202 protein-coding genes, 6 tRNA genes and 7 pseudogenes (2 of these 215 only partly in view) are annotated in these 230,686 nt (G+C 57.7%); 146 read left to right on the top strand and 69 right to left on the bottom strand.

The genetic code is table 11. The annotated features are described in order from the left end of the window. The 14 genes and pseudogenes from flhF to NLK58_RS05280 all read left to right on the top strand — a co-directional run. On the top strand, positions 1-1,060 hold the 3' portion of the coding sequence (gene flhF, locus NLK58_RS05345) for a flagellar biosynthesis protein FlhF (protein WP_341582206.1). It extends 233 nt beyond the left edge of the window; only the last 1,060 of its 1,293 coding nucleotides appear in the window; its start codon lies beyond the left edge, outside the window; the stop codon is at positions 1,058-1,060. Between the two features lie 87 nt (positions 1,061-1,147). Next, positions 1,148-1,960 carry a MinD/ParA family protein gene (locus tag NLK58_RS05340; RefSeq protein ID WP_117617597.1) on the top strand — a complete coding sequence of 271 codons (813 nt, stop codon included), beginning with the start codon at positions 1,148-1,150 and terminating at the stop codon, positions 1,958-1,960. Between the two features lie 32 nt (positions 1,961-1,992). After that, positions 1,993-2,736, top strand: a complete 744-nt coding sequence (locus NLK58_RS05335; RefSeq protein ID WP_117617596.1) for an RNA polymerase sigma factor FliA — start codon at positions 1,993-1,995, stop codon at positions 2,734-2,736. Between the two features lie 162 nt (positions 2,737-2,898). Then, positions 2,899-3,282 carry a chemotaxis response regulator CheY gene (gene cheY / locus NLK58_RS05330; protein WP_008173086.1) on the top strand — a complete coding sequence of 128 codons (384 nt, stop codon included), beginning with the start codon at positions 2,899-2,901 and terminating at the stop codon, positions 3,280-3,282. A 20-nt stretch (positions 3,283-3,302) separates the two neighbouring features. Beyond that, the gene (locus tag NLK58_RS05325; protein WP_117620283.1) at positions 3,303-4,088 is read left to right on the top strand and encodes a protein phosphatase CheZ; all 786 of its coding nucleotides are present in this window, start codon (positions 3,303-3,305) and stop codon (positions 4,086-4,088) included. 16 nt (positions 4,089-4,104) lie between these two features. Further along, the gene (locus tag NLK58_RS05320) at positions 4,105-6,219 is read left to right on the top strand and encodes a chemotaxis protein CheA (protein WP_117617595.1); all 2,115 of its coding nucleotides are present in this window, start codon (positions 4,105-4,107) and stop codon (positions 6,217-6,219) included. A gap of 42 nt (positions 6,220-6,261) precedes the next feature. Next, positions 6,262-7,431, top strand: a complete 1,170-nt coding sequence (locus NLK58_RS05315; protein ID WP_117617594.1) for a chemotaxis response regulator protein-glutamate methylesterase — start codon at positions 6,262-6,264, stop codon at positions 7,429-7,431. Then, positions 7,431-8,171 carry a flagellar motor protein gene (locus tag NLK58_RS05310; RefSeq protein ID WP_117617593.1) on the top strand — a complete coding sequence of 247 codons (741 nt, stop codon included), beginning with the start codon at positions 7,431-7,433 and terminating at the stop codon, positions 8,169-8,171. Before NLK58_RS05315 ends, NLK58_RS05310 begins: the two co-directional genes overlap by 1 nt. An 18-nt stretch (positions 8,172-8,189) precedes the next feature. Beyond that, complete coding sequence (gene motD, locus NLK58_RS05305; RefSeq protein WP_117617592.1) at positions 8,190-8,972, top strand: flagellar motor protein MotD; 783 nt, start codon at positions 8,190-8,192, stop codon at positions 8,970-8,972. A gap of 194 nt (positions 8,973-9,166) precedes the next feature. Beyond that, on the top strand, positions 9,167-9,964 hold the full coding sequence (locus NLK58_RS05300; protein ID WP_205422269.1) for a ParA family protein: 798 nt from the start codon (positions 9,167-9,169) through the stop codon (positions 9,962-9,964). Then, positions 9,957-10,706, top strand: a complete 750-nt coding sequence (locus NLK58_RS05295; RefSeq protein ID WP_117617590.1) for a chemotaxis protein CheW — start codon at positions 9,957-9,959, stop codon at positions 10,704-10,706. Before NLK58_RS05300 ends, NLK58_RS05295 begins: the two co-directional genes overlap by 8 nt. A 134-nt stretch (positions 10,707-10,840) precedes the next feature. Further along, the gene (locus NLK58_RS05290) at positions 10,841-11,329 is read left to right on the top strand and encodes a chemotaxis protein CheW (RefSeq protein WP_117617589.1); all 489 of its coding nucleotides are present in this window, start codon (positions 10,841-10,843) and stop codon (positions 11,327-11,329) included. A 67-nt stretch (positions 11,330-11,396) separates the two neighbouring features. Next, positions 11,397-11,789 (top strand): DUF2802 domain-containing protein, encoded by a 393-nt coding sequence (locus NLK58_RS05285; RefSeq protein ID WP_117617588.1) that lies wholly within the window; start codon positions 11,397-11,399, stop codon positions 11,787-11,789. A 248-nt stretch (positions 11,790-12,037) separates the two neighbouring features. Beyond that, positions 12,038-12,306, top strand: a pseudogene (locus NLK58_RS05280) (IS630 family transposase); the annotation flags it as partial. Positions 12,307-12,333: 27 nt separating this feature from the next. Here the strand turns inward: NLK58_RS05280 and NLK58_RS20580 are convergent. The 3 genes and pseudogenes from NLK58_RS20580 to NLK58_RS05270 all read right to left on the bottom strand — a co-directional run. Then, positions 12,334-12,475, bottom strand: a pseudogene (locus tag NLK58_RS20580) (transposase); the annotation flags it as partial. Between the two features lie 24 nt (positions 12,476-12,499). Continuing rightward, positions 12,500-12,802 (bottom strand): type II toxin-antitoxin system RelE/ParE family toxin, encoded by a 303-nt coding sequence (locus tag NLK58_RS05275; protein ID WP_117617587.1) that lies wholly within the window; start codon positions 12,800-12,802, stop codon positions 12,500-12,502. Beyond that, on the bottom strand, positions 12,796-12,984 hold the full coding sequence (locus NLK58_RS05270; protein ID WP_117617586.1) for a hypothetical protein: 189 nt from the start codon (positions 12,982-12,984) through the stop codon (positions 12,796-12,798). Before NLK58_RS05270 ends, NLK58_RS05275 begins: the two co-directional genes overlap by 7 nt. 45 nt (positions 12,985-13,029) lie before the next feature. Between NLK58_RS05270 and NLK58_RS20575 the strand changes: the two genes are divergently transcribed. Beyond that, entirely contained in the window at positions 13,030-13,125 is a 96-nt protein-coding gene (locus NLK58_RS20575) for a hypothetical protein (protein ID WP_376788084.1), read from the top strand. On the opposite strand, the gene NLK58_RS05265 is transcribed toward NLK58_RS20575, so the two are convergent. Both NLK58_RS05265 and NLK58_RS05260 read right to left on the bottom strand, forming a co-directional pair. Continuing rightward, entirely contained in the window at positions 13,118-13,318 is a 201-nt protein-coding gene (locus tag NLK58_RS05265; RefSeq protein WP_117617585.1) for a hypothetical protein, read from the bottom strand. The genes NLK58_RS20575 and NLK58_RS05265 overlap by 8 nt on opposite strands. Positions 13,319-13,323: 5 nt before the next feature. Next, positions 13,324-13,620, bottom strand: a complete 297-nt coding sequence (locus NLK58_RS05260) for a BrnT family toxin (RefSeq protein ID WP_117617584.1) — start codon at positions 13,618-13,620, stop codon at positions 13,324-13,326. A gap of 154 nt (positions 13,621-13,774) precedes the next feature. On the opposite strand from NLK58_RS05260, the pseudogene NLK58_RS05255 reads away from it, so the two are divergent. The 3 genes and pseudogenes from NLK58_RS05255 to NLK58_RS05245 all read left to right on the top strand — a co-directional run. Continuing rightward, positions 13,775-13,894: pseudogene (locus NLK58_RS05255) on the top strand (DUF2802 domain-containing protein); the annotation flags it as partial. 26 nt (positions 13,895-13,920) lie between these two features. After that, positions 13,921-16,203 (top strand): ATPase, T2SS/T4P/T4SS family, encoded by a 2,283-nt coding sequence (locus NLK58_RS05250; RefSeq protein ID WP_117617583.1) that lies wholly within the window; start codon positions 13,921-13,923, stop codon positions 16,201-16,203. Then, the gene (locus NLK58_RS05245; protein ID WP_117617582.1) at positions 16,200-17,303 is read left to right on the top strand and encodes an AAA family ATPase; all 1,104 of its coding nucleotides are present in this window, start codon (positions 16,200-16,202) and stop codon (positions 17,301-17,303) included. Before NLK58_RS05250 ends, NLK58_RS05245 begins: the two co-directional genes overlap by 4 nt. Here NLK58_RS05245 and NLK58_RS05240 read toward each other — a convergent pair. Further along, positions 17,289-17,597 carry an EscU/YscU/HrcU family type III secretion system export apparatus switch protein gene (locus tag NLK58_RS05240; protein WP_341582205.1) on the bottom strand — a complete coding sequence of 103 codons (309 nt, stop codon included), beginning with the start codon at positions 17,595-17,597 and terminating at the stop codon, positions 17,289-17,291. The genes NLK58_RS05245 and NLK58_RS05240 overlap by 15 nt on opposite strands. Next, positions 17,594-18,970 (bottom strand): flagellar hook-length control protein FliK, encoded by a 1,377-nt coding sequence (locus NLK58_RS05235; protein WP_227539444.1) that lies wholly within the window; start codon positions 18,968-18,970, stop codon positions 17,594-17,596. Before NLK58_RS05235 ends, NLK58_RS05240 begins: the two co-directional genes overlap by 4 nt. 134 nt (positions 18,971-19,104) lie before the next feature. Between NLK58_RS05235 and ccmA the strand changes: the two genes are divergently transcribed. The 9 genes from ccmA to ccmI all read left to right on the top strand — a co-directional run bounded on the left by ccmA (position 19,105) and on the right by ccmI (position 26,357). Continuing rightward, a complete protein-coding gene (ccmA, locus tag NLK58_RS05230) occupies positions 19,105-19,743 on the top strand; it encodes a cytochrome c biogenesis heme-transporting ATPase CcmA (RefSeq protein WP_117617579.1) in 639 nt (212 codons plus the stop codon). After that, positions 19,733-20,458 carry a heme exporter protein CcmB gene (gene ccmB, locus NLK58_RS05225; RefSeq protein ID WP_117617578.1) on the top strand — a complete coding sequence of 242 codons (726 nt, stop codon included), beginning with the start codon at positions 19,733-19,735 and terminating at the stop codon, positions 20,456-20,458. The genes ccmA and ccmB overlap by 11 nt, the downstream gene beginning before the upstream one ends. Before the next feature lie 31 nt (positions 20,459-20,489). Further along, entirely contained in the window at positions 20,490-21,233 is a 744-nt protein-coding gene (locus NLK58_RS05220) for a heme ABC transporter permease (RefSeq protein ID WP_341582204.1), read from the top strand. 3 nt (positions 21,234-21,236) lie between these two features. After that, positions 21,237-21,476, top strand: a complete 240-nt coding sequence (gene ccmD / locus NLK58_RS05215) for a heme exporter protein CcmD (protein WP_341582203.1) — start codon at positions 21,237-21,239, stop codon at positions 21,474-21,476. 13 nt (positions 21,477-21,489) lie between these two features. Further along, a complete protein-coding gene (gene ccmE / locus NLK58_RS05210) occupies positions 21,490-21,960 on the top strand; it encodes a cytochrome c maturation protein CcmE (protein ID WP_117617575.1) in 471 nt (156 codons plus the stop codon). 43 nt (positions 21,961-22,003) lie between these two features. Then, positions 22,004-24,010 (top strand): heme lyase CcmF/NrfE family subunit, encoded by a 2,007-nt coding sequence (locus NLK58_RS05205; RefSeq protein WP_341582202.1) that lies wholly within the window; start codon positions 22,004-22,006, stop codon positions 24,008-24,010. After that, positions 24,007-24,543: a DsbE family thiol:disulfide interchange protein gene (locus NLK58_RS05200; RefSeq protein WP_341582201.1), complete on the top strand. Its 537-nt coding sequence runs from the start codon at positions 24,007-24,009 to the stop codon at positions 24,541-24,543. Before NLK58_RS05205 ends, NLK58_RS05200 begins: the two co-directional genes overlap by 4 nt. Next, positions 24,543-25,025 (top strand): cytochrome c-type biogenesis protein, encoded by a 483-nt coding sequence (locus tag NLK58_RS05195; protein ID WP_341582200.1) that lies wholly within the window; start codon positions 24,543-24,545, stop codon positions 25,023-25,025. Before NLK58_RS05200 ends, NLK58_RS05195 begins: the two co-directional genes overlap by 1 nt. Before the next feature lie 63 nt (positions 25,026-25,088). Further along, entirely contained in the window at positions 25,089-26,357 is a 1,269-nt protein-coding gene (gene ccmI / locus NLK58_RS05190) for a c-type cytochrome biogenesis protein CcmI (protein WP_341582199.1), read from the top strand. 16 nt (positions 26,358-26,373) lie between these two features. Here the strand turns inward: ccmI and NLK58_RS05185 are convergent, their stop codons facing one another. The 6 genes from NLK58_RS05185 to NLK58_RS05160 are packed head-to-tail and all read right to left on the bottom strand — an operon-like array spanning position 26,374 to position 33,308. Continuing rightward, entirely contained in the window at positions 26,374-28,095 is a 1,722-nt protein-coding gene (locus tag NLK58_RS05185) for a BatD family protein (RefSeq protein WP_341582198.1), read from the bottom strand. Continuing rightward, entirely contained in the window at positions 28,089-29,888 is a 1,800-nt protein-coding gene (locus NLK58_RS05180) for a VWA domain-containing protein (protein WP_341582197.1), read from the bottom strand. The genes NLK58_RS05185 and NLK58_RS05180 overlap by 7 nt, the downstream gene beginning before the upstream one ends. Continuing rightward, the gene (locus tag NLK58_RS05175; RefSeq protein ID WP_117617568.1) at positions 29,878-30,906 is read right to left on the bottom strand and encodes a VWA domain-containing protein; all 1,029 of its coding nucleotides are present in this window, start codon (positions 30,904-30,906) and stop codon (positions 29,878-29,880) included. The genes NLK58_RS05180 and NLK58_RS05175 overlap by 11 nt, the downstream gene beginning before the upstream one ends. Beyond that, entirely contained in the window at positions 30,900-31,370 is a 471-nt protein-coding gene (locus NLK58_RS05170) for a DUF4381 domain-containing protein (RefSeq protein ID WP_117617567.1), read from the bottom strand. Before NLK58_RS05170 ends, NLK58_RS05175 begins: the two co-directional genes overlap by 7 nt. Continuing rightward, positions 31,367-32,308, bottom strand: coding sequence for a DUF58 domain-containing protein (locus NLK58_RS05165; RefSeq protein ID WP_117617566.1), 942 nt, complete (start codon positions 32,306-32,308; stop codon positions 31,367-31,369). The genes NLK58_RS05170 and NLK58_RS05165 overlap by 4 nt, the downstream gene beginning before the upstream one ends. A gap of 37 nt (positions 32,309-32,345) precedes the next feature. Further along, positions 32,346-33,308, bottom strand: a complete 963-nt coding sequence (locus tag NLK58_RS05160) for a MoxR family ATPase (RefSeq protein ID WP_117617565.1) — start codon at positions 33,306-33,308, stop codon at positions 32,346-32,348. A gap of 165 nt (positions 33,309-33,473) precedes the next feature. Between NLK58_RS05160 and NLK58_RS05155 the strand changes: the two are divergent. From NLK58_RS05155 to NLK58_RS05145, 3 genes and pseudogenes are all read left to right on the top strand, one after another. After that, a pseudogene (locus tag NLK58_RS05155) lies at positions 33,474-38,368 on the top strand (NAD-glutamate dehydrogenase). A gap of 65 nt (positions 38,369-38,433) precedes the next feature. After that, entirely contained in the window at positions 38,434-39,114 is a 681-nt protein-coding gene (gene can, locus NLK58_RS05150) for a carbonate dehydratase (protein ID WP_117617563.1), read from the top strand. 123 nt (positions 39,115-39,237) lie between these two features. After that, entirely contained in the window at positions 39,238-39,411 is a 174-nt protein-coding gene (locus tag NLK58_RS05145; protein ID WP_162893688.1) for a hypothetical protein, read from the top strand. Between the two features lie 33 nt (positions 39,412-39,444). On the opposite strand, the gene NLK58_RS05140 is transcribed toward NLK58_RS05145, so the two are convergent. Next, complete coding sequence (locus NLK58_RS05140; protein WP_341582196.1) at positions 39,445-40,629, bottom strand: Fic family protein; 1,185 nt, start codon at positions 40,627-40,629, stop codon at positions 39,445-39,447. Positions 40,630-40,923: 294 nt separating this feature from the next. Between NLK58_RS05140 and NLK58_RS05135 the strand changes: the two genes are divergently transcribed. Further along, a complete protein-coding gene (locus NLK58_RS05135; RefSeq protein ID WP_117617561.1) occupies positions 40,924-41,973 on the top strand; it encodes a class I SAM-dependent methyltransferase in 1,050 nt (349 codons plus the stop codon). A 165-nt stretch (positions 41,974-42,138) separates the two neighbouring features. Next, entirely contained in the window at positions 42,139-43,284 is a 1,146-nt protein-coding gene (locus NLK58_RS05130) for a methyltransferase (protein ID WP_341582195.1), read from the top strand. Between the two features lie 13 nt (positions 43,285-43,297). Here the strand turns inward: NLK58_RS05130 and NLK58_RS05125 are convergent, their stop codons facing one another. Then, positions 43,298-43,918 (bottom strand): riboflavin synthase subunit alpha, encoded by a 621-nt coding sequence (locus NLK58_RS05125; RefSeq protein WP_117617559.1) that lies wholly within the window; start codon positions 43,916-43,918, stop codon positions 43,298-43,300. Positions 43,919-44,074: 156 nt separating this feature from the next. On the opposite strand from NLK58_RS05125, the gene NLK58_RS05120 reads away from it, so the two are divergent. From NLK58_RS05120 to NLK58_RS05100, 5 genes are all read left to right on the top strand, one after another. Continuing rightward, positions 44,075-44,971: a hypothetical protein gene (locus tag NLK58_RS05120; protein ID WP_341582194.1), complete on the top strand. Its 897-nt coding sequence runs from the start codon at positions 44,075-44,077 to the stop codon at positions 44,969-44,971. A 60-nt stretch (positions 44,972-45,031) separates the two neighbouring features. Then, a complete protein-coding gene (locus tag NLK58_RS05115) occupies positions 45,032-45,709 on the top strand; it encodes a TetR/AcrR family transcriptional regulator (protein ID WP_341582193.1) in 678 nt (225 codons plus the stop codon). An 86-nt stretch (positions 45,710-45,795) separates the two neighbouring features. Then, positions 45,796-46,260: a L,D-transpeptidase family protein gene (locus NLK58_RS05110; RefSeq protein WP_376788083.1), complete on the top strand. Its 465-nt coding sequence runs from the start codon at positions 45,796-45,798 to the stop codon at positions 46,258-46,260. A gap of 24 nt (positions 46,261-46,284) precedes the next feature. Further along, positions 46,285-47,508: a mechanosensitive ion channel family protein gene (locus NLK58_RS05105; protein ID WP_341582192.1), complete on the top strand. Its 1,224-nt coding sequence runs from the start codon at positions 46,285-46,287 to the stop codon at positions 47,506-47,508. After that, on the top strand, positions 47,505-48,293 hold the full coding sequence (locus NLK58_RS05100; protein ID WP_341582191.1) for an S-methyl-5'-thioinosine phosphorylase: 789 nt from the start codon (positions 47,505-47,507) through the stop codon (positions 48,291-48,293). Before NLK58_RS05105 ends, NLK58_RS05100 begins: the two co-directional genes overlap by 4 nt. Here the strand turns inward: NLK58_RS05100 and NLK58_RS05095 are convergent. After that, positions 48,268-49,092 (bottom strand): CsiV family protein, encoded by an 825-nt coding sequence (locus NLK58_RS05095; protein WP_341582190.1) that lies wholly within the window; start codon positions 49,090-49,092, stop codon positions 48,268-48,270. The genes NLK58_RS05100 and NLK58_RS05095 overlap by 26 nt on opposite strands. A 29-nt stretch (positions 49,093-49,121) precedes the next feature. Continuing rightward, positions 49,122-52,655, bottom strand: a complete 3,534-nt coding sequence (gene mfd, locus NLK58_RS05090; RefSeq protein WP_341582189.1) for a transcription-repair coupling factor — start codon at positions 52,653-52,655, stop codon at positions 49,122-49,124. Positions 52,656-52,891: 236 nt separating this feature from the next. Here mfd and NLK58_RS05085 point away from each other — a divergent pair, with 236 nt between their 5' ends. The 10 genes from NLK58_RS05085 to sthA all read left to right on the top strand — a co-directional run bounded on the left by NLK58_RS05085 (position 52,892) and on the right by sthA (position 63,285). Next, the gene (locus tag NLK58_RS05085) at positions 52,892-54,346 is read left to right on the top strand and encodes a glyceraldehyde-3-phosphate dehydrogenase (protein ID WP_376788082.1); all 1,455 of its coding nucleotides are present in this window, start codon (positions 52,892-52,894) and stop codon (positions 54,344-54,346) included. A 266-nt stretch (positions 54,347-54,612) separates the two neighbouring features. Next, positions 54,613-55,959, top strand: a complete 1,347-nt coding sequence (locus tag NLK58_RS05080) for a Na(+)-translocating NADH-quinone reductase subunit A (RefSeq protein ID WP_117617551.1) — start codon at positions 54,613-54,615, stop codon at positions 55,957-55,959. Positions 55,960-55,963: 4 nt separating this feature from the next. Continuing rightward, positions 55,964-57,172 (top strand): NADH:ubiquinone reductase (Na(+)-transporting) subunit B, encoded by a 1,209-nt coding sequence (locus tag NLK58_RS05075; RefSeq protein ID WP_117617550.1) that lies wholly within the window; start codon positions 55,964-55,966, stop codon positions 57,170-57,172. Beyond that, positions 57,165-57,968 (top strand): Na(+)-translocating NADH-quinone reductase subunit C, encoded by an 804-nt coding sequence (locus tag NLK58_RS05070; RefSeq protein ID WP_341582187.1) that lies wholly within the window; start codon positions 57,165-57,167, stop codon positions 57,966-57,968. The genes NLK58_RS05075 and NLK58_RS05070 overlap by 8 nt, the downstream gene beginning before the upstream one ends. Positions 57,969-57,970: 2 nt before the next feature. Then, a complete protein-coding gene (locus NLK58_RS05065; RefSeq protein WP_341582186.1) occupies positions 57,971-58,636 on the top strand; it encodes an NADH:ubiquinone reductase (Na(+)-transporting) subunit D in 666 nt (221 codons plus the stop codon). Next, entirely contained in the window at positions 58,636-59,244 is a 609-nt protein-coding gene (gene nqrE, locus NLK58_RS05060) for an NADH:ubiquinone reductase (Na(+)-transporting) subunit E (RefSeq protein WP_117617547.1), read from the top strand. Before NLK58_RS05065 ends, nqrE begins: the two co-directional genes overlap by 1 nt. Positions 59,245-59,281: 37 nt before the next feature. Continuing rightward, positions 59,282-60,508: an NADH:ubiquinone reductase (Na(+)-transporting) subunit F gene (gene nqrF, locus NLK58_RS05055; protein WP_117617546.1), complete on the top strand. Its 1,227-nt coding sequence runs from the start codon at positions 59,282-59,284 to the stop codon at positions 60,506-60,508. A gap of 9 nt (positions 60,509-60,517) precedes the next feature. Next, positions 60,518-61,567 (top strand): FAD:protein FMN transferase, encoded by a 1,050-nt coding sequence (locus tag NLK58_RS05050; RefSeq protein ID WP_117617545.1) that lies wholly within the window; start codon positions 60,518-60,520, stop codon positions 61,565-61,567. 13 nt (positions 61,568-61,580) lie between these two features. Further along, a complete protein-coding gene (gene nqrM / locus NLK58_RS05045; RefSeq protein ID WP_117617544.1) occupies positions 61,581-61,829 on the top strand; it encodes a (Na+)-NQR maturation NqrM in 249 nt (82 codons plus the stop codon). Between the two features lie 64 nt (positions 61,830-61,893). Next, positions 61,894-63,285 carry a Si-specific NAD(P)(+) transhydrogenase gene (gene sthA / locus NLK58_RS05040; RefSeq protein WP_117617543.1) on the top strand — a complete coding sequence of 464 codons (1,392 nt, stop codon included), beginning with the start codon at positions 61,894-61,896 and terminating at the stop codon, positions 63,283-63,285. Between the two features lie 7 nt (positions 63,286-63,292). On the opposite strand, the gene NLK58_RS05035 is transcribed toward sthA, so the two are convergent. From NLK58_RS05035 to dusA, 5 genes are all read right to left on the bottom strand, one after another. Beyond that, a complete protein-coding gene (locus NLK58_RS05035; protein WP_117617542.1) occupies positions 63,293-64,117 on the bottom strand; it encodes a glycerophosphodiester phosphodiesterase in 825 nt (274 codons plus the stop codon). Next, positions 64,114-65,241, bottom strand: coding sequence for a 3-deoxy-7-phosphoheptulonate synthase (locus NLK58_RS05030; protein WP_117617541.1), 1,128 nt, complete (start codon positions 65,239-65,241; stop codon positions 64,114-64,116). Before NLK58_RS05030 ends, NLK58_RS05035 begins: the two co-directional genes overlap by 4 nt. An 11-nt stretch (positions 65,242-65,252) precedes the next feature. Next, positions 65,253-65,702, bottom strand: a complete 450-nt coding sequence (locus NLK58_RS05025; RefSeq protein WP_117617540.1) for a TerB family tellurite resistance protein — start codon at positions 65,700-65,702, stop codon at positions 65,253-65,255. Positions 65,703-65,744: 42 nt separating this feature from the next. Continuing rightward, complete coding sequence (tal, locus tag NLK58_RS05020) at positions 65,745-66,710, bottom strand: transaldolase (protein ID WP_117617539.1); 966 nt, start codon at positions 66,708-66,710, stop codon at positions 65,745-65,747. Between the two features lie 127 nt (positions 66,711-66,837). Then, a complete protein-coding gene (gene dusA, locus NLK58_RS05015) occupies positions 66,838-67,800 on the bottom strand; it encodes a tRNA dihydrouridine(20/20a) synthase DusA (RefSeq protein WP_341582185.1) in 963 nt (320 codons plus the stop codon). A 926-nt stretch (positions 67,801-68,726) separates the two neighbouring features. Between dusA and NLK58_RS05010 the strand changes: the two genes are divergently transcribed. The 3 genes and pseudogenes from NLK58_RS05010 (at position 68,727) to NLK58_RS05000 (ending at position 70,624) form a co-directional block, all read left to right on the top strand. Continuing rightward, positions 68,727-69,032 carry a type II toxin-antitoxin system RelE/ParE family toxin gene (locus NLK58_RS05010; protein WP_117620280.1) on the top strand — a complete coding sequence of 102 codons (306 nt, stop codon included), beginning with the start codon at positions 68,727-68,729 and terminating at the stop codon, positions 69,030-69,032. Positions 69,033-69,065: 33 nt separating this feature from the next. After that, positions 69,066-69,347, top strand: a pseudogene (locus NLK58_RS05005) (addiction module antidote protein); the annotation flags it as partial. A gap of 362 nt (positions 69,348-69,709) precedes the next feature. Further along, positions 69,710-70,624 (top strand): AEC family transporter, encoded by a 915-nt coding sequence (locus NLK58_RS05000; RefSeq protein WP_117617536.1) that lies wholly within the window; start codon positions 69,710-69,712, stop codon positions 70,622-70,624. Here NLK58_RS05000 and NLK58_RS04995 read toward each other — a convergent pair. Beyond that, on the bottom strand, positions 70,601-71,518 hold the full coding sequence (locus NLK58_RS04995; RefSeq protein ID WP_117617535.1) for a zinc ABC transporter substrate-binding protein: 918 nt from the start codon (positions 71,516-71,518) through the stop codon (positions 70,601-70,603). The two genes, NLK58_RS05000 and NLK58_RS04995, sit on opposite strands and share 24 nt — an antisense overlap. A 207-nt stretch (positions 71,519-71,725) precedes the next feature. Here NLK58_RS04995 and gltX point away from each other — a divergent pair, with 207 nt between their 5' ends. The 3 genes from gltX to NLK58_RS04980 all read left to right on the top strand — a co-directional run bounded on the left by gltX (position 71,726) and on the right by NLK58_RS04980 (position 73,481). Further along, a complete protein-coding gene (gene gltX / locus NLK58_RS04990; protein ID WP_117617534.1) occupies positions 71,726-73,207 on the top strand; it encodes a glutamate--tRNA ligase in 1,482 nt (493 codons plus the stop codon). 115 nt (positions 73,208-73,322) lie between these two features. Continuing rightward, a tRNA-Ala gene (locus tag NLK58_RS04985) sits at positions 73,323-73,398 on the top strand. Between the two features lie 7 nt (positions 73,399-73,405). Then, positions 73,406-73,481, top strand: a tRNA-Glu gene (locus NLK58_RS04980). Positions 73,482-73,626: 145 nt separating this feature from the next. On the opposite strand, the gene NLK58_RS04975 is transcribed toward NLK58_RS04980, so the two are convergent. After that, positions 73,627-74,478 carry a 6-carboxytetrahydropterin synthase gene (locus NLK58_RS04975; protein WP_341582184.1) on the bottom strand — a complete coding sequence of 284 codons (852 nt, stop codon included), beginning with the start codon at positions 74,476-74,478 and terminating at the stop codon, positions 73,627-73,629. On the opposite strand from NLK58_RS04975, the gene NLK58_RS04970 reads away from it, so the two are divergent. After that, a complete protein-coding gene (locus NLK58_RS04970; RefSeq protein ID WP_117620279.1) occupies positions 74,470-75,246 on the top strand; it encodes an NTP transferase domain-containing protein in 777 nt (258 codons plus the stop codon). The genes NLK58_RS04975 and NLK58_RS04970 overlap by 9 nt on opposite strands. Here the strand turns inward: NLK58_RS04970 and NLK58_RS04965 are convergent. The 3 genes from NLK58_RS04965 to NLK58_RS04955 all read right to left on the bottom strand — a co-directional run bounded on the left by NLK58_RS04965 (position 75,206) and on the right by NLK58_RS04955 (position 78,254). Then, a complete protein-coding gene (locus tag NLK58_RS04965; RefSeq protein WP_117617532.1) occupies positions 75,206-76,297 on the bottom strand; it encodes a response regulator in 1,092 nt (363 codons plus the stop codon). The genes NLK58_RS04970 and NLK58_RS04965 overlap by 41 nt on opposite strands. A gap of 52 nt (positions 76,298-76,349) precedes the next feature. Further along, a complete protein-coding gene (locus tag NLK58_RS04960) occupies positions 76,350-77,678 on the bottom strand; it encodes an MORN repeat-containing protein (RefSeq protein ID WP_117617531.1) in 1,329 nt (442 codons plus the stop codon). 114 nt (positions 77,679-77,792) lie between these two features. Continuing rightward, positions 77,793-78,254: a hypothetical protein gene (locus NLK58_RS04955; RefSeq protein ID WP_117617530.1), complete on the bottom strand. Its 462-nt coding sequence runs from the start codon at positions 78,252-78,254 to the stop codon at positions 77,793-77,795. Positions 78,255-78,354: 100 nt separating this feature from the next. Here NLK58_RS04955 and NLK58_RS04950 point away from each other — a divergent pair, with 100 nt between their 5' ends. Continuing rightward, entirely contained in the window at positions 78,355-81,279 is a 2,925-nt protein-coding gene (locus tag NLK58_RS04950; protein ID WP_341582183.1) for an insulinase family protein, read from the top strand. 91 nt (positions 81,280-81,370) lie between these two features. On the opposite strand, the gene NLK58_RS04945 is transcribed toward NLK58_RS04950, so the two are convergent. Then, entirely contained in the window at positions 81,371-82,186 is an 816-nt protein-coding gene (locus tag NLK58_RS04945; RefSeq protein WP_117617528.1) for a pyruvate, water dikinase regulatory protein, read from the bottom strand. Positions 82,187-82,393: 207 nt separating this feature from the next. Between NLK58_RS04945 and ppsA the strand changes: the two genes are divergently transcribed. Beyond that, complete coding sequence (ppsA, locus tag NLK58_RS04940; RefSeq protein WP_376788081.1) at positions 82,394-84,730, top strand: phosphoenolpyruvate synthase; 2,337 nt, start codon at positions 82,394-82,396, stop codon at positions 84,728-84,730. A gap of 32 nt (positions 84,731-84,762) precedes the next feature. Beyond that, entirely contained in the window at positions 84,763-85,242 is a 480-nt protein-coding gene (rraA, locus tag NLK58_RS04935) for a ribonuclease E activity regulator RraA (protein ID WP_341582182.1), read from the top strand. Between the two features lie 56 nt (positions 85,243-85,298). Here rraA and NLK58_RS04930 read toward each other — a convergent pair whose 3' ends face one another. The 3 genes from NLK58_RS04930 to NLK58_RS04920 form a co-directional block, all read right to left on the bottom strand. Next, complete coding sequence (locus NLK58_RS04930) at positions 85,299-85,589, bottom strand: PilZ domain-containing protein (RefSeq protein WP_117617526.1); 291 nt, start codon at positions 85,587-85,589, stop codon at positions 85,299-85,301. A gap of 4 nt (positions 85,590-85,593) precedes the next feature. Further along, entirely contained in the window at positions 85,594-86,265 is a 672-nt protein-coding gene (locus tag NLK58_RS04925) for a TIGR04211 family SH3 domain-containing protein (protein WP_117617525.1), read from the bottom strand. A 124-nt stretch (positions 86,266-86,389) separates the two neighbouring features. Further along, positions 86,390-86,689, bottom strand: a complete 300-nt coding sequence (locus tag NLK58_RS04920) for a YciI family protein (RefSeq protein WP_117617524.1) — start codon at positions 86,687-86,689, stop codon at positions 86,390-86,392. A gap of 130 nt (positions 86,690-86,819) precedes the next feature. Between NLK58_RS04920 and NLK58_RS04915 the strand changes: the two genes are divergently transcribed. After that, a complete protein-coding gene (locus NLK58_RS04915) occupies positions 86,820-87,698 on the top strand; it encodes a PHP domain-containing protein (protein WP_341582181.1) in 879 nt (292 codons plus the stop codon). Here NLK58_RS04915 and NLK58_RS04910 read toward each other — a convergent pair. Both NLK58_RS04910 and rne read right to left on the bottom strand, forming a co-directional pair. After that, entirely contained in the window at positions 87,695-88,237 is a 543-nt protein-coding gene (locus tag NLK58_RS04910) for a YecA family protein (protein WP_117617522.1), read from the bottom strand. The genes NLK58_RS04915 and NLK58_RS04910 overlap by 4 nt on opposite strands. Positions 88,238-88,240: 3 nt before the next feature. Next, complete coding sequence (gene rne, locus NLK58_RS04905) at positions 88,241-91,336, bottom strand: ribonuclease E (RefSeq protein ID WP_341582180.1); 3,096 nt, start codon at positions 91,334-91,336, stop codon at positions 88,241-88,243. Positions 91,337-91,997: 661 nt separating this feature from the next. On the opposite strand from rne, the gene rluC reads away from it, so the two are divergent. Genes rluC through NLK58_RS04890 form a run of 3 tightly spaced genes read left to right on the top strand, consistent with a single transcriptional unit; the run spans position 91,998 to position 94,729 of the window. After that, positions 91,998-92,993, top strand: a complete 996-nt coding sequence (gene rluC, locus NLK58_RS04900) for a 23S rRNA pseudouridine(955/2504/2580) synthase RluC (protein ID WP_376788080.1) — start codon at positions 91,998-92,000, stop codon at positions 92,991-92,993. Next, positions 92,990-93,637 (top strand): HAD family hydrolase, encoded by a 648-nt coding sequence (locus tag NLK58_RS04895; protein ID WP_117617519.1) that lies wholly within the window; start codon positions 92,990-92,992, stop codon positions 93,635-93,637. Before rluC ends, NLK58_RS04895 begins: the two co-directional genes overlap by 4 nt. A 48-nt stretch (positions 93,638-93,685) precedes the next feature. Beyond that, on the top strand, positions 93,686-94,729 hold the full coding sequence (locus NLK58_RS04890) for a S49 family peptidase (RefSeq protein WP_341582178.1): 1,044 nt from the start codon (positions 93,686-93,688) through the stop codon (positions 94,727-94,729). On the opposite strand, the gene NLK58_RS04885 is transcribed toward NLK58_RS04890, so the two are convergent. After that, complete coding sequence (locus tag NLK58_RS04885) at positions 94,726-95,343, bottom strand: Maf family protein (RefSeq protein ID WP_341582177.1); 618 nt, start codon at positions 95,341-95,343, stop codon at positions 94,726-94,728. The genes NLK58_RS04890 and NLK58_RS04885 overlap by 4 nt on opposite strands. A 139-nt stretch (positions 95,344-95,482) precedes the next feature. Here NLK58_RS04885 and NLK58_RS04880 point away from each other — a divergent pair, with 139 nt between their 5' ends. The 15 genes from NLK58_RS04880 (at position 95,483) to NLK58_RS04810 (ending at position 110,305) form a co-directional block, all read left to right on the top strand. After that, positions 95,483-96,037 carry a YceD family protein gene (locus NLK58_RS04880; protein WP_117617516.1) on the top strand — a complete coding sequence of 185 codons (555 nt, stop codon included), beginning with the start codon at positions 95,483-95,485 and terminating at the stop codon, positions 96,035-96,037. Positions 96,038-96,138: 101 nt separating this feature from the next. After that, on the top strand, positions 96,139-96,318 hold the full coding sequence (gene rpmF / locus NLK58_RS04875) for a 50S ribosomal protein L32 (RefSeq protein WP_117617515.1): 180 nt from the start codon (positions 96,139-96,141) through the stop codon (positions 96,316-96,318). A gap of 43 nt (positions 96,319-96,361) precedes the next feature. Next, the gene (plsX, locus tag NLK58_RS04870) at positions 96,362-97,363 is read left to right on the top strand and encodes a phosphate acyltransferase PlsX (protein ID WP_376788069.1); all 1,002 of its coding nucleotides are present in this window, start codon (positions 96,362-96,364) and stop codon (positions 97,361-97,363) included. A 112-nt stretch (positions 97,364-97,475) separates the two neighbouring features. Further along, complete coding sequence (gene fabD / locus NLK58_RS04865; RefSeq protein WP_117617513.1) at positions 97,476-98,414, top strand: ACP S-malonyltransferase; 939 nt, start codon at positions 97,476-97,478, stop codon at positions 98,412-98,414. Positions 98,415-98,432: 18 nt separating this feature from the next. Continuing rightward, positions 98,433-99,176 (top strand): 3-oxoacyl-ACP reductase FabG, encoded by a 744-nt coding sequence (gene fabG, locus NLK58_RS04860; RefSeq protein ID WP_117617512.1) that lies wholly within the window; start codon positions 98,433-98,435, stop codon positions 99,174-99,176. A 134-nt stretch (positions 99,177-99,310) separates the two neighbouring features. Beyond that, complete coding sequence (gene acpP / locus NLK58_RS04855; RefSeq protein WP_012136033.1) at positions 99,311-99,544, top strand: acyl carrier protein; 234 nt, start codon at positions 99,311-99,313, stop codon at positions 99,542-99,544. A 130-nt stretch (positions 99,545-99,674) separates the two neighbouring features. Further along, entirely contained in the window at positions 99,675-100,922 is a 1,248-nt protein-coding gene (fabF, locus tag NLK58_RS04850; protein WP_117617511.1) for a beta-ketoacyl-ACP synthase II, read from the top strand. A gap of 2 nt (positions 100,923-100,924) precedes the next feature. Continuing rightward, positions 100,925-101,749 (top strand): aminotransferase class IV, encoded by an 825-nt coding sequence (locus tag NLK58_RS04845; protein WP_117617510.1) that lies wholly within the window; start codon positions 100,925-100,927, stop codon positions 101,747-101,749. Positions 101,750-101,754: 5 nt separating this feature from the next. After that, entirely contained in the window at positions 101,755-102,825 is a 1,071-nt protein-coding gene (gene mltG, locus NLK58_RS04840) for an endolytic transglycosylase MltG (RefSeq protein WP_117617509.1), read from the top strand. Continuing rightward, positions 102,822-103,463 (top strand): dTMP kinase, encoded by a 642-nt coding sequence (tmk, locus tag NLK58_RS04835; RefSeq protein WP_117617508.1) that lies wholly within the window; start codon positions 102,822-102,824, stop codon positions 103,461-103,463. Before mltG ends, tmk begins: the two co-directional genes overlap by 4 nt. Positions 103,464-103,564: 101 nt before the next feature. Beyond that, positions 103,565-104,344: an AraC family transcriptional regulator gene (locus NLK58_RS04830; RefSeq protein ID WP_117617507.1), complete on the top strand. Its 780-nt coding sequence runs from the start codon at positions 103,565-103,567 to the stop codon at positions 104,342-104,344. A gap of 304 nt (positions 104,345-104,648) precedes the next feature. Then, positions 104,649-106,139, top strand: a complete 1,491-nt coding sequence (gene putP / locus NLK58_RS04825; RefSeq protein ID WP_117617506.1) for a sodium/proline symporter PutP — start codon at positions 104,649-104,651, stop codon at positions 106,137-106,139. Positions 106,140-106,389: 250 nt separating this feature from the next. Then, a complete protein-coding gene (locus NLK58_RS04820; protein WP_227539442.1) occupies positions 106,390-107,397 on the top strand; it encodes a TAXI family TRAP transporter solute-binding subunit in 1,008 nt (335 codons plus the stop codon). Between the two features lie 2 nt (positions 107,398-107,399). Next, positions 107,400-109,562, top strand: a complete 2,163-nt coding sequence (locus NLK58_RS04815) for a TRAP transporter permease (protein WP_117617504.1) — start codon at positions 107,400-107,402, stop codon at positions 109,560-109,562. Next, on the top strand, positions 109,559-110,305 hold the full coding sequence (locus tag NLK58_RS04810) for a sulfite exporter TauE/SafE family protein (protein ID WP_341582176.1): 747 nt from the start codon (positions 109,559-109,561) through the stop codon (positions 110,303-110,305). The genes NLK58_RS04815 and NLK58_RS04810 overlap by 4 nt, the downstream gene beginning before the upstream one ends. Positions 110,306-110,410: 105 nt before the next feature. Here NLK58_RS04810 and NLK58_RS04805 read toward each other — a convergent pair whose 3' ends face one another. Beyond that, on the bottom strand, positions 110,411-113,005 hold the full coding sequence (locus tag NLK58_RS04805; protein WP_117620276.1) for a bifunctional aconitate hydratase 2/2-methylisocitrate dehydratase: 2,595 nt from the start codon (positions 113,003-113,005) through the stop codon (positions 110,411-110,413). 254 nt (positions 113,006-113,259) lie between these two features. Here NLK58_RS04805 and NLK58_RS04800 point away from each other — a divergent pair, with 254 nt between their 5' ends. Next, positions 113,260-113,865 carry a tRNA-(ms[2]io[6]A)-hydroxylase gene (locus NLK58_RS04800; protein WP_117617498.1) on the top strand — a complete coding sequence of 202 codons (606 nt, stop codon included), beginning with the start codon at positions 113,260-113,262 and terminating at the stop codon, positions 113,863-113,865. Positions 113,866-113,903: 38 nt separating this feature from the next. Here NLK58_RS04800 and NLK58_RS04795 read toward each other — a convergent pair whose 3' ends face one another. Then, positions 113,904-114,788 carry a LysR substrate-binding domain-containing protein gene (locus tag NLK58_RS04795; RefSeq protein WP_117617497.1) on the bottom strand — a complete coding sequence of 295 codons (885 nt, stop codon included), beginning with the start codon at positions 114,786-114,788 and terminating at the stop codon, positions 113,904-113,906. 144 nt (positions 114,789-114,932) lie between these two features. Between NLK58_RS04795 and NLK58_RS04790 the strand changes: the two genes are divergently transcribed. Both NLK58_RS04790 and NLK58_RS04785 read left to right on the top strand, forming a co-directional pair. Then, the gene (locus tag NLK58_RS04790; RefSeq protein ID WP_117617496.1) at positions 114,933-115,703 is read left to right on the top strand and encodes a ferredoxin--NADP reductase; all 771 of its coding nucleotides are present in this window, start codon (positions 114,933-114,935) and stop codon (positions 115,701-115,703) included. A 173-nt stretch (positions 115,704-115,876) separates the two neighbouring features. Further along, positions 115,877-116,269: a thioesterase family protein gene (locus NLK58_RS04785; protein ID WP_117617495.1), complete on the top strand. Its 393-nt coding sequence runs from the start codon at positions 115,877-115,879 to the stop codon at positions 116,267-116,269. A gap of 33 nt (positions 116,270-116,302) precedes the next feature. On the opposite strand, the gene NLK58_RS04780 is transcribed toward NLK58_RS04785, so the two are convergent. Next, positions 116,303-117,178 carry an ion transporter gene (locus NLK58_RS04780; protein WP_117617494.1) on the bottom strand — a complete coding sequence of 292 codons (876 nt, stop codon included), beginning with the start codon at positions 117,176-117,178 and terminating at the stop codon, positions 116,303-116,305. 314 nt (positions 117,179-117,492) lie between these two features. Here NLK58_RS04780 and NLK58_RS04775 point away from each other — a divergent pair, with 314 nt between their 5' ends. The 5 genes from NLK58_RS04775 (at position 117,493) to NLK58_RS04755 (ending at position 122,842) form a co-directional block, all read left to right on the top strand. Then, positions 117,493-118,389 (top strand): hypothetical protein, encoded by an 897-nt coding sequence (locus NLK58_RS04775; protein ID WP_341582175.1) that lies wholly within the window; start codon positions 117,493-117,495, stop codon positions 118,387-118,389. Between the two features lie 247 nt (positions 118,390-118,636). Further along, the gene (locus NLK58_RS04770) at positions 118,637-119,662 is read left to right on the top strand and encodes an amino acid ABC transporter substrate-binding protein (RefSeq protein ID WP_117617492.1); all 1,026 of its coding nucleotides are present in this window, start codon (positions 118,637-118,639) and stop codon (positions 119,660-119,662) included. 98 nt (positions 119,663-119,760) lie between these two features. Further along, positions 119,761-120,948 carry an amino acid ABC transporter permease gene (locus NLK58_RS04765; protein WP_117617491.1) on the top strand — a complete coding sequence of 396 codons (1,188 nt, stop codon included), beginning with the start codon at positions 119,761-119,763 and terminating at the stop codon, positions 120,946-120,948. Then, positions 120,948-122,033, top strand: coding sequence for an amino acid ABC transporter permease (locus NLK58_RS04760; protein ID WP_341582174.1), 1,086 nt, complete (start codon positions 120,948-120,950; stop codon positions 122,031-122,033). The genes NLK58_RS04765 and NLK58_RS04760 overlap by 1 nt, the downstream gene beginning before the upstream one ends. An 11-nt stretch (positions 122,034-122,044) precedes the next feature. Beyond that, on the top strand, positions 122,045-122,842 hold the full coding sequence (locus NLK58_RS04755) for an amino acid ABC transporter ATP-binding protein (RefSeq protein WP_117620275.1): 798 nt from the start codon (positions 122,045-122,047) through the stop codon (positions 122,840-122,842). Between the two features lie 36 nt (positions 122,843-122,878). On the opposite strand, the gene lpxH is transcribed toward NLK58_RS04755, so the two are convergent. Both lpxH and NLK58_RS04745 read right to left on the bottom strand, forming a co-directional pair. Next, a complete protein-coding gene (lpxH, locus tag NLK58_RS04750; protein ID WP_341582173.1) occupies positions 122,879-123,604 on the bottom strand; it encodes a UDP-2,3-diacylglucosamine diphosphatase in 726 nt (241 codons plus the stop codon). Continuing rightward, the gene (locus NLK58_RS04745) at positions 123,601-124,110 is read right to left on the bottom strand and encodes a peptidylprolyl isomerase (RefSeq protein ID WP_117617488.1); all 510 of its coding nucleotides are present in this window, start codon (positions 124,108-124,110) and stop codon (positions 123,601-123,603) included. The genes lpxH and NLK58_RS04745 overlap by 4 nt, the downstream gene beginning before the upstream one ends. A 138-nt stretch (positions 124,111-124,248) precedes the next feature. Here NLK58_RS04745 and NLK58_RS04740 point away from each other — a divergent pair, with 138 nt between their 5' ends. The 3 genes from NLK58_RS04740 (at position 124,249) to NLK58_RS04730 (ending at position 129,644) form a co-directional block, all read left to right on the top strand. Next, complete coding sequence (locus NLK58_RS04740; RefSeq protein WP_117617487.1) at positions 124,249-125,928, top strand: glutamine--tRNA ligase/YqeY domain fusion protein; 1,680 nt, start codon at positions 124,249-124,251, stop codon at positions 125,926-125,928. Next, positions 125,925-127,313: a cysteine--tRNA ligase gene (gene cysS / locus NLK58_RS04735; RefSeq protein ID WP_117617486.1), complete on the top strand. Its 1,389-nt coding sequence runs from the start codon at positions 125,925-125,927 to the stop codon at positions 127,311-127,313. Before NLK58_RS04740 ends, cysS begins: the two co-directional genes overlap by 4 nt. Before the next feature lie 150 nt (positions 127,314-127,463). Beyond that, positions 127,464-129,644 carry a malate synthase G gene (locus tag NLK58_RS04730; RefSeq protein WP_117617485.1) on the top strand — a complete coding sequence of 727 codons (2,181 nt, stop codon included), beginning with the start codon at positions 127,464-127,466 and terminating at the stop codon, positions 129,642-129,644. Positions 129,645-129,865: 221 nt separating this feature from the next. On the opposite strand, the gene folD is transcribed toward NLK58_RS04730, so the two are convergent. Continuing rightward, positions 129,866-130,723: a bifunctional methylenetetrahydrofolate dehydrogenase/methenyltetrahydrofolate cyclohydrolase FolD gene (gene folD / locus NLK58_RS04725; RefSeq protein WP_341582172.1), complete on the bottom strand. Its 858-nt coding sequence runs from the start codon at positions 130,721-130,723 to the stop codon at positions 129,866-129,868. A gap of 232 nt (positions 130,724-130,955) precedes the next feature. Here folD and NLK58_RS04720 point away from each other — a divergent pair. The 10 genes from NLK58_RS04720 (at position 130,956) to NLK58_RS04675 (ending at position 140,315) form a co-directional block, all read left to right on the top strand. Further along, positions 130,956-131,032: transfer RNA gene (locus NLK58_RS04720), tRNA-Pro, on the top strand. Positions 131,033-131,064: 32 nt separating this feature from the next. Continuing rightward, positions 131,065-131,141, top strand: a tRNA-Arg gene (locus NLK58_RS04715). A 106-nt stretch (positions 131,142-131,247) separates the two neighbouring features. Continuing rightward, a tRNA-His gene (locus tag NLK58_RS04710) sits at positions 131,248-131,323 on the top strand. 79 nt (positions 131,324-131,402) lie between these two features. Continuing rightward, positions 131,403-131,487 (top strand) — tRNA-Leu (locus tag NLK58_RS04705). Between the two features lie 251 nt (positions 131,488-131,738). Continuing rightward, positions 131,739-133,043 carry a trigger factor gene (gene tig, locus NLK58_RS04700; RefSeq protein WP_341582171.1) on the top strand — a complete coding sequence of 435 codons (1,305 nt, stop codon included), beginning with the start codon at positions 131,739-131,741 and terminating at the stop codon, positions 133,041-133,043. 172 nt (positions 133,044-133,215) lie between these two features. After that, positions 133,216-133,851, top strand: coding sequence for an ATP-dependent Clp endopeptidase proteolytic subunit ClpP (clpP, locus tag NLK58_RS04695; RefSeq protein WP_117617482.1), 636 nt, complete (start codon positions 133,216-133,218; stop codon positions 133,849-133,851). A gap of 76 nt (positions 133,852-133,927) precedes the next feature. Then, positions 133,928-135,211, top strand: coding sequence for an ATP-dependent Clp protease ATP-binding subunit ClpX (gene clpX / locus NLK58_RS04690; RefSeq protein WP_117617481.1), 1,284 nt, complete (start codon positions 133,928-133,930; stop codon positions 135,209-135,211). Between the two features lie 171 nt (positions 135,212-135,382). Continuing rightward, a complete protein-coding gene (lon, locus tag NLK58_RS04685) occupies positions 135,383-137,800 on the top strand; it encodes an endopeptidase La (RefSeq protein ID WP_117617480.1) in 2,418 nt (805 codons plus the stop codon). Between the two features lie 238 nt (positions 137,801-138,038). Continuing rightward, positions 138,039-138,311 (top strand): HU family DNA-binding protein, encoded by a 273-nt coding sequence (locus tag NLK58_RS04680; protein ID WP_008174603.1) that lies wholly within the window; start codon positions 138,039-138,041, stop codon positions 138,309-138,311. 156 nt (positions 138,312-138,467) lie between these two features. Next, entirely contained in the window at positions 138,468-140,315 is a 1,848-nt protein-coding gene (locus NLK58_RS04675; protein WP_117617479.1) for a SurA N-terminal domain-containing protein, read from the top strand. Between the two features lie 228 nt (positions 140,316-140,543). Here NLK58_RS04675 and NLK58_RS04670 read toward each other — a convergent pair whose 3' ends face one another. Beyond that, complete coding sequence (locus NLK58_RS04670; RefSeq protein WP_117617478.1) at positions 140,544-141,422, bottom strand: MurR/RpiR family transcriptional regulator; 879 nt, start codon at positions 141,420-141,422, stop codon at positions 140,544-140,546. Positions 141,423-141,634: 212 nt separating this feature from the next. Between NLK58_RS04670 and zwf the strand changes: the two genes are divergently transcribed. Genes zwf through NLK58_RS04655 form a run of 3 tightly spaced genes read left to right on the top strand, consistent with a single transcriptional unit; the run spans position 141,635 to position 144,493 of the window. Continuing rightward, entirely contained in the window at positions 141,635-143,110 is a 1,476-nt protein-coding gene (gene zwf / locus NLK58_RS04665; RefSeq protein WP_117617477.1) for a glucose-6-phosphate dehydrogenase, read from the top strand. After that, complete coding sequence (pgl, locus tag NLK58_RS04660) at positions 143,103-143,816, top strand: 6-phosphogluconolactonase (protein WP_117617476.1); 714 nt, start codon at positions 143,103-143,105, stop codon at positions 143,814-143,816. Before zwf ends, pgl begins: the two co-directional genes overlap by 8 nt. Before the next feature lie 29 nt (positions 143,817-143,845). Beyond that, positions 143,846-144,493 carry a bifunctional 4-hydroxy-2-oxoglutarate aldolase/2-dehydro-3-deoxy-phosphogluconate aldolase gene (locus NLK58_RS04655; protein WP_117620274.1) on the top strand — a complete coding sequence of 216 codons (648 nt, stop codon included), beginning with the start codon at positions 143,846-143,848 and terminating at the stop codon, positions 144,491-144,493. Between the two features lie 454 nt (positions 144,494-144,947). Here the strand turns inward: NLK58_RS04655 and pyk are convergent, their stop codons facing one another. Together pyk and gap are read right to left on the bottom strand one after the other, a co-directional pair. Continuing rightward, positions 144,948-146,396, bottom strand: a complete 1,449-nt coding sequence (pyk, locus tag NLK58_RS04650) for a pyruvate kinase (RefSeq protein ID WP_117617475.1) — start codon at positions 146,394-146,396, stop codon at positions 144,948-144,950. A 68-nt stretch (positions 146,397-146,464) separates the two neighbouring features. Beyond that, positions 146,465-147,469, bottom strand: coding sequence for a type I glyceraldehyde-3-phosphate dehydrogenase (gap, locus tag NLK58_RS04645; RefSeq protein WP_117617474.1), 1,005 nt, complete (start codon positions 147,467-147,469; stop codon positions 146,465-146,467). Positions 147,470-147,637: 168 nt separating this feature from the next. Here gap and edd point away from each other — a divergent pair, with 168 nt between their 5' ends. From edd to NLK58_RS04630, 3 genes are all read left to right on the top strand, one after another. Beyond that, entirely contained in the window at positions 147,638-149,458 is a 1,821-nt protein-coding gene (gene edd, locus NLK58_RS04640) for a phosphogluconate dehydratase (protein ID WP_341582170.1), read from the top strand. Continuing rightward, positions 149,455-150,420 (top strand): glucokinase, encoded by a 966-nt coding sequence (locus NLK58_RS04635; RefSeq protein WP_341582169.1) that lies wholly within the window; start codon positions 149,455-149,457, stop codon positions 150,418-150,420. The genes edd and NLK58_RS04635 overlap by 4 nt, the downstream gene beginning before the upstream one ends. 174 nt (positions 150,421-150,594) lie before the next feature. After that, complete coding sequence (locus tag NLK58_RS04630) at positions 150,595-151,218, top strand: uracil-DNA glycosylase family protein (RefSeq protein ID WP_341582168.1); 624 nt, start codon at positions 150,595-150,597, stop codon at positions 151,216-151,218. A 97-nt stretch (positions 151,219-151,315) separates the two neighbouring features. On the opposite strand, the pseudogene NLK58_RS04625 reads toward NLK58_RS04630, so the two are convergent. Further along, positions 151,316-151,930 (bottom strand): annotated as a pseudogene (locus NLK58_RS04625) (carbohydrate ABC transporter substrate-binding protein); the annotation flags it as partial. A gap of 481 nt (positions 151,931-152,411) precedes the next feature. On the opposite strand from NLK58_RS04625, the gene NLK58_RS04620 reads away from it, so the two are divergent. After that, the gene (locus NLK58_RS04620; protein ID WP_117617470.1) at positions 152,412-153,629 is read left to right on the top strand and encodes a porin; all 1,218 of its coding nucleotides are present in this window, start codon (positions 152,412-152,414) and stop codon (positions 153,627-153,629) included. 207 nt (positions 153,630-153,836) lie between these two features. On the opposite strand, the gene glpD is transcribed toward NLK58_RS04620, so the two are convergent. Both glpD and NLK58_RS04610 read right to left on the bottom strand, forming a co-directional pair. Continuing rightward, positions 153,837-155,366, bottom strand: a complete 1,530-nt coding sequence (gene glpD / locus NLK58_RS04615) for a glycerol-3-phosphate dehydrogenase (protein ID WP_117617469.1) — start codon at positions 155,364-155,366, stop codon at positions 153,837-153,839. 181 nt (positions 155,367-155,547) lie between these two features. Further along, complete coding sequence (locus NLK58_RS04610) at positions 155,548-156,306, bottom strand: DeoR/GlpR family transcriptional regulator (protein WP_117617468.1); 759 nt, start codon at positions 156,304-156,306, stop codon at positions 155,548-155,550. 205 nt (positions 156,307-156,511) lie between these two features. Between NLK58_RS04610 and glpK the strand changes: the two genes are divergently transcribed. Then, positions 156,512-157,984, top strand: coding sequence for a glycerol kinase GlpK (gene glpK / locus NLK58_RS04605; protein WP_117617467.1), 1,473 nt, complete (start codon positions 156,512-156,514; stop codon positions 157,982-157,984). Positions 157,985-158,012: 28 nt separating this feature from the next. On the opposite strand, the gene NLK58_RS04600 is transcribed toward glpK, so the two are convergent. Further along, positions 158,013-159,893, bottom strand: a complete 1,881-nt coding sequence (locus NLK58_RS04600) for a sigma-54-dependent Fis family transcriptional regulator (protein ID WP_117617466.1) — start codon at positions 159,891-159,893, stop codon at positions 158,013-158,015. Between the two features lie 331 nt (positions 159,894-160,224). Here NLK58_RS04600 and NLK58_RS04595 point away from each other — a divergent pair, with 331 nt between their 5' ends. From NLK58_RS04595 to tpiA, 8 genes are all read left to right on the top strand, one after another. Continuing rightward, the gene (locus NLK58_RS04595; RefSeq protein ID WP_117617465.1) at positions 160,225-161,319 is read left to right on the top strand and encodes an ABC transporter ATP-binding protein; all 1,095 of its coding nucleotides are present in this window, start codon (positions 160,225-160,227) and stop codon (positions 161,317-161,319) included. Next, complete coding sequence (locus NLK58_RS04590; RefSeq protein ID WP_117617464.1) at positions 161,319-162,419, top strand: ABC transporter ATP-binding protein; 1,101 nt, start codon at positions 161,319-161,321, stop codon at positions 162,417-162,419. The genes NLK58_RS04595 and NLK58_RS04590 overlap by 1 nt, the downstream gene beginning before the upstream one ends. Beyond that, positions 162,419-163,285, top strand: a complete 867-nt coding sequence (locus NLK58_RS04585) for a carbohydrate ABC transporter permease (protein ID WP_117617463.1) — start codon at positions 162,419-162,421, stop codon at positions 163,283-163,285. Before NLK58_RS04590 ends, NLK58_RS04585 begins: the two co-directional genes overlap by 1 nt. 10 nt (positions 163,286-163,295) lie before the next feature. Further along, positions 163,296-164,102 (top strand): carbohydrate ABC transporter permease, encoded by an 807-nt coding sequence (locus NLK58_RS04580; protein WP_117617462.1) that lies wholly within the window; start codon positions 163,296-163,298, stop codon positions 164,100-164,102. Positions 164,103-164,115: 13 nt separating this feature from the next. Then, the gene (locus NLK58_RS04575; protein WP_117617461.1) at positions 164,116-164,391 is read left to right on the top strand and encodes a DUF2160 domain-containing protein; all 276 of its coding nucleotides are present in this window, start codon (positions 164,116-164,118) and stop codon (positions 164,389-164,391) included. Between the two features lie 224 nt (positions 164,392-164,615). Beyond that, the gene (locus tag NLK58_RS04570; protein WP_117617460.1) at positions 164,616-166,358 is read left to right on the top strand and encodes an ABC transporter substrate-binding protein; all 1,743 of its coding nucleotides are present in this window, start codon (positions 164,616-164,618) and stop codon (positions 166,356-166,358) included. Positions 166,359-166,717: 359 nt separating this feature from the next. Next, positions 166,718-168,019, top strand: coding sequence for a phosphopyruvate hydratase (eno, locus tag NLK58_RS04565; RefSeq protein WP_117617459.1), 1,302 nt, complete (start codon positions 166,718-166,720; stop codon positions 168,017-168,019). Between the two features lie 22 nt (positions 168,020-168,041). Further along, a complete protein-coding gene (tpiA, locus tag NLK58_RS04560; RefSeq protein ID WP_117617458.1) occupies positions 168,042-168,848 on the top strand; it encodes a triose-phosphate isomerase in 807 nt (268 codons plus the stop codon). 147 nt (positions 168,849-168,995) lie between these two features. On the opposite strand, the gene NLK58_RS04555 is transcribed toward tpiA, so the two are convergent. Beyond that, entirely contained in the window at positions 168,996-170,246 is a 1,251-nt protein-coding gene (locus tag NLK58_RS04555) for an ABC transporter substrate-binding protein (RefSeq protein ID WP_117617457.1), read from the bottom strand. A gap of 486 nt (positions 170,247-170,732) precedes the next feature. Here NLK58_RS04555 and NLK58_RS04550 point away from each other — a divergent pair, with 486 nt between their 5' ends. Continuing rightward, positions 170,733-172,880, top strand: coding sequence for a methyl-accepting chemotaxis protein (locus tag NLK58_RS04550; protein WP_117617456.1), 2,148 nt, complete (start codon positions 170,733-170,735; stop codon positions 172,878-172,880). An 85-nt stretch (positions 172,881-172,965) separates the two neighbouring features. Continuing rightward, the gene (locus NLK58_RS04545; RefSeq protein ID WP_376788068.1) at positions 172,966-173,988 is read left to right on the top strand and encodes an FAD:protein FMN transferase; all 1,023 of its coding nucleotides are present in this window, start codon (positions 172,966-172,968) and stop codon (positions 173,986-173,988) included. A 17-nt stretch (positions 173,989-174,005) separates the two neighbouring features. On the opposite strand, the gene NLK58_RS04540 is transcribed toward NLK58_RS04545, so the two are convergent. Genes NLK58_RS04540 through NLK58_RS04530 form a run of 3 tightly spaced genes read right to left on the bottom strand, consistent with a single transcriptional unit; the run spans position 174,006 to position 179,319 of the window. Next, the gene (locus NLK58_RS04540) at positions 174,006-175,565 is read right to left on the bottom strand and encodes a hypothetical protein (RefSeq protein WP_341582167.1); all 1,560 of its coding nucleotides are present in this window, start codon (positions 175,563-175,565) and stop codon (positions 174,006-174,008) included. Positions 175,566-175,577: 12 nt separating this feature from the next. Further along, positions 175,578-178,046 carry a LamG domain-containing protein gene (locus NLK58_RS04535; protein WP_341582166.1) on the bottom strand — a complete coding sequence of 823 codons (2,469 nt, stop codon included), beginning with the start codon at positions 178,044-178,046 and terminating at the stop codon, positions 175,578-175,580. A gap of 31 nt (positions 178,047-178,077) precedes the next feature. Next, on the bottom strand, positions 178,078-179,319 hold the full coding sequence (locus NLK58_RS04530) for a hypothetical protein (RefSeq protein ID WP_341582165.1): 1,242 nt from the start codon (positions 179,317-179,319) through the stop codon (positions 178,078-178,080). A 170-nt stretch (positions 179,320-179,489) separates the two neighbouring features. Here NLK58_RS04530 and NLK58_RS04525 point away from each other — a divergent pair, with 170 nt between their 5' ends. The 15 genes from NLK58_RS04525 (at position 179,490) to NLK58_RS04455 (ending at position 194,663) form a co-directional block, all read left to right on the top strand. Beyond that, entirely contained in the window at positions 179,490-182,180 is a 2,691-nt protein-coding gene (locus tag NLK58_RS04525) for a hypothetical protein (protein WP_341582164.1), read from the top strand. Between the two features lie 22 nt (positions 182,181-182,202). After that, positions 182,203-182,955, top strand: a complete 753-nt coding sequence (locus tag NLK58_RS04520) for an SH3 domain-containing protein (protein ID WP_341582163.1) — start codon at positions 182,203-182,205, stop codon at positions 182,953-182,955. After that, complete coding sequence (locus NLK58_RS04515; protein WP_341582162.1) at positions 182,925-183,569, top strand: outer membrane beta-barrel domain-containing protein; 645 nt, start codon at positions 182,925-182,927, stop codon at positions 183,567-183,569. The genes NLK58_RS04520 and NLK58_RS04515 overlap by 31 nt, the downstream gene beginning before the upstream one ends. A gap of 11 nt (positions 183,570-183,580) precedes the next feature. Further along, positions 183,581-184,084: a TlpA family protein disulfide reductase gene (locus NLK58_RS04510; protein WP_376788067.1), complete on the top strand. Its 504-nt coding sequence runs from the start codon at positions 183,581-183,583 to the stop codon at positions 184,082-184,084. A gap of 18 nt (positions 184,085-184,102) precedes the next feature. Next, positions 184,103-184,339: a DUF4266 domain-containing protein gene (locus tag NLK58_RS04505; protein ID WP_341582160.1), complete on the top strand. Its 237-nt coding sequence runs from the start codon at positions 184,103-184,105 to the stop codon at positions 184,337-184,339. Then, a complete protein-coding gene (locus NLK58_RS04500; RefSeq protein ID WP_376788066.1) occupies positions 184,326-185,486 on the top strand; it encodes a DUF3570 domain-containing protein in 1,161 nt (386 codons plus the stop codon). Before NLK58_RS04505 ends, NLK58_RS04500 begins: the two co-directional genes overlap by 14 nt. Before the next feature lie 19 nt (positions 185,487-185,505). After that, the gene (locus NLK58_RS04495; RefSeq protein ID WP_341582159.1) at positions 185,506-186,054 is read left to right on the top strand and encodes an AraC family transcriptional regulator; all 549 of its coding nucleotides are present in this window, start codon (positions 185,506-185,508) and stop codon (positions 186,052-186,054) included. Between the two features lie 17 nt (positions 186,055-186,071). Continuing rightward, entirely contained in the window at positions 186,072-188,009 is a 1,938-nt protein-coding gene (locus tag NLK58_RS04490) for a hypothetical protein (RefSeq protein WP_341582768.1), read from the top strand. Further along, the gene (locus NLK58_RS04485) at positions 188,002-190,887 is read left to right on the top strand and encodes a tetratricopeptide repeat protein (protein WP_341582158.1); all 2,886 of its coding nucleotides are present in this window, start codon (positions 188,002-188,004) and stop codon (positions 190,885-190,887) included. Before NLK58_RS04490 ends, NLK58_RS04485 begins: the two co-directional genes overlap by 8 nt. Then, positions 190,874-191,446: a tetratricopeptide repeat protein gene (locus NLK58_RS04480; RefSeq protein ID WP_341582157.1), complete on the top strand. Its 573-nt coding sequence runs from the start codon at positions 190,874-190,876 to the stop codon at positions 191,444-191,446. The genes NLK58_RS04485 and NLK58_RS04480 overlap by 14 nt, the downstream gene beginning before the upstream one ends. A gap of 15 nt (positions 191,447-191,461) precedes the next feature. After that, on the top strand, positions 191,462-191,767 hold the full coding sequence (locus tag NLK58_RS04475; protein WP_341582156.1) for a hypothetical protein: 306 nt from the start codon (positions 191,462-191,464) through the stop codon (positions 191,765-191,767). A gap of 140 nt (positions 191,768-191,907) precedes the next feature. Next, positions 191,908-192,615 (top strand): MotA/TolQ/ExbB proton channel family protein, encoded by a 708-nt coding sequence (locus NLK58_RS04470; protein WP_341582155.1) that lies wholly within the window; start codon positions 191,908-191,910, stop codon positions 192,613-192,615. A 25-nt stretch (positions 192,616-192,640) separates the two neighbouring features. Then, a complete protein-coding gene (locus tag NLK58_RS04465) occupies positions 192,641-193,153 on the top strand; it encodes a biopolymer transporter ExbD (RefSeq protein WP_341582154.1) in 513 nt (170 codons plus the stop codon). Further along, positions 193,150-193,650 carry a biopolymer transporter ExbD gene (locus tag NLK58_RS04460; RefSeq protein WP_341582153.1) on the top strand — a complete coding sequence of 167 codons (501 nt, stop codon included), beginning with the start codon at positions 193,150-193,152 and terminating at the stop codon, positions 193,648-193,650. Before NLK58_RS04465 ends, NLK58_RS04460 begins: the two co-directional genes overlap by 4 nt. Before the next feature lie 5 nt (positions 193,651-193,655). Then, the gene (locus tag NLK58_RS04455) at positions 193,656-194,663 is read left to right on the top strand and encodes an AgmX/PglI C-terminal domain-containing protein (RefSeq protein WP_341582152.1); all 1,008 of its coding nucleotides are present in this window, start codon (positions 193,656-193,658) and stop codon (positions 194,661-194,663) included. 19 nt (positions 194,664-194,682) lie between these two features. On the opposite strand, the gene NLK58_RS04450 is transcribed toward NLK58_RS04455, so the two are convergent. The 4 genes from NLK58_RS04450 to NLK58_RS04435 form a co-directional block, all read right to left on the bottom strand. Further along, on the bottom strand, positions 194,683-196,047 hold the full coding sequence (locus NLK58_RS04450; RefSeq protein ID WP_341582151.1) for a sodium:solute symporter: 1,365 nt from the start codon (positions 196,045-196,047) through the stop codon (positions 194,683-194,685). Between the two features lie 63 nt (positions 196,048-196,110). Next, positions 196,111-197,835 (bottom strand): diguanylate cyclase domain-containing protein, encoded by a 1,725-nt coding sequence (locus NLK58_RS04445; protein WP_341582150.1) that lies wholly within the window; start codon positions 197,833-197,835, stop codon positions 196,111-196,113. Positions 197,836-197,866: 31 nt separating this feature from the next. Beyond that, positions 197,867-199,669 carry an alpha/beta hydrolase gene (locus NLK58_RS04440; RefSeq protein WP_117617453.1) on the bottom strand — a complete coding sequence of 601 codons (1,803 nt, stop codon included), beginning with the start codon at positions 199,667-199,669 and terminating at the stop codon, positions 197,867-197,869. A 9-nt stretch (positions 199,670-199,678) separates the two neighbouring features. Beyond that, a complete protein-coding gene (locus NLK58_RS04435; RefSeq protein WP_117617452.1) occupies positions 199,679-200,011 on the bottom strand; it encodes a phasin family protein in 333 nt (110 codons plus the stop codon). A gap of 158 nt (positions 200,012-200,169) precedes the next feature. On the opposite strand from NLK58_RS04435, the gene NLK58_RS04430 reads away from it, so the two are divergent. The 10 genes from NLK58_RS04430 to NLK58_RS04385 all read left to right on the top strand — a co-directional run bounded on the left by NLK58_RS04430 (position 200,170) and on the right by NLK58_RS04385 (position 211,920). Next, positions 200,170-200,490 carry a TraR/DksA family transcriptional regulator gene (locus NLK58_RS04430; protein WP_117617451.1) on the top strand — a complete coding sequence of 107 codons (321 nt, stop codon included), beginning with the start codon at positions 200,170-200,172 and terminating at the stop codon, positions 200,488-200,490. A gap of 25 nt (positions 200,491-200,515) precedes the next feature. Next, positions 200,516-201,226, top strand: a complete 711-nt coding sequence (locus tag NLK58_RS04425; RefSeq protein WP_227539439.1) for an ABC transporter ATP-binding protein — start codon at positions 200,516-200,518, stop codon at positions 201,224-201,226. A 21-nt stretch (positions 201,227-201,247) separates the two neighbouring features. Beyond that, the gene (locus NLK58_RS04420; RefSeq protein WP_341582149.1) at positions 201,248-203,617 is read left to right on the top strand and encodes an FtsX-like permease family protein; all 2,370 of its coding nucleotides are present in this window, start codon (positions 201,248-201,250) and stop codon (positions 203,615-203,617) included. 32 nt (positions 203,618-203,649) lie between these two features. After that, complete coding sequence (locus tag NLK58_RS04415) at positions 203,650-204,855, top strand: HlyD family efflux transporter periplasmic adaptor subunit (RefSeq protein ID WP_341582148.1); 1,206 nt, start codon at positions 203,650-203,652, stop codon at positions 204,853-204,855. 57 nt (positions 204,856-204,912) lie between these two features. After that, positions 204,913-205,518 carry a DUF2238 domain-containing protein gene (locus NLK58_RS04410; RefSeq protein ID WP_341582147.1) on the top strand — a complete coding sequence of 202 codons (606 nt, stop codon included), beginning with the start codon at positions 204,913-204,915 and terminating at the stop codon, positions 205,516-205,518. 49 nt (positions 205,519-205,567) lie between these two features. After that, complete coding sequence (locus NLK58_RS04405) at positions 205,568-207,037, top strand: DASS family sodium-coupled anion symporter (RefSeq protein WP_341582146.1); 1,470 nt, start codon at positions 205,568-205,570, stop codon at positions 207,035-207,037. A gap of 271 nt (positions 207,038-207,308) precedes the next feature. Beyond that, positions 207,309-208,109: a C39 family peptidase gene (locus tag NLK58_RS04400; RefSeq protein WP_117617446.1), complete on the top strand. Its 801-nt coding sequence runs from the start codon at positions 207,309-207,311 to the stop codon at positions 208,107-208,109. A gap of 53 nt (positions 208,110-208,162) precedes the next feature. After that, the gene (locus tag NLK58_RS04395) at positions 208,163-209,173 is read left to right on the top strand and encodes a transporter (RefSeq protein ID WP_117617445.1); all 1,011 of its coding nucleotides are present in this window, start codon (positions 208,163-208,165) and stop codon (positions 209,171-209,173) included. Positions 209,174-209,211: 38 nt separating this feature from the next. Then, complete coding sequence (locus NLK58_RS04390; protein WP_341582145.1) at positions 209,212-210,837, top strand: outer membrane protein transport protein; 1,626 nt, start codon at positions 209,212-209,214, stop codon at positions 210,835-210,837. 33 nt (positions 210,838-210,870) lie between these two features. After that, positions 210,871-211,920 (top strand): MalM family protein, encoded by a 1,050-nt coding sequence (locus NLK58_RS04385; RefSeq protein WP_341582767.1) that lies wholly within the window; start codon positions 210,871-210,873, stop codon positions 211,918-211,920. Between the two features lie 31 nt (positions 211,921-211,951). Here the strand turns inward: NLK58_RS04385 and NLK58_RS04380 are convergent, their stop codons facing one another. Both NLK58_RS04380 and NLK58_RS04375 read right to left on the bottom strand, forming a co-directional pair. Further along, the gene (locus NLK58_RS04380; protein ID WP_117617444.1) at positions 211,952-212,983 is read right to left on the bottom strand and encodes a polysaccharide deacetylase family protein; all 1,032 of its coding nucleotides are present in this window, start codon (positions 212,981-212,983) and stop codon (positions 211,952-211,954) included. Between the two features lie 50 nt (positions 212,984-213,033). Beyond that, positions 213,034-213,678, bottom strand: a complete 645-nt coding sequence (locus tag NLK58_RS04375) for a DNA-J related domain-containing protein (RefSeq protein WP_227539438.1) — start codon at positions 213,676-213,678, stop codon at positions 213,034-213,036. A 230-nt stretch (positions 213,679-213,908) separates the two neighbouring features. On the opposite strand from NLK58_RS04375, the gene ttcA reads away from it, so the two are divergent. Next, complete coding sequence (gene ttcA, locus NLK58_RS04370; RefSeq protein ID WP_117620269.1) at positions 213,909-214,823, top strand: tRNA 2-thiocytidine(32) synthetase TtcA; 915 nt, start codon at positions 213,909-213,911, stop codon at positions 214,821-214,823. A 13-nt stretch (positions 214,824-214,836) separates the two neighbouring features. Here ttcA and NLK58_RS04365 read toward each other — a convergent pair whose 3' ends face one another. From NLK58_RS04365 to NLK58_RS04320, 10 genes are all read right to left on the bottom strand, one after another. Then, the gene (locus NLK58_RS04365) at positions 214,837-215,526 is read right to left on the bottom strand and encodes a sulfite exporter TauE/SafE family protein (RefSeq protein WP_117617442.1); all 690 of its coding nucleotides are present in this window, start codon (positions 215,524-215,526) and stop codon (positions 214,837-214,839) included. Further along, positions 215,523-215,780: a cbb3-type cytochrome oxidase assembly protein CcoS gene (gene ccoS, locus NLK58_RS04360; protein ID WP_117617441.1), complete on the bottom strand. Its 258-nt coding sequence runs from the start codon at positions 215,778-215,780 to the stop codon at positions 215,523-215,525. The genes NLK58_RS04365 and ccoS overlap by 4 nt, the downstream gene beginning before the upstream one ends. Before the next feature lie 38 nt (positions 215,781-215,818). Beyond that, complete coding sequence (locus NLK58_RS04355; RefSeq protein ID WP_341582144.1) at positions 215,819-218,266, bottom strand: heavy metal translocating P-type ATPase; 2,448 nt, start codon at positions 218,264-218,266, stop codon at positions 215,819-215,821. Next, positions 218,263-218,778, bottom strand: coding sequence for a FixH family protein (locus NLK58_RS04350; RefSeq protein WP_341582143.1), 516 nt, complete (start codon positions 218,776-218,778; stop codon positions 218,263-218,265). The genes NLK58_RS04355 and NLK58_RS04350 overlap by 4 nt, the downstream gene beginning before the upstream one ends. Before the next feature lie 47 nt (positions 218,779-218,825). Next, a complete protein-coding gene (ccoG, locus tag NLK58_RS04345) occupies positions 218,826-220,256 on the bottom strand; it encodes a cytochrome c oxidase accessory protein CcoG (protein WP_341582142.1) in 1,431 nt (476 codons plus the stop codon). Positions 220,257-220,383: 127 nt separating this feature from the next. Next, on the bottom strand, positions 220,384-221,274 hold the full coding sequence (gene ccoP, locus NLK58_RS04340; protein WP_341582141.1) for a cytochrome-c oxidase, cbb3-type subunit III: 891 nt from the start codon (positions 221,272-221,274) through the stop codon (positions 220,384-220,386). Further along, on the bottom strand, positions 221,271-221,456 hold the full coding sequence (locus NLK58_RS04335) for a cbb3-type cytochrome c oxidase subunit 3 (protein WP_117617436.1): 186 nt from the start codon (positions 221,454-221,456) through the stop codon (positions 221,271-221,273). Before NLK58_RS04335 ends, ccoP begins: the two co-directional genes overlap by 4 nt. 4 nt (positions 221,457-221,460) lie before the next feature. Next, positions 221,461-222,069, bottom strand: a complete 609-nt coding sequence (gene ccoO, locus NLK58_RS04330) for a cytochrome-c oxidase, cbb3-type subunit II (protein ID WP_341582140.1) — start codon at positions 222,067-222,069, stop codon at positions 221,461-221,463. A 15-nt stretch (positions 222,070-222,084) separates the two neighbouring features. Beyond that, on the bottom strand, positions 222,085-223,515 hold the full coding sequence (gene ccoN / locus NLK58_RS04325) for a cytochrome-c oxidase, cbb3-type subunit I (protein ID WP_341582139.1): 1,431 nt from the start codon (positions 223,513-223,515) through the stop codon (positions 222,085-222,087). A 370-nt stretch (positions 223,516-223,885) separates the two neighbouring features. Then, the gene (locus NLK58_RS04320; RefSeq protein ID WP_341582138.1) at positions 223,886-225,724 is read right to left on the bottom strand and encodes a diguanylate cyclase; all 1,839 of its coding nucleotides are present in this window, start codon (positions 225,722-225,724) and stop codon (positions 223,886-223,888) included. A 184-nt stretch (positions 225,725-225,908) separates the two neighbouring features. On the opposite strand from NLK58_RS04320, the pseudogene NLK58_RS04315 reads away from it, so the two are divergent. After that, positions 225,909-226,064: pseudogene (locus NLK58_RS04315) on the top strand (23S rRNA (cytidine(2498)-2'-O)-methyltransferase RlmM); the annotation flags it as partial. Here the strand turns inward: NLK58_RS04315 and NLK58_RS04310 are convergent. Then, entirely contained in the window at positions 226,061-226,351 is a 291-nt protein-coding gene (locus NLK58_RS04310; protein WP_341582137.1) for an antibiotic biosynthesis monooxygenase, read from the bottom strand. The pseudogene NLK58_RS04315 and the gene NLK58_RS04310 sit on opposite strands and share 4 nt — an antisense overlap. A gap of 149 nt (positions 226,352-226,500) precedes the next feature. Here NLK58_RS04310 and NLK58_RS04305 point away from each other — a divergent pair, with 149 nt between their 5' ends. Continuing rightward, positions 226,501-226,677, top strand: a complete 177-nt coding sequence (locus NLK58_RS04305) for a sulfurtransferase TusA family protein (RefSeq protein WP_376788079.1) — start codon at positions 226,501-226,503, stop codon at positions 226,675-226,677. Between the two features lie 21 nt (positions 226,678-226,698). On the opposite strand, the gene dsbD is transcribed toward NLK58_RS04305, so the two are convergent. Continuing rightward, on the bottom strand, positions 226,699-228,573 hold the full coding sequence (gene dsbD / locus NLK58_RS04300) for a protein-disulfide reductase DsbD (protein WP_376788065.1): 1,875 nt from the start codon (positions 228,571-228,573) through the stop codon (positions 226,699-226,701). 210 nt (positions 228,574-228,783) lie between these two features. On the opposite strand from dsbD, the gene NLK58_RS04295 reads away from it, so the two are divergent. The 3 genes in view from NLK58_RS04295 to pdxB are tightly spaced (at most 39 nt apart) and all read left to right on the top strand, a layout consistent with a single transcriptional unit that may run on beyond the window. After that, on the top strand, positions 228,784-229,308 hold the full coding sequence (locus NLK58_RS04295) for an elongation factor P hydroxylase (RefSeq protein ID WP_341582134.1): 525 nt from the start codon (positions 228,784-228,786) through the stop codon (positions 229,306-229,308). Positions 229,309-229,347: 39 nt separating this feature from the next. Continuing rightward, entirely contained in the window at positions 229,348-230,634 is a 1,287-nt protein-coding gene (locus tag NLK58_RS04290; RefSeq protein WP_117617429.1) for a DEAD/DEAH box helicase, read from the top strand. 16 nt (positions 230,635-230,650) lie between these two features. After that, positions 230,651-230,686 carry the start of a 4-phosphoerythronate dehydrogenase PdxB gene (gene pdxB / locus NLK58_RS04285; RefSeq protein ID WP_117617428.1) on the top strand. Its footprint extends 1,116 nt past the window's final position, so only the first 36 of its 1,152 coding nucleotides appear in the window; it begins with the start codon at positions 230,651-230,653; the stop codon falls past the right edge of the window.

The raw sequence follows: 230,686 nt of genomic DNA, 5'->3' as shown, positions 1-230,686 counted from the left end.
TCTTGAGGACGAACTCGGCCGGTCCCGGGATCGAATCCGAGAGGTCCGGGAAAAGCGGGCCGCCCAGGGGGGCGGTTATGCCGGTACGTCGTTCCCGGCGGTTCAGGAGGTGGTGGGTTCCGGATTTGATGATCAGGATCCGGCTCCGGTCCGGTCCGGGGAGGCCTATTCCGATGAACTGGCACAGATGCGTGCGGAGATCCGTTCCCTGAAGGACCTGATGCAGGGCGGTAAGCCTGAGCCTGAGGTGCCGGCAGCCAATGCGGTTCAGCAGAGACTGGCCGAGCGGCTTCAGGAGTTCGGTCTCGGTAGCGGTCTGGCGGGGTCAATTTCTCGCCGCCACAAGGCCGGGCGACTGGAGGATGGCTGGAAGCAATCCCTCAAAATGCTGTGCACCGGCGTACGGACTTCCCGCATAGAATGGCTGGATCAGGGCGGGGTCTTTGCCCTGGTGGGGCCCACCGGTTCCGGAAAAACCACCACCATCGGCAAGCTGGCGGCGCGGTATGTGCTCAGGCATGGTGCCGATTCCGTGGCCCTGGTCACCACTGACCGCTACCGGGTGGCGGCCCACGAGCAGTTGTTTGTCTTCGGTCGCATCCTGAATGTTCCGGTGCGAGTCGTCGACGAGAGCCACGGTCTGGATGATATTCTGGACGAGCTGTCAGACCGTCATCTGGTACTGATCGACACTGCCGGGCTGACCAGTGCGGACAAAGGCTATCAGGAACAGCTGGCCGAACTGGCGCGCAGCCATCACAATGTCAAGACGCATCTGGTGGTCTCGGCCACCAGTCAGCCGCGCATCATGAAATCCGTCTGGCATTGCTATAAGATGGCAAATCTTGCGGGCTGCGTGATGACCAAGATCGACGAGGCCCTGACACTTGGCGAGTCTCTCGGCTTTGTGATGGAAACCGGTTTGCCGGTGGCCTACTACACTGACGGGCAAAAGATTCCCGAAGACCTGCACCACGCGGAAGCGGTTCCGCTGGTGCGGCTGGCCGTGGACCGGCTTAAAACTCTCCAGAAACAGCAGGCGGTCGCAGAAGGAGCCTGAGAGAGCGGGCGCTGAGAGCGGACAGACTGACAGCGAGCGTCCGAAAAGACAGCACCCGGCTAAACGTGGCGAGAGACAAAAAACAGTATGAGCAAAGCACAACCGGTACAGGTGATTGCAGTTTCCGGCGGAAAAGGTGGAGTCGGCAAGAGTAACGTGTCGGTTAACCTCGGGATTGCCCTGGCACAGAAAGGCCGGAGAGTCGTGCTTCTTGATGCCGACCTCGGGCTGGCCAATATCGATGTACTGCTCGGTATTACCGCCAACCGGAACCTTCAGGATGTGCTGGCGGGCGACTGTGACCTCAAGGACGTTCTGGTCGATGGCCCCGGTGGCATCAAGATTGTACCGGCGTCCTCCGGTACCCAGCGAATGACCCAGCTCAGCCCCATGGAGCATGCCGGGCTGATCAACGCGTTCAGCGAACTCGGTGACCAGATTGATGTGCTGATCGTAGACACCGCCGCGGGCATTTCCGAATCAGTGGTGAGCTTTCTGAGAGCCTCCCAGGAGCTGCTCCTGGTGGTGTGCGACGAGCCCACCTCCATCACCGACTGCTACGCCCTGATCAAACTCATGAACCGTGATTACGGCACCAACCGTTTCCGCATTCTTGCCAATCAGGTGAGAAATGAGCAGGAAGGCCGGCACCTGTTTGAAAAACTGACCCGGGTCACCGAGCGCTTCCTGGATGTGGCACTACAATATGTCGGCATGGTGCCTTACGATGAAGCCGTGAAAAAAGCGGTTCAGCGGCAGCGGGCAGTGCTGGATGTCTATCCCAGGGCGAAAGCTTCCCTGGCGATCAAGGCGCTGGCGGAAAAAGTTGATAACTGGCCGCTGCCTTCCTCTCCCCGTGGGCATCTGGAATTCTTTGTGGAGCGGCTCGTCGAAGTCTGAATCGGATCCAGTCAAACAAAAAAACCGGATACATGACATTGGCGAAAAACCTCGGAATCTATAACCAGTCAGGCGCGCAGAAGCCTTCCCAGCTCGTTGAGGAGCACGCGCCTCTGGTCAAGAAAATTGCCCTTCATCTGATGGCCCGGCTACCAGCCTCTGTGCAGCTTGACGACCTGATGCAGGCCGGAATGATCGGCCTGCTCGAGGCGGCTCAACGCTACAGCGCCACCAGGGGCGCAACCTTCGAGACCTACGCAGGCATCCGGATTCGCGGTGCCATGGTGGATGAGATCCGCAAGGGCGACTGGGTTCCCCGTTCTGTGCACCGTAATACCCGCCGCATTTCCCAGGCCATCAAGGCCGTTGAAGATCGTCTCGGCCGGGAAGCCCAGGATCTGGAAGTGGCTGAAGAACTGGGCATGGGGCTGGCCGAGTACCATTCCTACCTCTCCGACTCCAACAGCGGCCGACTTTTTAGTCTCGATGAGCTCAATGAATCCGGCGAGCTGCCGATAGAACAGACAGAGCCACGGGATAATCCGCTCGAAGGACTCTCGTCCGACGCGTTCCGCCGCAGTCTTGCTGAGGCTATAGAGGAACTGCCGGAGCGGGAAAAACTGGTGCTGAGCCTGTATTACCAGGACGAGCTGAACCTCAAGGAAATCGGCGCGGTGCTCGGCGTCAGTGAAAGCCGGGTCAGCCAGATTCACAGCCAGGCGGCCTTGCGCCTTCGCGGACGGTTATCGGACTGGCGCCAGGATACGGGCAACTGATCACCGCCTTTGTGTGTCTGCAGCGGAGCAGTCTGTAGTTTTTGGTAACCGATGCTTTACAACCGAAGCAAAGATCAGACAATAAGCGGTTAAAACAGCGGCCTGCTAGACTTCGAGCCGAAAGGTCAAACGAATTCCGGGTGTTACTAACTGGAGGTCCCATTGGACAAGAACATGAAAATTCTCATTGTGGATGACTTTTCCACAATGCGACGGATCATCAAGAACCTGCTGCGCGATCTTGGCTTCACCAATACCGATGAAGCCGATGACGGCAACACGGCGCTGCCGATGCTCAAAAGCGGAAAGTATGATTTTCTGGTAACCGACTGGAATATGCCGGGCATGTCCGGTTTCGATCTGCTCAAGGCCGTCAGGGCTGACGAGAACCTGAAAACCCTGCCGGTGCTGATGGTAACCGCAGAGGCCAAGCGGGACCAGATTGTTGCCGCTGCCCAGGCAGGCGTGAATGGCTATGTTGTCAAGCCGTTTACTGCTGCGGTGCTCAAGGAAAAGATTGAGAAAATCTTTGAAAGAATCCAGTAACCAGAGGTCGGATGGCTCTCATGAGCGATAGCAAAAAGAACCATCGGGGCCTCGAACCAGAGGTGACGGAAAAGCTCCAGCGTCAGGCAACCGAACTGGCTGAAAGCGTCAATGCCGGCGAATATGCCAAAGCCATGACCCTGATCAATGAACTCAGCGAAGTCAGGGATCAGAGTCTGTACCGGGAGGTCGGGCGACTGACCCGAAGCCTGCACGAAGCGATCCGGAACTTTCAGATAGATCCCCGTAACGCTGAACAACAGGAAGCGCTGTCAAAAATGACAGATGCCTCTGACCGTCTCGAATACGTGGTGCATATGACCGGTGAAGCGGCCAACCGGACCATGGATCTGGTCGAGGCAACCATGCCGGTAGCCAACGCACTGAGAGACGAGGCGGCAGCCTTGCGGGACGAGTGGCAACGTTTGCGCCGCAGGGAGATGCAGCCGGCAGAATTTCGCCAGTTGTATGGCCGGATCGACAAGTTCTTCGCTGGCATGGCCACGGACGCGGACACCATGTACAACAATCTCTCGGAAATACTGCTGGCCCAGGATTTCCAGGATCTCACCGGGCAGGTCATCCAGAAAGTCACCACGCTGGTGAAAGAGGTTGAGGAACAGATGCTCAGTCTGGTGGTGATGGCCAGTCATGTTGATCAGCTGACGGGCACCGTGCACCAGATTGATGACCAGGAAGAATCTGCGGAAAAGGGCGTCGGGCCCCAGATCAAGGCCGATGAGCGTGAAGATGTAGTCTCGGGACAGGACGATGTGGATGACCTGTTGTCCAGTCTCGGTTTCTGAATAGAGAGGGTAACGCATGGCGTTTGATGCTGATGACGAGATTTTGCAGGACTTTCTGGTAGAGGCCGGCGAAATACTCGAAAAGCTGTCAGAGCAGTTGGTAGACCTTGAGCAACATCCTGATGACAGTGATCTGCTCAACGCCATCTTCCGTGGTTTCCACACTGTCAAGGGTGGGGCAGGCTTCCTGCAGCTTGATGCTTTGGTCAATTGCTGCCATTCCGCCGAGAACGTGTTCGATATCCTGCGCAATCACAAGCGCAAGGTGGATTCAGAGCTGATGGATGTGGTTCTGGAAGCCCTCGATAACGTCAACGCGATGTTTGAGCAGGTCCGGAACCACGAAGAACTGACGCCCGCCCCCGACGAATTGATTGCAGCGCTCGACGCTCTGGCACGGCCGGAGGTCGAAAGTGTTGCCCCGGCCACCACCCCACAGCAGGAACAAACGACGGAAGACGACCCGACGGAAGACGGGGGCGACATCACCGACGACGAATTCGAGAAGTTGCTGGATGCATTGCATGACGAGCCATCCGGCGCCCCCCCATCGCCGTCCAGCCCCGACGCTGGAGCCGGCAAGAACGAGAGTTCCGGTGATGACGAGATCAGCGATGATGAGTTTGAGGCGCTTCTGGACCAGTTGCATGGCAAAGGTCAGTTTGCCGGTGCGCCTGCCAGGGATGAGACTCCCGGCAAGGAAGACGAAAAACCGTCCCCGAAGACTGAAACCGGCGGCAGCGATGACCTGATCACAGACGATGAATTCGAGAAGCTGCTGGACGATCTCCACGGCAAGGGCGGAAGCCCGACCGTCGGCGGCCAGCCGGCTTCGCCGCAAAAACCGGAGAAGCCGAAAGCCGAGCCACCCAAGGCGGAAAAACCGAAGGAAGAACCGAAATCCGCTGACAGACCGGGCACCAAAGGCGGTGCGGCACCGGCCATGCCATCCAGGGAGCATGCCCCGGCCGCAGAAACCACCGTGCGCGTCGACACCAAGCGCCTGGATGACATCATGAACATGGTGGGCGAGCTGGTGCTGGTTCGGAACCGTTTACAGCGCCTCGGTGCGGCAAGCGAAGACGAACACATGCACAAGGCGGTCTCGAACCTGGATGTGGTAACGACCGATCTTCAGTCTGCCGTGATGCAGACCCGCATGCAGCCGATCAAAAAAGTGTTCGGGCGTTTCCCGCGGGTGGTCCGGGATCTTGCCAGAAGCCTCAAGAAAGAGGTGAATCTGGTGATGCATGGCGAGGAAACCGACCTCGACAAGAACCTGGTGGAGGCACTTTCCGACCCACTGGTGCACCTGGTCCGCAACTCCGTCGATCACGGTATTGAGGCGCCGGATGTCCGGGAAAAGGCCGGCAAGCCGCGCCAGGGCACGGTCACGCTGTCGGCAGAACAGGAAGGCGATCACATCCTGCTGTTCATCGAGGATGATGGGGCCGGTATGGATCCCGAAGTGTTGCGTCGCAAGGCGGTGGAAAAGGGGATTTACGACCAGGATGCAGCTGATCGCCTGACCAATACCGAGTGCTACAACCTGATCTTTGCCGCGGGCTTTTCGACCAAGGATCAGATTTCGGATGTCTCCGGCCGTGGGGTCGGCATGGATGTGGTCAAGACCAAGATTGGCCAGCTCAATGGCCAACTGAGCATTGAGTCGGAGTTGGGTAAAGGGTCGCGAATTGTTATCAAGGTTCCGTTGACGCTCGCGATCATGCCCACCCTGATGATCATGCTCGGCGACCAGTCCTTTGCCTTGCCGCTGGTGAACGTGGTCGAGATTTTCCATCTGGATCTTACCAAAACCAACGTTGTCGACGGCCGGGAATGCATCGTGGTTCGGGAAAAAGTGTTCCCGCTGTTCCACATCAAACGCTGGCTGGTGCGTGACAACGGATCCCGGGAAGCGCCGGAGAATGCCCACGTGGTGATCGTCGCCATGGGCACCAAACAGGTAGGCTTTGTGGTCGACCAGCTGGTCGGGCAGGAAGAGGTGGTGATCAAACCGCTGGGTCGTGCACTCCAGGGTACTCCGGGTATGGCCGGCGCCACGATCACCGGTGATGGTCGAATCGCGCTGATTATTGATGTTCCCAGCCTGCTGCAACACTACGGTTAAGTCGTGACCGGCAGGTGACAATGGAATGGGTAGGAGAAGTGGATGACAGTTTCTGTCCTGGTCGTTGACGATTCAGGGTTTTTTCGAAAACGGCTGACGGAAATCCTGACCAGCTCCGGCCAGATCAAGGTCGTCGGCGCTGCCACCAACGGCCGGGAAGGCGTGGAGCTTGCCGAGAGGCTGCGTCCGGATGTGATAACCATGGATTACGAAATGCCGGTTATGGACGGTATTTCTGCCGTGCGCGAAATCATGCGCAAGCATCCGGTGCCTGTTCTTATGTTTTCCTCGCTCACCTACGAAGGTGCGCGGGTGACCCTGGATGCCCTGGAAGCCGGCGCTGTTGACTTTCTGCCGAAGAATTTCGAGGAAATTGCCAGGGATAACAGTCAACTCCAGAAAATCCTGATCGACCGGGTTCTGGATGTCGCCCGCAGCCGACCTGGCGCCCGTCCGGCTGCTCCGTCCCGGCCCGAAGTGCCATCTCCTGCGGCGCGGGCGCCCGTTGATGCGGCACCGGTTCGCTCCAGGCCTGAACCAACCCTGCGTCCGCGCCACGGCATTCAGGAGCGGGCCCCGGGTGTGGGAGCCACAGGCGAGGCTGAAGTCCCGAGGCGTCATGCCCGCCGGGGCCCCGCCAAACATTACGCGGTGGTCGGCATTGGTACGTCAACGGGCGGGCCGGTGGCGCTGCAGCGGGTACTGACCGCCTTGCCTGCTTCGTTCCCGGCGCCACTGGTGCTGGTCCAGCATATGCCGGCCAGTTTTACGCCGGCGTTTGCCGAGCGGCTGAACAAACTCTGCCGCATAGAGGTTCGGCAAGCAGAAGATGGCGATGTCCTTCGCCCGGGGCTTGCCTTACTGGCGCCCGGCGGTAAACAGATGATGATTGAGAACCGGGGCGGGCAGGCCCGGGTCCGGATCCTGCCAGGTGACGAGCGGCTCAATTACAAGCCTTGCGTAGACGTGACCTTTGGTTCACTGGCCCGGAGTTTCCCGGGCAAGACCCTGGGCGTGATCCTCACCGGCATGGGGTCTGACGGCAAGGAGGGCTGCCGGATGATGAAGCAGAGTGGGTCGGATATCTGGTCCCAGGACGAAAAATCGTCGGTCATTTACGGAATGCCCATGGCCGTTGCCAGGGCAGGATTGACCGATGAAGTTCTGTCACTGGACGAAATCGGGCCGCGGCTGGTGGAAGGTGTCAGCTGATGGATATCCTCAGCCTTCTCGGGGTTGTTCTCGCATTTGCCGCCATACTGGGCGGCAACCTGTTGGAAGGCGGGGCGCTGGGCTCGCTCTTTAATGGCCCCGCGGCGGTGATTGTTGTTGGTGGCACATTCGCCGCGACGATTCTCCAGACCTCGTGGCCCATGCTCAAAAGAGCCTTTACTCAGGTGCGCTGGGTTTTTGTTCCGCCGTTCATCAACATGGAAGATGGCTTGGGGAAAGTCATTGACTGGAGCGTGAAGGCTCGCAAGCAGGGGCTTCTTGGCCTTGAGGGGTTGGCTGAGAGAGAGCCGGAACCGTTTGCCAGGAAAGGGCTGCAGCTGCTGGTGGACGGTGCGGAAACGGAAACCATCCGGGGTGTTATGGAGGTGGATCTGGAATCCCGTGAACAGCGGGATCTCGAGTCCGCCAAGGTGTTTGAGGCCATGGGCGGCTATTCCCCGACCATCGGGATTATCGGTGCGGTCATGGGTCTGATCCAGGTGATGACCAACCTGGAAGATCCTCAGTCACTCGGTAGCGGTATTGCCACGGCCTTTGTTGCGACCATTTACGGTGTCGCCCTGGCGAATCTGCTGTTTTTTCCGGTGGCCAACAAGATGCGCGGCATCGTGCGGGAGCGGACCCGCTACGAGGATATGATGATTGACGGCATTATTGCCATCGCCGAGGGTGAAAACCCGAAATCCATCGAATTGCGGCTGCGGGGCTTCCTGCAGTGAGCATGCGCAGGCCAGACTATGCGGCGCCGTAGGCAACCTAAGGACGATCTGCACAATAAAGAGCGTTGGCTGATTTCCTACGCCGACTTCATCACCCTGCTGTTCGCCTTTTTCGTGGTGATGTACTCGGTTTCGTCCGTGAACGAAGGCAAGTACAAGGTGTTATCTGAAACCCTGACCGGGGTTTTCAACGCGCCCCAGCGGTCCTTCCAGCCCATCGAGATCGGCGACCAGCCTCCGCAGTCTCTGAACGCGCCCGCTGAAAACGTGATACCCCCGGCGGTCACCGAAGCTCCCCGAAACCCGGAAATGGACGCCCAGGCCCGGACCGAGGCCCTGCGTGCCATGGCTGACCAGTTGACCATGGAGTTCGACGAGCTTATCAGCCAGGGTGTGGTGACGCTGGAAACCAGTGACCGTTGGCTTGAGCTGAACCTGCCCAACAGTCTGCTGTTCGGAAGTGGTGATGCCGAACCCCATTACGATGCTTTCGAGGTGGTCGAGAAGATTGCCACAGTCCTGAACAACCGTGATAACGCTGTGAAGGTTGAGGGTTTCACCGACAATTTGCCCATCAGTACGCCCCGTTTCCCTTCCAACTGGGAGCTGTCCGCTGCCCGAGCGGCGGCCGTTATCCGGATGCTGGCCATGGAAGGCATTGAACCGGAGCGCCTTGCCGCGGTCGGTTACGGCCAGTATCAGCCGGTTGCGCGGAATGACACGGAAGAGGGGCGGCGCAGAAACCGGCGGGTGGTGTTGCTGATTTCCCGCGACGCCAGTATCCGGGGTGCCATGCGATAATACCGTTCCTCGGCAGATGCGTATGGTTCCGTTGGCACGGTTCCTGTATTCATTCCCGGTCATAAAAGGCGACGGCAAGAGCTTGCCGGAAATCCCCCTGCTATTCGTTCAAGTTGCCCGGGGGGCTGCCGATAAACGGGACTGTGGCCCCTGTGAATCCGGCCATACCGATGTGTTCTCTGGAGAGTCAAAGCGTGCGAATCTGGGCAGTAGCCAATCAGAAAGGTGGTGTCGGCAAAACCACATCCGTTGTTGCGCTGGGCGGCTTGCTCGCTGAGCGGGGCAAGCGCGTTCTTGTTGTCGATCTGGACCCCCATGGCTCGCTTACCAGCTGGTTCGGATACGATCCGGACACCATCGCCCACAGTGTGTTCGATCTGTTCCAGCATCAGGGCAAAGTCCCCGAGGGGCTGCCGGCCCAGCTGATTACCGAGACCAGTTGCCGGGGGCTGTCCCTGCTGCCGGCCAGCGCTGCACTGGCCACCCTGGAGCGCCGGATGATCGGCGTGGAAGGCATGGGGCTGATTGTCTCCCGGGCGCTGACCCAGCTCTGGGATGATTTCGATTATGTGCTTCTGGATAACACGCCGTCCCTTGGGGTGCTGATGGTCAATGCCCTGGCTGCGGCCCAGCACCTGATCATTCCGGTGCAAACCGAGTTTCTTGCCATCAAGGGCCTTGAGCGAATGCTCCACACGCTCAAGATGATCATGCGTTCCCAGAAGAACGAGCTGGCTTACACCATCGTGCCAACGCTCTACGACCGGCGCACCCAGGCTTCGGTGAAAAGCCTCAATTTGCTACGCAAAACCTACCGGGAATCCCTGTGGCAGTTTGCCATTCCCGTGGATACCAAATTCCGGGATGCCAGCCAGGCTGGTTTGATTCCCTCTGCGCTGGACGCCGAGACGCACGGTGTCCGGGCGTACAGCCATCTCCTTGACGACCTGATGGCCCGGGTAGGGTCCGTGAAGGAGCGTCGGCATGGCTGACGAGAAATTGACAAGGCTGGCGAGCCCTGAATCCGCAATCGCCAGTTATCTTGACGAGTTGCTACATACCGCGACCGATACGGCGTTGCGAGAGGAGGTTGTCGCTCCGGAGAAAACCGCCGAAAAACCGGCGGCTCGGCCAGAGCCGCCCAAACCTTTGCGGGAAAAGCCCGCCGAGGCTGTCCGGCCAGTGGGTCGTCTGGCACCGGAAACTGCCGTGCCGGAACCAAAAGTCGTTGCCACGCCTGAACCAGGGCCGGCCGCGCCACCCTCGCGCCCCGAGTGGTCCGGGCAGCCTTTTGAGTGCCTTATTTTCACCGTCGCCGGGCTGCAACTGGCGGTGCCGCTGATTCTGCTCGGCGCCATCCACCGAATTGAGGAAGAGATCCGGCCGATACCCGGAAGCCCGCGCTGGTATATGGGCATCCGGCCCGACCGGGACCAGAATCTCCGGGTGGTGGATACCGCGGAATGGATTATGGCGGACCGGGCGCCGGCGGATGCCCGCGTCAACTACCGGTTTGTGATCCGGCTTGATAACAGCCAGTGGGGGCTGGCCTGCGACGACGTGGCCCAGTCCTTTACCCTGAGACCCGATGAAGTGCGCTGGCGAACAGCTCGCAGCAAGCGCCCCTGGCTGGCGGGAACCGTGATTAACCAGATGTGCGCGCTTATTGATGTACGCACCATGGCAGACCTGCTGGTGCGGGCCGAGCGGGAGCACCATCTGGATCTGAGCTGACGCAAACAATGGTTACTGAATGAAACCGAGCCATGCTGGCACGGTTTGTGCCCTTAACTATAGTATTGGGCACTGACGATATTTTTTTGACGATCAGGTTGCCCGCCGGGCAGCCCAAGAGGAGACACATCGCTATGGCATCCCCGAGCGGACAAACCAATCAGGCCCAGGGTAATCAGGTACTGCAATACGTTACTTTCCGGCTGGATGATGAGACTTACGGTCTGAACGTCATGCAGATCCAGGAAGTACTGAGATACACCGAGATTGCGCCGGTTCCGGGTGCTCCGGATTACGTGCTCGGCATCATCAACCTTCGGGGTAACGTGGTTACGGTAATCGACACCCGCCGGCGCTTCGGTCTTTCGGATGCGGAGGTGACCGATGCAACCCGGATTGTGGTGATGGAATCGGCCAATCAGGTGATGGGTATCCTGGTGGATTCGGTGGCCGAGGTGGTTTACCTGAAAGCCAGTGAAATTGAGACTGCACCGAACGTGGGTAACGAGGAAAGTGCCAGGTTTATCCAGGGCGTGTGCAACAAGGATGGCGAACTGATCATACTGGTCGAGTTCGACAAGATGCTGTCAGACCACGAGTGGGCGGAAATCGCGGCACTGTAAACCGGAGCACTCCGTTACAGGCCAGATGATGGATGCCTTCCGTGGCAATTAACGGGAGATATCCGTCATGTTTGCAGAAATTCCTTCCTATCTTCCCTGGGCGCTGACTGTTGCCGCCTTGTCTCTGGTGCTCGTTCAGGGGCTGATTCTGGGGCGCCAGGTGCGCAGCCTGAAGGCATCCCTGAAAGAGCGTTGCGACACCCTCGGCCGTGAATTGCATGCCACCACCAGTGGCAGCATGGGGGTGGGGCAGCGCCTTGTGGCCTGCGAGCGCCAACTGCATGAACTGCGGACCACACTGGACGAGATGCGCCAGAACGATCCGCTGCGAATCTCCTACGATGAAGCCTCAAGACTGGTGGATCTCGGTGCCGATATCGACGATCTTATGAACACGTGCGGAATATCCCGTCCCGAGGCCGAGCTGGTGTCAGCACTCAGAAAACGTCAGGCGGCATGATACGAAGCTGTTACGGACGCTGCTGGAGAGAGTTTATTACACCTCAGGGCGGGGAAGTCAGCCATGTTGTTCAGCGGCTGTCTGGCTCCTGCGACACTTTTATCTTCCTGGTTAATTCCCCTGTGTTTTGTCTGTGGCAGGTCTGTATGATCTGTGAACATAAACGGAGTTAAATGTATCGGTTTAGGGACAGGGAGTTAAGGTCAGTGGTTTTCTTTGCAATCTGCCAAGTGTGTAGTGGGTATAGCATAGCCTGCACCAAACCGAAGGAACTTGGGCTGGCGGCCGAGTTGTGGAGTATCTCGGCATTGGCGCGCTATGTGTCCGAACAAGCGGAGCGGTCGGGATTTGCGCGTCTTGCCAGAGCCGGCAAGAGTACGGTTTGGCGAATTCTCGACGAGAACCAGCTCAAGCCCCACAAGATCACCTATTACCTGGAGAAGCGCGATCCCGACTTCAACCGGAAGATGCATGAGTATTGATGGTCTACCGGGAGTACGCCGTTAAATCAATCCACTTGACTCAGTAATATGCCGGAGCAGATGGCGCTTGCGTTTGCCCCCTTGGGGGGGTGTCTGCGAATAACCATGCCCGGCGTCCCAGGGCAAATGGACGGATGTCGTTTCGGCCAGGGCATTGCGGATCTTCAGGTCTTCATGTTCGCAGTAACCGATCAGGTACAACCAGGCCCGCTTTGGCGGGCTCGTACGTTATTGCTCCCTCGGAATATCCTCCGGCTCTACATGCCGTCGTTTATGAATCACGGCCAGCACTTCAATGAGATGATCAGATTTGATCTCGTAAAGAATCCGGTAGGAGTAAAGGCCCAGTTCTCGCACGGCGCCTTCGTTCAATTCCGGCACCTTGTGCCCCTTGCGGGGCAATTCATCCAGGCCAATGGTTTTCTGAACCAGCTCTTCACTGACGCGCTTGGCATAAAGCGGCGAATCTTCAGCGATGTATTGGCAGATATGATGAAGTTGGGCTTTGGCGTGAGCCGTCCACTTCACCATGTTTGAATTTCCTTGAGCACCTCTTCAGCCGGTTGGGTTTTGCCTTCGGCGGCATCCTGCTGGCCGCGCCGGATATTCTCCAGCACATAGAGTCGGTACATAATCTCTTCGGTGTCGGCGTTGTCAGGCATGCGCTCGATGGCATCCAATGCTTCTTGTTTCGCGGTATGAGCTTGCTGCACGATTGAACCTCCTTTACGGGGCGGCAACGGAATAATGCCAGCGTGATGGTTAAAGTTGGTAACGGCAATGTTACAAGCCATGAACGTGTTAGTGGGTATATGACTCCAGCAGAAAAAGCTCTGGGATTCCCTTTTACTTAACCCCTTCAATCAAGGCAATGTCTTTCTTCAGCAGGTCATTGACCAGAGTGTTTAATTCAACGCCTTTGGCTTTGGCCTTCTCTGAAAAATAGTCCAGCACCTCAGCTTCCAGGTAAACAGGCAAATTCTTTTTCGCGTTTGGATTAAAAAATTTACCACGTTCGCCTTTTGAAAAATCATACTCTTCACGCATAGAGATCACCCTTGTTCGTACTGCCGAATCTCGTGTTTCGTGGCTGGCCGCGCTGAGATCAGACGGATGGTCACGGCATCTTCATTGGCGTTGCGGAAAGTGTGTACCACAACCAAATAATGCTGCCCGACGATTTGACCAAGCGTTACCCAGCGGTCCTCTGTCTCGCTGGATTCCTCATCATCAAAAACCGTTAAGGCCATCGGATCATCGAAGACCTTGGTGGCTTCCTCAAAGGTTACACCATGCTTACGAGCATTGACGTGCGCTTTGTTGGGATCCCATTCAAAATTATATTGCATTTAGCAACCCTTAGCTGCTTTTAGTTGCCTGTGCTTCCAGTACCCATCATGAACACTCGTTCTGGTGAATATTTCATGAAAACCTCTGTCTCGCCCAACTTTATTGAGAGAGTCTAACATCGGGTGAGGTTCCAGCTACCCTGACAGAGGGGGCGACGAAGCCTCGAGACTGGTTGATCTCGGTGCCGATATCGACGATCTTATGAACACGTGCGGAATATCCCGTCCCGAGGCCGAGCTGGTGTCAGTACTCAGAAAACGTCAGGCGGCCTGATATAAAGCTGTTACGGACGCTGCTGAATGAAGAGAGTTTACACGAGGGCCCTTGAGGCCCTCCGATCTGTATCCCGCCATGATTTTGTTTCCGGTTCCGATCTGGTTCCCTCAATCACCGGGCACTCCATCCCCCGCGAGGAAACCGTCAGTCATATCCTGTCCCTGATCCCCGAGATCGAACCGGATCAGGTGGTGATGCATGTCGGCGGCGGCTCCGGGTATCTTGCCGCAGTGCTCTCTGAGCTGGCCCATCGGGTGGTTTACCTGGAGAAAAATGCGGTTGTTGCGGAAGCCGCCCGGGAGCGGTTTTTCCGTCTTGGCATGCACAATGTGGACGTTCTGGTTGCCAGCGTGGAAGAGGCTCCGGAGCCTGACCAGCTGTGCGATCTTGTCCTGTGCACCACGTTTATCAAAGAGCGCAATCCTCTGGCTCGTTTCCTTCGGGAAGGGGGGCACCTGGTTTGCCTTGAGGGTCGTGCCGGTCCGGTGCCGAGTCTGGCCATGTTTGTGAAGCGTGATGCCCGGCTGGAACGGGTCCGGACTCTTGGTTGGGTCGACTTCAACCGCAATGTGGAACAGATTCTGATTGATCAGGGCGTCGTGGATGACAAGGTCCTGGCCGAGGCGAAAGCGGAAGCGGCGAAACAGAATTGCCGGGTACTTGATGTTCTCCGGCGCAAACTGAATCTTGAAGAAATTGATCTGTACCGCTCCCTCGCACGGCAGCGGGGCATGACCTTCACCGACGCGGATGAACTCCTTCCGGATCTCCACCCTGCGCTGTTCCGACGCTTCTCCCGGACCTTTCTGGACCTGTCACGGCTGATTCCTGTCGCCCAGGACGATGGAACGATCACCGTTGTGACCGATGATCCGGACGCGCGCACGGACCAGCTCGAGCGCCTCAGCTCAAATCAGGTGATCGATTGCCTGCTGGTGACACCGACGGATTTCCGTCGCATCTGGTCGGCCCTGGACCTGACGGTCAAGGGCAGTCATTTCGCCGCGAACCATGGTGCCTGCACCGATCCCAAGCCTGAGGCGGGAGAGTGCAATGATCAGTTGCTTTGCAGCGACGCCAAAAACAGGCACATCAGTCCCTATCTGGTGTCGGTCTATGAGGCGATCCTGCTGGATGCTGTAAGTGAAAAAGCCAGCGACATTCATATAGAACAATACGGAGAGCGGATTCGCATACGCCTCAGGGTAGACGGCGACCTCCACGATCTGCCCCAGTACCAGTTGTCGCCCCGGGAAATCAAAGGGGTGATCAACGTGATCAAGCTTCGGGCGGAACTGAACATCGCTGAACACCGGCTCCCGCAGGGTGGCCGTTCACGGCTGCAACTGGGTGACATGGCCTACGACCTGCGCATCCAGACCCAGCCGTCGCTCCATGGCGAACACGCTATCATCCGCTTGTTACCCCAAACCGGGCGCGCCATGACCATTGCCGAACTCGGCATGTCGCCGGTGATCGGTGGACGTTATCAGCGCTTGCTGGATAACCCGGCAGGACTGGTTCTGGTCGTGGGACCTACGGGGTCTGGCAAATCGACCACGCTCTATGCCGGACTGCAGACCCTGGCCGATGACGGCCGCCGGAAAGTGATCACGGTGGAAGATCCGATTGAGTACTCTATCGATAACATCCAGCAAACCCGGGTGCGCTCGGAGATAGGTTTTGGTTTTGCCGATGCCATGAGAGCGTTTGTCCGCGAGGATCCGGATGTCATTCTCGTTGGCGAAATCCGCGATCAGGAAACCGCACTGGAGGCAATCAGGGCCTCGCAGACCGGGCATGTGGTGTTGTCGACGCTGCATTGTAATGACGCAGTGGATTCCTTGCAGCGCCTTTACGATCTTGGTGTTCACCCGAACTCCATTGCCGGTGAGTTGCTGGCGGTAATTGCCCAGCGCCTGGCCAAGCGAATCTGTACGCACTGCCGCAAACCTGCCAGGCCCGACCCGGTGATTCTGTCCGAGATGTTTCCGGACGGTCCGCCGGCAAATTTCCGGTGTTTTGAGGGCGCCGGCTGTGACAAATGCAACGGCCGGGGTACCCGGGGCCGGGTGGCGATCGTGGAATATATGGAAGTTGATTCCGATATCCGTAATGCGATTTCCTGCCAGCCGCCGATCGGAGAGCTTCGCTGGCGGGCCCTGGATGCCGGTCTGATTACCATGCGGGACAGTGCGCTGGACCATGTCATTGAAGGCATTATCCCGCTTTCGGAATTGCCACGGATCCTTCCCAGAGAGCGTATGGCGCCAGAAGTTCGCGGCGGCCGGAGGAGTCAGGAATGAGCACCAGGAATCAGGCAATCAAGGCCGTGCAGCGTGAGCCCGCAGAAGTTGTGTACGCTCAGGAGCTGGAGAACCTGAAAGGGATGGATCATGGCCCGGTGCCACCTGGCTGGCAGATGTCACCCCGTGCTGTGGAAAAGTTTGTGAGGGGGGATGAAAAGCTGGGCATCGAACGAAAGTTCGTCGCCGACCGTGCCATGGTGGTCCGGACCATCATTTCCCTGTGTACCAGCCGCGGGTGCCTCCTGGTAGGGGAGCCGGGGACGGCCAAATCCTGGCTTTCCGAATTGTTGTCGGCCGCCATATCCGGCAGCTCCACCCTGACACTCCAGGGCGGGGCAGTCAGCCATGTCGGGCAGTTGCTGTATAGCTGGAACGAATCCGTTCTGCATAACGAAGGGCCCTGCCTCAAAGCGCTGGTGCCAAGCCCCTTGTTGCGGGGAATGATGGAAGGACGGATGGTCCGCTTCGAGGAGATTGCCCGTTGCCCCCAGGCGCTGCAGGATGCGCTGCTGTCCGTACTGTCTGACCGGGTGGTGGTGATTCCGGAACTGGCTGGCGAGGAAGGCGTGGTTCTGGCGCGGGAAGGGTTTAATGTCATTGCCACCTCGAACAGTGTCGATCAGGATGTTCACCGGATGAGTGCCGCCCTGAAACGACGAATGGACTTCGAGGAAATTCGCCCGATTCGCAACCTGTCGGATGAAATGGACGTAGTACTCCGTGAGGTCCGGAAAGCCAATGTCCGGGCAGGCGTCGAACTGGACCTTGATGAACCGGTGATCGAGATTCTGGTGACCATGTTCCACGAGCTGCGCAACGGTCAGACTCTCGATGGCCGCAGTACTGATCGTCTGGCGGGCTCGGCCCTGTCCACCGCCGAAGCGGTCTCCGTGGCCCACGCGGCGAGCCTGAATGCCTGGTATTACGGCGGCGGCAGCATGACGGTTGAGCTGCTGATGCACCATATCATTGGCTCAGCCCTCAAGGATCAACCGGAAGATCGCCGCCGGCTGAGGCATTATTTCGAGACAGCCGTTGCGCCCCGGCGCGGTGGCAACTGGCAGCAGGCCTGGGCGCTCCGTTCACTGATCCACTGAGGCATCCGGTTTCCTGTCGTCCGGCGTAACCCCCCGGATATGGAAGGCAAATGCCAGAATTTCGGCGATAACCCGGTACAGCGCCTCGGGGATTTCCTCGTTAAGGGACAGTCGGGCCAGGATGCTTGCCAGTTCGGCGTTCTCATACAGCGGAACGTTATGCTCCCGGGCGATGCGGATGATTTCCTCCGCCAGTTCGTGGGTGCCGGTTGCGCTGATGGTGGGGGCTTTGTCGCCATCGTATTTGAGTGCGACGGCGGCCCTGGTGTCCGTGTGCTGTGTTTCTGAAGTCATGCCCGGGTATCCACCAGTCTGTGTTCAAGCCGGGTGACGCTGCTAAGGGGTGTTCCGCGGCGGCACTCCAGGTCCGTCACTTCCAGCCCGAGGTCTGCCAGACTCCGCCTCAGTACGGGGAGCTCCTGGTTCACCCGTCGCAGCGTCGTCTGTTTCTCCGCCCAGACCCGGGCGCTGACCGCCTGCTGTCGCAAAGCGACGTCAAAATGAAGCGGGCCGGCCTCATCCAGATCCATCGCCAGTGCAAGCCGCCATTCGGTGGTAGCCGGCGTCGCGGATTTCCGTTCCGACTCCTTGTCCTCCGAATATTGTTCAATTCGCAGTTGCGCCAGCCTGGGCTCGTTCTGGGGGGTCAGCCAGGGCAGATCCAATAGCAGGGTAGCGGTTGGCGCTGCGGCATCACTACCGCCCCGGGCTGTCAGCACCTGACTGTGCAACTGATTCACCGTAATGCGGTTGAGCATCCCTGCCAGCAGACGGAGCATCTGCCCGACACCGGGTGGCTCGCCGTCTCCGGACGCCTGGGGCGTCGCCAGAGGTTGTGGAAATTGCAGGGGTGCCTGCATTAATCCGGGTGTTGATATGGGTGTCAAACGGTTGAACTGTTCCGGAGTGCTGCCCTGCTGCGCCAGCAATGCGGTAATTACCCTGCCAAGGGCCAGTTTGAGATCCGGGAGTTGGGCAGCGGGCGTCCGGGACAGGCGGGATTCGGCAAACAGGCCACTTTCGGAAAGCCATTGCCGAACCTGCTGTGGTGTTGCAGCCTGACCGCCAGTGCCGGGTGCCAGACTGGCTCCCGAGGGAAGCCTTGCCACCAGCTGTTCGATCGCCTGCCGGGCGGCCTCCGGGAGGGGTTGGGTCAGCCGTGGTGAAGGCAACTGGCCGGGCAGCGGGTCCTGCTTCAGGCCCTGGGTCAGGGTGCCCATAAGTTTTGCCAGACCGGTGTCGAGCGTTTGCTGCCAGGGCAATCGCTGGGCCAGGGCCCGGGCAATGCCTGCTTCGGGAGCCGGCGCCAGTTTGCCCATTAGCTGAAGCTCGTTACCCGCCCGCATCACCTTTACCCAGTCACCTGGCGAGAGCTCGGTTTTACCGATAGTTGCCTGAACCAGAAGGGATTTGCCACGAATATCCAGCAACACATCGGCACTGCTTCCGCTTTGCCGGTTCACGATCTCCGCAACTCGGGCCAGGGTGGTTTCCCGGTTTGCCAGCTGGATCTGGGCCAGCAGTTGTCTGGCTGACGCGGCGACGGGCTCGCGGCTGACTTCTGTGGTGCCGGCTGGCCGGGCCGTCTGGGGTGCCGGCTGGGCAGGAGGAGTAGGAGGCTGTTGTCCGCTGGGTAGTTTCATCGTCGCTGATTTGATGTTGGACAAGAGTAATCCGCAAGCTATTTCGTTATAATACGCCGCGCCGGCCGGCCATGCGCGAATAATGGCGCATCCGCCGTCTCTGTCACGAATGCACCCGATGCCGTACACACGCGCATCGTCCTGGTTACGGGGCCCTAATGTCTGAGCCGTTATTACAGGCTGTCGATCTGCAGTGCGAACGGGACGAACGGATCCTTTTCCGTGACCTGTCGTTCTCCATACTGCCCGGTACAGTTACCCGTGTCGAGGGTCCCAACGGCTCCGGCAAGACCACCCTGCTGCGAATGCTGGCTGGCCTGAACGATGCCTGGTCCGGCGAGCTTCTATGGTGTGGCAGGCCAAGGTCCGGCCAGCGGGAAGAATTCTTCAGAAATTCCCTGTACCTTGGCCATCGGCCGGGCATCAAGCCGTTGCTGACGCCAGTGGAAAATCTTCGGGCACTGACGTCCGGGCGACGCCCTGTGCCAGACCCGGTGCTGCGCCAGGCACTTGAGGGCACCGGGCTGGCCGGCTTTCAGGACGTGCCCTGCCGGAATCTTTCAGCCGGCCAGCAACGGCGCGTGGCCCTGGCGAGACTGCTGATAGCCGACGAACCGCTGTGGTTGCTGGATGAAGTTTTTACCGCGATTGACGCGGACGGCGTTAGCGCAATTGAAAATCTACTGCGGCAGCGCGCCGCCGAAGGTGGTGCAGTGGTCGTGACGACCCACCACGATCTCCGGATGCCGGGAATGCAGCGTATTGTTCTGGGTGGAGGATCATCTGATGAATGCTGATGTCCGACCCGTTCTGAAGCTGCGGGATGATACAGTAGGAGCCCTGGCGGCAATGCGGGGCGTCTTTGGCCGGGACCTGAAGGTGGCTTTCCGGCAACGACAGGATTTGCTGAATCCGTTATTGTTCTTTGTCATGGTTGTAACCCTTTTCCCCCTCGGGGTTAGCCCGGAAGTGTCATTTCTGCGGGAGGCCGGTGCCGGTATCCTGTGGGTAGCTGCGCTGCTTTCGGTATTACTTTCGCTGGATCATCTGTTCCGGCATGATTTTGATGACGGCACGCTGGAGCAACTGGTGCTCCAGCCTCAGCCCCTGTTTCTCCTGGTGTTGGCGAAAACCATGGCGCACTGGGTGTTAACGGGGTTGCCGCTGGTGATACTGACGCCGGTTCTTGGCGTCATGGTGCATCTTGACGGGAACTCCATCGGAGTTTTGTGTCTAACTTTGCTGATCGGAACGCCGGTGCTGAGTCTGATTGGTTCAATTGGTGCAGCCCTGACCCTGGGGTTACGTTCGGCAGGGGTGCTGTTGTCCCTGCTGATCATTCCGCTGTACATTCCGGTCCTGATTTTTGGTACCGGGACAGTGGCCGCCGCGGCGGAAGGAGCCCAGGTCGGTGCCTACGTGGCCCTGATGGGGGCATGTCTGGTGCTGGCGCTGACGCTGGCGCCCTTTGCATCGGCTGCAGCGCTGCGTATCAGCCTGTCTAACGGCTAAAACAAGGTAACGGTAGGACGGTGACTATCTGATGTGGCAATTTTTTCACAAGCTGGGTTCTCCCAAATGGTTCTTCGGGATTGCAACCCGGTTGATGCCCTGGCTGCTGGCGGGCGGCATACTCCTGTTGATGGCGGGCATTGTCTGGGGGCTGGCATTCGCACCCAGGGATTATCTTCAGGGCAACAGTTACCGGATTATTTTTATCCACGTACCGACCGCCTTTCTTGCCCAGTCCGTTTACATCATGATGGCCGTAGCGGCGGTGGTGACCCTGGTATGGCGCATGAAGCTGGCGGATGTTTTCATTAAGGCGGTGGCACCGGTAGGGCTGGTATTAACGTTCCTTGCGCTGTTTACCGGAGCTGTCTGGGGCAGGCCGACCTGGGGAACCTGGTGGATCTGGGACGCCCGGCTGACATCCATGCTGATCCTGCTGTTTCTTTATGGCGGCGTGATTGCCCTGGACCGGGCCATCAATGATGAAAAGTCGGCGGCCCGGGCGGTGGCTATTCTCGTACTGGTCGGGGTAGTGAATATCCCGATTATCAAATACTCCGTGGAGTGGTGGAATACCCTGCACCAGCCGGCTACCTTCAAGCTGACTGAAAAGCCCTCAATGCCCCCGGACATGTGGGTTCCGTTGCTGCTTTCGGTTCTTGGCCTGTATCTGCTGTTTGGCTGGCTGGCCTGTTTACGGATGCAGACAGAGATTCTGCTCCGCGAGCAGCGAACTCGCTGGGTAAAAGAGTATGTTATGGTCGGGAGGGGCTGATGTATGGCGTTTGAATCCTTTTCGGCATTTCTGGTGATGGGAGGCCACGGACCCTATGTCTGGGCCTGTTATGGTGTCTTCTTCATCCTGATGGTCGCGATGATGGTCTGGTCTGTACTCCGCCGCAAGGCAGCGATTGAATCCTGCCGGCGCGGTTATGAGCTTCAGGCTGGCAGGAGCGAACAACAGGCTGTCCGCGGCTCTGCGGCTTCCTTCACCCGCGTAAACGTTTCCCACGACTGATGGCAGGTATCTGATGCATCCGATCCGAAAAAAACGCCTGACTATTGTCCTGTTCCTGCTAGTGGGGCTGGGCATCGCTGTAGCGTTGACAACCTATGCCCTGCGCCAGAACATCAACCTGTTCTATGACCCCAGCCAGATCTCCGCCGGTGAAGCGCCGGTGGATGTCAGAATCCGGGCGGGCGGAATGGTCGAGGAGGGATCGGTGGTGAGGGATCCGGACAGCCTCACGGTCGAGTTCCGGGTCACCGATTTCAACGCTTCGGTACCGGTTGAATACACCGGGATCCTGCCGGATCTGTTTGCCGAAGGGCAGGGCGTGGTTGCCATGGGCAGACTGGATAATTACGGCCGCTTTGTGGCCGATCAGGTTCTGGCCAAACACGATGAGAATTACATGCCGCCGGAAGTCGCTGATGCGCTGGAGAAGGCATCAAAAGGCCAGAACAAGGCCAGTGAGAGTGCGAAAACTGTATCCTATTGAACTTAAACGCTTCACCTAACAGCCTGGTTTCTGGAGGGCTTTGATGTATCCCGAACTCGGACAGCTTGCACTGATACTCGCGCTGTTGTTGGCAGTGCTCCTTTCCGTAGTACCCCTGACGGGGTCCCTGACTGGCAGAGACAATCTTCAGGCATTTGCCAGGCCTCTGGCGGCCGGCATGTTTGTCTTTGTTGGCCTTGCCTTCGCTGTGCTGACCCACGCTTTTGTGACAGACGACTTTTCAGTGGCCTACGTTGCCAACAACAGCAACAGCATGCTGCCCTGGTATTTCAAGTTCAGTGCCGTCTGGGGCGGCCATGAGGGCTCGCTGCTGCTCTGGATATTCATGCTCTCAGGCTGGACGCTGGCCGTGGCAATCTTCAGTCGTCGACTGCCTTCGGTGATGATTTCTCAGGTGCTTTCAGTCCTGGGTATGGTCAGCGTCGGATTCCTGTTGTTCATCGTGGTCACCTCGAACCCGTTTGATCGCCTGCTGCCCAACGTGCCCGCAGACGGGGCGGACCTTAATCCGTTGCTCCAGGATTTGGGCCTTATCATTCATCCTCCCATGCTCTATATGGGGTATGTGGGTTTTGCCATAGCCTTTGCCTTTGCGATTGCGGCGTTGATCAACGGCCGCCTCGATGCTGCCTGGGCACGCTGGTCACGGCCCTGGACTACCGTCGCCTGGGCCTTCCTTTCCCTTGGCATCGCTCTGGGCAGTTGGTGGGCCTACTATGAGCTTGGCTGGGGTGGCTGGTGGTTCTGGGACCCGGTGGAAAATGCGTCGCTGTTGCCCTGGTTGTCGGGCACCGCGTTGATGCACTCGCTGGCGGTCACTGAAAAACGGGGCGTATTCAAGAGCTGGACCGTGCTGTTGGCGATTGTCACTTTCGTCCTCAGTCTGCTGGGTACCTTCCTGGTCCGTTCGGGAGTACTGACCTCCGTTCATGCCTTTGCCTCCGATCCTGAGCGGGGTACCTTCCTGCTCGCGCTGCTGGCGGTAACCGTAATTGGCAGCCTGGCGCTCTATGCGTTTCGGGCGCCGGTGGTGCATGTCCGTTCCCGTTATGGGTCGCTGTCCCGGGAAATCTTCCTGCTGCTGAATAACGTGCTGCTGGTTTCAGCCACGCTGCTGGTGGCCGTTGGCACGCTTTACCCGCTGGTTCTTGATTACCTGGAACTTGGCAAACTGTCGATCGGTGAGCCGTTCTTCAACCTCACCTTCAGCCCGCTGGCCGTGGCGACCGGCCTGTTGCTGGGTGCCGGGATATTCTCCCGCTGGAAGAAGACCGACGGTGGCTGGCTGGCACGCAAACTGTTGTGGCCCCTGGCGGTCAGCGTTATCGCCAGTACTGTCGTGGTGACCGGCTACGGCGGCTTCAGACCCTGGGCATTCCTGGGTGTGTTTGCCGCCATGTGGGTAACCGTTGCTACTTTCTGGGACCTGTGGGACAAGTCGTCCTCCAGAAAAGGTCGCATCCACGGCCTCAGGCGCCAGTCCCGCAGCTACTACGGCATGGTGCTCGGCCACCTGGGCCTGGCGATTACCATGGCAGGGGCCACGGTGGTGTCCAACTACGGCATTGAGCGGGATGTTCGCATGGTGCCCGGCGATGTGGCGATCGTGGGTGATTACCAGTTTGTATTCAAGGACATCGGCGAGCGTCGCGGAGCCAATTTCACCGCTCAGTACGGCAGTTTTGATGTGATGCTGGACGGTGAGCCCATCGCCGAGCTGCATCCTGAAAAGCGCCAGTACTCCGTTGGCATGAGCGTGATGACGGAAGCGGACATCGATGCCGGCCTGTTCCGGGACATTTTCGTGGCCATTGGCGAACGCATTTCCGACGATGCCTGGGCCATCCGTCTGCAATACAAGCCGCTGGTGCGCTGGCTCTGGTTGGGCGCGCTCTTCATGGCGGCCGGAGGCTTCCTGGCCATTTCCGATCGCCGTTACCGGATCCGGGAGCGGGCAGAGGAGAAGGCCGGCACCGGTTCGCCCGTTACAGATGCTGGCTCGGCACGCCCTGCAGGAGCCGTATCATGAAGCGGTTCCTGCTCTTTCTCCCGTTACTCGTTGCCGTCGTGATTGGCGTAGTGCTGTTTGCAGGCATCGGCAGGGACCCCACCAAACTGGAGTCGGCACTGATTGGCAAACCAGTCCCTGAGTTCAGCCTGCCGGATCTGCACAACCCCGATGCCATGCTGGATCAGAGCCTGTTTCGCGGTCGGGTTACCCTGTTGAATGTGTGGGGCACCTGGTGTCCGGCCTGCCGGGATGAACACGATGATCTGATCTGGCTGGCGGAAGAAAAAGGCGTGACCATCATCGGCCTCAACTACAAGGACAACCGTGAAGATGCCCTGGTCTGGCTCGACCGTCTCGGTGATCCATACCGGGACATTATCTACGACCCGAGGGGAACACTCGGGTTTGATCTGGGCGTTTACGGTGCCCCCGAGACTTTCGTCATTGATGCCGGGGGCATTGTTCGCTACCGCCACGTTGGTGTGATCAATGAGGCGGTCTGGGAACAGGCATTGCAACCGGTGATCAACGAATTGCAGGGGAATGGCTGATGCCGAGGATTGTTTTTCTTGCCCTGGCGGTTCTGATCTCCGGGGTAGCAGCTGCGGAGGTGGCTGACGTCTATGATTTCGGGGACCGGGCCCAGGAACAGCGGTATCAGAATCTGATCGCCGAGCTGCGCTGCCCGAAATGCCAGAACCAGAATATCGCCGACTCCAGCGCGCCGATCGCCAGGGATATGCGGGATGAGGTCTACCGAATGATGAAGGACGGTGCCGGCAATGACGAGATTGTCGAGGCGCTGGTCGGGCGTTTTGGTGAGTTCGTGCGCTATAAACCGGAGTTCGACAGCCGCACGTTCCTGCTCTGGGCGACACCAGTGATCGGCGTATTCGGTGGGTTGTTGGCCGTGGCTGTCGTGATTATCCGCTCCCGGCGGCGGGCAGGAGCTGAAAATCCCGCGCTCAGCGCTGAAGAGAAAGCCCGTGTAGCCAGGATGCTGGCAGAGAAGGAACAGGACGGAACCTCCTGAAATTTTGCCCTCTGGCTTTCACACCGTTACCCGATTTAATTCTGAACCTGTGACTGGAATTCCATGACTCAAACTTTCTGGATTGCCGCAACGGTACTCATCATTATTGCCCTGGCGTTCGTACTTTACCCGGTGCTTTTTCACCGGACTGGTACCAGAAAACAGGCGGATCTTAAAAGCCAGAACCTGATGGCTTATCGCTCCAGAATGAAGGAACTGGACAGGGAGTATGAGGCCGGCACCCTGGACAACGAAAACTATCAACAGCTGAAGGAAGAACTGGCCGGTGCCATGCTGGATGACGTGCCGGAGGACGAGCGCCCGAGACCGGTCATCAGTGGCCAGGGAAGCGCCATGGCCGTCGCTCTTGTGTCTATCCTTTTGGTTCCGGCGGCAACGTTCTACCTGTATCAGCGGTGGGGCGCGATGGACCGGGTTGAACAGTTCATCACCATGCAGGAAATGGGCGCCACCGATGGCGCGCGGCAGACTCAGATGGCCGGGCTTGCCGAACAGCTGCGCGAGCGCCTTGAAGCCAGCCCGGATAACCCGGAGGGTTGGGCCATGCTGGGGCGCACCTATATGAGTCTGGAGCGGTACGACGATGCGGCCTGGGCATTCCGGCAACTGGCAGAGAGCGTCGCGGGTGATGACCGCTCCGAATCCGTTGCCTATGGCCTGGCGGCCCAGGCGTTGTTCTTTGACAGCGAGGGCGCCATGACAGAAAAAGTCACTGCCGCCATCGAACAGGCGCGCAAGCTGAACCCGGATGAGGTTAATGTCCTTGGCTTGCTGGGTATCAACGCGTTCAGCCAGCAACATTATCGCGAGGCCATCGAATACTGGGAGCGGATTGAGACCGTCGCTCCGGATCATCCCCAGATTGCTTCCATCCGTGAGGGAATACGTGAAGCCTACACCCGGTTGGGAGAGAAACCGCCGGAACTGGCTGCCGAATCCGAAGCTGCCGGCACAGGGGTTACCGTGCGGGTAACACTGATTGAAGCTTTCAGGGATCAGGTGCCTGCGCATACCACGCTGTTCCTGTTTGCACGCCAGGCTGGCGCCCAGCAAGGGCCGCCGCTGGCAGTGGCAAGACTGACGGCGGATCAGTTGCCTGCAGAAATACGCCTGGACGACAGCTATTCCATGTCACCCCAAGCCAGAATTTCCGATGCTGAAGAAGTGGTGATTACTGCCCGGCTCAGCCGGTCCGGAAGTGTGAGCGCCCAGCCGGGAGACTGGCAGGGCAGCACGGATATGCCGGTGGCGGTGGGCGATGGCCGGGGCGAGCCGGTCGCCATTGTGATCGATCAGCAGCTGACCAACTGACCGGCCCCGCAGGCTCTTAGGCAAGCCCTCGGGGATAGAGCGGCGGCAGGTCAGCCCGGGCCTCCGGCTTTGCGGTCGCTTCCCTTATTTGCTCCAGTGCCCCGACCATGGGGCGTCCATCCCAGTCGTCCGTGCCGTGTCCGGGCGCGAAAAGGCGAGCCTGCAGTTTTCTGATCTCCGCGGTTAACGCCTCGTTCCGGAAATGGCTGGCAACGTCTGCCGCAGAATGAAAGCCGTGACCGGGTGTGTGCAGGCTGGCCCATTCCACCAGCAGTTCCGGCGTTGTCGCAGAACCGTCCCGGGCGGCCTTGATGAGTCGGTTAAAGGCGGCCCGATCATTTCTGTTTTCGCTGGTAACCGGCAGTTTTGCCGGATTCCTCCGTGACCGCCACCAAGCCAGCAAAGTGCCGCCCCATAGCACCGCCAACACCAGACTGAGCCATTGCCAGAGGCTGGTCCGGTCCGGAGCCTGGTTATCCGGCGAATCGGACGCCACGTTTTTTGCGGGTGTCTCCCCGTCTGTTTTAGCTGTGTTCTCCGGCGGTACTGCGCCAGCAGCATCAGGGCCCGTTACCGTCAGCGTTTTTTCCGGAATCTCAGCAACACGTTCGCGATCAGCTTCCGTGTCCCACCAGTGAATGCGGATGGCCGGCAGGGTCATCTGCCCGGCCTCAACGGGCACCAGGGCCACTGACTGCGTCAAGGATGAGGAAAGACCGTCGGGCATTGTCTCGGTGATTCGCTCGGGTTGTTCCGGATAACTCCTCAAACCCGGTGGTACCGCATCCGGCAGTGGCGGCAGCGTCTCCGAGGGCAGGTTGGCTGCTGTCAGGCGGATTTCCCGGGTGATGTTTTCACCAGTTTTGACGTCAAGAGTTGGCGGCAACCCGGCTTCTGTCAGGCTTACGCTGCTTGCCGGCAACCAGGTTTTCCCGGTGAACTGCGATGGCACCTCCTTGACCGGTATTTCAAACAGCTCCTCGCTGTCCCTGAGGAATTTAAGCTTGCCTTGGGCGTCCCGGGACTGCCCTTCAAACCGGATCGGCGGGAGCCTGAAGTTGCCCGGGCGCTGGGGAAACAGGGCATAGCGGCGTTCCACCACACGATAGCGCACCCCGTCACGGTAGCGTGAGAATTCCTGTTGCTTGCCGAGCGGTTCGATAACGACATTGGGGTGCTGGGGTTCCGACAGTTCGCCCCGGATCAGGTTGCCGCGGAAGAACAGGCGAATGGTCAGAATCAGTTGCTCCTGCACATAAACCTCGGCCTTATCGGCAGACAGTTCAATAAAGCTGTCACGGCCGGTGTCCGCCTGATCCGGTGGCGTGCCGTCCACAACTTCCACTGTGACAGGCTCGGAAACGGCGCCCTTGAAAGTGAGGGCGGGAATGGTGAGTTCACCGGTGGTTGTCGGGGCAAGCTGGTAGGTCCAGGTGATCTCACCCACCATCTGGTTGTTGATGGTCTGGATGCTGTACTGCTGGTTCTGCGCGAGGATCTCGAAATCCGGCTGTACCTTCTCGATATCGGGTTTGGGCAGGTTGGACATGTCGAAATCGAACAGGTTACCCAGGTTGATATCGATTTCCATACTGCCTTTGACCGTCAGGGTCATCACCTCACCCTCGTAAAGCCGGGTTCTGTCTGGCTCGACTGTGAGCTCTTGCGCCTGGACCGGCAGCCAGATTGCCGCCAGAAGAAAAAGACAGACAGCCGCTGTGATCAACCGTTTTACCATGGTGTATCGCCCTCATCGGATGGAGTCTGGCGTTGTTGATACTGTTGCAGAAACTTGCGCTGTAACAGGCCGCCCGGGTTGTCGGGAACCCGTCTGAGCGACTGCTCCTGGCTCTGTGTCAGGGGTGTTTCAGAAATTGGCGCAGGAGCCCGGGGCTGGTTCGTCTGTGACTCCTGTTCTCCCGATGCCTGTTCCGGAGTCTGCCCCTCCTGTTCATCCCTCTGCTTATCCGGTTCGCCTGGTTCTTCGCGGTTCCCGGATGAACGCTGGCTGTTCCCGGAGTTCTGCTGCTGCTCGTTGCCAGAGTCACCGGGATTTTTATCGTTTCCCGGCTGGCTCTGATTATCCTGCGGCTTGTTGCCATCGCTGCCCGGGGATTCTGATGGGTCTTTCTGTTTGTTGCTCTGACTGTCACCATTGCCCTGATTTTTCTGCTTCAGTAATTCTTCGACAATCTTCAGATTGTGGCGGGCATCTTCCATATCCGGACTCTCTGCCAGGGCATGATTATAAGCTGCGAGGGCCTCTTCGAGTTTGCCGGCTCTGGCCAGTGCGTTGCCCCGGTTGTAACTGGCGCGGGGCCCTTCGGCCCGGGAAAAGACCTGGGCGGCCGCATCATACTGGCCAGACCGATACAGTGCGGAGCCTTTCCATTCGGGATCATCCAGCCGGGCGGCTGCCTGCTTCGGATCGTTCTGGATCAGTTCGGGGGCTCTCTGATCCTGGCGCTGCCAAAGGTCGGCCCAGGTCATGGCTGCTGCCGGCTGTGGAAACGCCGGTAAAAGCACCAGGGCCAGGGCGGTAAATGCGCCCCGGCGCCATCCCAGAAGAATCAGGGGGGCGGCCAGCCAGAGCAGCCAGTAACCGTCATCCTGCCAGCGGCTGACGGTCAGCCCTGCACTTGTATCCTGCCAGCCACCGGTGTCTTTCGGACTGAGTTCAAGGGATTCAATATCGGTGTTGTTGAGGGTCAGTTCGTGGCTCTGGCCCCCGGTGCTCCGGGCCAGTTCCGACAGGGCATCGGGGGTGGCACGGCTGATCACAATTTCGCCGTTTTCACGAATGAATCCGCGGCGGGCCAGGGGAATGGGGCCACCTTCTTCGGTTCCCACAACCAGGCTGTTGAGCGCATATCCGGTTTCGGACAGGGTATCCCGTATTTCAGGCCAATAGCGTTCACTGATCTGGTCGGTGATTATCAGAATCCGGCCGTCACCCGGTGCACCCTGTGTCAGCAGATCGGCCGCCCTGGCGATGGCAAGGTCAGCGCGATTGCCGGTGGCTGGCATAATCACCGGATCAAGCACGTCCAGCATGCCCTCAATGGTTCTGGTATCGTCGGTCAGCGGTGTGACCACGTGGGCATCACCGGCGTACACGAGCAGCCCGGTCAGGCTGCCCTGCCGTACCGCGAGAATATCCCGGATTTTCCGTTTGGCCCGGGTCAGACGGTCGGGTTCTACGTCTGTTGCCAGCATGGAGAGTGAGAGATCAAGTGCAATCACAAGGCTGTCACCCGGCTGTTTAAGCGGGGTAGGCGCTTCCCGCCATGCTGGTCCGGCAAGGGCAGTGGCCAGAACGACCAGGGCAATGGCAGCCGGTAACATAGGGGATTTCGAGGTTCTGCCTGATGTGCCTTCGTGGCGTATGACAGGCGACAGCAAGCGGGCCGGAATGAGCCGGGACCAGCCGCTGTCCCCCAGATGTAACTGGCGGAACGCCAGATACATCAATGGCAGCAGGAGAACCAACAGCAGCCAGAGCGGGCGCAGGAAGTGAAAATCAGCCAACATCCGGTTCCCCCTCTCTTTGCTGGCGACGCGTGGCCATTATCTGGCCCATCCGCCGGTACAGAAACAACATGCCCCACAAGGCCACCGCAAGGCCGGCGGGCCATGCATAGAGTTCAGTGACAGGGCGGTAGTATTTGCCCTCCAGTTCGATGGGCTCCAGCTGATCAATGCTTTCATAGATGAGCTCAAGCTCCGGCAGGCTACGGGCCCGGAAATACTCGCCACCGGTCTGCTGGGCCATCCGGGTCAACAGGCTCTCATCCAGATCGCGGGACGGGTTGACGCGGCGCGACCCCAACAGGCCACGTTGCACTATGGACTCTGCGCCGATGCCGATGGTGTAAATCCGAATGCCGGCGGCAGTGGCAATCTCGGTGGCCTTGTCCGGTGTTATTTCGCCGGCGGTGTTGGCGCCATCAGTGAGCAGCACCATCACTCGCTGGCCTTCGGGTCTGTCCCGGAGCCGCTTGGTGGCAAGGCCAATGGCGTCACCGATGGCGGTGGCACGGCCGGCCATACCGAGGCCGGCTTCCCGCATCAGGGTTCTGACGGTTTCAAGGTCAAAGGTCAGGGGCGCCTGGACGTAGGGTTCGGTGCCGAACAGGATCAACCCCAGCCGGTCGCCCTGGCGGCGGGAAATGAAGTCATCAAGGACCCGCTTTACAGCTTGCAGCCGGTTAATGCTCCGGCCCTGAAGCACCATGTCCTGCTCATCCATACTGGGAGAAATATCCACCACGAGCATCAGGTCCCGGCCGGACACCGGCATCTGCGTTTGTTCGCCAACGTGCTGCGGCCGGGCCAGGGCAATGACCAGTAATACCCACATCAGGAGCAGCAGCAGTTTCTGCCACAGCGGCACAGCGTTGCCCCGGCGGCTGACGCCGGGCAGGTCTGACAGCCAGTGGCCAACCGGCAGAACCGGCGCATCCACCGACTGCCCCTGAGGTTTGCGCCATTGAAGCAGCAGGGGAATGATGACCAAAGTCAACACCCAGGGCCAGGCAAGGTTCAGCATTTCTGGCCTCCCAGCCACAGTCTGGCAAATGTCAGTGCCTGAGCAGGCTCGCTTGAAACCGAAGGCCGCCAGGCGCTTTCTACCAGGGCCTCAGTCACCGGTCTTGAGGCAACCCGGTGTTCGGGGGCTGTGGCTAACAGGAATTCCACCCAGGCATCACCGGTCAGGGCTTCCGGGTGCGATTGAGGGTATCGTTCCCGGGCGGCCTGCTTCAGGAGCGTATTCAGTTGCACAAACCATTGGGGATCGGGGGCCGCTGAGCGCTCCAGCATGGCCAGTTCCGACTGTGCCGACCGGAGCCAGCGGTTCCTGCGCCTGCGCCTGAGGATCAGCCAGGTCACTGCAGCGATAAGAGCGATCGCCAGAATGGCCAGAATCCACCAGCCGGGCGCCGGTGGCCAGAAACCTCCAGGACCGGGCAGGTGAATGTCTCTGAGTTGGCTGAGCGGGTCTTGCGGATTCACCCGATTCGCCCCCCTGGTCCGAGCAGTGATTTCAGGGCCACCGCTGGATCGTCTCCGGTCGAAACAGTTGCCGCAGTAACGCCAGAGGTCCGGAAGCAGTCTTCGAGCTGCCGTTCATGGCTGGCCACCTTCTCATGCCAGGCCCTCTGGAAGCGCGGATTGGCGGCATCAAACCAGACCGGGCCGTCCGGGCCCGCTACCGCGAACCGCCCGGTTTTTGGTAATTCCCTTTCCAGGGGGTCGACAACTCTAAGTGCACTGACAGCATTGTGGCGGGCCAGGGCGCCCAGCAGTTTCCCGGTCTCCGGGGAGATCTCCAGAAAATCGCTGATCACGAAAATCCGGCTGCCGGTATGGGCAACCCGGCGTGCCTCAGTCAGGGCGGTATCCAGTCTGCCCTGGCTGGCACCTTCATTCAGCGCCGGTTCGTGACTCGCCCGGTGTTGCTGCTCCGCCAGGGTATCCAGCAGCCGTAGTACCGATTTCTTGCGCCGGGCCGGGCGCTGAACGCTCAGTGTTTCACCATTAAAGACAATGCTCCCCACCTGGTCTCCGGACCAGAGAGCCAGCCAGGCGAGGATAGCGGCAAGCTGGGCACAGCGCACCTGTTTAAAGGCGCCGGTACTGGCAAAAAACAGGCTCGGGCCAAGATCGCACAACAGCAGTACCGGCCGTTCCCGCTCTTCCTCGTAGAGCTTGGTATGCGGCGCCTGGCGCCTGGCGGTTACCCGCCAGTCAATACTGCGGATGTCATCGCCGGGCTGGTATAGCCTGACTTCGGCAAAGGCCATGCCCCGGCCCCGCTGGGGCGATCGCTGAAGGCCGGCCTGACGGGAACGTGCCGGCCGTGCCGAAGGCAGCTTCAATGCCCTGGCATCCGCCTGCAGGCGGATGAGATCCGCCAGCCTGATGTAGGTTGCTGTGTCGGTGTTCGGCATTCCTGACGGCTCCCGTGAATTACTTCCGTCGTCGGTTTCAGGCACTCACCGGAACACGTTCGATCAGCCGCTCGATCACGGTGTCTGCAGTCATGCCTTCGGCCTCGGCCTCGAAGGTCAGCAGAATGCGGTGGCGCAGCACATCAAAGGCCATGGCCCGGACGTCGTCGGGCGTGACATAGTCGCGGCCATCAAGCCATGCCAGGGCTCGGGCGCAGCGATCCAGGGCGATAGTGCCGCGGGGACTGGCGCCGAAGGCGGTCCAGCGGGCGAGTTCCGGGTCCAGGGCTGCCGGGTCCCTGGTCGCCAGAACCAGTGCGAGCAGGTACTGCTCGACCGCCTCTGCCATGTAGATGTCGGCCACCTCCGTCCGGGCCTCAAAAACCTGTTGGGCCGTGAGGCGGAGGTCTGTCTTTGGCATGCCCTGCCGATAATCGTTCCGGGCGAGCTGGAGAATGGCTTTCTCAGCTTCCGCCGACGGGTAATGGATGACCACGTGCATCAGGAATCGGTCCAGTTGCGCTTCGGGCAGCGGATAGGTGCCTTCCTGCTCAATCGGGTTCTGGGTGGCCATCACCATGAACGGCTGGTCCAGAGCGAAGGTGCGCATGCCCACGCTGATCTGTCTCTCGCCCATGGCCTCCAGCAACGCCGATTGCACCTTGGCGGGCGCACGGTTGATCTCATCGGCAAGCACCAGGTTGTGGAAAATGGGGCCGCGCTGGAACTCAAACTGTCCCGTTTCCGGCCGGTAGATTTCGCTGCCGGTGACGTCTGACGGCAGCAGGTCCGGAGTGAACTGGATTCGGTGGAAATCCCCTTCCAGGTGTTCTGCCAGGGCCTTGATGGCGGTGGTTTTAGCCAGGCCGGGAGCCCCTTCCACAAGCAGGTGACCGTCTGCGAGCAGGGCGATCAGCAGGCGATCCACCAGTTTTTCCTGCCCGATTATCCGTTTGGCTAACTGTGCCCGTAACTCACCGAACGTATGCTGTAACGACATTGGAAGTGACTGCTCCCTCTCTGTTTGAGGTTTTTCCGGAGAAACCCGTATCGTGCGTAGGTAGTTGCCGCAGTTTTGGCGTCTGGCCGGCAAAAATCAAGGGCTTGACTATGCTTATGTGACGATACTGCGATTACGTTTATTTCACACTAACTGAGGTCGACCATGAATGCGCTGACAGTGGCCAGCAAGGATCAGTTCTTTGAACAGTTGGCTGACGCCTTTGCAAAGAAGATTACCAAAACCGAAGCCAAAAGAATCAGCGAATTTGCCAAGCAGCATTATGCGCACATCCCCCCTGGAAGAGCTGGTCAGCCGACGATTCTCAGATACCTACGGTGCCGTACTGGCGGCCTGGCAATTTCTGCAGAAGCGCTCCGCCGAAAAAACCTCGGTTGCGGTTTTCAATCCGGACCTGGAAAGCGACGGCTGGGAGTCGACCCATACTGTCGTTTTTATTCTGCACCCCAATATGCCGTTCCTGATTGATTCCCTGCGCATTGCCATTAATCAGCGCGAAATCGGTACTCACTCGATCCAGCACTCAATTCTTCAGGTCGAGCGGGACAAAGAAGGCAAACTGAAGAAGCTGCACAGCACAAAAAAAGAGTACCTCCGGATCCGCCTATGAGGCCTTTATCGTTCTGGAAATTGACCGGCACAGTAACCCCGAGGATCTCCGGGATCTGGAAGACACGCTGCAGAACGTGCTCCATGAAGTCCGGATTGCAGTATCCGATTTCCCGGTGGTGACCGAGAAGGTGACCGAGATTATCGGGGAGCTGGACAGTACCACCGCCGGTATCAACGACGAGCAGAAAGCGGAGGCCCGGGCGTTTCTTGAGTGGCTGGCACGGGATCACTTCACCTTCCTGGGTTACGACGAATACGATTTTGCCAAAGACAAGAGCGGAATGGTGGTCCGGCGGGTCGAGAATTCCGAGCTGGGTATCCTGAGAGTCAACAACGAGCGGCCGGACAGGGTGCGTCTAAACGAGCTGCCCCAGCGCACCCGGCATGAGATGACCCGGACCGACGATATCTTTATCTTCGCCAAGTCGGCCCAGCGTTCAAGGGTTCACCGCCCGGCCTACCCGGACTATATCGCGGTCAAGAAGTTCGACAGCAAGGGTGAGGTTGTTGGCGAGCGTCGCTTCCTGGGGTTGTATACCGCCCGGGTCTATAACGAGCGGCCGGATGAGATTCCGTTGCTCCGCCGTAAATTCCAGAGTGTGATAAAGCGCTCCGGGTTCCTCCGGGATGACTACGCCGGCAAGGAGCTGGAGCAGATTCTGACCCTCTATCCCCGGGATGAGCTGTTCCAGATCGAGCCGGACGAGCTGCTGAAGGTGGCCAAAAGCATCCTGTACATTCAGGAACGCCGCCGTATTGAGCTGTTCATGCGGGAGGATGTTTATGGCCAGTTTGTGACCTGCCTGGCGTTTTTCCCGAGAGATATCTACAACACCGAACTTCGCCTGAAAGTGGAGCAGGTGCTGGTTGACCGGCTCGGCGCCGAGGACGTTGAGTTTGTTACCCATTTCTCGGAATCCGTGCTGGCCCGGGTCCAGTTCACCATCCGTGTACCCCAGGTTGAAAACCGCCAGCTGCCAACGGCCGAAATCCGTGAGAAAGTCATTGAACTGGCGCAATCCTGGCGTGACGGCCTCGCCGAGGCACTGAGCGAGGCATACGGTGAAGAGCAGGGCAATGAGCTCTACCGGCTCTGGGCCGGCGGCTTCCCGGCCAGCTATACCGACATGTTCTCGGCCAGGCGTGCTGCGATCGATCTTGAGCATATCTCGGCGTCCGCCATCAAAGGCGACCTTGCCATGAGCTTCTATCGGGCGCTGGAAGAGGATGAGAGCACACTGCATTTCAAGTTATTCTATCCGGACGAACCGCTGCCCCTTTCAGACGTGATGCCGATCTTCGACAATCTGGGCTTCCGTGTCATTGGCGAGCATCCGTTCGAGGTGACCGACCGCCATAACAAGACAGTCTGGATTCACGATTTCACCCTTCATGCTCACACCGGCGATGTGGTAGACATTCATCGTATCCGGCCGATTTTCGAAGAATTGTTCCGACGGGTCTGGTACGGGGAGGCCGAAAACGATGCCTTCAACCGGATGCTGCTGTCCTCATACATGAGCTGGAGGCAGATTGCGCTTCTGCGAACCTATGCCCGTTATATGCGCCAGATCCGTTTTTCCAACAGTCAGACCTTTATCTCCAATACGCTGGTGAACCACGTTGAGCTGACGCAGCTGCTGCTGGAGTTCTTCGAAGTTCGTTTCAACCCGGAGCGGTACCAGAGTCCGGGCAAATGCCAGGCGGCCCAGCAAAAGCTGGAGATCGAGTTCAATGCGGGTCTGGAAGAGGTGGAAAATCTCAGTGAAGACCGTGTGCTACGGCTTTTCCTGGAGCTGATCCAGGCCACCCTGCGCACCAACTATTACCAGCAGGATGAAGCGGGCGGCCCCAAACCCTATATCAGTGTGAAATTCGATCCATCCAGGATTCCGGATGTACCCCTGCCGCTGCCAATGTTCGAAATTTTCGTCTATTCGCCGCGGGTTGAGGGTGTGCACCTCCGGGGTGGCAAGGTCGCCCGTGGCGGCCTGCGCTGGTCTGACCGGTTTGAGGACTACCGTACGGAGATTCTGGGCCTGGTGAAGGCTCAGCAGGTCAAGAACGCGGTGATCGTTCCGGTGGGCGCCAAAGGCGGTTTTGTTGCCAAACGCCTACCGGACCCCACGGACCGGGAAGCCTTCCAGGCAGAGGGCATCGAAGCCTATAAAACCTTTATCCGTGGTTTGCTGGATGTTACCGACAATCTGGTCGATGCCGGCATTCACCCACCGGAGCGGGTGATCCGCCACGATGAAGATGACCATTACCTGGTCGTGGCGGCAGACAAGGGCACGGCAACCTTCTCGGACATCGCCAATGGCCTGGCGGCCGAATACGGCTTCTGGATGGGCGATGCCTTCGCCTCCGGTGGCAGCAATGGCTACGACCACAAGAAGATGGGCATTACCGCCCGGGGGGCCTGGGTCTCGGTGGAACGCCATTTCCGGGAGATGGGCATCAACCCGGCGCTGGATGAATTCACCGCCATCGGCATCGGTGACATGGGCGGCGACGTTTTCGGCAATGGCTTGTTGTCCTCGGAGAAAACAAAACTGGTCGCTGCCTTTAACCATGTCCATATCTTTATCGACCCGACCCCGGATCCGGAGCGGAGTTATATAGAGCGTAAACGATTGTTCGCGCTGCCCCGTTCCGCATGGACCGACTATGACAGCAAGCTTATCTCCAAAGGCGGCGGGGTGTTCAGCCGGAACGCCAAGTCGATTCCTGTCAGCCCGCAAATGAAAAAACTGCTGGGCATCAAGCCGGACCGGGTGCCGCCGAACATGCTGATATCCCATATTCTCAAGGCACAGGTGGATCTGCTCTGGGTAGGCGGTATCGGCACCTACGTGAAGGCAAAAAGCGAATCCCACAGCGACGTCGGCGATAAAGCTAACGATGGCCTTCGAATCAATGGTTCGGAGCTGCGCTGCAAGGTTGTCGGCGAGGGCGGTAACCTGGGGTTGACCCAGCTCGGGCGTATTGAGTACGCCCTCAGGGGCGGGCGCCTGAATACCGACTTCATCGACAACTCCGGCGGCGTTGATTGTTCAGACCATGAGGTCAACATGAAAATCCTGCTGAACCGGGTGGTGGCCATGGGTGATCTCACCGGCAAGCAGCGCAACATCATGCTTGAGGAAATGACCGACGATGTGGCGGAGCTGGTGCTTAAGAACAACTACCGCCAGACCCAGGCCATCAGTATTGCCAACGAGGATGCGGCGACGCGCCTGGAGGAATACCGCCGACTGATGAACACCTTTGAGAGTGAGGGCAAGCTGAATCGGGCTCTGGAATTCCTGCCGGATGACGAAACCCTGTCTGAGCGCAAGCTGGACAAAAAAGGGCTGACCCGGCCGGAGTTGTCGGTTCTGATCTCCTATGTGAAAGGCGATCTCAAGCAGACCCTGATTAACAGCACGCTGCCGGACGATCCGATGCTGGCGGGTGAAATGTACAAGGTGTTCCCGCGGGATCTGACCCAGAAATTCTCGAAAGAGCTGGGTGAGCACCAGTTGCGCCGTGAAATCATTGCCACCCAGATTGCCAATGACATGGTTAACCACATGGGTATTACCTTTGTGGAGCGGCTGAACCAGTCCACCGGTGCTGATGCGGCCTCCATAGCACTGGCCTGGATCATTGCCCGGGATGTTTTCCGCATCGATAACTGGTGGGACAGGATTGAGAATCTGGATTTTCATGTGCCGGCCCAGCTTCAGATGCAATTGATGCAGGACCTGATGCGGCTGATGCGCCGTTCGGTGCGCTGGCTGTTGCGCAACCGTCGCGCGGAACTGAGTATCCAGAATCACATGGAACGTTTTGCCGACAGCGTCTGGGCCATTACCGCAGGACTGCCGGAGTATCTGGGAGAGCAGGCCCGGATCACCTGGGAAAAGCGGCATCAGGCACTGGTGGAAGCCGGATTACCGACAGAGCTGGCTTCCGTGGTTTCCGGTACCGGGCACCTGTACTCGTCCCTCGGTACTATCGAGGCACAGGAAGCGTCAGGAATGCCGTTGAAAACGGTCGCCAATCTTTACTACGAGCTGGGTGACCGCCTTGATCTCAACTGGTTCGCCAATGCCATTGCCGCTCTGACTCCGGCTTCCCACTGGCAGGCCCTTGCCAGGGAGAGTTTCCGTGAGGATCTGGACTGGCAGCAGCGGGCTTTGACCACGGGTGTACTGAGGCTGGCAGAAAAACCGGCAGACGTACCTGTCTGTGTGGAGGGCTGGATGGCGCGGCATCACCAGATGATCGGTCGCTGGAAAACCATGTTGTCCGAGCTTAAGGGCGTGAGAGAGCCGGAGTATGCGATGTTCTCAGTGGCCTTGCGGGAGCTTCTGGATCTGGCTCAGGCTACCATGCATCAGCCTCATGGCGAGGTTGAGGTTGAGGCTCAGACAAACTGAGTATTGCTTTGAGACCATGATTCCCGTTCAATCGTCGGCGGGGAATCACTAAACGGAGTAAGGTAATGGGTCAGCTTGACCATCTTCTGGAAAAAAACCGGTCCTGGGCAGATGGCATCAAGGCCCAGGACCCCCAGTTTTTCCATCGCCTGTCCAACCAGCAGGCACCGGAATATCTCTGGATTGGCTGTGCGGACAGTCGTGTGCCGGCCAACCAGATTGTCGATTTGCTGCCCGGTGAGCTGTTTGTTCACCGGAACGTGGCCAACGTGGTTGTGCATACGGACTTCAACTGCCTGTCGGTGCTCCAGTTCGCCATTGATGTGCTTAAGGTCAAACACATTCTGGTGGTCGGGCATTACGGTTGTGGTGGCGTGAGAGCGGCACTGCTCAACGAGGGCTTCGGGCTGATAAGCAACTGGTTGCGACATGTGCAGGACGTGCGTGACCGGCACCAGAAGGTGCTGGATACCCTGCCGGATGTGCAGGACCGGGTAGACCGGCTGTGTGAACTGAATGTGGTTGAGCAGGTAGGGCATGTGTGCCAGAACAACATCGTCCAGGAAGCTTGGAAGCGTGGCCAACCGCTGACGGTTCATGGTTTCGTCTATGACGTTGCGGACGGTATTCTCAGGGATATGGGGCTGTCGGTTTCCGGCGAAGAAGGTCTTGAGCGTGTCCGGCAAACCAGCCTGGATGAGTTGGTTTTGAGGCCGGTGCGCTCCGGACGCCAGAAAACCGTCTAGCAGGAAATGTAAAATTGCGTCAAAAATTCGTGATGAGTGTCACTTCCTGACCCTCGGTGTCATCACAGTTGGTCACCTCCCGTTTTGGTAGAGTAACTGCTGCTGTAAGCGAGGAGGTGAACCGTGAAAGAACTGATGCAAAAAGCCCTGACAGCCTTCAGCCATCGTAAGGGTGTCTCCGCCGGGTCAGATGAGCGCGCCCGGGGGCGCAAGCCTTCTGATAACAGGCAGCCCGAGGACTGGGGTATGTCCCCGGAAGATGCTCTCCGTGTGGGCACCGTTGCCCGATACAAGTGACCCTTGCCCGCTGTTATGTGTGTCTGGCCTCCCTCACCAGAGGTGAGGGAATAGCATTTCGATTGAGCTTGGTGATAAGGCGAGTGCGACCGGCTTTTTCGCAGGTGCCTCAACTAGTCCGGCATCAGACATTTGCGAAACAATCGTCCGCAAAGTCCGTTCGCTGGTTTCTAAACTTCTCTGCAAGTCAGCGCGTTGTTGCGGTCCGGAACGCAGAAGCTTGAAATATACTTCTTTAGATTCAGGTTTGAGTGGCTTTAAAGTTTCGCCTGTTGATGACAGTAGAGCGCCCCTGTTCCTCATTTCAAAATAATAGTTAATTCTTTCATCCAGTTTTTTCGGTTCGAGAAGTGCCGAAAAATACTTCACCTGGTCAAGCGCAGTATCAAGAAAGTATTCGGTAAACTGGAGAAGTCCCTTGTCCGACAGTATACCCCGGCCGTCTGTAGAGCCTTGTCTTTCCATATCGGCCCGACTCAAAGCCTCGTAATATGCGTCTGTATCTCTTCCAAAGCCACGGCACATTGACCAAAGTCCATAGCCCCCGAGACCTGAGCAATGCATATAATTGTCAGTGAATAGCCTCCCCACACGACCATTTCCATCTAAAAACGGGTGAATCCACATAAACCGATGATGCGCTGCCGCAGCGGCAAAGAGGCGATTAGTTCCATGGATATGTGCTGGATTAAAGACTTTTTCGAACCAGCCCATATATCTGGATATCTCTTGATGCTCGGGAGGAACGTGTTTTCCTACCTTTACGTTTCGGGTTCGAAACTCGCCTGGAGTAATAGGTATGATTTCATCGGTGTCAGGATTTTTTATTTCAAGAAACTTTTTGGGCAGCCCTTGGTAGAACTCTTTATGGACCTCTCTAAAGAATTTGCTGGTGCAGATGACACCTCTGCCAATTTCCAGGTTTGCTAGCCGGGCTTGTACCTCAATGTGCTGCTTTATTTCGAGCAGGTCATCCGAGGGATCGTTCGCCCCGCCTTCCTCCTGTGCATGCAGTATCTCTGCAGGGTGAGTTGGGTTTCCCTCAATTTTATTGCTATAAAAGGAGTTGACCACCCTAAGTAGTTTGACCATGGGAAGGCGTAGCGATTCCGGGATGTTGGCGTTCAGCGCAGAATCAAGGGTGTAGAGCTCCACTACGGCATCTTGAAGCTTACCGGGAGCGTTTTCTTGCGATACGAAAGGCGTTACTGATGTCATTTGCCGGTATCCAAAACTTTAACTATATGATTTAAAATGAAAATAAATTTCAAATTCGATTATTTTGCCGGTTAATTTGCCGAATTATACGCACGTGAATACACATAGCAAGTGCAGGCACGGCAACACCCTTCCCATTGCGCCTTGGGCTCCATTCCAAGGGCGCGCATGCCGCAAGCCTTCGTTTCCTTTCGTTCTGAAGCCCCCGGGATCTGGCCCGCCATGGGAGACTCGACGGCGCATTCCGGTTAAAGTATCCCGTTTCCGAGCCACCCAAGCGGGATTGTCTGTTCAATGTCTCTACCCAATTCCCACGAAGCCCTGTTGAAGAATCGCCACCTGCTCACAGGGGAGGTGGCCCTGTTGGGTGTTACTTCCGCTGGCCTGTTGTCTGAGCTGTCTGAGTACGGCGGCATGGCCATGAGTGAGCATGCGGGTGTGTGCGAGACTCTGCGGGGGCGGGACAACTGGAAGGTCGCCTTCGGTTACGATGATCCGACCTTTGATGCGGGTGCCTTCAACACCCTTGTGGTGTTTTTGCCAAAGGCTCGGGCCGAACTGGAGTTGCGGCTGGCACTTGCCCGTTGGCTGGCGGCAAAAGGCGCCCGGCTGGTTGTGGTTGGCGAGAAAAAAGAGGGGATTGCCGGGGCTGCCAAACAGTTGAAAGCGGTGGCGCCACTGGCGGCCAAGGTAGACAGTGCCAGGCACTGCCAGGTGTGGTGTGCGGAAGCCGTTGAACCGCTGGCAGAGTTTGAGCTTCAGGAATGGATGAGCTGGACGGGCATGGAATGCGCGGGTATTCACCTGGAGGCCGCCGGGCTACCGGGAATCTTCAGCCAGGGAGAGCTTGACGACGGCACCCGGATGCTGCTCGAAACCCTCAGCGACCACCCACTGCGCGCCAGTTACATTCTCGATTTTGCCTGTGGTGCCGGGGTGATCGGCGCCTGGCTCGATGCCTGGCAAAAGCAAATGGAACAGCCGGCAATCACCGTTGACGGGGTGGATGTGCAGTCCCAGGCCGTGACCTGTGCCCGGGCAACCTATCAGCGTAACGGTGTTTCCGGTGAAATAATGGCGTCGGATGGCCTGACCCGTGTTGAAGGTGTCTGGCCGGCGATACTGAGCAACCCTCCCTTCCACAGCGGCGTGAGAACCGATATGTCCATGACCGAGCGTTTCCTTCGCGAGGTTGCACGCCATCTCCGACCTGGCGGTGAGGTTCGCCTGGTCGCAAACAGTTTCCTGCCCTATGAGCCCCTGATGAAGCGGTGTGTCGGCCCGGTTGAGCGGTTACGGGAAGATCGCCGGTTTACGGTATACCGGGCTTTTCGCCGGCCCTGAATTAAAAAAGCCCCTGGGGTGAGGGGCAAAAGGTTCGCGTCCAGAACAACGGAGCAAACCGGAAAAGGGATGTTCAGCGTGAACATCTGTAACCTTAGGGTTAATTTCTAGAATAATCAGCCTAAAATGGCGACTTTGTGACAAAACGCCCGCAGGATGCCTGAAATGACAACTGCCGAACTGGTTTATGCCGACGGTGAACTGACCCTGAGCCGGCCTGGTACCGACGACCCGACGCTGCGGGCCTGGGATGCGGCAGACGAGCTTCTGCTTGAAGGGTGCCTCAACGCTGCCAATGGTGTTACGGAGCCCAGAGTCCTGATCGTGGATGATCAATATGGTGCCTTGTCACTCGGGCTTTCCGGTCTGTCACCGGTGATCGTTGCCGACAGCGCGACCCTGTTCGCAGCGCTGGATGAGAATGCTTCACTTAATCCTTCCCTGAATGCATCTGGCCAGGTGCACAGCTGGATCAACCCGCCTGAAGGACCGTTCGATCTTGTGGTTATGCGAATTCCGCGGCAGGCGGACTATCTTGCCTGGCTGCTGCGCTGGCTCAATGGCGTAATGGCAGGATCCGGTGTCCTGCTGGCTGGAGGCATGATCAAGCACCTTCCGGCCAGAAGCGTTGATGTCTTTGCTAAAACCGTGAACACCGAGAAGGTACTGCCGGCACGAAAAAAGGCCCGGGTCATTCGTTGCAGGAAAGGGAGTGAGCTTCCTGGAGATTGGCCGGGGACCTGGAAAGGCTATCTGTTAACCGGGCAGAGCGATCGCAAGGTTGAGGCGTTACCCGCGGTGTTTGCAAGGGAAAAGCTGGATATCGGTACCCGGCTGCTCCTGCCCCGCGTGGCAGAGGCGGTGAGAGATGCCGAACCCGGTGCACGGGTTCTCGATCTCGCCTGTGGCAACGGTGTGCTTGGCATGACGGCTCTGGCAGAGCGGCAGGATCTGCAGGTGTGCTTCAACGACGTATCGAGCCAGGCGGTGCTCAGCGCCAGCCACAATGTCGAACGGGCATTCCCGGAAGCGGAGGTGGCCTTTGTGCACGCCGACGGTATTGAACCCGGACAGGGAAGATTTGATCTTATACTCCTGAATCCGCCGTTTCACGAAGGAGGCGTGGTTGGCGATCATATCGCCCTGCGCCTGTTCGGGCAGGCCGCCCGACATCTGTCGCCGGGCGGCAGGTTGTTGATGGTCGGAAACCGCCATCTGGGCTATCACCGCAGCCTGCGCCGGTATTTCTCATCTATACATCAGCTGGATGCCAGCCCTAAGTTCGTGGTCTTCCGGGCTGGCAATCGCTGACAGACCGGGCTGGTTAAAGGGTGGGTGCCGGACCGTCATAGCCCAGTCGTGCCAGGGTATCCACGATGGTCTGGGTCTGGCTGTCTATTTCAATATTCACCTGCTGGCCTTCCTGAACCGAGGCAAAGGTTGTGGCCCTGAGGGTTTCCGGAATCAGGTGGACACTGAACCGGTTGCCCCGGGCTTCGCCAATGGTCAGGCTGGCGCCGTTAATGGCAATGTAGCCCTTGGGGAAAAGGTAGCGGGCCCACTCATCAGGCACTTCAAACCACAGGGTGACATTGTTCTCCGGGCGCAGGATTTCCACGATCTTTGCGGTGGTATGAATGTGACCGGACAGCAGGTGCCCGCCAATCTCATCCCCGATACGGGCGGCGCGTTCGAAATTTACCGGGTCCCCGGCTTTCAGATGCCCCAGTGTGGTCAGTTTCAGGGTTTCCTGCATGGCGTCGAAGCAGAGCGCGCTGCCTTCATGGCGCGTTACGGTCAGGCAGGTGCCATTGATGGCCACGGAAGCTCCGATAGAGACACCGTCGAGTTTATCCTCCGGGAAACGGACAATATAGGTGCTAAGACCGGGTTCGGCAGTGACCTCTTCAATGGTTGCGACTCCCTGAACAATGCCTGTGAACATAACCTGACCTCATAAAATGGTGTGCGGCTGCCGGTTTGGCAGGAGCGCACAGGATAGCGAGCGGACCGCCCGGTGCCAAGGCGGCGGTAAAGGATTCAAGAATCCGGTTTGATGGTCGATACTTGTTAAAACCGTCTTTATTCCGGACAACCTGTCATGGCCGAAAACCAGAGCAAAGCCACGCAAGCAGATGCGCCCGCCCAGGCTCCTGTGCTGCGGCCCGGCCGGGCAGCGGATCCTGTGCCCGCGGCGGCGCCCACCGACGCCCAGCCTTCAGTCCCGGCGCCTGCCCTGACCGGAACGGTAGGCGTCACAAAGCCCGGGGAGGGTTCAGGCGCTGCCGTTGCCCCCGATGCCCCCGATGCCAGGGCCGGCGAGGGTGGTGATAAAACCGATGGCAGTACAGAGCGGGTGGTGGCGGAGTCGAGGCAACGCAAACTGAGGCTGATGCTGCGGCAGTGCGACCGTGTTCTGTTGATGGATTTCGACCTGCTGGCGATGAATGACTGGCCCGACAACTACACTCTGGCCGAGGCGCGCCGAAGCCGGGACCTGTGGCTTTTCAGTGCGCTGCTTGCCGCGGTCGTCTTTCTCGGCGGCTTGACCGGGGTTGTGCCGGCCTGGATCGCGGGTGGCGGTTTCGGGGTCTTTGTGATGATCCTGCTGCTCGGAATGCCCGCTGTTCGTCGAATCTACACGTCGAAACCGTCCTACCTGGATTTCCTTGTCACCCGTCAGCGGATGCTTCGGGAGGCCAGGCGGCATGCGGCGCATCTGGAAGGCGCCGACGGGCTGATATGGCAGTGTGCGCAGATGTCCGATTTTAATCCGGCTCTCAGGAATTCGCGTTTCAGTCATTTGCTGAGACTGTCTGAGAGCCGCATTCTCCCCCGTCAGCTTACCCGGCGGGAGTACGTGCGCCTGTATCTGATATACCTGCTGGAGGCGGAGAAGGCCTACAGCCGGGTTCAGAGGGCATTTTTTGAGGGCAATCAGAAAGCCATTGACCATGGCTGGCAGGATGTTGCGGCGGAACCTGCGCCCAGAACTTGACATAACTGCGCCTCAAACGTATGTTTCAAACAGACGTTTGCTAGAGGCATTGAAAACAAAATGGCACAGTCTGATACCGTTGACCGGATTCTCGATGCAGCCGAAGAGCTGTTCGCCGACCGGGGTTTTTCAGAAACCTCGCTCCGCATGATTACCAGCAAGGCTAAAGTAAATCTGGCCGCTGTCAATTACCATTTTGGTTCAAAAAACGCTCTGATTCATGCCGTCTTCGCGCGTTTTCTGACGCCGTTTTCCGCAACTCTTGAAAGCGCGTTCGACGAACTTGAGGAGCGCTGTGCGGGCAAGCCGCCAACATTGAATCAGACGCTCTGGGCCCTGACGGAAAGCGCGGTACGAATGCCCCAGCGGAACGAGAAGGGCATTTCCATCTTCATGCGCCTGCTGGGTCTCGCCTACACCCAGTCCCAGGGGCATCTCCGGAAGTTTCTGGAGCAGGAATACAGCGAGCCGTTCGGCCGTTTCATGCGCCTTCTCAAGGAAGCAACGCCGCAGTTGTCTTCGGTCGACCGGTACTGGCGCATTCAGTTCATGCTCGGAGCAACCGCGTTCACCATGTCCAGCAGTGACGCCCTGCGCGATATCCTGCAGAACAAGCTGGGTGTCGAAACCACCGTTCAGGAAATTGCCGCCCGGCTGGTGCCCTTCCTGGCCGCCGGCATGCAGGCAGAAGACGCCGTGCTGATTCCCTCGTCTGGCAGCAAGGTCTCGGTTGCCTGAGTTCCTGCCTCTCGGTTAGGCTTCCCTCCTGAACCCACAAGGGAGCCTGGCCAGTGCTGATTCATTCCACTGCAGCGCGAATCGATATTGATCTGACCCTCCAGCTCCTCAGGCTTGTCACCGGAGATGGGCAGGTTCTTGCCTCCTATCCGGTATCCACGGCACTGAACGGCCCGGGTGAACAGGATGGCAGTGGCTGCACCCCGAGGGGTGAGCACTATATCCGTGCCCGTATTGGTGCCGGACTTCCAGCCGGGACGGTGTTCCGTGGCCGGCGTCCGACCGGCGAGATCTACAGTCCCGGGCTTGGCCTTGAGCACCCCGGCCGGGACTGGATTCTAAGCCGGATTCTCTGGCTGTGCGGTCGTGAATGGGGAAAAAACCGGGGGCCGGGTGTCGATACTTTCCGTCGCTTCATATACATTCACGGCACACCAGACAGCGAGCCCATGGGGGTGCCGCTGTCCCATGGCTGTGTCCGGATGCGGAACGCCCACATTCTTGAACTGTTCGAACGTGTTGGGCCGGGTGCAGCCGTTTACATCCATTAAACCGTTTTTTGTCAGAGGGATCCGATGATCGGGGATTTTAAGGCCATCGTGAATGGCTGGATCGAGAATTTCGGGCTGCTCTCGGAAAGCTGGCGTGTTGGTATTGTTGTGTTTGCGCTGGTATTCGGAACAGCGGCGGTGGCGTATGTCGCCAGTCATATCGTCGGTGCGCTGGAGCGAAAATTCAGTAAAACCAGTAACCTTTGGGACGACGCACTGCTTCATGCCGCGCGCAAGCCTGTCGTCGCGTTTGTCTGGGTACAAGGCGTATACTGGGCCGCCGAGGTCGCTCACCGGTATTCGCAGGCCGAAATTTTCAAGGCCAATGACTCAATGCTCCAGCTGGGTTTCGTGTTCGTGCTGGTCTGGGCGGTACTTCGCCTGATCAAGGAAGGCGAGGGGATTCTCGCTTCTCCCGTGAAGATGAAACAGCCCATGGACTACACCACTGTGAATGCGGTGAGCAAGTTATCCAGGGCCGTGGTCATAATTACCGCCGTTCTGATTGCAATGCAGTCTCTGGGGTACAGCATCTCCGGGGTGCTGGCGTTTGGCGGCGTGGGTGGCATTGCCGTCGGCTTCGCCGCCAAGGATCTGCTGGCGAATTTCTTCGGCGGTTTCATAATTCACCTGGACCGCCCGTTCAAGGTGGGGGACTGGGTGCGCTCGCCGGACCGCAACATTGAAGGCACGGTTGAGCATATCGGCTGGCGGCTGACTACTATCCGGACTTTTGACAAACGCCCGTTGTATGTGCCGAACGCAACCTTTACAACCATTGCGGTCGAGAACCCCTCGCGGATGACCAACCGCAGGATCTCGGAAACCATTGGTATCCGGTATGCCGACGTCAGCCAGATGGCCACCATCGTTGCCGATATCAGGGCCATGCTGGAGCAGCATGACGATATTGACAGCAAGCAGACATTGATCGTCAATTTCCTCGCTTTTAATGCCTCGTCGCTGGATATCATGGTGTATACCTTCACCAAGACAACCCAGTGGGTTCGTTTTCAGGAAGTGAAGCAGGATGTGTTGCTGAAAATCAGCGACGTTATTGAGAGCCATGGTGCCGAGGTGGCGTTCCCGACAAGGACACTGCATCTTCCGGACGGCGTTCGGCTAACCGGGTCGCAGACCGGTGAGTCCCGCGATCAGGGCGCCGGTTCATCGTCTGCAAAAAGTGCGGAGAAATCACGGCATCGCCAGACAACGGGAGATGCAGACGATTCAGGAGATTCAGAATGACGTCACCGGAGAAAATTCATCCCGTCGGCATTATCGGTGGCACCGGGCTGACAACCTTGTCGGGCCTGGAGATTACCGGCGAAAAGCAGGTCGGGACATCCTGGGGCATGCCATCGGCGCCACTGGTTGAAGGGCGACTGGGAGACCAGCCGGTCATATTCCTGTCCCGCCATGGCAATCCGCACCGCATTTCGCCTCATCAGGTGAATTACCGGGCCAATCTGCGGGCCCTGTATGATGCCGGCGTCAGAACGGTGGTTGGTGTCAACGCTGTGGGCGGGATTCACAAGGACATGGGGCCTGCTCACGTGGTCATTCCCGATCAGATTATTGACTATACTTGGGGGCGTGCCAGTAGCTTCTTCGAGGGCGATCTGGCGTCAGTGACCCACATTGATTTCACCTGGCCCTACGATGAGAGTGCCCGCCAGATCCTGATTGATGTCGCCGGCGCTGAGGACGTGCCGTTCTCGGGTTTCGGGGTTTACGGCGCAACCCAGGGTCCGAGGCTGGAAACGGCGGCTGAGATCATCCGCATGGAGCGGGACGGCTGCGATCTGGTGGGTATGACAGGCATGCCGGAAGCGGTGCTGGCAGCCGAACTGGGGATGCGCTATGTCTGTCTCGGGCTGGTGGTGAACCGGGCGGCCGGCAAATCCGACCACATCATTACCATGGCGGAGATTGAAGAGGCCATTGAGCGGGGGATGTCTGGGGTCAGGCGGATCCTTGAGGTCTCAATGGCCGGTCTTGGTGTGCTTACTCCGTTGCCTCAATCTTCTTGAAGAACACCAGGACGCCGATGGTGGGGGAGTCCAGGAAGTGGACTTCCTCGCTCCGCATCCGGCGTGTTTCCCGAATCCAGGTGAGCAATTCCAGAGGCACAGATTCGGCCCTCAGGGCTTGCGGTTGAACGGCCGGATCGCCTGCTGAGGTTGTGGCCGGGTTTTCGCCTCCGGGCGGGGGCGCCTCTTCCGTGGATGCATCCGGGATTTCTCCGGCCGCGGGCTCATCAAGCGCCGGCCGGGCATCTTCCGCAGTCTGCCAGTGGTTCAGGTGAACACCCACATGGAGATAGCGCTGGCGGTCGATGGTGATGTGGCCTTCCACCTCCCGGGTTCCCGCGCCTTCGATCCAGTCTCCTGCCTCAATCCTCAGAGGAGTGCCTTCATAATCCGGCGGAAAGGCTTCGTACCAGCCGGCGCTGACCAGTACGCGGTATCTGCCGCTGCGCTCCAGGCGTTTGGCTGCGTTTGCAAGATACAGCTCGTTCCGGGGTGCCAGGTTCAGAGTGGTTTCCGTTGATCCGTCCTGAAGCACCGACCAGAGTACCTGGTCGGTTTCGACCGGTGGCTCCACGCTACGACCCGACATTTTTTCATTCACCGCTTCAGGCTCGACAATCCGCTCAAGAATCACGAATTCTGCACGGTAATAGTCCTCCGGAATCGGTTTGCCCGGTTCCAGTGGCAAACTGGCGCGCTCAGGTTGCTGGGCAGTGCCAGTGGTTGAAACAGTCAACAGGAGCGCTGCCAGAAAGGCCCGTGTCGCGTATCGGTTCCAGCGAGTTCCATCAATCTGCAAGGGTCGTACTCCACATGTTGATCGGGCGTTCATGAGCCGGATGCGCCGTGTTTGGCAGGTTCCAGTTCGTCAAGCATCCGGGAAATGCCGTCGAGTTTACCATCGGTTGTGGCATCCTTCAGCCGAAAACGGAAGCTGTTGGCCCCTTCAAGCCGGTACTGGTCCGGCCTGGATTGCACTTTTTTAACCAGTACCAACGGGTCTACCGGCGTCGAGCTGCCAAATTCCAGGCGCGCCCATTCCTTGCCGGCATCGACTTTCACGATACCCAGGGCCTCTGCCTCGAGCCGAAGCCCGGTCTGGCGGATCAGGTTCCTGGCCGGATCCGGTAATAATCCGAACCGGTCAATCATCTCAACCTGAAGTTCTTTTAATGCTTCGTTGTTATCCACGCTGGCAATTCGCTTGTACAGCATCAGCCGGTTATGGACGTCCGGCAGGTAATCCTCCGGAATCAGGGCAGGAATACGCAGATTCATTTCGGTGCCGTGGCTCAGGGGCAGATCGGCATTTGGCGTCCGGCCCTCACGAATGGCCTTGACGGCCTCATCCAGCAGCTGCATGTACAGCGTAAAGCCGATGCTTTCGATCTGGCCGCTCTGTTCCTCTCCGAGCAACTCGCCAGCGCCCCGGATTTCCAGGTCGTGGGTGGCCAGCATGAAACCGGCACCCAGGTCCTGTGCTTCCGAGATGGCCTCCAGACGCTTTTTGGCGTCCGCGGTGATGGATTTCGGCGGCGGCGTCAGCAGGTAGGCATAGGCCTGGTGGTGCGAGCGACCCACGCGGCCACGCAACTGATGCAGCTGCGCCAGGCCGAACTTGTCGGCCCGCTCGATGATAATGGTGTTGGCGCTGGGAATGTCGATGCCGGTTTCGACAATGGTGGTGCACACCAGCACATTGAAGCGCTTGTGGTAGAAATCCGACATGATCTGTTCCAGGTCCCGTTCCCGCATCTGGCCATGGGCCACACCCACCCGGGCTTCGGGAATCAGCGACCGGAGGTCCTGAGCGGTTTTTTCAATGGTCGCCACATCGTTATGGAGGAAGTACACCTGGCCGCCCCGGAGTATTTCCCGGAGGATGGCTTCCTTGACCATGGGGTTGTCCCGCTGGCGGACAAAGGTCTTCACCGACAGGCGCCGGGCCGGCGGTGTGGCGATGATCGACAGATCCCTCAGGTGTCCCATGGCCATGTTCAGCGTACGCGGAATCGGCGTCGCGGTGAGAGTGAGCATGTCGACTTCCGCCCGCAGGGCCTTGAGTTTTTCCTTCTGCTGCACGCCGAAACGATGTTCTTCGTCGATGATCACCAGCCCGAGGTTTTTGAACCGGATATCGCCCTGAAGGAGTTTATGGGTGCCGATCACGATGTCGGCCTTGCCATTTCCAATGGCTTCCATTGCCTTGCTGGTCTGGCCGGACGAGCGGAAGCGGCTGAGCAGTTCCACCTGTACGGCCGTGTCTGAGAACCGGTCCCGGAACGACTCATAGTGTTGCTGTGCCAGCAGGGTGGTTGGCACCAGGACGGCCACCTGTTTGCCGGACCAGGTCGCCATAAAAGCGGCCCGCATGGCCACTTCGGTTTTGCCAAAGCCGACGTCACCACAGACAAGGCGGTCCATCGGGCGTTCACTGGTCATGTCTTCAATAACGGACTGAATGGCGACCTGCTGGTCCGGGGTCTCCTCGAAGGGGAAGCCGGCGGCAAAGGCCCGGTAGGCCTCTTTCGGATCTTCAAAGCTGAAGCCCTTGCGGGCCTCCCGGCGGGCGTAGACATCCAGAAGTTCCGCTGCGGTGTCGCGGATTTTCTCCAGCGCTTTCTGTTTGGTTGTGCTCCAGCGATCCGTGCCGAGTTTGTGCAGCGGGGCATGCTCGGTGTCGTTACCGGCATAGCGGGAAATCAGGTGAAGACTGGACACCGGCACATAGAGTTTTGAGCCGCCGGCATATTCCAGCATCAGAAATTCGCTGGCTTCGTCTTCAACAGTAATGGTTTCCAGGCCCCGGTAGCGACCGACACCATGGTCGATGTGGACCACTGGAGCACCGATGCGCAGCTCTGACAGGTCCCGGAAACCGGTATCATCGGTTTGTGTCGGTTTTTCCCGGCGCCGTCTTTGCAGCACCCGCTCTCCGAAGAGCGCGGTTTCGGTAATCAGCGCAAGGGAGTGCTCCGGGAGCAGGAGCCCTTGCTCCATCGGGGCAATGGTAATGCCCAGCGGACATCCGTTGTTCTCCAGAAACGCCTGCCAGTTGGCAAGGGTTTCAAGCTCAAGGCCCTGGTCTCCAAGGTTTTCAATCAGGGCCTCACGCCGGCCGGATGATTCCGCGCAGATCAGCACCCGGCCACTGAATTCCCGGAGAAACCGCTTCAGGCGGCCGGCAGGATCAGCGGCGCGACCGTCCATGGCAATGTCTGGCAGGGTTTGACTGGGGCAGTTGAACGATCCGGCGGCGTCCGAGGTTTCAGACGATATCGATACCCGCGGGAACGCCTTCAGGTGACCAAACAGTTCATCCTGCTGCAGGAACAGGAGGCCGGGCGGCAGGATTGGTCGTAAGCGGTCGTGGCGGCGGTCCTCGTACCGGTTCCGGGTTTCGGAGTCGAAGTGGCTGACGGCTTCGTTCAGTTCAGCGGCGGTAAATACATGGGTTGTGCCCGGCAGGTAATCGAACAGAGTAGCTGTTTGGTCGAAGAACAGGGGCAGGTAGTACTCAATCCCTGGTGGTGTAATGCCGTGGGTCACATCCTGATAAATGGGCGTGTCTTTGCCCGAATTGGGGAACTGCTCGAACCAGCGGCTGCGGAATCCGGAACGGGCTTCCTTGTGCCAGGGGAACTCATACGCGGGCAGCAGTTCGATGTGGTCTATACGATCGATCGAGCGCTGGGTCTCCGGGTCGAAGGTCCTGAGCGTTTCAATCTCATCATCGAACAGGTCGATCCGGTAGGGCTGGCCGGCACCCATGGGAAAGATGTCGAGGATCGAGCCACGAACGGCATACTCCCCATGCTCATAGACGTTTTCCGCGTGCCGGTATCCTGCGGCTTCCAGCTGCATTCGCCAGCTGTCGATGTCCAGGGACTGGCCGACTTCCAGCACAAGTGTGTTGCCCTGGAGATAGCTGACCGGGGGCAGCCTGTGCATCAGCGTTCGTGCCGGTACGACGAGCACGCCGTGGCTGGTTGACGGCAGCCGGTGCAAGGTGCGGATACGCCTGGAAGTAATGTCCTGGTGCGGCGAAAACAGGTCGTAGGGCAGGGTTTCCCAGTCTGGCAATGACAGCAGTTCCAGTCCATCCTCGCTGACGGCCGGGCCATCTTCCCCGGCGTCCAGGCCAAGGAAAAAGCGCATGGCCTGCTCCAGGCGAATGGCATCGTCGGTGCTGCGGGTGATGACCAGCGTCAGGCCCTTGTGGGCGCGGGCACTTTCACAGATGGCCAGCGCGTCACTGCTGCCGTGCAATTGGCCCCATATGCGATGATTGGCCGGCCGGGTTGGAAATTCCGGGGCAATCATGATCCGGGATGACGGGTGGGTGGTTGCACCTTGGCTCATGGGCAGTCTGGTTCTCCTGCTGTGGATGTCCGGGAGGCGGCGAGCCGCGTATTCTAACGCCCGCGGATGACGCTGTCATGGCGGCTGCGGCTGGCGAGCCCCCGTGTTCCGGGTGAAAGGGGGTGTCTACGAAGGTCTGGGGTGCTCGTATTTGCGGTCGGCGGGATTAAGTTGGATAATGTGCGCGCCAAATTCCAAGTGCCAATTGCAGAGGTCCAAGCGTGAGTCACGAACAGATCAATCAGCACCTGTCCAACTGGACAGAAAGAGAATCCACCGCGGAAGCCATGATTCCGCTGATCGGCCGCCTCTACCGCAAGAACAACGTGGTTACTTCTGTCTATGGCCGCGCAATCATTAACCAGTCTGTTATCGGTATCATTCGTGCCCACCGGTTCGTACGTCAGGTTGAAGATAGCGAACTGTCTGTTCACGACACCCTGCCGATCCTCCAGGCCATGGACAAGCTTGAGCTTGGCCGTGCCCACGTTGATATTGGCAAGCTCGCGGTCAAGTTCAAGGAAGAAGGTGGCGACCTCACCGAATTCCTGAAGCGTGAAATCGGCCCGGTGGTTGGTCAGTACGCCGCCCAGTCCGAGGAAGATGCCAACAACGACACCAAGGACGTGGTTCTGTATGGCTTTGGCCGTATCGGTCGTCTCCTGGCGCGCATCCTGATCGAAAAGGCCGGCGGTGGTAACAACCTGCGTCTGCGTGCGATTGTGGTTCGCCAGGGGGGTGCCGAGAATGATCTTGAGAAGCGCGCCAGCCTGCTGCGCCGTGACTCGGTCCACGGTCCGTTTGATGGCACCATCACTGTGGACGGGAAAGAATCCGCCCTGATTGCCAATGGCAACTACATCAAGGTGATCTACTCCGATGGGCCCGACAAGGTGGACTACACTCAGTACGGCATCAATAACGCCATTGTGATCGACAATACCGGTAAATGGCGTGACGAGGCTGGTCTGGGTCTGCACCTGAAATCCAAGGGTGTCAGCCGGGTGATGCTGACGGCGCCGGGCAAGGGCGACATCAAGAACATCGTCTATGGCATTAACAACGACTGGATCACCGATGAAGACAGGATTCTGTCAGCCGCCTCCTGTACCACCAATGCCATTACGCCGGTCCTGAAGGCCATTGAGGACGAGTACGGAATTGAAGACGGACACGTTGAGACCGTTCACTCCTACACCAATGACCAGAACCTGATCGATAACTACCACAAGGGCAGCCGTCGCGGTCGCAGTGCGGCCCTGAATATGGTTATCACTGAAACCGGCGCGGCCAAGGCGGTTGCCAAGGCGCTGCCGGTTCTGAAAGGTAAGCTGACCGGTAACGCCATCCGGGTACCGACACCCAACGTCTCCATGGCGATCCTGAACCTCAACCTCAAGAAGGAGGTTGATGTGGAGGGTGTCAACGAGTACCTCCGGGAAATGGCGCTGCATTCCGAGCTGCAGAAGCAGATCGATTTCGTGAATTCTCCGGAAGTGGTTTCCACGGACTTCGTGGGTTCCCGCCATGCCGGCATCGTTGACGCCCAGGCGACCATCGCCAGTGGCAAGCGTCTGATCCTTTACGTCTGGTATGACAACGAATTCGGTTACAGCGCCCAGGTGATCCGTGTGGTGAATCAGATGGCCGGCGTAAGTTACCCGATCTTCCCCAAGCGTGCGAGAGACTGATCAAACCGCACTGACCTGGTGAAGTGAAAGGTATGAAAACCCCGACAGTGAATGCTGTCGGGGTTTTTGTTTTATCGGTCTGTGAGCCAGGCGGTTTACGTTCAGGCACAAACCTGTTCCGGTTTCTGGTGGAAATAGGATTCCTTAATCTCTATAATTGGCGCGATTTTGGGTATGTCTGGCACTCCGTTTCTCATCGTTTCCTGGGCCGCAGGTGTCGGGCGTTACAAATCCATTGAATAGTTTCTGATGATTGGACGAGGCTAATGATTAAGATCAAAAAAGGCCTGGATCTTCCCATCAGCGGCGCTCCCGAACAGACCATTACAGACGGCAAACCCGTTCGCCATGTGGCGTTGATCGGTTTTGACTACAACGGCATGAAGCCGACGATGGCTGTGAAAGAGGGGGACCGTGTCAAGCGCGGTACGCTGCTGTTCACGGACAAGAAGACCGAAGGCGTTCGTTATACTTCACCCGCCGCCGGCGTCGTGAAAGAGATTAACCGTGGTGAGCGTCGGGTATTCCAGTCGATCGTTATCGAAATCGATGGCGATGAGGCTGAAACCTTTGCGCGCTACAGCGAAGCGGATCTTGCCGGCCTGGAACGCCAGCAGGTGGTTGACAACCTGGTGGAGTCCGGGCTGTGGACGGCGTTCAAGACGCGCCCGTACAGCAAGGTTCCGGAGATCGATTCCGCTCCCCACTCCATTTTCGTGTCGGTCATGGACACCAATCCGCTGGCAGCAGACCCGACGGTCATCATAGGCGAGAATGGCCAGGCGTTCGAAAAAGGCCTTACGCTCCTCACCAAACTGACCTCCGGCAAGGTATTTGTCACTGGCAAGCCCGGATCCAACGTTGCGGTTCCCAAGTCCGACGCCGTTGAAGTGCACCAGTTTGACGGTGTGCACCCGGCCGGCAACGTGGGCACCCATATCCACCACCTGGATCCGGTTTCCGGCAGCAAGACTGTCTGGAGTATCAACTACCAGGACGTCATCGACATCGCCAGGCTGTTTGAATCCGGTGAAGTGCCGGTCGAGCGTATCGTGGCGATCGGCGGCCCCAAGGCCCTGAAACCCCGCCTGGTGCGTACCCGCCTGGGTGCCAGCCTTCCGGAACTTCTGGACGGTGAGATTGCGACCGACTGCGAAGTACGGGAAATCTCCGGCTCCGTGTTCGGTGGTCGCCGCGGCGATGGCCCCTGCGCGTACCTTGGCCGTTTTGCCAACCAGGTTTCCGTGCTGGAAGAAGGCTACAAGCGTGAGTTTCTGGGCTGGCTGTCTCCCGGGCCGAACAAATTCTCGGTTCTGAACATCTATCTGTCCAAACTGGCCAGTGGCAAGTTATTCAACTTCACCACCACCACCAACGGCAGTGAGCGGGCAATGGTTCCCATGGGTGCCTATGAGCAGGTCATGCCCCTGGACATTCTTCCAACCCAGTTGCTGCGTTCGCTGATTGTCGGCGACACAGAGATGGCGCAGAAGCTTGGCGCGCTCGAGTTGGATGAAGAAGATCTGGCGCTGTGCACCTTCGTGTGCCCGGGTAAATATGAATACGGTCCGATTCTCCGCGAGAACCTGACCCGAATCGAGATCGAGGGCTAAGACGATGGCTATCAGACAGTTTCTCGATGGAATCGAGCATCACTTTGAAAAGGGTGGCAAGTACGAGCGGTGGTATGCGCTCTTCGAAGCCGTGGACACTATTTTCTACACTCCCGGCAAAGTTACCTCCACGACGGCCCACGTGCGCGATGGCGTAGACCTCAAGCGCATCATGATCACCGTGTGGTTGTGCACTTTTCCGGCGATGTTCTTCGGCATGTGGAACATCGGCTATCAGGCCAACAGTTTCCTGGCTTCCAATCCGGGTGCCATGATCGCTGACGGCGGCCTGCGGGCTGCATTCATCCAGGCGCTTGCCATTACCGGTGCCGGTGCCGGCGTCTGGGACAACTTTGTCTATGGTATAGCGTACTTTGTGCCTATCTACTTCGTGACCTTCGTGGTCGGTGGCTTCTGGGAAGTGTTGTTTGCCACCGTGCGTCGTCACGAGGTGAACGAGGGCTTCTTCGTCACGTCGGTTCTGTTTGCACTGATCTGCCCGCCGACCATACCGCTCTGGCAGGTGGCTCTGGGCATCACCTTCGGTGTGGTTATCGGCAAGGAAGTGTTTGGCGGTACCGGCAAGAACTTCCTGAACCCGGCACTGACTGGTCGTGCGTTCCTCTATTTCGCCTACCCGGCGCAGCTTTCCGGTGACACGGTATGGACCGCCGTTGATGGTTTCAGTGGTGCCACGGCTCTGAGCTGGGCAGCCAGCGGTGGTCTGGAGGCCCTGCAAACCCAGATCGGCTGGATGAACGCCTTTGTCGGTACCATTCAGGGGTCCGTCGGTGAGACCTCAGCCCTTGCAGTGCTTGCCGGCGGCCTGATTCTCCTGATTATGAAGATCGCCAGCTACCGGATTGTGGGTGGTGTTCTGATCGGCATGATTGGTATGGCCCTGGTGCTGAACATTGTCGGTTCGGAAACCAATCCCATGTTCGATGTGCCCGCGCACTGGCACCTGGTGATGGGCGGGTTTGCCTTCGGGATGATGTTCATGGCGACGGATCCGGTGTCCGCGGCGATGACCAACACGGGCCGCTGGTGTTTCGGTATCCTGGTGGGTGTGATGACGGTTCTGATCCGTGTGGTCAACCCCGCCTTCCCGGAAGGTATAATGCTGGCGATCCTGTTCGCTAACCTGTTTGCGCCGCTGATGGACCATTACGTGGTCCAGGCCAACATCAAACGGAGGCTTGCTCGTGGCTAAAGCTAAAGAAACCGTCTCCCGCACGCTGATTGTTGCGCTGGTGCTGAGTGTTGTGTTCTCGGTGGTAGTTTCTGTCGCGGCGGTCACGCTCCGCCCGGCCCAGATTCAGAACCAGAAGCTGGATATCGTAACCAATATCCTCTCCGCCGCCGGTATGCTGGAGCCTGGCTCCAGTACCCAGCAGATCAAGGAAGCGTTTGAGCGTTTTGATGTCCGGCTGGTGGATCTTGATACCGGCAAATTCGTGGAACCGTCGACGGTTGGTGTCGAGGACCCCATGAAGTACAACATGTACAAGGCCGCTTCCGATCAGAAAATGTCCGAAATGATCCCGCCTTCAGAGGATAAGGCGGGTATCAAGCATCGTCCGAATATCGCCAAGGTTTACACCTTGACCGAGAATGGCAAATTGGTTCGCGTGGTGTTACCCGTTCACGGCTACGGCCTGTGGTCTACCCTTTATGGATTTATTTCGCTCGAAGGTGACCTGAACACCATTGAAGGGCTTGGTTTTTACTCCCATGCGGAAACACCGGGGCTTGGTGGTGAAGTCGACAACCCTCGCTGGAAGAAGCAGTGGGTCGGTAAGAAAGTCTATGAGGACGATACCTACGAGCCCCGAATTCAGTTGGTCAAGGGCGGTGTTAGCGCCGACGCGCGTAACAAGCAGCACAAAGTTGATGCTTTGTCTGGTGCGACGCTCACCAGCAGGGGTGTTGAAAACCTGGTCAATTACTGGATGGGCGAGAATGGATTCGCCACATTCCTGCAAAAACTTCGTGAAGGGGAGGTCTGATCATGGCAGCCGGATCGGTCAAGCAGGTTCTTTTCGAACCAATTTTAAACAATAACCCCATCGCCCTTCAGATTCTGGGTATCTGCTCGGCTCTGGCGGTAACCACCAGCATGAACGTGAGTATCGTCATGTCAGTGGCGGTTATTGCGGTTACTGCGTTCTCAAATCTTGCGGTATCGCTGATACGCACCCAGATCCCGGGCAGTATTCGGATCATTGTGCAGATGACCATCATTGCTTCCCTGGTAATCGTGGTTGATCAGATTCTCAAGGCCTACGCCTACGAGATCTCCAAGCAACTTTCGGTTTTCGTGGGTTTGATTATCACCAACTGTATCGTCATGGGTCGTGCGGAAGGCTATGCCATGAACAACCCGCCGTTAATGAGCTTTCTGGATGGTATCGGTAACGGTCTGGGATACGCCGTCATGCTGATGTTCGTGGCTTTCTTCCGCGAACTGATCGGTGCCGGCTCCCTGTTTGGTTTCACCCTGTTACCTACTGTGAACGAGGGCGGCTGGTATGTGCCCAATGGCCTTTTGCTTCTGCCCCCCAGTGCTTTCTTCATCATTGGCCTGGCTATTTGGGGGTTGCGCATCTGGAAGCCGGAGCAGGTTGAAGAGCCGGATTACAAGCTGTCCCGCCATACCGCCAAGGAGGCTTTTTGATGGAACATTATATCAACCTGATTGTAAAGGCTATTTTCGTTGAGAATATGGCGCTGGCGTTCTTCCTGGGGATGTGCACCTTTCTCGCCATATCCAAGAAGATTGAAGCTGCGACAGGCCTGGGTATTGCTGTCATAGTTGTGCTGACGGTTACTGTCCCGGTTAACAACCTTCTGTACAACAGCGTTCTTCGGGAAGGCGCTCTGGGCTGGGCCGGCCTGCCGAATGTTGATCTGAGTTTTCTCGGATACCTGAGTTACATTGGTGTAATCGCAGCGATTGTCCAGATCATGGAAATGGTCATGGACAAGTACATACCGGCACTTTACGCCGCCCTGGGTGTGTTTCTGCCACTGATTACAGTGAACTGCGCCATTCTCGGTGCCTCGCTGTTCATGGTGGAGCGTGACTATGCCTTCGGCGAGAGTGTGGTGTATGGCTTTGGTGTTGGCATCGGCTGGGCATTGGCAATTATCGCTCTGGCGGGTATCCGCGAGAAGCTCAAATACAGCGATGTTCCGGAAGGCCTGCGCGGGCTGGGTATCACCTTCATTACCGTTGGTCTAATGTCTCTGGGCTTTATGTCCTTTTCCGGCATTTCCCTGTAACTCATCCGGTGATACGGTTTAACAAAAAGGCGAGACCATGAATACAGAAATTATTCTCGGCGTGGTCATGTTCACCGTTATCGTTCTGGCCCTTGTCGCGGTGATTCTTGCGGCGAGGTCCAGGCTGGTAAGCACCGGTGATGTGACCATTGAGATCAACGATGATCCAGAGCACACGTTGAAGACCGAAGCTGGCGGAAAGCTGCTCGGTACCCTGGCGAACAACGGAATTTTCCTGTCTTCTGCCTGTGGCGGAGGCGGTACCTGTGCCCAGTGCAAGTGCAAGGTGTTTGAAGGCGGCGGTGCCATGCTGCCGACGGAAAAGACTCACTTCACCAACCGTGAAGAGAAAGAGGGTTGGCGCCTGTCCTGCCAGGTTCCCGTCAAGCACGATATGAAGGTGGAAGTGCCGGAAGAGTTCTTCGGCGTCAAGAAGTGGGAATGTGAGGTCGTCTCAAACCACAACGTGGCGACCTTCATCAAGGAACTGGTGCTGAAGCTGCCAGAAGGGGAAGAAGTAGACTTCCGTGCCGGCGGTTACGTGCAGTTGGAGTGCCCCCCGTATGAAATCGACTTCAAGGATTTCGAGATTGAGGAAGAGTTCCACGAAGACTGGGACAAGCACAACATCTGGCGTTACAAGGCGATTAACAAGGAAGACACCATCCGCGCGTATTCCATGGCGAACTACCCGGAAGAGAAGGGCGTTCTCAAGTTCAACATCCGTATCGCCACGCCGCCTCCGGGTACCGATCACCTGCCGGGCATCATGTCCAGCTACGTATTCAACCTGAAGCCGGGTGACAAGGTCACCGTGATGGGACCGTTTGGTGAGTTCTTCGCCAAGAAGACCGACGCCGAAATGGTATTCATCGGCGGTGGTGCGGGTATGGCGCCCATGCGCTCCCACATCTTCGATCAGCTCAAGCGTCTGAACTCCAAGCGCAAGATCAGCTTCTGGTACGGTGCGCGAAGCGTTCGCGAGATGTTCTATGTGGAAGACTTCGACGGGCTGGCCGAGGAAAATGATAACTTCGAGTGGCACGTTGCACTGTCAGATGCGCTGCCGGAAGACAACTGGGAAGGCCCGACCGGCTTCATCCATAACGTGTTGTACGAAAACTACCTGAAGGACCACCCGGCTCCGGAAGATTGTGAGTTCTATATGTGTGGGCCCCCAATTATGAACGCATCTGTTATCAAGATGCTCAAGGATCTGGGCGTTGAGGACGAAAACATCATGCTGGATGACTTCGGAGGTTAAGCGATCCTGATGACATTCCGCATGCTTCGACCCGCCAGGGTGGCCCTGGCCAGCGCTTTTGCAGCGCTGGCCATCGTCGCTCTGGCGGGTTGTTCGTTTGAGCCCGAAGAACAAATCTGGGAAATATCGGGCCCCGTTTTCGGCACCAGGTACCACATCAGTGTGGTATTGACGGACGATCAGGAAAGGCTTGAGACGCTGTCAGACGGTATCGAAAGGGTGCTCGAAGGGGTAGATGCCTCTATGTCCACCTGGCGTGAAGATTCGGAATTGTCCCGGTTTAATCAGCAACCGGACCAGTCGGACTGGACGCCGGTCTCCGAGGAGCTCTTTGAGGTGCTTCAAAAGGCCGATGAAATCTCGAAACTGACCGACGGAGCCTTTGATGTAACAATTGGCCCAGTGGTGAATCTCTGGGGGTTCGGGCCGCAGGCACAACCGGAAACGATACCCTCAACTGAGGAACTTGCAGAGGTTTTGTCTGCGACCGGTTTCGAAAAGCTTGAGCTGAGAGCCAGTCCGCCGTCAGTGCGGGCATCCACGCCACAATACGTGGATCTTTCTGCCATTGCCAAGGGCTATGGCGTGGATGCGGTGGCCCGCTTTCTCGACAGTCAGGGCGTGCAGGCCTACCTCGTGGAGATCGGAGGGGAAGTCCGGGTCAATGGGCGAAAACCGGACGGCAGCACCTGGCGTCTGGCGATAGAGCAACCGATATCTGAAGGGCGGCAGGTTAACCGGGTGGTGTCGCTGGAATCCCGCTCCATGGCGACATCCGGTGACTATCGGAACTATTACGAATCGGAAGGACGCCGATATTCCCATACAATAGATCCTGCGACCGGTGAGCCGATTACGCACAATCTGGCGTCGGTAACCGTGATTGCAGCGGACTGTATGACCGCAGACGCCCTGGCAACGGGGTTTAATGTGATGGGCTACGAGCGGGCCAATGAGCTCGCGGTAAGGGAAAATATCCCGGCCTATTTTATTGTAAGGACAGATGAGGGCTTCGAGACGCATCAGACGCCGGCCTTTTCGTCTTACGTGACTCAATGAGGGGGAGGGCAACATGGGTACCTTTCTTTTGGTTTTGTTTATTGTAGTGCTGCTGGTTGCAGCCATGTCCATTGGCGTGATTTTCGGGCGCAAGCCGATCAGCGGAACCTGTGGCGGCATTGGCGCCCTGGGTATCAGCCAGTCCTGTGATATCTGCGGTGGTAATACCCGGAAATGCGAGGAAGAAAACGAGCGACTGGCCAATGAAGGAAAAGAGCCCGAGGCCCTGGCATACGACGCCACCAGGACCAGCAAGCATTGATCTGATTCTGTTTTCAACAATTACAACCATTTTTTCACGACGTAGATAAGGAGTCACTGCGCGCATGGCAGAACATCATTACGACGTCGTCGTTATCGGCGCTGGTCCGGCCGGCGAAGGCGCGGCGATGAATGCGACGAAACACGGTAAACGTGTCGCGATCATCGAGGACAAGCCCACGGTTGGCGGCAACTGCACCCACTGGGGCACCATTCCGTCCAAGGCCCTGCGTCATTCCGTCAAGCAGATCATCACCTTTAACACCAACCAGATGTTTCGGGATATCGGTGAACCCCGCTGGTTCTCCTTCCCGAGGGTTTTGCAGAATGCCCAGAAGGTGATAGGCAAGCAGGTCAAGCTCCGGACCCAGTTCTATGCCCGGAACCGGGTGGATCTGATTAATGGTCGTGCATTTTTTATTGACCAGAACCGGGTCGAAATCCGCGGCAGCAAGTCGGTGGACACCCTGCACTTCAAGCAGGCCATCATAGCTACCGGCTCCCGGCCCTATCTGCCACCGGACGTGGATTTTCGTCATCACCGGGTCTACAACTCGGACACCATTCTGAACCTCTCCCATACGCCACGAACGCTGGTTATATACGGCGCTGGTGTTATCGGCTCGGAGTACGCCTCCATTTTCGCCGGGCTGGGTGTGAAAGTGGATCTGATCAACCCGGGCAGTCGGCTGTTGTCATTTCTCGATGACGAGATTTCCGATGCCCTGAGCTATCACCTTCGCAATAATGGCGTACTGGTGCGCCACAACGAGCAGTATGAGTCTGTCGTGGGTGACGACCATGGCATTGTGCTGTCGCTGCAGTCCGGTAAAAAGATCCGTGCAGACGCTTTCCTGTGGTGTAATGGCCGAAGTGGCAACACCGAGAAGTTAGGTCTTGAAAACATTGGCCTGGTGCCGAATGGCCGCGGTCAGTTGGCGGTTGATGAGCATTACCGCACCGAGGTTGAAAATATCTACGCCGCAGGGGATGTGATCGGCTGGCCAAGTCTGGCCAGTGCCGCCTACGATCAGGGTCGTTCGGCATCCTCGGACATCGTCCGGGATGAGTACTTCAGGTTTGTCTCGGACGTACCAACCGGCATTTACACCATTCCCGAGATCAGCTCCGTAGGCAAAACTGAGCGCGAGCTGACTGAAGCCAAGGTGCCCTATGAGGTTGGGCAGGCCTTCTTTAAGGATCTGGCCCGGGCCCAGATCACCGCTGAAGCGGTGGGCATGCTGAAGATTCTGTTTCACCGCGAGACGCGCCAGATTCTGGGTATTCACTGTTTCGGGGACCAGGCAGCCGAGATTGTCCACATCGGCCAGGCGATCATGAATCAGGACGGGGAGGCAAACTCCCTGAATTACTTCATCAACACCACCTTCAACTACCCGACCATGGCCGAGGCTTACCGGGTTGCTGCTCTTAATGGCCTGAACCGAATCTTCTGATTCGGCTTCAGTGCGAACCAGGGGTCAGATGAAGGCTTTCATCTGACCCCACGTTCATCTCGGGCTCCACATTTAGCGCTTCCCTCGCAGGCAAGCTCAACAATGCCTTGGCCCGGTTATCGAAAAATATCCGGGTGCTGGTGGGGTAGTCGGTAATAATGCTGTCCACCCCTATTTCTTCCAGTTGCAGCATGTCGTGAATGCGGTTCACTGTCCAGGTGGAGACGTGCATGCCACGGCGGTGTGCATGTTCAACAAGGTCCTTTGAGCACAGCTTCCAGTTAATGCAGAGGTACTCGCATCCCAGACGGCTGGCCATGCTCAGGGGGCGCGGGAACTTTCTTTCTGTTACCAGACCGATGCGGATGTTTTTGTTGCGCCGCCGGATTTCCTTCAGAAACCAGGTGTCCGACGACGTGATCGCGGCGGTCTGATACAGGCTCCGGCGCTGGATCACCTCCGTCAGCCGGTTACAGAGGATATTGAGCCTGGCGCGACTGTCCTTTTTGACCTCCAGTTGCAGGTGTTCCAGATCGTCAAACTTATCCAGAAGGTCTTCCAGTGTCGGTATACCGGTAGGCCTGGGCCATGAACTGGTATTGCGCCTTGCATCCATGGCCGCCAGTTCGGCAGCGGTGTATTGGCTGATGCTGCCTTTCTGGCCGGTGGTGCGTTCAACCGACAGGTCGTGCACCAGCACCGGCTTTCCGTCCTTCGACAGTACCAGATCCAGTTCGAAGTGCCGGATGCCGTGGCGGTAGGCGTGCACAAAGCCGGGCAGGGTGTTCTCCGGGGCCTCTCCTTTGGCGCCTCTGTGTCCGTACACAATCATTCGGGTGCTTCATCCTTCAGGCGTTGATAAATGGCCTGGCGTTTCTTCCAGGTGTCATGGCAGAGACGGATATCTTCGAGGTAAGCCGGCAATTCGTGCATCAGCAGGGCCTGGGGGCCATCCACAAGGGCTTTTTCCGGTTTCGGGTGGAAGTCCACCAGCACCATGTTGGCGCCCGCGATAACGCCCTGGGCTGTCGCGTGCATGACATCGAGAATGCCATCCGGCGATTGCTCACGGGTCCCGACCGAATGGGAAGGATCCACGCACACCGGCATGCGGGTCAGGCGTTTGACTGCAGGCACATGGGCAAAATCCACCATGTTGCGATGGGGCTGACCGGCCTCTGTTTTCATGCCCCTCAGGCAGAAGATGACGTTGGCGTTGCCTTCGCTGGCCAGGTACTCAGCGGCGTTCAGGGATTCATTCAGGGTGATGCCAAAACCACGCTTTAGCAGCACGGGGTAGGTGCTCTGCCGGCCAATGGCCTTCAGCAGCTCGAAGTTCTGGGTGTTCCGGGTGCCTACTTGCAGCATGACACCGGTGGGCCGGCCGAGTTTTTCCAGGCAGGTGTCGATTTCTTCAATATGGCTTTCGTGGGTGATCTCCATGGCGATCACCTTGATGCCATGTTTGCCGGCTTTCTCAAACACCCAGGGCAGGCAGCCCTTGCCATGCCCCTGGAACGAATAGGGGTTGGTGCGCGGCTTGTAGGCGCCCATCCGGGTGCAGACTTCGCCACTTTCCTCCAGAGCCTTCATCATCATGTCGACGTGCTCGGGTACATCTACAGCACACAAACCGGCGAAGATGTTCAGGTTGGTCTGATTGAATTCCACACCATTGTAGGTGAAACCGCTCTGTCGCCGGTCGTCCCGGTGACGGCCGAGAATGCGGTAATCCTCCGATATGCGAATGGCCCGCTCAACCGCCGGAAGTGCCTCGATTTCTTCCTTGTTCAGGGGTTTGGTGTCGCCCAGCAGATAGATTTCCGTCAGCCGCTGGGTGGCGCCCTGAACCTCGTGAACCCGCACGGTAACACCCGGAAGATTCTCAAGGTAATGCATTGTCTGGTGGTATTCTTCACTGTCCAGAGCTGTGTTGGGGTGAAGGATGGCTAACATGCTGTCTCCTTTTATGAACCGGCCCCTTCCGCGCGGTGCCGCGCCTGCATGTATTCCCGATGGTTAAGGTGCAGCAGGTCCGCCATGCGGCGAATAAGGTGTTCTTCGTATTTGTCGATGCGCCCGTCCGCAAAGGCCACGCGCCAGATGCTTTCCAGCAGTGCCTGTTTGCCTTCCTGATCCAGATGTTCGTTGATCTGACCGGTAAATTCATAAAGCGAGGTGGCATCGTCGGCGTGGCTGAGGGCGTCCTTCAGGATCTCCCCGGCTTCCGCCCGGGAGACCTGGTGTGCTTTAACCGCGCTATCGACAATGGCCTGCAGTTCCCGCTCATCTTCATGCTGATCAACCCGGGACAGTTGCACCATCAGCGCCGTGGCTGCCACGGCCAGCTGATGGTTATCAGGCTTTTCGTTTTCAGCTTCCGGTCCCGCAAACAGTTTTTTCAGGCGCTCGATCATGATCGGACAGTCGTACTCCTGTGTTCAGTGTCAGGCTCGGAGTCAGGCGGCTTTCGCGAGCTGCCGGACCCGGTTTTCAAGTTCAATCTGGTCCGCCGTAAAGCGGCGAATACCATCGGCCAGCTTTTCCGTGGCCATGGCATCTTCGTTGGATTCCCAGCGGAACAGCTTTTCATCGATAGTGCCAAAGCGATCCGGCGAGCTGGCCGAATCAGCCGTCAGTTGTTGCGGCAGACCGCCCTGGTCGTCTTTCAGCTCCTGTAAAAGGGTAGGGCTGATCGTCAGTCGGTCGCAGCCGGCGAGCATCTCGATTTCACCGGTGTTGCGAAAGCTGGCCCCCATTACCACGGTGTTGAAGCCGTTGGCCTTGTAGTAATTATAGATCCGGGTTACTGAAAGCACGCCTGGATCTTCGGCGGCCGGATAGCTGTCGCGGCCACTGTTGGCCAGGTGCCAATCCAGAATTCGCCCAACGAAGGGCGAGATCAGGAATGCCCCGGCCTGGGCGCAGGCGGCAGCCTGGATAAAGGAGAACAGGAGCGTAAGGTTGCAATGTATGCCTTCCTTCTCCAGTTGCTCGGCGGCTCGGATACCTTCCCAGGTAGACGCAACCTTGACCAGCACACGGCTGGCATCCACACCCTGTTTGTCGTAAAGCTCGACCAGGCGGCGGGCCCGTTCCAGAGTCCCCTTGGTGTCAAACGAAAGCCGTGCATCGACTTCGGTGGAAACCACGCCAGGAATCAGGTTCAGGATTTCCCGGCCGGCAAACACGGCCAGCATATCCGTCGCCATGGTCAGTTGCTCGGCATCTGATCCGCCGTGGCGGCGGGCTTCGGCTATTGCCTTGTCCAGCATCGGGCGATAGGCCTCGGAGGCGGCCGCCTTAAGCAGAAGCGACGGGTTTGTGGTGGCATCTTCCGGCCGCCATTTGGCGATTGCGTCGATGTCGCCGGTGTCTGCCACTACGGTGGTCATGGTTTTCAGTTGGTCGAGCTTGCTGGTCATTCGTCCTGTTGTCCCGGTTGATTTGTTATTGATGTGCCCGAATCCCGGGCGCTGGCTATATGCCTACAATAACGGGCCGCTCTGACAGGAACAAGACAACAAATGGTATGGGGTGTACTGAGAGCAATTAAGCTTCGGCAATCTCCGGACTGACCGGCTCCCTCACCTTTTCCAGGGCGGTCTCGATGACTTCCAGGCCAGCGCCGGGTTTGTGGGCATTCTCGCTGATGTAGCGCCGGAACCGCCGTCCGCCGGGCTGGCCGTGGAACAGGCCGAGAAGATGCCTGGACATGTGGGTGAGGAACACGCCCCGGTCCAGCTCGCTCTGAATGAACGGGAGCGTTGCCCGCAGCGCCTGGTGGCGCGTTTCTACGGGCGCGGCCTGTCCGAAGAACTCCGGGTCAACGCCGGCGAGCAGCCAGGGGTTATGATAGGCCTCCCGGCCGAGCATTACGCCGTCGGTGTGCCGGAGGTGTCCGTGGCACTCGTCGAAGGTCTTGATGCCGCCGTTAATGATCATTTCCAGGTGCGGGTATTTGGCCTTCAGGCGGTATACCCAGTCGTATTTGAGCGGCGGTATATCCCGGTTCTCCTTCGGACTGAGGCCCTCCAGAATGGCAATGCGGGCATGCACGATAAAGGTCCGGCAGCCGGCAGCGGCCACCTTTTCCACGAATTCACACAGATCGTCCCAGGATTCCCGGCCATCGATCCCGATTCGGTGTTTCACGGTAACCGGCAGATCCGTTGCCTCAATCATGGCGCGGACGCCTTCAGCCACCTTGTCCGGGTGCCCCATCAGGCAGGCGCCGATCATGTTGTTCTGCACCCGGTCGCTGGGGCAGCCAACATTCAGGTTTACCTCATCAAATCCATACTGTTCTGCAAGCCTCGCACAGTGCGCCAGCTCACCGGCATCACTGCCACCCAGCTGCAACGCCAGCGGGTATTCGGCTTCGTCATGGCGGAGGAAGCGTGCGGTATCGCCATGGATCAACGCCCCGGTGGTTACCATCTCGGTGTAGAGCAGGGTGTGCCGGCTAAGCTGCCGCGCCAGGTAGCGATAGTGGCTGGTGGTCCAGTCCATCATTGGTGCTACGCAAAACTTCCGAGACGGCCCATCGCCAGTGTTACCGCTGCTTACCGCTGAATTTCCTGCCTTTTCTGCGTCACTAATATAGACCATTTATTGCCCGTTATTGCCCGTTTTTCACCATTTTGGAAGGTAGTATATCGCGAAAGCCGCACCTTTGACCGTAAGGCTTTGGCGAAAGATTGGGCAAGCCGCCGTGAGCCGTGAGTTGGAGCTCCAGGAGCCCGGGGCCATCGATAAGGTTCGTCATCGCGGTGTCACTATTGGCGACTGGATGAGCGGATCTTTCCCTTCAACTCAAAGTCCATCAGTGCCCGGTTCACCGATTGGTGCAAGTTACTGGGCATCCCAGACCCGCACTTCAATGATCTCAGGCATGAGTGCATAAGCTGGTTGTTTTGAGCGAGGGTGGGATATTTCGAGTGTGGCAGGAGTGAGTGAGCATGCCACCTGGTCTTCTCTGCAGAGGTATACCCACCTGAGTCAGCATGAGCCACACGACAAATATGATGGGTGGAAGTGGCGCCCGGCTCCTGTCGATAGCCAGAGCGACCAACTGTAAAAACATTGTGAAATGTGAACTCTGACCCCCTTGCATCTTGAAAGACTCAATCGGCTTCTGTTTCTGGTGGTACTGAATGATCAGCGAAAGCTCCCGCAGGCTGATTGTCTCGATAGACTTCCCGCGCTTCTCAGGGAGCTCCAGCACCTCGCCCTGTTCTTCCAGGTCCATTTGCTTTAATTCCGGCGCCGGCTGACGCATGTCCATAGCTTGCAGGGTTCCAGGATTCTGCGGATTAGGGTCGCTTTCATCTTTGGCGGTCCTTTTCGAGCTGGAGCGGTGTATTGGTAATGCAGGCTTGCGTACTATCCCGGACTATTCCTGAATTGTTTTTCTGTATTCAGTTGGATACACTTTGATCATGAACGAACTGAACGAAACGGAAGAATTCGCCAGTTGGTTGTCCAAGCTGAGGGACCCGATTGGAAAGGCGAGCGTGATTCGCCGAATAAAAAGAGCGCGTAAGGGCAACTTTGGAGACCATGAGCCTGTTGGAGATGACGTCTCGGAGATGCGCCTTTTTAACGGTCCGGGGTACCGTCTCTATTACACGATGGTGAAGGACAAGGTTTATTGGCTGTTGGTCGGTGGAGACAAGTCCACGCAGGAAAAAGATATAGCAAGGGCCAAGGAAATGGCCGCTGATATTCACGGAAAAAAGCCGTGAGAGGTGGTGAAAATGACTGTTAATCAGGAAGCAATGGAAAAATACGGTGTTCGCCCATTCGATGCAGCTGAATACCTGGATGATGATGAGGTAATTGTTGCCTACCTGTCGGAGATCCTGGCAGATGGTGATATGGATGAACTTCTGGAAGCTCTGGGAGAAGTTGCCAGGGCGCGGGGTATGACCAAGCTCGCCGAAGATACAGGACTTGGCAGGGAGTCTCTCTACAAGGCTCTGACCCCTGGAGCGAAGCCGCGATTCGATACAATCAATCGCATTTTGAAAGGCCTCGGAGTAAACCTGCGAGCTGAGCCGGCTGAGCCACGAGTAACCAGAACTGCCACTGCTACTTATACTCATTATGGTCGCCGTGGATTGAAGGCCGGTGTGGCCAAGCGCGGTGCTAGAAACAAACTGAAACACGCTTAGCCCCCTGGCGAGCAGCGCGCGCCTGGCTCACAAGGTACCCGATGGCAACTTGAAGATGTGACTCGTTGGAGCCGGGCCTGTGGGCAGCTGTCATTTTGCCTGGAGCCAGATCAGCGCAGTTTTTTCCGGGGTGCCTGCGCTTTGCATGGCCGCGACAGGACGATGCGGCAGGCTTTTGCTATCCTCCATGGCTTGCTAATAATGGGCGGTTCTACGCCCGTCCTCTTCAGGTCTTGGAGTTTGCGCGTATGCCCCTGATGGTACAGGCTCTGCTGCCGGTATTTGTCCTGATCATGTTCGGGCATCTGTTCCGGCGTATTGATTTTCCGGGTGGCGATTTCTGGCCCCAGGCGGAGCGCTTTACCTATTACGTACTGTTCCCGGCGATGCTGGTTTTCAAGCTGGGGCAGGCACGCTTGCCAGCCTCGGCCTACGGCGAAATAGCGGTTCTGATCGGGTCCATGCTGTTAGCGATGACCCTGGTTCTGGCGATGGTGCAATGGTTCTGGCGCTGGAGTGGTCCGGTGTTTTCATCCGTTTACCAGGGTGCCATCCGGTTCAACTCCTACGTTGGCCTGGCTGCCGGGGGCATGTTGCTGGGCGATGAGGGGTTGTCGTTGACCGCAATAGCGGTTGCCGTCATGGTGCCGCTGCTCAACCTCCTATGCATCCTGATGTTTTCTCTGGTGGCGACGGACGGGCCGGTACGGCTTGGGCCGGTGTTCCGGGCCATTGGCACCAATCCGTTGATTGTTGGCTCGGTTACCGGTGTTGTCTGGAGCTTTTTCGAAATTGGTTTCCATCCCCTGATCGGCGGCATACTTGAGCCACTCAGTAATCTGGCTTTGCCCATGGGGTTGATGACGGTCGGCGCGGGTCTTCAATTGAAGGCGTTGCGCGGAGCGTCACTGCCTTTCATCGTCTCCTCCGTTCTGAAGCTGGTGGCTTTTCCCCTGATGACTGCCGGGCTGGCGCTGTTGCTGGGCCTCGACGGACTGATGGTGCAAGTTGCTGTTTTGCTGGCGGCCCTGCCGACTGCCACATCTGCTTATATCCTGGCTCGCCAGTTGGGGGGCGATGCCCCACTGATGGCGGCTATCATCAGTGGCCAGACCCTGCTGGCCATCGCTTCCATCCCTTTAATGCTGAGTATTCTCTGGTAGGCATTTGAGCACGGCATCGGCCATGCTGTGCTGAAAATCGTTATAGCCATCTGCAGTGACCATGATCTCCGTCGCCAGTGGATCCCAGGTACTGAATGTGACATCCAGATTTTGCGTGATCGATTTCCACCATTGCTGATTAAACTGGGGCTCGGTCAACAGGCAAGGGTGGTGGCCTTTGCGCAGTTTGCCCTGAACCTCGGCAATATGACGTGCGCCCGGTGAGAGCTCCGGGTTCAGTGTCAGAACACCTTCCAGTTTGAGATCGTAATGATCAGCAAATCGGGTGAAGGCACTGTGGTAGGAGAACAGGCTGATGTCGTGCGCTGGCGCCAGCCGGGCACGAATGGCGCTCTCAGTTTCCCGAACACTGGCCTGGAACTGCTCGAAGTTCTGATCCATGGCCGGAATGTTGACGCCTTCCAGTCGGACCAGTGCGTCGCGAATGGTCTCAGCCATTTCGATGGCCAGCTCGGGATCAAGCCAGGTGTGCGGGTCTTCACCATTGCCATGATCGTGGCCGTGAGCATCATGATCGTTTTGCCCGGCGTTGTCGGGCTCGTGCTCGCCTGCCATCAGTGTCACGGTGCGGCTGCTGAACTCTTGTCCCGACAGAAGCCGGTACAGAAAGTTTTCCATCTCCGGTCCCACCCAGAAAATTACGTCGGCATTTTCCAGGGCGCGCCGCTGGGAAGGTTTCATGGTGTAGTTGTGGGGGCTTGAGCCCGCTGGAACCAGACTGGTTGTCTGCATGTCTTCCGTGGCAATGGCGCGGACGATCAGCTCGACAGGCTTGATGGAGGTAACAATACGGGTTTCGGCATGCAGAAGGTCGCTTACAAGGAGGGTGCTGGCACCGAGTGCCAGTGAAAGTGCTTTTCCGGGAGCGCGCATGGGTGTTTCGGATCCTGCGATTGAATATGTAACGTTATAATATAACAGATATTTGGTTTTTGTCGCAAAAGTGGTGATTGTCGCAAAATAAGGTGCCAATGCCGGGATTTATCTGGCCTCGGAAACGCCCCGATCATGCGAAACCTGTTGAGGGCCGGTATAATGCCGGATTTATCAAACGGCCACCGACTTTTTCAGGAAGGTTTCATGACAGTACGTACCCGAATTGCTCCGTCACCCACCGGTGATCCACACGTTGGTACCGCCTACGTGGCTCTGTTCAACCTGTGTTTCGCCCGCCAGCACGGTGGCCAGTTCATCCTCCGTATTGAAGATACCGACCAGGCCAGAAGCACGGCGGAGTCGGAGCAGGACATCCTCAAGGCCCTGCGCTGGCTGGGGCTCAACTGGGACGAAGGTCCCGATGTGGGTGGCCCCCACGGTCCTTACCGGCAGTCCGAGCGCAAGCATTCCTACCGCCAATACGCCGAGGACCTGGTCACCGCCGGCCATGCCTTTTACTGCTTCCGTACCCCGGAAGAACTGGATGCCATCCGGGAAGAACGCAAGGCCCAGGGCCTGAACCCCGGAATCAAGGGTAACCTGGAGCTGTCGGAAGAAGAGGTAAAGCGCCGCCTGGATGCCGGCGAGCCACACGTGATTCGCATGAAAGTGCCCGACGAGGGTATCTGCGAGATCGACGACATGCTCCGCGGCACCATTGAAATCGACTGGGCCCAGGTAGATTGCCAGATCCTGCTCAAATCTGATGGCATGCCAACCTACCACCTGGCAAACGTGGTCGACGACCATCTGATGGAAATTACCCACGTTCTGCGGGGCGAGGAGTGGATCAACTCTGCGCCGAAGCACAAATTGTTGTACCAGTACTTTGGCTGGGACATGCCGGTGCTTTGCCACCTGCCGCTGCTGCGCAACCCGGACAAGAGCAAGCTCTCCAAGCGCAAGAACCCGACCAGTATCAATTTCTACGAGCGCATGGGTTTTCTGCCGGAAGCGGTTACCAACTACCTTGGGCGCATGGGCTGGTCCATGCCTGACGAGCGGGAAAAGTTCACGCTGGACGAAATGATCGAGAACTTCGACATCCAGCGTGTTTCCCTGGGTGGCCCGGTCTTCGATGTGGAAAAACTTCGCTGGCTCAACGGCCAATGGCTGCGGGATGAGCTGACCGAAGAGCAGTTCATGGAGCGCATGCGCCAGTGGTGGTTCAACGAAGACGCTCTGAGCGCCCTGGTGCCTCATATCAAGGGCAGGGCAGAGGTGTTCTCTGATGTGGCGCCCATGGCCCAGTTCATGTTCTCCGGCACGCTCAACCTCAAGCCGGAAGACTTCGCCCACAACAAGCTCGAAGAGGCCCAGATCAAGCGCGTCCTGCAGTTCAGCCTGTGGAAGCTTGAAGCCCAGCGCCACTGGAGCAAAGACACCATCTTTGCTGACATCAAGGCCCTGGCCAAAGCCATGGACCTGAAAATGGGCGACTTCATGTTCTCCATCTTCGTGGCCATTGCCGGCACACCCAACTCCTGGTCAGTGATGGACTCCATGGCCCTCCTTGGCCCGGACATGACCCGTTCACGACTGCGGCACGCGCTGGAGGTGATGGGCGGTTTTTCCAAGAAAGAAACCAGGAAAGTGGAAAAAGAATACGCCGCACTGGGTATTTGATAACCGCTTTGGTGAATTAATAGACGGCCTGAACAGGGATGTTCAGAAAACTGAAAAAAGTATGTGCAAAAGGTTGACGCCCATAGGGCGGATCCTTAATATACGCAGCCGTTGAGGGGCCATAGCTCAGCTGGGAGAGCGCAACACTGGCAGTGTTGAGGTCAGCGGTTCGATCCCGCTTGGCTCCACCAATTTCCAGTCCCCTTCGTCTAGTGGCCTAGGACTCCGCCCTTTCACGGCGGCAACAGGGGTTCGAACCCCCTAGGGGACGCCAATACGGCTTGACGGTTTAGTCCACCGGAAAGCCATCAAAAAAACCGCCTTCGGGCGGTTTTTTTGTGCCTGAATTCGGGGTCAGATGAAAACGGGGTCAGATGAAGTTTTCATCTGACCCCGTTTTCATCTGACCCCAAGTTCAATCAACGGTCAGCGATTGCCCCTTTGCCCACACCTTCGTAAGCCTTGACCCGAATGGTGTCAGTGGGAAACTCCACCTTGAGCTTGTCGGCAATATGCGCCGCAATCAGCTCAACCGTGGTATCGGTATCCAGCATGTAAACCCGCTCCTCGGGCAGTGTCAGCGCAAACTCCCCCTGATTGGCCTCATACTCGAAGGTCACGTACCGAATGCCGTCGTCACCCACATGGCGCCGTACCACGTCTTCTTCTGAGCCCACGTAAATCTCGCGCCAAAGCTTCGCCCAGCGACGCTCCAGGTCATGATCCCGGTGCCCGTTGCGATCAATGCGAATCGGGGAGCGATGGCCATGAGCGATGCGCTGGCAGTTGCCGAGATGCTTCTTCAGGCCATGCACGTAGTGATAGTAAGCACCGTCGATTTCCTCTTCCCGAAGATGGATTTCTACAGAGGTTACGTTCGCCGGAAGCACCGCCTTGATCTCCTGTTCCAGCAGGGCAGCCACTGCAGAAGGTACGACCCGTTCCGCCGACAACCAGACGATGGCTTCGTCCGGCGAGCGGTGAATGATCTCGGCGCCATCGGTCAGCGCCCAGTTGAAGGTGTCCGGCTGCTCCTCGTTCCGGGACAAACCCTGGTAGCCACGCGGAATCACCAGCCGGTGGTCGACGCGCTCATCGATAACCCGTTTGATGGTGCGCTTCACGTTGCTAAAGTCGAACACCATTCCCTGTTCGTCCAGCTCCCCGCCAAGCACCACATCCGCAATCCAGCTTTCGCCTACCAGCCCCCTTGTCGGGTCCAGATACGCGAAATCAATAACGGTCAGGTTGTCTACAAACAGATGGTTCATCAAATTTCCGGGCGGGTATGGTTGATTGATGGACGAATTCTAGCAAAAATCCCCGGGTACAGCAGTCTGGCTGAGTGCCGGGGACCATTACTTATCGCTATCGGGCGCAACGTCATAAACTTCCGCAAACGGATCAACGATCAGGAATTTCCGGCACTGATACTGGCTGCCGGTGCTTCGAGCCGAATTGGGCGGCCCAAGGCGCTTCTGCCCCTTGGCGTCGGTGGAGGTGAGGGCAAGCAAATCCTGCTGGACGCTGCCATTGACCAGGGCCGGCTATTGAGCCGTGATGTCAGGGTAGTTTGTGGCGCCTGGTACCCTTTGATCCGTTTTCGTTGCCACAGGCAACCGTCGCTATGGCTGAAAGCGCCAGACTGGCATGAGGGGATGTCGGCGTCGCTGGCTGCCGGAATCCGCAGCCTGGGGCCCACGGCGAAAGGAGTCTTTGTGCTGCTGGCGGATCAGCCACTGCTGGATCTGAATGCCCTGAAGGCGTTTGGGAATGCCGCGCGTTATGTTCCTGAGCAACCAATCGCGGCGGATTACGGCAGCCGGCCCGGTGTTCCGGCCTATCTGCCTCGCTGGCTGTGGCCCCTGGTACTGGATCTGGAAGGGGACCGTGGAGCCGGACGGTTACTGGCGGATGTGAGGGCAACCCGGGTGGACATACCGGGGGTCCGCGACGATGTGGACACCCTGGCCGACTGGCAAAGAATCAGAGCCTTGCTCAGCCAAACAGGCCCGACAACCATGCGATTCCGACGCTGAAGATGCCAAGACTGACGGCCAGGCCAACGGTATAGACCCGGGACGACGCTGACCGCTGTTGGGCAACGAACAGATCGATGGTGCGCTGGGCGATGTCTTCCGCGGTTTCCCGGGAAATCTCGTGGGCCTGCTGAATCGCCTCGGATTGCAGGGTTTGCCAGAACTCCGTATCAATGGTCTGGACGCTGGTGATGTGATCCTTCAGTTCGGCCATGTGTTCGCTGGTAAACCCGGAATTCTTTTTCAGCTCTTTTTTCAGCACCGCAAGCTCGCTGCCCAGATTGAGATTAACTTCGGCGGCAACGTCATCCCGCAGATTTTTCGTGCGCTCTTCGACCATGTCGGAAACGGTATTGAGGCGTTCCTCAATGACCGCCTCCTGTTTGCTGCGGGATTCGTCCAGAGCGCGCTTGAGGTGGTCAAACTGCTCATCAAAGAGGGAGCTGAGCAGCTCGTGCAGCCGGTTGTTGATATGGGTTTTAACAGCGGAGCGGGCAATTTGCTCAATGAGGTCGCTGGTCAGCGGGACAACGTTGGCCTGGGTGCTGCTCCGGCTCGCGGAACCTCCGGTTTTGGGTGAGAGTTCGACCGAGGCATCTGCAGGCACATTCAGCAGGTCGTCTTCCCGGGCCAGGGCGGCCTCTTCGGTGGGTGGCTCAGGCAGCGTCCCCTTGGTGACATCGCTGGCCAGTTGATCCAGAACCTGGCTGAGGCCATCGGTCTGGGGCGGTTTGGTCAGGATGTTGTAAACGCCGAAGTTCTTTGCCTCTTCCATGAAGGAGGAGGATTTCTTGGACGTGCACATGATGATCGGAATGCCCGCTGTCTGGGGGTTGCACTTGATGGCCTTGGTGGCTTCGACGCCGTTCATGCCTGGCATCAGGTGATCCATGAAGATCACATCCGGCCGGTCATGACTGCTCAGGAAATCCAGGGCCTCTTCGGCCGAACCCGCCATGTTGACTTCCATATCACGATCCTCCAGCAGTTTGCTCAGGGCAAATCGGGCCACCTTGGAGTCGTCCACCAGCAGAGCGTTCTTGATCGCCATGTCACTACCTCAATCGTTTACTGCAAACGCGTTTGTTATCGGGCCGGCGTGATTACCAGCCTTCCAGTTTCGGGCATTCGGTAGCCCGGTAGCTCTTGTCCCGATAACAGACACCGGGTTCCGTTGTGCGGGCTGTGAAGATTTCCCCCGCCGCCGTGGTCAGGCGAACCTGTCCATAGGGCTCGCCATGACGGAAAGTGGCTTCAATGGAGCTGCCATTCGGGTTCCTTAACAGCCCGTTGCCATGGAACTTCCCTTCGATGTACTGGCCCTCGTACTTCTTGCCATTGGCGAAGACCTCGGAGCCGGTACCGTGGAAGGCTCCGTTGGAAAATTCACCCTCATAGTGGCGTCCGTCCGGGTAAGTCAGTGTGCCGGTGCCGTGGAATTCATCGTTACGGAACCCGCCGACGTAGAGCATGCCGTCAGCGGTGGTCAGTGAGCCGTGGCCATTGAGTTGGCCCTGCTGCCAGTGGCCGGTGAGGATATCCCCGTTCGCCAGGGTCAGTGTGCCTTTGCCGTTGAACTGGTCCGCCCGGAATTCCCCTGAGTAGCGGGCACCGTCGGCACTGCGCCACACGCCTTCACCTTCACGCTTGCCGCCGGACCATTCGCCTTCATACCGGCTGCCGTCGGGATACCAGGCGGTGCCCTGACCATCAAACCCGCCATTCACGAAATGCCCTTCATAGCGCAGGCCATCGGAGTCTTCGTAGGTGCCGTCGCCGGTGCGCACGCCACCGATCCAGGTCCCGTTGCGGAAATTTACCGTCGTGTAGGCTTCCAGTTTGCCGACCAGCGTCATCTCGTTGCCGGCCTCCAGGGCAACGTACTGGCTCCAGGGTTTAAAGCCGGTCTTGCTGATGGTGACATCGTACCGGCCCGGTTCCAGTTCCAGATCCAGGCGGGTTGCGCCGTAATCCTTACCGTTGATGGTGACCTGGTCGCCCACAACGTTCGAGCGAAGCACCAGTGTCCCGGTGGTTGGTGGTTGCTTCCCGGGTTTGTTGCGAGCCGGCTTTTGCGCCGACGGAGCGGCGTCCGTGCGAGTTGCCATTGCCAGGGGCGGTTCGGCGACCGCCAGAACCGTGGGCTCTTCAGGCATGGGCGGTACGGTGAACGGGGTGGTATCGACAACGGGCTGACGGGCTTTGGTACGGGCCTGCACTGTATTTGCGGGATTTGCAGGTGCCGGTTCAACCGGCGCGGGTGCTGGCGGCTTGCCGGTTGCAACAGCTTCAGCGGCAACGGCCTGGTCCATGATGGGGGGATCGAAGATTTCTGTCATCCGCAGCTCGTCCCGGACCGATGCGAACCCGGCGGTGACCAGCAACATCAGCGCCAGGGCGTTGATGAACAGAAGTGGTCTGAAATCGACCATGGCGGAACCTCTTAATCCTGCATTCTCGGAATTCTGTCTACCGCTTCATCTTAACCAGTGAGCGCAACGTTATGTAACAGAAAGTGTCTGGAGTTAACGAGAATGCAGGCCAAATCACACTTTATCCGGAAGCTGGTCATGGTTGAGCTGTTCCCATGATTTCATGTACACATCGGCTTCGTATTCATAAGGCGACTTAAAAGGGGTGAGCACAAAATCAAACACCAGGAAGAAGAATCCGATTGATGCCCAGGCAATCAAAAGGCTACTGATGGTGGTGGCCTGCACCTCCGGGTTGGAATTGACGAAATCCTCCAGCAGAGGAATCAGATCGGATGCCATGACAACAGGGTTGAAGCTGGCCATCACGAACGGAATCCAGAAGGCCAGGAATACCGGGAAAAATCCGAATGACCAGAGCACACGACGGAGCAGGTAGATGGCAACTTCCCGCCAGAAACGCTGTCTGGTTTCCGGAATCATTCGTATGCGGTTGAGATATCGGCGTCGTTCTGCCCAGTAGGCAGCGACCTCGGGGGCATCAACAGCCTTGGTATGAGGTGCAGGTGTTGTCATGGGTTGGTGGGGTACCTTATCGCTACGGGAGTGATGCATGATAATCGATACTACGTGTTACCCTACAATTCTCCAATTGTTTAAAGACAGGATAGATTGAATGGCTGCAGTGATCGACAACGCAACCCACCCGGCCTTTGAGAAGCTTCGCAGTCACCGGATTGACACGCTCAATCTCGAGGTTGAGGAGTATCGCCACAAGAAAACCGGGGCCCGGCACCTGCATCTGGCGGCAGATAACGATGAGAACGTGTTCTTCGTGGCCCTGCGTACCTTCCCGATGGATTCCACCGGCGTTGCCCATATTCTTGAGCATACCGCACTCTGCGGCAGCGAACGTTATCCGGTTCGCGATCCGTTCTTCATGATGATCCGGCGGTCACTGAATACTTTCATGAACGCCTTTACCAGCAGCGACTGGACCGCGTATCCCTTTGCCAGCATGAACCGGAAAGATTTTAACAACCTGCTGTCGGTGTATCTGGACTGTGTGTTTTTTTCCAAGCTGGATCCGCTGGATTTCGCCCAGGAAGGCCATCGCCTGGAATTCGAAAAGCCGGAAGATCCTTCCACCGATCTGGTCTATCGGGGGGTTGTCTATAACGAAATGAAGGGTGCCATGAGTTCGCCCACATCCCAGCTATGGCAGAGTCTGAGCAGCCATCTGTTCCCCACCACCACCTATCACTACAACAGCGGTGGTGAACCGGACCATATTGTCGACCTCAGCTACGATGACCTGATGAAGTTCTATCGCCACCACTATCACCCCAGCAACGCGATTTTTGCCACCTACGGCGATATTCCGGCTCGCGAGCACCATGAAAAGTTCGAGGAGCTGGCGCTAAAGCGCTTTGACCGGCTCGACATTGACCTGCCGGTCCGGGACGAAAAGCGCATGTATGCTCCGGTTCGGGTGGAACAGGGCTATGCGGTCAACGAAGGTGAGGGTACAGACAACAAGACCCACATCGTTGTTGGCTGGCTCCTGGGCCACAGCTTCGATCTTCAGGAAAACCTGGAAGGGCAGCTGCTTTCCGCAGTACTTCTCGAAAACAGTGCCTCGCCCCTGATGCGGGCCCTGGAAACCACCGGGCTCGGCCACTCGCCATCGCCCATGTGTGGCCTGGAGGATTCCAATCGCGAGATGACCTTCGTCTGCGGTATTGAAGGCAGCGAACCCGGCAAACACGAAGAACTGGAAGCACTGGTCGAGGCAACGCTGCTCAAGGTAGTGGAGGAGGGCGTCAGTGAGGAACGGCTGGAAGCCATCCTGCACCAGTTGGAACTGCATCAGCGTGAAATCGCCGGTGACCAGTTCCCCTATGGTCTGCAACTGATCATGAGCGCGATTGGTCCGATGGTTCACGGCGGCGACCCGGTTGAATTGCTCGATCTGGAGCCGGTGCTGGCAACACTCCGAGAGAAGATCCGGAATCCCGGGTATGTGCCCGGCCTGATTCGCAAAAAGCTGCTGGAAAACCCCCACAGGGTGACACTCACACTGCGCCCGGACGAAAAGCTGGAGAGCCATCGCCAGGACGCTGTCCGGGAAGCGCTGGCTCGTCGTAAGGCCGAACTTACCGGGGATGAGGTGCGGATGATTGTCGAGCGCGCCGGCGCGCTGGAAGAGCGCCAGATGCGCAAGGACGACGACTCCATTCTGCCGAAGGTCGATTTGTCGGATGTGCCACTGCAAATGCCGGAGCCACAAGGCCGTTACGACGGCGAGATGTCGGCAACGGCCTATGCCCGCGGAACCAATGGCCTGGTGTATGAGCAGGTGGTGGTGCCGGTGCCGGCGCTCACAGAAGAGGAGCTTTTGCTGGTACCGTATTACACCACCCTGGTCTCCGAGGTGGGTTGCGGAGAGCTGGACTACCTGCGGATGCAGGACCGTATTTCCGCGGAATCCGGCGGCATTGGAGCCGCATTCAGTGCCAAGGGGCGTATCGACGATGTTCAGGACCTGTCCGGTTACATCATCTTTAATGGCAAGGCTCTGGCCCGTAATCGCAGCGCATTGACCCGGTTGCTCCGTGACGTCTGTACCAGTGCCCGCTTTGATGAGAAAGAGCGGGTTCGGGAACTCATTGCCCAGATCCGTGCCCGCCGCGAGCAGGCGGTCACAGGCAGTGGTCATGCCCTGGCCATGAGCGCGGCCTCCCAGGGTATGAGCCCGGGGGCCTGGCTGTCATTCCGCCTCGGCGGTCTGGCTGGAATCCGGGGCACCAAGCAGCTGGATCAGGCCCTGAAGGATCCGGAAGAGCTGGCGGCGCTGTGCGAGAAACTGTCAGCCCTTCATAAGAAAATCAGTAACCAGGGGCGGGAATTCCTGGTGATTGGCGAGGAAGAGCAGCTTCCGGCCATGGTTGACGATCTCAAATCCTGCTGGCAGGAAGCATCCGCGCCAGAGAGCTCTGACTGGAAAATGGAGCCGGTCAGCTATACCACCCGAGAGGCCTGGCTGACGTCTACGCAAGTGAATTTCTGTGCCAGGGCTTATAGTACTGTGCCGGTAGACCACCCGGATGCAGCGGCGCTGACCGTGCTTGGTGGTTTCCTGCGTAACGGTTACCTGCACCGTGCCATCCGTGAAAAGGGTGGCGCCTACGGTGGTGGTGCCGGGCAGGACAGCGTGAACGGAACCTTCCGGTTCTTCTCCTACCGGGATCCCCGCCTGGAAGAGACCCTGGAGGATTTCGACAAGGCGCTGATCTGGCTGCAGGAAACGGACCACGAATACCAGGAGCTCGAAGAGTCGATTCTCGGGGTCATCGGCCAGCTGGACCGGCCCCGCTCTCCGGCCGGTGCAGCCCGCCATGCGTTCCACAACAAGCTGTTTGGTCGTTCCCCTGAGCAGAGGGCCCGGTTCCGGGAGCGCGTTCTGGCAGTTACCCTGGAGGACATCAGGCGTGTCGCCAGTACCTGGTTGATGCCGGAGAAGGCGAGTACCGCGGTTGTTACCAGTCCCGAGAACCGGGCCAGGGTGGAGAAACTCGGCCTGGCTATTCAGGAACTGTAGAGCAGAAGTGCAACGCAGGACACACAGGGGTCAGATGAACGCTTTCATCTGACCCCTTTTTCATGACCCCTTTTTCACTTTTCCCGCCCCTTCAGCGATTCCGCTTCAGCCCGGTGCTCACCATAATCCGTGTCGAAATCTCTTCCACTGAATAGGCCGTGGTATTCAGGTAGGGAATGCGCTCACGCCGGTACATCAGCTCGATTTCCTCGATTTCATGCATGCACTGCCTGATTGAGGAATACCGGGAGTTGGGGCGGCGCTCGTTGCGTATGGTGGCGAGGCGCTCGGGATCGATGGTCAGCCCGAAGACTTTCTCCTTGTGGGGCTTCAGGGCGCCCGGGATCTGCTGATCCTCCAGATCCTCCTCGGTAATCGGATAATTGGCGGCCTTGACGCCGTATTGCAGCGCGAGATAGAGGCAGGTGGGGGTTTTTCCGCTTCGGGAAGCACCCACCAGAATCAGGTCCGCTTCATCGTAATATCGTGTCCGGGCGCCATCGTCGTTATCCAGCGCAAAATTGACGGCCTTGATCCGCCGCTCGTAACTGCCCTCGTTATTGATTGAGTGAGATTTTCCCACGGTGTAGGAAGAAGATGACTGCAGCTCCTGCTCCAGGGGTTTGAGAAAGGTTCCGAAAATATCCACCATGAAACCCTCGGCTGTGGAGATGATATCCCGGATGTCGCTGTTCACGATGGTGTCGAAAACCAGTGGCCTTGCGCCGTCTGTTTCGGCGGCCTTGTTGATGCGTGTGACCATTTCGCGGGCTTTTTCTTCGTCCGCAATGTAGGGAACGGTCACCCGTTCAAACTCGATTTTTTCAAACTGGGCCAGAAGACTGTGCCCCAGTGCCTCGGCAGTCAGGCCGGTGCCATCGGAAATGAAAAAAGCAGTGCGTTTCATGATGTATCGTCCGGTTCCGTATTCAGCGGGTGGTTCCCTAGGTAATTTCCGCGGGTTACAGTATCATACACGCCAAGTTCGAGACCCCGCAGTGGATATTGCCTGCTTTTACCGCTTGATACCGCTGGCCCGGTTTTGCTCTTTGCTTCATAGACTCAAGGGAGACGTGCTTTGGAAGATTACATTATCTGGTTTGATCACCTGGGAATGTCCGATGTCGACCGGGTGGGCGGGAAGAACGCCTCCCTCGGCGAAATGATCAGTAATCTCGCCAACGCAGGTGTTACCGTTCCAGGTGGTTTTGCCACGACAGCACACGCCTATCGCGAATTTCTGGCCAAAGACGGCCTGAAAGAGCGAATCGATAATGTCCTGGATGCTCTGGACATCAATGATGTCAACGAGCTGGCCCGTGTAGGCGCTCAGATTCGTGAGTGGATTATTGACACACCCTTCCCGGATGTCCTGGAAAAGGCCCTGGAAGAGGCGTTCTCAGCGCTTCAGGATGGCAATGATCGCATGGCCGTTGCGGTCCGTTCCTCAGCCACCGCCGAGGACTTGCCAGATGCCTCGTTTGCCGGCCAGCAGGAAACCTTCCTGAACGTGGTGGGGCTGCAGCAGGTGCGCACCTCGGTTAAAGAAGTGTTTGCTTCGCTGTTCAACGACCGGGCCATCTCTTACCGTGTCCACCATGGTTTCGATCACAAGATGGTTGCTCTTTCTGCCGGCATTCAGAAAATGGTTCGCAGTGAAACCGCGGCCAGTGGCGTTATGTTCACCCTCGACACCGAATCCGGGTTCCGGGATGTGGTTTTTGTAACGGCCTCTTATGGCCTCGGCGAAACCGTTGTCCAGGGTGCCGTGAACCCCGATGAATTCTATGTCCACAAGCCGACACTGGAGGCTGGGCGCCCGGCGGTATTGCGCCGCAACCTGGGCAGCAAGGCCATCAAGATGGTTTACCATTCAAGCCCCGGTGAAGGCCAGTTCGTGGAAACGGTCAAGGTTGGGCAGGACGAGCGTAACCGCTTCTGCATTACCGATGCCGAGGTGGAAGATCTGGCCCGTCAGGCGATGATTATCGAGAAGCACTACCAGCGCCCGATGGATATCGAGTGGGCGAAGGATGGCGACGACGGCAAGATCTACATCGTTCAGGCCCGTCCTGAAACCGTCAAGAGCCGCGCCTCCGCCAACGTGATGGAGCGGTACCTGTTGAACGAAACCGGCAATGTGCTGGTGGAAGGTCGCAGTATCGGCCACAAGATTGGCAGCGGCCCGGTGAAGGTTATTACCAGCATCAAGGAAATGGATCGCGTTCAGGCCGGCGACGTGCTGGTGACAGACATGACCGACCCGGACTGGGAACCGGTCATGAAGCGGGCCTCCGCCATCGTGACGGATCGAGGCGGTCGTACCTGCCACGCAGCCATTATTGCCCGTGAGCTGGGTATTCCGGCGGTGGTCGGTTGTGGTGACGCGACCGAGGTTTTGAAAGATGGTCAGGAAGTGACGGTTTCCTGTGCCGAGGGCGACACCGGTCTGATTTACGAAGGTGCCCTGGACTTCGAGCTGCGGGAAAATACCGTTGACTCCATGCCCGATATTCCGTTCAAGATCATGATGAACGTCGGCAACCCGGACCGTGCCTTTGATTTCCAGGGGTTGCCCAATGAAGGCGTTGGCCTGGCCCGCCTCGAGTTCATCATCAACCGGATGATTGGCGTGCACCCCAAGGCCCTGCTGAACTTTGACGGGTTGCCCCGGGACATCAGGCAGACCGTTGAAAAACGCATTTCGGGCTATTCGTCTCCGGTCGATTTCTACGTGGACAAACTGGTGGAGGGTATTTCCACCCTGGCAGCCGCGTTTGCGCCGAAAAAGGTCATTGTGCGGCTGTCGGACTTCAAGTCCAACGAGTACGCCAACCTGATTGGCGGCACCCTGTACGAGCCGGATGAAGAAAATCCGATGCTGGGTTTCCGTGGCGCATCCCGCTACATCTCCGAAACGTTCCGCGATTGCTTTGAGCTGGAATGCCGCGCCCTGAAAAAGGTGCGCAACGAGATGGGGCTGACCAATGTGGAAGTGATGGTGCCGTTTGTTCGCACCGTTGGTGAGGCGGAACAGGTGGTTAGCCTGCTGGCGGAGAATGGTCTGAAGCGGGGTGAGAACGGCCTTCGTGTGATCATGATGTGTGAGCTGCCGGCCAACGCGATTCTGGCCGAACAGTTCCTTGAGCATTTTGACGGCTTCTCCATCGGTTCCAATGATCTGACTCAGCTTACCCTGGGGCTGGACCGGGATTCCGGCATCATCGCCCACCTGTTCGATGAGCGTAACGACGCCGTCAAGGCATTGCTGGCCAGCGCCATTCAGGCCTGCAAGAAAGCAGATAAGTACATTGGTATCTGCGGGCAGGGGCCATCGGATCATCCGGATCTTGCCAAGTGGCTGATGGATCAGGGCATTGATTCCGTTTCCCTGAATCCGGATTCGGTGCTGGATACCTGGTTTTTCCTGGCCGACGAAAAGATCGACTGAGTTCATTTTCCAGGATGAAGGAGAACGACAAAGTGACACAGATTATTACCCCGGACCTGTGCGACGAGTTTCCGGAAGTGCAGGTTGTGGCGCCCGGCTTTAACAACTACGGCGGTAACAAGGCGTTTGGCGGCGAGATCGTTACCGTGAAATGCTTTGAAGACAATTCCGTGGTGAAGGAACAGGTTGGCCAGCCCGGCAATGGTCGGGTTATGGTGGTGGATGGTGGTGCCTCAAGGCGCCATGCACTGCTGGGCGACATGCTGGCGGAGAAGGCCGCCAACAATGGCTGGGCCGGCCTGATTATCTATGGCTGTGTCCGGGACGTAGACGAGATTGGTAACACCGCACTGGGCGTTCAGGCCCTGGGGACTCATCCCCGGAAAAGTGAAAAACGCGGCCTTGGCGACCTGAATGTGCCGGTTACCTTCCACGGTGTAACCTTCCACCCGGGTCATTATGTCTATGCCGACAATAACGGCATTGTTGTTTCGGAGAAGCCCCTGGTCTGAGCCAGAAGCCATCTTGCAGGAACAAGAAACGGTGGCTGCTGGCCGCCGTTTCTTGTTCAGCGAGTCACTTCGCTGATGTTCGTTCCGAGCAGGTAGCCTTCACCCTCCGGTTCACACCGAATGACTTCGCACACGGTTTCCAGTGGAGGAAACTGATCGCTTGTGGGGTGGAGGACCGTTTGCAGTTCTTCGCCAACGGCTACCTCGCGCTCGACATAGAGCTGCATGCCGGCTGCACTCAGGTCGCGGCAGACGCCGGTGAACCTGTTACCCTGGCTGTCGGTAATTTCGATTTCAGAGTTCACCTGCATACGGTGAAAGTCGCGCTTTTCCGAGTAATCCTTCATGGCATCAGGCCCAGTTGTCAGTTTTTCTTGTTGGTTTGAGCATCGGAATAATCAGTGCCAGCAACACACCGCCGAGGACCAGGCCGGCACCGAGTAGCATGAAGTCATACTCCTTGCTGGCTTCGAGGCGTTCGTTTTCCGCGGTAAGGATCTCAAGGTCGTTGCGGATCTTCTGGTTTTCCTCGAGGAGTTCGCGGTTGCGGCGCGACAGATTGATAGAGTCGGATGCGATACTCTTGATGCGCTGAAGTTCTTCCTGGAGTTCCTGGGAGCGATTCGAAAGCGACGATTCAGAGTTTTCAAGAGCGTCCCGTTCGTTGGTTACCTGGGTCAGTTGCTCTTTTACCCGGGCGAGCTCCGCACGGGTATTTTCCAGCTGTTGGTTGGCTGTCCGGAGACGGTCGGCGGCGATGGGTGTTTCGCTCAGATATTGGCTGGAGACCCAGCCCTCCGTACCCTTGGGGGTGCGAACCAGGGTGTAAGCCGAATCGGAGGCATCGAGCACTTCCAGGGGCGTCCCACTGGGCACGGCATTCTCGATAATCCGGTACTGGGTACCTGCGCCAGACCTCACCGGAAGGTACAGCTGATCGTCCACCCAGACCGTTTTCGCCTGGGCAACGGCAATTGACGACACTGCAAACAACACACTGATGGCGAGGCGAAAAAGCGTCACTGGTTACGTTCCCTGAAATTCTCTGGATGAAGTCCGCGCATGATTAAAAGCGCAATTTTGTCACAGATGCCCTGCTGTGCAAGCGAGCCATCATTACAATAAACTCATGCTGCAACGGAAGCGATCACGGTAATACAGCCTTGAACGGCTTCACGGTAACCTTCTCGTATACGCCGGCCTCAATGTAGGGGTCAGAATCTGCCCATGCCTGTGCTGCCTCCAGTGAGTCGAACTCCGCAATCACCAGGCTGCCGGTAAAGCCAGCCTCACCCGGTTCCGGTGTGTCCAGGGCGGGGTGCGGGCCGGCAACAAGCAATCTGCCCTCGGCTTTCAGTGCCTGCAGGCGCTCAGTGTGAGCGGGTCGCGCCGTCTGGCGCAGTGGCAGGCTGTTTTCGACATCTTCACTGATAATGGCGTAATACATTCAGCTCTCCGGATTGAAGTTCCTAACGTTACTGGCTGGCAAATAATCAGCAGTCGTGCGGCGCCAGGGATGGCTGGTACAATGTCCCACCGTGGCATATCGCCCGTTACCCTCTGATTCAGGATGTTTCGTGACTATACCGCAAGACCCGGTTTTGTGCATCGACCTGCATTGCCACAGTACCGCCTCGGATGGCGCGCTATCGCCGTCGGCGCTGCTTGAGCGTGCGGCCGAGCGGGGTGTCAGCCACCTTGCATTGACGGATCATGACACGATTGGCGGGTTCGCCGAAGCCTGGGATGCGGCCGGAAAGCATGGTGTCACCCTGATTCCCGGGGTGGAACTGTCCTGCCTCTGGAAAAGCCGTACCATTCATGTTGTTGGGCTGGATTTCGATCCGGACAATGCCGGATTCCAGAGCGCCCTGGCGCAGCAAAACGAGAATCGCTGGGCCCGGGCAAGGATGATTGCCGAACGGCTGAGCAAGCTTGGCATCGATGATCTGCTGGAACAGGCAACCGCTGCTGCAGGCGGCGATGTCCCGGGCCGTCCGCATTTTGCCGCAGTCCTGACTGGCGAGAGTGTCGTGCGTAACTCCGCGCAGGCGTTCAAGCGTTACCTCGGCAACGGCAAGGCCGGTGACGTAAAAGCCTACTGGCCGGAACTGCCGGAGGTGGTTCGCTGGATTAATGAGGCGGGCGGAATTGCCGTTCTTGCCCATCCACGGAAATACCAGCTCACTGCTACCAAACTCCGGGAGCTGACAGCCGATTTCCGGAGAGCGGAAGGGCAGGCGATTGAAGTTTCCACCTCGGGGCAGTCCAGCGGGGATCTGGGATTTCTGGCGGAGCTGTGCCGAAGGGAAGGGTTGTTGGCATCTCAGGGCAGTGATTTTCACTTTCCCGGAGCACCCTGGTGTGAGCTTGGTCGCATCACGAAAATGCCAGACGGGCTTGAGCCGGTCTGGCATTCATTCAGGCAGCCAATTCTGAGTCCTGCGCCGGTTTAATCCGGCGCGTGAAACAGGAGATACAGATCGGTCAGTGAATCGGGAATGGCATCGGCCATTTGCCGGGACAGTTTGTCGCTGTTGCGAACCTTTTGAAAATCCTCGTCATCGAACAATCCTGACAGCGTAAGCATGGGCACCATCAGGTCGGCGGTTTCCTCTTCGCTGGCAGCGTCCAGCCACTGTTCTTCGTGCTCCAGGAAGGTATCCACGAACCCGGCACACCAATTCTCCAACGCGTTCATGGGGTCGCCGTCTTCCGGTTCCGGTAATTCCAGAGCCTGGCCCATATCCAACGCGTGGGCCATGCCTCCGGCCAACTGCTCGGCACAGCGCCTGAATACCTCAGGAACCCCGCCATCGGGCGCCTCATCGATACCCGTGGCGAGGCGGAAGATTTCTTCCGCCCCCAGTTCAGCCGGGCCAACGACGCTGGCGCAGACAACCCCGTGGAAGCCGAAGAAATCCAGGGCGTCATCGCCCCAGGGTTCGGCAAAGAGAATGTCTTCCAGCGCCTCTATGTCGGAGTTCGATAGCATCAGTTAGTTACTCCCGGCCTTTTTGGCCTCTTCCGCAGCCTTCTGGCGCTTGCGGACCTCTCGGGGGTCATTGTAGGCACGTCCTGGTGTAACAGGAATATTGGCTGCCGGTGTTTCGGGAGATTCGTCCGTTTTCGCGGCCTCAGCCGCAGGCTTCTCAGTCTTTTCAGGCTGCGCATCTGCGGCCAGAGACGGCTTCGGTTCGGGCTGCTCTTTCGGCGCCGCCTTTTTCGGAGCGGTGGACTGCGGTGCCGGCTCTTCAGCCGCTTGCGGCTTTTCGGCAGGGGCCGGCGCTTCAGAGCTGCCGGCCGGTTGCCCGGAAGCGGTCTCAGGCGCTTTTTCGGCCTTGGCCGGTTGCTTTGGTTCAGCTTCTGCCTTCTTTTCCGCTTCGACTTTCGGTGCCTGATCAGCGCTTTCGGCTGCGGGTTCGTTCTCCGGAGCAGAGGGCTTTTTATCGGCCGCGGAGCGCTTTTTCCCAGCCGCTGATGGCTTTCGATCCGCAGCTGAAGGCTTGGCGCTCTTGTCTTCTGCCTTTTGAGGGGGCTCCGCGCTTTTGCCGGACTCAGCAGCGTCGCCGGTCTTCCCGGTCGGCTGGTCAGCGGCTTTCGGTGCTTCTTTCGGCTGCTCTGGAGCCTGGCTGTCAGAAGACGCTTCTGAAGCAGCAGGCTGGTCGGCCTGGCCCTGTTTCGGATCTTGCTTCGGCGCGTCCTTCTGAATCGGCGTGGCTGCCTTGTTTTCAGGTTTTTCAGAAGCCTTTTCACGGCTATCCCGTGGCTGCCCGGCTTTCACCGCAGGCTTGTCGCCTTCGGAACTAACCTCCGGCTGGGTATCCTTTTGGTGCTTTTCGCTTCGGACAGCCTTGCGATCCGCTGGTGTGGAGGCCGGGTTTTCCGCCGGAGAGCCATCGCGATTACGCTGACGGCGGGGCTTGCGACGCTTTTCGTCAGATGCGGTTTTTTCGCCACCGGCTGGCTTGGCAGCGCTTTCCTGTGGGCCGTTGTCCTTCTGGTCCCGACTATCTTTCGGGTCTCGCTGAGGCTTGTTGCGCCCACGGCCCTGGCTGTCCCGGCGGTTATCCCGGCGGTTGTCAGTGCCCTTGCCGTCGCTTTTGTTGTCGCCTTTGGTGTCGCTGTCCTTGGTCTCGGGGCTCTGGCGATTCTGGTTTCCGCGGTTCGGGTCATCGTTGCGATTGCGGTTGCGACCGCGGTTATCCTCGCCACGGCCTTGCGGGCCGCCCTGACGACGTTCGTTGCCGCTGCGGTTGCCGCCGGAACGCTGGTCGTCACCACGGGCTACGCGGGATTTGCGACGATCCTGGCGGCCCTGATTGCGGTGTTCCTCACGCTGGCTTCTGCTCTTTTCGCTGGTCTCGGTCTGCTGTTCTTCTTCTCCGCTGAAGAAGCAGGCAATCTTGCGGCCAAGGCGGCGGAACAGGCCTTCTTCCTGATCGACGGCTTCGGCAGCCTTTGGTGCCGGAGTGGGCGCGGGTGCACTGGGGCGAACCGCCCGTACGGCTGCCTGTTCACGAACCGGTTTTTCCGCGGCCGGAGCTTCGAAGATTTCCTCTTCACGCTCGCTGTATTCCTGGGCCACCTGGTGGCTGGAGATATGCTCGGGCGTTGTTTCATCGTCGCGCATCCGGACGATTTCGAAGTGCGGTGTTTCCATATGTGGCACGGGAACCACGACGACGCTCACTTCCTGGCGCGCCTCGATATCTGCCAGCTGCTTGCGCTTTTCGTTCAAAAGGAAAGTGGCAACGGACACGGGAACGACAGCCCGCACTTCGCCGGTCTTGTCTTTCGAGGACTCTTCGTAGATCAGGCGCATGATGCTCAGGGCGAGGGATTCAATGCCTCGGATGGTGCCCTGGCCTTCGCAACGAGGACAAACCTCACTGCGTGTTTCCCCGAGGGAGGGGCGCAGACGCTGACGGGACATCTCAAGCAGGCCAAATCGCGAGATCTTGCCAACCTGAACCCGGGCCCGGTCAATTTCCAGGGCCTCACGCATCTTCTGTTCAACTTCCCGCTGGTGCTTGGCTGGGGTCATATCGATGAAATCGATGACAATCAGGCCGCCCATGTCACGCAGGCGCAGCTGGCGGGCGATTTCCTCGGCCGCTTCCAGGTTGGTCTGGAGGGCGGTTTCCTCGATGTCGTGGCCCTTGGTGGCACGGGAGGAGTTGATGTCGATGGAAACCAGTGCTTCGGTTGGATCGATAACAATTGAACCGCCGGAAGGCAACTTCACTTCCCGCTGGAACGCGGTCTCGATCTGGCCTTCGATCTGATAACGGCTGAACAGGGGGATTTCGTCCTTGTAAAGCTTTATCTTGTTCTCGAACGTTGGCATTACCGCGCGGACAAAATTCAGTACGTCCTCATGTACGCCATCGGAATCGATCAGAACCTCGCCAATATCCTGGCGAAGGTAGTCACGTACGGCACGGATAATAACGTTGCTTTCCTGGTGAATCAGGAACGGCGCCTTGCGTTCGCCGGCGGCCTGGGAGATGGCTTCCCAGAACTGAACCAGGTAATCCAGATCCCACTGCAGTTCTTCGGTGGTCCGGCCAATGCCAGCGGTACGAACAATGATGCCCATGGATTTCGGTATCTGGACATTGTTCATGGCATCTTTGAGCTGGGCCCGCTCGTCGCCCTCAATGCGGCGGGAAATACCACCGGCACGAGGGTTGTTGGGCATGAGTACCAGATAGCGGCCGGCCAGGGAAATAAAGGTCGTCAGGGCAGCGCCCTTGTTACCACGTTCTTCCTTGTCCACCTGGACGATGACTTCCTGGCCTTCAGAGACCACATCCTTGATGTTGATCTTGCCCTCAATCTGACCCGGGGATTTCTTGAAGTACTCCTTGGAGATTTCCTTCAGGGGCAGAAAGCCGTGGCGATCGGCACCGAAATCAACGAACGCAGCTTCGAGACTGGGCTCAACGCGGGTAATGCGACCCTTATATACGTTGGCTTTCTTCTGCTCGCGGGAGCTGGATTCGATGTCGAGATCAAACAGACGCTGGCCGTCAACCAGAGCTACGCGCAACTCTTCAGGGTGAGTTGCATTGATAAGCATTCTTTTCATGGAAAGAAAGAGTTCCTGTCGTTTAGTTTGACAGAAAACCGGAGGGGATCGCATCAGCGAAGCAGGATGTGCGTACCGCGGGCCCTGTTACGTCAAGGGCGGACCGGCGGCCAGACGAATCAGACCCTTCGGGGGTTTGATCCTTTCGGTCTGAGACCAACGCCGACGATCCGGCTGCCTGTAGGCAGGGAGAGGTCGTGTAAGGTTCGTGTCTGTTGACGCATGTTATCCGTTTTCAGGTTCACTCAGGTGCCTGGGTCTCACGTCGTATTCGTAAGCTGGACGGCCCGGCCCTGCGTGGCAGTGATTCTTCGCGATGTCGCCCGCGGTTTTCTGCGCGGTTTTTTCTTCTCCCGGGGACAGGGTTCAGTCTTTCCAAGATCTGGCCTGGTACTCCGGGAGCATTTACTTCGCCGTTCCCGGTAGTGATTGGGTGCACGGCGTTCAAACTCTCGAATAGTGTCGGTATACTTCTGCCGCTCCGGCTTCTGACTTGAGTTGATCAGGCCGTAGACAAACGGCAGAGCACGCCGGAATATAACAGTATTCAGGTTGTCGTTCAATCCTGCATTCATGTCACCACCATAGGAATTCCATGTCCCGCAAGCCCGCGAACAAGAAGCCAGCCAGAGTCAGGCCCGACAAGGCGGCACCATCGCCCATGGGAAGGGGTGGTGGGGCGGTGGCACACCGCGGCGACGTTCGCCAGGGGGTGCGGTGGGTCACTGTGGGTGAGGACAATGAAGGTCAGAGGGTGGATAATTTTCTTTTGGCGCAGCTGCGCGGCGTGCCGAAAAGTATTATCTACCGCGTGGTCAGAAAGGGCGAGGTTCGGGTCAACAAGGGTCGGGTGAGGCCAGACACCCGGCTGAAAACCGGTGACCAGGTGCGGATTCCTCCCGTAATTCGCAAGGAAAAGCCGGAGCAGGTCGCGCCCGGCTCCCGGGTGCAGGGGGTCATTGAGGCCGCGGTCATTTTCGAGAATGAACAGATGCTGGTGGTCAACAAACCCTCCGGCATTGCCGTTCATGGCGGCAGTGGCCTGAGTTTCGGTCTGATTGAAGTCTTGCGTTCGGCCCGGCCATCGGCAAAGTTTCTGGAGCTTGTGCACCGGCTGGATCGTGACACGTCCGGCCTGGTTATGGTGGCCAAGAAGCGCTCAGCACTGCGCTATCTGCAGGACGAACTTCGCCAGAAACGGGTAAGAAAGCACTACCACGCGTTGGTGGCCGGTGACTGGCAGGCCAGTGTTGACCGGGTTGATGTCCCCCTTCTGCGTTACGAGATGCCCAATGGCGAGCGTCGGGTGAAGGTTGACGAATCGGGGAAAGCGTCATTGACTACCTTCCGCTGCCTTTATCGTTATCAGGGCTACAGCCTGGTGGAGGCCTCACCCATAACCGGGCGAACACACCAGATCAGGGTTCACAGTGCCTGGGCGGGTCATCCGATTGCAGGTGACGACAAGTATATGGATGATGTCAGCCTGAAAGCGTTCAGGGCGATCGGTGGGCAGCGCCTGATGCTTCATGCCAGGGCTCTCGAATTTACCTTGCCCGTGTCGGGGGAGGCCGTGCGCCTTGAGGCCCCGTACGACGATGCATTCAGCGAGGCGCTGGAAAAACTTGGGGCACGCATTAAAGGAACAGGTCAATGAACGTCAGAGTGGTTATTTTTGACTGGGACGGGACGCTGGTGGATTCGGTCGAGCACATCGCCGACAGCCTGCATCAGGCGGCGACCGATCTGGGTTACCCGGCCCTGGAGCGTGAGGCCTACCGGGATATAATCGGTCTTGGTATGGTCGAAGCGCTGGAGAAACTTTATCCGGGCATCAGTTGTGACGAGATGAATAGTATCCGGGAGGGCTATGCGGGTTACTTCTTCAGCAAGACCACCACGCCCCAGAATGTGTTTGAGGGTATGGCGGATGTGGTGGCTGACCTTCGCGGTTCTGGTCGCAGCTGTTCCGTCGCCACCGGCAAGAGCCGTCGGGGGCTCGATTCGGCCCTCGTTTCCAGCGGGCTTGGCAGTTATTTCGAGATAACCCGGTGCGCGGATGAGACCCGCTCAAAGCCGGATCCTGCAATGCTCGAGCAGATTCTGAATTTCTACGGAATTGAGCCGGCCGAAGCGGTAATGGTCGGCGACACCCGCTACGATCTCGAAATGGCCCGGCGTATCGGAATGCCTTCCATCGGTGTCGAGTGGGGCGTACACAAGCGTGATGTTCTGGGTGACTATTCGCCCCATGCCATTGTTGATACCGTGCCCGGCCTGCGCCGGGTACTTGGGCTCTGAGCGAGCCGGATTAGCCAATTTAATCGATGTTGCTGGCAGGATGAATGAATGAGTGACTGGGATTCCGATAAGTCCCCTGATTGGGGAGATGAGCCAGTGGAGCCTGAAAAGGACAGTAAGCCGTTGTTTGGCCGCAAGTCGCCAAAATTGCCGCCGGAGTCCGGCCGGGACTGGAAACTCATTGAAAAACTGGTGATGTCGCTCCAGGCCGAGCAGCGTAGAAGCCGCCGGTGGGGGATTTTTTTCAAGCTCCTTACCTTCGGTTATCTGATTGCGTTGCTTTTCATGCTGAAGGCTCCGTTCGGAGACACTTTGAGCAGTGTCTCTGGTAAGCATACCGCCCTGGTTGAGATTAACGGCCCGATAGCGGCGGATGAGCTGGCGAGCGCCGATAATATTGTCGGTTCGCTTCGTTCTGCTTTTGAGGAGCCAAACTCGGTGGCGGTGATTCTTCGAATCAACAGCCCCGGCGGAAGCCCGGTTCAGTCGGGGTACGTATACGATGAAATAAAGCGGCTGCGTGAAGAATATCCGGAAAAGAAAGTGTACGCCGTGATTTCCGACATCGGCGCTTCCGGGGCTTATTATATCGCCTCGGCCGCCGATGAGATTTACGCCAATCGTGCCAGCCTTGTGGGGTCCATTGGCGTTGTTGCCGGTGGCTTCGGCTTTACCGGTGTGATGGAAAAGATTGGGGTTGATCGACGCCTGTACACAGCGGGTGAGAATAAGGCCTTCCTTGATCCTTTTTCGCCAGAGCAGGAAGAAGAAGTGATGTTCTGGCAGAGTGTGCTCGAAAACACCCATCAACAGTTCATTGAGGCGGTAAAGCAGGGTCGGGGTGATCGGCTGGCCGATGATGAGCGTCTGTTCAGCGGTCTGGTCTGGAGCGGCGACCAGGCGGTCGAGCTCGGCCTGGTGGATGGGCTGGGCAGCGCTTCGCACGTCGCCCGGCAGATTATCGGCCAGGAAGAGCTGGTGGATTACAGTCGTCGCAAATCGCCGCTCCAGGACATTGTTGACCAGCTTGGCGTTGCCTTCGGGACGGGCTTTGCCAGTCAGCTGATGGAGTCCCGTCTGGAGCTTCGTTAAACCCGGGGCGCATCAGGCCGGTTTTCCAGCAGCGGATTCCGGCCCCAGCGTCGCAGCATGTCGTTCAGGGCAATCAGTGGTAGTCCTACGAGACTGTTCGGGTCCCGGCCTTCCAGTGCTTCAAAAAGAGTGATGCCAAGGCCTTCCATCTTGAAGCTGCCAGCGCAGTCATAGGGTTGTTCCCGTCGCAGATAGGCTTCAATTTCCGCGTCGGTCAGCTGTCGGAAGTGAACGGTGTAAGGTTCGCAGTGATGCTCCAGTTTTCCAGAATCCGTGTCCAGCAGTGCAAGACCAGTGAGGAACAGGACCCTGTGGCCGCTGCTCTGGCGTAACTGGTACCTGGCTTGTGTGTGATTTCCGGGTTTGTTCAGTATGGAGCCATCCGGCAGGCAGGCTACCTGGTCAGATCCAATAATCCAGTGGCCGGGAAATCGCTCTGTCAGGGCCCTGGCCTTGGTCTCCGCCAGGCGGGTTGCCAGCGCCTCCCCGGTTTCGCCATGAACTGGTGTTTCGTCAATATCAGGGCTGGCGCAACTGAAGGGCAGGCCGAGCCGTTCCAGAAGCACCTTGCGGTAAGGTGACGACGAGGCCAGCAGCAGGGGGTTTTGCCTCATGTGTATTGTCCTTGGGGTAGCGGGGAGGAAGAACTGGAGTGCGCTTATCGTAAATTACACTTACCTGCACGGGAACCCCTGCCCAAAAAGCAACGAAGTCTTTGACACTAGAGGGCTGCGCCCCTAAAATTGCGCGCCTATGTCAAAAGCGCCAAACGCCGAGTTACCCAAATCTGTTGATCCTTACCGGTTGGCGGAACAAAACAGCACTCTGGAGGGAATCATTCCCCTCAGCGGGCTTGGCCGTTTCCGGGAAGCTGTTCTGGGGTTTTCAGAGAATGCTGCGTGTCGGGTGAAGTTGTCCTTTTATATGGACAGTGAGCGTCGTCGTGTTGTCTCGGGTGAGCTGGAGGCTCCGGTGGAGCTGGAGTGTCAGCGCTGCATGGGTTCCATGGGCGCGACACTGGTTTCCCGGTTCAGCCTGGGGTTGGTAACCAGTGATGAACAGGCGAAACAGCTGCCGAACGAGCTTGAGCCTTACCTGACCGATGATTTCAGTGCAGATCTTTGGTCAATGGCAGAAGACGAGCTGTTGCTGGTACTGCCACCGTTCCCGCTTCATGATCGGAATGAGTGTCCGGCCCGGGAAGATCTGGAGGCTTACGAGCCTGAGGGCTCCGCGGCACCGCCAGTGAGAAAGTCGGGCGAGAACCCGTTCAGCGTGCTGGCGGATCTCAAGAAGACAAAGCATTAACCGGGCGCGGGTTTCCTGAGGGGAAGCCGGCGCCCATCAAACGAACACACGTTACTTTCCGAGTAATACAAAGTTTACGTTAACAGGTCAGGAGCATAATCATGGCTGTACAGAAGAATCGCAAAACCCGTTCCAAGCGCGGCATGCGCCGTTCACACGACGCTCTGAGCACTGCCGCTCTGAGCACCGACGCGACCACCGGTGAAGTTCATCGTCGTCACCACGTGTCTCCAGACGGTTTCTATCGTGGTAAGCAGGTAATCGAAGCACGCGACGAGTAATCTCGTTGTCGCTATGCACCGCACGGAATCGGATGGCAGAACGGTGAAGCCGGTCACCATTGCGATTGACGCCATGGGTGGCGACCGCGGAGCCGCGGTTGTGGTTGCTGCGTCGCTACAGGCGGTGCGTGAAAACGAAGCCTTGAGCATCGTTCTGGTCGGAGTCCGGAGCGAGCTTGAGGCTTTGTTGCGTGAGGGGCATGCAAGAATCCGCATTGTTGAGGCGGCAGATGTGGTGCGCATGAATGAGCGCCCGTCCCATGCGCTCCGTCACAAGAAAAACTCATCCATGGCCATTGCCCTGAGTCTGGTCCGTGACGACGAAGCTCAGGGCTGTGTCAGTGCCGGGAACACCGGCGCCCTGATGGCGTTTGGCCGTACCATCATTCGCATGTATCCGGGCATAGAGCGACCGGCTATCGCCAAGCTGATTCCCTCTCTCCGCGGGCGTTGTCACGTCCTTGATCTTGGTGCCAATGTCGATTCAACCGCCGAAAATCTCTATCAGTATGCCCTGATGGGCTCCCTGATGGCCTCGGCTATCTGCCAGCAGGCGGAACCCCGGGTGGCCTTGCTGAATGTCGGGGAAGAAGAGATCAAGGGCAATGAGCAGGTCCGTCTGGCCTCTCACATGCTGGCCCAGTGCGACACTGTCAATTACATCGGTTACGTGGAGGGGAGCGATCTGTTCCGGGATGTGGCCGATGTGGTTGTGTGTGACGGGTTTGTCGGGAATATCGCCCTGAAAACCGGTGAAGGCGTTGCCGGACTCCTGATTGAGTTGATGGAGCAGGCTTTCACCCGGAATCTCTACGGCAGGCTGGTTGGTCTGCTGGCCAGGCCGATTATTGGCCGGCTGCTTCGGTTGATGGACCCCTCCCGTCACAATGGCGCCAGCCTGCTCGGGTTGCAGGGCGTGGTTATCAAGAGCCATGGCAACGCCAACGAGCGAGCCATGCTGTCAGCCATTCGTCAGGCTGTCAGGGAAGTTGAACTGGAAGTGCCCCGCCGGATCAATGAGCGCCTCGACGACCTCATGCTTTGAGCGCCTGAGACTAAAGTCTGTCCCGATCTGGCCACACATTCGCGGATAATTGGCCTACCTTGTACTATTGGCTAATCTCCCGTAACCCTTTAATGACGATAAGATCCCGCTTATGAAATCAGCCTTTATTTTTCCCGGACAAGGGTCACAATCCGTTGGTATGCTTTCGGCGGCCGCTGAAACCTGGCCCATTATCAACAGAACCTTTGCTGAAGCTTCCAATGTATTGGGCTACGATCTCTGGCAGCTGTGCCAGAAGGGCCCGGCCGAGGAGCTTAACAGAACCATGGTCACCCAGCCTGCACTGCTGACAGCCAGTGTCGCCCTGTGGCGCCAGTGGTTTGTTGCAGGCGGCAGCAAGCCGGACTTCCTCGCTGGCCACAGCCTGGGCGAGTACAGTGCCCTGGTTGCCTCCGAGAGCCTTGACTTCATTGAAGCGGTAAGGCTGGTTCGCCTTCGTGGAGAGCTCATGCAGGATGCGGTGCCGGCAGGGGAAGGCAAAATGGCGGCTATCCTGGGTCTTGAGGATGATGATGTCGTCGCTGCCTGTGAAAGCGCTGCTCAGGGCGAGGTTGTCTCCGCCGTGAACTTCAACGCCCCCGGGCAGGTGGTAATAGCCGGTTCGGCGGCTGCCGTCGAACGGGCCATTGAAGCCTGCAAGGAAAAAGGCGCGCGCAAGGCCATGCCTTTGCCGGTCAGCGTTCCGTCCCATTGCGCCCTGATGAAAGGCGCGTCGGAAGAGCTGGCAAAAGCCCTGGATGATGTGCGCTTTAATGATGCTGTCATCCCGGTTATACAAAATGTTAACGCCGCGGCCGAGACGGAATCCGCTACACTGAAGGCCAATCTTCTGAAGCAGCTCTATTCGCCGGTCCGGTGGACGGATTCCGTTCGTACCCTCGTGAGTAACGGTGTGGAAGTGGCTGTTGAATGCGGTACCGGTAAGGTCCTGGCCGGACTTGCAAAGCGTATTGACCGGGCACTGGCGGTTCACAGTATCGAAGATCCGGACTCGCTGGCGAAGGCGCTTGACGCGTTCAGCCAGTCCTGAAACGAAAGGGAGTGATTCATGTCTCTGGAAGGTAAGATTGCACTGGTAACCGGTGCGACCCGCGGAATTGGCCAGGCGATTGCCCGTGCATTGGCCGAGCAGGGCGCTGAAGTCATCGGTACGGCCACCAGCGCCGGCGGTGCCGAATCCATCACCAACGATCTGCAGTCTGCCGGGCTCAAGGGCTACGGCATGGTTATGAATGTGGCAGATCCCGCCAGCATCGAGGCGGGTCTGAAGGAGTTGACCGAGAGATCCGGTGCGCCGCTGATTCTCGTCAATAATGCCGGCATTACCCGTGATAACCTGCTGATGCGCCTGAAAGACGAGGACTGGGCGTCGGTTCTGGAAACCAATCTGTCCAGCGTCTATCGCACCAGCAAAGCTGTGCTTCGTGGAATGGCGAAGGCGAGGTGGGGTCGGATTGTCAATATCAGTTCAGTGGTTGCAGGTATGGGTAATCCCGGGCAGGGTAACTACTGCGCCGCCAAAGCCGGGGTGGAAGGCTTTACCCGAAGCCTTGCCAAGGAAATGTCGAACCGGGGCATTACCGCGAATTGCGTGGCGCCGGGATTTATTGACACGGATATGACAAAAAAACTGGACGACAGGCAGCGCGAGGCTATGCTGGAAATCATACCCGCGGGTCGTCTGGGTGAGCCGGAAGAAGTGGCAGCTGTGGTTGCCTTCCTGGCATCAGATGCCGCCGGATACGTGACGGGTGAAACCATCAATGTAAACGGTGGAATGTACATGGGATAAGCTTCGTTCCGGAGCCTGTGCGCAACTCCTTGTCGCACAACATGTTTGACAGAATCCCTGCTTGTTTGCAGGTAGGGTTTAAACTAAACTGGCAGCACTTGAGTTGCTTGGTTGACACACAAAGTGAGGACATTATGAGTACAGTTGAAGAGCGCGTTAAGAAGATCGTTTGTGAACAGTTGGGCGTTAAAGAGTCCGAGGTTCAGAACTCATCTTCTTTTGTAGAGGATCTTGGCGCTGACTCACTGGACACCGTTGAGCTGGTTATGGCCCTGGAAGAGGAATTTGAAACCGAGATTCCTGATGAGGAAGCCGAGAAGCTGGCAAGTGTTCAGGACGCGATCGACTACATCGTCGCGCACACCTGATACTCTGCATTCAAGAAAGCCAGGCAAAAAGCCGTCCTTGTGAAACATCGGGGGACGGCTTTTTTATTGGCTGAAAATCAGGTTCAATCCGGGTTCAGATTTATACGGACAAGATCAGGTGCAAGGGGTTATGAGCAAACGGCGAGTTGTTATCACAGGCGTGGGCATGCTGTCTCCACTGGGAAATGACGTGGAGTCATCCTGGGAAGGTATCCGGGCAGGACGCAGCGGGATCGGAATGATCGACCGTTTTGACGCGTCGGGCTACAACACCCGGATTGGGGGTGCCATCCGTGAGCTGGATATGGAGCCATACCTCTCGACCAAAGACGCCAGAAAGCTTGATGCATTTATTCATTATGGCCTTATTGCCGCCCAGCAGGCGGTGGACGACAGTGGTCTTGAGGCTTTTGAGGCGCTTGACCGGGAAAGAGTGGGGATCGCAATCGGCTCCGGGATCGGTGGTCTCGAATACATCGAGAAAAGCGTTCTGACCATGGACAAGTCCGGCCCTCGCAAAGTCTCGCCTTTTTTTGTGCCGGCCTCCGTGATCAACATGATTTCCGGCAATGCGGCGATCCGTTTCGGCTACCGTGGTCCCAACATCGCAATCGTTACCGCTTGTACCACCGGCACTCACAATATCGGCTATGCTGCCCGCACTATTGCTTACGGGGATGCCGAGGTGATGCTCGCCGGTGGCTCGGAAATGGCAACAACGCGTACCGGGATGGCGGCCTTCTCTGCCGCCCGGGCACTTTCTACTCGCAACGACCAACCCACCAAGGCAAGCCGGCCATGGGACAAAGACCGGGACGGATTTGTGCTGAGTGACGGTGCGGGTGTCGTTGTCCTTGAAGAGCTGGAACACGCGAAGCAACGAGGTGCCACAATTTATGGCGAGGTTGTCGGCTTCGGCATGAGCGACGACGCCCACCACATTACCGCGCCGCCGGAGAATGGCGAAGGAGCGGCCCGGTCCATGGCGAATGCGATCCGGGATGCCGGCCTGAAGCCGGATGAAATCGATTATATCAATGCCCACGGCACGTCAACCCAGGTGGGAGATGTGGCGGAAGTGGCTGCTGTCCGGCGTATATTCGAAGGCCATGCCGACAAACTTGCCATGAGCAGCACGAAATCCATGACCGGGCATCTGCTTGGTGCTGCCGGTGCGGTCGAGGCGATTTTTTCGGTGTTGTCGATCCGCGATGGGGTGCTGCCCCCGACCATCAATCTGGACAATCCCGATGACGGATGCGATCTGGATTTTGTTGCCCACGAAAGCCGTAAAGCGGATGTGCGGGTGGCTTTGTCCAATTCCTTCGGATTCGGTGGTACCAACGGAACCCTGATTTTCCGTCGCTTTGAAGGCTGACCATGGCCGTTTTTCGCCTGTTTTGGGCAGAGGAGGGCGGTCTGCCAGCGGATGACCGGGGACTGGCCTATGGTGATGGCCTGTTCGAAACCATCCGTATGGTCGGGCAAAAAGGTGTTCTTCTTTCCCGGCATCTCGAGCGTATGGTGCGGGATGCCGGCAGGCTTGGTATTCATGTTTCGCGCCGGGAACTTGCGACTGTCTGTACCCGGGCCGGCCAGCGTTTTTCTGAGCGATTCACCGATGATGGCTGGATTCTCAAACTGACCCTGACCCGTGGTGGAGGTGGTCGTGGTTACCGCCCGGACCCAGGCATGGTGCCTAACCTGCTTGTGTCTGCGTCGCCACTGGCTTCCACACCCGATGCTTCTGGTGTTGTGGTCGATTTCTCCAGGGTTCCGCTGACGGTCAACCCTTTGCTTGCCGGCATCAAATCCCTGAATCGGCTTGAGCAGGTAATGGCGGCAGCCGATCTTGGCCAGTCCCTATTTGAAGTCATAATGTCTGACGGCGACGGCAATCTCGTGGAGGGTACCCGGACCAATCTTCTGCTGCGGACGGATAATGCCTGGGTGGCGCCGCCTGCTGCCTGCCTGGCCGTTGCCGGAGTCCTGCGCCAGTGGCTGTTGGAGCGCCTGAGACAAAGGGGGGAGGCGGTGACGGAGCGGCCGTTAACGGTCGAAGACGTACTGGGCCCGGAATGCCAGGGCCTGTTTCTCCTGAACAGCGTTCTCGGTATTGTTCCGGTTCGCACGATTGCCGGTCATGATTTGCCTGTCGATAGCGGACTTGCGACAATCTTCAATCCTCTCGAATTACTGGAATAAATCGTTTGCTCAAGAAGTTATTGCTTGCGAGTGTTTGTGTTGCCGTGCTGGCCTCGGCCGGAACCGGGCTGTGGGTCTGGCAAGGCCTTCAGGGTCTTGAAAAACCAGTGACTCTGGAAGAGCCGGTGCTTTTTAACGTTCCCCAGGGGGCCACCTTCACGGAAGTGGTTCAGAGACTGGAAGCGCAAGGGCTGGTCGGGCAAAGCCTGTGGCTCAGGCTCTATGGTCGCCTGAATCCGGAGCAGGCCCGTATCAAGGCCGGTGATTATGAGTTTCTCAATGGCATGAGTCCGAAAGCCATGGTCAGCCTCATGGTGTCCGGGGATATCAAACATTGGTACGTGCAGTTCATTGAGGGCTGGACGTTTCGGGACATGCGTGAAGCCCTGGCGCGCGCTGAGCGGTTGCAGCGGGTAACGGGCGAGTGGACCGATGAGCGGATCATGTCCGCCGTCGGGGCTGAAGGAGAGCATCCTGAGGGGCGGTTCTTCCCCGACACCTATGCCTTTACCAGTAATGAGACCGATCTGGATATTCTGAAGCGGGCCTTCAGCAAGATGGAGACCGTTCTGGCGGAGGAATGGGAGGCCCGGGAGGAGGGTTTACCCTACGACAGCCCCTATGAAGCCCTGGTCATGGCCTCTATTGTGGAGCGGGAAACCGGTGCACCTGGCGAACGGGATCAGGTGGCCGGAGTGTTTGTCCGCCGTCTGCAAAAGGGAATGCGGCTCCAGACCGATCCGACCGTTATTTACGGCATGGGCGACAGCTACAAGGGCCGGATTGGCCGGAAAGACCTGCTTACCCATACGCCCTATAACACCTACCGGATTGATGGTCTCCCTCCCACGCCGATTGCCTTGCCGGGGCGCGATTCGATTCATGCGGCTCTGCATCCGGATGACGGGGATGCACTCTATTTCGTCGCCCGTGGTGATGGCTCCCACAAGTTTTCCCGCACCCTCGCCGAACACCAGAAGGCCGTGCGGGAGTTTCAGCTCAACCGTCGCCAGGATTACCGGTCTTCTCCGGCACCGGAAGACGGCTTCTCGGGTACTGATGGAGGCGCCGGATGAGTGCTCGGGGAAAGTTCATCACATTTGAAGGCACCGAAGGTGTTGGTAAATCGACACAGCTCGCCAATGCCGCGAGAACCCTGAAGGGCCTTGGTGTAGACTTTATCGTGACCCGGGAACCTGGCGGGACGCCCATGGCAGAGGCCATTCGTGAGCTGTTACTGTCTCCCAGGGATGAGCCGGTGAACGAAACCACGGAGCTTCTCCTGATGTTTGCGGCGAGAGCGCAGCATCTGTACAACCGCATACTGCCGGCTCTGGATCAAGGCAAATGGGTCCTGTGTGACCGCTTCACAGACGCGACATATGCCTATCAGGGCGGTGGAAGAGGCGTGCCGGTTGAACGGATCACCCTTCTGGAAACCCTGGTCCAGGGTGAAATACGGCCTGATCACGTCGTGCTTCTGGATGCCCCGGTTGAAACCGGAATGGCCAGGGCTCGAAAGCGAGGTGAGCTGGACCGTTTTGAACAGGAAGACCTGGAATTCTTCCAGAGAATCCGGGATGCCTATCTGGAGAGGGCCGTGGCGCTACCCTCCAGGTATCATGTGGTTGATGCGGCACTTCCGCTGGAGGTGGTGTCTGAAAGCGTTTCCAGAGTGTTGACAGGGCTGTTCAGGAGCTCCGGGTCGTCCTGAAAGGTGCTGGGATTTGCGAATGCTTTCCCCGGCATTCGTGCACTTTTTGTAATGATCTGCTTTAATTGATGCACATTCTCAATTATAAGCCGGCAGTTTTAATGCTCAATACGAAACTTCTGAAACTTCCAATAGCCGCTCACCAGCACAAACATGAACATCATCAGATTGTTGTCGGGGTGCGGGGAGAAGCTGAACTGAGCGTCGATGGGACCGGGTCCCATCTCGACACATGGAAGGCCTGTTTCGTTCCAACTGAAGCCAGACACGACTATTGTGGTGATGACAAAAATCATGTTCTCGTCATTAACCTTGACCCGCTGACCCCGGCCATCAATACACCGGCTCATGCCGACTATGAACGGATGATGCGGGTGTTTGAAAAGCCACGGACCCTGCAGATGGATAGTCGTCTACAGGGGCTGGTCCAGTTTGCTGCCGGCGAGTTTGATCGTGCACCGGACAACATCACCCTTCAGCAGCATCTGGCTGCAAGTATTCTTTACTGTATGGCTGACCGGATCAGTGACCGGCATGCCAAATTCCCGAATCGTTACAGCATCAGCCCTGAAGCCGTTCGACGTTATATCCTCAAAAACCTCCATCGCAAGATTACGGTTGAAGACATGGCCGGCGAAGCCTGTCTGAGCGTCAGCCGGTTCCACGAGGTTTTCAGGGAAGTGGCTGGCATTACACCTCACCGGTTTCTGTTACTCACCCGCCTTGATCAGGCAGCTGAACTGCTTGTGTCCACCTCTCTCTCGGTGTCCGAAATCAGTTATCGAACCGGTTTTTCTTCCCAGAGCGCACTGACTAATGCGTTGCGAAAGTATAAGGGTACAACACCGTCCCGGTTGCAATTCCGTGAAAACGTGGCCTGATATGGTCCGTGTTTAGAGTGGTACCGTAGGATTCTGTAAAAGAATCGTAGGATTTTGCAAGCCTGAGATCCGTAGTAATACTAACTTATAGCAGCTGGAGGCCCGTCTGGCGCAATTGCTCAAGGCAGCTGTCGCAATCCCTGGATGGTTGGCTATATTCAAGGAGTGCTTTTGCAGTGTATCGCCTTGCTTCAATCAGAATGGGATTCGGGTATACAAGAAGAATAGTACAGCATGCTGGCGTTGGATCGGCTCTGTGCTTCGCGAGCGGATCTAATCCGACTCATTAAACCGGAGGAGCCTTATGGCTATTGGTGTTTGGATCAGTCTATTTGCATATTTTGCGCTCATGATTGCCATCGGCATTTTTGCAATGCGCAGATCTACTTCTTCGTCTGAAGATTATATGCTGGGCGGGCGAGCTCTCAGTCCTAAAGTGGCGGCCCTTTCAGCGGGCGCTTCGGATATGAGCGGATGGTTGCTTCTGGGGCTGCCGGGGGCGTTGTATGTTTCCGGTCTGGCCTCAGCCTGGATCGGTATTGGCCTGTTTGTGGGTGCCTTTTTTAACTGGGTGTTCGTTGCGCCCCGGCTCCGGGAACAGACGGTGCATTACGGTAACGCCATTACCATCCCGTCCTTCCTGGCGAACCGGTTCCCGACCCAGGCATTGTCGTTGAGAACGGTGTCAGCAGTTGTCATCGTTATTTTCTTCGCGGTCTATACGGCGTCCGGCCTCGTTGCGGGCGGCAAGCTGTTTGAAAGCGCGTTTTCCGGAATTTTCAATTTCGGTGGTCTGAGCGATTACGCGGTGGGTATCGTGATCACCCTGGGCGTCGTGCTGGCCTATACGGTTGTGGGTGGTTTCCTTGCGGTGAGCATGACGGACTTTGTTCAGGGCTGCATCATGATGCTGGCGCTGGTGATCATGCCAGCCGTTGTGCTCTTTGGTGAAGGCGGCGGTGGCTACGCCCAGGCGTCCCAGACCCTGAATGAAGTCGATCCCACGCTGTTGTCCTGGACCGAAGGGCTTACCTTTGTCGGTTGGCTTTCAGCCGTAACCTGGGGGCTTGGCTATTTCGGTCAGCCGCACATTATTGTGCGCTTCATGGCCATCCGCACGTTAAAAGAGGTCCCGATTGCCCGCAACATCGGCATGAGCTGGATGGGGATTTCACTCTTCGGTGCCATCTCTCTGGGCGTGTTCGGCCGCGCATACGCCGTGCGCAACGGCCTGGATGTTGCGGATCCGGAAACCATCTTTATCATCCTGTCTGACCTGCTTTTCCATCCGCTGATCACGGGTTTCCTCTATGCGGCTCTTCTGGCTGCGGTCATGAGCACCATCTCCAGTCAGCTTCTGGTATCGTCTTCTTCACTGACCGAGGACTTCTACCGTCTGTTCCTGCGTAAAGAAGCAACAGATAAGGAGTGCGTGGGCGTAGGCCGGATTTGTGTGGTGCTGGTGGGTCTGGTTGCAGCCGTTATCGCCTCCGATCCGAACTCTCAGGTTCTGGCGCTGGTCGCGAACGCCTGGGCAGGCTTTGGCGCCGCATTTGGTCCGCTGATTATCCTGTCGCTGATGTGGCCGCGTGCCAACGGCGCTGGTGCCATCGCAGGCATGGTTGCCGGTGCGGCCACCGTCATAATCTGGATTTCACTGGGCTGGAACGGAGAGTTCATGGGTGGTCCTGGCGTGTACGAGATCATTCCGGGCTTCATTGCTTCCTGGATTGCCATCATGGTTGTGAGCCTTGCCACTTCCGACGCTGGTGAGTATCAGCACATCACCCGTTGAGGCAAGGGGCGCGTGAGCGCCGGAAGAAGGAACGGGGCTCCGGGAGGAGCTCTGTTACGACTGACAAGCCCTCCGCCCCCGGCGGAGGGGTGTTGCATTTGGTGCTTCGTATTTTTTAGCGGAGCAGGTTGCGACTCATACCAAGGTCTAGAGTTGGCCTCATGAACTGGTAGATCCCCCTCCAAGCCGCTACCTTAATAGGGTTGCATCTCAGTTGCGGACTAAAATAATGACGAAAGGACGAAGGGTTATGAACAAAAACCAATTTCTGACATCCACCGTGGGCGTGCTGGCGGCCGCCCTCTTTTCTTTTTCTTCCGGGGTGCAGGCGGAAGGGAACTACGTGATGGGCACCGCGACAACCGGGGGCACCTATTACCCCGTGGGCGTTGCCCTTTCCACTCTGATCAAGGTAAAGCTGGAGCCCAAGACCAATATTTCCGTTTCTGCCATCAGCTCTGCCGGTTCCGGCGAGAATCTCAAGCTGATGGACGAGGATCAGATTCAGTTTGGTATTCTCCAGGGACTTTACGGCGCATACGCCTGGAACGGCACCGGGCCGGTTCCCAAGGCCTATAAGAACCTGCGTTCGGTGTCCATGCTCTGGCAAAACGTTGAACACTTTGTGGTGTCCAGGGAATTGGCGGAAACCGGCACCATTGCCGATATGACCAACCTTTACGGCGAAAGCTTTTCCATCGGCGCCCGGAATTCCGGCACCGAAGGCTCCGGGCGCTTTATCCTGGGCAAGGTCGGCATTGACCTTGAAAAGATTGATCTGGCTTATCTCGGCTATGGGCCCAGTGCAGACGCACTTCAGAACGGCAACATCGATGGCATGAACATCCCGGCCGGCGTTCCCGCGTCCGCCGTTACCCGGGCCTATGCCAACATGGGCGACGACATTACCACCCTGAACTTCACCGAAGAGCAGCTCGCCAGTGTGAACAGTGATTTCGAGCTGTGGACACCCTATACCATCCCGGTGGGCACCTACCCCAATCAGGACGAGGTGATCGAAACGATTGCCCAGCCCAACATCCTCGCCGTGCGGGCGGACGTTACCGAAGAGGATGTTTACCAGATCACGAAAACCATTTACGCCAACCTGCCGTTCCTGAATAACATCCACCCCGCCACCAAGGCGATGGCGCTGGAAAAAGCCATTGCCGGGCTGCCCATGCCGCTGCATCCGGGCGCTGTCCGGTTTTATCAGGAGCAGGGGCTGACCATTCCTGATCGGCTGATTGCTGAGTAATCGTGGCTGAACGGGAAACAGGCGAACCTCCGGTGGAGGTTCGCGACGAAAGCGCCAGCGAAGCGGCTGAACGACTGGGTCACTGGCTGATCGGGCCGGTGATTTTCTGGCTTGCCATCGGTGCCGCGCTGATTCACCTGTACTTCAACACCCTGTCCACGTTGTCGACCTTGTGGACGTCGGCGTTGCATTTCGGCATTTTTGGTCTGATCTGCGCCCTGACGACCCCCATGCTGAAGACCCGCTCGGTCACCGGTCAGCGTGTGGTATTTGGCGTGGATGTGGTGCTTGGTCTGGGGGCATTGGCCTCTGCCTTCTACCTGATCCTCTTTGAAGATGACCTATACCAGCGCGGCGTCAACTTCAATACAGCGGACTGGATCGTCTCTATTGCCGCGGTGATCCTGATTCTGGAGTTCGCCCGCCGGACCGTCGGCTGGTTTATTCCGCTCCTGTGTATTGTCGCCCTGTCCTATGTGGCCTGGTGGGGCCAGTATGTTGACGGTATCTTCAACTTCCCCGGCCTTTCATGGGAAACGGTACTATTCCGTTCCTACCTTGGGGGCCAGGGTATGCTGGGCTCGATCGCCCGGATTTCCTGGACCTACGTGTTCATGTTTATCCTGTTCGGTGCCTTTCTGGTTAAGTCCGGCGCCGGCGACTTTATTATCGAGCTGGCCCGCTGCGCCGCCGGCCGGTTTGTTGGCGGTCCGGGTTTCGTGGCGGTCTTCGCATCGGGCCTGATGGGGTCGGTATCCGGCTCCAGCGTAGCCAATACGGTGTCTACCGGCGTGATTACCATACCGCTGATGCGCAAGGCAGGCTTCCCGGCCCGTTTTGCCGCCGGGGTTGAGGCGGCGGCATCCACCGGCGGCCAGTTGATGCCGCCGGTGATGGGCGCAGGGGCGTTTATCATGGCGTCCTACACCCAGGTGTCCTACCTCACCATCATTGGTGTGGCGGCGTTACCCGCCTTGCTGTACTTCCTCTCGGTGGCCATGTTCGTCCGGATTGAGGCCAAACGCAGCCACGCGGTCGAGCTGGAAGACGATCAGGCGCCCACCCTTAAGGACGTGATGAAAGACGGCTGGCATTTTCTGCTGCCACTGGTGGTACTGGTTGCAGCGCTTATTTACGGATTTACCCCCACTTACGCCGCAGGCATCGCCATTCTCTCAGTGATCGTGGCTTCCTGGCTTTCCAGGCACCCGATGGGATTCCGGGATATCCTGGACGCATTGGCCATGGGGGCGCGAAATGTAACCACCACGGCCATTCTGCTGATCGCCGTTGGTTTGATCGTGATGGTGGTCTCCACCACCGGTATCGGTAATACCTTTTCCCTGATGATTACCGACTGGGCCGGTGGCAGCCTGGTCATTACCATTGTGCTGGTGGCCCTGGCATCACTGATTCTGGGTATGGGCTTGCCGGTGACAGCGGCCTACATTGTCCTTGCGACTCTGTCGGCACCCGCAATCTATAACCTGATTGCCCAGGGCCAGTTGCTGGAGTTGCTGATGAACGGTAACCTGCCGGAACAGGCGAAAGCCATCTTCATGCTGGCAGCCCCTGACAAAACGGCTTTGCTCAACGCTCCCATGGACCTTGCCACGGCCCAGCAGCTTCTTGCGATGGTGCCCGACACCTTCAGCACCCAGTTGCTTGAGCAGGCACTGTCTCCGGCGACCCTGTCGATGGTGTTGGTGGCCGCGCACATGATCATTTTCTGGTTGTCCCAGGATTCCAATGTGACACCGCCGGTGTGCCTGACCGCTTTCGCGGCGGCGGCCATTGCCGGCACCCCGCAGATGCGTACCGGATTTACCGCGTGGAAACTGGCCAAGGGTCTTTATATTGTTCCGCTGCTGTTTGCCTATTCGCCGCTGATCACGGGTGATTTCACTGAAATGATCCGGGTGTTTCTCTTTGCCCTGTTTGGCATTTACGCCATTATCGCCGGACTCGAGGGCTATCTGGAGCACAAGCTCCATCCGGTTGTCCGACTGTTGATGTTTCCCATCGGCGCGCTCATGCTCTGGCCTCATGGTCAGATCCTCCTGGACGGAGCCGGCGTCGTGATTTTCATCGCGGTTCTGGTCTGGAGCAGCCGTCGCGGCAGAGCTTCTCCGGCATTGGCTCGGGCCGGCCGGGCTGATTCATGACGGTAATCGATGTCCTGGCACTGCTTGCCATCGGTGGTCTGGCCGGGTTCATCAATGTGTTGTCCGCTGGTGGGTCCATGCTGACCCTGCCACTGCTCATGTTTCTCGGGTTGCCACCGCAGGTGGCAAACGGTACCAACCGGGTCGCCATTACCCTTCAGAGCATCACGGCGGTAGGTGGCTTCCACCGGATGGGGCATGGCAACCTGATGGTCAGTCTTCATCTCGCGGTGCCGGCGGTCCTGGGCTCACTGCTGGGAGCCTGGGTGGCCACCTGGGTCGCCGACGCGGTTTTCGAGTTCGTGCTTGTAGTCGCCATGATCGGCGCGTCTGTCTTCATGCTGTTGCCCCAACCAAAGCTGGACACCCGCCCGCTGACACCGGACCGGCTGGGCCCGGTGATCTATCTGGCCATGTTTCTGATCGGCGTCTATGGCGGCTTCATCCAGGTAGGTGTCGGCGCGCTGTTCCTGGTGGTCCTGTACCGCATGCTGCGGATTGATCTGCGCCAGGTGAACGTCTTCAAGGTTTCCATAATCTTGCTGTATACCTTGCCGGCCCTGGTGATTTTTGCGATCAGTGATCAAGTGCGCTGGGGCATGGGGCTGACGCTGGCCCTTGGCAATATTACCGGTGCGTTCATTGCGGTGCGGGTCAATCTGAGCGAGAAGGGCGCCCAGTGGGTTAAGTGGATCACCCTGGTGATGGTGGCGGCTATTCTGGTCCGGCTTATCGTGTATTAGTCCGCAACCCGGCCCGGACTCCAGCCGGTGTGCGCCCTCATCATAAAAAAACGCCAGCCTCCAGGCTGGCGTTTTTTTGTGGAGCTGAACCGAGAAGGTCAGTGCTCAGGCAACGTTCGCCTCGGCGGCCTTCCTGGTGTAGTTCTCCATCTGATCGAAGTTGAGATACTTGTAGATCTCTTTCGACATGCTGTTCAGATCCTTGGCGTACTCCATGTACTCCTCGGCGGAGGGGAGTTTGCCAAGCACCGCACCAACCGCTGCCAGTTCCGCAGAGGTCAGGTACACGTTGGCACCATCACCCAGTCGGTTCGGGAAGTTACGGGTGGAGGTGGACAGGACCGTGGACTTGGCCGCCACGCGGGCCTGGTTGCCCATGCACAGGGAGCAGCCCGGCATCTCGGTGCGAACACCGGCGGTGCCGTAGATGTTGAAGTAGCCTTCTTCCATCAGCTGAGCCTGGTCCATCTTGGTGGGAGGGGACATCCACAGGCGGGTCTTCAGGGGCTCCTTGTTCTGTGCCAGCAGCTTACCCGCGGCACGGAAATGACCAATGTTGGTCATGCAGGAACCGATGAAGACTTCGTCAACCTTGTCGCCGGCCACTTCGGACAGGGTGCGGGCATCGTCCGGATCGTTCGGGCAGCACACGATGGGCTCTTTGATCTCGGCCAGGTCGATTTCCACTACGTGAGCATACTCGGCATCTTTGTCGGCACGCATCAGCTTCGGATCGGCCAGCCATTCTTCCATCTGCTGGGCGCGACGTTCCAGGGTACGCGGATCGCCGTAACCTTCGGCAATCATCCAGCGCAGCATGGTGATGTTGGAGCGCAGGTACTCGGCCACGGACTCTTCAGACAGGTTGATGGTGCATCCGGCTGCCGACCGTTCCGCGGAAGCGTCGGACAGTTCGAACGCCTGCTCCACGGTCAGGTGCTCAAGGCCTTCGATTTCCAGGATACGGCCGGAGAATTCGTTGATCTTGCCTTTCTTCTCAACGGTCAGCATGCCCTGCTTGATGCCGTACAGCGGAATGGCGTGGACCAGGTCACGCAGGGTGATGCCCGGCTGCATTTCGCCCTTGAAGCGAACCAGAACCGACTCCGGCATATCCAGCGGCATTACACCGGTGGCGGCGGCAAACGCCACCAGGCCGGAGCCGGCCGGGAAGGAAATGCCCATCGGGAAACGGGTGTGGGAGTCACCACCGGTGCCGACGGTGTCCGGCAGCAGCATACGGTTCAGCCAGGAGTGGATGATGCCATCGCCGGGGCGCAGGGAAACACCACCCCGGGTACGGATGAAGTCCGGCATGGTGTGCTGCATTTCCACATCAACCGGCTTCGGGTAGGCGGCGGTGTGACAGAAGGACTGCATCACCAGGTCGGCCTGGAAGCCCAGACACGCCAGGTCTTTGAGTTCGTCGCGGGTCATCGGACCAGTCGTGTCCTGGGAGCCGACGGTGGTCATGTGGGGCTCGCAGTAGGTACCAGGGCGAACGCCCTTGCCTTCTTCCAGGCCACAGGCCTTGCCGACCATCTTCTGGCCGAGGGTGAAGCCCTTGGTGCCTGCTTCCGGATCCTTCGGCAGACGGAACAGGTCAGTCGCGCCCATGCCCAGTGCTGTACGGGCCTTGGCGGTCAGGCCACGACCGATGATCAGCGGGATGCGGCCGCCGGCCTGAACTTCGTCCAGGATTACGTCGGATTTGAACCTGAACTCGGAGATGGTCTCGCCGGCTTCGTTCAGGATCTTGCCTTCGTACGGGCGGATTTCAATGACGTCGCCCATGTTCATGTCGTCGACCGGGGCTTCGAATACCAAAGCGCCGGCGTCTTCCATGGTGTTGAAGAAGATCGGGGCAACCTTGTTGCCGATACAGACGCCACCGGCACGCTTGTTCGGCACGCCGGGGATGTCCTCGCCGAAGAACCACAGAACCGAGTTGGTGGCGGACTTACGGGAAGAGCCGGTGCCTACTACGTCACCTACGAAGGCGACCGGCAGGCCCTTGGATTTGATGTCGTCGATCTGGCTCATGGGGCCAGTTACGCCGGGCTCTTCCGGCTTCAGGCCGTCGCGTTCCATTTTATAGGCGGCGCGGGCGTGCAGCGGGATATCCGGGCGGGACCAGGCATCCGGAGCCGGAGACAGGTCGTCGGTGTTGGTTTCGCCAGTGACCTTGAATACCACCATTTTGGTGCTTTCGGGAACCTTTTTCTTGTTGGTGAACCATTCGGCATTGGCCCAGGATTCAACCACAGACTTGGCGACGGCGTTGCCCGCGTCCATCTTTTCCTTAACGTCGTTGAACGCGTCAAACATGAGCAGCGTGTGCTTGAGTTCTTCGCCGGCCAGCCCGGCCAGTTCGCTGTCGTCCAGAAGGTCAACCAGAGTGGCGATGTTGTAGCCACCCTGCATCATGCCCAGCAGCTGGACGGCCTTCTTTTTGTCGATCAGCGCAGAAGCAGCTTCACCTTTGACAATGGCAGACAGGAAGGCGGCTTTTACGTAAGCGGCTTCGTCCACACCCGGCGGAACGCGGTTTTCCAGGAGGTAAACCAGGGTTTCTTCCTCACCCACTGGCGGGTTTTTCAGCAGCTCAACCAGAGCAGCAGTCTGCTCGGCGTTCAGGGGCTTGGGAGGAATACCCAGGGCTTCACGTTCGGCAACGTGTTCACGGTAGGCTTCTAACACGATATGGACCCTCATCAGTTGGAATGTCCCGCGCCGGCTTCTTGCCTGGCGGGAGGTTTTTGGCGGAAAGGCCGCAGGAGCCTCTGAATAATGCCTCAAATCACCGATGGGGTTTCAGGGTTTATTCAGAGACTCCTTAATCTGGCGCTGCATTCTATAGGAAACCCCTTATAAAGTTAAGTTGGACAGAGGTCGGAGAAATCTGCTAGCTGCGTTATACTCGCGGGCCGCAAATCAACCACCGTAATGACGCCATGAACGACGCCCTGCAAGAGATTCACGACTTTCTGCCGTGCCGGACACCACAACAATGGATCGACAACGCCCTGGCCAACCAGGACCTGATGCTCATCGACCATGCCCATTGTGAGAAAAAGGCGGCCTCAACTGCGCTGAGCCTGATGTACCGGTACGTGAATAACACTGAGTTGCTGAACAGGATGTCGCGGCTGGCCCGTGAAGAGCTCCGGCATTTTGAGCAGGTACTTGCGATCATGAACAAACGAGGCGTGGAGTACTGCCATCTGACACCGGCTCGCTACGCTGCCGGGCTGAGGCAGGAAGTCCGCTCGGAAGATCCCGGCCGGCTGGTGGATGTTCTCATCGTGGGTGCCATTATCGAAGCGCGTTCCTGCGAGCGGTTCGCGGCACTGGCGCCTTTTCTGGATGAAAAGCTGGAAGATTTCTACACCGGCCTGCTGAAATCCGAGGCGCGGCACTACCAGGATTACCTGAAGCTGGCGCAGCAGGCCGCCGCAGGCCCGGTGGATGATCGCGTGGCAGAGTTTCTGGTGATCGAGAAGAGACTGATCGAGGAACCGGACAGCGAGTTCCGGTTCCATAGCGGGCCGTTGAGGTGAAGTTGGGGTCAGATGAAAGCTTTCATCTGACCCCGGCTTCACCTCAGCCGCCGGCAAAGCTCAATCCAGGCATCAATCCCGGCACTGCGGTATTTCTGCTTGTGCAGGATGAAGTAGAACTGCCGGTCAAAGCGCCGATGCTCCGGCACTGCCAGGGGAACCAGACTGCCACGCTTGAAGGCGTCGGCCAGCACCACGTCGGACAGGCAGCCAATACCGAGGTTCGCTTCGACCGCGCGCTTGATGGCTTCCGTGTGCTCCAGCTCCAGCAGCACATTCAGATCCGGCAGCAGACCGTGCATGCCTCGCTCAAAACTCTGCCGTGTTCCGGAACCTTGTTCCCTCATAATCCAGGTGGCTTCGCGCAGATCCTCGTCCGTGAGTGAACCTTTGCTGGCCAGGGGATGGCTGGGCGAGCAGAAAACCACCAGTTCATCGCCCCGCCAGGGAATGACATCCAGTTCTGACGACTGTAGTTCCCCCTCAATCAGCCCGATATCCAGTTCAAAATCCTTGACCCTTCTTGCGATCGTGCTCGTGTTGGCAACCTCCAGCGCGACTCGTGGCCGGGTAGGGGTATTCATGTATTGGGCCATGACACCTACAGCCAGATAGTTACCAATAGTGAGTGTGGCGCCGACTTTTAAGGCACCCACTTCCGTGTGTTTGCTGAACGCCCGCTCCAGTTCGTTTGCCTGGGCGAGGACGGCCTCAACTTTTGGCCGGTAGAGTCGACCGAGCTCGTTTAGCTGAAGGCGTTTGCCAACGCGGTCAAACAGCTGGATATCAAACTGGTTTTCCAGCTCCTTGAGCGCACTGCTGGCTGCGGACTGCGACATGGCGAGCGACTCGGCGGCGCGAGTGATGTTCTGGAAATGGGCCGCGGCCAGAAAGACTTCCAGTTGTCGAAAACTGTATTTCATAACATTTTGCTCTAAATCGACTCGCTCGAATAAGGTTATGAGAATATCCCATTTTCCCGATAGGTTAGTGTCGGGTTACACTTAACGCAATCCAAAGTTGAAACATTCGCCGTAAAAAGCGTAACGAACAGGCAAGAGGTTTACATGAGCAACCTGATCAAAGAGAAAGTTACCAGCGTCCACCACTGGAACGATACCCTGTTCAGCTTCACCACAAGCCGGGACCCGGGATTTCGTTTCAAGAACGGTCATTTCGTCATGATCGGTCTGGAAACCGACGGCAAACCCCTCATGCGTGCGTACAGTATTGCCAGTGCCAATTACGAGGAAGAGCTGGAGTTCTTCTCAATCAAGGTTCAGGACGGCCCGCTGACCTCCCGCCTTCAGAAGATTCAGGTAGGGGATGAGATCCTGGTGAGCCGCAAGCCGACCGGTACCTTGATACTGGACAACCTGCTGCCGGGCAGGAATCTCTGGCTGATCAGTACCGGTACCGGGCTCGCGCCGTTCATGAGCATCATCAAGGATCCGGAAGTCTACGAGGCGTTCGACAAGGTGATCCTGACTCACGGCGTACGCTATGTGTCAGAACTCGCCTACCAGAAGGAGATCGAAGAGCTGCCGGAAAACGAGTTCTTCGGTGAAATGGTCGAAGGCAAGCTTGTCTATTACCCGACCGTCACCCGTGAGGAGTTTCGTAACCGGGGCCGCCTGACGGATGCCATGAAAACCGGAAAGATTACCCGTGATCTCGGCCTGCCGGAGTTCGACCTGGAGAACGACCGGTTCATGATCTGCGGCAGCCCGAGCATGCTCAAGGACACCTGCGCTATCCTTAACAACATGGGCTTCAAGGAAGCTCGGGGTGGTGACATGGGGCATTACGTTATCGAGCGGGCGTTTGTGGAGCAGTAAAGGGTGCATCACACAGGCCCTGATAAAGCCGGAGCGTGATGCTCCGGTTTTTTTCGTGCTGAAATCGGGGTCAGATGAAAGCTTTCATCTGACCCCAGGTTCACAACCGGGGCCTTTCTTTGTAGCCAGTGTGCCAGTGTATAGTAGGCGGTTTTGGAAATAGGGAAGACACGATGTTTCATCTTGAACTGGAACCACGTTTCAGCGATACCGATGCCCTGGGGCACATCAGCAACACCACCTTGCCGGTCTGGTTTGAACAGGCCAGAACGCCGGTTTTCCGGATTTTTCATCCTACCCTGGAAGCCGAAACCTGGCCGCTGATCATCGCCCGGCTGGAGATTGATCTGATGGCACAGAGCTACTGGCATATGCCGGTGGAGATCCGCACCGGGATTGGAAAAATCGGCAACAGCTCCTTCCACGTGGTTCAGGAGGCCTGGCAGAATGGCAAACAGATTGCCCGTGGCATCGCTGTCTTGATTCATTTCGATTATGGAGCCGAAAAAGCCCTGCCGATTCCTGACGAGATCAGGTCAAAACTGTCCGGACATCTGATGGACTGAGGCGTACGATGTGATCCACAGAAGCCCGGAGCCTCAGGTTGCCGGGCTTTCTGTTTTTTTGCGCGGATCAACAGTGTCCTCATCGAGCCAGGTTCCGCAGAATTTACAGTAGCGCGCATCCTGTTCATGGTGATCCCTGCCGCATCCGGGGCAGGCTTCACGGGAGTAGCGCTCTTCACGCAGGGCCCGGATCACTTCGGCGGAGAAGATGCCCGCGGGCAGTGCAATGATCGAGTAGCCGGTGAGCATTATCGCTACCGATATAAACTGTCCCAGAGGGGTGACCGGTGTTATGTCGCCGTAGCCGACCGTTGTCAGTGTAACAATGCCCCAGTAGATCGCTGTCGGAATGCTGGTGAATCCGGCGTCGGCGGGTTCAATCAGGTAGAGGACAGAAGAAAAGATTGTCACAACCATCAGCACGGTAAAGAGGAACAAAAGGATCTGATGCCGGCTCCGTATCATGGCATCCAGCAGGAGCCTCTTCTCTCCCTCCAGGATCACCATGTCAAGCACCCGGAACAGCCTCAATGCCCGGAGCATCCGAACGATAATCAGGGTCTGGAAACCGGGCAGGATCAGTGTCAGCCATGACGGCAGGATCGCCAGCAGGTCGATGATGCCGTAGAAGCTTTTCAGGTAGAGCCATGGCTTCTGCAAACAGTAGATCCTCAGAGCCAGCTCGATTGTGAAGAGAATGGTAATGCACCATTCTGTATAGAAAAACAGGTCACCATAGCGTTGGTGATAGCTGTCTATGCTATCGAGCATGACAATCCCGACACTGACGAAAATCAGCAGGACCAAACCAATATCAAAAGCCTTGGCTGCGCGGCTGTCGGACTCAAAAAGCAGCTTGAAAAGTCGGGTGCGCAGTCCCAGCTTTGCGGGCTCAAGGCGGGTTGGCATTCTTTTCAGTCTCCATTTTACTATCGGGCGTCTGAACTCCTCTAAACTCTAGAGAGCAGTGGGTTTCCCCGTCAACATACTTTCTCCGAAGGAGGGGCTATGAAGGGACTTTCAATCGAGAGTGTGTTCGGCGCGGCTGTTTCTGTTCCGGGGATGGCTCTGGTGAAGTGGTCAAAAATGCGCGGCATCGACAAAAGCAGCCATGCCGAACCCGATTGATGCTTTACGTCACGAATAACGACCTGACGAAATCTGGCGGAGTATGTTATTGATTGACTGACTGTGTTTAACACCTACTCGCTCGGAGCAAACCATTGGCTTTTAAATTCCTCGTAGTGATCTTCGTGGCCAGCCTTCTGGGTTTGGCTGGTTGCGGTTCTGATGAAAAGGCGCCAGCAAGTGATTCCGGGAGGCAGGTTGCAAAGACTGTTAATCTGCCGGCTGGAGATATATCACTTGCGCTTACCCCTGCTCAGCTGGACTGGGTCGGTCAGCAGATTTTCCGAAACGAGTGCGCGGGTCGTTTCGAGTGTCTGGTTCACTGGAACGAGGGGGAAGCCTTTCCATCTCTGGGTATCGGACATTTTATCTGGTATCCGGAGGGTGTGGATGGAAGATTCGTGGAAAGTTTTCCTGCTCTTGTTGAGTACATGAAGCAGCGTCAGGTCAGTATTCCCGAGTGGCTGAGAGATCTCGACCCCTTTGACGCCCCCTGGGGCGACAGGCAGTCCTTTCTGGCTGTCGTTGATTCGCCGGAAATGGCAGAGCTCAGGGAGTTTCTGGCAGGCAGTCAGGGTATGCAGGCGGAGTTTATATTTCGTCGGGCCAGAATGTCTCTGGAGAAGGTGATTGATGCGGCTCCCGAAGAACAGGAAGACGACATCACCGAGCGCCTCGAAGCCTTGAGCCAGACGCCCGGCGGCGTGTATGCAATCATGGATTATGTCAACTTCAAAGGAGAGGGGGTGTCGCAGACGGAGCGTTATAAAGGTGATGGCTGGGGTCTGTTGCAGGTGCTGATGGCCATGTCCGGCGATCCGGAAGAAGCGGCCATTCAGCAATTTCGGGAGGCGGCCCGCAAAGTGCTGACCCGCAGGGCAGAGAATGCTGAAGATCCGGTTGAGCGGGAACGCTGGCTGCCGGGCTGGCTGAAGCGGCTGGACACCTACTCTGAACCTCCTGAAATGAAAATTCCCTCGGAAAATTCCTGAAAATCAGTTCAAACCCTGATCTATGTTCTATCTTGTAACTGAGCGTTCTGGAAAACACCTTTCCACCGACCTGTAGTCTCCCCGTGCGCCGAACTGAGGCCCGGTTTGCACAGTGGTGTGGCCGAAGTGTGTTAGCGGAAACGCCTCGTAATAGAATAAACACAATAAATCAACGTGTTAAGTTCTCTGGCTCATAAATTGCTGAGAACCGTTGCTCGTATAACCAACGGAACTTCGGAGATAATAAATGAATAACGCCAAGTCGATTGCCGTCGGCGCCGCCCTGATTCTGGGTGCATTCACCGCTTCAACCGCTAGCGCGGCCACAACGCTCGAAAGTGTCAAGGAGAAAGGGCACCTGCAATGCGGTGTGACCAGTGGTCTTCCCGGATTTTCACAGCCTGATGAGAAGGGCAACTGGACAGGCATTGATGTGGATACCTGCCGGGCTGTGGCCGCTGCCATCTTTGGTGACGCCAAGGCTGTCCAGTTCACCCCACTGACCGCCAAGGAGCGCTTGACAGCACTGCAGTCCGGTGAAATCGATATATTGTCCCGGAATACCACCTGGACCCTGACCCGTGATGCCTCCCTGGGTCTGAACTTCACCGGTGTCAATTACTATGACGGTCAGGGCTTCCTGATTAATAAGGGCATCGGTGTGGACGATGCCACCCAGCTTGATGGTGCAACCGTGTGTATCCAGGCGGGTACTACCACCGAACTGAACCTTGCCGACTATTTCCGGGCCAAGGGCATGGAGTTCAAGCCGATTGTATTTGATACATCCGAGCAGACAGTGCAGGGGTTTGCCTCTGGCCGGTGTGATGTGCTGACATCCGACCGGTCGCAGCTTGCGGCACTTCGGTCCAAGCTCGCCGACCCGTCCTCGGCCAAGATTCTGCCAAACACTATCTCCAAAGAGCCCCTGGGCCCCGTGGTGCGCCAGGGTGATGACCAATGGTTCAACATAGTGAAGTGGGTTCTTTTCGCCCAGATCAACGCCGAGGAACTGGGCGTCACCATGGAGAACGTGGACGACATGCTGAAGTCGGATAACCCGAATATCCAGCGTCTGCTTGGATCCGACGGTGACATGGGCGCCAAGTTGGGCGTGCCGGCGGATTTCGGGTACAAGGTGGTGAAACAGGTTGGCAACTACGGTGAGATGTACAACCGTAATGTCGGACCAGACACCGCGCTGGGTCTTGATCGCGGTCTCAACGCACTGTGGACCGAAGGCGGCATCATGTATGCGCCACCGGTTCGTTAACACCTGAGAGCGGACAGGGGGCGGGCTCCCGGTGAGCTTTGCCTCCGGTCAATCTGTGATGATGTGTTTAACCGCACGGAAGCTTTTCGGGAAAATGCATGAAAAGACAAACAACTGATTCGAGACCTGCGGGTCCCAAACCCTGGTATGATCCGCGTATTCGTTCCATCTTCTTTCAGCTCGTTACTCTGTCGCTGGTCTTCTGGGCTGGCTGGACCCTGATCGATAACACACTGTCCAACATGGAAAGCCGTGGCATCAGCACCGGTTTCGGCTTTCTCGATGAAACCGCCGGCTTTGGCATCATCATGAGCTTGGTCCCCTACGACGCCACCATGTCGTATGGCCGGACCTTCTGGGTGGGGCTCACCAACACCCTGCTGGTCTCCGCCATGGGTGTCGTCGCTGCCACGATTCTCGGCTTTATTCTCGGGGTTGCCCGACTGTCCAGTAATTGGCTGGTGGCCAAGGTTGCCCTGGTTTACATCGAAGTGATCCGCAACATCCCACTGCTGCTGCAAATCTTCTTCTGGTACTTTGCGGTGCTCAGTAATCTGCCTTCGCCCCGGCAAAGTGTCGAGGTGGGCAATGCGCTGTTCCTGAATAACCGGGGCCTGTACCTGCCGGAACCGGTGGCCCAGGATGGCTTCGGCCTGGTCTGGGGTGGGGTGATCGCCGCCGTCGTTGCGGTTGTGGCTCTGCGAACCTGGGCCAAAAAACGTCAGTTGGCCACCGGGCAGATCTTTCCCACATTCAAGGTGGGTCTTGCCGTTCTGGTTCTGGTGCCGGTGCTGGCGTACCTGATGGCGGGGCAACCGCTGACCTGGGACTTTCCGGCCCTGAAAGGGTTCAACTTCGGCGGTGGCATTTCCATCATTCCGGAGTTGGCGGCCCTATGGATTGCGCTATCTCTCTATACGGCCAGTTTCATCGCGGAGATTGTCCGCTCCGGCATCCTTTCCGTGAGTAAGGGCCAGACAGAAGCCTCCAAAGCGCTGGGGCTGCCGAACAGTCTCACCCTGCGTCTGGTCGTTATTCCGCAAGCCATGCGGGTGATTATTCCGCCGTTAACGAGCCAGTACCTGAATCTGGTCAAGAACTCCTCGCTGGCGACAGCGATCGGCTATCCCGATCTGGTGGCGGTGTTCATGGGGACGACCCTGAACCAGACAGGCCAGGCCGTTGAAGTCGTTGCGATTACGATGGCCGTTTATCTGACAATCAGTCTACTCATTTCCCTGTTTATGAACATTTATAACCGGGCTGTGGCGATTAAGGAGCGATGATGGCTGAGTCTGTAATGAAACCACCCAGGAAAACTCTGGGCCCGGTAGCGTGGATGCGGATGCATCTGTTCTCCAGTTGGTACAACACCCTGTTGACCCTGATCGTGGGCTACCTGTTGGTAACCAGCGTGGGGCCAGTGCTGAACTGGTTGTTCCTTGAGGCCGACTTCAAGGGCAGTGAGCCGAGCGACTGCACGGGCGCCGGTGCCTGCTGGCTGTTTATCAACCAGCGCCTGAATTTCTTTATCTACGGGTTTTATCCGGATTCCCTGCAGTGGCGTATCGATGTGATGTTCGCCCTGCTGGCTCTGTCGTTCGTGCCCCAGTTCATTGAGAACTTACCGGGCCGCAAGTGGCTGGGCATTTTCGGCATGACTGGCCTGCCGGTGGTCGGCTATTTCCTGATCCCGGGCGGCAGCTTTGGCCTTGAGGCAGTGGACAGCGCCAAATGGGGCGGCCTGATGCTGACGCTGATCATTGCCTATATCGGCATAATCGCGTCCCTGCCCATCGGTATTCTTCTGGCCCTGGGGCGGCGTTCGGATATGCCCATTATTCGCGGCCTTTGTGTCGTGTTTATCGAGGTCTGGCGGGCGGTTCCGCTGATTACCGTGCTGTTCATGGCGTCTGTGATGCTGCCGCTGTTTTTGCCGGAAGGCATGAACTTCGAGAAGCTGATGCGGGCACTGATCGGCATTACCCTCTGGCAGTCGGCCTACATGGCGGAAGTTATCCGGGGCGGCCTGCAGGCCATTCCGCGGGGGCAGTACGAGGCAGCGGACGCGCTGGGGCTCGGGTACTGGAAAAAAACCGGGCTGATCATTCTGCCCCAGGCCCTCAAGATGGTCATTCCCGGGATCGTTAACACGTTTATAGCGCTGTTCAAGGACACCACGCTGGTGCTGATCATCGGCCTGTTCGACATCCTTGGCGCAGTTCAATCAACCATAACGGACCCCGCCTGGCAGAACGTCGCCATTGAGGGGTATGTCTTCGTTGCCTTCTGTTTCTGGGTGTTCTGTTTTGGCATTTCCCGGTACAGCCAGAAGCTGGAGCGCAAACTCGACACTGGTCATAAATCATGATGGGTAATCCAATGACAGAAACCACCCGAACACCGGACAGCCAGCAGAATGCCGAGAGCCGGAGTGAGCCGAAAGTCGATATTATTCGAGTCGAGGGTATGCACAAATGGTATGGGGACTTTCACGTTCTGAAAGATCTGAACCTGACCGTGAAGCAGGGCGAGCGCATCGTTATCTGTGGCCCGTCAGGTTCCGGCAAATCCACATTCATCCGCTGCATTAACCGGCTGGAAGAGCATCAGCAGGGCAAAATCGTGGTGGATGATGTGGAGTTGACCGATGATGTGCGCCAGATTGACACCGTGCGCCGGGAAGTCGGCATGGTGTTTCAGCACTTCAATCTTTTTCCGCACCTGACCGTGCTGGAGAACTGTTGTCTGTCGCCCATCTGGGTCCGGAAGACCCCCCGCAAGGAAGCTGAAGCGAGCGCAATGGAATACCTGGAAAGGGTTAAGATTCCCGATCAGGCCAACAAGTACCCGGGTCAGTTGTCCGGTGGCCAGCAGCAGCGGGTGGCCATTGCCCGGGCCTTGTGCATGAAGCCGAAAATCATGCTGTTCGACGAGCCCACCTCGGCACTGGACCCGGAAATGATCAAGGAAGTGCTCGACGTTATGGTGGAATTGGCGAAAAGTGGCATGACCATGATCTGCGTCACCCATGAAATGGGGTTTGCCAAAACGGTGGCGGACCGGGTGATCTTTATGGATAGCGGTGAGATTGTGGAAGAGGCTCCGCCCCAGGAGTTTTTCTCCAACCCCAGAGAACCGAGAACCCGGAAGTTCCTGGAGCAGATTCTGCACAACTGAGACGGAAAGGCCGGGCAATGGCCCGGCCTTTCTACGTTACAGCGGGTGTTTGTCGAGAATGGGTGAAGCGCCGGGCGTCACTTCCAGCCACCAGACGTTCTCGGCCCAGTCGCCCAGGACAATCCGCTTCGCTGGCTGCCCATTCGCAGTCAGCGCATGCTCCGCCGGACGGTGTGTGTGGCCGTGGATCATCCGTTGCACGCCGTGGGCTTCCAGCTCCCGGACCACTTCCTCGGGTGTTACGTCCATGATGAACTCTTCCTTGCCCTGATTTTTGGCCATGCTGATTTCCCGCAGTTGGCGGGCCATCTGCTGGCGATCTTTCAGCGGCCGCTGGAGAATCATCTTTTGCCATTGCGGGTTGCGCATGTTGGCACGGAACTTCTGGTACTCCTCATCGGCGGTGCACAGGCTGTCACCATGCATCAGCAGGGTTGGCGTGCCATATAGATCGATCACGCAGGGATCTTCCAGCAACGTCGCCCCGGCACGATCGCAGAAATCCTCGCCGATAAGGAAATCCCGGTTGCCATGCATCAGAAAGATCTCGGTGCCCCCGTCTCTCACTTTGCGAAGGGCGGCAGCAACCTTTTCCTGCAGCGGTGTGCGCTCATCGTCCCCAATCCAGGCCTCAAAAAAGTCGCCAAGGATGTAGAGCTGTTCAGCCCCGGCGGCTTTTTGCTCAAGAAAGGCCAGGAATGCCCCGGTGATGTCCGGGCGTGATTCTTCCAGATGAAGATCCGAGATAAACAGCGTGGTCACGCCGCGCCTCCGTCCTCCAGAACTTCGGCTTTCTCAATGACCACATCATCCGCGGGAACGTCCTGGTGTCCGCCGCGCATGGTGGTGCGCACAGCACGAATGGCGTTGACCGTTTCCATGCCTTCAACCACCTTGCCGAAAACACAGTAACCCCAGCCCTCGGCGTTCTTGGCGGTGTGGTCCAGAAAACCGTTGTTCTCAACGTTGATAAAGAACTGGGCCGTGGCGGAATGAGGGTCCATGGTGCGGGCCATGGCAATGGTTCCCTGCATGTTGCTCAGGCCGTTATCAGCCTCGTTCTGGATGGAATCCCGGGTTTTGCGGGGTGTCATGCCCGGCTCAAATCCGCCGCCCTGAATCATGAAGTTGCTGATCACACGGTGAAAAATCAGACCATCGTAAAAGCCGTCGCGGACGTACTGTTCAAAGTTCCTGGCGGTTTCCGGTGCCTTGTCGTAGTCCAGTTCGAGCTTGATGTCACCGTAGTTGGTTGTCAGCAGAATCATCAGGTTTTCCTGTTCGTAATGGTTGAATGCGTTACGGGCCCCATTGTACTCAAGACTTTCCCGCTATGCATGAGTCCGGCAAGGATTTGTGAGTATAATACGCGGTTTAAGATTCACTCCCCTTTTAACAGAGATTGTATGAGCGCCGAGTCGAAGAAAGCCCACAACTTTATCCAGAGCCTGATCGAAGACGCCATCGCCAACGGAGAGCATACCGGCAAGGTGGTCACCCGTTTTCCGCCGGAGCCCAACGGCTACCTGCACATTGGCCACGCCAAGTCGATTTGCCTGAACTTTGGTATCGCCGAAACCTTTTCCGGAGACTGTAACCTGCGGTTTGACGACACCAACCCGGAGAAGGAAAACCAGGAATACATCGACGCCATCAAGCAGGACGTGGAGTGGCTTGGCTACGAGTGGGCCGGCGAGGTTCGCTACGCGTCGGATTACTTCGACGCCCTGTATGAGTTTGCCGAGGAACTGATTACCCGGGACAAGGCTTACGTGTGCGCCCTGAATGCCGACGAAATGGCCGAGTACCGGGGCAGCCTGAGAGAGCCGGGCAGAAACAGCCCCTATCGTGATCGCCCGATTGAAGAAAGCCTGCAACTGTTCCGCGACATGCGCGACGGCAAGTACCAGAACGGTGAGCTGGTTTTGCGGGCCAAGATTGATATGGCGTCCCCGAACATTAATTTGCGGGATCCGATTCTTTACCGTATCCGGTACGCCGAGCACCACCAGACCGGCGACAAATGGTGCATCTACCCGATGTACGATTTCACCCATCCGATTTCGGACGCTATGGAGGGAATCACCCATTCGCTCTGTACCCTGGAATTCGAGGATCACCGGCCGCTGTATGACTGGGTCCTGGATAACATCTCAGTCCCCTGTCACCCGCGCCAGATCGAGTTTGCCCGGCTGAACCTGAATTACACCATTACTTCCAAGCGCAAACTCAGGCGCCTGGTGGATGAGGGGGCTGTTGATGGCTGGAATGACCCGCGGATGCCCACCATTTCCGGTATGCGCCGGCGCGGTTATACCCCCGAGTCCATTCGCACCTTCTGCGATATGATCGGCGTGAATAAGGCCGGTGGCACTGTGGATGTGGGTATGCTGGAGCATGCCATCCGGGAAGATCTGAACAACCGGGCCCCGCGCGCCATGTGTGTGATGCGGCCACTGAAGGTGACGCTGACCAACTATCCGGCCGGCCAGAGCGAGACCCTGACGTTGCCCGTGCACCCGCAAAACCCGGAAATGGGCGAGCGCGAAGTGCCCTGGACCCGGACCCTGTATATTGACCGGGAAGATTTCGACATGGAGCCTCCGCGGAAATGGAAGCGGCTGGCGCCGGATCAGGCGGTACGCCTGCGGGGCGGATATGTGATGACCTGCCGGGAAGTTATCCGAGACGACAGCGGCGAGATTGTTGAGCTCAAGTGCGAATACGATCCGGACACCCTGGGTGTGAATCCCGAGGGCTACAAGCCTAACGGCGTTGTTCACTGGGTGTCCGCAACTGACAGTGTGGAAGCGGACATCAACCTGTACGACCGCCTGTTCAGCCATGAATCGCCGGACAGCGATAAGGACAGCGATCTGATGGATCATCTGAATCCGGAATCTCTGGTCGTTCTCAAAGGCGCCCGGGTCGAGAAGAGTCTGGCGCAGCCTCGTACCGATCTGCCCTACCAGTTCGAGCGCGAAGGCTATTTCTTCTGCGATCAGGAGCACACCGCCAGTGCCGGCCGGCCGGTTTTCAACCGCACCGTAACGCTCAGGGATTCCTGGGGTAAGGGGGGCAAGTGATCCGCATCTACAACACGCTGACCCAGCAGAAGGAAGAACTGCGGCCTATTGAACCGGGCAAGGTCCGGATCTATGTCTGCGGCATGACGGTTTACGACTACTGCCATCTTGGCCATGCCAGGGTTCTGGTGGCGTTTGATGTGATCACCCGTTACCTGCGCCACCGGGGTTACGAGGTGAACTATGTTCGCAATATTACCGATATTGACGACAAGATCCTGCGTCGTGCTGACGAGAACGGCGAGCCCTACACTGAGCTCACTGACCGTATGATCAAAGCCATGCACGAAGACGAAGCCCGCCTGGGCGTGCTGTCTCCGGACGACGAGCCCCGGGCCACGGCATTCATTGACGAAATCATCGCGATGATCCATAAGCTGATTTCCGGGGGGCATGCCTATGCCGCCGATAACGGCGATGTGTATTTTGCCGTTGATTCCTTTGATGACTACGGCAAGCTCAGCAAAAAGAAGCTGGAAGATCTGCTGGCGGGTGCCCGGGTCGATGTTCAGGAAGCCAAGCGTAGCCCGGCGGATTTCGCACTGTGGAAAGCGGCCAAGGCGGGGGAGGTGAGCTGGCCTTCACCCTGGGGTGATGGTCGACCGGGCTGGCACATTGAGTGTTCGGTAATGTCCACCGCCTGCCTGGGCGACACCTTTGATATTCATGGCGGTGGCCCTGATCTGTTGTTCCCGCACCATGAAAACGAGATTGCCCAATCCGAGTGCGCCACCGGCCATACCTTCGTGAATACCTGGATGCACGCTGGAGCTATTCGGGTGAACAAGGAAAAGATGTCCAAATCCCTGGGCAATTTCTTCACCATCCGCGAGATTATGGAAAAGTACCCTGCGGAGGTGGTTCGTTATTTCCTGGTTTCCAGTCATTACCGGAGCCAGGTGGACTATTCCGAGGAAAACCTGGCTGAGGCCGGTCGCACGCTCACCCGGCTTTACCATGCGCTGCGCGGCATTGTGCCCGCTAAAGTAGCGGATGTGCCGGAAACAGAGTACGACCAGCGGTTCGCCGAAGCGATGGATGATGATTTCAACACCGCAGGCGCGATTGCTGTGTTGCACGCCGTCGCTAACGAGATCAACCAGCATCGTCGGGACGGGCGTGAAGAGGAAGCGAAGCGCAGCGCAGCGGTGCTGGTAAGACTCGGTGGCGTACTTGGCCTGCTGCAGCAGGATCCCGAGGCTTTCTTCCAGGCCGATACTGGAAGTGAACTCAGTGCCGAGGACATTGAGACGCTGATCCAGGCCCGGGCAGATGCCCGCAAGGCGAAGAACTTTGCCGAGGCTGACCGGATTCGCGACGATCTCGCGGAGAAGGGCATTGTTCTGGACGACTCCCGCGAGGGGACGAGCTGGCGGAGAGGTTGAATTTCGGGGAAATGGTGGTTGGTCAGACCAGTTTTGCGCCTGCAGGAATGATCTTGTAAGGATTTTCCCTTACAATGCGGCGCTCTAATTAGAATGCCCCCTCAAGGTGAAGGGGGAGTCGGGAAACGTAACCCACTGAGGCAGACAACGATGACAGAACGCGTACAAGTCGGCGGCATTCAAGTCGCAAAGAATCTGTATGATTTCGTAAACAACGAAGCGATTCCGGGTACCGGAATCGATGCCGACAAATTCTGGGCAGAATTCGACAGGATCGTGAACGAGCTGGCGCCGCGCAACCGCGAGCTGCTGGCAAAGCGTGATGCGATCCAGGAAAAAATGGACAGCTGGAACCGGGACCGCAAGGGTCAGAAGCTGGACATGGCCGAGTACAAATCTTTCCTGAACGACATTGGTTATCTGGTTGACGAGCCCGCAGAATTCAAGATTTCGACCGCCAATGTTGATCCGGAAGTCGCCACCATGGCCGGCCCGCAGCTGGTTGTGCCGATCATGAACGCCCGCTTTGCCCTTAACGCGGCAAACGCTCGCTGGGGCAGCCTTTACGACGCTCTGTACGGCACTGATGCCATCTCCGAAGAGAACGGTGCCGGGAAAGGTCGTGGCTATAACCCGGTACGCGGCGCCAAGGTCATCGAGTGGGCCCGCGATCTGCTGGACAGCTCCGCGCCGCTGGTTTCCGGTAGCCATAAAGACGCTGCCAAGTACCTGGTTGAGGGTGGCAAGCTGGTGGTAAAGCTGCAGAATGGTGAAGCCACCGGTCTGAAGGACGAAGCCGGCTTTGTCGGTTACACCGGTGCCGCCGATGCGCCCACTGGCGTGCTGCTGGTCAAGAACGGCATGCACTTCGAGATTCAGATTGACGCCAGCCATCCGATTGGCAAGGACGACGGCGCCAATGTGAAAGACGTACTGATGGAGTCTGCCCTGACCACCATCATGGATTGCGAAGATTCGGTTGCGGCCGTCGATGCCGACGACAAGGCTCTGGCCTACCGCAACTGGCTCGGCCTGATGAAAGGTGATCTGCAGGAAACCTTCGAGAAGGGCGGCGAGCAACTGACCCGTAAAATGAACGCGGACCGCACCTACACCGCACCGGACGGCGGCGAATTGAGCCTGAAAGGGCGCAGCCTCATGTTTATCCGGAATGTCGGTCATCTGATGACCAACCCGGCCATTCTGCTGAAAGACGGCAACGAAGTGCCGGAAGGTCTGATGGATGGCCTGATCACCTCGCTGATTGCCATTCACGACATGAAAGGCAATGGCAAGTTCCAGAACAGCACCAAAGGCTCCATGTACATTGTGAAGCCCAAGATGCACGGCCCGGAAGAAGTGGCGTTCACCAACGAATTCTTTGGTCGTGTTGAAGACGCACTGGGCATGCCACGTTTTACCCTGAAAGTTGGCATCATGGACGAGGAGCGCCGCACGACGGTTAACCTGAAGGCCTGTATCCATGCCGCCAAGGAGCGTGCTGTGTTCATCAACACCGGCTTCCTGGACCGCACTGGTGACGAGATCCATACCTCCATGGAACTGGGTCCGTTCATTCGCAAAGGCGCGATGAAGCAGGCAACCTGGATCAACGCCTACGAGCAGTGGAACGTGGACATTGGTCTGGAGACCGGTTTCCGTGGCGTTGCCCAGATTGGTAAGGGCATGTGGGCCATGCCGGATCTGATGGCGGGCATGCTGGAGGCCAAGATCGGTCACCCGAAAGCTGGCGCCAACACTGCATGGGTTCCGTCTCCCACCGCCGCCACCCTGCATGCCACTCACTACCATCAAGTGAGTGTGGCTGACGTTCAGAAGCAGCTGGAAAGCCGTACCCGTGCCGCCCTGGAAGACATCCTGACGGTACCGGTGATGGACGATCCGTCGTCGCTGAGCGCCGAAGACATCCAGCAAGAGCTGGACAACAACGCCCAGGGTATCCTCGGTTATGTTGTACGCTGGATTGATCAGGGCGTTGGTTGTTCCAAGGTGCCCGATATTAATGATGTGGGTCTGATGGAAGACCGTGCCACCCTGCGGATTGCATCCCAGTTGCTGGCCAACTGGCTGCACCACGGCATCTGCTCTGAAGAGCAGATCATGGAAACCATGAAGCGCATGGCGGCTGTGGTCGACAAGCAGAACGCCGGTGATCCTGCGTATCGCCCGATGGCCGGAAACTTTGATGACAGTGTGGCCTTCCAGGCGGCCCTGGATCTGGTTCTGAAGGGCCGTGAGCAGCCGAATGGCTACACCGAGCCGCTCCTGCACGCATACCGCCTCAAGGCGAAGGCGAAGTACGGGCAGTAAGCTCTGGTCACAAAAAACCCCGCCACGGCGGGGTTTTTTGTGACCAGCTTTTCTTAGCGGGGTCTGACCCCGTGGGGTCAGACCCCCTTTTCACTGACCCCCTTTTCACTAGAATGGAGATGGATCCCTGGCAAAAGCTGAAAATCGGGTCAGACCCCTTTGGGGTCAGACCCGGTGCACTATGTTGGCGGCGTGAAAGGTGCTCCGAGACCCCTTCGGGGTCAGACCCGGTGAAGCACGTCAGCAGCGTACAGGGTGTTCTGCAGCAGGGTGGCAATGGTCATCGGTCCCACACCGCCGGGGACCGGTGTGATGTAGGCAGCACGTTCGGACGCTGTCCTGAAATCCACGTCGCCGTGCAGTTTTCCGTCTTCCATCCGGTTGATGCCCACATCAATCACGGTTGCGCCCGGTTTCACCCACTCTCCCTTGATCAGGCCGGGTTTGCCCACGGCTGCCACCAGAATGTCCGCTTCACGAACAAACTTCTCCAGATCCGGTGTGAATCGGTGGCAAACGGTTGTGGTCGCGCCTTTAAGCAGCAGTTCCATACTCATTGGCCGCCCGACGATGTTGGAGGCGCCCACAATCACGGCGTGCTGGCCCTTGTAGGGAGTATCGATGCTGTCGAGCAGGGTGATGATGCCCGCCGGGGTGCAGGGGCGCAGGGTGGGTTTGCGCTGCATCAGCCGGCCAATGTTGTAGGGGTGAAAGCCGTCCACATCCTTGTCTGGCCGAATCTTCACCAGAATCGGATCCGCATCCAGATGGTCGGGGAGGGGGAGCTGTACCAGAATCCCGTCCACCGTCGGGTTCTCGTTCAGTTCGTCTATCAGTGCCTCCAGCGCGTCCTGGGAGGTGTCTGCCGGCAGGTCGTAGGAGAGGGAAAGGATTCCGGCTTCATCGCAGGCTTTGCGTTTGTTGCCTACGTATACGTGGGAAGCGGGATCGTTGCCGACCAGCACCACAGCAAGTCCTGGTGCACGAAGCCCTTGCTGCCTGCGGGCTTCCACGCCGATGGCGACCTGCTGTCTTACTTCGGCGGCAATTTCTTTTCCGTTGATCAGTTTGGCGGTCATGTCTCGTCTTGTCGGTTGGGCGTTGGTAAGTTGGAGGCCGGGCATTGTCTCATGCTTCCGGGGGAACTCCAATTGGAGGGTGTGCCGGCCCGCTTCGGGGGAACTTTTGTGCCGGTGTTTTGTCACTGGGGAACCGTTGTCTCAGGGAATTTAAAATTCCATGTTGACGGAGCCCGCCGGCGCCGGTAATATGCGCGCCAACTTTGCTGAAGCACTTGTTGTTCAGTTCAGTCGGGGTATAGCGCAGTCTGGTAGCGCGCCTGCTTTGGGAGCAGGATGTCGGGAGTTCGAATCTCTCTACCCCGACCATTTTCTGGATATTCAGGTGGGCGAACGGTCAAGCGCCCGTAGCTCAGCTGGATAGAGCACCCGCCTTCTAAGCGGGTGGTCGCAGGTTCGAGTCCTGCCGGGCGCGCCATCAAGTCGTCGGCTTGGTCCGCGCCGGAGCGACCGTAACCGGCAAAGTTGAAACCTTGACGATTCGGTCGTCAAATAGAGAATGCCGAAAGGTATGTCCCGATGTGGTGGACGTAGCTCAGTTGGTAGAGCTCAGGATTGTGACTCCTGCGGTCGAGGGTTCGATCCCCTTCGTCCACCCCACTTTTCTTTCAGGTTTGATTCCGCGTTTGGTGAATGTATTGATGGCAGTCTTGTCATCGGCCATTCCTCATCCCGTTGTGCGCGAGTGGCGGAACTGGTAGACGCGCTGGATTTAGGTTCCAGTGGGGCAACCCGTGAGAGTTCGAGTCTCTCCTCGCGCACCACTCCTTTCTTTTTTCGTTTCGCCTTTCTTTTTCCGGTTTTGTCCCCAGTTCTGATTTCTATCCCCGGAAGTGGTTTCGCCGGTCTTATCAGGGTGCGGTCCAAAGTGCCTTGCCAGGTGATTCTCTCGGCGGGGCAAAGCATGATAAACTACTGGCTTTTAATTTTCGGTCCTTTTGCGGGAATTCTCCCGAAATCGGACTTTTAGGTTTAATTTCATTCACATACCGAACCTGTAATTTGAGGATCTTCCATGCAAGTGTCTGTTGAAACGACCTCCAACATCGAGCGTCGCATGACGATTGGTGTGCCCGCCCAGGAAATCGACCAGGCGGTCCAGAAACGGCTGCAGGAAACCGCGCGTACCGTGCGTCTTAATGGTTTCCGTCCGGGTAAGGTGCCCATGAGCGTGGTCAAGCGTCGTTTCGGTGACAGCGTCCGCCAGGAAATTGTCGGCGAGGTAATGCGCGACAACTACATCAAGGCATTGCAGGAGCAGGATATTAATCCGGCAGGCTGGCCGAAGTTTGAGCCGAAGACCATGGAAGAGGGCAAGGACCTTGAGTTCGTAGCCATTTTCGAAGTACTTCCGGAAATCGAGCTGGGCGATCTGAGCAGGATTTCTGTTGAAAAGCTGACCTCTGAAATCACCGACAAAGACGTCGACAACATGATCGACAACCTGCGCCGTCAGCAGGCCACCATGAAAGAGGTCGGCCGCAAGTCCAAGAACAAGGACGTTCTGACGATTGATTTTAAAGGGTTTATCGACGGTGAAGAGTTCGAGGGTGGTGCCGCTGAAGGCCATCGCCTGACTCTGGGTTCCGGTCAGATGATTCCGGGCTTCGAAAAAGCCATCGTGGGCGGCAAGGCCGGTGAAGACATGGTAATCGAAGTGACCTTCCCTGAGGATTATCACAACGAAGATCTGGCGGGTAAGCCGGCCAGGTTTGAAATCAAGATTCACAAGGTCGAAGAGCCCCAGTTGCCGGAAATGAATGCCGAGTTCTTCAAGAAGTTCGGTATTGATGCCGAAGATGAAGCGGCATTCCGTGAAGAAGTCAGAAAGAACATGGAGCGGGAGCTTAAGCAGGCAGTCGCGAACAAGGTCAAGAACGACGTTGTTGACGGCCTGCTTGAAACCACCGCTCTGGACATCCCGGCTGCGCTGGTGGACCAGGAGATTGACCGCCTGCGTCAGGACGCGGTTCAGCGTTTCGGTGGCCAGGTTGATTTCCAGCAACTGCCGAAGGAAATTTTCCAGGAGCAGGCTGAGCGCCGCGTGAAAACCGGCCTCCTGTTCCAGGAAGTGGTCAAGAAGAACGACCTGAAGGCGGACCCTGCCAAGGTGGACGAAAAGATCCAGGAGATCGCGTCTACGTATGAACAGCCGGAAGAGGTTGTTGCACATTTCAACAGCAATCCGGAGCAGAAGTCCCAGATCGAGTCCTCTGTGCTGGAAGATGCGGTTGTTGATCACGTGCTTGAGCAGGCCGACGTGAAAGAAAAGAAGGTCAAGTACGAAGAGGCCGTGCAGGCTGGTCAGCCCCAGCGCTGATTTGCCCCGGGGCAGGATTAATTCCGGCCCTGTTGGCCGATCCCTGAAAACAGCCGGCATGCCCGGCTGTTTTCATCTGGGGCTGCTGCTGGCAAAGTATGGGGTACAACATTACTGAAACTGCCGTGGCACGAGTCCACGACCTATTGTTCTTAAGGAGTCCAGTCGCATCATGACGCAGAAACCAATTGATGGCCCCGCAATGGTGACCAGTTCCGGACTGGTACCGATTGTTATCGAGCAGACAGCTCGCGGCGAGCGGTCGTTCGACATTTATTCCCGTCTGCTCAAAGAACGGGTGATCTTCATGGTGGGCCCGGTAGAGGACCACATGGCGAACCTGATTGTGGCTCAGCTCCTGTTCCTGGAATCGGAAAATCCGGACAAGGACATCCATCTCTACATCAACAGCCCGGGTGGTTCTGTGACTGCGGGGATGTCCATCTACGACACCATGCAGTTCATCAAGCCGGATGTCGCCACTCTGTGTGTCGGCCAGGCGGCCAGCATGGGCGCCTTCCTGCTCGCCGGTGGCGCGGCTGGCAAGCGCGCCTGCCTGCCTAACTCCCGCGTGATGATCCATCAGCCGCTGGGTGGTTATCAGGGGCAGGCGACGGATATTGAGATCCACACCCGTGAGATTCTCAAGATCCGGCACACCCTGAATTCAATCCTGGCCCATCATACCGGGCAGGATCTGGAGACCATCGCCAAGGACACCGACCGTGATAACTTCATGGATCCGGCGCAGGCGAAAGAGTATGGGCTGATTGATTCAATACTTGATAAGCGCGTACTGAATAAATAATACTGGAAGTAATCGCATCATACTTGTCCGGCGTATCAGGCTGTGACGCCGGCAAAACGAGATCAGAGGTATTTCAATGGCAGATGAAAGAAACGGCAGGGGCGACGATAGCGGCAAGTTGCTGTACTGCTCGTTTTGTGGAAAGAGCCAGCATGAAGTCCGTAAGCTCATTGCAGGGCCCTCGGTGTTCATCTGCGACGAGTGCGTCGACCTGTGCAATGACATTATCCGGGAAGAAATCCAGGAAAATGCACAGGACGAGCCGAGCGATCGCCTTCCTACGCCGGCCGAAATCCGCATTACCCTTGACGAGTATGTCATCGGCCAGGACCGCGCCAAGGTGGTGCTGTCAGTTGCAGTTTACAACCACTACAAACGTCTTCGTTATGGAGAGGGCAAGGGCGATGTTGAACTCGGCAAGAGCAATATTCTGCTGATCGGTCCAACGGGTAGCGGTAAAACCCTGTTGGCAGAAACCCTTGCGCGCATGCTGAATGTCCCGTTCACCATTGCCGATGCCACAACACTGACTGAAGCAGGTTATGTCGGTGAAGATGTCGAGAACATCATCCAGAAGCTTCTGCAGAAATGTGACTACGATGTCGACAAGGCCCAGCGGGGTATTGTTTACATCGACGAGATCGACAAGATTTCCCGCAAGTCAGACAACCCTTCCATTACCCGGGACGTTTCCGGTGAAGGTGTGCAGCAGGCATTGCTGAAGCTGATCGAGGGCACCGTTGCCTCGGTTCCGCCCCAGGGAGGCCGGAAGCATCCGCAGCAGGAATTCCTGCAGGTGGATACCGGAAACATGCTGTTTATCTGTGGCGGTGCCTTTGCCGGGCTGGACAAGGTCATCCGTGAGCGCACCGAGAAGAACAGCATTGGCTTCTCCGCCTCCGTGGCCAGTCAGGACGATGCCAAGAACATGGGCGATGTCATCAAGGACGTGGAAACCGAGGATCTGGTCAAATACGGCCTGATTCCCGAATTCGTTGGCCGTCTGCCGGTGGTCGCAACGCTCAACGAGCTTGATGAGGAAGCATTGATCCAGATTCTGACCGAGCCCAAGAACTCCCTGACCAAGCAGTATCAGAAGCTGTTTGATATGGAAGGTGTCGAGCTGGATTTCCGGGATGATGCGTTGCGGGCGGTTGCCAAGAAGGCCATGGTGAGGAAAACCGGTGCCCGCGGATTGCGGTCGATCATGGAAGCAACGCTTCTGGATACCATGTACCAGATTCCGTCTGAACATGATGTCTGCAAAGTTGTGATCGACGAAAGTGTGATCAGTGGCGATTCCGATCCCTTCAAGATCTACGCGAGCAGTGATCACGCCAAGGCGGTTCCTGAGGATTGAGCCCGTTCAGATGAGCGGCCAAGTCAGACCGGGGGTCAGATGAACGCGTTCATCTGACCCCATTTTAGTTACGCCATTCCCCTGCTTTCCCTCCGGTAAAAATATTGCAATTTACGTCGGCGCCCCAATGAAGGGTGATATGCTGAAAGAAATATCGTCAGAGGATTCCCTATGACCCGGATACCCGAAAATGCCGTGCACGAATACCCGCTGCTCCCGCTGCGAGACGTAGTGGTGTTTCCGCACATGGTGGTCCCGCTGTTTGTGGGCCGAGAAAAATCCATTCAGGCTCTCGAAGCCGCCATGGAGGGAAGCAAGGAAATTCTTCTGGTTGCCCAGAAGGATGCTTCCACAGATGAGCCGGGCCCCAGGGATGTATTTGATATGGGCACCCTCGCCACCGTTCTGCAGATGCTCAGGCTGCCGGACGGCACCGTGAAGGTGCTGGTTGAAGGTAACGCCCGCGCCACCATCAGTGACATTGCTGAAGGCGAGTACCTCTCGGGCGGTGCCGTTCTGATGGATGAAGAGAGTCTGCCGGAGCGTGAGGAAGGGGTGCTCATCAAGACCTTGATGGACGAGTTCGAGAAGTACGTGAAGCTCTCCAAAAAGATACCCTCGGAAGTGTCCAGTGCGCTGACCGGGATTGAAGAACTAGAGCGCCTGGCCGATACCATGTCCGCCCATCTGGAAATGCGCATCCCGGAAAAGCAGGAGCTTCTGGAAGCCCTGGATATCCGCAAGCGCGTTGATCTGTTACTCGGCAAGCTTGATGGCGAGATCGACCTGATTGAGGTTGAGAAGCGCATTCGTGGCCGCGTGAAAAAGCAGATGGAACGCAGCCAGCGCGAGTACTACCTGAACGAACAGATGAAGGCTATCCAGAAGGAAATGGGTAACCTGGGCGAGGGCAATAACGACTTCGAAGAGCTTGAGCAGAAGCTGGAAGAAGCCGGCCTGCCTGAGGAAGCCCGAAAGAAAACAGAAACAGAACTGAACAAGCTGAAGATGATGTCACCCATGTCTGCGGAAGCCACCGTGGTCCGGGGTTACATCGACTGGATGCTGGCGGTGCCCTGGAAAAAGCGCAGCCGTGTTCGTCATGACATAGAGAAAGCCCGTGAAATCCTGGACAGGGATCATTACGGCCTGGATGAAGTGAAGAAGCGCATCCTGGAATACCTGGCCGTTCAGAGCCGTGTGAAGAAGGTGAAAGGCCCGGTGCTTTGTCTGGTCGGCCCTCCCGGTGTTGGTAAAACCTCACTGGGGCAATCCATCGCCCGTGCCACCAACCGCAAATACACCCGTATGGCGTTGGGCGGTGTGCGTGATGAAGCCGAGATTCGCGGCCACCGGAAAACCTACATTGGTGCGCTGCCGGGCAAGCTCCTGCAGAAGCTGTCCAAGGTCGGAGTGAAGAACCCGCTGTTCCTGTTTGATGAAATCGACAAGATGGGTATGGATCACCGCGGCGATCCGGCGTCAGCGCTGCTTGAGGTGCTTGATCCGGAGCAGAACCACACGTTCAACGATCACTACCTGGAAGTGGACTACGACCTTTCCGATGTGATGTTTGTGTGTACCTCAAACTCCATGGACATTCCGCCGGCCTTGCTGGACCGCATGGAGATTATCCGCATTCCGGGTTATACCGAGGATGAGAAGGTTAACATTGCCCTGCGTTACCTGCTGCCCAAGCAGATCAAGGCCAACGGGCTGCGTAAGGACGAGTTGAAACTACCGGAGGAAACGCTTCGGGACCTGATCCGTTACTACACTCGGGAAGCAGGCGTTCGTGGCCTTGAGCGCGAGATCGCGAAAATCTGTCGCAAGGTGGTGCGCAACCACGTTGAGAGTGGCGACAAAGCCTCCGTAACGATAGTGCAAGAGATGCTTGAGGACTACTCAGGGGTCAAGAAGTTCAAATACGGTCTTGCGGAGGAGAAAAACGAGATCGGCCAGGTAACCGGCCTGGCCTGGACCCAGGTGGGTGGCGAGCTTCTTCACATTGAGTGTGCGCTCACCCCGGGCAAGGGCCGTGTGGTCAAAACCGGCTCCCTCGGCGATGTCATGCAGGAGTCGATTCAGACTGCGCTGACGGTGGTTCGCAGCCGGGCACCGGGTCTCGGCATTGCCGATGACTTCCATGAGAAGCACGACCTTCACGTCCATGTTCCCGAGGGCGCAACGCCAAAAGACGGCCCGAGCGCTGGTATTGGCATGTGCACGGCACTGGTTTCCGCGCTGACCAAGATTCCGGTTCGGGCCGACGTTGCAATGACCGGCGAGATCACCCTGAGAGGTCGCGTGTTGGCCATTGGCGGGCTCAAGGAAAAGCTGCTGGCAGCGCACCGAGGAGGCATCAAGACGGTTATAATCCCGGATGAGAATGTCAGGGATCTCAAGGAGATACCGGATAATATCAAGGAATCCCTGGAGATTCGACCGGTGAAATGGATTGATGAGGTTCTGGACATTGCACTGGCTTATCCGCCGGAGCCACGGGCCGGGGATTCGTCACGGGAAACCGGTTCAGGTAAGCCGCGTGATGAAGAAGGCGATGCGTCAGAACGCATAAATACACATTAAAGCCTTGATGAGTTGTTGACACGCCAGAGAGCCCATTGGTATAACTGTTTCGCCGTGAAGCAGCCAATACCAAGGGCTCCCGCGCAGTAAGTGCCTATTCCGAACACCGGTTTAAAGCCGCAAGGAATAAGAAAACTGAAGAATGGAATTCTCTGACCGCTTATGCGATAGTCGAGAACGCCCGAGAAAAAACAAACCAACCTATAACATCTTCAACCTGAAATCGAAGGGGTTTAGTGTGAACAAGTCCGAACTTATCGATGCAATTGCAGAGTCCGCAGATATCTCCAAAGCCGCCGCTGGCCGTGCTCTGGACGCAATGACCAACTCCATCACCGGAGCCCTGAAAAAAGGCGATCAGGTAACCCTGATCGGTTTTGGTACCTTCTCCGTAAAAGAGCGTGCTGCCCGTACCGGTCGTAACCCGCAGACTGGTGCCGAGATCAAAATTCCGGCCTCCAAAGTGCCTGGGTTCAAAGCAGGCAAGGCCCTGAAAGACGCCGTTAAGTAACGGTTCTTTCTCCGGTGGCTCCTGTCACAGGGAGTCACCCAAGAAGAATTCAAGGCGCATTCCGAACCGGGTGCGCCTTTTTACGTTAAGCCGGACCGTAACAGCACGCTGAAACCAATAACACTGCACGACCTTGAACAGGGATTCGGGAGAAACATGCTTCAAGATATTCGGGAAAATGCCCAGGGCACGATTGCCAAGATTATTATTGGCGTACTGATTGTGTCGCTATCCATCTGGGGAATGGACGCCATTATCGGCGGATTCTCTGGCGAGCCTGAAGTGGCAACCGTCAATGGCGAGGATATTACTGAGCGGGAGTTCCTCCGCGTGGTTCAGATGGAAAGCCAGCGCCGGCTATCCGCAATGGAAACCCCCGATCCGTCCTTGCTCAATGAAGACCAGATTCGTAAAGACGTTCTCGATTCCCTGATCCGGGAGCAGGTTCTGATTCAGGATGCCAATGCCCAGGGTCTTGCGCTCAACGACGCTGACGTTGACGCGCTGATCACCCGGATGCCCCAGTTCCAGGTAGATGGCCAGTTCAATCGTGACCGCTTTGTTGCCACGGTTCGCAACATGGGGATGGGTGTCTCAGAATTCCGTGAGGCAATGCGGAAGCAGTATGTTCTCAACCAGATCAGGGCAGGCATCATCCAGAGCGCTGTTGTTGCTGATGAGAATGCAGCCCAGCTTTTACGCATCCAGAATCAGACCCGGAGTTTTCGGGTTCTCGACATTCCTGCCAGTGCGGTTGCAGACACTGTTTCAGTGACCGATGCTGACGTTGAGGAATTCTACCAGCAGAACGCAGGCGCGTTTCAGAAGCCTGAACGGGTGGATGCGGCGTACATCACGCTTTCCCTGGGAGCGTTGGCTGAGAAAATAGAGATCAGCAATGAGGAACTCCAGGCTTATTATGAGCAACGTGCCGCTGATCTGGCCAGTGAGGAGCGCCGTGCGTCCCATATCCTGATCGAGGAGGGCAGCGAAGCCGACCAGACCATGGCAACCATCCAGAAGCGTCTGGAGGCCGGAGAGTCGTTTGCTGACCTGGCGAAGGAATACTCCATTGATACCATCTCGGCGCAAGATGGTGGCGATCTTGGCTATGCTGGCCGGGGTATCTACGATGAAGCCTTTGAAGAGGCTCTGTTTGCCCTTGAAGAAGGCGAAATTTCCGAGCCGGTACGGACGTCATTCGGCGTCCATCTGATTCGTCTGGAGGACGTCCGACAGTCCGAGGTACCGTCGCTGTCGGAGATTGGCGGTCAGTTGCGTCGGGAACTGGCCCGTGACAAGGCACGAGAGCGTTTTGCCGAGGTTCGGGCCCAGCTCGCGGATTCCGCCTACGCGGCAGACGATCTGGCCGGACCTGCGGAAGAACTTGGACTGGAAGTGCGTGAAGCCAAGGGAATCGCCCGGGAAGGTGGTCAGGCACCGTTTGATCACGGCGGCCTGGTTCGGCAGCTGTTCTCCGAAGACGTGCTGGAGGCGGGTTACAATACCGAGCTGATTGATGTGGGCGACAATGTGTCCGTTGTGGCGCGGGTACGCGAATACCACGAGGCGGAGCAGCTGCCTCTGGCAGAGGTTCGTGAGAATATCCGGGCGACGCTGGAACAACGCAAGACCCGTGAAGCCCTTGTTGAAAGGGCGGATGCAATCATAGCGGATCTTGAGGCGGGAGAGCCTGTTGAGAGCGTGGGGGAATGGGTCAGCTACGAGAGTCTGGCCAGAAACTCCTCCGAAGCAGCCCCCGCTGTGATGCAGCAAGCGTTTTCGCTGCCGCGTCCGGGTGAAGGCGAAGCCCGCTACGGCAAAACGGTGACAGCGAATGCTTCCTCCGTTGTAGCACTGGAAGCAGTCAAAGACGGCGAGGTTGCCGACGACGGCACGGAACTGAACCAGCTTCGCGATTTCCTGGCATCGCTTGAGGGGCAGCGGGAGTATGCCGCCTATCAGCAGTTCCTGAGAAATCAGGCCGAAGTAGATCGCCCCTGATTTTCGCCAGGAAAAAGGGCGCCGCCTGGCGCCCTGCGGATGTAACAGCGCGGTTGTAAAAGAAGGCCCGGCGTAATATTTCGCCCGGGCTTTTTTTATTCAGCCTTCTTGATATAGGTCTGAGACACTTGGCCGGAGGCGTCAGAGTAAAAGCCGTATACTGCGGATTGGGGGCGCAGGAGGATAAGCCCCTCTATTGGTCGCTTTGCTATTTTTCTGTGGCGGTGGTCAGATTTCGTTTGGCGGGAACCGGGTGGGCTTGAGGCTTTCCTTGATCTTCTTGAGATGGCCGAGGAAATCCGCGCCGCGCTTGAGGGTTACGCCGGTTGCCAGAATATCGATAACGGTCAGGTGAATGATGCGTGACGACATCGGCATGTAGACCTCGGTGTCCTCTGGCGCGGTAACGCCCAATACCACCGTGCAGGTTTCCGCCAGGGGCGAGTCCGGATTTGTGATGCCGATCACAGTGGCGCCGTTGGCGCGCGCCAGCTGGGCAATGTCCACGGTTTCCCGGGTCCGGCCGGTGTAGGAAATCAGCACGATCACATCACCGACGTTGGAGCCTGCGGCAACCATTCGCTGCATCAGGGCATCGTCGTAGGACATGACCGGGATATTGAAACGGAAAAACTTGTGCTGGGCGTCCAGTGCGACCGAGGCGGAGCCGCCCATGCCGAAGAAATTGATCTGTTTGGCCTGGATCAGGTAGTCAATAGCGGTGGCCAGTGCTTTCGGGTCCAGCGCCTGGCGGGCCTTGTCCAGGCTGGCAATGGTGCTGAGCATGATCTTGTCGGCGAATTCGGCAACGGTGTCGTCGGGTTCGATATTCTGGCCGATGTAGGGGGTGCCGGTGGCAATGCTCTGCGCCAGGCGAATCTTGAAGTCCGGGAACCCGGTGGCCGAGAAGCCCCGGCAGAAACGGTTAACCGTAGGCTCGCTGACGTCCGCCGCCCTCGCCAGGGCGGCTATGCTGTATCGGGTGGCCGCGCTTGGATCGCGGAGAATGGCTTCGGCCACTTTCCGTTCGGATTTGTTAAGGCTGTCCAGCCTGGACTGGATGTCCTCAAGCAGATTGTCGTCACGGTGCGCCTGGTTCGCGGCCATCAATGGTACTCCCTGAATCTTGGGCGGTCGTTATCGTAAAAAACGCGCTGATTATACCGCTTTTTTCCAGCTTTTTGGGTAGTAAAAATATCATGAAACGCAGTTTTTTCTTGGAAAAATCCTTCTTTGATGCCATTATTTGTTTAAAATTACTACATTAAGGTCTGTCGGTGAGTTCTTGCCGTCGACTGTCCACCAGAGAGAAGGAACCAATGGTCAACAAGATTACTACCCGTTGTGACCTGATACTATTTGGCGCGTTGGGCGACCTCGCCCAGCGTAAACTGTTCCCGGCCCTTTACCAGCTGGAGCGCGCAAACCTGCTGGCCGATGGTAGCCGGGTGCTGGCGGTTGCGCGCACTGACGCTGATACTGAAACCGTGCGCCAGCAGTTGCTTGAGAAGCTCAAGCAGCATGTAAAGCCGCAAGAGTTCGATCCGGCCCTGGCGGAAACCTTTCTGCAGCGTGTCGATTATCAGGTTCTGGATTTTAACGATTCTGAAGGGTTCAGTGTCCTCAACGAGTGGCGTGATGATGCCCACAACGAGCTCATCGTTTACATGGCAACGCCGCCATCCATGTATGGCGTCATCGCCAGAAACCTTCGTTCGGCCGACTGCTGCACCGAAAAGACCCGGGTAGTGGTTGAAAAGCCGATCGGCCACGACCTGGAATCCTCGAAGGTCATCAACGACGAGCTGGGTGAGGTTTACAACGAGAACCAGCTGTTCCGTATTGACCACTACCTGGGCAAGGAAACGGTTCAGAATTTGATTGCCCTGCGGTTCGCCAACAACCTGTTTGCGTCCCAGTGGGATCAGAATCACATCTCCTACGTAGAAATCACAGTGGCAGAGAGTGTCGGCATCGAAGGCCGCTGGGGCTATTTTGACAAGGCCGGCCAGATTCGCGACATGATCCAGAGCCATCTGCTCCAGTTGCTGTGCCTGATCGCCATGGACCCGCCCTCGGACCTGTCCGAGGACAGCATCCGGGACGAAAAAGTGAAGATTCTGAAGGCATTGAAACAGATTACGCCGGACATGATGGACAGCTATGTGGTTCGTGGTCAGTACACCGCCGGTACCAGCAATGGCAAACCTGTTCCGGGCTACCTTGAAGAAGAGGGCGCCAACAAGGGCAGCGCCACCGAAACCTTTGTGGCACTGAAAGCCGAGATCGACAACTGGCGCTGGTCCGGCGTGCCCTTCTATATCCGGACCGGCAAGCGCCTGCCCGAGAAGCTGTCGCAGATCATCATTCACTTCAAGCCGGCGCCGCACTACATCTTTGACCCGGACCAGAAGCACCTGGCCAACAACAAGCTGATCATTCGCCTGCAGCCGGATGAGGGCATGTCCCTGAAGATCCTGACCAAGGACCAGGGTCTGGACAAGGGCATGCGCCTGCGCCAGGGCCCGCTTGAGCTGACCTTCTCTGAAACCTTCGATACGGACCGTATTCCCGACGCCTACGAGCGTCTGCTTTGGGAGGTGATGAAGGGTAATCAGTACCTGTTTGTACGCCGGGACGAAGTGGAACACGCCTGGCGCTGGGTGGACCAGGTTATCCAGAACTGGAAAGACTGCGGCGAACCGCCCAAGCGTTACGCCGCCGGAACCTGGGGCCCCGTTGCATCCATCGCCATGATCACCCGGGATGGAAGGAGCTGGTATGAGGATGTCTGATCTGCGGTTGCCCGAGGGCGTGCAGGCCCGGTTCGGAGAAACCCCGGATGAAGTGGCCCTGAACCTTGCCGACGCTGTCGCTGAATTTCTGGCTGTTCGCCTGAAACAAGCGCCGCGGGCCAGCCTTGTTGTTTCCGGCGGCTCCACGCCCCTGCCGTTTTTTAAGGCGTTGTCTGATAAGAACCTCGACTGGAGCAGGGTAGACGTTCTGCTGGCGGACGAGCGCTGGGTAGACGAAGACGACCCTGCGAGCAATGCCCGTCTGGTGAGGGGCAACCTGCTGCAGAACCACGCAGCATCGGCTCGATTTCTGTCCCTCAAACAACCCGGCGCCACGCCCGCAGAGGGGTTGGGTGCAGTGAAAGCGGAGCTGGCGGACCTGGCCCTGCCACTGGACGTGCTGGTTCTGGGCATGGGTAACGACGGCCACACCGCCTCCCTGTTTCCGGACGCCCCGGAACTGGCCCACGCCATGAGTCCGGAGTGCCAGGATATCGTTTCTGCTGCAACACCGGCATCCCAGCCCCAGAAGCGCATTACCCTGACCTGGCCGCCGCTTAGGGACGCACGATTCACGGCTTTGCACCTCAAGGGTGAGGACAAACTGGACACCCTGGAAAAAGCAATTTCCGATATGGACAGGGTTATGGAAATGCCCGTCAGGGCCTTCCTGAAACCCGGTCTGCAAGTGTTCTGGAGTCCCTGAAACGCCCTGAATCGATTATGGAGAAGATTATGAGCCAACTTTCCGATTATCATCGCGAGCGAGTCAGGGCGGTACTGAATTCCTCCCCTCTGGTACCGGTGATCACCATTAACGACATCGACGACGCCGTGCCCCTGTGCCAGGCGCTGGTCGATGGTGGTATCAACGTTCTGGAAATTACCCTGCGAACCAGGCACGGTATCCAGGCCATCGAAAACGTCCGCAAAGCCATCCCGGACGCCTGGGTAGGTGCGGGCACCGTCACCAGCATCGCCCAATATCGCCAGGTCGAAGCCGCCGGCGCCCAGTTCGTGATTACCCCGGGCGTTACCGAGGCCATCCTGGAATTCGCCCTGACCTCCGAAGCGCCGCTGTTGCCCGGTGTTGCTACCGTCTCGGAATTGATGGTCGGCTACAACCTGGGCTACCGCGAGTTCAAATTTTTTCCGGCCGAAGTCGCCGGCGGCATCCCCGCCCTGAAAGCCTTCGGCGGCCCCTTCCCGGACGTCACCTTCTGCCCCACCGGCGGCATCCGCCGCAACACCGCGGCAGACTACCTGACCCTCGGCAACGTCCAGGCTGTTGGCGGCACCTGGTTGACGCCGCCTGATGTGGTGGCGGCCAAAGACTGGTCGCAGATCACCGAAATTGTGCGTGGTAGCCTGGCTGATCTTTGATCCGTGGTCTGTTCCTTCTAGCCTGTGAGTATTGGAGTAGGCGCACTTTGGGGCGGGGCTTCCGGGAAACGCTACGAGCACATCCATGTGCGCTTGAGGCTGGCCGTCCCTGGCCAGCCACATTCCCGCAAGCCCCGCCCCAAAGAGCTCTGTCTGACCGAACGATATCGCGTAGCAAATCAATGAAAGCCGGGTGGTCGGATTGGATTCAGTTGTATTTCGACCTATATCCATTGCGGAAAATCGTTCACCCAGGGATTTTTCAGAAAGGAAGGATGGAGGTAGTGGGGTTACCGTTTCCAAAAATGTCTGTGGCCATGGATGGCCGGAGTCAAGCCACAGGGACGTGCTTGGAGCGGTTTTGGGCAGGGGCTTTCCTCCGCTGCCAGGCACTCAACCATCAGACTACAAGGTCAAGCACCAATAGCAGCGGGCTCAAGAAAAGAAACGATAATCAGCGAATATCAGAACCAACCCGAACAATCTTCATGGTATTGGTTCCGCCCTGGGCATTCACATAATCACCCTTGGTAATCACCACCAGGTCGCCTTCCCTGACCGCCTCACGGTTGACCAGTTCAGACACCGCCAACGCATTGGTCCGCTCATTCGGAATCTTTGCCGAATCAAACGGAATCGTCTGAACACCCCGGAACAAGGCAACCCGATGCTGGGTTGAGTGATGGCGCGAGAACGCAAAGATCGGCAAGCTGGACTTGATGCGGGACATCAGTCGGGGCGTGGCGCCGGTTTCGGTCATGCAGATGATGGCCGAGACGCCCTCCAGGTGGTTGGCGGCGTACATGGCAGACAGGGCGATGGCCTCATCTACCTCTTCCATGCTCTCGTGAATCCGGTGCTTGGACTGGTGCATGGAGGGGTGCTTCTCCGCGCCCAGACAGATACGCACCATGGCTTCCACCGCTTCTTTCGGGTAATCACCCACGGCGGTCTCGGCAGAGAGCATCACCGCATCGGTGTAGTCCATCACCGCATTGGCAACGTCTGAGACTTCCGCCCGTGTGGGCATCGGGCTGGTGATCATGGATTCCATCATCTGGGTTGCGGTTATCACCGCACGGTTGAGGACCCGGGCCCGGGAGATGATGTGTTTCTGGACGCCTACCAGCTGGGCATCGCCGATCTCAACGGCAAGATCGCCTCTGGCAACCATCACCGCGTCGGAAGCCTCGATAACCGCATCCAGTGCTTCCACATCGTCGGCAAGCTCGGCACGTTCGATCTTGGCGACGAGGCCCGCATCGGAGCCTGCATCCCGGAGCAGGCGGCGGGCAATGTGAATGTCCTCCGCCGTCCGGACAAAGGACACGGCAACGTAATCGGCGCCCAGCCTGGCTGCGGTAACGATGTCCTGTTTGTCTTTCTCGGTGAGCGCCTCGGCAGAAAGCCCGCCGCCACGCTTGTTCAGGCCCTTGTTGTTGGAAAGGGGGCCGCCGATCAGTACCGTTGAGGTGATGCTGTGCTCAGCCACGGATTGAACTTCCATTTCGATACGGCCGTCATCAAGGACCAGAATATCGCCGGGCTCCACGTCCCGGATCAGCTGCTCGTAATCGATTCCGACTCTTTCCCCGGTGCCGGCTTCCTTGTCCATGGCGGCATCCAGGATGAAGGTCTGGCCGGCTTTCAGCGTAACCTTGTTTTCTGTAAAGCGGGCAATACGGAGTTTCGGACCCTGCAAATCGGCCAGGAGAGCGACAAACCGCCCTTGCGCAGCAGCAGTTTCACGAACGCGGCGGGCGCGGCCGATGTGCTCCTCTGCGCTGCCATGGGAAAAGTTCAGTCGGGTGACGTCTACGCCCGCCGCAATGATCGCGGCCAGGGATTCCGGCGAGTCGGTTGCTGGGCCGAGGGTGGCGACGATTTTGGTACGCCTGAGCATGGTTGGTGTCCTTTGGTTCTTCAAAATGTTCTCGAACAGAGTAGCGGAATAACTCGGGCTGGCCAGTTTTACTGGCCGGCGTTGATCAGGGCGACGGCATTATCCAGCATGCGATTCGAGAAACCCCATTCATTATCGTACCAGGCCATGACTTTTACATGACGACCCAGGACCCGGGTGTGGTTGGCGTCGAAAATGCTTGAGAGTGCGTTATGGTTGAAATCCACGCTCACCAGTTTCTCGACGTTGTAGCCCAGAACCGGGTTCTTCTCGGCGGCGGCCTTCACGGCGTTGTTTACTTCTTCCACCGTTGTCTCCCGGCCGGCAATAAAGCCGAAATCCACCAGCGATACGTTGATGGTGGGCACCCGAACGGCCAGGCCGTCCAGCTTGCCTTCGAGTTCCGGAATGACCTTGCCGATTGCCGCAGCAGCGCCGGTCCTGGTTGGAATCATGGACTGGGTGGCCGAGCGTGCGCGGTAAAGGTCGGAATGGTAAACGTCGCTCAGTTTCTGGTCGTTGGTATAGGAGTGGATGGTTGTCATCAGGCCACTCTCGATGCCAACGGTCTTGTGCAGAGCCTCAACAACCGGGGCCAGGCAGTTTGTGGTACAGGAGGCGTTGGAAATGATGTCGTGTTCGGCTGTCAGCTTACCATGGTTCACGCCATAGACCACCATGGCGTCTGCATCCGGGCTTGGGGCCGATATGATGACTTTGTGGGCGCCGGCTTTCATGTGTGCCGCCGCCTTGTCTCGTCTGGTGAACAGGCCGGTGCACTCGAAGACAACATCCACACGGTAATCTTGCCAGGGCAGTTCTTCCGGGTTGCGCAGTGCGGTGGTGGCAATCCGGTCTCCGTTTACGGTCAGGGATTCTGCGTCGTGGCTGACATCGGCACTAAAACGGCCATGAACACTGTCATACTTGAGCAAATGAGCGTTGGTCCCGGCGTCGCCCAGGTCATTGATGGCAACAACCTGCAGCTGGCTCCGGTAGTTATTTTCATACAATGCTCTCAGAACATTGCGACCGATGCGGCCAAAACCGTTGATTGCGATACGGATCGTCATTGTCTGACTCCTTGATGGGTCGTTTTTGTTCGTTTAATTCATTAGATGTAGTAAATATAACAACAAAAAAAGAATAAATGAACGATTAAAAGGTGGAAATACCAAAAAAAGAAAGTAACATTACGTCTAAAAACGAATACTCCAATAATTTATGCAATGGAGCCCAGCATGCACCCGACCGTCGACAAGGTTACACAGCGAATTATCGAGCGCAGTCGTGCCACCCGGCAGGACTATCTCAGCCGGATGAATGCATTGAAGGCACAGTCGCCGCACCGCAGCTCCCTGTCCTGCGGTAATCTGGCCCACGGCTTTGCGGCCTGTAACCAGGGCGATAAAGACGCACTGAAGTTCATGAACAGGGCCAACGTGGCCGTGGTGACGGCCTACAACGATATGCTTTCGGCCCACCAACCCTATGAAAGGTTCCCGGACCTGATCAGGGAAGCGGCCCGGGGCATGGGCTCGGTGGCCCAGGTTGCCGGTGGCACACCGGCCATGTGCGATGGCGTGACCCAGGGTCAGCCGGGCATGGAACTGAGCCTGTTTTCCCGGGACACCATCGCCATGAGCGCGGCTGTGGCGCTGAGCCACAATATGTTTGATGCGACCCTACTGCTGGGGATCTGCGACAAAATTGTTCCGGGCCTTCTCATAGGCTCTCTCAGCTTCGGTTACCTGCCCACCATCCTGGTTCCGGCAGGCCCGATGCCCTCGGGGCTGTCGAACAAGGAAAAGCAGCGGATCCGTCAGCTCTACGCCGAAGGAAAGGTTGGTAAGGAGGAGCTGCTTGAGGCGGAGAGCAAGTCCTATCACAGCCCTGGCACCTGTACGTTTTATGGCACCGCCAACAGCAACCAGTTGCTCGTGGAGGTCATGGGGCTGCACCTGCCCGGGGCGGCGTTCGTGAACCCGAACACGCCGCTGCGCGACCAGCTCACACGGGCGGCAACCGAGCAGGTGATCAAGCTGTCGAAGCCTCACGGCGGCGAGCACGGCCTGGGCGATATGGTCGACGAAAAGAGCATCGTCAACGCCCTGGTGGCGCTGCTGGTAACCGGTGGCTCCACCAACCACACCATCCACTGGATCGCGATTGCCCGGGCGGCGGGTATCGTTATCGACTGGAACGACTATGCTGAGCTTTCCTCGGTGGTTCCCTCCATGACCCGGATCTACCCCAACGGTCAGGAAGACGTGAACGCGTTTCACGAGGCCGGCGGAACCCCCTTCCTGATCAGGGAGTTGCTGAGCGGAGGCTACCTGCACAATGATGTGAACACGGTGGTCGGTTATGGATTGGAGCGCTACACAGAGATGCCGGAACTGGCGGATGACAAACTGATCTGGAAGCCGGCACCGGAAAAAAGCCTGCGTCCGGATGTCCTCAGCCCCGTGGCGGAGCCGTTCGCGCCGGATGGCGGGCTCCGGGTGCTCGATGGCAATCTGGGCCGGGGCGTGATCAAGGTATCAGCCGTTGCCCCCGAACACCGGAAGGTGGAAGCGCCGGCCGTGGTCTTTAATGACCAGAACGAACTCAAGGCGGCGTTTGAAGCCGGCGATCTGGACAGGGACTGCATTGTGATCGTGCGTTTCCAGGGCCCGAAGAGTAATGGCATGCCGGAGTTGCACAAACTCACGCCCTATCTCGGAGTGTTGCAGGACCGCGGATTCAGGGTTGGTCTGGTGACCGACGGCCGAATGTCGGGTGCTTCGGGCAAGGTGCCCGCGGCGATCCACGTCTATCCGGAAGCCCTGGATGGCGGGCCCCTGGCTAAGGTCAAAAATGGTGATCTGATCTGCCTGGATGCCGAAAGGGGCGTTCTTGCCATCCGGGTGGATGAACAGGACTTTGCCGGCCGCGAATCTGAAAAAGCGGACCTGACCGGGTATCATCATGGCTATGGTCGGGAGTTGTTTGGCTGGATGCGTCGTGCCGCCGGCAATCCCGAGGAAGGGGCCAGCTTTTTCTGGAATCATGAGGCATGACAGCAACACATTATTCACTGGTCGGTGATATCGGTGGCACCAATGCGCGTTTCGCCCTGGTAGAGCGGGGCAGCGTTCAGCCGTACGCTATCGAAATCCTGCCCTGCGGAGATTACAACAACCTTGATGACGCGGTACGCGATTACCTGGCCCGCGTGGGGGTCTCCGAAGTCGGGGAGGTCTGCCTGGCGGTGGCATCGCCGGTGCGTGGAACCCAGGTGCGGATGACCAACAATCACTGGCGCTTTGATACCGAAGAAATCCGGGAGCAGTTTGGCTGGTCGGCGTTCAAGGTGATCAACGATTTTACCGCCATGGCGCTTGGCGTTCCCCATGTTGCGGGTGATCAACTGGTTCATGTTTGTGGCGGTCCGGGTGACAGCCGTCGTCCCAGGCTTGTTATGGGGCCTGGAACCGGGCTCGGGGTTTCCGGGCTGGTGCCGATCAGGCAGGGTTGGGTGCCGTTGATGACAGAAGGCGGGCACGTGGATTTTGCGCCAACGGACGATACCGAAATGGCGGTTCTGCGTATCCTGAAGGCCCGCTTCGGGCGGGTTTCGGTAGAGCGGATTCTGTGTGGTCAGGGCCTGCTGAATCTGTATCAGGCCCATGCTGAAATACAGGGTGTGGCTGCGCCGCTGGATGCACCCGAGAAAATCACCGCAGCTGCTGTTGATAATGCCGATAACCTGGCTCGCCACACTCTGCGTCATTTCTGCGAGATTCTGGGCCGGGTTGCCGGCAATGGTGTCCTCACCCTCGGAAGTACCGGCGGCGTTTACCTGTGTGGTGGCATCTTGCCGAGATTCCTCGATTTCTTTCTGGAGAGTCCGTTCCGCAACGGCTTTGAGGACAAGGGCAGGATGCGGCCGCTGCTGGAATTCACGCCGGTTTACGTGGTAACGGAGCCCTACACCGGGCTGCTGGGAGCCGCCGAGGCGCTGGGCAATCCGGAGGTTTGATTCGGCATTGTCCGGCCTGATCGGAGAAAGCGTACCAGTTCGCTTCGATCAAAACGGTACTGGTGGTTGTACGGCGTTCATGGTGGGTCCTTTGGTACTTGTTGTGCAGGTCTTGTGGCCCTATCGTTACGGGAAATACCGGTTTATGCAATTGCCCTGATGAGGGGCCTCCCCATGAGTGACAATCTCTCACAACTTTCCTTTGATAATCTGGTGCGCCGGGTGAGGGCCTGTACGATTTGCCAAGAGGCCCTGCCTCACAAGCCGAGACCCGTGATCCAGATATCCGAATCGGCGCGCATCCTGGTGGTCGGTCAGGCGCCAGGGCGGCGCGTTCACGAAACCGGGCTGCCGTTCAACGACCCCAGCGGGGATCGGCTGCGGCAATGGATGGGTATTACCCGGGACACCTTCTACGACGAGCAGAAGCTCGCAATCCTGCCCATGGGCTTCTGCTATCCGGGAACCGGCAAGTCCGGGGACCTTCCCCCGCGGCCTGAATGCGCGCCCGCCTGGCGTGAGGCTCTTCTGGACCGTCTGCCGGACATCGGGTTGACTCTGGTCATCGGCCAATACGCCCATGCCTGGCATCTGGCCAACAGCCGGAAATCCGTAACCGCCAACGTTCAGCACTGGCGGGAGTATTGGCCCGGGGTTCTGCCCATGCCTCACCCCAGCCCACGAAACAACCTCTGGCTGCGTCGTAATCCCTGGTTCGAAAGCGAGGTCGTGCCCGAGCTGCAACGGCGGGTTGCCCGGCTTCTTGAGCCTGGGCCGGCCACCAGTCAGCTCCCTTGAGCTGCTCCTCTTCGGCCATCTTCGGGCCAAAATCGTGGGCAAGGAAATTGCGCTCAATGACCGACAGGGTTCTGTCCTGGGCGGCTGCAGGTTGTCCGGCGCTTGCTGGGGGGCGGCACCATTCCATGCGAATACCCCATTCATCAACCGGCAATCCGTTGGGAATTCCCCTGTCACCTGCGCCTGCCATGGAAAACCAGGCATTGGTGAAGCGCCATCCCAGGGACGGGTCCCGTTTGCCGTAGTCCATGTGGCCATAGACGCGCTCTCCATCGATCTCCTTCACGTGAGCGGTGAAGAACTCTGCAATGTCTTCGTGGGCAGACCAGTTTACGGGTACGCCAAGCTCGTAGCCGTAACGTTGCCGGAACTGTGCCCTCAATTCCGGCCGCTGAAATCAGTCGTAACGGAACCAGTACAGGTTGGCAAACTGCTGGTCGGGAAGCTGTTAGATCTTGCCATCCGGGCCGGTGATGAATTCCAGGCCGATGAAGTCTTCCAGTGCCAGGGTCGGCAGGGTGAACGCTTTCCCCGCGCCCTCCATGTAATCGCTGAGCGCCAGAACCCGCGCCTCGTAGTCGTTGGTAGGCAGTTGCTCGGAAAGAACCCAAATTCCCGTGCCCCTCAGATATGCCGCCGCGTGAGCGAACCAGGCCAGTTCTTCGGCCTGCTCATCCCTGGAAAGCGTCGAATCCGGAAAGTGGTCCCGGATCAGCGTTTGAATGAACATTTGTTTCTCATCGGGCAGCGAGTCGAACAGTGGGCCGGCATCTGCCGGCTGGCTCATCAGGAGCATCAGACTGGTTAGCAGTGGCAGTTTTTTCATGACCGTCTCTCGTTTTGTTGGTTTTCGTACAATTTGCGGTCATAGAATTCGTTAGCAAGTTCGTACACGAAAAAATATACAGGCATGATGTTTATTATTAAGCTATAAAAAACAATATAATAGGTTGTGTTTAAGGTTTTTTATCATTCCTGGGGCCGCCTAAACGAAAATTTTTTTCGATCATAAACTTTCCATTTGCGATTTTGGGCGCTAGATTTGTTCTGTTACGAACGTTTTGGTCTTAAAACGAAAAACCGTCAGTTCGATAACGCCGTTGGTCACCGGGCTCCGAACGAGTGTCCTGCCGCGGGCAGGTCTATGCGGATGGCTGACGATAGTCCAGCGCTAACAAAAACAGGAAGCTAACATGATCGAAAACAACAACGTTTTAATGTCGTTCAACAACCGTTCATTCCGGAAAGCCCCTCTGGCTGTCGCACTGTCGCTGCTGACAGCCGGCGTCGCCTCGCCGGCCTTTGCTGAGGTTTCTTTTGAGTCAGACAGTGGTTGGAAATTCGGTATCAATGGCCACATTCCGGTTTTCGCACTGATGAGCGATAACGATAATCTTGAAGAGGATGCCTTCCGGATTACCACCGGGTTCAACCCTGCGACCGCCCAGTTCAACGTGTATGCCCCCACTCAGTACGGTCTCAATGTGTCGGGTCACTTCCAACTGAACAGCCACTTGTCCGGGGCAGATGGGGTGCAGAATTCGGGGTTTGGCCGGGTGGATTTCGGGAGAGTGTCAGGTGTCGAAAGTCGTGTCGCGGAATTTGCGGTCTCCGGCGGTTTTGGCGTAGTTAATATTGGCAAGGGCTACGGCATTTTTGGGGTGCCGGCCATCGGTGATACTGGCAGTGCGAAAGGTATGGGGTTATTTGCTCCGAACAATGGCGATTCGACGGCGGGTAGAATTGGCAACGGCTATTTCTATGCCAACTTCAACCCACGCGTTATGTACACGTCGCCGACCATGAGCGGCCTTACCTTCAAGGTCGGTCTTTTTCAGCCGGAAAAACCTAAGTCGGGAGTCATTGATTTTCCGGGTGCTGCAGATCCCGCCGCCGCTGCGGAGGCTACCAATGCCTCGGTAGGAACGGAAAGCCCACGTATTGAAGCCAACGTTGTCTGGTCTGGCGACATGGTCACCCTCTGGTCCAGTGGTTTCAGTCAGTCCGTGAGTGTGAAGGACCCCGCGGTGGAAGATTTCACCATGACCGGTGTCGATTTTGGTGGCGCACTGTCCCTGGGTGATCTGGGCGTGCGGGCAAACTATGCGATGACTCAGGGCACCGGTAATTTTGTTGTGGGCGGCCATGGAGTTGTCGGAGGCTCCCAGGAAGAGGATGCGGACCAGTGGTATGTTGAGACCACCTACGACATTAACCGCACAACACTGGGCGCGAGCTACGGTGAAGGTTCGGATGACCTGTCGGACGAGGACACTGAACTGACCATGCTGTTTGCCCGCTACCGTGCGACCGACGCCTTAACTGTGATGGCTGAAATCCAGGACTACGCCAGCAGCACGCCCAACAGTGACTACAGCGCTTTTATTCTGGGTTCCCAGTTCACTTTCTGAACCAGCGACTAAGTGACCCCCGACGGAGCGGGGGTCAAAAGGCCGGTACTCCGGAAGGGGTGCCGGTCTTTATTTTGGCATGGAAACAGGCGGGCTCCTCCGGAGAGTCAAGTCCGATGTTTGGGTTCCGTGCAGGGGGCTTGCGAGTGGCCAAAAAAAGCGCCGGCCGGAGATCATCCGGCCGGGGCAAAGATGCCTGAGAGAACTTCAGGCGCTGTGGTGGAGAGAGGTCTTGCGAGTTTCGGGGATTGCGGTGTTCATGAGAAACCGGTCCAGGGCCTCAACGTCGCTGTCTGTTGCATAGAGACCTTGCTTGGTCCGGCGCCAGAGAATGTCTTCAGAGGTCAATGCCCACTCATTTTTCATCAAGTGAAGCACTTCCCTTTCATACAACGTGCCTGCGAAATGAAACCCCAGGTCTTCCATCGAGCCGCAATCCTTGAGGATGTCATAGGAGGTCATACCGTAAGTGCGAACATAGCGGCTGATGACCTTCTCCGAGAGCCATGGACAATCGTGACTGAGCTTCTGCTCAAGCGATGCATGGTTGTCAAAATCGCCACCGGGCAGCACCGCGGTCTTGGTCCACTTGCCTCCCGCCTCGGGAAAGAACTGGCACAGCTTGTCGGTTGCCGCTTCGGCCAGTTTTCGGTAAGTGGTAATCTTGCCCCCGAAAACCGAAATAATGGGAGCCTTGTTTTTTTCGCTGCTCACTTCAAAGGAGTAGTCCCGGGATGCCTTCTGCGCGTTTTCCTCCTCGCCGTCCATCAGCGGACGAACCCCTGAGTAGGACCAGACTACATCCGCCGGTTCAAGCTGGCGCTTGAAGTGGGAGTTCACTATGTTCAGCAGGTAGTCGGTTTCTTCTGGTGAGATTTTCGCTTTCTTCGGATCCCCTTCGTAATCCACGTCGGTGGTGCCCACCAGAGAGAACTCATCTTCGTAGGGAATCACGAAGACAATGCGCTCGTCTTCGTTTTGAAGGATGTAGGCTTCGGTGCCCCTGTTCAGTCTCGGTACCACGATATGACTGCCCTTGACCATACGAATTGATTTCGGCGCTGGCATGGAGAGGGTCTCGCCAAACAGTCTGCTCACCCAAGGGCCTGAGGCGTTCACGATTGCTCTGGCCGAAACCGTTGTTTCGGTTTCGTTGGTCATGTCACGGAGTGTCACCGTCCAGTCCTTCGCGTTACGTTCGGCTCTGACGCACTTGGTCCTGGTCATGATCCGCGCGCCGAATTGCTGGGCTTTTTTCGCAGTCAGTACCACCAGACGAGCGTCGTCGACCCAGCCATCGGAATACTCAAAGCCTTTGGTAATGTCGGGCTTCAGTGGATCGCTCTCAGTAAAGCGGATTGAACGGGATCCCGGCAGGATTTCCCGTTTTGCCAAATGGTCATAAAGAAACAGGCCGGTCCGGATCATCCAGGCAGGGCGAAGGTGAGGGCGGTGGGGCAGGCGGAAGCGCATGGGCCACATGATGTGTGGCGAATTGCGGAGCAGCGACTCTCGTTCGGCCAGGGCTTCCCTGACCAACCGGAATTCATAGTGCTCAAGATATCTGAGTCCACCGTGTATCAGCTTGCTGCTGCTGGAAGAGGTGGCGGATGCCAGATCGTTCATTTCACAAAGCAGGACTTTCAATCCCCGGCCTGCTGCATCCATGGCAATGCCGGTGCCGTTGACTCCGCCGCCAACGACAACAACATCAAACTGTTCGTGCTCCATAGTCATTGTTGGTCATCTCCTGACGCCAATGGAAAAGACGCTTTGTTGTCATGCGCACTTTTCAATGTTCAATATACGGTATAGAACTATTATGCGAAAGCTCGGGATATTCGTAAAGGAAAAATTAGAAAAAAAACGAAAATAAAGAGGCATTCACGTTTTCGATTGGGTGGTTAACCGAAAAGTCTCAGACGAGGTGAAGTTCGACGTTGTGCTCGCTAAGAAGCTGGCGGATTTCGACCGGAGGCTGCTGATTAGTAAACACGTGGTCCGCCTGGGTAATGCTACCGAGGCGAACCATGGCGTTGCGGCCAAACTTGGAGTGGTCAGCCGCGAGCAGAACCTGATTGGAGTTTTCGATAATGGCCTGGGCGACCCGGACTTCGCGGTAATCAAAATCCAGCAGCGAACCGTCGTTATGGATGCCGCTGATCCCAATGACGCCGAAATCCATCTTGAACTGATTGATGAAGTCGCGGGTGGCCTCGCCGACAATGCCGCCATCCCGGTTTCGAACCTCGCCCCCGGCAATGATCACGTGAAAATCCTCTTTTGCCGAGAGAATGGAAGCGACATGGAGGTTATTGGTGACAATCTGCAGATTGTTCTTTTCCAGCAGTGCCTTGGCGATGGTTTCGGTGGTGGTGCCAATGTTGATGAATATGGAGGAGTTGTCCGGAATCATCTCGACCAGCGCTTCGGCGATGCGCTCCTTGGCTTCCAGGTCCATGATCTTGCGAGCCTGGTACGCGGTGTTGACCGTGCTGGAGTCAATACCGGCGCCTCCGTGATGCCTGCGGAGCTTCTTCTGTTTCGCGAGTTCGTTCAGATCACGGCGGATGGTCTGGGGCGTTACCCTGAACTGGTCAACCAGCTGCTCGGTTGTCACGAAACCGTTCTGCTGGATCAGCTCCATGATCAGATCCTGTCGGCGACGCTGTGCCATTACTACCTCCTCCGCGTTGTCGTTTTTCTCATGCGAAATATTGTGCGTCCGGAAACATGTTTAAAGTTTAGTGGTTTTCAGGAGTTTATGCAGCTTTTTTAGAGAGTTGCCCATCACCAACGCGCGGATCCCGTGAAAACTGCTTGGCATTTATGTTCAAAAAGGGAAAAATACGAAAAAATAAGAACCTTAGGTGGAAAACAATATGAGTCAGTACATTCTTTCCATTGATCAGGGAACCACCAGTTCCCGGGCCATACTCTTTGACCTGCAAGGCAACATCCACGCTACCCGACAGCAGGAATTTCCGCAGCACTTCCCGGCCAGCGGCTGGGTGGAGCATGATCCCGGAGATATCTGGTCATCGGTCCAGCGTACCTGTGACGCCGTGATGGCCGAAGAGTGCGGGGAGGGGGGTGAAGTGGTCGCTGTGGGTATTACCAATCAGCGTGAAACTACCGTTCTTTGGGACCGCAAAACCGGTGAGCCGGTGTATAACGCAATCGTGTGGCAGGACAGACGAACGGCCTCCTACTGCGAGTCCCTGAAAAGCGAGGGCCTGGAACCCTGGGTAAGCAGCAAGACCGGCTTGCTGATCGATCCGTATTTTTCCGCCACCAAGATCCGCTGGATCCTGGAAAACGTTGCCGGTGTCCGGGAGCGCGCGGAGTGCGGCGAGCTGGCCTTTGGCACCATCGACAGCTTCCTGCTCTGGCGACTGACCGGTGGACGGGAACACAGGACCGACGCTACCAATGCCAGCCGGACTCTGTTGTTCAATATTCACACTCAGCAATGGGATTCCGAATTGCTGGAACTGTTCGGAATCCCTGAGGTTCTGTTGCCTGAAGTCATGGATTCAGCGGACCAGTTCGGGCAGATCACTGACGGTGGTGCTCTCAATGGCACCTCGGTGCTCGGTGTTGCAGGTGATCAGCAGGCGGCGTTGTTTGGCCAGACCTGTTTCCAGACCGGTATGGCCAAAAGCACCTATGGCACGGGCTGTTTTCTGATGCTGAACACGGGTGACAAGGCCCTTCAATCGGAACACCGGTTGCTTACCACGGTGGCCTACCGTGTGAATGGCAAGCCCACCTACGCACTGGAAGGGAGTATTTTCATTGCCGGGGCCACAATCCAGTGGTTGCGGGATGGCTTGCGGTTGATCCGCGATGCCTGCGAAACCGAGCCGCTTGCAGAGGGAACCCCCGTGGATCACGGTGTATACCTGGTGCCGGCGTTTACCGGACTGGGCGCGCCCTATTGGGACCCGAATGCCCGGGGGGCCATTTTCGGGTTGACTAGGGACACCGGCATCAAGGAAATCGTGACCGCCGGCCTCCAGTCTGTGTGCTACCAGACCAAGGACCTGCAAAAAGCCATGGAAAAGGATGGTATACGACCAGTCACGCTGCGTGTGGATGGCGGCATGGTGGCGAACAACTGGGTTTTGCAGTTCCTGGCGGATATTCTCGGCGCGCGGGTTGACCGCCCTTCACTGGTCGAGACCACGGCGCTGGGTGCTGCCTATCTGGCGGGCCTCGAGGCGGGAATCTACGGCTCTCTGGAGGAGTTGGCGGGGTTGTGGCGCTGTGACCGGAGCTTTGAGCCGGTGATGACAAAAGGGGATCGGGACCAGCTTTACGATGGCTGGATGACGGCGGTGCTGAAACTTTGACAGTAACTTTATAAAAAATCTGAGGGGGTCACCGGACCCCGAGTTCCCGCAGGCGCTTGTAGAGGGTATTCCGGCTGATGGCCAGCTCTCTGGCCGCCCGCGAAATGTTCCCCGTGTACTTGTGATAGACCTGCAGTGTTCTGGCAAACGTGTCGGTTACCTCCGTATCTGAATTGGTGGGTTCTGCCGGCGCCAGACCCTCCATGCTGGCCTCGTTGTTCACTGCCAAATCAAATTCCGCCAGGAAGTCCCCGGGCAAATGCCAAATCTGTATGTCTTCACCATCGGCGATAGCGATGGCCACTCTCAGCACGTTCACCAGCTGCCGGATATTGCCCGGCCATGGATGGTTTTCAAGGGCAGACAGCACTTTCGGCGATAGCTCTTCAGCCTGGCCCTGGTCTCTGTGCCGGCCATAGATATTTTGTATCAGAAGCCGTCGATCGGCCCGATTTCGGAGCGACGGGAGCTCTACACACAGTCCGTTGATACGGTAGTAGAGATCTGGCCGGAAATGGCCGCTGTCGATGCGTGAGTTGAGAGGGCGATTGGTCGCGGTCACCAGCAGGATATCGACCGGAACGCTCTCTGTAGAGCCGACAGGCGTGACAACCCGTTCCTGGAGTACCCGCAGCAGACGGGACTGCGCTGACAGGGGCATTTCACCAATTTCATCGAGAAACAGAATGCCCTTGTGGGCCTTTCGAATGAAGCCCAGGGAGCCCTGGGCCCGGGCTCCGGTAAAAGCACCTGCTTCGTAACCGAACAGCTCCGACTCCACCAGCTCCGGTGGAATGGCTGCGCAGTTCACGGCAACCAGGGGCTGGTCTTTTCGATGCGATGCCTGGTGCAGTGCCTTAACAAGGACCTCTTTCCCGACCCCGGTTTCGCCGGTGATCAGCACTGGTACGCCCCGCTCAAGCACCTTGAGGCTCTGGGTCGCGCACCGTTTCACCACCGAATCCCCGTGCTCCAGGTTGTCTATACCCGGCAGGCGGAGGTCTTGTCCGGTACCCCTGGTCCCGGCAGGGTCTGCCCGCTCAGGATTCCGTCTTGTCACAGACGGGCGCTTTAGCCGCGCGCTTAGCCGAACCCTGCTCCGCGTTGTCAGTTGCAGCGTCTCCTGTTCGGGATGGCCAAGAATATGGTTTCGATGGGTGGTGAACAGTTCATCAAGGCGCGCATCAACGGTCGGCATTCCCAGCAACTGGTCCGCCCTCTGGTTGCTGGCAATAATCCGGCCGGAGTCGTCACAGGCAAGGATGCCAGACCAGGGGCTGTCAAAATTGTCCGCGGTGGTATTGACCGTTATCTGGAAGTGATCCGGGCCAAACTGGCGACTGATAAGCCGATTTTCCACCGACTGTGAAAGCAGCCGCACCATGCCCAGAGTATGAGCCTGGGGCAGGTAAGCGTCGCTGAAGACACTCAAAACTCCGGTAATTTTCTTATGGGCGTCAAAAATCGGGGCGGCGGAGCCGATGATGCTGCGGTTAGCTTTAAGGAAATGTTCATTGCGCTTTATCTGAACCGGCGCGCCGATGGCAATCGCTGTCCCGATGGCGTTTGTTCCGCAGTTCCGTTCCTGCCAGTTGGCGCCCGTCTGGAGCCAGGGCTTGAGGCGTGTCTCGGTGATGCGTTCATCGCCCCAGCTGTTCAGAACGGTGGCATGTTGATCAGCAAGCAGAATCAGACAGCGACTGTTTGCGAGCACATTCCGGTAGTAGGGAAGTACCTCTGCCTCGGTCACTGACAGTAACTCGCCGTACAGGCGTTGTATTTCCTCCAGCCGGCCGGCCTCTGACTCAAGAGGGGCTGGCTCGTGTTCATGATCAAGGCCCCAGGCGATGCAACGGTTCCAGGAATCGGCAATCACGCTCCGATAATCGGAGTATTCGTTTTTTCTCATCAGTCCGCGCTCTCGTGTTCGTTTGTTGTTTTTGCCGCCACATCCTCCGGACAGCTGTTCAACTCCGAGCTGACAAGTGTTCAATCATCTGTGCAAAAGCTGTTCACGTCAATGTTCAATTTGCACAAAGTGTTGCTAAACGAACATTATAATTTTCGAATGAGAAATTATGGTTTAGTAAAATTAGTTGTAAAAACAGAAGGATAGGTAAATATACCTGGAGTAGCGTAAAAGCTGGTACAGGCTTTGCGTATTGAGATTCGAAATCGAATTTCCGGGGCTGACGATGCGGGCCCGGAATGCGTTTCCACAAGAACAAAAAGGAAGGCCTATGTCTTTAACACTGGAGAATCTCTCCCGTGTGGTTGACGGCGTCGACTACATCCGGGATGCGAACCTCACCTTTGAGGCGGGTTCTTTTAACGTTCTGCTCGGCCGGACACTCGCCGGAAAAACCTCTCTGATGCGACTGATGGCCGGGCTGGACAAGCCCGATACTGGCCGTTTGATCTACAACGGAAAGGACGTAACAGGGCAGAGCGTACAGGACCGCAATATCTCGATGATCTACCAGCAGTTCATCAACTACCCCAACCTGACTGTCTACGAAAATATCGCTTCGCCCCTGCGGTTGGCAAAAATGGCCGAGTCAAAAATTGATCGCCGGGTAAAGGAAACGGCGGCCATGCTCCAGATTGATCCGCTGTTGAAACGGTATCCCCTGGAGCTGTCCGGTGGTCAGCAGCAGCGCACGGCAATGGCCCGGGCGTTGGTAAAAGACGCCACCCTCGTTCTGTTCGATGAGCCTCTGGTAAACCTTGATTACAAGTTGCGCGAAGAACTCAGGGCCGAGTTACGGGAACTGTTCCGAGAGCGTCAGTGCATTGCTGTGTATGCAACCACGGAGGCGAACGAAGCGCTTGCGCTGGGGGGCACTACCACCCTGTTGCATGACGGCGGGGTTGTTCAGAACGGACCGGTGATGGACGTGTACCGGGCACCGGTGAACACCCTGGCCGCACAACTGTTCAGTGAACCCCCGATGAACATGATTCGCGGTCGGGTCACGGATACCGAGGTCACTTTTGACGAGTATTCGCACCACGCCCTGACCAAGGAGCTGCGCAGGCTCGAACCGGGTGATTACTGGTTCGGTATCAGGCCCAGCCATATCGGCCTGGTTCCGGCCAGCGATGACGATCTGGAAATGTCGATGGAAGTTGAACTCAGTGACATCAGTGGTTCTGAAACCTTCATGCATGTCGAGAACAGCCACTTTGAAATGGTGTTGCAGCTGATGGGCGTTCACCAATACCACACCGGTGCCCCCATCAAGGTTTACCTGCCGATCAATAAACTGTTCGTTTTCGATGACAACGAGCAACTGGTGCACACACCATCCCGGGCTTCACGAGGGTCGATCTGATGGCTGAAATTCAATTGAAATCACTCGCCCACAGTTATACCGATACGCCGCAGGGGCCGGATGATTATGCCATCCGGCAGTTGGACCATGTCTGGCACAAAGGCGGCGCCTACGCTCTGTTGGGGCCGTCGGGCTGTGGAAAAAGCACGATGCTGAACATCATCTCCGGGCTGGTGCAGCCTTCTGAGGGCGATGTTCTTTTCGATGGCAAGCGAGTCAACGAACTGTCTCCGCGAGACCGTAACATTGCACAGGTATTCCAGTTCCCGGTCATTTACGACTCTATGACAGTGTTCGATAACCTGGCGTTCCCTCTCAAGAACAACAAGGTGCCTGCCTCCAAGATCGCGGCCCGGGTTCATGAGATCGCGGAAGTTCTGGAAATCGGAGACAAGCTCTACAAAAAGGCCAGGAACCTCACGGCGGACGAGAAACAGAAGGTCTCCATGGGCCGTGGTCTGGTCCGCGAAGACGTATCCGCCATTCTGTTTGATGAGCCGCTCACGGTGATCGACCCCCAGCTAAAGTGGAAGCTGCGGCGCAAACTGAAGCAGATTCATGAGCAATTCGACATCACCATGGTGTATGTCACCCACGATCAGTTGGAAGCTTCCACCTTCGCTGACAAGATTGCGGTCATGTACGGCGGCCAGATTGTCCAGTTCGGCACCCCTACGGAGTTGTTCGAGCGGCCCAACCACACCTTTGTCGGGTTCTTCATCGGCAGCCCCGGTATGAATCTGATTGAAGTGCAGCGCTGCCCCAGCGGTGTCTGCTTTGGCAGTACGGTGGTGCCCCTGGAAAACGGCAAGGTGGAGGCGCTCAAACGCCTGAAAACCGACAACATCAAGGTTGGTATCCGCCCTGAGTTCGTTGAGATTTCCGGCCAGTCTTCCGATGACACCTACGAAGCCTGGGTTCTGGATATTGAGGACCTGGGTACCTACAAGATCGTTACCGTGCAGCTCGACCATGAGACCCTGAAAGTGCGCCAGAGTGAGGATTTCGAGGCTGACATCGGCGCCCGCGTGCACCTTTCCTTCCCTAGCCAGTGGCTGATGCTCTACGTGGATGAGTTTCTGATCAAGGAGCAAGACTAATGGTTAAGACACCTAACAACCGCGCCTGGTGGCTGGTGCTGCCGGTCTTCCTGCTGGTGGCTTTTTCGGCCCTGATTCCTTTGATGACCGTTGTGAACTACTCGGTTCAGGATATCTTCGGGCCTGGCAGTGCCTACTACGTTGGTACCGAATGGTTCGAAATCATTCTGCATGACCAGCGGCTTCAGGAGTCACTCCTGCGACAGTTCATCTTTTCCGGCGCCGTGCTGCTGATCCAGATTCCGCTCGGCATCGGGGTTGCCCTGATGATGCCGAAATCGGGTATCAAGGCGTCCCTGGCCCTGATATTACTGGCCATTCCCCTCCTGATTCCCTGGAACGTGGTTGGCACGATCTGGCAGATCTTTGGTCGCGGCGATATCGGCCTGTTCGGCTGGGCCCTGAACGCCCTTGGGTTTGACTACAATTACACCGGCGACACCCTGGACGCCTGGCTTACGGTGCTTTTGATGGACGTCTGGCACTGGACGCCACTGGTGGCCCTGCTGTGTTATTCCGGGCTGCGGGCCATACCGGAAGCCTTCTACCAGGCGGCGGAAATTGACCGTGCTTCCAAGTGGGCCGTATTCCGGTACATCCAGCTGCCCCGCCTGAAGAATGTTCTGATCATTGCGGTGCTGTTGCGTTTCATGGACAGCTTCATGATTTACACCGAGCCTTTCGTGCTGACTGGCGGTGGCCCCGGAAGCTCAACCACCTTCCTGAGTCAGACGTTGACCACCATGGCCATCGGCCAGTTCGACCTGGGCCGGGCGGCAGCCTTCTCCCTGATCTACTTCCTGATCGTGCTGCTGATCTCATGGCTGTTTTTTACCGCCATCACCGCCGCCGACAAAGAAAAATAAGGAGACTGTGATGAAACAGACACGTTCCAAGAATGTCGGAATCACGATTTTTATCGTGATCCTGCTGACTCCGATCTACTGGTTGCTGAACATGTCCTTCAAGACCAACCAGGAAATCCTCAGTGGCCTGACACTCTGGCCGGAGAATTTCACGTTTGCGAACTACGCCGTCATCTTTACCGATCCGAGTTGGTACAACGGTTACATCAATTCGATGATCTACGTTTCCATGAACGTGGTCATCACCCTGTTGGTGGCTCTGCCTGCCGCATACGCGTTCAGCCGGTACAAGTTCGTGGGCGACAAGCACCTGTTCTTCTGGCTGCTGAGTAACCGGATGGCTCCGCCAGCGGTTTTCCTGCTGCCATTCTTTCAGCTCTATTCCTCCATCGGCCTGTTTGACACCCATATCGCCGTGGCGCTGGCTCACTGCCTGTTCAATGTGCCGCTGGCGGTCTGGATCCTGGAAGGTTTCATGTCCGGGGTGCCTCGTGAATACGACGAGATGGCCTACATTGATGGCTACAGTTTCCCCCGGTTCTTCGTGAAGATATTTCTACCGATGATCCGCTCCGGCATTGGGGTAACGGCGTTCTTTGCCTTCATGTTTTCCTGGGTGGAACTGTTGCTGGCCCGAACGCTGACCTCTGTTGATGCCCAACCGATCGGGGCGATCATGACCCGGACCGTGGGGGCCAGTGGTATCGACTGGGGCGTGCTGGCCGCCGCCGGTGTGCTTACAATTCTTCCCGGGATCCTGGTTATCTGGTTCGTTCGCAACCATGTAGCCACCGGGTTCGCCCTCGGACGCGTTTAACAGGAGAACGAACATGCTTGCGTGGATGAACTGGACACCGTCCGTGGCGATTTTCTTCGCTGTGATTGCAACGATTCTTGCGATTATGACCGTTTACGAAATTGTTTCACCCTGCGTGGAACGGAAGGGGTTCCTTCCGATCTCGACCACCCGTGGGGACCGGCTTTTTATCGGGCTGCTTTCCGCCGCGTATATCCATCTGACCTTCCTGGCAGTCAGTGACATCACGCTCTGGATCGCGCTGGCGGTTTCCGTGATCTGGCTTCTGGTGCTGCTGCGCTGGGGCTGAATGGAAGCTGTGCCCGGGTGTTGTGTTAAACCGAACATCCGGGCGCAAATTACGACGAGAAAAGGCTTGTAAATATTTCGAAAACGAACTATTTTCTTAAGTATGATCGGAATCGATCATTGATTGGTTCCGGCTTCAACGGATAGCGACTCAAAAGCGCTATGCAACCGGAACGGAGCACCCGGTGATTCGTTCTACTCAAAACAAGACGAACGAGGTTGGATATGTTCAAGAACAATAAATATCCTGGAACCCTGCTTCTGAGCGCCGCCATCGGTGCTGTAGGGCTGGGTTTGAGCCTGCAGGTCAGCGCTGATCAGTATACTGATGCGGCTGAGAAGTGGGTGAATCAGGATTTCAAGCGGTCAACCCTGACCAAAGAACAGCAAATGGAAGAAATGAAGTGGTTTATCGAAGCTGCGAAGGAATTCCGTGGCATGGATATCAACGTTGTTTCAGAAACCATTGCCACCCACGAATATGAATCCAACGTTCTGGCCAAAGCCTTCTCCGAAATTACCGGCATCAATCTGACCCACACGCTGATTCAGGAAGGCGATGTTATCGAGAAGTTGCAGACCCAGATGCAGTCAGGCCGGAATATCTACGACGGCTGGGTTAACGACTCAGACCTGATCGGTACGCATTTCCGGTACGGTAAGGTGTTCCCGGTTGATGACATCATAAACGGTGAAGGCAAGGACCTGACCCTGCCGACGTTGGATCTTGAAGACTTCATTGGTCTGGATTTCACCACTGGCCCCGATGGCAAGCTCTATCAGTTGCCGGACCAGCAGTTTGCCAACCTGTACTGGTTCCGTGCGGACTGGTTCGAGCGTGAGGACCTGAAGAAGCAGTTCAAGGATATTTACGGTTATGAACTGGGTGTGCCGGTGAACTGGTCCGCCTATGAAGACATTGCCGAGTTCTTCTCGGTCCATGTGAAAGAGATTGATGGCAAGCGCGTATACGGTCACATGGATTATGGCAAGAAAGATCCGTCCCTGGGCTGGCGCTTTACGGATGCCTGGTTCTCCATGGCGGGAGCCGGTGACAAGGGGCTGCCGAATGGTCTGCCGGTAGACGAGTGGGGTATTCGCGTTGACGAATGTCACCCGGTTGGGGCGAGCGTCAGCCGCGGTGGCGCCACCAACGGCCCGGCGGCCGTATACGCAACCACCAAGTATGTTGACTGGCTGGAGGAGTACGCGCCGCCAGAGGCTCAGGGTATGACCTTCTCGGAGGCGGGTCCGGTACCGGCGCAGGGCAATATTGCCCAGCAGATTTTCTGGTACACTGCGTTCACCGCGAGCATGATCAAAGACGGCCTGCCGGTGGTTAATGAGGATGGCACTCCCAAGTGGCGTATGGCACCGTCTCCACGCGGACCCTACTGGGAAGAAGGCATGAAGCTGGGTTACCAGGACGTAGGTTCCTGGACCTTCATGAAGTCTACTCCGCAGAAGCGTCGCCTCGCCGCCTGGCTGTATGCACAGTTCACCGTGGCCAAGACCGTTTCACTGGAAAAAACCATCGCGGGCCTGACTCCGATCCGTGAGTCCGATATCGAGTCTGAAGCTATGACGGAGATGGCACCGAAACTGGGTGGTCTGGTGGAATTCTACCGTAGCCCGGCCCGTGTCCAGTGGTCACCAACCGGCACCAACGTACCGGACTATCCCAAGCTGGCTCAGCTCTGGTGGCAATATATTGCCCAGGCAGCCAGTGGTGAAGCGACTCCGCAGGAAGCTCTCGACGGCCTCGCTGAAGCTCAGGATCGAGTGATGGAGCGTCTTGAGCGCGCCAATGTAATGCCGACTTGCGGTCCCAGGCTGAACGAACCCCGCGATCCGCAGTACTGGCTGGATCAGCCAGGTGCGCCCAAGCCCAAGCTGGCAAACGAGAAGCCGCAGGGCCAGACCGTTGCCTATGACGAACTGCTGAAAACCTGGGAAGAGGCTCGCTAAGGTGGGCTGATTCCTGAAGAGCAATGCCTGCCGCAACAGGACCCTTCAGTTGCGGCAGGCAGAGCACCGTTGTCACTGTGGGTTTTGGCCGGTTGCTTATAGTTCCCCCCTTTCAGGCATTTCAAGGTAACCCCTCCCGGGGTGAGCCCTGCCGGCCCTTTTTCTACCGTTTGGCCCGCGCTTTCGGGTCCACTGACCAAATCTGTTACGGGCTAACTTTCGTTTCCATATCAAATTTGTCTGATCGACCGGTTGTTTTCGATTGATGATGTTCGTTTACGAATATTAATATAGTGTTTATGTTCGTTATCCAAAAAAATATAATTCGCAAACAACAATGATGTAACAGGAACGACGCTATGGAACACATAAAAACAGTCACGGCCCGGGAGATTCTGGATTCCCGGGGATTCCCCACAGTGGAAGTGGACGTTGAACTCCGTAACGGCGTAGTCGGGCAGAGCCGGGTGCCTTCCGGGGCGTCGACGGGAACCCGGGAAGCGCTGGAAAAGCGCGATGGTGACAACAACCGCTATACCGGCAAGGGTGTCCTGCAGGCGGTCCGGTCTGTTAACGAACGCATTGCACCAGCTCTGGAGGGACGCGTGGTGTTTGACCAGATGGTAATGGACCGGCTCATGTGCGAGATGGATGGTACTCCCAACAAGGCGGAATTTGGCGCCAATGCCATTCTCGCTGTCTCGCTGGCCATGGCCAATGCAGGTGCCAATTACCGGCAACAGCCTCTGTACCGGTATCTTGCCGAGTTATACGGCTGCAGCGGCCCCAGCATCCTGCCTGTGCCCATGATGAACATCATCAACGGCGGCGCCCACGCCGACAACAACGTGGATATTCAGGAATTCATGATCCAGCCAGTGGGCGCGCCCAGCTACAGCGAGGCGCTTCGCATGGGAGTGGAGACCTTCCATGCCCTGAAGTCCCTGCTCCGAAAAAAAGGCCTGTCCACGGCCGTGGGTGATGAGGGCGGCTTCGCACCCGATCTGCGTTCCGGCGAGGAAGCTCTGGACCTTATCCTGGCCGCTGTCGAAAAGGCGGGATACCAGCCAGGAACCGATGTTGTCCTTGCTCTGGATTGCGCCGCTTCCGAATTCTATGAACGTGGCCGTTACAACCTGAAGGGCGCCAGCAAACAGTTTAGCTCCGATGAGTTCTCCGACTACCTCCTCGACCTGGCCATGAAATACCCGATCGCCTCAATCGAGGATGGCATGGATGAAAACGACTGGGACGGCTGGAAACTGCTGACCGAAAAACTCGGTGAACGTGTTCAGCTGGTGGGCGATGACCTGTTCGTGACCAATACCGCGATCATCACCGAGGGCATCCGCAAGGGCATTGCCAACTCGGTGCTGATCAAGTTCAACCAGATAGGAACCCTGACCGAAACCCTGGACGCCATCGGTATGGCTCAGGATGCCGGGTATACCACGGTGATTTCCCACCGCAGCGGTGAAACCGAAGACACCTTCATCGCGGACCTGGCCGTGGCAACGCGATCGGGCCAGATCAAAACCGGCTCGCTTTGCCGATCAGACCGGGTCGCCAAGTACAACCGTCTGCTGCGCATTGAACAGGATCTGGGCGCTCACGCCTTTTATCCCGGTGTTGGTGCTATCCGCTGTGCCCTCGACACCTGAACCGCTTTTTGGGAGAAACATCATGAGAAAACCGATTCTGATCGGAAACTGGAAGATGAACGGCAGCCTTCAGGCCAACCAGGCCCTGATGGTGCGGGTACTGCCGCGCCTGAGGAAGTTTCGTAAGTCGATTGATCTGGCGGTGTGTCCCCCTTATCCCTACCTGTTCCAGGTCCGGGATCTGCTGGGTTACACCGGCATCATGCTCGGAGCCCAGAACGCCTCCGGGTTTGTCTCCGGAGCCTACACGGGGGAAGTCAGCGCCACCATGCTCCAGGAAATGGGGTGCCGCTATGTGCTGGTGGGTCACTCCGAACGCCGGTTGCTGTTTGGCGAAAGCAACCAGGAAGTCGCCGCCCGCTACCGATCAGTCCTCGGCGCCGGGGTCGCTCCGGTGTTGTGCGTGGGCGAAACCCTGGAAGATCGGGAGTCAAACCGCACCGGTCTGATTATCGAGCAGCAGCTCCAGGCGGTCATTGGCGAGGTGGGGCTGGCGGCCATGGCTAACGGAATTATCGCCTATGAACCGGTCTGGGCCATCGGTACGGGCAAAACCGCAACGCCGGAGCAGGTGTCCAGGGTACATCAGCAAATCCGGCAATTCATAGCTAACAATGCACCAGAGGCGTCCGATGACATCAGCCAGGAACTGCGGGTGATTTACGGAGGTAGCGTCAAAAGTGCAAACGCCTTTGAACTGTTCAGCCTTGCCGATGTGGATGGAGGGCTGATTGGCGGGGCCTCCCTGCACGCGGACGAATTCGGAACTATCGCCGGTGCGCTGGCTGAGGCTTCCGGCATTCTGGCAGGCGAATGCGATACTAATTGATGGAGAAAGAAATGCAGCCAACACGCTGGATGCCGAGAGAGAGTTTTCCCGGGGAGAATGCCGTGTCTGAGCAGTTTTGTAACGGCGGCGTCGTTCAAAGATCCTGACAACGGACTACCTGTTCTGATAGTCCGCTCAGGATGAAGCTCAGAGCCGGGGGGGCTTGCCAGCCTCCCGCCGGCGCTCCTCCCATTCCTCCCTTGTCTGGGCCGCCTGATCGCCGGGCATGGAATCGATGATGCTGAAATAGTCGGAACTGTACTCGTCCTCCACGACGGTGTTTCTTGGTTTTACCTTGACCACATACACCGTCTGAACGTTCTGGTGGTCAAACTCCCGCCAGTACTGTTCGTCTTTCAGGAAGGTGTACCGATGTCCCTCCAGGGCCTTTATGATTGCGCCGGTATCGGTGGTACCTGCCCGCTCGACGGCGTCCTTGTACTGGTAAACGATGCTGTAGGCAGACGCTGCTGCGGTTGACGGGCGCATCTCGTAGTGCCTGGAGAAGGCTTCGACAAATTCCTTGCCGCGGGGGTGGTTCAGTTCGTAGGGCGCATTCCAGACCCAGGGCGATCCCCCTACAACTCCTTCCATGATGGTGGGGCCGACCTGCTTTGCCATGCCGAGGGTCAGGTTGGGTACGACGACCTGCATTTTGCTGGTGAGCCCCATTTCATAGGCGACGTTCAGTGCCCGCACCATGTCGTTGCCGAACAGTACCATCATCAGAACCTTGGCATTGCTTGCCTCCGCCTGTTCCAAAGCCTCACGGAAGTCGGTAATCAGGGCCCGTGGGAACGGAGTTTTAACACCCTTGTGGCGTGCGGTGTCTTCGGTGCCAGAGAACTTCCGGACCGATTCTTCCACCGACCAGCCCCAGGTGTAGTCGGCGGTGATGTAGAAATAATCGTCGTTCTGATGGTTGGTTTTCAGGTAATGGCTCAGGGCCCTGGCTGTCATCCAGGCGTTGTAGGGTTCCCGGAACATGTGGGAATGGCCTTCAGCGCCGGTGGTCGCGTTCGAGTATGTGAGGGTGCCGAAGTAGATCCGGTTACGATCCCGGGCCGCTTTGCCCGAGGCGATGGCTACCGCGCTGGAGACACCGCCGAATACCATCTGGACGCCCTCACGGTCAATTAATTCTGCGGTGTTTTTGGCACCCCGGCCAGGTTCCCCCCGGGTGTTTCGGATCACCAGCTCCAGTTGCCGGCCCATAACGCCACCGGCCTTGTTGATCTCGTCAACAGCCAGAAAGGCGCCAAGACGCTGTTGCAGCCCCTGGTCTTTGTAACGGCCGGTCTGCGGGTAATTCAGCCCGATTTTCAGGGTTTCGGCATAGACGGTGGTACTTGCCAGCAATAGCAGGCAAGCAGAAAAGAGTACTTTTCTGACATTCATTCAGGTTGGCCTCCAGAATTGCAGCGCCACTGGGGGAGCAGACTGCAATCATTTTTTTGATTATTTGTTAAGCACAGTGCCCCGCGGCAGATTAAAGAATTGGCCGGGCGGTACATCAAGTTTCAGCGCTGAGTATGGAGCCAACAATGGGACTAAAGTGGAAATTTAGGTAACAAATTGTAGGTTAGTGACGGGTATCAAGACCACTCCCCGCTTTAAATCTGAGTAGGTTCGTAATCGGGAGCACAAAACGCTCACTTTTGACGTGCACCAATTTGGTATTTTCAGTGCTCAAAAATAAATCAATGCGCACTGTAAGTGGGCATTGTTTTGCATGAACGCTCCTTTGAGATGCCCCAGCTACGAGTGGGGCATGGGGTGCTTTCATAGCCTACAGCGGGCCTGAACTTTGCTAGGGAACTTTTCGGTCTGGTCGCGCGCTGCACCTGAGGCGCGATCAGGAAGTACCGTCTGGAGGAGCATCCCATGACACTGAAAAGCACATCAATGAATCTGACGCCGGCGGAGCGCCGCTGGTTACCCGTGTTCGGGGAGAGCGGGAAACTGGCCATGGGCTGGTCCTGTTTTCTCAACAGGGGCATGTATGCGACCAATGAACAGATTTTCGAGAGTATCGCCAGAACCCGTCGGGATGCGTTGATTGCCTGGGCAGAGCACAAGTGGTCGTTCATGGAGTCAATGGCGAGCCGGGTTTCGGCCGAGAACGAGGCGACAGTCCGGGGCATTATTACGGCATCGGCAGGGCGGCTGCGGGAAATTTCCGAGCTGTTCGTAATTGATAAGGACGGCACCGTTATCGAATCAACCGCCGGGGGCCGGGCAGGCAAGAGCGACCTGCCGCAGGGGGCGGTTGCCGAAGGTATCAGAAACCGGTTTCTTCACGGGCCATATAAAGACCCCGTAACCCTTCGGCTCGGAGCCACGACGTCCCGATTCCACGATTCGGTAACTCTGATGTTCTATCAGCCCCTCACCCTTGCCAACGGAGACCCCGGGGCCCTGTGCGCAAGAATACCCAACGATGTGATGAGTGATCTTATTCAGCGGGAGGCCGGGCACGTCTTCGAGGAATCAGGCGACAACTACCTTTTCATGATTGAGAGTCATTTCGACCGATCCATTCTGCCCGGAACGGCCCTTTCACGCTCTCGATTCGAAGACGCCACTTTCAGCCATGGCGATAATCTGAAAGACGGCATCCGAACCGGTTTTGGCATCGTGGGAGTGCGCGAGCATACCGAGTTTGAAATCCGGTTCACGGACCCTGCCACTGGCGAGCTGCACCCGGGGGTGCGGGAAACCATCGCCAAAGGCGAAAACCTGTATATCAAGTATCCAGGCTATTCCGATTATCGTCATATTCCGGTGATCGGAAAGGGTGTCACTTTTCGCCTGCCCGGTTCTCCCGACCTTTGGGGCATGATGTGCGAGGGTGACCTTGAGGAGGTTTATCGCCGACGGTCCCTGTCCTACCGGCTGTCGATGAGGTTTGCTCTGTTTATAGCTGTACTTTGGGCGACCAGTTTTGCCATGGCGTGGGCGGGTGTGCCGCTCTGGCTTGAGGGGCTGGTCAACGCCGGCGTCGCGTTTTGCCTGGTGTGGTTGTTCAGGATCACTGCAGTGCTCCCCGTCTCAGATAAACTAAGTGCCATGGCGGAGGTTATTCGCAATATTGCCGAGGGCGGCGGTAACCTCAGGCAAAGGATGGACCCATCCCGGATGCGCCGGGATGAAACCGGTGATCTGGCTCGCTGGATCAACAGCTTCATAGACAGTCTTGATGGCATGGTCGGGCAGGTTATCACACTGGCCTCGGAGTCCCGCCAGGCGAGCGATCAACTCATGGAGCAGAACCGGCTCGCTGATCAGAGAATCCGCGACGTTCTGGCGCATATCGACGAGATGCTGCAAGGCGCAAATTGGCAGCAGAATGAAATCCGGAATGCTTCAACTACCGCCCATGAAATGCGCTCCGGAATGGATGAAGTGGTTGAGCGCGCGAGGGCACAGTTTGCCCGCGTGAGTCAGGAAACACAGAGTATTCGGGCGATCATCAACCGCTCGGCAGAGGGAATTCGTGCGGCAAATGACCGGACAGACGAGATAGCAAAAACGGCATCAGTCATAAATGACATTGCAGCACAGACCAACCTTCTGGCTCTGAATGCGGCCATTGAGGCCGCCCGGGCAGGGGAATCCGGGAGAGGATTTGCAGTTGTGGCAGACGAAGTCAGGAAACTGGCAAGCAGAACCGCCCAGGCCACCAGCGAAATCGGGGAGCGTCTTGATCGGGTGCAGGAGGAGACCCGGCGAGCGGTTTTCACCATGGAAGAGGGCATGTCAGAAATGGAAGACCGTCTTCGCAAGGCTGAAGCGGCGGTTGATGACAATTCAGCCCTGCATCACATGGTCGAAAAGCTGTTCAAAGCCATCGACGGTATCGAAGAGACCAATCGACGCCAGAGCTCGCAGACCTCCGGCGTAGCTGAGAGTGCTTCGGTAATGAGGTCTGTAGTCGAGCAGTTGGTGCTGAGTTCCGAGCGCACTCAGGCTTCGGCCAACAAGCTTCAGAGACTGACCGGGCAGTTCCAGGTGTCGGCAGGGATTGCCTGAAAACCGTCATTTGGTTTCCGAACGGGGACTGGATACACTTCTCTCGAAACGGCCGGACAGGCCACCAACGAGCGGAGAGTGTCTGGTGCAGGTAGGGGCAGAGGGTAATCGCACGTTTCTGAAGTCCGGATTCCGGTGCCGGCTTGTCCTGGCAGGACTTATGCTCCTGCCTCTGACCGCCAGCGCCGACTGGTACAGATTCACCGATACCGCCATGACGACCCCCATCGAACTGGAGTTCTGGGCAGACGATAAAGAGCTGGCGGACCGGGTTGGAACAGAAGTGTTGGCGGTTTTTCATCAGGTAGATGAGCAGATGAGCCGCTACCGTGATGACTCGGAAGTTTCCGGGCTCAACCGCAGCGCGGCCAGCGGACCGGTTGCCGTCAGTGCCGGCCTGTTTCAGGTGCTGCAAAAGGCCCGGGAAGTGTCTCTTCTCAGTGACGGCGCGTTTGACATAACGTTTGGTTCCGTTGGTTATCTTTACGACTTCAGGGCCGGGAAAAAACCCACCAACGAACAGATCCGCTCCGGTCTGTCCCGGGTGAATTTCCGGGACGTGATCCTTGATGAGACCGCCGGCACTGTCGAATATGGCCAGCCAGGTATCCGGGTGGATCTTGGCGGCATTGCCAAGGGCTATGCGGTGGATCTCGGGATCGAGCATCTTGTCAGCCACGGGATCCGCCATGCCCGGCTCAGTGCCGGTGGTGATATGCGGCTTCTGGGCGACAAGCGGGGGCGGCCCTGGTACGTGGGCATCCGGGATCCCCGTTCCGAAGGCCGAAATGCCGTGGTTTTGCCACTGCAGGACGTGGCCGTGTCCACATCAGGAGATTACGAGCGCTTTTTCGTGGATGAGGCAGGAGCGCGCGTTCACCACATACTGTCGCCGGCAACCGGTAAATCGGTGCAGGGCGTTCAGAGTGTCACCATCATTGGGGAGAATGCGCTAACCACCGACGGCCTATCAACCGCCGTGTTTGTGTTGGGGCCGGAGAAAGGCCTGGAGATGATTGAACGCCTGCCAGGGATCGACGTGGTGGTTATCGACGACCAGAGGATGATGCATGTCTCTGAGGGGCTCGTTCCACCCGATCCTGAGTAAGGGTGGAGCGAGCCTGATCAGTTCCCGATCATACCGTTCACCACATTGGAGAAGGCAATCAGGCTGTCCTGCATGGTGCTGTTGCCCAGGCCATGGCCGGTAAAGCGGGTGCCGAAATCAGCTTGCTCGCCATGCAGCGCCATGTAATTCAGTAACACGGTTTGCACTAGCTGGTTAACGTTGTTTGCGGCCGGACTGGAGGCGGTTTCCACTGAGGCATCCGAGCGCATGAAGCCGATCTGGTTGCGGATGGCCATTGGCCGGCCCGCCGGGTTATATACCATGAAAAAGGAGGCGGCAGTCTGCTGGTTGTCGCCGGTCCACTCGCCCTTGCCGCGGCCATCCATGGAATCGTCAATCCGGCCATTACTGGACACCGAGCCGTCGCTGAACACATAGAGCATCAGTGGCATGCCCGCCCTTGCCGCGTATTCCAGGCAGGCGCCCATGCAGCGCCCCGCCTGTTCGTCCCGGCGTTCTCCGGTGCCGCGCTCGCCGGTATGGTAGTCATAACCGCCCATGGTGATCGTGCCTGCGCCGGCGTAGCCGTTTAACACCAGTTTCATCACCGACGCGGTCTTTCGGAACTCGCGGTTGCTGTTGAACTCATCACGGCTGAAAATGCCGGTAGGGCCAACAATTTCAAGGTCCAGCTCCGGATTCAGTTCTGCCGGATTACCGAACCGGTCTGCCAGGTCGGCGCTTTTTATGTAGCCGCAGCGGACCAGGTCCTTGACTACATCGTCCGTGGAAATGCCGGTGTTTACCTGGTTCATCTTGGCGTCGCTGATACGCTGGATGGATTCCATCACGGCCACCGCATCCGACTGATCCAGAATGCCGATAAGATCGCCCACGTCCACCAGACCAGTGACATCCGACGGCCGGTCAATCTTGGTGGGGCGAACCTCCGGATTGATCAGGTTCATTGGCGCCAGTGAGTTACCACCGGATTCTGAGCTCTGGGAGCCTACGAGGGAGAGCAGAGAACCGTCGGCGCCGGCCCGATGAATCCCGTACATCGGGTTATGGGGGTTATTGCCGGTATCGTTTTCGGAACGGGCGGCAATGATGGCGCCATTGGTTGCAGCACGGGTGCCCGCACTGGTGCTCTGCAGGATGCCCCGGAGAAAGCCGCTGTCTGAGTGGAATGCGAGACCCAGTTCGTTATTCACAAAGGCGGGATCGTTGGGCAGCATGTCACCAGGCAGTCCGAGCTTGTTGTAGCCGGCGGTGCTCAGGAAGTCCATCTGGCCACCGGATTTACCCATCAACACGTTGGAGCCGGCAATGTTGGCGCCACCGGCCAGGTCAAAGCAGATAAACGGAATCTTGCCGGCGCCCTGAACCGCAATGCCACAGCTTGCCTTCAGCGTTTCCAGGTCGGGTGAAAGCGCGGCAGAGGCCATCCTGGGGTTCCCGAACAGGCTGAACAGCGAGGCACCGAAAACCGTGGCGGACCCGGCCATCAACCCCTGGGCGATAAACTCGCGGCGAGTCCTTGGCCTACCGTGATCATCGTGGAGCAGGGGGCTGCCGTTGGCCAGGGGCTTTTTACGGGATTTGCGTATAAACATGGTCGGCTTCCTCTACTGAACCAGGGTGGTGGCGCTGCCAAGCACGGCGGCACAGCTTGCCTTGACGACGGTTTCGGTGCGGTCGGGCTCACATCCGGCACCACAGAGGGTCAGCTTGTCCATAAGTTTGCCCAATTCTGTCTGAATCTCACTGTCGCTTGGTTGCGAGGCCAGATTGCTGCCCACAAAGCGCGATAGCAGCGGCCCGGTAATCAGGCTTTTGCCACTGGCATCAAACGCGCTGCTGGCTGGTGCTGCAAAATCGAACCCGGGGAACATCTCTTGCCGCAGCTCAGTGTTGGACACCAGGGCGTCGCAATACTGGATTGCCATCTGGGTGACCGCCATCTGGTGGGACGACAGGAAACCCTGGATGGTTTCGACCGTTGGCAGTTGCTGCTTGACGGTGGTGTAAGTCGCGAATACTGCGGGGTTGGTCGTGGCAACGCCTGTCATCCGGGACATGGACTCGTTGATTTCATCGAAGGTCTTCAGACCGATCTGCGACGACGGATCGAGATCGGCAGGCGCCGGCTGAGGCAGCAGCGACGGTTCGGTGCGGGCAAAACTGTTGCCGCCCAACTGGTCGAAGGTCAGGAAGAACTCGTCGTTTTCCGGACCATTTTCAAGCGCGATGATGGTTCCGAGGGGCGACAGTGGCTGGCCGGTGCCAGCTTCGTAGGCGTCGCTGTCGAGAACCACGTTGAGGTTGGCCCAGGCCTGTCCCACTGTGGCTTCCTTACCGTTTATGCCCAGCCGCATGCCCCGGAGCGGAATACCGGAAGGCTCCGCGAAGTCGTCAAGACTGATGAAGAAAGGACTGGTGAACCGGTAAGCGTAGTTGTCGAACTGGCTGACCTCGAAGACGATAAAGCTCTGGGGCACGTCGATCAGATGGGACACCCCGAACAGCAGGTAGAACTTCTGGCCAACGCCAACCTCGAAGTTGGCCCGCACCTGTTCCGGTGTCAGGGCACGGTTATGAATGGCGACCATTCGGATCGCACCCTGCCACGGCGAGTTGCCATCGGTTTCGCTGCCCAGCACCAGGGCAAAGCTGTCATCCCATTCGCTCAGCAGACCACCGTCGTCCGGGTCGATATCGCCGGAGGGTGTTCCGTTAATGAATATCTGGCGACCCGTCGCCGGGGCGTAATTCACCACCACGTGCTGGAGCGTTGCCTGCAGCAGCATGTCGGCGTCCTGGGTAGCGAAGGGTGTGTTCTCGTCACTGGTTGTGCTGCGGTGGAGTACTTCGTAACGCTGAAGTGTCTGGCTCAGCGTGACGTTGCGGGTGGTGGATGAGCCAGAGTAGGTGACGATGCGGGCGTCTTCCTGGGTGATGTTGCCCGGGGCTACCCAGGCCTCGATGCTGTACTCGCCAGAGGCGGTCAGCAGGGTGTGGAGTTTGCGGCTGGCGGTGGTGCTCCCCTGGGCTTTGCCGGCTGGGATCATGAAACCTTGCTCGTTTTCTCCTGCCGGGCCAAGGTCGATACCCCAGCCGCCGACCCAGTCGACGTTTCCGCTCAGGGTCAGATCCAGTGCAGGCGAAACGCCGCTGGTATCAAAGGCGGTCTGGCCTTCGCCGGATTTGAACTCATACAGCGCAATCACGTTGTCTTCATAGCGGCCACCGGAATTCGCCAGTAGTCCGTCTGACGACAGAGTCAGGGCCTTACTGGCAACCATTGTCGGATCAACCGGCTCGCTTTCTTGCAGCCCTGCAAAATCAGAGATTGCCATTTGCATCATGTCCGCTGACATGGCGCAGTCGTCGTCCCAGCATCCATGCAACTCCGTGCGAAGCTTTTCAACAAATCTTGAGGCCGAGGGCGTTCCAAGATTGATCCGGCTTTTTGATTCGCTGTATGCCGTGGATACATCCGGGCTTGCGAAGGGGTAGGGGGCCGGCCCCGAGCCCGCATGACAATCACTGCAATAAGTGGTCAGGAGTGGATAAACAGTTGTTGAGAAATCGGTGCTGTCCGTCGGAAATGCCAGCGTTGCGCCCGGATCCTTTATTGCAGGAGCACGAAGTTCAACGGTTTTAGCCGAACCCTCGGAGCCGCCAGCCCAGTTAGAAATATAAGTGGTAAGGATATCGACACAGGCGGAATTGCTGGTGAGCCAGCAATTATGGCCACCGGCTACCTTGGTCACCAGTTGCGACTGGGAGGGATCGGAAAGATTAACGATGCTGTTGGCCTGGGCGTAGGCAAGGTTGACATCCTGCTGGTTAACAAACGTCGGTGACTGACCGCCCGAACCATGGCAGGCGCCGCATTTGTCCTGGGTAACCAGGTTATCCCAGACACTGCGCTTGAAGTTGGCTACGTCGTCGGTTGCCGGGGCGGGGCCGTTGTAGGTGACAGTACCGGGGTTTGCGGACGTGTTCGGCAGCGGCTCCGTGGACTCGCCGCCGCAGGCCGCAAGCAGCAGGGACGTTGCGATAATCGCGATAGCTGATTTGAGGCAGCTCATTCGGTTTCCTTTTGGCGTTTTCATGGCGTCCTCACTCCCCCATGCAGTACACGGCGGATTCAGCAAATACTTGCTTGAGGTTGTAGCCCTGGCTCGCAAAGCTGGTAGCCATCCTGCTTACCTGGGCGCGGTCTGCGCTGTTCGAGGGTGGTCGCAGGCACACATTCTCAAACACCTTCTTCACCTGGCACTGGGCAAAGGCGTCTGAATAGGCGAATTCCTGGCCCAGGCTTTTCGCGCCGCTGCCGGCGCCCGGCAACGACAGATCCCAGCCCAGACGCCGGTTGGCGCCCTGGCGCCAGTAGTTATCCCAGCTGTCGTCCGGCGTGACATAGCCCTGCTCGAAGGTCGCGGCGTTGATGTGATACTTGGCCTGCACCCTGGACCCGGTTTCAGGGTCCGTTTCGCCAATGGCGTTGTAGACCAACTGGCCCAACTCGCCGTCGGGGTCACTGTCCGGGTTGTATTCGAAGTTGTAATAGGCAAAGGCCTGGGTCATCGGATCCATGCCGCTGTGGCAGCCCACGCAGTTGTTCAGGAAAACCCGGCTGTCGCCTCCGGGACTGCGGGACACATCCTGACGGATACGGTCCGGGGGCAGGCTGACGTCAGCCACCTGCTCCAGGTCGCTGCACATGTGATTGAGCAGTGTGAACCGGAACATGGCGCGGTTGGTGCCGGCACTGAAGAACGCCCGGGCCGAGGCGCGGGAGGTGATAACGCCGGCGGTCGCGGATGCGGGCAATCCGTTCCATGCTGACTGTGTTGATGCTATCAGTTTGTCTTTATCGCTGAGATCCACCCCCGTGGTTTCCATGGCTTCATAGTGATCGTTGTTGCTTCGGGAGTAGGCTGGAAGCCCCAGGCTGTCGGCACCAATGTATAGAACGTCGTCATACAGGACTTTCCGGAAGTCCTGTTCGTCACGCACGAGGCCTATCACGGTTGCAATGTAGTCGTTCAGGGGCACGAACCTTGACATCGCCTCATTGGTCCAGGGCGCCGCGAAGTTCTTCAAGGTTACGGTGTAGAAAGCAGGATCATCCGTTGCCCTGAAGGCCGCATCAAGCGCGTTGCCAGAGGCAATATCGCTGGCCATGTTATCAAGGACGCTGGCGGAGGGAGGGACGCCGGCAATCCGGTCGTGAATCCGCTTGGCCTGTTCCCTGGCTCCGGCCTGGGCGAGGCCTGCCTGTCCAGACATCAGTGCGACGAGAACTGCGGTACTGAAAGCCTTGCTGATCAGGCTTCTGATCCTGTTCCGGGCGGTCATGTCCTTTCCCTCGGTGATCGATAGCATTCGCACATTAGAGCCTTTTGACATTTGTTAAAAGTTTACGGCTTGCTATATCCTCCGTTTTGAGTTGTGGGCCACGTTATTACATTGCGTTACGTAAAAGCCTTGGAGCCTTACGGCAGATCAGACTTAATTTATGTCATGGAATGTCATCCGGAACAGGATCTGTCGAATTGGAAATCAAGCCATCGCTCGAGAAAATACGCCGTCCAGCCGGATTGCTGGCGGGCCTTGGAGCTTTGCTTGGGCTGTCTGGCTGTCTTTCAGGCAGTGACAGCCAGCAGGCGGATCCGGTCGTGGTCGAGAACCCTGTGGCCTATGTCGAGCGGCCCCTGCTGTTTGATGAGAATACCGGTGCCTTGGTGGAGGACAACCTGGCCGACCCCACGGCCTTCCGGCCCGGGGCCAGGCTGTTCCTGAAGGCGAGCGCGGCGGCAGGTGCCGATGCAAGGGACATTGCCTCCCGGGCATTTTCAGGCCCGGAATTCCTGGATGACAACGGCCAGTTGCGATACGACGTGAAGGGCCTCCACGTCTCCCAGGACGGCTCCAGGCTGCTGTTTGCGATGCGCGCCCCCGAAATTGAGGACGCCGATGAAGAGGACCAGCCGACCTGGAACATCTGGGAGTACGATGTCAGCGCCGATTCGCTCCAACGGATCATAGCCTCGGATGTGACCGCCCGGGCCGGTCAGGATGTGGCCCCCGCCTATCTGCCGGACGGGCGAATTGTGTTTTCGTCCACGCGGCAGCGGATATCCAAAGCCGTCCTGCTTGACGAAGGCAAGCCCCAGTACTCCGGGCTGGAGGAAGACGGTGACAGCCCCGCATTTGTTCTGCATGTCATGGACGCCGACGGCCAGAACATCGAGCAGATTACCTTCAACCAGAGCCATGATCTGGACCCCATGGTTGCCGACGACGGCACCATTGTGTTCAGCCGCTGGGACAACGCGGGTCAGACCCGAAATAACGGGTTGAACCTTTATCGTGTAAACCCTGATGGAACCGGACTGGACTACCTCTTTGGTCGCCATTCCCACGACTCGGTGCCAGAGGCAACTGGCATCCAGTATCTGCAACCCCGTAAAACCGACAACGGCAACCTGCTGGTGCAGTTGAGACCCTTTGAAAGTGACGATTACGCGTCGGTACTGGCAGAGGTGGATGTTGAGCAATTCGTGGAGGCCAGCCTGCGCATCGACGGCTCCGAAGGTTCCGGGCAACGATCGCTGGTCCCCGGAGTCGGCCTGGATGGTCAGTTATCGCTGAAAGGCAGTTACGGATCGGTCTCGCCCCTGTTGGATGGCACCAACCGATACCTGGCCAGTTGGACACCCTGCCGTCTGCGCGAAATAGCCACCGACCGGATTGTTAACTGCACAGAAGATCGCCTTCAGTCGGAAGAGTATCAGCCGGCAGAGCCCGTCTATGGCCTCTGGCTTCTGGACGTAACCAGCGAAACCCAGCGGCCGGTTGTTTCCCCGGTTGAAGGTATCCAGTTTGATGAAGCCGTTCTGATGAAGGCCCGGCCCCTTGAAGGCTTCATTCCGGAATCCCAGTTTACCGGCGATGCTGGCGCGCTGGGGGATGACGGCTATGGCGTCCTACATATTCGCAGCGTGTACGATATTGACGGCGTGGATACCACGCCAGCCGGTATTGAGGTGATGGCTGATCCGGTGCAGACGCCACCAAACCAGCGGCCGGCCAGGTTCCTGCGCCTGGAAAAACCCGTGGCCATCCCCGATGACAATGTCCGGGATTTTGACAACAGCGCTTTCGGGCGCAGCCGGGGTCAGTTAATGCGGGAAATTCTCGGTTACGCGCCGGTGGAGCCGGACGGTTCTGTGAAAGTGGCGGTGCCCGCGAACGTGGCCTTCGCCATCAGCGTGCTGGATGAGCAGGGGCGGCGAATCGGTGCCCGGCATCAGAACTGGCTATCAGTGCGCCCCGGCGAGACCCTTGAATGCAAAGGCTGCCATAATCCGAACAACCCGACGCCCCACGGCAGACCGGATGCAGGCCCCGCTTCGGTCTGGGGGGGCGCGACAACCACGGGTATTCCGTTCCTGAATACCGATCCGGCCCTGTTTACCGACATGGGCGAAACCATGGCTGAGGTGTTCGCCCGCATCAACGATATTCGTCGGCCAGCGCCCGATCTGCTCTATGCGGATGAGTGGTCTGGTGACGCGGTGGACCCCAAACCAGAGAGCTTTTCGCTTGCCTACGCCGACCTGCGGACTCCGAAGCCTATTTCGGAAGTCTGTGCGGCCGAGTGGGCACCGAACTGCCGGATTGTGATCAATTACGAACAGCACATTCACCCGCTGTGGGGCGTAAACCGGGAGGTGCTGGACCCGGACACCATGGCCGTGGTGGATGACTACACCTGTACCGGTTGCCATACCAACAGCGATGCCGCCGGCATGCAGCAGGTGCCGGCGGGACAGCTGGACCTCGGCGATGGGCCATCACCGGACGAACCCCTGCACTTCAAGGCATACAGGGAACTGCTTTTCCCCGATAACGAGCAGGAACTGGTGAACGGGGCCCTGGTGGACAGGCAGGTAGATTCCGGTGAAGTGCTCATGGATGAGGAAGGTAATCCGATTCTCGATGCCAACGGAAACGAACAGCCGATCCTGGTAACAGTTCCTGTGCCAGCGTCCATGTCTGTCAACGGCGCCCGTGCCAGTCGCTTTATGGAAATGTTCGCCGAGGGCGGAAGCCACAGGGATTTCCTGACCCGCGCCGAACTCAGACTGATTGCAGAATGGCTGGATATTGGCGGCCAGTATTTCAACAACCCGTTCGATGCCCCGGAAGACTGATCCAAGGACTGACACTCGCGCCATGCCCATTGCCATTCTGATTTTTGTATTGTTTTTGCCCGCCCAGAGCTGGGCCGGCTGGCTGTGGGGGCAGGGCGAGGAAGAGGTGGCGCAGGTGCAGGTGACCGAATCCTTTATCCCCTGGCGAACCGGCCCGGCAACCGGCTATCCGGTCTTTCACAGCAGCGAAAAAGGCGAGTGGCTGACCATCCTTCAACGCAAGACCAGTTGGATCAAGGTGACAGATTCCCGGGGCAGGGAAGGCTGGGTATCCGTTGCCGACATAGCCCGAACCGCGGATGCCACCGGTAATAAGGTGAATCTCCAGGTGCCGGATTTCGAGGCATTCGGTAACCGCCGCGTTGAAGCAGGGTTGATGATGGGTGAGTTCGACGGTGCCTCGGTGACCGCCGGTTATGGCGGTTTCTGGATGACCCGGAACCTGTCTGCGGAGCTCTGGGCCTCCCAGATTCTGGGCAGCGCCTCGGAAATCCGGATGGTCAATGCCAATCTGGTGCATCAGCCGTTTCCGCACTGGCGGGTATCACCCTTTTTCACGCTCGGTGTCGGCCATATCTGGATTGATCCCAAGGCCACCCTGGCTCAACCCGAAGAGCGGAACAACAGCGTCGGCCATGCCGGCCTGGGCGTCAGGGCCTACATCACCGATCGATATTTCATCCGTGCCGAAGTGAAGGACTACAAGGTCTTCACTACCCGCTCCACCAACGAAGAAGCGACAGAATGGAAAATCGGACTAAGCATCTTTTTCTGACACGGCTGTGCCTGTCGGCCATCCTCTGTGCGGCCGCAGCCGCCCAAGCCCAGGATGACCGGCCGCTGATTGAGCCTGATGTAACTCCGGCGCCGGTCACCGAAGCACTGATCGATACTGAAAACTTTGAGATCGGGGCCTTTGTGGGTGTACTGAATATCGAGGACTTTGAATCGTCCCTGGTCTATGGCGGCAAGCTTACCTATTACCTGAGCGAGTCTTTCTTTTTCGAGGCCGGCGTCGGCTTTGCGGAGGGGGGTGAAACCAGCTTCGAGAAACTGGCGGGCAACGTGGAGGTGCTCACCAACAGTGAGCGGGACTACAGCTACTACAACATCAACCTCGGTTACAACGTGCTCCCGGGCGAGGCGTTCCTCACCGAGAACTATGCATTCAACACCAACTTCTACCTGATTGCCGGGGCGGGGGCTACCGATTTTGCTGGCGATACCCGGTTCACCCTGAATGCCGGCGCAGGCTACCAGGTGCTGTTGACGGACAGCGTTTCTGTTCACCTTGGCGTCCGGCAGCATTATTACCGGATTGATGTCCTGGGGGCGGAGAAATCCGCCATCAACACCGAGGTCAGCACCGGCCTGTCCGTCTTTTTCTGAACACAGGAGCAATGGCTATGAGAGCATCCATGAAATCACTTGCAATGGCGGGCATTTTGGCCTGCATCAGCCCACTGGCAAGCGCCGAGGCCATCAACGTGCCGGCGCCGGATTTTACCCTGGAAAGCCGGTCCGGGGAGAACCTGAGGCTGGAGGATTACCGTGGCGAAGTGGTAATGCTGAATTTCTGGGCGTCCTGGTGTGGGCCCTGCCGCCAGGAAATGCCGCTGATGGATGAGCTGTACAGCCAATACAAGGACCTCGGCTTTACCATTCTCGCGGTCAATGTGGATGAGAACCGGGAAGAAGCCCATCGTTTTCTGGACAAGGTTCCTGTGAACTATCCCATTCTTTACGATCCGGAAAGCTCGGTCAGTGAACGCTATGAAGTCCAGGCCATGCCGACGACGGTGATGATTGATCGCGATGGCAATGCCCGTTACATCCATTACGGATACCAGCCGGGCTATGAAGAGGACTATGAACAGCAGATTCGCGAACTGGTGCGCGAGTAACTTTCGGACGGAGCTGTTATGCGTATTTTGTCGATCTTCACTGCTCTGGCTCTCGCGATCACCATGATCACGACGTCTGGCTGCAGTTCGGTGAAGCCCTGGGTAAAGCCCTATGAGCGAGACAACCTGGCGGATCCTGTTATGAGTCTTAGCCGTCATGGCAAGGCAGACTCCTACATGCGCCATGTCTATCAGGCACGGGAATCGGCGCGTGGCGCGGAGGGCGGCTCGGGAGGTGGTTGTGGCTGTAACTGACAGGACCCGGCGCGTACAGATGCTTCTGGCCCTGCCAGCGCTTCTGCTATTGGCCGGCCAACTCTCCGCGGCGACCCTGCCGGTGGACAACGTTGATGTTCTGTACCATCGCTATGATGGCGGTGGCATGGTGATCGACGGCCCTTCGGTATTGGTGCGCAAAGGCGTCGGATCGCAGGTTTCGCTCTCCGGACAGTATTACGTCGATTCGGTATCGGCCGCTTCTGTCGACGTGCTGGCCACTGCCAGTCCCTATAAAGAAGAACGTAATGAGTACACGTTTGGCATTGATTATCTGCACGATAAATCCGTTCTGAGCCTGGGTTTTACCAACAGTACGGAAAACGATTACGAGGCCAATACCGTCTACTTTTCCGTGAGCCAGGAGTTTTTCGGGGGCATGTCCACCGTAACCATGGGTTATGCCAGCGGTTGGGACGAAGTTGGCCGGGTGGGCAACGATTCCTTCAGCGAGGAGGCAGACCGCCGGAATTATCAGCTGGGCCTGAGCCAGGTCGTCACCCGCAACAGCCTGGTTGGTCTGGATCTCGAGGTGGTCACAGATGAAGGCTTCCTGCAGAACCCCTACCGTCAGAACCGCTACCTCGATCCGAATGATTCCACGGCGTTTCTATACCAGCCAGAACGCTACCCGGAAACCCGGACCAGCACGTCTGTTGCAGCGAGGGCCCTTTATTACCTGCCCTACCGGGCCTCTATCCGGGCTGAATACCGTTACTTCTCCGACACCTGGGGTATCAATGCCCACACCATCGAACTGGGGTATGTTCACGGTCTCAACGAGCGGTGGACCCTCGAGAGCTCCATCCGCTACTACACCCAGGGTGAGGCCGATTTTTACAGCGATCTTTTCCCGTTCGAGAACTCCCAGACTCACCTTGCCAGGGACAAGGAGCTGAGTTCGCTCTCCGGGACGACCCTGGCGGCCGGCGCGGTTTACGAGTGGAAGCAGACTTCCCTCCCTGGCATTGATCGTTTGCAGTTCAGCCTTCTGGTGGACTGGCTGAGCTTCGACTATGACAACTTCCGGGATGTCACCGCTGCCGGCAACTATCTCCCGGGTGAAGAGCCTCTCTATTCCTTCGACGCACTGGTAACCCGGGCCTCGTTGATTCTTGAATACTGAATTTGCAGGAAGATTGACCATGGCAACGTTTCTGAATAATCCCTTTCATGTGCTGTTGATAGCATTGATCCTTGCAGGGGCCGGACCGGTCTTCGCCCAGGTTAGTGATGCGGGTAACGAAGACACAGCCGTTGCCGAGCGAGTGGAAGATCTGAAAAAGAAGGTCATTCGCCTGAACCGGGACCTGTTCATCCTCGAAGAAGACCTGCTGTTTCCGGCCAACACCCAGGTTGCCGTCTTTCTCAGTGTCGATACCGGGAAGTTCCTGAAACTGGACGCCGTAAAACTGAAGGTCGACGACGAGATTGTTGCCTCACATCTTTATACGAAGCGTCAGGTCACTGCCCTTGAGCGCGGCGGTATGCAGCGTCTTTACGTGGGTAACCTGAAAACGGGAGCGCATCAGATCACGGCATTTATCGAGGGCATCGGACCGGATCAGCGGCCCTACAAGCAGGCCGCGTCGCTGGAATTTGGAAAGGGCACAGGTACAGCCGCCCTGGAGATCCGGGTTGAAGATCGCTCATCCAACTATCAGCCCTCCGTGTCCATCGTCGAGTGGGAGTAAGCCGCGTCGTGGGATTGATGGGAAACAAGTCGTTTCGGGGACGTCCGCTACTTTTCACGGGTGCTTTGCTGTGGCTGACGATTGGTGCTTCGGCGCAGGCTGAGGAGGCGCTACCCGAACGGGCCAGAGACCTGCGATACGGATGGGCGCTCTATGACTACCATCAGGGAAACGCCTTTGAGGCTCTGACCCAACTGGCTGTTGCCCGCGAACAAGGTGGCATCCAGGGCCATGGCGATCACCCGGCGCTGGTGGAGGGCGGACTCATGTTGTCCTGGGGCATGACCCGCGAGGCTAGCCGGTTGTTCTCGCGGCTGCTGGGCGAAGACGGCGAAGGCAGCAAACTGTCTCCCGATGTCCGCAATCAGGCCTGGTTCTACCTGGGTAAGGCCTTCTACCTGGAAGGCGAGCATACGCTGGCCCATGAGAATCTGGAGCACGTGGATGGCGAAATTCTGGCCGACGCCAACTATGACCTGTTCCGGGAATGGATCTACCTGCGTGCCCGGCTGGCCATGATTTCGCCCCGATTCGGTGATGAATCTGAACTGATGTCTCTCAAGGAACCGTTGGAGGCAACCGATATCTGGTCCCTCTACCTCCAGTACAACTCGGCGGTTTCCGCGCTGGATGCCGGTGACGGCGCCGCTGCAGAGGCGGACTTGAAGGAACTGATCGCCATCCTTGATCAAACCAGCAATTCCGCCGAGCCAGATGCCGAGCGCCAGGGCCTGCTTGACCGGGCTCGTCTGTCACTTGCCCGGCTGCATCTTCGTGATAACCGCTTCGACGAGGCCCTGAAGGTTCTGGGCGCCATGCCGCTGGATGGGGTCTTCGCCGATCAGGCGCTCTTTGACTACGCCGTGGCCGCCGCGGGGCAGGGCCGGCCTGAACGGGCTCTCGATGCCCTTGAATCCCTGTCTGGCCGGGAGTTGTTTCTGCCCTGGCGGCAGCAGGTTCCCTTCGCCCGAGCCTATGTTCTGGAGCAAATGGGGGTGCCGGATAGGGCCTTGCCAGCCTTTAAGCGGGCAGCCGACCACTATGAGGCCCGGATCTCGGAGCTCAGCGGCCTCCGCAACCGGCTCAGTGAAGAGAGCCTGATGGCCCGGCTCAATATCCGTCGTGACGGCGACGGGATGCTCACGGACCCCTACGGCCGGCTCCGCGTCGAGCCAGTCGACTTCGGTCTGGCGGAAGTGCTGGCCACGGAGGCGTTCCAGCAGGCCCTGGGCGAACTGAACGAGCTGTATCGGATGCAATCCTTCATTGCCGAGCGACAGTCCCGGTTCGAATCGTTCAGAACCATGCTGGATACCCGGGAGCAGCAGCGCCAGATCCGTATTACGCAAACCCGGCAGGCTCTGGAGGAGCAGCAGGCGGACCCGTGGCGTCAATTGCATCGAGCGTTCCGGGACAATGTCTCAACTGCGCTGGCAGAGGAAGATGCCGGTTTCTTTATGACCACGGAGCAGAAAGTACTCAGGGACAAGTTGGACGAGGTTGAGAAAACACTGGCCGAACTGCCAGACGATGAAACCACAGCCAGCCAGCGTGAAACCTATCAAAGAATGCGAGCCTACTTCGACTGGTGGATCGCGGATGACTATGGTGTGAACCGTTGGGCGGCGCAAAAGCAGTTGCGGGAACTGGACCGGGAGATGGAGCGCTTTCAGGCTCAGCGACAACGGGTTGAAACCCTGATGGCCGAAGACACCCGCCATGCGGATCTGGCGCGGCGTATCGCCGTCAGTGAATGGGAACTTGCGGCTCTTGGGGAAGAGGTATCCGAGGCATTGGGACATGCCCGGAAAATCCTCTTGGACCAGGTGGACAGGATGCTTGCCACCCAGCAGGAAGAGCTCAATGGCTACCTGGTGGCTTCCCGCCATGCCCAGGCCCGGTTGGCGGACCAGCTCTTCCGTGCGTCTCCCAGTGCAGGTGCCGGTGATGAGTAGTCGGACGCTTGTGACGATGGTTAAGGGAATGGTCATTGCGGGCATGCTTGTCCTGGCCAGTGGCTGCCAGATGCTGCAGTCGATGATGCCCGGGGGAAGCGAACAAATGCCCCAGGTCCGGGAGGGAACCCTGGCGGCGCTTCCGGCAATTGACACCCGGGCTGGCAATGAAGGAACCGCGGATGAAGCCAGCCTGACCGGTGGTGTCTCCATCGAAACCGTGATGGACAGTTACAAGGCGCTCCTGCCCCTCGTTGACGATCCCCGGAAACAGGTCACCATCCGGCATCGCCTGGCCGACCTGGAGTTCCAGCGGGCGGAGCGGAAAATGGCGGATGCCGCCGTGGATGAGCTCTCCGGTGCCATTGATGCCTACCAGCGCCTCCTGTCGGAACATCCGGATCGCGATGGCAATGATCAGATATACTATCAGCTTGCGAGAGCCTGGGAACTACGTGGGGCAACACCACAACAGCTGGAAGCACTGAACACCCTGGTGCGCCGCTATCCGGATTCTGAATACTGGATTGAGGCCCAGTTCCGTCGGGCGGACCTGTTGTTTATCGATGGCCGCTACCCCGAGGCGGAGCAGGCCTTTGACCAGGTCACCCTGGCCAGCCAGGCACGCATGGCCGACGTCTCGTTTCTGGTGAACGCGCATTACATGAAAGGCTGGAGCCTGTTCAAGCAGGCGGATTATCAGCAAGCGCTGTTCAGCTACCTGGAAGTGCTGGACCTGGTCATGCCGGCGGGGCAGCCGGTGGAGGATATCGATCATCGTAACCGGACCCTGATTGAGGACCTGTTTCGGGTGGTGGGACTGTCCCTGTCCTATCTTGACGGCGCTGAAACCCTGCAGGCGCTGTTTCGCCAGACTGGGGGGCGTCCTTACGAGATCCTGGTCTACGACCGTTACAGTGAGCTGCTGCTGGAAAGGGAGCAGTACAGTGATGCGATCGATGTATTCGAAGCCTATATAGAAGATCACCCCACAAGCCCCTGGGCACCGCGCTACCACATACGAATCCTGGAAACCCTCGAGCTTGCCGGCTTTGCCCGTACCATTCCAGAGCGCAAAGCCGGGTTTGTCAGTCTTTACGGAATCTACAGTGATTACTGGCGGTCGGCAGGTCCGGACGCCATTGGCTTTATCGAGCAACAGCTGGAACAGCTGTTGCCGGAGCTGGCGGACCGTCACTACCTGCTAGCGGGGCAAGCCACGGATGGCCCGCAGGCGGACAGCCATTACCGGAAAGCTGCCAATTACTACGCGGAATTTGCCGCTACCTTCCCGGATCACCCCCGCACGCCGGAGCGTCTGTTCCTGCTGGGTGAAACCTACCTGGAACTGGAGGACTGGCCTGCTGCTATTGCTACCTTTGAACGGGTTGCCTATGACTACCCAGCCGATACGTTGCCGGAGCGCGCCCCGGAGGCGGGTTATGCCTCAGTGCTGGCATTCCGGGAATACGCCAGCACCTGGGCTGCCGAGCGCGGGTCCGAGCGGATGGCCTATCAGGAGCTGCAGCAGTTGAACCGTCTGCGTTTTGCCAATGCGTTTCCCGGCGACCCCCGGGCGCCGGGCGTGTACTACCTTGCGCTGCAACGGGAATTCGACCAGCAAAACTGGGAAGAGACCGTTGCCATGGCGGCTCGCCTTGTTGCCTGGCAGCCGGCACCCTCGGCGGAACTGACAACAGAAGCCCTGCTGTTATCCGGCCACGGCTTGTCTGAACTGGCCCGATACGGCGAGGCGGAACAGGCCTATCGTGATGCCCTGGCGGTCATGGGTGAAGACGATGAACGCAGGGGCAGCGTGCGTGAAAACCTGGCGGCAGCGGTTTACCGGCAGGCCGAACAGTTGGCGGATGCGGGCAAGGTTGAGGCCGCTGTCAGCGAGTTCCTGAGGGTGGGCGCAGAGGTTCCCGAATCGATGTTACGGGCGAATGCGGAATACGATGCGGCCTCCCTGCTGATCACTGCCAATCTCTGGGATCAGGCCATCAGTGTCCTGAACGGCTTCCGGAGTGTCTTTCCGAACCATGAGCTGATAGACACCGTACCGGCAAAGCTGGCGCTGGCCTATCGTGAAACGGGGCAATGGGAGCGTGCCGCAGATGAACTCCAGCGCATGGTTGCCCTGGCCAGTACGCCGGAGGAGCGTCGGGAAAACCTGTTGATTGCTGCCGAACTCTATGATCAGGCCGGGAACCGCGGCAAAGCCATCGGCACCTGGCGTACCTACGCCAACGCCCATCCCGAGCCCGCGGATGTCTATATGGAGGCGGCAAACCGGCTGTCCGGGCTTTACCAGGCTGAAGGTGACTCCGGGAAACGGGATTACTGGCTGCGCAAGCAGATGGAAACCGTGGACCGGAACCCGGAAGCGGCGGACGACCGCATGCGCTACCTGGCCGCTTCAGCGTCCGCGACCCTTGCCCGTGATGCCCTTGCAAGATACGACAGCATCCGCCTGACGCTGCCGCTGAACGAGAGCATGACGGCGAAAACCAATGCGCTCGAAAGGGCGGTAACGGCTTACCAGAAAACCGCCGGCTATGGCCTGTCGTCATTTGCCACTGAGGCGGGTTACCAGATTGCACACATATATGGGCGTCTTGGCGCGGATCTGATGGACTCGGAGCGGCCCACCGGGCTGAGCGAACTGGAGCTGGCCCAGTATGAGCTTCTGCTTGAAGAGCAGGCCTATCCATTCGAGGACAACGCCATCGATATCCACGAGCAGAATATCCGGCGCGCCCGGGAGGGCATATTCGATGACTGGGTCAGGCGCAGCTACGAGGCCCTGAAGGACCTGTTGCCGGGTCGCTACCGGAAGAAAGAACTGACTGCGGGGGTTGTCAATGAACTGGATTAGGGCATACGGAATCGGTCTGCTGACCGTGCTCGCGATCTCCGGGTGTGTGACGGCCCCGCCAGCGCCCGAGCCTGAGGGCCAGGCTTCAAACCAGGCTGTGCTGGAAGCTTCGTTCCGGGAAGCGGTTCAGGCCATGGCGCAGGGCGACCTGGCCGAGGCCCAGGCGCGTTTCGGGCAATTGGCCCGGGAGTACCCGGAGAGAGCCGGGCCCATGGCCAACCTCGGAATCATTGCGTTCCGGGAAGGGGAAACCGAGACCGCGAAGCGTTGGTTTGAGCGGGTTCTGGCCGTGAATCCGCGGCATGTCCAGGCGTTGAATCACCTCGGCGTTATCGCCCGGAACGCCGGAGAGTTCGGCGATGCGGAGCAGTATTACCGGGAGGCGTTGGCCGCGGATCAGGATTACGCCCCGGCGATCCTCAATCTGGCCTTCCTGCTGGATATCTACCTGGGCAAACCCGCCGAGGCTGTGGAGCTCTATGAGCGCTATCAATTCGCCGCCAGTGAGCCTCACCCGAGACTGGAAGACTGGATCTTCGATGCGAAAAACAGAATCTGATGTGGAAGAGGCGATATGAAACATTCCGCGTTGACGCTCATGCTGGCTTCGGCTCTCCTGGCTGGCAACTCAGTAGTTCAGGCCCAGGACTCGTCGGGTGTGGTTACCATTGAAGGCGCACGCATTCGTGGCGATCAGGAGGTACCCACGGTGATGTACCTGGTGCCCTGGCAGCCGCCGGAAATGGCGGAGTTGCGGGCGCCGGAGGAACGTCTGATGGTTGATCAGGGGCCGCGGCCGCTGGAGCGTTACGAATTCCAGCGCTTCATTCAGTACCACGAGGCGTTCAAGAAACAGGCTCAACCGGCAGCCGGGGAGTAAAAATGTGACTTCCCTCACGCTCATAGTGTGCCCGCGCACAAGATTAAACAAACCCTCACACAGACTTTCGCGAACTTACCCTCTCATGGGCAGGTCGCGCATAGACTGACCTGAAAACCGGACCATGGAGTGCCCAGAAAATGATCGATACCGCCGTTCGCTTCTTCCAGGAAGGTGGCTTTTTTATGTTTCCGATTGCCGTTGTGCTGATCATCGGTCTCATTGTTGCCATTGAACGTTACGTTTACCTCTCCGCCCAGAAACTGACCAACCGCCGGGACTTCAATCGCCTGCATCAGATGATTGCCAGGCGCGACCTGAAGGGCGCCCTCAATTACACCCAGGAGTCCGGCAGTGCCATGTCGACCATGATCGGATTTGGCCTTCAGCGCCTGGCTCGCCGCCAGGGTCGCGAGGAGATCGAGTACGCCATGGAAGAGGGCCTGCTGGATGTCATGCCGCGGCTGGAAAAACGCACCCAGTACCTGGCCACACTGGCCAATATCGCGACCCTGCTGGGTCTGCTCGGGACCATCATCGGCCTGATTGCAGCGTTCACCGCCGTGGCCGCGGCGGATCCGGCCCAGAAGGCAAGCCTGTTGTCGCAGAGTATCTCGGTGGCCATGAACACCACCGCCTTCGGCCTGATGTCGGCCATTCCCATGCTGCTGGTCCATTCCCTGCTGCAGACCAAGACCAATGAAATTGTCGACAGCTTCGAGATGGCCGGCATCAAGGTGCTTAACCTGCTCAGTGACGGCTCCGGCAACAAGTCCGCTGCTCAAGCCCAGGCCCAGAATGCCGCAGCGCCAGCCCAGGTGGCGACACCGGCCGGTAGCCCGGCCTGATAACCAGCCAGAAGGATGCCAGGCCATGAGACGGAAGCATCGTCGCCTGCAAAGTGAGGCCGATCTCGACATCACGCCGTTCATGAACCTCATGATTGTGCTGGTGCCGGTACTGTTGCTCAATATGGTGTTTGCCCACACCAGCGTGCTGGAACTGAACTTCCCGACCGGTGAGAGCCTGTCGGCGGAACAGGCCGAGGAACTGCAGATTCAGGTCGTGATCTACGATGGTCAGTTGGTGGTTGCCGATAACCAGGGCGGAGTCATAAAGACTATTCCCCGCCGAGAGGGCGAATATGATTTCGTGCTGCTTAAAGATGTCATGAAGGAAATCAAGAGTCGGGTTCCGGACAAGAAGGATGTGATCATCATGCCATCCCGCGAGACGTCCTATCAGTCTCTGGTCTCGGTGATGGATACGGTCCGCTCCTATGAAGCGGTGGTGGCCGGCAGCGTTGTGGAAGCCGAGCTGTTCCCCGAGATCTCACTGGGTGATGCACCGGTTCAGGCCACGGGATCGGCGGAGGTGAGTTCATGAAAGAATCCGCCAGGGCCCGTCGTCTCAAACGCCACTACCGGCGCAACAAGAGCCAGGGAAAGATGAACCTGGTCTCGCTGATGGATATCTTCACCATCCTGGTGTTCTTCCTGATGGTGAACTCCTCGTCCGACGTTCAGGTACTCAATCAGAACAATACCATCAAGTTGCCGGATTCCACCGCTCAGCAACCGCCAGGTGATGTGCTGGCGCTGACCGTGACCGACAGGGATATCCTGGTAAACGGTCGGCTGGTGGTCAAACGGGACGCTTTCCAGATCTTTGAAGGGCAAGTGGAGCCGTCCCTGAAACAGGAACTGGACTATCAGGCCGGCCGTTCATCGGCACCGGCGCCGGAGGCGGGCCGCCCCATTACTATCCTTGCGGACCGGGAGTTGCCTTACGAGCTGCTCAAGAAAATCATGTCCACCTGCGTGGACGCCGGTTATGCCAGCATTTCCCTGGCGGTTAATCAGCGCACGGAACAGGGGGCCTGATCACTATGGATTACCGGTATGGATTGCCCTGGAACCAGGAACGCGGTGAACGTAAACGGCTACTGGCGGCCGCAGTCGTGGTGGTGCCATTGTTCCTGGCTTTCGCGGGTTACGTCAGCTGGATAGAATTGCCCGAGCGCGACCGGCAGGAACAGGAAGCCTTGCCGCCCCAGTTGGCCAAACTGATCATCGAGAAAAAGGAGCCGCCAAAACCGGTGCTGCCGGAGCCTGAGCCGCCGAAGCCCGAGGAAAAGAAGCCCGAGGAAAAGCCGGTAGAGCAGGCGAAACCTGAGCCCGAACCCGAGCCGGTCCCTGAACCGGTCGTGCCGGAACCGCAACCGCAACCGGAACCCGAACCGCAGGTTGCCGAAAAGCCAGAGCCAAAGCCGGAAGAGGTGGCCAAAGCCCGCGAAAAGGCAAAGAACACCGGCATCCTGGCCATGGGTAACGAACTTGCAAAGCTCAGCTCCCTGGCCGAGTCGGTCAAGCTGGATGGCCCGGTCGCCAATACCGCAGAGCCTATTACCCGTAAAACCGGTGATACGCTGGCGTCCCGCGCTACCGCAAACACCAGGAGCAGCGGTGTGAATGAGGAAGCGCTGAACCGGGAGGCCCGTCAGGTTGCCCTGGCCGAACGTCAGCGCGCCGAAGTTGCGGAAGCAGAAAGGATTGCAGCCGCAAAAGAGACTGCACGCAGGGAGCAGCAGGAAACGGCCGCCAGAACCCGGAGCAAGGAAGAATTGCGCCGCACCATGGACGCCAACAAATCAGCGATCTACAGCATTTACAACCGGGAGTTGCGCCGGAAACCTTCCCTCCAGGGAAGCATCACGCCTGAACTGGTTATTGAGCCGAATGGAGCAGTGTCGAGCTGCTCGGTGGTGGAGTCCACGCTTAATGAGCCGGCGCTCGAGAGCAAGATCTGTAACCGTTTGAGGCTGGTGGATTTTGGAGCCCGGCCCGGGGTCGACCAGACCAGGATCCGGTACCCGATTGAACTGCTGTCCAGCTGAAAAGCCGGACAGCACTCTCTCAACGTTTCGGGGTCGTAGCTGCGACCACGAGACTAACCACTCCGGAGCCCGCAAGGGCACCAACAAACGGCATCAGTGTTGGGATGCTGCCGGGGAAGCTGGCGGCTTCCAGGCCGGCCATAAAGCTGCCTCCGGCAATCCAACCCGGCAGAATGGCGCCAAGAAGCCCCGCCAGACAGCCCAGAATCGCCGCTCGCGTGGTCATTCTGCTCCAAAGCCCCATCAGTACAGGCAACACCGCCGTGGCGCACAGCAGGTCGGCGATCAGGAACAGCCGGAGCACCGAGATCCCCTGCAGTGCCACCAGAACCACCGGAATCATCAGCAGCACGGTGAACCATCGGGCACTGACAATGGAAAGCCCCTGTTTCTCGGTAACAGCCAGGGACGCCAGGGCATTTTGCAGTGTATCCACCGACGAGGCGACCAGGGTGATCGCCAGAATAAGTGCTGGCAATGACAGCCAGGCCGGGGCATCGGCCAGCAAAGCAAAGAAGGGAATCGGCGGATTACCAAGGTCGGCGCCGCTCATGGCCGCCAATATCCTAAGCCCGCCAACCACAGCGACCACGCCGATGGTGACCACGCCGCCGAGCAGCGCCCCCCGGCTCAGGGCGTCGGTATCCCGGGCTGACCACAACCTTTGCCAGTAGCCCTGGTGGAACAGGTTGGCGGCGGTCACCGCTATCACCAGGGTCAGCGCCACGCTCAGGGCAGCGGAGGTCGGGATGTCCGGGAGCGCCGCCGGAGCCGCTTCCGGGAGTTTGCCGATAGCAACGAAACTGACAATGGCCAGCAGGGCGATCAACAACAGGGCCTGCCACTGATCAGTGACGATGCTTGCGCGAAGGCCACCGACTGCGGTGTAAATCAGTGTGGTTATCGCAACACCCACCACCACAATACCGCCATTGATGCCGGACAGGAGTGAGGTGATCGCACCAATGGCGGTCAGCTCGGCGGTCAGGAAACAGAGCATGTACAGCACGGAGATCAGGGAAACGTAATGGCGGACTCCGTTGCCGTAACAGGCGTGGGCGAACTCACCAATGCTGCGGCCCTGGGGCAGGAAATGACGGATGGCGGGCCCGCAGAAGGCGAACACGATAAACGGCAGGGCGGCGCCAAGGGCATAGCCCGCCAGTGCCAGAGGGCCGACCAACGCTCCTACCTCCGGCGGCGCGAACAGGATCCATCCCCCCATGCCGGAAGCGAGGAAAGAAAGCCCGAGGGCTCTGGCTCCCTGGCTGTTCCGTGCGGTCACGTAATCGTCCAGGCCGCCGTCAGCGAGACGAGCTCTGAGCCCGAGCCAGGCAAACAGGATCATGGCGGCTGCAATCGCCACGAGGGTAGTATAAAACATCAGGTGGTTCTCCGCCGGTCATCCAGCGGGCCATAGTGCCACACTGGCGATTCCGGGGCGAGATCAGGCGTCTTCAGCAACCGCAGGGTTGAATAACCGGAACAGGTTCCGTCCGTCCTGCTTGGCCCGATACATGGCGATGTCGGCACCTTGCAGCAATTCGGAGGCGGTAATGCCATCCCGGGGGTAAAGGCTGATGCCGATACTGGAACCCACGTTCAGGGACTCGCCGTTGATGTGGTAGGGTTCATGGTTTCTGGCGATCAATCGTTCTGCCACCCGATAGACATCGTCAAGATGTTCCAGATCGGACAACAGGACAATGAATTCGTCCCCGCCGAGCCGGGCCAGGGTATCGTCTTCACGCAAGCAGCTCTGGACACGGCTTGTGAACTGAAGCAGTAATTCATCGCCGGCAGCGTGGCCAAGCCTGTCGTTAACGCCCTTGAAATGGTCCAGATCCATGAACATGACTGCCAGCAGGGATGAGCGGCGATGGGCATGGCGAATGGCGTGTTCAAGGCGATCCTCAAGAAGCCGGCGATTCGGAATGCCCGTTAGGGCATCGTAGTAGGCAAGTTGGCGGATCTGCTCCTCGTTCTTCCTGTTCTGGGTGATGTCCGTGAAGAGCCCGGCGTAGTGGGTGGTGTTGCCCTCTTCATCGGTGATGGCGGTGATCGTCAGCAGCTCCAGATAGAGCTCTCCGGTCTTGCGCCGGTTCCATATCTCGCCCCGCCAGTAGCCATGGGTGACCAGCGAATTCCACATCCGCTGGTAAAAATCGTCGTCGTGACGGCCCGAGGACAGGATTTGCGGTGTTTTCCCTACAACTTCGTCCTGGCTGTAACCTGTGAGTAGCGTGAACGCCGGATTGACGAACTCAATGTTTATGTCCCTGTCCGTCACCATGATGCCTTCGAAGGAAGACTCGATCACCCGCTCCGCCAGTTGCAGGGTCTGCCGGGATTTCGCAAGTGCCTGGTCCCGTTGCTCCAGTGCTTCCCGCAAATCGTCCAGGTACATCTGCTCGGCACCCGCAAGCATGTCGTTGTAGCCAATCAGGCCAGTGACCTCACCCCGGCTGTTGGTTACGGCCAGATGCCGGATCCGGTGATTGATCAGCAGGTCCCTGGCACGAATTAACGGCTCGGATTCGCTGACGGTCAGTAATGGCCGGATGGCCAGGTCGGCGGCCAGGGCATTACCGGTATTGCACGCAATCAATCGGACTATATCCCTTTCGGTGAGAATGCCCAGCCCCTCGTCATGGCAATCGACCACGACGGCACCAGCCTGATGCCGATGCATGATCGCCGCAACCTCAGCGAGGGCAACCTGCCCATCCACGACCAGCGGGGGGTGCGGGATGGCGGTACTGACCTCCCTCAGCCGCAGGTAGGGCTCAAGTCCCTGATTGAGGGCAAGGTCGGTCTGGGACAGGATGCCCAAATGTGAACCGGACTCATCGACAATAAGAAAATGCCGTTTCCCGGTATCCCGAAACCGCAGGGCGGCCTCGCCCGCATCCATATCCCCGGGCAGGGTGAGCACCGGCGAGCTCATGACTGAACTGATCGGACGTTCAAAGCTGGCCGGCTCGGAAAAGTCGATTGTCAGGGCATCACGCTCGGTCCAGATGCCGGTCACCTGACCATTTTCGGTAATCAGAATCGAGCTGACCGAGCGCTCTGCCATCTGAGCCGCTGCGTCAGCGATGGGGGTGTCCGGAGAGCAGTGCAGCAAAAAACCGCTGTGCATGATGCGTGATATTGGTAGCGGTCGCCCCATGGGCTTTCCTTTCCTTTGTTTTATTATCAGTCTAACATTTCGCCGCATCCGCCGCTTTAACTTTCACATAGCTCCCGGGAGCGTCCTCAAGTGCGGGCAGTTTGCCATCTCCCGGTACGCGGGCTGGTACTTTCTCTTCAGAGAACGTAGCAATCCACTCAAGCCAGTGTGGCCACCAGGATCCCGGATGGTGTTCGGAGCTGTCGAGCCAGTCGTCGGCGTCCGGTACCAGCGTGTCGTTGGTCCAGTAGCCATATTTTTCCTTGTAAGGCGGGTTGATCACCCCGGCGATATGGCCCGAGCCGGAGAGTATAAAGCGAACATCACCACCGTGCGCCAGCGCGCCTTTGTAGGTGGTTTTCCACTTGGCGATATGGTCTTGCCTGGCCGAGAGGAAAAAGGATGGCACATCGATCTCGGACAGGTTGATGGATTCCCCGGCCAGGGTTAGTGAATCCGGCTGCACCAGCCGGTTATTCAGATACATTTCCCGCAGATAGAAGCTGTGCATCTTCGCCGGCAGGTTGGTGCCGTCGGTGTTCCAGTAGAGCAGGTCAAAGGCGGCCGGTTTCTGTCCCTTCAGATAGTTATTGGTCCAGAACGACCAGAACAGCTCGTTTTCCCGGAGCAGGTTGAAGGTAAAGGCCATGGCGCGGCCGTCCAGATAGCCCTTGCGCTCAAGCATGCGCTCGATCCCCCGGAGGGAGTGATCGTTGATAAACACGCCGATGCCGCCCGGGTCCGAAAAATCCAGCAGGGTTGTCAGATAAGTTGCGCTCGCCACCGGGTTGCGCCGCTTTTTCTTCAGCCAGGCGAGAGTGGAGCCCAACAGGGTGCCACCGATGCAGTATCCGATGACATTCATCCGTTCTTCGCCGGTGGTCTCGGTTACCGCATCCATGGCGGCCAATGGCCCCAGTTGCATGTAGTCGTCCCAGCCCTTGTCCCGGAGCGAGGGCCCGGGGTTACGCCAGGAAATGATAAAAACGGTCTGACCCTGGTTCACCAGCCACTGGATGAAGGAGTTCCTGGTGGTCAGGTCCAGGATGTAATACTTGTTGATCCAGGGAGGCACGATCAGAAGGGGACGCTTGCTGACGGTTTCCGTTGTGGGCGAATACTGGATCAGTTGCATCAGCTCATTCTGAAAGATTACCTTGCCCGGGGTGGTTGCCAGGTTCCGGCCCACCTCAAAGGCGGAGCGATCAGTCATGCCGACATTGAACAGTGACGGGTTCTGACGCAGGTCCTCGATCAGCTGGCGGCCCCCATCGACCAGGTTCATGCCCTTGCGCTCCCAGGTAATCCTGAGCACTTCCGGATTGGTTGCCGGAAAGTTCGAGGGCGAGAGCAGGCTGGTCAGTTGCCTGCCATAGAACAGCATCTGGTCCCGCCCCGCCTCGGGCATGCCTCCGATACCTTCCACCCAGTTCAGGAACGCCCGGGAATTGATCAGGTAGGCCTGGTGCAGAACATCAAAAGGCAGATGCCGGTGCCAGTCTTCAGCCTGGAAACGCCGGTCGTCAGGCTCCGGCGCAGCCACCGGCGGCTCCCCCTTGCCCGCCAAACGCGCAAGGGTGTAATAACTCAGCGCCAGGTGTTTGCGGGCCAGATCCAGCTCCGCACCGGCAAACCTGAGCGGATGGAGCAACAGATCCTCGGCCATGGTCCGGTAGGCATCAGACATTTCAGTCAGGGTAGAGAGTTTCGCGTCGTCCATGACGCCTGCATCCCCGAGCAGCTTCTCCAGTTGCTGCTGCCCCTGCCGGACATTGGTTTCAAAGCTGTTAACCAGCTGATTGACGGTTTTGCCGAGCGTATCCAGGCCGAACATAACAATCCCTTACTTGGCGGCTTTCGGGCCGGGTTTTGTGGTTTCTTCCTGGGCCTTCTCGAACACCTTCTGAAATTGCTCCCGGCTTTCGTTGAAGTAGTCCTGCCAGGCTTTCCAGTCTGCAGTAAACTGTTCGCTGAGGGACTTGAGGGTTTCGGCCTGGTCACCGGTCAGGGATTTCAGCCCCTCCAGGTCCCGTACTTCAGAAACTTTCCTGGCCTGTTCCCTGGTGACATCAGCATAGCGGCGGAAGGCATTCATCTGCATTTCCGCAGCCTTGCTGAACTGCTCGAACAGGGTCTCGTTCAGGCGCGTGGCTTTTTCAAACAGGTCATTAGTCATTGCTACAACTCCCTTGCATACAGGTCAGTTAAATGAAGCCTTATTTTGCCTCAGTCAGTATTACGCAATTTTGACAAGTATCAACCCCGGGTTCAGCTTATGCTTTACTGTAGACGTTTGTATATCCCGGATTATCCGCACGGGGCAGGAGGCGTAATATGAGTGACCGCAAATCGGAACTGGAAACACTGCGAGCAGACCTGAAGGCCAGGCTTTCCCGTTATGAAGCCCATCAGCATCGCGAGGGCGGCGCGCTGGACAAGGACTTCGAAGAGCAGGCAGCCCAGACCCAGAATGACGAAGTGGTTGATTCCCTCGAAACAGAAACCCGCGCCGAACTGGTACAGATAGAGCGAGCGCTTGAGCGTATCGAGAGCGGCGTTGGCGATGAGTGCGAATCCTGTGGCGAGGCCATTGACCCCCGTCGTTTGCAGGTGCTGCCCTACACCACCGTATGTGTCGACTGCGCTGAAGACTGATCTCATGGAACCAGGGACGGGCACCATGACAGAGCCACCGGTATTTCACACCCGGGGGCTGACCAAGACCTACGGTCAGGGTGAGGTCCAGGTTTACGCACTCCGGGGGGTGGACCTGGATTTTTACCCTGGTGAACTTGTCGTGATGCTGGGCGCCTCAGGTTCGGGAAAATCGACCCTTCTGAACATCCTCGGCGGACTGGATGTGCCGACCTCCGGTGAGGTTTGCTACCGGGATATTGACCTTAGTGCGGCGGGGGATCGTGAACTGACCCGCTACCGCCGGGAGCACGTTGGCTTCGTGTTCCAGTTTTACAACCTGATTCCAAGCCTGACCGCGCGGGAAAATGTAGCGGCAGTTACCGAAATTGCGTCCAATCCCATGTTGCCCGAAGAAGCTCTCGAACTGGTTGGACTAAAGGCGCGCATCGACCATTTTCCAGCACAGCTTTCCGGTGGCGAGCAACAGCGCGTTGCCATTGCCCGGGCCATCGCCAAACGACCAGAAGTGCTGCTTTGCGATGAACCGACAGGAGCCCTTGATTCGGCCACCGGCGTGTTGGTTCTCGAAGCCCTGGAAAAGGCGAACCGGGAAACCGGCACTACGACGGTTATCATTACCCACAACGCTTCCATAGCCGGCATGGCGGATCGTGTGATCACGCTTTCCGACGGCAATATCAGCGGCGAACGCCGTAACGATCAGCGCCAGGATCCCCGGACTCTGTCCTGGTAACAGGGCGAAAAAGTGAACGCGATGGCCAGCAATGCACTGAACACCAAACTTTGCCGGGAGCTCTGGCAGATGCGGGGCCAGGTGCTCGCCATTGCCCTCGTGATCGCCGGCGGCGTGGCCGTGTGTGTCATGTCCCTGGTGAATTACTCCTCCCTGGTGGCAACCCGGGCCCAGTATTACGAGCAGCACCAGTTCGCAGAGGTGTTTTCCGCCCTGAAACGGGCGCCCCGCCATATCCTTCAAGAGATTGAAAAACTGCCAGGTGTCGCACGTTACGAAGGCCGCGTGGAGGGCGGCGCCAAACTGGAGATGCCCGGCTTCGCGGATCCGGTCTCGGCCCGGCTGGTGTCGATCCCCCCGGATGGCCAGCCGGACATCAATCGTCTCTTCATCCGGGAGGGGCGGCTTCCAGCCCCCGGCCGAAACCAGGAAGTCGCGGTCATCGGGAGCTTTGCCGAGGCACACGAGTTGTCACTGGGTGACAGGTTCGAGGCCATCATTAATGGTCGGCGGCAGGCTCTTATTCTGACCGGCATTGTTGAATCGCCGGAATTCATTTACGTGATTCCGCCTGGCGCAATGCTACCGGATTACCAGCGGTACGGTGTGCTCTGGATGAGCAGAGAGGCTCTGGAAGCCGCCATGGATATGGGGGGCGCGTTTAACAGCCTGGTGGTTACGCTCAGGCCGGGCTATTCGGTTGCCTCTGTGGCGGATGCTCTTGATCGGTTACTGGCTCGCTACGGTGCGACCGGAGCCTATGGCCGGGATGACCAGTTTTCGCACCGTTTCCTGAGTGATGAGCTGAACCAGCTGAAAACCATGGCCACGGTTTTTCCCCTGATTTTTATGGGGGTGGCCATGTTTCTCCTGAATGTGGTCATCAGCCGGCTGATCAGTACCCAGCGGGACATTATCGCGGTGCTCAAGGCCTTTGGTTACGGCAACCGCCAGATCGCCTGGCACTACAGCAAACTGGTGATTGTGATCGCGGTTATCGGATTGTTGCTCGGGCTTGCCCTGGGATTATGGCTGGGGCGGGCGCTGGGGGAGCTTTATATGGATTTCTACCGGTTCCCCGGCCTGCTGTTCCGTATCAATCCGCTTTGGCTGGTGTTACTGGCCATACTGACCACTGTAGTCGCGTGGCTCGGTGCCTGGAGGGCCATCAGGCAGGCGGCGGCCCTGCCGCCTGCTGAGGCCATGAGGCCGGAGGGGCCTGCCAGATACCGGGTTACCGGGGTGGAAAAGCTGCTCTCGGGAATCCGTTTTTCCCAGCCATCGCGAATGATCGTGCGCCAACTTTCCCGCCGCCCTGCACGGACACTGCTGTCCATGAGTGGAGTTGCCATGGCCTCGGCCATTGTCATGGTTGGTAATTTCCAGTTTGATTCGGTGTCATTGATGGTGCATACCCAGTTTGCACGGGTTCAACAACAGGATCTGGCCACCACGTTCATTGATCCGGTGAACAGTTCGGCTCTGTACGGAATACAACGCCAACCGGGGATCCGTTACGTTGAGGGCCGGCGCACGGTACCCGCACGCCTGAAATTCGGGCATCGGGAATGGCGCAGTGCTGTGACCGGGATACCCGCCGACGCGCGGCTGCAGTATGTTGTCGACAGCGACCTGGAGCGCGTAAGCCTTCCGGGCGAGGGACTTCTGCTGACGGATTACCTGGCCCGGGAACTGGGGGCGAAACCCGGCGATACCCTTCAGCTGGAGCTGCTTGAAGGCGACCGGAGAACGGTACTGGTGCCTGTAGCAGGGGTTACCAGTGAGTTTCTCGGCGTGGGCGCCTACATGAACCTCGATGCCCTGAACCGGGCCTTGGGCGATGGGCCCCTGATCAATCAGGCCATGATAAATCTGGATCCCACCAAAGCGGCGGAAGTCTACGACAGCCTTCGGGAAACCCCCGGAGTTCTTGGCCTGAGTATTCGTCAGGCCATGCTGGACAGCTTCTACGATACCCTGGCCCGGACCTTCCTGACGTTCACCTTTTTCAACAGTCTGATGGGCGGCATCATCGCCTTCGGTGTTGTTTATAACACGATCCGCATATCCCTCGCCGAGAAGGGTCGGGAGCTGGCAAGCCTCAGAGTACTCGGGTACACCCACAATGAAGTTGCGCATATATTGTTGGGTGAGGTGGCGCTGTTGCTGCTGCTTGGCGTGCCACTCGGGTGGTTAATCGGGCAGGGCCTGGCGCTGTTGATTGTCACGGCCATGCAAACGGAGCTCTATCGGGTGCCGCTGACCATAACTTCCCAGACCCTGGGTATTTCGGCGTTAGTCGTGGTGGTATCTGCGATTGCTTCAGGGGTTATTGCGTGGTGGCGCCTGAAGGCGCTGGACCTGGTGGCCGTGCTGAAAACACGGGAATAGTTGCTGCAGGAAACAAGGAGTGAATTGACGCTATGGCAGCAAAACGGTTTGCAGGAAAATGGCTGTTCTGGGGCGCGTTCGTGTTGTTGGCCATCGCAGCAGTCGTGTTCACCGTTCGCCCTGATCCGGTGTGGGTGGATCTGGCAACGGTGAGCCGCGGGCCAATGGAAATAACCATCAGGGAAGAGGGTAGAACCCGGGTTCGGGACCGGTATGTGGTTTCATCCCCGGTGGCTGGCTTCCTCCATCGGGTGCTTCTGGAGGTGGGCGATCCGGTTATCCCCGGAGAACTGCTCACCGAGGTCGACCCTATGCCCGCCAGCACCCTGGATGCCCGTAGCCGTGCGGAGGCGGAAGCCAAGGTTCAGTCGGCCCGGTCAGCGCTGAACTCCACTCGCCAGAAGGCCACGGCTGCCGAGGCGGAAGCGGATCTGGCGATGCGGGAGCTGGCCCGCCTGCAGGCGCTCCGTGGTGATCATTTTGTCTCCGAAGAGCGTTTGCAGCAGGCCAAGGCCGCTTCGGACAGGGCTCAGGCTATCCTGCGCTCAGCCCGTTTTGATGAAGAAGTCATGGCACACGAACTGGCAGCCGCCAGAACCCGCCTTGAAGTCTCTGCAGCCAGGGCTTCAGGTAATGGCGCCGTGGAACGGGTTCCGGTTCGGTCCCCGGTCAATGGTTCGGTGCTGGGCATTATACGGAAAAGTGAGGGCGTAATTCATGCCGGCGAGGCTATCCTGGAGCTGGGTGATCCGGGGGCGCTTGAGGTAGTTATCGACGTCCTGAGCTTCGACGCTGTCAAGCTCAGCCCCGGAGTGACTGTGCGTCTCACAGGGTGGGGTGGTGGCACTCTGGATGCGGTAGTCAGGCGGGTTGAACCTGTCGGATTCGAGGATGTCTCCGCGCTTGGCGTGGAAGAAAGGCGGGTACAGGTGGTTGCGGATATCACCAGTCCGCTGGAAGCCTGGGAGACACTTGGCGATGGCTATCGGGTGGATGCGGAATTCGTGCTCTGGGCCTCTGCCGATGAGCTTCAGATCCCCGAGTCCGCCATTTTTCGCAGGGATGGCCAGAGCCTTGTATTCCGGGTGGTGGGCGAACGGGGGGAGCTCACAACCGTTTCAACAGGCCGCACCAATGGGTTCTACACGGTCATTCTGGACGGCCTGAGCGAAGGCGATCTTGTGGTCCGCCATCCGGGTCGCCAGTTGGAAGATGGCAGTCGGGTGAGAGTCCGATAGTGTCGGCCTTTTCTTCAGCGCCGACCCGGCCGATAATCACAATACTGGAGTGAGAGAATGATCAATCGACTTGCACCTGTGGCCTGGGTAGTTGTATTCCTGGCTGTGTTTTTCTGGTCTGCCATCGAGCCGAAGGACCGGGCAACCTGGGTGCTGGAGGTGTTGCCGGCAGCAGTCGGTTTTGGCTTGGTTATCTGGTGCTTTTTCCGGTATCCGCTCACGCCGCTGGTGTACCAGCTGATACTGGTGCACGCCATCATTCTGATGGTTGGCGGCCACTATACCTATGCTGAAGTTCCGGTATTTGACTGGTTCCGGGACTGGTTTGGCTGGGAGCGCAACAACTACGATAAACTGGGGCACCTGGCCCAGGGCTTTGTGCCTGCGATCATTGCCCGGGAACTGGTGATACGGTTCGGTGTTTTTGCCCGCCGTGGGTGGCGATCGTTTTTTATCGTCTGTTTCGCTCTGGCCGTGAGTGCCTTCTATGAGCTGATTGAATGGTGGGTCGCCCTGCTGAGTGGCGAAGGGGCGGAAGCCTTCCTTGGAACCCAGGGCTATGTGTGGGATACCCAGTCGGATATGGCCTGGGCGTTGTCCGGTGCTATTCTTGCCCTGATTCTGCTGGGCCGTGTTCATGACCGTCAATTGCAGGGCCTGTAAAGTTGTGATCGTCATTAATTTCACATTCCGGAAAATGGAATAGAGCGGCATGTCTGAACAACAACCGGCTCAGAGCACATTGGATGGACTTCCACGCAGCCAGGTCGCCGGCCTGATCCTTGGCGCCGCATTTCTGCTGGCAACAATGATTTTCCCACCCCCGGAAACCATGAGCGCAGAAGCCTGGGCAGCCCTGGGTCTGATGCTGTTGATGGCCACCTGGTGGTCAACGGAAGCCATTCCGATTCCGGTCACCGCCTTGCTGCCCATCGTTCTGGTGCCGGCGCTCGGGCTCGGGAACGTTGGCCAGGCCACGTCGCCTTACGCCCATCCGATTATTTTCCTGTTCCTGGGCGGCTTCACACTCGGGCTTGCCATGCAGCGCTGGAACCTGCACCGCCGGATTGCCCTGATGACCCTGAAGGCCGTTGGCAGTGAGCCGCGTCGGCAGATCGGCGGTTTTATGCTGGCCACCGCTTTTTTGAGCATGTGGGTAAGCAATACCGCAACGGCCATCATGATGCTGCCCATTGGCCTGTCGGTGGTGGGCATGTTGGACAGCGGTAATCCCAAGGGGGTTCGCCGCTATGCCACCGCGCTTTTGCTGGCCATTGCCTATTCCGCCAGTATCGGCGGCATCGCAACATTGATCGGTACACCGCCCAATGCTCTGCTGGCGGCGTATCTGAGTGAAAACCAGGGCATCTCGGTCGGCTTTGCCCAATGGATGCTACTTGGGGTTCCGGTCACGATCGTTATGTTGGCCCTGGCCTGGTGGTGGCTGACCCGTCGGGACTTTGACCTGGGCAATTCCAGTGATGGCGGCAGCGCAATACGGGAGGAGCTTGATGCTTTGGGGCCGCTTGGCAAGGGTGAAAAACTGGTTGCCGCAGTATTTCTGATCACTGCCAGTGCCTGGATTTTCCGGCCGCTGTTATCTGGCAGCCTGATGCCATGGTTAAGCGATACCGGTATTGCCATCGCCGCCGCTATTGCCATGTTTGTTATTCCGGTAAATACCAGCAAACGGGAGTTCCTGCTGGACTGGGAAACGGCCAGGGGTATCCCCTGGGGGGTTCTGTTGCTGTTCGGTGGTGGCCTGGCAATGGCCGGCGTGATCAGCAGCTCCGGGCTGGCGGAATGGATCGCGCAAAGTCTCGGGGTGGCGGGCACCCTGCCAACACTTGTGATGATCGTGATGGTGACAGGTGTGATTATTTTTCTCACTGAAGTCACCAGCAATACTGCAACGGCCGCCGCCTTTCTGCCCCTGCTGGGTGCACTGGCCATGAGCCAGGGAGTATCACCACTGCTGCTGACGGTCCCGGCAGCTATCGCAGCCAGTTGTGCCTTCATGATGCCGGTGGCGACGCCACCCAATGCGATTGTGTTTTCCAGTGGCCACATGCAGATCAGCGACATGATCCGGGCGGGCTTTGCCCTGAACCTGATGGGGATTGTGGTGGTGACCCTGCTGAGTTACCTGCTTCTGGGGCTGGTTTTCACCTACTCTCCCTGAACCCCACCGCTGACAATCAGGCGCTGGCCTCCGGGCCCCAGGTACAGTGGCTGGTCATTGTCGAGTCCGTTTTCGTGTTATCCCGTCAAACTCCGGGGTCCTCCCGGTCGTTGCCATGAACCAGTTCTCAAATCCCTTCTGGAAAGCCCCCTCTGCAGCGACAGATTTGAGGCACAGTTATCTTTAAGGGGACAGGCTTTTCGGTATCTTACCGTAACAACATGTAACCCAATAAATACCGTGGCCAATAAAAACAGGGACTTCGTCTGACATGCTGCTGGTGCTCGCCGGATCCATTCTTACCTTTGCCATGGCGCAGGAAGCAACTGTGGTGGAGCCCTTTGAAAGAGGGGCTGTTGTCATTGAACAGGATGTGGATTCCAGCCCCGTAGAGCTGCACTTCGATGTGCGGATTGAACCGCTCATTGAGCAGAAGTTCCGGAATATCGTGCGCCAGGCCTATGACTACAGTTGTGGCAGTGCCGCGCTGACCACCGTGCTGAATTTCTACCTGGGGCGAACGTTGTCGGAACGGCAGGTCATGGAGGGGCTGCTGCATTACGGAGAAAGCGAGCGAATTGTCGAACGCCGGGCGTTTTCCATGCTCGACATGAAGCGGCTGGTTACTGCTCTGGGTTATCCGTCAGGGGGGTTCCGGGCCACCATTGATGACCTCAAGGACCTGGACCACCCGGCAATCGTTCCGATTCATCATGCGGGTTTCAAACACTTCGTCGTGCTACGCGCGATCCGGGACGGGCGCGTTTACCTCGCCGACCCCTCCGTTGGCAATATCTCCTTCACGCTTGAGCAGTTCAGGGAAAAATGGGACGACAACGTGTTGTTCATAGTATTTCCGGGAGGTGACAAGCCCCTGGACAACCTGGAGCTGAAAGAGGAAGACCTTCGCTTTGTGGACGACCAGACCATGACGTTGCTGGCGCTGGAGAGGATACCGGAATTTCACGAATCCACTGAGAGGCGCATCCAGAATCTGCTGGAGCGCCAGAAAAACAATCCCGATGGCAGCGTCGAGAATACCCGGAAGCAGTTGTTTTACCGTCGTAACTAACTTGCCGGGGTTCACCGGCGTCAGGAAAATTACTAATAAGAAAGGGAGTCAGGATGAATCGTTGGTTTGCGCGAGGCGTTATCCTTGTTTCCATGGCAGGTCCGCTTTCGGGCATGACCCTGGCGGATGAAGGAAGTGTGGATCAGGCGCGGGAGGCGCTGGCCAAACAGGAGGGAGACGAGGATGCGTCACAGCAGCTGGAAGAGGTCTTCCAGGCTGCGGAGAAGAATTATTCCCTTCAGAGGAAGGGGTCTCACTACCTGAATTACTCATTCGACTATTCCTATACCGCCGACCAGCGGCTGGACCTTGCCATTACCAACGGCTCGGTGAGGAACCTTGATGTGGTGCCGTCGGCCACCCACAATTTCACCAATTCCTTTACCTACGACTACGGCCTGCTTGATAACCTGACGGTTGGTACCCGTATTCCACTGGTGGTCAAGTATGACACCCAGGATGAACTGAACGTTTACGATTTCGGTGACATCTCCTTTACCGGCCGCTGGCAGCCCTTTGCCTATGTGCCCGGCAAGATGTCGACCACCCTGTTCGGAACCCTGACGAGCAAGACCGGCGTCAGCCCCTACGAGATCGATATCAACGAACAACTCTCCACTGGCAGCGGCTATTATTCAATCGGTGGCGGCGCGAGTCTGTCCAAGGTGCTGGATCCGGTGGTGATCTTCGGTTCGGTGAGCGCCACCTATAACCTGCCTGCGGAAGACCTTCAGCAAGTCCGGGGAGCACGGCTGCTGACGAACGTGGATCCCGGATTCGGGCTGTCGGGTTCGGCCGGCTTCGCCTATTCACTGTCCTATGACATCTCCCTCAGTATTTCAGCTCAGCTCAGCTACACCGACGAGACCGTGCTGAGCTTCTCGAATGGCGATCAGGCGGTGGCTCAGGACCAGATGACCGGTTTTCTGAGCCTGTCCCTGGGTACTCGCGTCAGCGATACCACAATAGTCAACACCAGCCTTGGCATTGGCCTCACCGAGGATGCGCCGGACTTTTCCCTGGGGGTATCCCTGCCCATTAACTTCTCCGGCCTCAAAGAGTGATTGGTGTCGTTGACGAATTACGGGAAGGGAAGGATTTCATGGCACAGAAAAGCCACAACCGTCGGATTCTCGCGGCCCTGATTGCCACGACCATCTCGTGTGGTACCCAGGCCCAGCTTGCGCAGAACCTGGCCATTCATCCCAAGGCGCTGGCGCTCGGCAATGCCGTCACCGCTGACCCACCGGGCATCATGGCGATTCACTACAATCCGGCGGGTCTGACCAAGCTGGACGGTCGTCAACTGGAAGTGAATCTGATGAGCGTCTACCTGGATATCGACGCGGATTTCACGGCGCCTGAAGGCTACGAGATTTTTGGCATAGACGGGCTGGAGATTGATCCCCGGACGGGCAAGCAAAGGGACCCGGTTGCCAATACCCACAGCCATTCCAACAACGTGGCTCTGTATCTACCGGGCTATGGCATTCTGAGGGCGCCGCCGGGGCCGGCTATTGCGCCTTCGGCGGGTATCAGCATCAATCCGCCCGGGTCCAAACTGACCTTCGGGAATGCGTTTTACCTGCCGCTGGCGGCGGGTTTCTATCGGGACAAGGACGATCCGGGCCGGTATCAGCCCCAGGCCACCGCCTTGCAGAGAACGACCTATCTGTCACCAACGGTTGGTTACGAGATCAACGACCAGTGGTCGGTTGGCGCCGGTATTCATCTGTCGCAGATGGGGATCGCCGCGGATCAGTACATGCGGGCGCCCAACATGTTGCTGGGCGTGGCGGAAGTCCTTCAGGATGCCTTTAATTGTGAAAGCGGTGACGAACCGCTGCAGCCATGGCTTGCGCTGTGTGGTGGTAATGTTGGCCCCTGGGATGATATTGGCGCCCTGAGCATCAATGTGCAGGAAACGCTGTCGCCCACTTATGCGCTGGGCGTCATGTGGGAGCCGACCGACTGGTTCAGCTGGGGGGCAAGCTATACCTCCGAAGCTGAAATGAACATGAAGGGTACCTTCGAGATCCAGTATACGGATGACTGGTCCGGCTTTTGGCAAAGCGTCAACGGTTCGGTGCTGGGTGCCATTACCTCGGCCATTCTGAGTCTTCCCTCCGGTGCCCCCAAGGAGGCCGGCAATGTCAGCATGGACCTGGTTTATCCCCAGCATTTCCAGACCGGTATCAGTGTCGACGTGCACCCGAAACTGACCCTGAACACAGATATTGGCTGGACCGACTACAAGCAATGGGACGCCTTTGTCTTCCGCTTTGACCGCAACCTTGAATTCCTGAACGCGGCACGGATCCTGTCGCCGGATAACGCCACGCCGAATACCCTGAGACTGCCACTGGGGTTCAAGAGTCAGTGGAACTGGGCTTTCGGGATGGAATTTCATGCGTCGACCCGTCTGGACCTGCGGGCGGGGGTCGAAATCCGGGATTCGGTTATCCCGGATGACCAGCGGCAGGTGATGGCGCCGTTCGGGGGTGCTAACCTGTACAGCATCGGTATGGGGTATCGGTGGGACAAGAACACAGAGATTGATATGAACCTCAGCTATCTTCAGTCGGTGGAGTCGATACCCGCCAACGGCAGTTGCAACCTGAACTGTGACAATATTTCCAATATCATTTATAACCCCTACGCTGGCCTGGACGTGAAAACCTCGCTTCGGGTTGTAATGGCTGGCCTCAGTTTCCGGACCAAATTCTGAAGACGATTTCGAACCCGGGGGTAGTGATTGTCAGTGACTAACGGCTCCAGACTAAAACGGATATTACCCCTGCTGCTGGCAACGTCGCTGGCGGGTTGCCAGATCGGGGGTTCGGTCGTATCCGAGCGAGAGGGTTATTTTACCTGGGTGGATGAGCAGGGCAGGGTGAGATACTCACCCATTGCCGGCGCCACGGGTGAAGAACCGGAACAACCAACCGGGGAAGAAGGCGGTACCGATGCCGCTGCCCCGGCCCCCGCAGGAACCGGACCGAAGCCGGAGTTGCGGGAAGAAACGGAATACACCCTTGAGAATTACCCGGACGCCGGCCAGCTTGAAAAGGACGGTTACGTTCGCCCCGGCGAACGGCAACCCTACTTCACCTGGCGGGACGCCGAAGGCAATGTCAGGGTCGACTATTACCAGCCGGATACCCGCTCCGATCGCCAGAAAGGTCTGGTAGCGCCGCCTGTCCGGATTACCGAGGCCCGCGTTTATCATGCCGGTCCGGACACAGCGGACCGTGCACCGGTGCCCGGCCATGATCCGGACGCTTTTACAATCCTGGGTATTGAACCCGCCATCAGCGATTACTTCTCCCGCTTCTCTGAGGCCTGTTGTGAATCGATGGACATTCGTCATCGTGAAAGCTGGCAGTCGGGCCGGGAGTTCGGAATTGCCCTAACGGAAAGCTCGCAGGTACATCCATTTCTGACGGGTCCGAGCCCCTATCAGGTGGTTGAACTTCCCGGGCCGGACAGAATTGACAGTTTTGTCATGCGGCTGCGTTCCTACGCCAGAAACGGGGTGCTGGTGCCATCGCTGGTGTTTCTTGATGACCAGATGAAGCCGCTCAGGCTGGTGACGGATCTGGTGATGGATTTTGAGCCTGAGAACTGGCGCCGTCGCGGCTATCTGGAGGCATGGATACCCGCGTTTCCGGCCCGGGGGGAGCGATGGATGGTCGTGTTCACGCGTGCGGAGGACCTGAGCGGCCAGACCGTTATTGAAACACCGTCCGGCCCCCGGAAAATCCCACATGTCAGCGAGGGCGAAATCGGACTGATGCAACTGGAGGATTGACGTCGCTGTCCTCTCAGTTCTCTCAGTTCTCTCAGTCCTCGGGTTTGCTCAGGTCCAGCCACTGTTGCGACAGCCAGTAGTAGCTGCCATCACCGGCAGGGTGGGTACAGTTGTAGCGAAAACGCCGGCTGTTGAAGCTGTCCGGGGCCTGCACTCTCACGTTGCCGTCAATCACCTCGAAACCGATCCGCCCCTTGCCTGAGGCAAAGCAGGTCAGCTGGTTGGCATCAATGGGGGAAATCAGCGGAAAAGTCAGTGTCGGTGGGTTGTCGGAGATCACGCCATCGGGCAGGTCTCCGGCACTTACAGGAAAGGCCTTACTGCGAAGTTTGTCATCAAGGCTGCCCAGCTGCCCGTAGGCATTGGCCATCGGAAAACGGGGTAACCGCGTGGGGGCGGATTTTGACCCAATGGCGCCGGATTGCTGGCCGAAACCATACCAACCGCGCGCTGCAATTTCCTTTTCAAGTGCTTCGTCAAACTCACCGTAGGGATAAGCGAACAGGGGGGCATTGGTACCGAGCTCGTCGGCAAGGGTTTCCTGGGCAGAGTCGAGACTGTTCGAGACGCGGGTTTGCCATTTGCTGTCTGTCTCGCCGGGCTTTTTCGCAAGGTGGCCATGGTCGGCACTGTGGTTGGCTATGGTGATGCCTTCACGTCCGGCAAGTTCCTGTATCTGATCCCAGGTCATGTAGCCGTTGCGCCCTACGGCCTGGGTGTTCACGAATATGGTATAGGGATAGCCTTTCGACGCCAGCAAGGGCGCTGCCTCTGAATAGACGGACTCGTAGGCATCATCAAAAGTGATGGCGATGCGGTTGTCACTTTCGTCCCCGCCAGCGAGAGTTTTCCTTGTACCGTCGAGCAAATTGACGACCTCAATATCCAGATCCGAAATCATTTCGAGTTGGCCTTCGAATAGCGAGACCGATGTGGAGGTCGCCGGCGGCGTGGCATCGCTCACATGGTGGTATTGGAGCACGACGAGATCAGCCCATGCTGGAAAGGCTGTCGCCAACAGTGAAAACACGGCAAGCGGTTTAGCGAGTGCTTTGATCGGCATTGTGTCTCCTGAATTGACTGAACCGAAAACAGATCTTTTTTCAAGATCGATCAGGTGCTGTGGCGAAAATGGGCTCTGAGAACGGCGAACGCTTCATTCAGATGCTGGATAGTTTCCGTGTTGCCCCCCCGATCAGGGTGCGCCCGCATAACCGCGCGTCGAAAACGTTGCTTCACGGAGGGGAAATCCGATGGCAAGGCCTCAAAACCCAGTACCTCGGCGGCGGCTTTCGTTTCTGCCTGTGCCGGGCCCTTGCCAGGGCGACCGGCCCAGAAATCATCCATCATCTGGTGTATTGCGTCTTCCGGCAAATGGTACTGGGAAAGGTCGAGATAGAATTGGCGAAGTGTGTCGACACCATCTGGTACCCCTTTGCCACCGATGACCTTCTGGGTTTCCAGGCAGATATTCAGCGGTGAAATCCGGAGACTTTCACCCGTGTCGGACAACTGGTCACGCAGCCGGTATAATACGTGGAACAACAGAAAATGAACCGGGTAGAGCTTTTCCGGTTCGTTGAAAGTGACTTCGCCGAGAAGTTTCCACGGTGGTCTCTGGAGCGACTTGATCAGCGACAGCTCGCTCATTCCCGCAGGCGCCGTTCGAAGTTCATGCTCCACGGCGACCAGAAGATGTTGAATCTGGTGCTCAAGCAGGGCATCGGTTTCGATCGCCCGGGGGGATGAGGAACTCATGCTGGAGTAGTAATCTGTCATAAGCCCAATGGTAGGGGACTCGGGTCCCTCAGGGAAGTGTCTCCAGCCAGGATGGCCTTTCGGTTCCCTATGCGATTGTGTTCCCGTTTCCCGGTGGCTTCTTTACCCGGTTGCACCATATCCATGTTGGTAACCTGTCCCTGAATCCATGTGACGCGTATAATCCCACGTCCACTTGCCTTATGAACGGCCTTATGAACGTAGTTGGTATGCCCGAAGCAATGATCGCCAGTTCCGAACAGTCTCTCAACCCAGAGCGCGAACGCCGCCAGAAACTGGAGTTGAACAAGCTGCAGAAACGTCTGCGCCGCGAAGTCGGGCAGGCGATTGCCGATTTCTCGATGATTGAAGCCGGTGACAAAGTCATGTGTTGTCTCAGCGGCGGTAAAGACTCTTACGCCATGCTCGACATTCTGCTTAACCTGCAGAAAAGCGCGCCGGTTTCGTTTGAGCTGATTGCCGTCAATCTTGACCAGAAGCAGCCCGGGTTTCCGGAAGAGGTACTGCCCGAATACCTTGAGTCCATGGGTATCGAGTATCACATCATCAAGAAGGACACCTACAGTATTGTTAAGGAAAAAGTGCCGGAAGGAAAGACCACCTGTGGCCTGTGTTCCCGCCTACGTCGCGGAATTCTCTATAATTTCGCGGAGGAGCACGGCGTTACCAAGATTGCCCTGGGCCACCACAGGGACGATCTTCTGGAAACCCTGTTCCTGAACATGTTCTATGGCGGCAAACTCAAGTCGATGCCGCCAGTGCTCCACAGCGACGATGGCCGCAATACGGTCATCCGGCCGCTGGCGTTCAGTCGTGAGAAGGACATTGCCCGCTACGCCGCCCTCAGGGAGTTTCCGATCATCCCCTGTAACCTCTGCGGTTCCCAGGAAAACCTCCAGCGCCAGGTGATCAAGGATATGTTCCAGAGCTGGGACAAGCAGCACCCCGGGCGCCTTGAAACCATGTTCCGCGCCATGTGCAACGTTGAACCTTCACACCTGGCGGATACCAACCTGTACGATTTCCGGGAGGGCAGACGGCTGGGCGGCAAACGCCAGGCGGTGCAGACGGCGGAACCGGAAGAGGCAAGCAGCTTTGGTCGCCTGGATGTGCTGAATATCTAGGCAAAGCCGCGCATTAATGCCCGACCAGATACTGGAATGGCAGCGTCCAGACGCCGAACAGAATCAGCAGGGCGCCGGTGACTTTCCGGAATAACCGGTGTTTCTGCAAACCCCGGATCCAGCCTGCTGCATACCCTGTTGCCAGCATGGACGGCAGGGTTCCCAGCCCGAAAAACAGCATGGTCAAAGCAGCCGAACCCACCGTCGGCTGCAATGCTGCCCAGCCCAGGGTACTGTACACCAGGCCGCAGGGCAGCCAGCCCCAGAGCGCACCCAGGGCCAGTGCCTGTCCGCCGTGGTTTACCGGCAGGAAACGTCGGGTCAGGGGAGACAGTCGGCTCCAGATCGGTGCTCCGACGCGCTCGATATGCCGGATTCCCTGCCACCACTGGCCCATGGACAGACCCATGAAAATCAGCAATACGCCCGCCAGGGTCCGCAGGACCAGGCCAGCCAGCTCCCACTGACTGGCGGCGAAGGTACTGGCCAGTGCAACCAGGGTTGCGATCAGGACGTAACTGCCGATGCGACCAAAATTGAAGGCAAGCAGCATGACCGACTGCCGAAGCCGGAAGCCCCTGCCAACCGGCAGGGCCATGGAAAGTGAGGCACTGATGCCTCCGCACATTCCCAGGCAGTGAGTGCTGCCGAGCAGGCCGATCAGGAAAGCGCTTGGATAGCTGAGGTAGAGTTCCGGGCTCATCCTTGTTTCGGCTCATCCTCTCCTGATTTGGTCTTTGCGCCGGCCTCGGTTGTCTGCCCGGTGGTTTTTTTGTCCGCCGGCTTATCGGTCCGGGCTTCGTCCGGAATCATGTCCTTGTCATCATCGTAGAGTATCCGGTGGGCGGGACCTTCAAGGTCGTCATACTGGCCGTTTTTGACGGCCCATGAGAACAGTGCGATCCCCAGCGTCACCAGTATGAGCATTACCGGAACCAGGAACATTACGATTTGCACGGGTTAAACCTCGCGGAAAAGAGTATAGGGGCACGTTATCAGGCCAGCGTCCGGGCGCCAACCGGGCGATTGTCCGGATGTCCCTCGCCAGGGGCTTTGCCGAGTCTCAGGGCGTTAAGGACAACGACCAGTGAACTGAGCGACATGCCGATCGCGGCCAGCCAGGGCGGCACCATGCCAGCCGCAGCGAGTGGCAGTGCGAATACATTGTAGCCAAGGGCCCACCACAGATTCTGGCGGATAACCTTGCGGGTCTGGCGGCTGGTTTTCAGGGCTTCAACCAGCTGTAATAGTTGGCCGTTGAGCAGTACTGCATCGGCTTTCAGCTGGGTCAGGTCTGCGGCGGTGCCCATCGCAACCGAAATGCCGGCTCCGGCCATGGAGGGCAGGTCGTTCAACCCGTCCCCCACCATCATGATCTGTCGCCCCTCGGCCCTCAGCTTTTCAAGCACTGCGAGCTTATCTTCCGGGGAGGCCTGGCCGACGGCTTCATCAATCCCCAGAAGGGCGGCAATCCGATCGACATGGCCCGAGCGGTCGCCGCTCAGGAGCAGTGTGTGAATGCCTTCCTTCTGCAAAGCCCTGATGGCTGAGCGGGCATCGTCACGGGGTTGATCGTCCAGCCTGAAACAGGCCAGCCATTCCTTGTCAGACGCCAGCCAGACTTCCATACCCCTGTGCTGCCCGGTATCCGGGAAAGGCGCCCCAGTATGTTGTTCTACAAATCCCCGGTGGCCAATAAAAAGTGCGAGATCTTCCAGCTTTCCGGAAAGTCCTCCGCCAAGGTGGTTCTCCACGTGTCCGACCGCGGCGGCGGTTCGTTTATGGAAAACCCTGGCAATCGGATGTTCGGAGTATTTTTCCAGCCCGGCAGCGAGCCTGAGGCAGGTTTGTTCGTCCATGCTGCCGACAATGTCGGTTTCCACGAGGCTCAGCTCACCCCGGGTCAGGGTCCCGGTTTTATCAAATACCACGGTATCAACGGTGTTCATCGATTCCAGGGTATGCCCCCGGGTTGGCAGGAAACCAAGGCGGCGAAGCTTGACTGTTGCCGAGGTGATGGCGGTGGGTGTTGCGAGCGACAATGCGCAGGGACAGGTAACGACCAGGACTGAGAGGGTAATGTCGAAAGCATTATCGGCACCGGCCAGCCACCAACCCACCCAAACAATGGGCGCGAGGATCAACACCCGGCCAACGAACTTGCTCGCCATTCTGTCGGCCATCCTCGCTACCTGGGGTTTCTCTGACTGTACCCGGTCCAGAATCCTCAGAATGCCGGAGAGGCGGGTCTGGGAGCCGGCTTTCACCACCCGGATGTCCAGGGGGTTTTCACCGTTGACGCTGCCGGCATGGACCGGGTCCCCGGGGAACCGGGTCTCCGGCAGATACTCGCCGGTCAGGGCTGCCTCGTTGAGGGTTGACTGGCCCCGGACAATCTCGCCATCAATAGGCAGGGTTTCTCCCGGCCGCACGCGGATCGTATCGCCTGGTTTTACCTGGTGGGCGGGCACAATCTCCGAATCATCACCCGTCACCAGCGTCGCCACGGTTGGCTGGAAGCCGGCAAGAGCATTGCCTGTCAGCCCGGCGCGATAGCGGGCCTGAACCTCAACGTAGCGTCCCAGGAGCAGGAAAAAGGTGAACATGACCACAGACTCGAAGTACACCTCCTCGCCACCAAACACGGTTACCCAGGCGCTGGCGAGATAGGCAAGACCGATGGCGAGAGCAACGGGTACATCCATGGTCAGTTGCCGGCTCAGGATATCGCGCCGGGCGTTCCTGAAAAAAGGCGCGGCACTGTAGAAAACCACCGGTGTGGCGACCAGCAGACTGAACCAGCGGAAGAAGCTGACAAACTGCGGGGACAGGTCGTTAACCAGCTCAAAATACAGAGGAAACGCCAGCATCATGCTCTGGAAGGAGCCAATGCCGGCAATCGCGAGCCGGATCAGCATGGAACGGTGTTCGGCCTTGAGGGCCTGTTCAGCTTCGTCTGCCTGGTAGGGGCGGGCGGTATATCCCAGTTCGTGGATGGCAATCAGCAGGTCGCTCAGCGGCGCCTGATTCTGGGACCAAACCAGCCTTGCCCGCTGAGTGGTGTGATTGACCGAGAAGGACACTACGCCCGGCTGCTTTTTCAGGTGGTTTTCCAGTAGCCAGATGCAGGCAGCGCAGGTAATACCACCGATCAGTAACTGGGCTTCCTGGGCGCCTTTGACGGGAGCAACAAACGATGCCTGAACCAGTGGATGGTCCATTTCTCTCAGGCGGCTCACCTCTGCAGGAGTCAGCTGCTTTGGGGTAACCGCAGCCTCTGTCCGGAATTCGTAGAACCCGGTCAGACCCTCATTGTGGATGGTCTGGCAAACCGCCTTGCAGCCCTGGCAGCAAAAATGGCGGGTGGTACCATCGAGTTCAAGGGTGATGGGCGGCTCACCGTCGGCTGGCTCGCCGCAATGAAAGCAATCCAGGGTGGTCAACCTTGGGCATACTCCGCAGCTTTGACCGTGATTCCGCTTTTCGAGGGTAGCTGGGTTTCGCCCTTCAGGCGCCATTCATTGGCTGGCCCCCGAAGGTCGTAGTACCAGCGGCCTTTAATGTCTTCATGAAGCTGGCCGACGAACTTGCCCGGGGCAATCTGTTTGAACTGGACGATACGGTCCTGGCCCGACAGAGTGGGATGAAACAGGTTAAGGACGAGATACGGAAAATCCGCAGGGCCATCAGCGGTATTCAGATTGATGGTGACGTTCCGTTTGTTGAAATCAATCTGGGCTTCCATACCCAGATTGGCAGCTTTCTCGTCCCGTGCGATGGACATATTGATACCACGACCTTGCTTGGACCAGTCGTCCGTCACTAACGAATTATCCATATTCAGGGAAACCGTAATCGCGATGGCGCAATAAACGATTGACGCAGCGGGGAACATAAGCAGGAACCAGAGCCAGGGTTGACGATACCAGGGGCCTGTTTGTGTTTCAGCAGTCATATATCAATGTCCCGTTTTAAAAATTGGAATCGCCGCGAAATGAAGGGTCAGCGCGTTGGACCAACAAACCGGCTTTCAGTTTCAAGGTTCAGAGAAGTATCTGTTTCCGATTGGGCCCTGAACAGGATTTCGCTATTCGATTCCATGATGGATTCCGGCGGCACGTCAACAACCGTAGGCACTGACCGGTTTTCCCCGTTTTCCACCGTGACTTTGGTTTCGGTAAGAATCCGGATACCTTCCATGCCGGTCACGGACAGGGAGAAGGTCTGGGGCACCTCGGACATGTTCGAAAGTTTCAGCGTGTAGGAGTTTTCAATCCGGCCTTCGCCGTTAAAGCTATAGAGGGCGCCGCGGTCACGCAGTACATCCAACTGGGCCGGAACCCGGGTTGCAATGGTAAAGATAATCGCCGCGATCATCAATGACAGCACTGCGCCATAACCAAAGGTGCGAGGCCTCATGAGCTTTGACGCCTTGCCTTCCAGTTGGTTCTCTGTGGTATAGCGAATCAGTCCCCGCGGGTAATTCATCTTGTCCATGATTTCGTCGCAGGCATCAATACACAATGCGCAGCCGATGCATTCGTATTGCAGCCCGTCCCTGATATCAATGCCTGTGGGGCAGACCTGCACGCACTGACCGCAGTCAATGCAATCACCCAGGCCGGCTTCTGCAGGATCAACGCCCTTCTTGCGGCCACCCCTTGGCTCGCCCCGGTTCGGGTCGTATGAAACGACACGGGTGTCGGGGTCAAACATCACCGACTGGAAGCGGGCATATGGGCACATGTAGAGGCAAACCTGCTCCCGCATCCAGCCCGCATTCAGGTAAGTGGCAACGGTGAAAAAACCAATCCAGAAGTAGGCCCAGCCATTTGCCTGCAATGTGAAAAGGTCGCCCAGCAGCTCGCGAATAGGGTAGAAGTAGCCAACAAAGGTCAGTCCAGTGGCAAGGGCGATCAACAGCCAGACGGCGTGTTTGGCAGATTTTTTGACCAGTTTCCCGGCTGATCGGGGAGATTTGTCCAGCTTCATGCGCTTGTTACGGCTGCCCTCGATCCGTTCCTCGACCCACATGAAGATAAAGGTCCAGACGGTTTGCGGGCAGGTATAGCCGCACCAGACCCGGCCGAACAGAGTTGTGACGAAGAACAGACCGAAGGCGGCGATAATCAGCGTGCCCGAAAGCAGAATAAAGTCCTTGGGAAAGAAGGTAACGCCGAAGAGGTGGAATTCGCGGGCTGGCAGATCGAAATAAATCAGTGGTTGCCCGTCAAGCGTAATCCAGACAAACAGGAAATACATGCCCATCAGCATGGTCAGGCTGACATTCCGGATTCGCTGAAAGGAGCCTTTAACTTCCTTTACGTAAATTTTCTTGCGGCTGGCGTAGAGTTCGACGGTTCCGGATTTATTGTTGTCGCCGGAGGGATCAGAGGATGGGTCAACCTGTTTGACCGGGATCTCACTGCTCATCGTTACCTCCAGAAAAACGGTAATGCGGGACAACAGGCCCTGGGACTGCTGATCTTTTCAAGCCTGTGCCCGCAGGGCAGACACAGGGTTGAAAAGACCGGACCGGGGCAACCCCCGGCCGGGTGACTCAGTTAGACAGGCTGTATACGTAAGCTGCCAGAATCTGAATCTGATCGTCTGAGAGGCGACCCTGCTGAGCGGGCATCTGATTCTGACGGCCATTCATCACGGTTTCCTTGATCCACTCGTAGTTGGATCCGTACAGCCAGGTGTTGTCGGTCAGATTGGGAGCGCCAACCGCCTGATTACCCTTGCCGTCAGCTCCATGACAGGCAACACATGCCTGAGCGAACACGGCCTTTCCTGCCTCGGCAGCCTCGGCGTCTTGTTCACGACCGCTGAAGCTGAGGACATAATTGACCACCTGGTCGACCTGCTCATTGGTCATGCTGGGCATAACGCCTTTCGCTGGCATGTTACCCATCCGCCCATTGTGGAGGGTCTCCAGAATCTTTTCGGGAGTTCCGCCGTACAGCCAGTCATTGTCGGTCAGGTTGGGAAAGCCAACCTGACCGCGGGCTGCAGAGCCGTGGCAGACCGAACAGTTGTTGGCAAACAGGCGCTGGCCGATTTTCATGGCATCGCTGTTTTCCGCCAGCTGCGGAACCGGCGTCTGGCCGAACTGGGCATAAATCTCGCCGTACTTGTCTTCAGCGGCGGCAATTTCGGCTTCCCACTGATTCGTGGAAGTCCAGCCCAGAAGGCCTTTCCAGTTGCCAAGACCAGGGTACAGGGCAAGGTAGCCGAGCGCGAAAATACAGGTAGCGAGGAACAGATAGAACCACCACTTGGGCAGGGGATTATCGTATTCCTCAATGCCATCAAAGGAATGGCCCATAGTACGGTCGGTTTCGCTATCGGTCGTCTGGCTTTTACGGGTTGCCCAAAGCAGCCACCAGCAGCCAAAAACGGTACCGAGCACGATCACACTGATCCAGATGCTCCAGAAGGTACTCATTGTTTCTTCTCCGTTTTTTCCTGTTCGAGCGTACGCTTTTCCACGTCGTCATCGTCGAAGGGCAGATGGGCTGCCTCCTCGTTGGCCTTCTTGCGGTGGGCGCTGTAGGCCCACCAGACGATTCCAAAAAAAACCGCCATTACCAGAAGAGTGTGAATGCCGCGTAACTCATTAATATCCATGGGTTCACCGTTTTTCTGAAATCACTGTACCCAGCTGTTGCAGGTATGCGACCAGAGCCTCAATTTCAAATTTGCCTTCAACCTGAGCGGATGCGTTGGTAATCTGCTCGTCGGTGTAGGGCACGCCCAGAGTCTGGAGAGTCTCCAGCTTCGCGGCGGTCTTGGTATGGTCTACCTGGTCCTCAAACAGCCACGGGAACGCTGGCATATTCGATTCGGGCACCACACTGCGCGGATTGTAAAGGTGCTGGCGTTGCCAGGCGTCGGAATAACGACCACCTACGCGGGCGAGATCCGGGCCGGTACGTTTGGAACCCCACAGGAACGGGCGGTCGTAAACGAACTCGCCCGCGACAGAGTAATGGCCATACCGCTCGGTTTCCGCACGGAACGGGCGGATCTGCTGGGTATGGCACACGTGGCAGCCTTCACGGATATAGATATCCCGGCCTTCCAGCTCAAGCGCGGACAGGGGCTCAAGGCCCTCCACTGGCTCATTTACGCTCTTCAGGAAGAACAGGGGGACTACTTCGGCAAGAAAGCCACCGCTGATGGTCAGGACGATCAGTACGATCATCAGACCAATATTTTTTTCAACAATTTCGTGTTTCATCTGATCTCTCTCCCGTTACGCAGGCTGTGTTGCCGCATTGTCCTGCGCAACCGCGTCTTTCTGGCGCACGGTCATGTAGACGTTATAGGCCATAACAAGCATACCGCTCAGGAAAATAACGCCACCGAGGAAGCGGACGAAGTAGCCCGGGTACGAGGCTTCCAGGGCTTCAACGAAACTGTAGGTCAGCGTGCCGTCCTGGTTAACTGCACGCCACATCAGGCCCTGCATGATGCCGTTAACCCACATGGCGACGATGTAAAGCACGGTGCCTACTGTCGCAAGCCAGAAATGAGCGTTGATCAGGCTGGTGCTGTACATGGCCCGGACTCCCCAGAGCTTGGGAATCAGGTGGTAAACCGCACCGATACTGATCATGGCAACCCAGCCCAGGGCACCGGAGTGAACATGGCCGATGGTCCAGTCAGTGTTGTGAGAAAGCGCGTTCACCGTCTTGATGGACATCATCGGGCCTTCAAACGTAGACATACCGTAGAAGGACAGGGAAACCACCAGGAAACGCAGGATCGGGTCGGTGCGCAGTTTATGCCAGGCACCTGACAGGGTCATCATGCCGTTGATCATGCCGCCCCACGAAGGCGCAAGCAGGATCAGGGACATCACCATGCCCGCGGTTTGGGCCCAATCCGGCAGGGCAGAGTAGTGCAGGTGGTGACCACCGGCCCAGACATAGGTCGCGATCAGTGCCCAGAAATGAACGATGGACAGACGGTAGGAGTAAACCGGACGGTTGGCCTGCTTGGGGACGAAGTAGTACATCATGCCCAGGAAGCCGGCGGTCAGGAAGAAGCCCACGGCGTTGTGACCATACCACCACTGCATCATGGCGTCGGTGACACCGGCATAGGCAGAGTAGGACTTGAAAGCACTGGCGGGCAGCGCCATGTTGTTGCCAATATGCAAGGCAGCAACCGTGATGATAAACGCACCGTAGAACCAGTTGGCCACATAGATGTGCGGGGTGCTGCGCTTGATGATGGTTCCGAAGAACACCAGAGCGTAACTGACCCAGACAACTGCGATGGCAATATCGATCGGCCATTCCAGTTCAGCGTATTCCTTGGAAGAGGTAAGGCCAAGCGGCAGAGTGATGGCTGCCGAAACGATGATCGCCTGCCAGCCCCAGAAGGTGAACGCTGCCAGTCCATCTGAAATCAGGCGGGCCTGGCACGTACGCTGCACCACATAATAGGCGGTGGCGAACAAGGCACTTCCACCAAAGCCGAAGATGACGGCGTTGGTATGCAGCGGCCGGAGACGGCCGAAGTGGGTAAAGGGCAGGTCGAGGTTGAGGGACGGCCAGACCAGCTGTGCTGCAATCAGCACACCCAGCGCCATACCTACAATACCCCATACCACTGTCATGATGGCGAATTGTCTCACCACCTTGTAGTTGTATGTCAGGTTTGCATTTACTGTGCTCATAGCCTTACCAATGGGTTTAAAGTGGGGAAATATGCGGGCGCAAGTATGGAGAAACCATTAGCTGTTTGCAATGACTCAGGTCAACTCCTGACATCCGTCAAATGCGCCGGAATCAGCAACATGGCTTCCTTTTTATGCCGTTATTGGAGTTGTTCAGCGCCCGGAATGTGTGTTGCCTGGCTAGCAATGATAGACCTTCAAACAGCAGAGGTGAATTCTGTGAGGTTGATTAAGATCAAAGGTTGTGGAAGTCGTGCTTATTTTGGCGCACGGTGCCGGTGCGCCGGCACCGGGAAACGCGGCTATTTGTTGATGAATGTCTGAATTCCCGAGGGCTACGCCAATTCGGTTGCTTCAGACTTCTGTTATTTCAGGCTTCGGTGGCTTCAGAAAACAGCGCGCGGTTGCGGCCCTCGTTTTTCGCGGCATAGAGGGCTTCATCTGCCCGCTCGAAAAGCTGATTCTGGCTTTCGCCGGCACTCAGGGAGGCAATGCCCGCGCTCAGGGTGATCCTGACCTCGGTTCCATCGGGTGATGTCAGTGGTGTATTGGCGATGTCCGCGAGTAATGTCTCGCAGACTTTTCGTGCTCCGGCGGCGTCTGTTCCCGGTAGCAGGAGCGCGAACTCCTCGCCGCCAAACCGTATAGCAATATCCCGCGGGCGTTTCACATGCCGGGTCAGCATTTCGGCAATAAACTGAAGGCAGACATCCCCAAAGCTGTGGCCCCAGGTGTCGTTGATCGTTTTGAAATGATCGGCATCTACCAGTGCCAGGGTCAGTGTATGGCCCGTGCGGCGCGCCTCGGCACACAATTCAGGGAAAATGTTATCCAGGTGCCTTCGGTTGTGCAGCCCGGTCAGGGCATCGTTCGTGCTCAGCGCCGACAGCTGGCGGTTGGCCTTTTCAAGCTCCCGCATGATGCTCCTCAGTTGTGCGGTACGCTCATGCACTTTGAACTCAAGCTCGGTGCGTGCGTTATGCTCCACTTCCAGCAACTTCTGATTGAGCAGCCGCCACCGTTGCACCATGGCATAGTTCAGAAGAATGACCTGTCCACCGACCGCAAACTGCATCAGCGCTTCCCGGGCCAGGAAGTCGGTCAGATAGCCGAACGCCGCCAGTGCATAGATCAGCCCGCCAATCAGCATCACCAGCCAGGCCAGCAGGTACCACAGGGCCGGCTGATAGCCTTGTTTCCAGCGAACAGCAGCGATGACAAAGAGGCTTGAAATGACGGTCAGTGCCAGCACGGTGTTCAGCACAATGGTTTTGCTATACGGCAGAACCAGCGTCAGCGCAAGAAATCCGACGCAGGACCAGGCCAGGGTTTTCAGCGCGGTTTCCGAGGTGGTTCCCCTGGAGACTTCCAGGAATGAACGGCCAAAAAGTGTCATGGCCAGCGCGGAAAGGGTCAGGGACAGGGGAATGGACATGTTGGCAAAGCCAGTACTATTGGGCCAGAAATACTGGTTGGCAAACCCGCCCATGGCAAACAGAAACAGCCCGAGGGCGGCCATATAAAAGGCGTTGTAAAAGTAGTAAGCCGTTCCGGAGCTGAAGAAAAGCAGCAGATTGAACACGGCAAACACCAGTAACGCCCCGTAGAACAGTCCGTGGGTCAGGGTCAGGTGATTGCTGCCGGCAATCACTTCCGCCGGGGTTTCCAGGCTCAGCGGAACATTCAGTGCTCCGCTGCTGTGAACCCTGAGGGTAATCGAGCGGGTTTCGCCGGCATCCAGTGTGACGGGCAGCAGAAAATACCGGTAGTCTATCCCACGAGAAGAAAACGGGTGCTGATCCCCGGTTACGATGGACTCTGTAGTATCATCCCCCGTTTGCCAGAAGGTGATTTCATCGAGCAGGGGGTAGTTGAGTTTCAGGTACCACAGGCTACGCTCCGCCCCGGAGTTCCGGATATGCAGATGAATCCAGTACACCGATTTCGTGGCGCTGAAGACCAAGTCCCGGCCATGTGCCGGTGTCCATGCAAGATTCTCCGGAAGTTGCTCGGGCCTGGATGCATTGTGGGCAGGTTCGCCGGGCGGCGCACTGTAGAAGCAGATGTACTGCATCAGCGAATTGCGCGCTCCGCTGTCCGTTGCCTCAAGCGTCGGACACCCGGTCCTGAGTGAGCCGGAATTTGCCGTTGCCAGGGCAGGGAACAGCGAAAGACTCAGGATGGCAAACAGGCGCATAATCAGCGACATTTGGTACTTCCTGCGGATATCAGAGCAGGAAGTGTAGCCTGAGAAGACAATCAGCGCTGTTAAACAGATTCAACTTTTGCGGGTTGGCTTTCAGTTCGTATCTTTCAGGTATTGCATGGAACAGATTCTCCAGTTTTTTGCCAGCCCGGGTTCGAAATCGAAGCCGGCCGTGAAATGGCAGACTCAGCTGCCGATGAAGAAGCGCTATGACGAGTGGGTGATCTGCCGTGATATTCTGGTAAACGGGCTCAGGGAGGCGGGCATCGGTTTTCGTTTGAAGGCCCGCCATCCCTACCATGATCGTGAGGAAACCACCTGTTTCATTGAGCGGACAGGTTAAAAGACGCTCTGCTCCAGAACAGTAATGTGCTCCTCGTGGTCCATCATGGGAACTAATTCAAGCATGAGGTCACGGCGTTCCTCGGAGTGAAACCAGCGGTCCCAGTCTGCCTCGGACCGCCAGTTTGCCAGGGTAATGCGGTGATTGGGGTCGTGACTGTCGATCAGTGTTTCTCCCGAAATGAAGCCGGGGGCGCTGACCGCCTGCTGCAAAACCATGCGAGAGCGCTCTTCGTAGGCTGATTCCAGTGATTCAGCAATGTGACGTTCAATCAGAACCCGGATCATGGCAAACCTCCACGTACTTTAACTGTTATAAACAATAATTTAGCAGGTATTTCCAAAAAATCAGCTCAAACGACAGGAGATAGGGCTTGAGTGCATCTGAGTACGACGCTGAACTGGACGCCCGTGGTCTTTTCTGCCCGGAACCGGTGATGATGTTACACAATCGCATAAACGATGTGGAGCCTGGTGGCGTCTTGCGGGTCGTTGCCACGGATCCCTCCACCACACGGGATATTCCAAGATTCTGCCAGTTCCTGGGGCATGAATTGGTCGGTCGGGCGGAGTCCGGCGATCTGTTCATCTACCTGATACGCAGAGGCACATAGAGAGGCCAATAAAGCGCGCCTTTAGACTTCCGGGCGCAGCTTCCGGAGGTGGCTCAGGAACTCGTCGCGGTTCATCTCACCCAGCACCCTCCGTTGGGGCAACTCCTCGCCGTCGCTGCGGTAGAACAGAATAGCCGGCGGCCCGAACAGGCCCAGTTCATCAAGCATGGCCTGCTGCTCGGGCGTGTTGTCCGTTATGTCGATCTGCAGCAGCGTGAAGGGGGCGAGAGCCTGAATGACATCCGGCTGGCTGAAGACGTTGCGCTCCATGACCTTGCAGGAAATGCACCAGTCGGCGTAGAAGTCCAGTACCACCGGACGTTCCTGCTCCCGGGCTTGTCTGAGCATGGCCCTTATTTCAGCAGGCTGTTCCACCCGCTGAAAATCCGCGTGCTGCGCACTGATGACCGTGCCACCGTATCCGGCGGATGCGCTTGCCGTGGTAAAGGGTGCCAGTGGTTTGAACGGGTCGTTGGCGCCGCTGACCGCACCGGCAAGCAGGGCCAGGCCGTAGGCAAACAGAACCAGGCCAAGGCCTTTGCGCGTGCGTTCCCAGCCTGCCTTTGCCGCATCAAACGCCCCGATCTGAACACCGGTGATGGCAATCAGCAGCCCCCACAGCGTCAGCGCCAGCCAGCCCGGCACCAGGCGTTCAACCAGCCAGATCGCCACCGCCAGCAACATAACGCCATAGAAGTGTTTTACCGCCGTCATCCAGTGCCCGGTGGTTGGCAGCACTTTTCGGCCGCCAACGGCAACCAGAATCAGTGGAATTCCCATCCCGAGGCCAAGCGCGAAGAGGGCGATACCTCCGATGACGGCATCCTGGGTTGTAGAGATATAAAGGAGGCTGCCGGCCAGCGGGGCCGACACGCACGGAGAAACGACCAATGCCGACAGTGCGCCGATGCCGAATATGCTGACAACCCGGCTGCCCGTGAGACGATGGCTGGCATCGTTGAGAGGTTCGCGGATAAACCGGGGCAGCTGAATCTCGAACAGATCGAACATGGAGAGCGCAAATATCACGAACATCAGGGCGAATATGCTCAACACCCAGGGCGATTGCAGTTGCGACTGCAGGTTAAAGCTGGCACCTAGCAAGCCGGTCAGAACCCCGGCTGCGGCATAGGTCAACGCCATACCCAGAACATAGCTGCATGAAAGGAGCAGGGCATGGCCGGTGGTAGAGGTATTTCTGCCGGAAACCAGCGTTGAAATGATCGGCACCATGGGCAGAACACAGGGCGTAAAAGTCAGCCCCAGGCCAAGGAGCAGAAAGACGCCGGCAATCACCAGGGTGGACTGCCCAGCGAGGAAGCCCGCAAGGCCCGTCGCGGTCTCGGTGTTCACCGGTCCCTGGTTTGCGGTGCCGTCGACACCTCCGGTGGAAACAGTCTGGGATCCGGCACTGGGGCTACCCCGGTAGAACAGGACGTCCCGGGTCTGGGGCGGGTAACACAAGCCGGCCTTTGCGCAACCCTGATAAGTCACCTGCAGTTGGGCTTCCCGAACGCCTTCGGGCAGCGTGACCGGAACCCGGGCTTCCACCGGGTCAAAGAATACGGTGGATTTTCCAAAAAAATCGTCTTCAATGTCCGTGCCGGGCCTGGAGTATACCGGGTCGCCAATGCGGACGCCCGGGTCCGTGGCCTCAACGCTGATCCTGTCACGGTATAGATAGTGGCCAGGGGTGATTTCCCAGGTCAGCACCACGCTGCCATTGTCGGTTGCGAAGCTGAATGGCAGAGCTTCGTCTACCGGGAGAAATTCGTTGGCCTGACCGCCGAACAGGGAACTCCCGCCGGTGCCCAGTGCCCAGGCCGGGTTGGCTGTTGACAGGAACAGGGCGAATGCCAGGATCAGAGTTAGTGGGTTCGCCCATTGGCGTTTCATCTTCGTTACTGCAGAGAAAGCCGTCATTGATCGTAGAGATTCCAGGTTAGTGTCTGATTCGGCCGGACTGTCGCGGTGCGATTGCCACTGGCAGGCCGGTTTGCCACGCCTGCTGTGGACACGGGGCACCTGTCAAAGTTCCCTCTGGTATTGGCGGCAGTAAAGCCGCACAATAGCCAGCCAATGAACCACAGTCCAGATGATCTTATCATGCTGTTTAATGACCTGTTCCGGGAAGCATACCGGACCGAGTTGGTTAAAGGCAGCGATGAACCTGAATACATACCGGAGAGCGGGCCGAACCGGCCGGCACGGGTCGTTTTTGCTCACGGCTATTATGCCAGTGCTTTACATGAAATAAGCCACTGGTGTATTGCTGGTGAGTACCGGCGCACACTTCATGACTATGGTTACTGGTACTGTCCGGATGGCCGTACACCGCAACAGCAACAGGCATTCGAGCAGGTGGAAGTGAAACCCCAGGCCATCGAATGGTTGTTTTCCCTGGCCTCGGGGTCCCGCTTCCACATCAGTGTGGACAACCTTTCCGGAGGTGGCGCCTCAAATGAAGAGCGCTTCCGCCGGAATGTGCGGACGCAGGCGAGCGAGTTCCTGGAACGCGGGCTGCCGACCCGTGCACAGGTTTTTTTTGTCGCGCTGGCAACATTTTATGGAACCGGAGAAATCCTCGGGGAGCGCTGGCGTGAAGATGCCCGGCGCATCGCTCCGCTATAAAATTCTGAATCAGGACATTTGCAGGAAAACTGAGACTCTATGACATCTGACCCAAAACACACCGGCGATCTGAGATTCAGTGATCTGAACCTCGACAAGCGTTTGCTGGATGCGATTACGGCCATTGGTTTTGAATTTTGCACCCCGATTCAGGCAGAAACACTGCCCTGGACACTAGCCTGTGAAGATCTGATCGGCCAGGCCCAGACGGGTACCGGTAAGACTGCAGCCTTCCTGATCACGGCTATCCAGAGTCTTTTGGAAACGCCGATTCCGGAAACGGACCGGTGCGCCTCAGAGCCCCGGGTTCTTGCCCTGGCGCCAACTCGCGAGCTGGCCATGCAGATTGCCAAGGACGCTGAGCAGCTGTGCCAGCACACCGGCCACAACGTAGTCACGGTGGTGGGCGGCATGCACTATGACAAACAGCGCGATCAGTTGCAGAATGAGATTGTCGATATTCTCGTTGCCACCCCCGGCCGCCTCATTGATTTCCTGGGCTCCCAGGACGTGTTCCTCGATCAGATCGATATCCTGATCCTGGATGAAGCCGACCGTATGCTCGATATGGGGTTTATTCCGGATGTGAAGCGGATTATCCGCAAGTGCACGCCCAAGGACGAGCGCCAGACACTGTTGTTCAGTGCCACCTTTAACCAGGATGTGCTGAACCTTGCATCAATGTGGACCAGCAATGCCGAGTTCGTGGAAATCGAGCCCGAACAGAAAACGGCCGAGCGGGTAGAGCAGACGGTTTACCTGGTGGGCGATGACGAAAAGCTGCCGGTGTTGGTGAATTTCCTCAAACGCCCGGAAGTGGAAAAAGCCCTGGTATTTGCCAACCGGCGTGACCAGTGCCGCGACCTGGAAGAAGATCTCAGGAATCAGGGCGTGAAAGTGGCCCTGATGTCCGGTGAAATTGCTCAGAACAAGCGCCTCAAAACCCTCGATCAGTTCAAGAAGGGCAGTATTCAGGTGTTGGTTGCCACCGACGTTGCTGGCCGTGGTATTCATGTGAACGGTGTCACCCACGTTTTCAACTACAATCTTCCGGACAATGCCGAGGACTATGTCCATCGCATTGGCCGCACCGGCAGGGCTGGCAAGCATGGGGTTTCAATCAGTTTTGCCGGTGAGGATGACTCTTTCTCACTGCCGGCCATCGAGACTTACATCAGCCAGAAGCTGAAAACCGCTGTGCCTGATGAAGCGCTCATGGCGGCCATGGACAATCCGCCGATTACCCGCAAGCGTGGTCGCCGCCCTCAGGGGCAGGGTGGCCGCGGTGGTCAGGGCGGTCGCAATCAGCGTCAGCGCAGGAACTGACAGGCCGGACATCATTATGTTGATCGTAGCAGACGAAAACATTCCGTTACTG

It is taken from the genome of Marinobacter metalliresistant (assembly GCF_038098645.1).
Taxonomy (GTDB): Bacteria; Pseudomonadota; Gammaproteobacteria; order Pseudomonadales; family Oleiphilaceae; genus Marinobacter; species Marinobacter metalliresistant.
Note: the sequence above shows the minus strand (reverse complement) of the source record. Positions and strands in the feature narration are given on the sequence as shown.

Bases quoted from the DNA above. Each gene is read 5' to 3' on its own strand.
- NLK58_RS05340 (WP_117617597.1), top strand. From the start codon at position 1,148: ATGAGCAAAGCACAACCGGTACAGGTGATTGCAGTTTCCGGCGGAAAA.
- NLK58_RS05335 (WP_117617596.1), top strand. From the start codon at position 1,993: ATGACATTGGCGAAAAACCTCGGAATCTATAACCAGTCAGGCGCGCAG.
- NLK58_RS05325 (WP_117620283.1), top strand. From the start codon at position 3,303: ATGAGCGATAGCAAAAAGAACCATCGGGGCCTCGAACCAGAGGTGACG.
- NLK58_RS05320 (WP_117617595.1), top strand. From the start codon at position 4,105: ATGGCGTTTGATGCTGATGACGAGATTTTGCAGGACTTTCTGGTAGAG.
- NLK58_RS05315 (WP_117617594.1), top strand. From the start codon at position 6,262: ATGACAGTTTCTGTCCTGGTCGTTGACGATTCAGGGTTTTTTCGAAAA.
- NLK58_RS05310 (WP_117617593.1), top strand. From the start codon at position 7,431: ATGGATATCCTCAGCCTTCTCGGGGTTGTTCTCGCATTTGCCGCCATA.
- motD (WP_117617592.1), top strand. From the start codon at position 8,190: ATGCGGCGCCGTAGGCAACCTAAGGACGATCTGCACAATAAAGAGCGT.
- NLK58_RS05295 (WP_117617590.1), top strand. From the start codon at position 9,957: ATGGCTGACGAGAAATTGACAAGGCTGGCGAGCCCTGAATCCGCAATC.
- NLK58_RS05290 (WP_117617589.1), top strand. From the start codon at position 10,841: ATGGCATCCCCGAGCGGACAAACCAATCAGGCCCAGGGTAATCAGGTA.
- NLK58_RS05285 (WP_117617588.1), top strand. From the start codon at position 11,397: ATGTTTGCAGAAATTCCTTCCTATCTTCCCTGGGCGCTGACTGTTGCC.
- NLK58_RS05275 (WP_117617587.1), bottom strand. From the start codon at position 12,802: ATGGTGAAGTGGACGGCTCACGCCAAAGCCCAACTTCATCATATCTGC.
- NLK58_RS20575 (WP_376788084.1), top strand. From the start codon at position 13,030: ATGGTTAAAGTTGGTAACGGCAATGTTACAAGCCATGAACGTGTTAGT.
- NLK58_RS05265 (WP_117617585.1), bottom strand. From the start codon at position 13,318: ATGCGTGAAGAGTATGATTTTTCAAAAGGCGAACGTGGTAAATTTTTT.
- NLK58_RS05260 (WP_117617584.1), bottom strand. From the start codon at position 13,620: ATGCAATATAATTTTGAATGGGATCCCAACAAAGCGCACGTCAATGCT.
- NLK58_RS05250 (WP_117617583.1), top strand. From the start codon at position 13,921: ATGAAGAGAGTTTACACGAGGGCCCTTGAGGCCCTCCGATCTGTATCC.
- NLK58_RS05245 (WP_117617582.1), top strand. From the start codon at position 16,200: ATGAGCACCAGGAATCAGGCAATCAAGGCCGTGCAGCGTGAGCCCGCA.
- NLK58_RS05240 (WP_341582205.1), bottom strand. From the start codon at position 17,597: ATGACTTCAGAAACACAGCACACGGACACCAGGGCCGCCGTCGCACTC.
- ccmA (WP_117617579.1), top strand. From the start codon at position 19,105: ATGTCTGAGCCGTTATTACAGGCTGTCGATCTGCAGTGCGAACGGGAC.
- ccmB (WP_117617578.1), top strand. From the start codon at position 19,733: ATGAATGCTGATGTCCGACCCGTTCTGAAGCTGCGGGATGATACAGTA.
- NLK58_RS05220 (WP_341582204.1), top strand. From the start codon at position 20,490: ATGTGGCAATTTTTTCACAAGCTGGGTTCTCCCAAATGGTTCTTCGGG.
- ccmD (WP_341582203.1), top strand. From the start codon at position 21,237: ATGGCGTTTGAATCCTTTTCGGCATTTCTGGTGATGGGAGGCCACGGA.
- ccmE (WP_117617575.1), top strand. From the start codon at position 21,490: ATGCATCCGATCCGAAAAAAACGCCTGACTATTGTCCTGTTCCTGCTA.
- NLK58_RS05205 (WP_341582202.1), top strand. From the start codon at position 22,004: ATGTATCCCGAACTCGGACAGCTTGCACTGATACTCGCGCTGTTGTTG.
- NLK58_RS05200 (WP_341582201.1), top strand. From the start codon at position 24,007: ATGAAGCGGTTCCTGCTCTTTCTCCCGTTACTCGTTGCCGTCGTGATT.
- NLK58_RS05195 (WP_341582200.1), top strand. From the start codon at position 24,543: ATGCCGAGGATTGTTTTTCTTGCCCTGGCGGTTCTGATCTCCGGGGTA.
- ccmI (WP_341582199.1), top strand. From the start codon at position 25,089: ATGACTCAAACTTTCTGGATTGCCGCAACGGTACTCATCATTATTGCC.
- NLK58_RS05185 (WP_341582198.1), bottom strand. From the start codon at position 28,095: ATGGTAAAACGGTTGATCACAGCGGCTGTCTGTCTTTTTCTTCTGGCG.
- NLK58_RS05180 (WP_341582197.1), bottom strand. From the start codon at position 29,888: ATGTTGGCTGATTTTCACTTCCTGCGCCCGCTCTGGCTGCTGTTGGTT.
- NLK58_RS05175 (WP_117617568.1), bottom strand. From the start codon at position 30,906: ATGCTGAACCTTGCCTGGCCCTGGGTGTTGACTTTGGTCATCATTCCC.
- NLK58_RS05165 (WP_117617566.1), bottom strand. From the start codon at position 32,308: ATGCCGAACACCGACACAGCAACCTACATCAGGCTGGCGGATCTCATC.
- NLK58_RS05160 (WP_117617565.1), bottom strand. From the start codon at position 33,308: ATGTCGTTACAGCATACGTTCGGTGAGTTACGGGCACAGTTAGCCAAA.
- can (WP_117617563.1), top strand. From the start codon at position 38,434: ATGGGTCAGCTTGACCATCTTCTGGAAAAAAACCGGTCCTGGGCAGAT.
- NLK58_RS05140 (WP_341582196.1), bottom strand. From the start codon at position 40,629: ATGACATCAGTAACGCCTTTCGTATCGCAAGAAAACGCTCCCGGTAAG.
- NLK58_RS05135 (WP_117617561.1), top strand. From the start codon at position 40,924: ATGTCTCTACCCAATTCCCACGAAGCCCTGTTGAAGAATCGCCACCTG.
- NLK58_RS05130 (WP_341582195.1), top strand. From the start codon at position 42,139: ATGACAACTGCCGAACTGGTTTATGCCGACGGTGAACTGACCCTGAGC.
- NLK58_RS05125 (WP_117617559.1), bottom strand. From the start codon at position 43,918: ATGTTCACAGGCATTGTTCAGGGAGTCGCAACCATTGAAGAGGTCACT.
- NLK58_RS05120 (WP_341582194.1), top strand. From the start codon at position 44,075: ATGGCCGAAAACCAGAGCAAAGCCACGCAAGCAGATGCGCCCGCCCAG.
- NLK58_RS05115 (WP_341582193.1), top strand. From the start codon at position 45,032: ATGGCACAGTCTGATACCGTTGACCGGATTCTCGATGCAGCCGAAGAG.
- NLK58_RS05105 (WP_341582192.1), top strand. From the start codon at position 46,285: ATGATCGGGGATTTTAAGGCCATCGTGAATGGCTGGATCGAGAATTTC.
- NLK58_RS05100 (WP_341582191.1), top strand. From the start codon at position 47,505: ATGACGTCACCGGAGAAAATTCATCCCGTCGGCATTATCGGTGGCACC.
- mfd (WP_341582189.1), bottom strand. From the start codon at position 52,655: ATGAGCCAAGGTGCAACCACCCACCCGTCATCCCGGATCATGATTGCC.
- NLK58_RS05080 (WP_117617551.1), top strand. From the start codon at position 54,613: ATGATTAAGATCAAAAAAGGCCTGGATCTTCCCATCAGCGGCGCTCCC.
- NLK58_RS05075 (WP_117617550.1), top strand. From the start codon at position 55,964: ATGGCTATCAGACAGTTTCTCGATGGAATCGAGCATCACTTTGAAAAG.
- NLK58_RS05065 (WP_341582186.1), top strand. From the start codon at position 57,971: ATGGCAGCCGGATCGGTCAAGCAGGTTCTTTTCGAACCAATTTTAAAC.
- nqrE (WP_117617547.1), top strand. From the start codon at position 58,636: ATGGAACATTATATCAACCTGATTGTAAAGGCTATTTTCGTTGAGAAT.
- nqrF (WP_117617546.1), top strand. From the start codon at position 59,282: ATGAATACAGAAATTATTCTCGGCGTGGTCATGTTCACCGTTATCGTT.
- NLK58_RS05050 (WP_117617545.1), top strand. From the start codon at position 60,518: ATGACATTCCGCATGCTTCGACCCGCCAGGGTGGCCCTGGCCAGCGCT.
- nqrM (WP_117617544.1), top strand. From the start codon at position 61,581: ATGGGTACCTTTCTTTTGGTTTTGTTTATTGTAGTGCTGCTGGTTGCA.
- sthA (WP_117617543.1), top strand. From the start codon at position 61,894: ATGGCAGAACATCATTACGACGTCGTCGTTATCGGCGCTGGTCCGGCC.
- NLK58_RS05035 (WP_117617542.1), bottom strand. From the start codon at position 64,117: ATGATTGTGTACGGACACAGAGGCGCCAAAGGAGAGGCCCCGGAGAAC.
- NLK58_RS05030 (WP_117617541.1), bottom strand. From the start codon at position 65,241: ATGTTAGCCATCCTTCACCCCAACACAGCTCTGGACAGTGAAGAATAC.
- NLK58_RS05025 (WP_117617540.1), bottom strand. From the start codon at position 65,702: ATGATCGAGCGCCTGAAAAAACTGTTTGCGGGACCGGAAGCTGAAAAC.
- tal (WP_117617539.1), bottom strand. From the start codon at position 66,710: ATGACCAGCAAGCTCGACCAACTGAAAACCATGACCACCGTAGTGGCA.
- dusA (WP_341582185.1), bottom strand. From the start codon at position 67,800: ATGATGGACTGGACCACCAGCCACTATCGCTACCTGGCGCGGCAGCTT.
- NLK58_RS05010 (WP_117620280.1), top strand. From the start codon at position 68,727: ATGAACGAACTGAACGAAACGGAAGAATTCGCCAGTTGGTTGTCCAAG.
- NLK58_RS05000 (WP_117617536.1), top strand. From the start codon at position 69,710: ATGCCCCTGATGGTACAGGCTCTGCTGCCGGTATTTGTCCTGATCATG.
- NLK58_RS04995 (WP_117617535.1), bottom strand. From the start codon at position 71,518: ATGCGCGCTCCCGGAAAAGCACTTTCACTGGCACTCGGTGCCAGCACC.
- gltX (WP_117617534.1), top strand. From the start codon at position 71,726: ATGACAGTACGTACCCGAATTGCTCCGTCACCCACCGGTGATCCACAC.
- NLK58_RS04970 (WP_117620279.1), top strand. From the start codon at position 74,470: ATGGTTCATCAAATTTCCGGGCGGGTATGGTTGATTGATGGACGAATT.
- NLK58_RS04975 (WP_341582184.1), bottom strand. From the start codon at position 74,478: ATGAACCATCTGTTTGTAGACAACCTGACCGTTATTGATTTCGCGTAT.
- NLK58_RS04965 (WP_117617532.1), bottom strand. From the start codon at position 76,297: ATGGCGATCAAGAACGCTCTGCTGGTGGACGACTCCAAGGTGGCCCGA.
- NLK58_RS04960 (WP_117617531.1), bottom strand. From the start codon at position 77,678: ATGGTCGATTTCAGACCACTTCTGTTCATCAACGCCCTGGCGCTGATG.
- NLK58_RS04955 (WP_117617530.1), bottom strand. From the start codon at position 78,254: ATGACAACACCTGCACCTCATACCAAGGCTGTTGATGCCCCCGAGGTC.
- NLK58_RS04950 (WP_341582183.1), top strand. From the start codon at position 78,355: ATGGCTGCAGTGATCGACAACGCAACCCACCCGGCCTTTGAGAAGCTT.
- NLK58_RS04945 (WP_117617528.1), bottom strand. From the start codon at position 82,186: ATGAAACGCACTGCTTTTTTCATTTCCGATGGCACCGGCCTGACTGCC.
- ppsA (WP_376788081.1), top strand. From the start codon at position 82,394: ATGTCCGATGTCGACCGGGTGGGCGGGAAGAACGCCTCCCTCGGCGAA.
- NLK58_RS04930 (WP_117617526.1), bottom strand. From the start codon at position 85,589: ATGAAGGATTACTCGGAAAAGCGCGACTTTCACCGTATGCAGGTGAAC.
- NLK58_RS04920 (WP_117617524.1), bottom strand. From the start codon at position 86,689: ATGTATTACGCCATTATCAGTGAAGATGTCGAAAACAGCCTGCCACTG.
- NLK58_RS04910 (WP_117617522.1), bottom strand. From the start codon at position 88,237: ATGCTATCGAACTCCGACATAGAGGCGCTGGAAGACATTCTCTTTGCC.
- rne (WP_341582180.1), bottom strand. From the start codon at position 91,336: ATGAAAAGAATGCTTATCAATGCAACTCACCCTGAAGAGTTGCGCGTA.
- rluC (WP_376788080.1), top strand. From the start codon at position 91,998: ATGGGAAGGGGTGGTGGGGCGGTGGCACACCGCGGCGACGTTCGCCAG.
- NLK58_RS04895 (WP_117617519.1), top strand. From the start codon at position 92,990: ATGAACGTCAGAGTGGTTATTTTTGACTGGGACGGGACGCTGGTGGAT.
- NLK58_RS04890 (WP_341582178.1), top strand. From the start codon at position 93,686: ATGAGTGACTGGGATTCCGATAAGTCCCCTGATTGGGGAGATGAGCCA.
- NLK58_RS04885 (WP_341582177.1), bottom strand. From the start codon at position 95,343: ATGAGGCAAAACCCCCTGCTGCTGGCCTCGTCGTCACCTTACCGCAAG.
- NLK58_RS04880 (WP_117617516.1), top strand. From the start codon at position 95,483: ATGTCAAAAGCGCCAAACGCCGAGTTACCCAAATCTGTTGATCCTTAC.
- rpmF (WP_117617515.1), top strand. From the start codon at position 96,139: ATGGCTGTACAGAAGAATCGCAAAACCCGTTCCAAGCGCGGCATGCGC.
- fabD (WP_117617513.1), top strand. From the start codon at position 97,476: ATGAAATCAGCCTTTATTTTTCCCGGACAAGGGTCACAATCCGTTGGT.
- fabG (WP_117617512.1), top strand. From the start codon at position 98,433: ATGTCTCTGGAAGGTAAGATTGCACTGGTAACCGGTGCGACCCGCGGA.
- acpP (WP_012136033.1), top strand. From the start codon at position 99,311: ATGAGTACAGTTGAAGAGCGCGTTAAGAAGATCGTTTGTGAACAGTTG.
- fabF (WP_117617511.1), top strand. From the start codon at position 99,675: ATGAGCAAACGGCGAGTTGTTATCACAGGCGTGGGCATGCTGTCTCCA.
- NLK58_RS04845 (WP_117617510.1), top strand. From the start codon at position 100,925: ATGGCCGTTTTTCGCCTGTTTTGGGCAGAGGAGGGCGGTCTGCCAGCG.
- tmk (WP_117617508.1), top strand. From the start codon at position 102,822: ATGAGTGCTCGGGGAAAGTTCATCACATTTGAAGGCACCGAAGGTGTT.
- NLK58_RS04830 (WP_117617507.1), top strand. From the start codon at position 103,565: ATGCTCAATACGAAACTTCTGAAACTTCCAATAGCCGCTCACCAGCAC.
- putP (WP_117617506.1), top strand. From the start codon at position 104,649: ATGGCTATTGGTGTTTGGATCAGTCTATTTGCATATTTTGCGCTCATG.
- NLK58_RS04820 (WP_227539442.1), top strand. From the start codon at position 106,390: ATGAACAAAAACCAATTTCTGACATCCACCGTGGGCGTGCTGGCGGCC.
- NLK58_RS04810 (WP_341582176.1), top strand. From the start codon at position 109,559: ATGACGGTAATCGATGTCCTGGCACTGCTTGCCATCGGTGGTCTGGCC.
- NLK58_RS04800 (WP_117617498.1), top strand. From the start codon at position 113,260: ATGAACGACGCCCTGCAAGAGATTCACGACTTTCTGCCGTGCCGGACA.
- NLK58_RS04795 (WP_117617497.1), bottom strand. From the start codon at position 114,788: ATGAAATACAGTTTTCGACAACTGGAAGTCTTTCTGGCCGCGGCCCAT.
- NLK58_RS04790 (WP_117617496.1), top strand. From the start codon at position 114,933: ATGAGCAACCTGATCAAAGAGAAAGTTACCAGCGTCCACCACTGGAAC.
- NLK58_RS04785 (WP_117617495.1), top strand. From the start codon at position 115,877: ATGTTTCATCTTGAACTGGAACCACGTTTCAGCGATACCGATGCCCTG.
- NLK58_RS04780 (WP_117617494.1), bottom strand. From the start codon at position 117,178: ATGCCAACCCGCCTTGAGCCCGCAAAGCTGGGACTGCGCACCCGACTT.
- NLK58_RS04770 (WP_117617492.1), top strand. From the start codon at position 118,637: ATGAATAACGCCAAGTCGATTGCCGTCGGCGCCGCCCTGATTCTGGGT.
- NLK58_RS04765 (WP_117617491.1), top strand. From the start codon at position 119,761: ATGAAAAGACAAACAACTGATTCGAGACCTGCGGGTCCCAAACCCTGG.
- NLK58_RS04760 (WP_341582174.1), top strand. From the start codon at position 120,948: ATGGCTGAGTCTGTAATGAAACCACCCAGGAAAACTCTGGGCCCGGTA.
- NLK58_RS04755 (WP_117620275.1), top strand. From the start codon at position 122,045: ATGACAGAAACCACCCGAACACCGGACAGCCAGCAGAATGCCGAGAGC.
- NLK58_RS04745 (WP_117617488.1), bottom strand. From the start codon at position 124,110: ATGATTCTGCTGACAACCAACTACGGTGACATCAAGCTCGAACTGGAC.
- NLK58_RS04740 (WP_117617487.1), top strand. From the start codon at position 124,249: ATGAGCGCCGAGTCGAAGAAAGCCCACAACTTTATCCAGAGCCTGATC.
- NLK58_RS04730 (WP_117617485.1), top strand. From the start codon at position 127,464: ATGACAGAACGCGTACAAGTCGGCGGCATTCAAGTCGCAAAGAATCTG.
- folD (WP_341582172.1), bottom strand. From the start codon at position 130,723: ATGACCGCCAAACTGATCAACGGAAAAGAAATTGCCGCCGAAGTAAGA.
- tig (WP_341582171.1), top strand. From the start codon at position 131,739: ATGCAAGTGTCTGTTGAAACGACCTCCAACATCGAGCGTCGCATGACG.
- clpP (WP_117617482.1), top strand. From the start codon at position 133,216: ATGACGCAGAAACCAATTGATGGCCCCGCAATGGTGACCAGTTCCGGA.
- clpX (WP_117617481.1), top strand. From the start codon at position 133,928: ATGGCAGATGAAAGAAACGGCAGGGGCGACGATAGCGGCAAGTTGCTG.
- lon (WP_117617480.1), top strand. From the start codon at position 135,383: ATGACCCGGATACCCGAAAATGCCGTGCACGAATACCCGCTGCTCCCG.
- NLK58_RS04675 (WP_117617479.1), top strand. From the start codon at position 138,468: ATGCTTCAAGATATTCGGGAAAATGCCCAGGGCACGATTGCCAAGATT.
- NLK58_RS04670 (WP_117617478.1), bottom strand. From the start codon at position 141,422: ATGGCCGCGAACCAGGCGCACCGTGACGACAATCTGCTTGAGGACATC.
- zwf (WP_117617477.1), top strand. From the start codon at position 141,635: ATGGTCAACAAGATTACTACCCGTTGTGACCTGATACTATTTGGCGCG.
- pgl (WP_117617476.1), top strand. From the start codon at position 143,103: ATGTCTGATCTGCGGTTGCCCGAGGGCGTGCAGGCCCGGTTCGGAGAA.
- NLK58_RS04655 (WP_117620274.1), top strand. From the start codon at position 143,846: ATGAGCCAACTTTCCGATTATCATCGCGAGCGAGTCAGGGCGGTACTG.
- pyk (WP_117617475.1), bottom strand. From the start codon at position 146,396: ATGCTCAGGCGTACCAAAATCGTCGCCACCCTCGGCCCAGCAACCGAC.
- gap (WP_117617474.1), bottom strand. From the start codon at position 147,469: ATGACGATCCGTATCGCAATCAACGGTTTTGGCCGCATCGGTCGCAAT.
- edd (WP_341582170.1), top strand. From the start codon at position 147,638: ATGCACCCGACCGTCGACAAGGTTACACAGCGAATTATCGAGCGCAGT.
- NLK58_RS04635 (WP_341582169.1), top strand. From the start codon at position 149,455: ATGACAGCAACACATTATTCACTGGTCGGTGATATCGGTGGCACCAAT.
- NLK58_RS04630 (WP_341582168.1), top strand. From the start codon at position 150,595: ATGAGTGACAATCTCTCACAACTTTCCTTTGATAATCTGGTGCGCCGG.
- NLK58_RS04620 (WP_117617470.1), top strand. From the start codon at position 152,412: ATGATCGAAAACAACAACGTTTTAATGTCGTTCAACAACCGTTCATTC.
- glpD (WP_117617469.1), bottom strand. From the start codon at position 155,366: ATGACTATGGAGCACGAACAGTTTGATGTTGTTGTCGTTGGCGGCGGA.
- NLK58_RS04610 (WP_117617468.1), bottom strand. From the start codon at position 156,306: ATGGCACAGCGTCGCCGACAGGATCTGATCATGGAGCTGATCCAGCAG.
- glpK (WP_117617467.1), top strand. From the start codon at position 156,512: ATGAGTCAGTACATTCTTTCCATTGATCAGGGAACCACCAGTTCCCGG.
- NLK58_RS04600 (WP_117617466.1), bottom strand. From the start codon at position 159,893: ATGAGAAAAAACGAATACTCCGATTATCGGAGCGTGATTGCCGATTCC.
- NLK58_RS04595 (WP_117617465.1), top strand. From the start codon at position 160,225: ATGTCTTTAACACTGGAGAATCTCTCCCGTGTGGTTGACGGCGTCGAC.
- NLK58_RS04590 (WP_117617464.1), top strand. From the start codon at position 161,319: ATGGCTGAAATTCAATTGAAATCACTCGCCCACAGTTATACCGATACG.
- NLK58_RS04585 (WP_117617463.1), top strand. From the start codon at position 162,419: ATGGTTAAGACACCTAACAACCGCGCCTGGTGGCTGGTGCTGCCGGTC.
- NLK58_RS04580 (WP_117617462.1), top strand. From the start codon at position 163,296: ATGAAACAGACACGTTCCAAGAATGTCGGAATCACGATTTTTATCGTG.
- NLK58_RS04575 (WP_117617461.1), top strand. From the start codon at position 164,116: ATGCTTGCGTGGATGAACTGGACACCGTCCGTGGCGATTTTCTTCGCT.
- NLK58_RS04570 (WP_117617460.1), top strand. From the start codon at position 164,616: ATGTTCAAGAACAATAAATATCCTGGAACCCTGCTTCTGAGCGCCGCC.
- eno (WP_117617459.1), top strand. From the start codon at position 166,718: ATGGAACACATAAAAACAGTCACGGCCCGGGAGATTCTGGATTCCCGG.
- tpiA (WP_117617458.1), top strand. From the start codon at position 168,042: ATGAGAAAACCGATTCTGATCGGAAACTGGAAGATGAACGGCAGCCTT.
- NLK58_RS04555 (WP_117617457.1), bottom strand. From the start codon at position 170,246: ATGAATGTCAGAAAAGTACTCTTTTCTGCTTGCCTGCTATTGCTGGCA.
- NLK58_RS04550 (WP_117617456.1), top strand. From the start codon at position 170,733: ATGACACTGAAAAGCACATCAATGAATCTGACGCCGGCGGAGCGCCGC.
- NLK58_RS04540 (WP_341582167.1), bottom strand. From the start codon at position 175,565: ATGTTTATACGCAAATCCCGTAAAAAGCCCCTGGCCAACGGCAGCCCC.
- NLK58_RS04535 (WP_341582166.1), bottom strand. From the start codon at position 178,046: ATGAGCTGCCTCAAATCAGCTATCGCGATTATCGCAACGTCCCTGCTG.
- NLK58_RS04530 (WP_341582165.1), bottom strand. From the start codon at position 179,319: ATGACCGCCCGGAACAGGATCAGAAGCCTGATCAGCAAGGCTTTCAGT.
- NLK58_RS04525 (WP_341582164.1), top strand. From the start codon at position 179,490: ATGTCATCCGGAACAGGATCTGTCGAATTGGAAATCAAGCCATCGCTC.
- NLK58_RS04520 (WP_341582163.1), top strand. From the start codon at position 182,203: ATGCCCATTGCCATTCTGATTTTTGTATTGTTTTTGCCCGCCCAGAGC.
- NLK58_RS04515 (WP_341582162.1), top strand. From the start codon at position 182,925: ATGGAAAATCGGACTAAGCATCTTTTTCTGACACGGCTGTGCCTGTCG.
- NLK58_RS04510 (WP_376788067.1), top strand. From the start codon at position 183,581: ATGGCTATGAGAGCATCCATGAAATCACTTGCAATGGCGGGCATTTTG.
- NLK58_RS04505 (WP_341582160.1), top strand. From the start codon at position 184,103: ATGCGTATTTTGTCGATCTTCACTGCTCTGGCTCTCGCGATCACCATG.
- NLK58_RS04495 (WP_341582159.1), top strand. From the start codon at position 185,506: ATGGCAACGTTTCTGAATAATCCCTTTCATGTGCTGTTGATAGCATTG.
- NLK58_RS04490 (WP_341582768.1), top strand. From the start codon at position 186,072: ATGGGAAACAAGTCGTTTCGGGGACGTCCGCTACTTTTCACGGGTGCT.
- NLK58_RS04485 (WP_341582158.1), top strand. From the start codon at position 188,002: ATGAGTAGTCGGACGCTTGTGACGATGGTTAAGGGAATGGTCATTGCG.
- NLK58_RS04480 (WP_341582157.1), top strand. From the start codon at position 190,874: ATGAACTGGATTAGGGCATACGGAATCGGTCTGCTGACCGTGCTCGCG.
- NLK58_RS04475 (WP_341582156.1), top strand. From the start codon at position 191,462: ATGAAACATTCCGCGTTGACGCTCATGCTGGCTTCGGCTCTCCTGGCT.
- NLK58_RS04470 (WP_341582155.1), top strand. From the start codon at position 191,908: ATGATCGATACCGCCGTTCGCTTCTTCCAGGAAGGTGGCTTTTTTATG.
- NLK58_RS04465 (WP_341582154.1), top strand. From the start codon at position 192,641: ATGAGACGGAAGCATCGTCGCCTGCAAAGTGAGGCCGATCTCGACATC.
- NLK58_RS04460 (WP_341582153.1), top strand. From the start codon at position 193,150: ATGAAAGAATCCGCCAGGGCCCGTCGTCTCAAACGCCACTACCGGCGC.
- NLK58_RS04455 (WP_341582152.1), top strand. From the start codon at position 193,656: ATGGATTACCGGTATGGATTGCCCTGGAACCAGGAACGCGGTGAACGT.
- NLK58_RS04450 (WP_341582151.1), bottom strand. From the start codon at position 196,047: ATGTTTTATACTACCCTCGTGGCGATTGCAGCCGCCATGATCCTGTTT.
- NLK58_RS04445 (WP_341582150.1), bottom strand. From the start codon at position 197,835: ATGGGGCGACCGCTACCAATATCACGCATCATGCACAGCGGTTTTTTG.
- NLK58_RS04440 (WP_117617453.1), bottom strand. From the start codon at position 199,669: ATGTTCGGCCTGGATACGCTCGGCAAAACCGTCAATCAGCTGGTTAAC.
- NLK58_RS04435 (WP_117617452.1), bottom strand. From the start codon at position 200,011: ATGACTAATGACCTGTTTGAAAAAGCCACGCGCCTGAACGAGACCCTG.
- NLK58_RS04430 (WP_117617451.1), top strand. From the start codon at position 200,170: ATGAGTGACCGCAAATCGGAACTGGAAACACTGCGAGCAGACCTGAAG.
- NLK58_RS04425 (WP_227539439.1), top strand. From the start codon at position 200,516: ATGACAGAGCCACCGGTATTTCACACCCGGGGGCTGACCAAGACCTAC.
- NLK58_RS04420 (WP_341582149.1), top strand. From the start codon at position 201,248: ATGGCCAGCAATGCACTGAACACCAAACTTTGCCGGGAGCTCTGGCAG.
- NLK58_RS04415 (WP_341582148.1), top strand. From the start codon at position 203,650: ATGGCAGCAAAACGGTTTGCAGGAAAATGGCTGTTCTGGGGCGCGTTC.
- NLK58_RS04410 (WP_341582147.1), top strand. From the start codon at position 204,913: ATGATCAATCGACTTGCACCTGTGGCCTGGGTAGTTGTATTCCTGGCT.
- NLK58_RS04405 (WP_341582146.1), top strand. From the start codon at position 205,568: ATGTCTGAACAACAACCGGCTCAGAGCACATTGGATGGACTTCCACGC.
- NLK58_RS04400 (WP_117617446.1), top strand. From the start codon at position 207,309: ATGCTGCTGGTGCTCGCCGGATCCATTCTTACCTTTGCCATGGCGCAG.
- NLK58_RS04395 (WP_117617445.1), top strand. From the start codon at position 208,163: ATGAATCGTTGGTTTGCGCGAGGCGTTATCCTTGTTTCCATGGCAGGT.
- NLK58_RS04390 (WP_341582145.1), top strand. From the start codon at position 209,212: ATGGCACAGAAAAGCCACAACCGTCGGATTCTCGCGGCCCTGATTGCC.
- NLK58_RS04380 (WP_117617444.1), bottom strand. From the start codon at position 212,983: ATGCCGATCAAAGCACTCGCTAAACCGCTTGCCGTGTTTTCACTGTTG.
- NLK58_RS04375 (WP_227539438.1), bottom strand. From the start codon at position 213,678: ATGAGTTCCTCATCCCCCCGGGCGATCGAAACCGATGCCCTGCTTGAG.
- ttcA (WP_117620269.1), top strand. From the start codon at position 213,909: ATGCCCGAAGCAATGATCGCCAGTTCCGAACAGTCTCTCAACCCAGAG.
- NLK58_RS04365 (WP_117617442.1), bottom strand. From the start codon at position 215,526: ATGAGCCCGGAACTCTACCTCAGCTATCCAAGCGCTTTCCTGATCGGC.
- NLK58_RS04350 (WP_341582143.1), bottom strand. From the start codon at position 218,778: ATGACTGCTGAAACACAAACAGGCCCCTGGTATCGTCAACCCTGGCTC.
- ccoG (WP_341582142.1), bottom strand. From the start codon at position 220,256: ATGAGCAGTGAGATCCCGGTCAAACAGGTTGACCCATCCTCTGATCCC.
- ccoP (WP_341582141.1), bottom strand. From the start codon at position 221,274: ATGAGTACCTTCTGGAGCATCTGGATCAGTGTGATCGTGCTCGGTACC.
- NLK58_RS04335 (WP_117617436.1), bottom strand. From the start codon at position 221,456: ATGGATATTAATGAGTTACGCGGCATTCACACTCTTCTGGTAATGGCG.
- ccoO (WP_341582140.1), bottom strand. From the start codon at position 222,069: ATGAAACACGAAATTGTTGAAAAAAATATTGGTCTGATGATCGTACTG.
- ccoN (WP_341582139.1), bottom strand. From the start codon at position 223,515: ATGAGCACAGTAAATGCAAACCTGACATACAACTACAAGGTGGTGAGA.
- NLK58_RS04320 (WP_341582138.1), bottom strand. From the start codon at position 225,724: ATGTCGCTGATTATGCGCCTGTTTGCCATCCTGAGTCTTTCGCTGTTC.
- NLK58_RS04310 (WP_341582137.1), bottom strand. From the start codon at position 226,351: ATGATCCGGGTTCTGATTGAACGTCACATTGCTGAATCACTGGAATCA.
- NLK58_RS04305 (WP_376788079.1), top strand. From the start codon at position 226,501: ATGATGTTACACAATCGCATAAACGATGTGGAGCCTGGTGGCGTCTTG.
- dsbD (WP_376788065.1), bottom strand. From the start codon at position 228,573: ATGAAACGCCAATGGGCGAACCCACTAACTCTGATCCTGGCATTCGCC.
- NLK58_RS04295 (WP_341582134.1), top strand. From the start codon at position 228,784: ATGCTGTTTAATGACCTGTTCCGGGAAGCATACCGGACCGAGTTGGTT.
- NLK58_RS04290 (WP_117617429.1), top strand. From the start codon at position 229,348: ATGACATCTGACCCAAAACACACCGGCGATCTGAGATTCAGTGATCTG.